Below are 230,686 nucleotides of genomic sequence, written 5' to 3'. Positions count from 1 at the left end.
ACGGATGAGCGTATTCACCAATGCTGTCATGGGCTGTATGATCTATTCACAGGTCCGGAAGCTTACCAGCTTTTTGATGATGTGACTGAGTGTATTCCTAAACTTCAGGCTGCGGGATTGCAGCTAGGCATCATTTCCAATTTTGCACCCACATTGCCACATATTCTAGAGCAAAAGGGGATTGCCCATTACTTTGATCCAATCATTGTATCGACACTGGTAGGCTTAGAAAAGCCGGACCCTGCGATTTTTAAGCTGGCGCTGGAACAGTCGGGCTTGGCGGCAGAAGATGTATTGTACATTGGAGATCATGACAGAAACGATATATGGGCACCGAATCAAGCCGGTATAGATGCGGTCAAAATAAAACGCTACGACTACCATTCAGGCGAAGGTATTCACACACTTAGAGAGCTTCTGGAAGTTTAGTCTGTATCGCTGCAACGGGATTTTGGTAAGGATAAAGGAGCTGTAACTGAAATGAAATTGAAAAAAACGATGTCGTCGGAGGATCCGCAAAAGCAGGAGCAGACCAAGCAGCGGCATTTTACTTTTCGTATTAATTTGTTGTTTTTTTGTATTTTTACGTTGTTCTCGGTCCTTATTGTAAGGTTAGCGATTTTGCAGTTTGTCGAAGGAAAGCAGCTTGCTGCCGAGGAGGCGCAGACTGCTGTGCGAGATTCGCCTATCGCACCTATCCGCGGTAATATTTATGATTCTAACGGCTATCCGATCGCTTATACCTCCTCGGCCCAATCGCTTTATTTCCGCATGGAGTCGGACCAGAAAAAGGATGATGTCATTGCGATGGCTCATAAGCTGGAGCAGATTTTCAACGAATTCGGCAATCCCACTAAAAATGCGATGAGCGCCGCCGGTATTATCAAGGAGATGGATGTCGGCTATGATCTGGAGAAAAATACGACCACTCCTCCCAGCTATTCATTCGTTCCGCGACGTATCAAATCGGGTTTATCCCCAAAGGAAATTGCTTATATTCTTGAGCACCGTGACGAACTAAGATGGCTTGAAATAATGGAAGAGAGCATCCGGACCTATGATCCAGGCACTATAGGTGTGCAGCTTATCGGATATATGAGGCCGTTTTCCAGAGCGAGGGAGCCGAAAAACGGGCTTGATTTTTATAAAAATAAACAAAATACGCAAGGCTATCTCGATACGGAGGATGTTGGATACGACGGTATTGAGCTGATGTATCAAGAGGAGCTGCGTGGTAAAAATGGGATGAAAACTTACCCTGTTAATGCCTCGGCCAAAATCATCGGAAAGGTTCAGGTTGAAGCCCCGAAAAAAGGGAATAACCTGTTCTTGACTATCAATAAGGATGTGCAGCAGGTAACGGAGCAGGCAATCCTCGATCAGCTCGTTTATGCCAAGTCGCCGGCGGCCAGAGCTTCCCAATACGGTTATGCGCCTAATGCAAAAGCTGGTTATGCGGTGGCGATGGAAGTGGATACAGGCCGGGTCATTTCGATGGCCAGTATGCCGGATTATGATCCTGGCATGTGGAGTGCCGGCTTTTCCAACAATGAAGAATATCAGCGGATACAGCCTTTTATTAATAATGGGACGATTACGACCGCGTATCCCAATTATCCGGCGGATGAGCTCAAGGATCATCCTACTTCAATCGTATATGTAGGCTCCATAATTAAACCGTTATCTGTGCTTATTGGTTTGAATGAAGGCTTATTCGGAGTAAACACTCCTTATAATGACACAGGGGTGTTCAACTTTGGTAAAGATAACAATGCGAAGTTAACCAACTCCGACCGGAAAGCCTACGGTCCTATCAATGCTGCGGATGCGATTTGGCATTCATCCAACACGTTCATGTCAGCGATGATCGGCAACCCGCTTTACTTGCGCAACGGCGATAAGGCGCCTGCTTTATGGGAGTCGTATTTGAATAAATTCGGTCTTGGCGTCCTGACAGGAAGCGGATTGCCAAGAGAGAATCCGGGCTTAAGCGAATTTATAACTAATACGAAGGAAACGCTGCAATCTCGGATGGTATATGCTTCTTGGGGACAGAATGAGAAATATACAACGATGCAAATGGCTCAATATGCGGCTACATTAGCTAACCGGGGTAAAAGAATGAAACCTCTGTTAGTTGATAAAATTGAGACCTATGAAGGCAATCCGGTGAGAACCATTGAACGTGAGGTGCTGGATGAAACAACCTTCCCCAAACAGTACTGGGATTCTGTCATCAAAGGGATGGAGAAGGTTACGGTACAGGGCTTTGAAGGATTTCCATACAGCTTTGCCCGTAAAACAGGAACATCCACGCAATCAGTTGGCGGTAAAATGATAGATAATGCGGTATTTATTGCGTATGCACCATTGGATAAGCCCAAGCTGGCGATTGCAGTTGTAGTGCCTGAGGGCGGCTTCGGCTCATGGAACGCGGCTCCAATTGCAAGGAAGATCTTCGATGCTTATGATCAATATTATGGTTTGGACGGCGTACCGAAGGGTGGCAAAGGTACGGCTTCCGTGCAATAAATGAGCTTTAAGCAACGGGATGTTTGAGTGAAATTAAAAAGTGAGAGCACTCACTTTACTTGAGGCTGCCCCTTAGAATAAACATTGGAAAACCTCCTGGTTATTCTGATGAATTCTAAGGGGCACTTCAAATTGCATGAGGGGGCTTTTTATAAGGTTTGATACGTATAGCAGGGAAGCTGTTGGGGGCCGTTAAGAATTTCGAATTTAAAGTTTGGGGATTTAAGGATTTAAGGATTTAAGGATTTAACGGAACAGGATGTTCCTTTATTCAATATGCGGCCTTCAATTTTAAGCGATAGCGGAAGTCGGAATTCCGTTAATTGGGTGATTAGGAGCATTATGCATAGAAAACAGAGAAATAAAGGAACTATCTGTTCCGGTATCTCTCTGTTTTTTGCTTTTTTCGGGCGATAAAGGAAAAAGTACTTCCGCTATGGACTCCAAATCCTTGGATGGAAGCATGGCTACTTATCGTATGATTTCTTCTTGGATTTTATTGGATTTAGCTTCCAAGATTGAGCGCGTAGGTTATTAAACAAACAAACAGACAAACAGATAGTGCAGAGCGTCCACTTTTACAAGGTAGAGGAGTCAGCCTTCAACAGAGTCAGTTTTACTTGGAAACCTGTGGATGGAACATATACGGGCGAGAGCAAGAAAGAAGGAAGTTAAAAGTATAATAAAGAGGGGGTATGCGATAGAGATCGCCTTTGAACCGTATGGGTTTGCACATAAAAGGAACAACATCCGGTTACGGAAGGTGTTCTTAGTGATTTGTTCAGAAATGTGATGGCGTCCAAACAAGAATACGTTTTCAAAAAGTTGCACAAAGGAAAGAAAATTGCATATATATAAAACATAGAAAGGAAGTGAGCGCGATGAATTTGGATAAGGGGAAAGTTCCACAATCTTATAAACGGTTGCTTATAACCTTGCTCTATATAGCTTTTTGTCTAATTTCCTGATGTTGCTGTGAATATGGTATACTATTATATCGATTATATTAATTTTGCTGTTTGGACGACGCTTGAGGAGGAAAGTAGACATGTGCGGTATCACCGGAGCAATGTATTTTGATGACAGGGAGCCCTCCCAGACGATGCTCAAGGCAATGACAGATTGTATTGTGCATCGCGGACCGAATGACTTTGGGTTTTGGGGCGAAAATCGTATAGGATTGGGCTTTCGCAGGCTGTCTGTCATCGATTTGAAAGAAGGGCATCAACCGCTTTCCAACGAAGATGATTCGGTATGGATTGTTTTTAATGGAGAAATTTATAATTATAAATATTTGCGCCACGAGCTGCAGGATAAGGGACATCAATTCAAAACGCACAGCGATACAGAAGTTATCGTCCACCTCTACGAGGAGTATGGTGAAGAATGTGTGCATCGGCTTCGCGGGATGTTCGGGTTCGTCATATGGGATCGTCGAAAGAAACGGCTGTTCGGGGCACGTGACCATTTTGGTATTAAACCGTTTTATTATTATAAGGACAGCCGACGTTTTCTGTTTGGTTCGGAGATTAAGAGCTTGCTGGCGGCGGATGGCATGGACCGTTCGATTCATACGGAAAGCCTGCTTAATTATTTGACGTTTCAGTACGTTCCAGAACCGGATACCATGTTTAGAGGCATACATAAGCTGCCCCCAGGTCATTACATAACGATTGACTATGATGGAGATATGGCGATACGCCGTTATTGGGATCCAATGTTTGAGACGGAAGAGCGTCCGTTCGAAGAATATGTGGAACAAATCCGCGAAGGCTTGAAGGATTCCGTTATTCACCATATGCAGAGCGATGTAGAGCGCGGCTGTTTTTTATCCAGCGGCATTGATTCTACAGCTATCGCAACACATATGAGGTCCATTGAGCCCATTCGTACATTCTCGGTTGGCTTCGAAGGGCCGAACAACGAGACAGGGATTGCGAGTCAAACCGCAGCAGCGCTGGATACAGAGCATTATGCGAAGATCATTACGCAGAATGACTTTTTTGACACGCTGCCCAAGGCTGTGTGGCATCAGGATGAGCCGGTGGCCGATCCTTCGGCCATCGCGCTGTACCACGTGGCGCAGCTGGCGCGCGAGCACGTGACGGTTGCGCTCTCAGGCGAGGGGGCCGACGAGCTGTTCGGCGGCTATCGCATCTACAACGAGCCGATGTCACTGCGGCCGCTCGATCGACTGCCGCTGCCGCTGAAGCAGCTGCTGAACGCAGCAGCGCGTATGCTGCCGAGCGGGCTGTACGGCAGAAATTACATACTGCGCGGTACGACGCCGCTGGAGCGGAGATTTCTCGGTAATGCCAAAATTTTTACCGAGGATATGAAGGCCGAAGTCGTCAGAATTGACAAAGAAATGCTGCGTAATTATCGAAATCCATGGCAAATTGCTCAGCAGTATTACGATAAAACACGTCATCAGGATCCCGTCACTAGGATGCAGTATATCGATATGAATTTGTGGCTGCCGGGTGATATTTTGATGAAAGCGGACAAGATGACGATGGCTCATTCGTTGGAGCTGCGCGTCCCGTTCCTGGATGTTGAATTATTTGAGATTGCCCGCAAAATCCCGACCAGGTACCGCATTGCCGAAGGAACGACCAAATACATTTTCCGCAAAGCGATGGAAGGTATTATTCCGGATTTCATTTTGAACAGGCCTAAGCTTGGCTTTCCAGTGCCGCTTCGGGAGTGGCTGAAGGGCAATCAGGGCACAGTGATGATGGAGCAGATCGCAGCCAGCGGCGTGGAAGATTATATCAATATGGATACGGTTCGCAGAATGGTAAGCTTGCATCAAAACGGCCAAGGCGACTATGCACGCCGGTTGTGGACGATCTACATGTTTGCTCTGTGGCATGCAACTTTTTTGGAAGAGCTGCCGAGGCCGACTTTTGCAACTGCATTGTAACTTCTGTTAAGAAAAGGGGACAGGATAACCCGTGGGGAATTATAAGCTGATAGCTTTGGATATGGACGGTACATTACTGACGGATGACAAGCTTGTTTCAGCAGAGAATAGAGCGGCGATTAAAGCCGCGAATGCAGCTGGTGTAACGGTAATGATCGCAACAGGGAGAGGTATTCAAAATGTTGTCGCTTATGTGGACGATCTGCAATTGGCGGCTCCGATTGTTACGGTCAATGGAAGCGAGGTTTGGGCGGCGCCCGGAGTGCTTCATAATCGTACATTGCTTGACTTAGGTCTGCTCAAACAAATGCACGCTATTGCTTTGGAGTATGATACCTGGTATTGGGCTTATGCTGTCGATCAGATTTTTAACAAGGAAAAATGGACGGATCAGGTCGATGCGAAGCAGTGGCTGAAATTTGGCTATTATTACGAGGACGCTGAGATGATGAAGGAGATTCGTACGAAGCTGGAAGCATTGGGCGCTTTGGAAATAACGAACTCGCATCCACTCAACATTGAGCTTAATCCCAAAGGCATTAACAAAGCCAGCGGCATTCGGCAGGTATGCACGCTGCTAGGCATCGAGATGTCCCAGGTTATAGCTATGGGGGACAGCTTGAATGACGAATCCATGATTCGTGAAGCAGGGCTTGGTGTTGCTATGGGCAATGCGCAGGATGAGATTAAGCAATTAGCCGATGTAATTACTGCGACGAATGAAGAGCATGGAGTAGCCCGAATTATCGAGCAGTACGTGCTGTCGTAAGCTAATCCTTGGGAAGCAACAGTTTTGCAAAGCAAAACTAATTTTGAAAGTGGGAAAGCCATGATAATAGCTGCATGGATCATAGTGATCGTTCTGTTTATAATCGGGATGGTGGGTGCTGTCTATCCTGTGCTTCCTGGGGCTGTTGCCATTTATGCCGCCTATTTTGTCTATGGCTGGATGATTGGGTTCGAACCCTTCGGAGTTTGGTTTTGGTTGATACAAACAACGATTTTAGTCGTCCTTCTGATCGCCGATTATGCGGTAAGTGCAATGGGGGTAAAAAAGTTCGGCGGCACTAAAGCCTCAGTTATCGGCAGTACAATCGGCCTGATTCTGGGTCCCTTCGTTATTCCGGTTGCCGGATTGTTGATTGGACCTTTTCTCGGCGCAGTGATTGGTGAGCTCATTATAGGCACGGAGTGGAGACAAGCTATGCGGGCAGGCGTAGGCGCATTAGTCGGCTTTTTCTCAGGTGTGGTCGTAAAATTGCTGCTTCAGACGCTGATGATCATTTTGTTTTTTGTTTGGGTTTTTCTGAACTAACCACGGCAGGGAGAAGGAAACGTTTTGGCTAAGGATTCGTTAGTAAAAGGCACATTTATTTTGGCAATGGCTGCTCTGGTTGCACGGGCATTGGGTGTAGTGCAGCGTGTTCCGCTCGTTATTTTGTTAGGCGATATAGGAATGGCAGCTTATGGGACTGCATTTAATATTTATTCGATGCTGCTGGTGGTGGCGACAGCGGGTATTCCGAGCGCGCTTAGCAAAATGATCTCGGAGCGAACGACGCTTGGACTGCATGCGGAAGCGAACCGCATCTATCGTGCGGCGCTATTATTTGCCGCCGCTGCAGGTTTGGTAATGACATTGTTTCTATTCATCATTGCTCCTTACTACTCGAACAGCATCATCAACCCGCAGGCATCGCTGCCGATTCGTGCTTTGGCTCCCGCGCTGCTGCTGTTTCCAATGATTGCGATTATGCGCGGCTATTTCCAGGGTCGCCGAATGATGATGCCCAATGGCTTGTCGCAGATCATTGAACAGCTTTTCCGCGTCGTCACTTCTGTTGGACTAGCCTATGTATTGTTGGCCCACAGCATGGACTGGGCCATTGCTGGCGCTTCCTTCGGTGGCGTCATCGGAAGTGTGGCTGCAGCTGCTGTTATGCTTTACTATGCGATTAAGCTTCGCCGCAGCGATCGTGCCGAAGGGCTGCTGCCTTCTTCGGCCGATAGCAAGGGAAGCTTGGCGGCCGATCCGAACGAGGCATCACGAGAAGGTGTTCGAAGAAGCACGCTGTCTTTCAAGATAATCTATGCGCAGCTATTTAAGATATCGATTCCTATCGTTATTTTTTCGTTGACGGTAACGTTGATTTATACAATCGACTCCTCCATTGTCACGCTTCTGCTGAAGGATCAGGTTGGAGAAGTGCAGGCGAAGGAAATATTAGGAATTTTGCTTGGGCGGGCACAGTCGCTTGCCGGAATACCGATTATATTGGCTGTAGCGCTAAGTCAGTCCGTGGTGCCGATTATTTCCTCAGCCTATTCGCAGAAAGACATGAAGCAGGTGTCTCAGCAGACGGGTAAGGTGCTGCAGTTATCTATTCTTACAGGGCTGCCCGCGGTGCTTATCATATGCTTGGCCGCAGGTCCAATCAATGACTTTATTTTCGGAAATGATAAAGGATCGGCTATTGTTGATGCGTATGCAGCTCCAATTATTGTGTTTCTGACGGTAAGCACCATCTTCCAGATTGTGATGCAGACATCAGGCGCTGTGCTAATGGGCATGGGTAAAATGCGTGTCCTAATGCTGAGTGTAGCTGCAGGTATCGTGCTGAAGCTGGTTGGCAGCTATGTATTAGCTCCATGGTTCGGTATTTATGGAATCATTGCTGCTACATGCTTATGTTTCGTCCTTATGACGATTATGAATCTTCAGGTGCTTCGCAAGGAGGTGCCGTTCCGGGTTCTGGGCAGCCGCAGATGGGTGGGGATGGGCATTACAACTGTGGTCATGGTGATTGCAGGAGTATTGCTGGATAGATTGACCAGTTCGTATGTGGTACCCTTCGGAAGCCTTCGCGGGGATGCTTTTATACAAGCTGTCATTATTTCCGCGGTAGTGGGAGGATTATATCCGCTTCTGCTAATGATTACCCGAACTTTAAGTGTAGCTGATTTGCAGCAATTGCCTCGTCCTATTCAACGTATAATCGGGAAGGTAGCTCCGAGACTGCTCAAGAGCAACAAGGAAAGCGGAAGCAACTAACGGTTATTTAAATTAACAAGACACCCGGAAAGCTGAGTTGTCGTCAGTTTTTCTGGGTGTCTTTTTTGATTATATTACGCGCCAGAAAGTATAGGTTTGAACCGGAGGTTCAGCTTTCTAACATTGCAAGAAAAGCCACCGCTAAGACACGAATGTATCTTCCTCGAAAAGGCTTCGATCAGAAGCTTTTCTTATAGCGTTTTGGTTGAGCGATTTAACTTTATGCAACTTTCAAAACTCGCTTCTCCCTCAAAAGTCTTCGTATCCGGCCGGTAACTCTCGGTATTATAGAGTCCAAGACCGAGACCCGTGATTGATGAGGCGGTTGAGAATGGTTAACTGGAATTTCCGGAGCTAATTCCTCCATTTCAACGTCGATAAAGGATTTAACTGGAAATGCTCCTGCTAAATAACCACTTTTGGAGAAAAATCACCGAAAAGCATGGAATTAACTGGATGATTTCCTGTTATTTAACTAATTCCTTCTCGTAGCCTATAATTAGCATGAGGATTTCCCGTTAATCCAGGGGGACCGCCATGGCACTCCTGTTTACTATGGGCAAGTGCCGATACCGATATTGGAGCAAAGGGGCTGTCCCACACGGAAAACAGGTTTATTATTTCACCCCGTCTACCGTATAGGGAGCATATCAAAGGTTGTCAGTGAATGAGTCAGTCCCAAACTATGTACAAAGACGCCTCCAAAACCACTGTGTAAGTGGGGATGGAAGCGTCTTTTTGTAGGAAAATTCCCATTAGAGTGGGGGTTCGAAAATCCGGAAACGACTTTTGGGACAGTCTCTAATTAAGTTAGAGTCATAATCCCAAAAGCTGCCGCTGCGGTAAGTACAGCACTCCAAAAGGCAATGCCAATTGTCATCCATAACATTAGTTTACCTGGCTTTGCCCCGAATGAAACCCCAATTGCTGCCCCGAGAGGCGCCCCGGTAATAAGCGGTGATAAGAAGCCAAGGCCGATAATACCGTACTTTCTCCAGATACGGGACATGGTAGTTTCTTTGCGCTCGTTTTTTTGCTGAAACCGGCGCACCAACCAGCTGCGGATGGATTTACCGAAGAAGATTATAATCGCCGCTGCGGCGATCGAGCCGACAGCACTCCAAATTGCGGTTAAGACGGGTGGCAGCTTCAGGGTGAAACCTAGTGGAATAGCAACCCACAGCTCCAAAATACCAGCCACCATAACTGAAAACCATGCTCCTATCTCATTCATCGCAATCACCCTCACTTTTATTTTCTTAGGAGTAAATACGCAATAGTCTACCAAAAGTGACAAATAGCTTCAAATTACGCATGGTCTCGACCCGGGCGCGCGTTGCGGCGTTGCATGGCGGTCGGTCCCCACGCGCAATACAACTTTTTTCGTAAAATATTGAAAGAAATTGTTCATCTCTCTGCTACAAGCATGTACGAGTCCCCTCTATACTGAAAGTAACAAACAAGTGCTCCAACAAAATATAGAATAGAGGTGGGTCAAACAATGAGTGCCCTAAGCCGAGATACCGCGGCGGCAGCAAGCCGTCCTCATACCGCTAGTAAAACCAAGCTGAAAAATCACAACCAGGCAGCCTTAGCCGGATATTTATTCATTTCCCCATGGCTGATCGGTTTTTTATTTCTCACTTTATGGCCCATGCTGCAATCATTGTACTACTCATTCACAGACTTTTCGCTCTTGGAGCCTGCCAAATGGATCGGCTTGGACAATTATAAGGAAATGTCGAAGGATCGGTTCTTTTACAACTCGCTTAAAGTGACCTTTGCTTATGTTCTGTTTTCTGTTCCGGCCAAGCTGTTTGTAGCCCTCATGGTGGCGATGCTGATGAATCGTAAAATTCGCGGCATATCCTTCTACCGTACGTTTATATATCTTCCTTCTCTTATTGGCGGAAGTATCGCGGTTGCCATTCTTTGGAAAAATATTTTTGGCATCGATGGTTTTGTCAATCACATTGTTCCTTTGTTCGGCATTGACGCGAAAAACTGGATTGGAACTCCCGAAACCTCATTGGGCACGCTTATCCTGCTGCGCTGCTGGCAGTTCGGTTCGGCGATGATTATTTTCCTGGCAGGGCTGAAGCAAATTCCCAATGAGCTGTATGAAGCTTCTTCCGTGGATGGCGCGTCCAAGCTAAGGCAGTTTTTTAATATCACACTTCCTATGCTGTCTCCTGTCATTTTGTTCAATGTTATTATGGGAGTTATTCAAGCTTTTCAAATGTTTACCTCTGCTTTCATTATTACCAACGGAGGACCGCTCAACTCAACGGAAGTGTATGCACTTTATTTATACCAGAAAGCATTCACCTCATTCCACATGGGCTACGCTTCAGCATTAGCTTGGGTGCTGCTAATCATTATCGGTATAGCAACCTCTATAAACTTTATCGCTTCGAAATATTGGGTATTTTATGAGACTGAGGCAGGTGATAAGAAATGAGATTAAGTAATCGAAGCAGTCGATTGTGGACACATTTGATTTTATTGGCGCTCAGCTTACTCATGGTTTATCCGGTTATATGGTGGATTGGAGCCTCTTTTAAATCGAATCCCGAGCTTGCACTGCCGACCTTATTTCCTTCGGTATGGATGTGGGAAAACTATACGCTGGGCTGGAATGCGCTTCCGAAGTATACCTTCACCTATTTTTACTTGAACAGCTTCAAGCTGAATATTACTACAACGTTGCTCACGGTTCTTTCCAGCAGCCTTGTTGCGTTTGGCTTCGGACGTCTGGAATTCCCCTATAAAAAGCTGTGGTTTTCGCTGCTGCTGCTAACGATCATGCTGCCGGGACAAGTCACCTTGATCCCCCAATATTCGATGTTTCATTCCTTTAACTGGGTGAACACCTACTTGCCATTCATTGTGCCAAGCGCTATGGGCAATGCCTTCTTTATTTTCCTGCTGGTGCAATTTATCCGCGGGCTTCCAAGAGAGCTGGACGAGTCGGCCAAAATGGATGGCTGCAGCTGGTTCGGGATTTACTGGAGAATCATTATGCCTCTTACGAAGCCTGCTTTAGTCACAGTGATGATATTCTCTTTCCTGTACGGCTGGGAGGACTACTTTGGTCCCTTAATTTACCTTAACTCGGTGGATAAGTATACGATTCCGCTTGCGCTTCGTATGTTCGTAGATACACAGTCGGCAACGGCTTGGGGTCAACTGTTGGCGATGTCCCTATTATCGATATCCCCACAAATTCTTGTCTTTTTTGTAGCACAGCGGCATTTCGTTGAGGGGATTGCCACGACAGGTCTAAAGGGCTAAACTAAGAGAATTATAGGGCAAAAGCTGCGTGGAGGGTGAGTCCTGACAACGCGGCTTTTTGTCTCAAGGAGGAGCCCGCTTCTGAAAAACCCCATTAAGAAATACCGTATCGACTACATCTTGTCGGGCAGCCTCACCGGTTTCTTTATTTTATTATTGGCCATTGTTTGCTGGGTAAGCTATTCCGTTTCCTCTAAAGAGCTGGCGGAAAATACGTCCGTATATCAGCAGGAGCTGATGAGTGAGCTGAATAAGCAAATGATGCTGCAAATGCGTACTGTGGAGCAGCTGTCATTGGTTATTTCACGCAATACCGAGCTGCAGCATTATTTGAATGTTCCGGTGAGCGACTTCTACACGAAGCAAAAAGAACAAACCGATTTGCAAAAAGTGATGAATGAGCTGATCAACAGCACCCCCAGCCTGCAGTCGATGGCGATTTATGTGAATCATCCTACATTTTCCGATCCCAAGGAGTATGTCAGCTTCGTGAAGCATAGCGACCTGCTTGCCGAGCCTTGGTACTTGCAGGTAGAGAGATCCGACTTCACTTGGCTGGGCGAACGATCCATCGAGACGGCTCAGGGTACACAGAATGTGGTTACATTCGCCCGAAAGATTTATTCCAGCACATTGGAATACCAAGGAGTAGTGCTGCTTAATGTAAAAGCCAAGGTACTATATACCATGATGCTTGGTGAGAAGCAGACGGCTCATCGCTACTTGCTGGATTCCGGCGGCAGGCTGATTATGGGGACTTATAATTCGTTGTACACAGAGCTCAAGCTGCCCGAGATGTTGAATGTAGCTCAATCGGGAACCGGGTACATGCACAAAAAACGCAGCGAAAGCGGTGCGTATGAGGATTATTTAATTGTATGGGCCAAATCATTTAATGAAGGCTGGATTATGACGGAGGTCACTCCCTGGGAAGTCATAGCTGCCGGCAGCTTTAAGCTGGCTATGACGATTTTCTGGATTGGACTTGCATCGGTTTTGGTAGCGGTATTATTTACATTGTATCTCTCGCGCAGCTTTACAAAACCGATTCGTCAGCTTCTGCAAGCCATGGGGAAATTTCCGATAGAGCTGAAGCAAGTGAATCTGCCTGATGATTATAACAATGAATTTGGCTCTATGTTTAATGGTTACCGCAGGCTGATGGAGAGGATAGAGGATTTATACCGCAGCCTGGACCATGAGCATCAGAGACAGCGTAAAGCGGAAATAAAGGCATTGCAGGCCATGATTAACCCGCATTTTCTGTACAACACGCTGGATCAGCTTAATTGGATGGCGATAGATGCAGGGCATGAACGGATGAGCCATGTGCTGGAGCTGATGGGCCGAATGTTCCGGATAGGACTTTCGAACGGGGAGAGCCTGATCACCCTGGAGCAGGAGCTGGAGCATACGGAATGCTACTTGCAAATCCAGCAGCTGCGCTGGGGGGATGGTTTAATGTACAGCATTACGATAGCGGAGGAAGCTTTGAAGAACTTATATATCCCCAAGCTCACGCTTCAGCCGTTTGTAGAAAATGCAGTCGTTCACGGATTTCATCGCAGGGAGCATGGCTGCATTAGGATAAGCGTTGAGCAGGATATCAAAGGACTTTATATCCAAATTGTGGATGACGGAGTTGGTTTGAAGCCGGATTGGAATCGCCAGCCGCGCAGAGCAACCGGCGGTTACGGTATTAGGAATGTCCGGGAGCGGATCGAGGCGTATTTCGGGAGTCCGTTCGGTATTACGATTGAGCCTGCCAATGGAGGCAGCGGGACGCTGGTAACCCTGCGGATTCCAAGGCTGGAGCATGACGATAATGGAGGAAATGACCATGTGGAAAATAGCCGTCATTGATGATGATAGGGCCGTACTGCAAGGCATGCGCAAAATCATTCCATGGGAAGAGCTTGAGGCGGAGCATGCAGGTGAAGCGATGGATGGACAGCAAGGCTTGAAGCTTATAGGTTCGGTTAATCCCGATATAGTAATTACGGATATTTATATGCCTCTTATGAATGGCTTGGATATGGTGGAGGAGCTTCGTAAAATCGGATACGATGGGAAAATCATTATTTTAAGCGGTTACGCTGATTTTGAATATGCCAGGCAGGCATTGCGTTTGAATGTAGATGACTATTTATCCAAGCCGATATCGGTACAGACCATTAAGTCCGTTTTGGAAAAAGCGATAGCACAACTGGAGGGAGCGACTGTTCATAAGCTGGAGCAGCATCAGTTAAAGCAGAAGCTGATGCAATATGAACCGTTTGTCGAGCAGGAATGGGTAAAAGCTGTAGTAACGGGCAATGTAAATCTGGTTAAACCTTTTCCTCCTTCTGTCCAAGGCCTGCTTCCATGTGGAGGTGATGCTTCCGATTTCCTTGTGATTGCCGTAGAGATTTTACGGACCGTCCGAGTTTCCGAGGTATCACCAAGTGATTTCAATTTGTTCCGATTTGCTGTCGGCAATATATTGCAGGAGGTTATTTCCGCTGACTGGAAGAATGCGAGATTGATCGAGCTGCATAGTCAGCATATGGCTGTATTGCTGCATGCGCCGCGTGCTGAAAGGGATGCAGGAATGCTTCGAATACGCTCGCTATGCGAAAGTATGATGAAGCATGTAGCGGATTACTTGAAGGTGCAGCTGGAAATCGGCATAGGCAGCTGGAAGGGGCGCTGGCAGGAGATTGCCGATTCGACAGAAGAAGCCTTCCAAGCCCTTGCAGCCAAGCGGCATGCGCCAGTCCCAGGCTTGCCCATGTATGAATGGATAAAGGATCAGGAGCTTTCGGACAATCAGTCTGTATTATTGCAGCCTACGGAGCTGCGTCCGGTCCAATTTTATCAACAGCTCGGGGAAGCAATCCGCCATCTGCAGGAGCCCCAGATTGAGGAAGTTATCGAACGGTTCTTTCAGCAGCTGGAAGGGGCCGGAAGGATCACGGAGACAGATGTTCGCAATCTGGGCCTGGAAACCTGGGCAATCCTGACGTATTCGCTTCTTGATGCAGGAGTGCGTGTAGCAGAGTTGTTTGATACCGCCCGATTGAAGGAGGAGGTACAACAGCTGACCGTACCTGATAAACTGAAGGCTTGGTTGTTGGATAAGGTATCCGTTATTTGCAAGCTGTCAGGAAAAAGCGAGAAGCTGAAGCATAAGCAGGCGGTTGATTTCATGGTTCAGCATATTCATGAGCATTATGCCGAGGATCTTCACTTAAGTGAATTGGCAGAAAAGGTATATATATCGCGAAATTATTTAAGTACTATTTTTCGGCAGGCTACCGGTGAAACCTTCAATAACTATGTGACCCGTGTCCGAATGGAGAAAGCAAAGAGCATGATTCTGGAGGGCCGTTGGATGATTTATGAGGTGGCTGAAAGGGTAGGCTACAAAAATGTACCGTATTTTACAACCTTGTTTAAGAAGCATACAGGAACCAATCCGACAGAATTCGTAAAAAATTGAAATAAATTGTGCATCTCTATTCTACTCAATCGGTTCGCTGCTTGGTACGATAAGCTTATTAAAAAGAACAGAACCGAAAGGGGTAATCGTATGGAATCTGCACGCAAGCTTTTAGCAATCGGGTTATCGTCCATGTTGGCTGTCACCTTGGCTGCCTGCGGCGTCAAGGAGGAGGCTAAGCCAGCTCAGCCGGCGGCTTCTACTAACACTAACCCAGCGAATACGGCAACAGACAAGAAGCCGGTGAAGCTGCGTATTATGTGGTGGGGGTCTCAGGCACGCCATGACGCAACATTGAAAGCGCTTGATTTATATACCAAAAAAAATCCGAATGTCACGTTTGAACCGGAATACCAAGCCTTTGACGGATACCTGGACAAAATGTCAACCATGGCCGCAGCGCGTAATTTGCCGGATGTGATTCAGACGGATGCAGCGTGGATAAGCGATTGGGGAAGCACAAACCGGCTGATGGATCTAACGAATGCGATCAATACCAAGGATGTCGACCCGACTCTGCTTAACACAGGCAAGTATAAGGACAAGCTGATTGCTATTCCTCTGGGAAATAATTCCTTTGGAATGGTCTATAACAAAGCAACGGTTGAGAAGCTGGGCATTACTCCTCCTAAACATGGCTGGACTTGGGATGAATTTTTTAAATTCGCCAAGGATGCAAAGGCTAAGCTGGACAAGGATAAATATGTGATTAAAGACTTTACGGTAGAAAATGGCTTTTATGATGCGTATCAATTGTCTAAAGGAAAAGGCTGGCCGCGTGCGGATGGCAAATTTAATTTTGATAAAGCGACATGGCTGGAGTGGATGAACAAATTTGCTGAAATGCGAGCGGCTGGCATTGTAGCACCTGCTGATGTCAACGTGTCGGACAAAAAGCTGGATGCCAAGCTTGACCTGTTGGTTCAGGATAAAATATTGCTCAGAGATTCCCATTCCGCAGAGTTTACAGGATTTGATGCGCTGAAGCCTGGACAGTTGGCTCTGGTAACGGCTCCGAAGGATAAGCAAGGCGGCGGTTGGTTAAAAGCTTCTATGTACTGGAGCATTAGCCCGGATACGAAAAGCGCGGATGAAGCCAAGCGATTTATAGACTGGTTCATCAATGATCCGGAAGCAGCCGATATATTAGGGACATCCCGCGGCGTTCCTGTTTCCAAAAAGATTGTCAGCGGCTTGGAATCGAAATTTTCCCCAGCGGACAAAGTGGGAATTGAATTGAATAACAAGACTGCTGTTGACGGACAAACCTTCTACCCGGGTCCAGGCTTAAAAGGAGGCTGGGACAAGTTTGAGAAGGAGTATACGAACCTTGTACAGCAGATTATGTTTGGCAAGCTTACACCGGAAAAAGCTTGGGACGAAGTTGAAAAGCTCGGCAAAGAAATTAAGTAATAGCAGAAGCCATTTAGTCCTTAGGGGCTGGATGGCTTTTTACAGCTTTATAACCATGAGTTTCCCGTATGTTAATCCTTGTCCCACAAATGGAATGCCCTCTGCTATAATAAAGGCAGAATACATAAATGAGGTGACAGAGGATGATTAAGTTAGCGGCATTCGATGTGGATGGAACTTTAAGGGATCGGGATTATTTGCCGGAATCCACACGAACAGCATTGCTTAAATTGAAGGAGCAAGGAATCGCATTGGCCTTATGCACAGGACGCAGTGAGTATGAGATGCAATCACTGTGGAAGGAGCTTGCTATTGATTGGGCCGTGACATGCAATGGCAGTCACATTGGCCACCAGGGTAAGACCGTTTACGGAAACGCATTTCCCAATGAAACGATAATCGGATGGCTTCAGGAGGCCAAACGATTGAATCATACCTTAATTTTATACGGCTCTGAGCTTATGTTCACCAATAAGAAGGACTCGGAGTACTTCCGTCAGGCACAGCAGGAGATTGGATTCATGGAGCCTGTGCTGCTGCAGGATAATGACGAGGTTCCTGATATATATCAGTGCATTATTTTTTGTGAAGAACAGGATGAGGCAAGCTATCTCCAAGAATACAAAAACAGCTACTACATTCATCGGTGGCGTCCATGGGCAGTGGATATTAATCCCAATGGGATGAATAAAGCAGTGGGCCTTCAGAAGCTGCTGGACCATCTTGACCTTGATCCGAGCGAAGTTGCCGCTTTTGGCGACGGGCTTAACGATTTGGAGCTAATCGAATCTGTAGGTACCGGTATTGCGATGGGGAATGCGTGCGAGGAGCTGAAGGAGAAAGCAAGATTCGTTACCAAACCGCTGCATGAGGACGGTATTGCTTACGCAGTGGAGAAATGGATTTTGTAAGTATTTGGATATGCATAAAAAAGCTGCTTTAAGCAGCCAAGAAGAATAAGGTCTAGTGAACCCAGAGCGTGTCTTCGGGTTTCTTTTTTTTCACAGCGGTGTGCTTTTTCACCAGCTTGGGCAAATGCTTGACGCTGCGGATCATCGATTCATTGCACAAGGGGCATTCAGGAGACGGGGAAGAAGTCAGTTCTTCCCGCACCCACGCCTTACAATCCTTGCTTCTGCATCTCCAGACGGGCACAGGGAACAGCTCAGGCTTTGAAGTATCTGTTTGCAAGGAACCTCACCTCCCGTAGTAACCTTCCCATTAAGATTACCCTTCATCCAGCTTACAATTAGTCTCGTTTAATTTTACAAGCATTGTCTATGCTGAGCTGGGCGCCAATCTGCTGCAGCAGTGCAGCTGTGTCGAACAAGGCCCAATGCTCGGCAATTTTTCCATCAACCAGACGGTACTCACGGTAGACGGTTGCTTCAACAGAATTGCCGGTTGGAGCGGTGCCGCGGAATGTGCCGCTGTGCTCGCCGTGGAGAACCATTCGTACCATTACCTTATCCCCTTGGGCGATTATCTCCTGGATCATGGATTGTTGGCGGGAAAAGGCGCTGTTCAATATGCGGCCCATTTGTTCTAAACCTTCGACCGAATTGGGGGTATATGCATGATCCCGGTAATCCTCTGTAAGAAATTCCTTGGTGCAGTTCAATTCCTGTTTGTTCCAAAAGCGTTCGATAAAGGAACGAACGGTTTCTACATTCATTTGCTCTTTTGCAGCTAACATGGATAATTCCTCCTGAATGATCACTCACAAGCTGGAGTGATTCGTAAATTTAGTCAACTTAATTGACTATATGTTTTATGGTATAATGGTTTGGGGAAATTGTCAACTTAATTGACTAAAAATTAAAGTTTATTAATACAGGAGGTAACTAACAATGGCAGAATCATCTTCAGGAAGCTATGAGCTTGCAATTCTTCTTGGGCTTTCGTTTAGTGTTGTAATCGATGAGCTGCACCAACGGTTGGCAGGGATGGACTTCGATGATGTCAGGCCAGCTCACGGCTTTCTCTTTCAACGCATAGCGGCAAGAGGAGCTACAGGCAATGAAGTGGCCGAGCATCTAGGCATTTCTAAACAAGCTGCAAGCCAAATGATCGATTATTTGGAGCGAAAAGGATATGTTGCAAGGCAGCCGCTTCCGCAGGACGGGAGAGGCAAGCTCGTTGTTCTAAGTGAGCGCGGCTGGGCTTGTGTAAGGGCTACAGAAAGTATCTTTAGCGAAATGGAACAACGTTGGACAAGCCTCCTGGGAGTCGAGCGAGTGGACATGCTTCGGTTGGACTTGAGACGCCTCGTCATGTCCTCAGGAGACGGTAAGACGCCTCCGCGGTTCCGACCGGTATGGTAAGCTTATTTCCATATATCTCCAGCCAGCACGGCCAGCTCGATTTTGTTCAAGCCCAGGCAATGCTCATGGGTCATCTCGAATGAAAAGGGTGGCTGAACTGAAGCAAGATAGCTTAAGCAGCGTCCTCTGTCATGTTCAAACCAATCGCCTGGTTCTGGCGGGTCTACGGCATAGTTATGCCAGGCATAGGCCAATTTCGGGCTATACAGTGGCGAAGCGCCGGGTTTCAGTCTGCAGCCGTCAAGTCTTTCCTTGAGCAGGCCTCTTGGGACAGGCGCTGTTTGGCGAACAGAGGAGAACAGCTGCGGCCAGTAATCCGCTCTTGAGGCGGTATGAAGCCTGCTGTTGGCAAACCGCTTTGCTCCTTCATAAACAACAGGAACCCCGAATAAAATTGCATACAGCTTTTTTCCCGTTTCAATTCGTTCAAACAAATTTTTGAAATTTTCCAAGATAAGACCGGCCAAGTGCATTTTATTTCCATCTACATAAGGAAGCACGACTTGATTGAGCTGAAGCAAGGACTGGGCATTGAAAAACAACGTGTTAAGGACCAGATCACGATACGTGGGATGCTGAATAATCCGCTGTTCTATATAGTGCTGCTCATTTACGATTAGAGCTTGAGTCAGAAGCGCGGAATCCGATTGTACCCAGAACAATTCCCAGACTGGGCGCATAAAAACTGAAACCTGTAGATGGGGGAGTAAATAAAAGAGCGGCGAGGCTGCTCTTCTGCTGGCAGAGTAGAGCAAGAGCTGAGGATAAGCATCATGAAAGATAAGGCCATTGGCACGCTCCAGCAGAGCAAACACATTCCCGATTTGGGCTTCGTTAAGCAAATAAGGAAGCATCTCGCCTCGGAGATCGGTCATATTCCAGCCGCCATTGCGTGACACCATATGTGCTAGAAAAGCCCAATGAAGCTCTGGATGAGACTTGAACATGTTCAAGTAGGCTGATGTTCTTGTTAAATTATTTCGGTTATGGTGGGCAGTGTCTTCACGGATACGCTGAACCAAAGCTTGATCTGAGGCAGTTAGAGAAGTTACAGAAGCTACAGTACCGCCCTTAACAGGTCCAATTGCGGGCTCGTGCATATTTTTAATAAGCGTCCGTAGAGCCGCGACATGCTTATGCTGGATATGAATTCCTTGCATAGAGTTTAATTGACTGCTCTCATACAACAAGGTGGCTGTTTTCCCCTTCACCCAATGAACAAGCTCCTGCGGAATTTCGGTTAGCTTTTGCAGCAAATCCATCCCATTCCAGCGAAATCCCCCATCACCCATTAATCGGATCAACCCCTTAACGTAAAGGATTAGGTTTTTATTTATTTGAAAAAAGGACTATCGAAATGACTGTCGTAATTAATTTATGTAGCTATAAGGAAACATTTTACTAATCCGAACGTATATATCTATGCGGAAGCAAACTCGTACTTATTCTTTTAATTTATGGAGGTAAGCAATGAATAACAGGAATAAACTAACATGGATATCTCTTTTTCTAGTTGTAATGCTGATTGTGCTTGCAGGCTGTCAGCCGGTTAACGGATTGGATCTGAACAAGGTCTTCCAAAACGGAGTCAACGTAAAATCAGTGCAAGGAACACAATCGTTCACGGTGGAGATCACGCCAAATTCATCTGTTACACCAACAGCGGACGAACAAAAGATGCTCGACCTGTTCAGCAAAGTTAATCTTACTTTAACGGATATCAAGCAGCAGGATCTTACCCATTATTCAGCAAAAGGCGTATTCGAATACAAGAAGGGACAAATTCCGTTCCAAGTATCCATGAGTGATGATGGGTATGTTATCTTAATTGAAGGTGCTAAAAAGCCTATTTTTATACAAACCAACATGGCTGGCATGCAACAGTTTAAAGAAAGTTTGTCTCAGGAGCTGGAGCAGCAATTCAATGATTTACGTAAAAGAGCAACGGAATTCGCACCTTCTATTGTGTCTTATTTTGTAGGCGTTGCGCCAAATCCCAAAACAATTACCGTTAATGACGGTAAAGCAACTATTCATAATGAAAACTTAAAGGGTAAAGACATCCATTTGGAAATTAAAGGCGGCGACTTGCTGGAGCTTGTAAAAGGGTTCTTAACGAATGTGCTCGCTGATGAAAAAGGATTGAAAGAGCTGCTTGGACAAATTTATGATCTTTACGCTCCAATTATGAAGCAAACGATGAAGGAAAACAGCCAAGAGGGCAACCCTTTTAACGACACTATAGCACCTTTCCTTAACAACCGGACACTTGCTATCGAATTTTCTTTTACAGCCATTCAAACTTATTTGAAACAAATGCTTGATAATTATGATAAATCCGTACAAGAATTAATGAGTTCCCCTGGCGGAGAAAATGTGAGCAAGATATTAAGTGACTCGCAGTACTTGAAGATGGATTTATTCGTTGACAGTGAGCAGACGGTACGCAAATCCAATATGGAGCTGGGCTTCTCAATATCTGATAGCACAAGCGCTGTCAAAGGGATCAAGATCAATACTACCAGTGAGGTCTGGGATATAAACAAGCCTGTAGCAGCTGACAAGATTGATACTTCCAAGGGACAATTAGAGCTTACGACGCTGGGCAAGCCAGGCAGAATCATTTCTATTGTGGACCCTAAGTCCAAACTGTACACTTTACTTAAAGAGGATATTAATATTACGAAAAAAGAAATCAATATGCTTATGGAAAGTCATGATGATTATGTTGGAGATTCCTCCAAGCCATACAACAGCAATGGTACGATAATGGTTCCCGTTCGTTTTGTGGTCGAACAGCTGGATGCAGATGTGGCATGGGAACAAGCTACACAAAAAGTAACGATCACCGACCTTGTGAGCGGTGTAGTGATCAATCTGAATGTCGGAAGCAAGCAAGCAACCGTGAATGGAATGATCAAAATGCTTGAGAAGGAATCCGAGCTTACTAACGGCTCCACTTATGTGCCGATTCGTTTCATTGCCGAGAGCATGGGTGCCAAAGTTAATTGGGATCAGGAACTGCAGATGGTAACTATCACACGTGATTAGTCTGCCCTGAAAAATGGAATTCATTACATGTAAATAGAAATATTTTGGAGACATCTTCATAAGAAAAAGCCTGATTCCGCCGGATCAGGCTTTTTTCTTATGAAGATGCGGTTGGAGGTTCTGAGAGGTTTACCCGAGCTATTCCTTTAACTTATCCCGGCTTTCTATTTCTGCAATACCGGGAGGACGTGGGCCGGGCAGTCGACCTGCACGAGATGCCGCTTCACGCAGCAGAAATTCGATATGTCCGTTGACACTGCGAAACTCATCATCAGCCCATCGTTCCAGCGCTTCGTATAGCTTCGGGTCCAACCGCAGAGCAAAGTTTTTCTTGGCTGCCATGAGGGCTCAGCTTAATAAAGACTGCCTGTGTTGATAACAGGGCTGGCGGAACGATCAGAGACGATGGCAACCATCAAGTTGTTGATCATAGCGGCCTTGCGCTCCTCGTCGAGAACTACGATGCCGTCCTGCTCGATTTGGGCGATGGCCAGCTGAACCATTCCCACGGCGCCTTCAACAATTTTGGAACGCGCGGAGATAATGGCCGCAGCCTGTTGACGCTGAAGCATGGCACTGGCAATTTCAGTTGAATAAGCCAGGTGAGTTAATCTTGCTTCCATAACCTCAACACCGGCTACAGATAATCTCTCCTGCAGCTCGCGGCTCAGCTCAAGCGCAATTTCCTCGGAATTGCTGCGTAATGAATATCCTTCCCCTTCAAACACATCATAAGGGTACTTGTTAGCAACATGACGAAGTGCCGTTTCGCTTTGAATTTCAACGAACTGTTCATACTTATCTACATCGAACATCGCTTTGGCCGAATCAACTACGCGGAATACAACAACTGCGGCAATTTCAATCGGATTGCCTTCTATGTCATTAACTTTAAGCTTGACGCTGTTGAAGTTGCGAACCCTTAAGGAAACGGATTTGCGAATGGAGAAGGGAATGACCAGCCAAAGGCCGCTTTCTCTTATTGTACCGATATAGCTTCCAAAGAAATTAACAACTATAGCTTGATTCGGTTGTGCGACTGTAATTCCTGTTGCCAGGACTACTCCAATAATGAGAAGAATAATGCCTAGGAATACCATCTCTTTGACAAGTAAGAAAGCAGAGAGAGCTATTACAACCAAGATTAACAACAAACCAAGGAAGCCGTTAAAGGACCAAGCTTTTTGTTCTTTCATACTGAACACTCCTTTTTGTATAGTATATCGTTTTGATATTTAAATGATATCACTTTTAGTAATAAATGTAAAATGGAATAAGGTGTTAATTAATAAAACGTTCGTTGACAGGGGATAAACATCGTGCTATAAGTGGTTGTAAGCAGTGAGAGGGCAGTAAGTTGCCCAAACAAATTGACTAAAGGCGGTGCAATACAATGGAGCAAGTTAATAACGAGCAAGTATTTGAACAAAAAATTGCGGGAAGCAAGCCTACAATTGCTGTTTTCAAAACAACATGGTGTAAAGATTGCCATTTCATAGATCCTTTTATGCCTGCTGTAGTGGAAGCATATAAAGATCGGTTGGACTTTATTCAGCTTGACCGGGATGAGGTGCCGGATCTATGCGAGAAGCTGAACATTCTGGGAATTCCGAGCTTTATTGCTTTTCGTGAAGGCGAGGAGCTAGTTCGATTCGTCAGCAAGCTGCGCAAAACCAGAGACGAAATTGAACAGTTTCTTGATCGCGCTTTGGAAGTTGCCGATGCATTGAAGAAGTAAGACATATCCTCAATAATACAGGCGAAAAAAGCTGATGCTTCGGGGATTGGTTAATTCCATGTCCCTCTGAAGTGAATCAGCTTTTTTTCTTTCAATGCTTTGTAACATTTCCGCATGGATTTGCTCTTGGATTATCGCTATAATGATACATGAACGATTCGACTTAATTAGCATAATATGTCGAATTCAGAAAAAAGTAGGTGAAACCAGTTCATGAGTCTTCAAAAATGGCTGAAGCGGTTTTCGTTCGCCAGCATGTACGGCATGTTTTTAATTCTTGTAATGGGCGCGCTTGTCACTAAGACAGAATCAGGCCGCGGTTGCGGGGACGATTGGCCATTATGTAACGGTAAATTCGTTCCGGCCTATACAATCGAATCTATTATTGAATACAGCCACCGGTTTGTGGTCGGCGTCGTAGGAATCATCTTATTGATCACGACTTTGTTGGTCTTTTTTTACAGTAGAAATAAAGAAGCCAAATGGTTTGTATCAGGTGCGATGCTTTTTACCGTATTGCAGGCTATTCTTGGGGCTATGGCAGTCGTATGGCCGCAATCGTCAGCTGTATTGGCGCTTCACTTCGGCTTCTCATTGATGGCATTTGCTTTTACATTGCTGCTCGCATTAGTCTTTACCCGATTCGGAAGTTCCTTATCCGGACCGCCTTCAACCTTGTCCATCGGGGTTCGTTGGGGAATAGCTTTGACCTTGATTTACAGCTATGCGGTTGTTTACCTTGGAGCCTTTGTAAGACATACGCAAGCATCGGGAGGATGTATCGGCTGGCCGTTATGCAACGGACAAGTAATACCCGAGATGATAGGGGCAACCCGGATCGTATTTGCCCATCGCGTAGGTGCGATTATTTTGTTTCTGATTATTATGTGGCTGTTTTTAGCAATAAGGTCGCAGAATGCGAAGCAGGATAATGCGTACCAAGCTGCAAAATGGTCACTCATTCTGGTTGTGCTTCAAATATTTAGCGGCGCATTTGTAACGTTGTCCCTTGGATACGATTGGTACTTAATAGCCAGCCTTATCCATGCGGTTCTCATTGCTTGTTTGTTCGGTATTTTATGCTATTTATGTGTACTTGCCCTGCAAGCGGGAATGGGCAGCAGACAGGCTTACGGAGCGAGATAGCTGCGTAAGCCTTCTGTTCTAATTATGGGTTATGAGTGTCGAAGGTTGCAGGTAAAAGGGTACTTTTTGGTGCCCATTGGCATTTAATGGTCTCATGGATTCAGGTATCATCCCGATTCTGCGGGTGTATACTTAGTCGATAAGCATAAGCATTTATTAGCGGAAGGAAGTGAGCATATAAGATGCTAAGAAGCATGTTCGGACAACCACGCCGGAAAGATGAGGGATTGTTAGCGGCTGTCAATCAAGCGATAACCAGTTATTTGCATTTGCTGGAGTCGGTGCCAGCCGAGGAGCGCAACCTTCAGGAACGGCGTTATATTATATGGGGCCGAGGGTTTCTTCGTGCGCTGGACGAGCTGGAGCAAAGCCAATTCGCCGCGGTAAGCTACGGCAGCAAGGTGACGAAGACATATATTGACGAAATGTCAGAGAACGAGCTTGATGACTATCATAAACATCTCTATTTTTATAAAAATGCAATCATTCGTTTATTCGCTATACTGGATAAGCTTGGGCATTTCATGAACGAGCGATTCCGTCTAAAGACCGAGGAAATTAAAGGGCGCTATTCCTATTTCACAGTTCTTCGTAATATGCATACCAATCACTTGTACACTAAGCTGGAAGAGCAGCTGTATGACTTGAAGATAGCCTACAAAGTGCCTGTAGAGCGTCTTCGCAATGAACGGAACATGGAAATTCATACGATTAATGCAGACCTTCTTGACGACCTGCTGCAGGCTGCAGAATCGAAGCAATCATTAGATCAACGCAAGAGAACGGAAAACATACAAGAGCATCTCAAGGACCTTGAAATTGGCTGTAATATGACATTCATGGCCAGCGAGAAAGTATTTACGTATATCCGGACCTTATCCGAATCATCCGGTCAGTATTCACCTTCGAACTGAGTGCTTCCTGGGAGTCATTTCTGCAGGTGACGTTCAGACGGGTTGAATCCATGGCGCGGTTCCTCTATACTTTAGAGTAGCAAAGCGGTGCAAGCTTTCATGTGGAAAGTTTAGCAATTGCTTACGAAGTTAGCTTTCCATACGGAAAGTTCTTAGGAGGGGCGAGCGTGACCGAACAACCAAAAGTTGCACTCATAACAGGAAGCGCCAAGGGATTGGGCAAAATGACTGCGCTTCTGCTCGCCGAATCAGGTTGCGATATTATTCTTAATTACGTGCAAAGTCAAAAGGAAGCCAACCTGTTATGTGAGCGCATCCAAGCACAGGGACGCCGCTGCATGGCTATTCAGGGCGATGTGGCAAACCCGATGGAGATGAACCGGCTTGTGAAGTCGGCTGTTGCGGAATTCGGTGGCATCGATATTTTAATTAATAATGCAGGGCCGTTTGTCCGCGAACGAAAGCTGTTTAGCGAGTACTCGCAGGAAGATATTAATTATTTAATGCATGGCAACTTGTTAGGTGTAATGCAGTTGGATCATTTGGTACTGCCTATGATGCGTAATAAGAAGTGGGGGAGAATCATCCATTTTGGCTTTGGACACGCTGCGGAAGCGCGAGGATGGCCGCATCGCGCAGTTTACGCAGCGGCAAAAGTCGGACTAGTCTCGTTTACCAAAACATTAGCGGTGGAAGAGGCACCTTACGGTATTACAGTTAATATGATCTGTCCTGGGGATATTCGTGGTTTGAACAAAGAGAAAATGATTGCCGAGGTAGAGCAGGAGCTCGATCCTGAATCTCCGCGCGGACGACCAGGAGCCGGTGAGGATATTGCCAGAGTTATCACTTTCCTCTGTGAGGAACGCTCTGATTTCATTACAGGCAATATCATGGATGTATCGGGTGGATTGGATCCAATCAGAGCGATTATCGGTTTATCCCAGCAGAAGTAAGCCAAACTGAAAAAAGACCCTCTAGCCATAAGCAGCGGCGCGAACGCCAGCAGCTTACGGACTAAGGGTCTTTAATTTGTTGAATATATCACACGTACTCAACTTAAAAGGAATGCGTGCTAATATTCTAGTTGTTGTGCCTTAAGAAAGACATCAATTAGAACACTTGTACAACCTCTTGAACGCCTTCAACTTCTTCAAGCAATGCGCGTTCAATACCGGCCTTCAATGTGATCGTTGAGCTTGGGCAGCTGCCGCAGGCACCTACCAGCTTCAGTTTGATGATACCATCCTCCACATCAACAAGCTCTACGTCACCGCCATCGCGCTGCAAAAACGGGCGAAGCTTATCTAAAACCTCCAGTACCTCATCGTACATGGTGCTTTGTGTTTGTTCACTCATTTGCTTCAACTCCTTTCTATAACTTATTATATTACAATAAGCGCAAAAATAAAATGGTTTACAAGGCGGATGATTACTTATGAGACCTATCATAGAATTTTGTACGAATAATATGCATCATGGAACAGATAAATTAATGAAACAATTGGAAGCTAATCTCGATTATGATGTGATTGAATACGGCTGTCTTGGCAATTGCGGAGAATGTTATATGTTCCCCTATGCCTTGGTTAATGGTGAAATCGTTGTGGCGGCCAATGTGGATGAACTGCAGCAGAGGATCGACCATAAATTAAAAGAGATCGAAGCTATGTTCGATCTCCTTGGAGAATAGATTTAACCGAAATGGTGCTTGGACAACCACAGAACACCGCTCTTTAAAGTCCGCGCAATTTTACCTGTCATAATCGTCCGTTTGCCCATCAGTCCAAAGCCCGATTTTTTACCTAGCGAACCCAAAACCCCTTTGAGCTTGATTTTTCCTAGCCGAGGGGTTTCATTTTTCCAAATAGCCTTCATTACCTCTGCAATCTGCTTGCCTTGGCCTTCCGCAGCCTGGGCGCTTGGAGAGAAAGGAAGGGAGGCGCAGTCTCCTACAACGAAAACATCCGGATGCTCGCTAATTTGATGGAATTTGTTTATTATTATCCGTCCCTGATTGTCCTTGGGCAGCTGAAGCTGCTGTATGATCGGGCTTGGCTGAATTCCTGCCGTCCAAATCGTCACATCCGTGTGAATGATTTCCTGATCGTTATAGAGCAGCCCGCCTTCGATCCGAGAAAGGTTGATATGTGATCTGAGCTCAATATCATGCTCCATCATCCATTCGCGAACATAAGATTGAAGCTTGGGCGGGAAAGCTGATAACACACTGGGGCCGCGGTCTATAATCCGTATATTCATATCGGGACGGCTTTCTCTAAGCTCCGCTGCCATCTCAACACCGCTTAAGCCGCCGCCAATAATCGAAACTTGCCCATAAGGAATCGTATCATTGACCGTTTGAAAAGTTTTGCGTGTCGCGGACAAGGTTTGGATACTTTGCGAATATTGCTCAGCCCCGACAATTTGATGGTACTTATCCACACACCCGAGCCCGATGACCAGCCAATCATATGAAAGAGGGTCGTCATTTTCAAACAATACTAATTTGTTAACCGGATCAACCGCCGTCACTTCTCCATATTTAAGGATTAGGCGCGGGTCTACAGGGAATTGAACGCGAATTTCTTTATCTGCTACAGTACCGGACGCTAAAGCGTAATATTCAGTTTTCAATCCCTGATAGGGCATGCGGTCGATAAGTACAAGTACGGTATCTGAGGGTAAATCTTTTTCTAATAGCTCGTTGGCTATTGTTAGTCCGCCGTAGCCGCCGCCTAATATAACTAATTTCTTCATGGTGATGAGCCCTTTCTATATGGGGACGGCAAGCATCCCTGAAAAAATATCAGCAGAACTGCCTTGAGATATATTCTGCCAATTTAGTTTAATATACTTTTATTTCATTATAAAATGTATCACGTTCAACTGGAATACGGCCGGCTCCCTTAACAAGCCATACTAGCTCATCGCGGGTCAAGCTATCCGGGGATAAGGCGCCAGCGGCATGACTGATTCTTTCCTTTACAATCGTACCGTGCACATCAGAAGCGCCAAAAGTTAAAGCTATTTGTGTTAGCTGTGTACCAAGGTTGATGAAGTATGCCTTGATATGTTGAATATTATCAACCATGAGGCGGCTGATTGCGATTGTTTTCAGATCATCGAATGCGGCGACGCGGCGCTTGAGGCCCGCACTTACGCTTGCCGGTTGTACGGAGTTAGGAATGAACACCATGAAGCCGTTGGTCTCATCCTGCACTTCACGCAAGTAAATCATGTGCTGAATACGTTCCTCCAGCGTCTCGATTGAACCATAAAGCATAGTCGCATGAGTCTTGAGACCAAGGCCATGAGCAACCCGCTGTACTTCCAGCCATTGGTCGGTTGTTGCTTTACCAACGCCCATTTTCTTCCTGTAGCGCTCAGACAAGATTTCCGCACCGCCGCCAGTCAACGTGCTTAAACCGGCGTCCATAAGAGTCTGCAGCACTTCTTTATAGCTTAACCCACTGAGGCGGGAATAAAACTCGATTTCAGCCGCCGTATGGGCCTTGATGGTAACATCTGGATAACGCTCCTTCAATGCGCGGATCGAATTTACATAATATTCAAATGGAACATTCGGATTATGTCCTTGTGCTATATGGAATTCGCGCATACCGGGGTGATAATGCTCATCAATAAATTCAAACATTTGCTCAGGCGAAAGCGTGTAGGAGCCTTCTTCGCCTTCATCCTTGCGGAAATGACAGAATGCACAGTGAGCTTCACATACATTGGTAAAATAAAGGCTCATATTATCGATGAAATAAACTCGTTTACCGTTCATTCTAAGATTAACTTCATTTGCCAGCTGCCCAATTGTAAGCAAGTCATCGGATTGATACAAAAATACGCCATCTTCCAGCGATAAACGTTGCCTATGCTTCACTTTCTCGGCAATTTCTGCCATCCTTTGATCCGGATTACTGATAACGATGCTCATAAACCCACCTCCAAAATGAATAACAAAGCCATGCTTTTACTATGAATGACCTTATGCTTGATATCGTCGAACCGGGAGGAGTGTACCATTATATTCATATATAAAGTCTCCTTATTAAAACAAATAAAATAAAACAATACTATCTATTATAGACCTCCTTATCGGACGGGGCAACTACGTAGTTCGACAAAATGGAGATTAACCATTTGCAATCTTGAGACAGGCGTGGCAACTGGATAGAAGTCCTTGAGGACTGTGCTTATTAGGAGTATACTTATAGAAGAGAGGCAATATGTAAGAAAAAGAAAGCTTCTAGTTGGGGTAGGGGAATTCGGCTTTCATAAGTTGAACCTGCGCTCCATTATTGCGCTCTAGTGATATATTGAGCTTTATCATGCCACTCCACTACCGTTAAGGAGGTTGTATTTTTATGATTACTATTAGTGAAACAGCAAGCGATAAAATTAAAGAAATGTTGGCGAGCGAGGAAACACCGGATTTATTCCTTCGTTTGGGTGTTAAATCAGGAGGCTGCAGCGGTTTCTCATATGGTATGGGCTTTGATGACCAAGAGAATTCTGATGATAAAGCTTTTGAATTAAACGGGCTAAAAGTAGTGGTCGATCAAGAAAGCTCCAAATATTTGTACGGTATCGAGATCGATTTTAAAGAATCCGGTATGGGCGGGGGCTTCACCATAAATAATCCTAACGCAGTTGCTTCCTGCGGCTGTGGTTCCTCCTTCAAAGTGAAGGACGAAGAGGGCACGCCTGAGAAATGCGACGATAAAGTTGAGGCTTAATATAGGTTGTAAACAACCCTAGAAATGCTATTTCTGGGTTGCAGATTAAAACCTTCCAAGCTTGTGTATGAATGCTAATACACATGATTTGGGAGGTTTTTTTATGTTGAACTAGAAAGAAGGTAGAGTTCCTATGGGCAGTCCAACAGACTTCTTACTCCCATTGGAGTCTGGAACAAAGCGACAATAGAACAAATGAAAATTTAACTTTTCCCCCTGACTCCCTGTGAGCTCCTGACTAGCGCATCTAAACTCAATTTTGAGCGATAAATTATCAACTATAGCAATATGCCAAATGGTAGAATAGGGATAAATAGGAAAAAGAATTGATTAATTCAGTTCATGCAAAATTGCCAAAGGAGTTCAGTTTTGAATAAAGGTATAAAGCAGTTATCATTCATGAAATTGAGAGTCTTTTAAGCGATACCTAAATGAAAGCACGATTTTATACAACAATGATGATTTAGGGAGTAGTGTAGTTGAAAAGGAAAATGTCTAGTCGTGAGGATTGGATTACATCAGGAGCAGAATTTTTGGTTGCAAATAAAAAAGACACTGATTTTGATGGTCATATTACAATAATAAAAATTAAGGAAGTTACTAAACCTTGGTGGGTTAAATACCATGATGAAGAATTTTTTATTTTCGATGTTGGTTACTGTTGGACACAACATTTCCCAACTAACATGCATTATGCACTTACAACAGTATTTAATGAAAATAACCAAGTAATCCAGTGGTATATTGATGTAGTTAAGCAATATGGCTTAAATGAGCAAGGTATCCCTTGGTATGATGATTTATATTTGGATATCGTGCTTCTTCCATCTGGTAAAGTTTTCATTTTGGATAGCGAGGAATTACAAAATGCTTTAGAGACAGGCGAGATTACTCAATTCGATTTTAATCTAGCTTGGGAAGTGGCGGATGATATCAAAAGAAGTATAGCAAATGGAATATTTCAATTACCAGATTTAAGTATTAAACATTACAAACAATTAATTGATAATAAATGAAAGAGCAATTTTAATGTCAAGTAGAGCGTTAATTTTGTGGCAGCAAGATACATTGCTGATTTGTATAACGGATACTGACTAAATTAAACTTGCTATAGGCTATAGCTTCACTTTCGAATCTATCCAGCTACTACATGAGTATAACTTTGATGTTGTAACCTTAAGAGTTTTTCCTTGGACAAACGAAAGTTATAAAGCAATAAAAGGAAGCAACAGATGAAATAAAAGACAAGATTTAATTACAAATTGAAATTGGTGGTGTTGGTTTTTGGGTGTTTATTATTCCATTCAGACATATGAAGCATGGAGAGAAGCCCAAATTAACGGTTATTTTATTGGAAATGAAAAATTTGTTTGGGATGAGTTTAAAACTCCTTATAGATGGCTAATAGACCAAATGAATGAACTAATCGAACATGATGGAACTTATCCTTTATGGCTTTGGTTAGAAAAACCTGACTTAAGTGAAGAAGCGCTTTTAGAAAAAGGAACTGAAGCTGTTTGCCTAACTCTTTCTGTACCAGACCATAGGGTATTAATCAGCGATTTTAATGCCTGGCACTGTGTTTTAAGTAATTTTTATTGTTGCTTAACTGACGAGGAAGATGACCAGATTGATCAAGGTGTCTTTAAGCTATCAATGGAAGAAAGCTGGAAGCGTATTTTTGACATAGACTTATTAAGTCAATCAGAATATTGGACAACTGAAGAACCATTATTACAGGGAGTAACAGGAAAGATATTTTTACATCAAGTGATTTCTTTTGAGTTTTTTAAAGCAAATTAAGAATATCTGAAAGTTGCTGGTGAGGTAAAATCATAGTGTTTTCTCTGGTAAATAATGCTAGACATACTAATATATAATCAAGGGGGCAGCTAATCAGCTCTCTTTCGTTTTTATTTGTGAGCACTAATCGGCAAGCAACAGGAGGTTCCAAAACAAAGTTATGAAGCATAAAAATATTATGTAAAATTTAGTTGATTATCTTGTTTTTAGGAGGGGATTTGTTATAATCATTTTGTCAAATACAGGAAGAGGAGTTGTCTTATGGGCGCAAAGTTAATCAAAATTGCTTCGATTTACTTTGTTGTAGGTGTGTTTTTTGGAATGTTCATGTCCATCACACACCAGTTTCAATTTGCTTCTGTGCATGCCCATCTCAATTTGGTCGGCTGGGTCTCACTAGCATTAGCTGGGTTTGTGTACCATGTATTTCCTAAGGCGGCCTGTTCCATGTTAGGGAAAATTCACTTCTGGCTGCATAATATCGGCTTGCCGATTATGATGATCGGACTTGTGTTCCTGGTCAGTGGAGTTCAGGCAGTGGAGCCTGTAGTTGCAGTGGGAGGGTCTTTGACCGCTATTGCTGTAGTTCTATTCACCATTAACGTATTGAAAAATGTCGGTGAAGCCAAAGAACAAAACGTTAATCAGAACAAGACAACTTCTTTGTAAACCCATACATATATTGAAGAACGTAAGCCTTTATGGCTTGCGTTTTTTTGTTGACTAACTTTAAGACACAAATGCAGCATCATCGAAAGGGCTTAGATCAGAAGCTCTTCAAAGGAATGAAGAATGAGCGAGCAAACTGACTTACCTGGATTAGAGTTGCACTAAAACTTGAGCTATTTACAACGCACTCCATGATCAAAGGTGATTTATATGTAGCTAGCGGCGAAACTGTGCTGCAACGATCCATGGAGGATTGGTAAGGAACTGAGAGTTCCGTTATTACATCATCCAGCTCTAATTTAAGGCAATAGCGGAAGTGGGAATTCCGTTATGTTGGGCAAATAGGAACATTATGCAAAAAAACAGAGGAGTAACGGAACTAGCGGTTCCGTTATTCCTCTGTTTTTTGGGCTTTCCAGGTGATAAAGGAACAAGCGCTTCCGTTATTGCCTTAACTTCTGTGGATGCAGTACTGTTGGGTTGTTTAGAGGAACACAAAAGTATCTTCCTCAAAAGGGCATAGAATCGGAAGCTTTTCATATTGAAAAAATTATTTTTAGCCTGGCACTCTCTTGAATTAGGTTGTGCATAACCTTGTCCACATTATCCACTGCGCAACAGTGAAGGGTTTCACGCTTATTAACATAATACACACAGGTTATGCACAAAATGATGTGGATAACAGAACGCTTGTTCTAAATATATATACATGTTAATATAATTTTACCTTAAAGAAGTTAGGTGATCTTAAATGAGACTAATGAGTAACGAAATTTTAATTGATTCATACTTTAAGGCGTTGAATTTGAAGCTGGAAGCCGAGTTTATCGAATTGCTGCTCGAAGAAATCAGACGTCGTAAGCTGAATTTGGAATATTACCGTAACAACGAAGCGCAGGTCAGCTGACCTGCCTTCTTTTTGTTTTCTCAGATGTAAAGCTATAGAAACAATAAAAGGGTTTCCGCCGATGGTAGTTTACATGACGGAACCCTTTTATTTATGTTGAACTGCTGTACGTACAAATTACATTTTCATATTGCTGCTGTGACCTGGGGATAATTTAGCCGTAGGATCGATGTATACTTTGGCATTGTTGATTGCCGTCGGCGCTTCTCCAAAGCCTACAGCAATTAGCTTAAGCTTCCCTGGATATGTAGTGATATCGCCAGCGGCAAAAATTCCTGGAATGCTTGTTTCCATACGCGAATCTACAATAATTGAACCATTGTCAATTTCGAAGCCCCACTCTGCAATAGGTCCAAGCGATGAAATGAATCCGAAATTAACGATAACCGCGTCGACATCAAGATCATAGGATTCTCCGGATTTGATGTCAGCTAATGTAGCTTTAGTGATGAATTCGTCTCCGTGCAAAGCTGTGATTTCTTTTGGGGTCTGTACATCTACTTTGGAATTCATCAGGTTTTCTACACTATGCTCGTGAGCACGGAACTTATCTCTGCGGTGAATCAGAGTAACTTTCTCTGCAATCGGTTCAAGCATTAAAGCCCAATCAACCGCTGAATCGCCGCCGCCGCTGATCAGCACCTTCTGTCCCTTGAAACGATTCAGGTCGCTGACAAAATAATGCAGATTCTTTTTCTCGAACTTGGCTGCCTCAGGAAGCTCCAGACGTCTAGGCTCGAATGCACCTACTCCACCTGTAATAATAACGGCCTTGGATTGATGAACTCCTTTATCCGTTACTACTTCAAATAAGCGCTCGTCTTTTTTAATAACCTGAAGCACTTTTTCCTCCAAGCGGATGTCGATAGGGAAATGCTTCATCTGCTTATCGAGGTTGTTAACCAGTTCTTGAGCAGTAACCTTCGGAAAGCCGGCAACATCGTAAATGTACTTCTCCGGATACAATGCGGCCAGCTGTCCGCCTAATTGTGGCATACTTTCAATAATTTTTACGGATGCTTGACGCATACCACCGTAAAAAGCGGCAAACATACCTGCAGGGCCTCCGCCCACAATAATAATGTCTACAATTTCATTTTGCATTTTTCTTAACACACCTCCGAGACTTAATAACAATCGAATTATATTATAAACATATAAATTTGGAAAGAAAATAATAACGATTTTCATTTACATGTTAGTATTGATTACATAATCATGAGTTTTATTAACTATTATGGGAATATTCAGCAATCGGAAGTATTCCTGTATATATACGGGCTAGTCTCGGTTTTTTCTGTGATTTTTAACCAAAATAATACTTGCTATTTGTCATGTTACATTATATTATGTCTTGAGGAACTGGTTAAAACTGATGGCTTAACTCGCATTTTAACGCTTATATTTTCAATTCATACTGTTTAAACTAGTATTGAAAAATATTTCTCGGCGTAGTATGTGTAAAATTTCACAATCGAATTATGGCCATTAAATACAGAATATAACGGGATGGAAGGGATTAAACCATGAGTCGAATACCAAGAATAGTCATTTTGGGAGCAGGATACGGTGGCATTGTAACGGCTATTCGTTTGCAAAAGGAATTGAATTACAACGAGGCAGATGTAACTCTTGTTAACAAACATGATTATCACTACATCACTACACATCTGCATATGCCTGCGGCAGGCACAGACAATCCGGAGAATGCACGCGTTAACATCCTTAAGCTCATTGATGAATTCAAAATCGACTTTGTGAAATCGACAGTAGTACAAATTCGTCCACAAGAGAAAAAGGTTATTTTGGAAGAAGGCACATTGTCTTATGATTATTTGGTCGTAGGACTTGGCGGAGAGCCAGAAACCTTTGGTATTCCGGGATTGAAGGAGAACGCGCTTAGCATCCGCAGCATTAACAGCGTACGCTTTATTCGCGAGCATATAGAATATCAATTTGCAAGATTTAAGCGCGAGCCCAACCGTTTGGACTATTTGACTTTTGTGGTCGGCGGAGCAGGCTTTACAGGAATCGAATTTGTAGGCGAGCTGGCTGATCGTATTCCTCAATTATGTAAAGAATTCGATGTGGATCCTTCCCTTGTTAAAATATACAATGTTGAAGCAGCGCCAACTGCCTTGCCGGGCTTTGATCCCGAATTGGTAGAGTATGCAATGAATGTTTTGAAGAATAAAGGAGTTACCTTTAAAATAGCAACAGCTATTAAAGAATGTACACCGGATGGCGTTTCATTGGCTACGGGTGAAGAAATTAAGTCTGCTACAGTAGTGTGGACCGGCGGCGTTCGCGGTAATCATATGCTGGATGAAGCAGGGTTCGAAACGATGCGCGGCCGGATCAAGGTTGACGAGCAGCTTCGCGCACCTGGCCATGATAACATTTACATCCTGGGCGATTGCTCGATCGTGATGAATCCTGAAGGCCGTCCTTACCCGCCTACTGCACAAATCTCGATGCAGCAAGCTGATGTCTGTGCACACAACCTGGTTGCTTCCATACGTGGCGAGCAATTGAAGGATTTTGTATTCACAAGCAAAGGAACCGTAGCATCCCTTGGACGCGGTGAAGCTATCGGTATTGTCGGCTCACGTAAAATCAAAGGCGGCCTCGCGGCTGTAATGAAAAAAGTCATTGACGTTCGCTATCTGTACATCATTGGCGGCATTCCGTTAGTTCTTAAGAAAGGCCGTTTCTAGTAATGCGGCACTGCAGCGTACAGGTACGCGGATTATTGACGCGGGATGAGCTGGATCGTTACAATGCCCTTATAGACGTAGGTCACTTCCTAGAGTCTCAAACCCGCTATGATCTGGTTTATACGGTGCAAAAAGAAATAGACATTCTTATTCTCCCGGCAATTGAACGGCTTAAGGAGAAGTCGCGGCAGCGTGATAGGGACACAGAAGCCTATCTGGCGGCTAAGAATGACAAGAGCGAAGCAAGCCGCGATGACCGGTTTGACGACGATGACGATGAAGACGAATTATAAGAATTGAGTAAATATAACCTGAGATTTCACCGGTATTCCGGTTAAATCTCAGGTTTTTTTGCTTTAAAATTAGATTTTCAGCGGAGTGGAACCATTCTGACGATCGCACAAAATCTACGGCATTTTAGGCGTCTTTTAGCAAAAGCGCACTTTACCGGAATATATTGACACATGTTTTGAATGAGTGTACTATTGTGGTAGTACACTAGTTTTCTATTTTTAGGAGGCATAGCATTTGAAGGTTTGGTGGAGCTTGTTCAAGAAGGAATTGGCCTTCGGTACGAGGTGGTCAGGGCCTATATGGATTTATTTATGCATTGTATTAATTTTGGGCGGCTTATCCGTCTTTTTATCCTATCGCTTTCAATCCGGCTTTTTTAGTAATTTCTGGCTGTTTATTATGTATCTGCATTTCTTTGCTCCGGCCGCGTATATGCTGATAAGTTTGCGCAAGGAACGTAAGCTGGATCCCTTTTGGCTGCAATTGCCTTTGCCAGGCTGGAAGCTGCTAGCGGCGAAGTATGCGGCTGCGTTTGTAGAATTCGTCTCCGGTTTATTGGTTTCAACCGCTTTTTTCTTATGGGTTCAAGCTGTTGAAAAAACGGGAGTGGAATGGTTAAGCGGGGAAGAGAATCGAATTGAAATTAATGTTGAAGCTCAGAAAATATTGATCGTAATTAATGGATCCAATCTTACTCTTGTTGTGGAATTTATATCTATTGCTTTTGCGATGGCGATATCGCTTGTACTGCTGTATCTTACTGCTGCTGCATTAAGAAACCGATTTGGGCGTTGGAACTGGCCGCTAGCCGTACTATTGTTTATAGCGGTATCCACCTTGGAGTTTTTCTTTGAGCAAACTGCCGTATACCGTTATTTGTTCTTCTGGGGCGATCCGGCTGTGGATGGGGCAGGAAGCTTATTTAAATCCAGTGGAGAACAGCTGTGGATATGGTTGAATATGGCAGTGTTCTTGTACTTATCGGCATGGCTGTTGGATCGCAAAGTGGAGGTGTAGGCTATGGTTGAACAATTTTCGAACACACAACCGATTTATTTACAACTGGTGCAGCGTATATGCCGACAAATTGTTCGACGGGAGGTACAGCCTGGTGAAAAACTACCCTCTGTACGTGATCTGGCGGTCATATATGGAGTGAATCCAAATACCGTACAACGAGTGAATATGGAGTTAGAGCGGATGAAAATAGTTGAAAGTCGAAGGGGACAAGGTATTTACGTGACAGAAGACAGCTCAAGGCTGGCTTTAATGAGAGAGCAGCTAAAGGAAGAGCAAATTACTCGTTTTGCAGACGAGATGCGGGAATTAGGCTATTCCGAAGAGGAAATTATTGCCGGGGTAAAAGCATTCTTGGAAAGTAAAAGCAAGCAGACTGACTAAGTGCAGGAGGAGATTAGATGGGCATTGAAGCAATCAAGTCGGAGCCTATTATCATTTTCGATCAAGTGGAGAAAAGGTTCTTCGATAAATTAGCTATAGATAAGGTGAGCTTTACGATTCCCAGAGGTGAAATAATCGGGATTATAGGCAGAAATGGCAGCGGTAAATCCACTGTTCTGAAATTAATGGCCGGGCTGCAAAGACCGAGTGCGGGGCGTGTGCTGTTGAATGGCAGGGCCCCGGAGCGGCTGAGCTCAAGAGAGGTTGCCTTTTTGCCGGAGGCTGATGTGTATTATCCCTTTCATACGGTGAAAAAAGCACTGCAATTTTACGATGAGATATTTGAAGATTTTGATAGGGCTAAGGCGTTGGAGGTGATTCAAGCCTTTCGATTGGACGTAGAGCAGAAAGCCTCTCAATTATCAAAAGGACAGCGCGCCCGCTTGAAATTAGCATTGGTCCTGGCTCGACAGGTGCCTTTAATAGTAATGGATGAGCCGTTGTCGGGTCTCGACCCTTTGGTAAGAGAGGATATTATCCGCAGCGTGATAGCATTAATCGATCCACAGAAACAGACGTTGGTGATGACTACTCATGAGGTAGATGAAATTGAATCCTTATTAGATAGAGTGATGCTGATTAATGATGGAAAACTAATTGGTTATGAAGAGGTCAGTCGAATTCATGGTGAATATAATTTTGGATTAGTTGAATGGATGAAAAAAAAGATATAAGGAACTTATAGCTATAATTTTTTTTCGAAAAAATACAGCTCATTTCAATGGGGGGAAAACAACAATGGGACGAAAGGGATGGGCCTGGTTAATTGTAGGCGTATTATTTGTAAGTTTGGTCGTAATTCTTATTACAAAGTCTGACTCTTTAGTGGGTGGGAATGTAATGGGAGGCAAGCAAAAGTGGAATGAAGAAACGGTTCAAGGTAAAGGCAAAGATAAAGTAGTTCAGCTCTTTGTAGAGGGTGCTATAACTGAAAAAAGCGGGAGCTTTTCAAGCGGTTTAAGTGCAGGCAGCTACATTACCCAGCTGGATCAGGCACGCAAGGATAAGGATGTAAAAGCTGTTGTGATACGGGTAAACAGTCCGGGCGGAGAGGTAGTGTCTTCAGACGACATCCACTCCAAAATTGTGGAGCTGAAGGAAAGCGGAAAGCCGGTTATTGTGAGTATGGGCTCGATGGCTGCATCAGGTGGCTATTATATATCGGCCCCGGCTGACTATATATTTGCCAATCCTGCAACCTTAACTGGCAGCTTGGGCGTTATTTTCTCCATAGCCAATTATGAGAAAGCAGCCGAGTGGCTTGGTTACAAGGAAAATACGATCACAAGCGGTGCGTATAAAGATATTGCCAGTCCACTTCGGGAGATGAAGCCGGAGGAGCGAGAAATATTTCAAAAGCTGGTAGATGAAAGCTATCAGCAGTTCGTCACAGTTATTGAAAAAGGGCGTAAGATGCCGCGGGATACCGTATTGAAGCTTGCAGACGGACGTATCTACTCAGGTCAACAAGCTAAAGCTTTGGGTCTGATTGACGCATTCGGGACTATGGAGACGGCTACAGCCTATGCATCGGAAAAAACAGGAATTGCCAATCTGAAGGTGGTTCGGTATGTGAAGGAGCCTTCTTTGTCGGATCTGTTCAGCGGTGCAATGATTCAATCGGCATCTCCTGCAGCGCAGGTGCTGCAAGAAGTACTACCCGAAGTATCCATAGGTCCTCGACTTATGTATCTTTTCAAATATTAATTTCTTAAAGGGAGCGAAGAATGATGGAGAGCGAAACTAGATCAGAATCAATATATTCGGGAGGGAAAACGTCTTATTCAGAAACGATAGGCACTGAAAGAATTTACGCAGGGTTCTGGATTCGATGCGGGGCTACTCTGTTGGATTGGCTTTGCTTGCAGGCCGTATTCGTTATGTTTCATTTAACGTTTGGCTATAGCTTATTGGAGCCCCCGCTGGGCCTTACTCTCATCCAATCGTTGGTATCGCTCGTTTATTATGTAGTAATGACGGTGATCTTCGGTCAAACGTTAGGCAAGATGGCTACAGGCATCAAAGTCATTCGCAATGATGGAAGTCCAAATACTTGGGGAATCATTATTTTAAGGGAGCTTATCGGCAAGTTTGTATCCAGTCTTATTCTATTTGTCGGCTATATGATGGCAGGCTGGGACGGTAAAAAACGTGCACTTCATGATAGGATGTTTGCAACTCGCGTAGTCAAGGTAAATAAATAATTCCATACTTTTGATATAAAAAGAGCCTAAGCCGCCAAATAGTAAGATGGCGGAAAGGCTCTTTTTGGATATAGTATGAACTCAGCGGTGCTGATAATTAAAGCTTTAACATAGCAGCCATTTTGTCTTTGTTCAACAGGTTTCCGACATAGAACTCGCCGAACTCGCCGAAGCGGGCGCTAGTTTCATCGAAGCGCATTTCATGAACGATTTTTTTGAATTGCAGTGCATCGTCTGCGAACAAGGTAACGCCCCATTCCCAATCGTCCAGACCGATAGAGCCTGCAATAATTTGTTTGATCTTGCCTGCGTAGTTACGTCCGATCATACCATGGTTGCGCATAAATCCACGACGCTCATCTGCCGACAGCATATACCAGTTATCGTTGCCTTCGCGGCGTTTGTTCATTGGATAGAAGCAAACATGCTTAGCCTTAGGCAATGTAGGCTTTAGACGAGCGAGAATATCGGGATCCTGCATCGGGTCAGTACCTGGCTTAGCCATATAGCTGCCAAGCTCTACAATAGAAACGTAGGAGTAGGTTGGAATGGTTACTTGAGCGAACAACGTTTTGTTGAACGCTGTTTCCAGCTCGTTAAGCTCCTCCAATGTTTCACGCAGATGCATGAACATGAAGTCGGCTTTTTGTCCGACGATACTGTAGAATGCAGTGCTTCCCTGCTTCTGATCCTCTACATCTTGATACTGTGCAAGCAAGCTGTACAGCTCGTCCTCTGCGCGGTTTCTTTCCTGTTGGGTAAGACTCTTCCATGCCGTCCAGTCGATGGCGCGGAAATCGTTCAGTGCATACCAGCCTTCTAATGTTTGGATTGCTTCGCTCATAAGGTCCACTCCTTTTATATGATGGAATAATTTGAAATTTTAACTTGTTTAATTGTAACGAAATCGCGATCAAAGGGCAAATCAGGGAGGCGTTATCTAATAACAAATCGAGTCAATTGGAGCTGGGATGTTCATCAAGCGTTCACTTTACCCCGGACCAAATTTTATATAGAATAAACATACATGTAAGTATTGATAAAAAGGAGTTGGCGGTTTTGCTGCAATTAGTAATTGTTACCGTGCTGCTGTTCGTATTGTTTTTTGGGCTCGGTTTTATATTAAACATGCTGATGAAAACAACCTGGTTTCCCATCTATGGTTATATTGCTCTTGTGATCTTCCTGGTCGTTTATTGGGGCTGGGGAACAGATTCTCTTACAACGAATTTGACGGAGTATGGTATTGCGGATTATGTACCTGCGGTTGGGGGCTTGATTGGAGCAGCGTTGAGCGGCTCGACTATTAAGGCTTTGCGGACAAAAGGATACAGGATGTTTTAGAAAAAAGGGCGTGAGAAATAAAAATGAATGGACAGCTCCGCAAGGATGTTGTGCCCGGCAGAAAGGTTCAGATCGTGCAAAAGCAGGATCAACGATCGGGCAAGCTGACGGCCGGCACTGTAAAGGATATATTAACGAATTCACCGAATCATCCGCATGGGATCAAGGTGCGCTTGACGGACGGAACGGTTGGTCGGGTCAAAGAAATTATTACGGATTAGGACTCTACAAAAGGTTGTGTGACGGTGTAAAATTGTTTGTGTACCACAATTTGGAGCCTAGTCAGGCAACAGCAAAGTAGGGTATTCTCGGGATTATCGAAGTGATGTTACGGCTTAATCCGCCCAGCTTAGCTTGGTTGCGTGTGTTGGTTTAACTGGAATTTCTGGAGCTAATTCGCCTCTCGCTTCATCGAAAAGGTACTTTACTGGAAAAGCTCCAGCTAAAACAGCATTAATCGGTCAAAATACGTTAAACGGCGGTAAGTAACAGGAGGTTTTCCTGTTATTTGTGGATATGAGCCGACATGCCCTTAAATTAACAGGATGTTTTCCAGTTACAAAGCGGGAGGTCATAACTTTCGCTTGCAAGGGAATGGCTGCCAAGGAATACGAACTTTTAGAATGCAAGGTATATGAGTTTGCAACTATAGGACCGTCAGGATGAGTTGATCCCTGGCGGTTTTTTGTAAAAATTTCTGGATTGTTTTCATCACCCGAATTGTCGGTTTATGTGGTAAAATGGAGTTTAAGATGTTGGATCAAAGATGGGATTTGAGCTTATGCGGATAACGAATATGCTGCATTTTTCTGAATATCACCGTTTTTATGTGGCGCGTGATTTTTCATTAAGCAGTTTGGATATGAAAGTGCTGTCGACAATTTATCAGCCGATGATAGGAGCTTATGCTGTAAGCTTGTACCACACTTTGTTTTTGCAGCTGCCCACGGATAAAGTAGGGTATTCCTCTATGGAGCAGCAGCGCAAGCTGTTTCTATCCCTGGAGCTTGAGACTGGTGAGCGTGGACGTAAATTTTTCATTGAGCAGACATCGAAGCTCGAAGCGATAGGGCTATTACGGACGACTCGCAGGTTTTCTGCCGAATCGGATGACTACGTGTATCAATACACGCTTTTTGCGCCATTATCACCTAATGAATTTTTTAAAAATCAACATTTAACACTGCTGCTAAGAGATAAGGTTGGTAAATATATGGTCTTTTCGCTGCGGGATGAGCTTGTTTTACAGGAGCTGGACGAGCTTAAGGATGCGAATTCGGAGAATTTATCAGTACCCTTCTATGAGCTGTTTCATCTCAACTCACAGGTTATTGATCTTGATCTGGAGCAGGCCTTCTTCGAATCAGCCGCCTCTAAGCCTGACGAGGCCAAGCCGGAGCTGGCTAACAAAGGTTTTCAATACTCAGATATTATTATGCATTTTCCCAGACAATCGAATAATCGGGCTTTTGTAGAGCGGTTGAAATACGAAACGGAGCAAATGGCGCAAATTAACTTTGTCGTAAAAAAATACGGCTTGTACTTGACGGATCTATGCAGATTGTTGGATGAAGATGGAGTGTTCGAGCCTGACGGCAGCCTGAGTCTGGAGCTGCTGCAGCACAAGGCTAACGAGACCTTTCGCCAAGATAAGAAGCGCGGAGAAGAACGAAGCCGGTATTTATCCAAAGTGGAGCAATCGCGCGAGCAGCCGGGTCAAGGGGCTTCAGCTTCAGAGGAAAAGACGGTGGAGATGGAGTTTTATCTGGAAGTGCCGGATATTTTCCAAGGGGAATGCAATCAGCATCAATATAATTATATATTACGCAATGAGCCTTACACATTTGTATTGGAGAAGATTTTTTCCAAAGGAACGGTGCCTGACGGGTTGTTGGATACGTTAGCTAAGGTGGATTTGAATTATCGGTTGAACGAGGAAGTAATTAATGTTCTTATTCATTTTATTTATGTTAATAAACGATCCTGGGCCAAAAATTCAATTGAAGCCAGCGTGACGGATATGCTCGGTAAGCAGGTCAGCACGTTTGAACAGGCTGTTCAATATATACGGGAGTACGCGAAGTTTAAGGAGCGGCAGTCCGGTAGAGGGGCAGCAGCAAGCGGCGGTGGTACTAGCCGAGGAAGCACTAGGGGAAGCAGCAGGCAGCCGCAGAAGCCTGCGCTGCCGATTGTGGGCGATAACGCGCCTGCGAAGCAGCTCAGTGTTACAGAGCGGGAGGAGCTTCGCCGCAAAGCAAGACAGCTCGATAGCCGGAAGTAACGTAAGGAGAGAGGAGGCCGTGCTGTGGAATCATTGGGAGACATTTTACGAGGGATGCCAGGGCGGCAGCTGCTGAAGAAGGCTGAGGACAAGCTGCAGGAAGTAGCGGCAGATCCTTTGATTGTGAAGCTTCGAGCCAAATACCCTCAGTTGGACCATGACGCTCTGAAATTGAATTTAAACAAGCTGCATCAATATACGGTTGAGTACCGCAATTGCTCGAATTGTCCGGGACTGGATCGCTGTCCGAACGACATGGAAGGTCATTACACCTTGATTACGGTAGAAACCGAGCAGCAGCAGGCAAGGGTGTACGATCAGAAGGTGGCCTGTAAAAAGTTTCTTGCCCAGCAATCGCAGCAGGCGATTCGCGGGCGCATCCGCAGCTTTTATGTGGATGAGCGTGCTTTGTCCGAGGGCTACTCCTCGGAGGAAATATTAGATAGAGATGCTGATCGAGAGGGAGCAGCGGGTCAGGTGTTTGACTACATCTTGAAAACTCGAAACGATGCCATTCAAAAACAGGGCCTATACTTGGCTGGAACATTCGGCACCGGCAAAACCTTCCTTATGTGCTACATGCTGCATGAGCTGGCGAAGGATGGCTACACAGGGGCGATTGTGTACATGCCGGATTTTGCCGAGGATCTGAAGTCGATGTTCAACGATCCGCTTAAGCTCAAGGAAACGATCGATGCGTTGAAGGAAACGGATTTGCTCGTATTTGACGATATTGGAGCGGAGAACCTCAATCCTTGGCTGCGCGATCATGTCATGGGTGCTATTCTGAATTATCGAATGAACCGCAAGCCTACCTTTTTTACTTCGAACCATGATTTGGGAGCTCTGGAGAAGCATTTCAGCTTTACTAGCAAGGATGGCGATGAGGAGTACAAGGGAAGGCGTATTATGGACCGGATTCGTCCTTTTGTTGATGTAATTCTGGTCAATGGTTTTAATAAACGCGGCGGATAAAATGAAAGCCCGGCTCTGGCATTTGTGAATGCGGAGCGGGCTTTTTTCTATTTAAAGGAGCTTTTATTATTAGTTATTCCAAAATGTCTTCATGGGCGAGGGTGATACTTTCAAGTAGTTGTGATGCTTTGGATGTTATGTAGGTTCCACCATTCCACGCAATTAGCAGGAAAAATGTCACGTTATTTTCTCCTAAAATCCCATTTCAGGCCCAATAACTGGAATTTCTCCTGCTAATTCTCAGGATTTTGGCTGATATCGGCCCTATTCCCTATATTAGCAGGAGTTTTTCCAGTTAGATTACTTTCAAACGATATCGAGGCTGAATTAACGGGAGGAATTCCATCTATCTTCTTTTCTCTCGGCAGCGTAAGTGTATCCTGGTCTCCTTTACAATGAAAGCAACCTTGAACATCTGCTCTCGCTCGCTCCACCATAAAGCAACATAAAAAAGGGTATTTTTCACTTCAAATTCACAGGAGGTAGAGATCCTGCGAATGCGTGAGCATACGTGAGAAAAAGATTTGAGATCAGGGGGAGTGCTGTAAAACACTTGACCTATCTTATAGTATAAAAAAGCCCGCTCCGCGTATTCGCGAAGCAGGCTTTTGGCACAGGTACAGCTTATTTGATCATTAATGAAACAACAGTGGCAGCAACTGCAATAAGGAGCAAAACTCCAAAAAACACGCCGAAGCCGAGGGCTGTATCGATAAAATCGTTGCTTGGTTCTTCGTTGACGTGCAGTTCAGGATGTTTCGGGTCGTTCATGAATGGGTCCTCCTCGGAGTTTTCGTGTTAGAAAACGTTATTTGTAAGCATTCGCTTTTGTTCATTATATTTCCGTAATTCGGTATTACGGCACTAGTTACGATTAGTATACCCAACTTTGCGAACAATTTAAAGGCTGCGAAAGTGACAATTGTGCGACGGTTTTGTTTGATGCGAATTGTAAGCGGTAAAAACGGTTCTGGAAACACTTTGATACACCAGGGTGCGGTTGAAAATAGGGTGCATTGTGGTATACTTTACATGTTGACAACACTTTTATAGGTTGAAAGGAGAACGTTAAATGGCTATCGTAAATGTAACGGACCAATCTTTCCAGAATGAAGTTGAAGGATCGGGTACGGTTCTTGTTGATTTTTGGGCACCATGGTGTGGGCCTTGTAAAATGATCGCTCCGATTTTGGAAGAGCTGGATAATGAGATCGGTGACACCTTGAAAATTGCAAAAGTAAACGTAGATGATAATCCGGAAGCGGCGTCCCGTTTTGGAGTTATGAGTATTCCTACACTTATCGTGTTCAAAGACGGCCAGCCGGTTGATAAAGTAGTTGGTTTCCAATCCAAGGATGCTTTGAAAAACGTAGTAAGCCGTCATCAATAATTCGATTTTAGATGAGAAAAAGCTCTTTTTCTGCTATGCTGAGAAAGAGCTTTTTTTGTTTTATTTGGTGTCTACCGAAATGGATGGAATTAAGCTTTAGAGCTTGTTCTTCAATTTCCGGGGACTGTTTGTACGGTTTGTTGATGGAAAGGAGATGACGCGAATGTCACTGTATGATAATGAACTGGAACGTAAGGAAAGAGACGAAGCGATTCGTCATAAGCTCGCATTACTGCCAGAGCAGCCAGGCTGTTATTTGATGAAAAATAAGGAAAACACTATCATATACGTCGGCAAAGCGAAGGTGCTGCGCAATCGGGTTCGCTCTTATTTTACCGGGAGCCATAACGCCAAAACGCAGGCATTGGTCAGTGAAATTGCCCATTTTGAATATATTGTAACGGGAAGTAATGTTGAAGCGCTTATTCTCGAGTGCAATTTAATAAAAAAATATCATCCTCGTTATAATGTGCTGCTGAAGGATGACAAATCATTTCCTTATATTAAAATCACGAACGAAACACATCCGCGGCTGGAAGTAACTCGTCGGGTGTTTAAGGATAAAGCCAAATATTTCGGTCCATACCCCAATGCCTTTGCGGCACAGCAGACGAAGAAGCTGCTCGACCGTTTGTATCCTATGCGCAAATGCAAGACGCTGCCGGACCGGGTATGCTTGTACTACCATATGGGACAGTGTGTGGCTCCCTGTGAGTACGAGGTGGCGCCGGAAACCTATGAACAGATGGTACAGGAAATATCGCGCTTCTTAAACGGCGGGCATGATGAAATCAAGCAGGATTTGACGCGTAAAATGCATGAAGCTTCAGAGGAGCTTAACTTTGAGCGAGCGAAGGAGCTGCGTGACCATATTTTGCATATCGACGCGGTGATGCAGAAGCAGAGTATTACAACAACCGATGCTGTGGATCGGGATGTATTTGGTTTTGCTGTAGATAAAGGCTGGATGTGTGTGCAGATTTTGTACATGCGCTCAGGCAAGCTTATTGAACGTCATGCTTCTATGTTCCCTTATTACGGTGAACAGTACGAGGATTTTATAACGTTCGTTACGCAGTATTACAGCGACAATCCGGCATTGCCCAAGGAGATATTCCTTCCGGTAGAGGCCGCCGGTGAGGACGCTGAACCTGCCAAGCCGGCTGATAAGCTGGAGCCCGAAGCAGAGGTTGTCAAGACCGATGTGAAGGAAGCTCTGGAAAGCTGGCTGAAGGTGAAGGTGCATATTCCGCGGCGGGGTACTAAGAAAAGTATAGTCGAAATGGCTGGGGACAATGCGCGGGTCAGTCTTGAAGAGAAATTCAAGCTAATTGAACGAGATGAGCGGCGTACGGTCAAAGCTGTGGAAAATTTGGGCGATTGGCTTGGAACAGGAGGGATTATCAGGCGCATTGAAGCGTTTGATAACTCTAATATTCAAGGCTCTGATCCCGTATCCGCGATGGTTGTCTTCATAGACGGCAAGCCTGACCGTAAGGAATACCGGAAATATAAAATCCGTACCGTGCAGGGACCAGATGATTATGGGACGATGCGTGAGGTCGTTAGACGCCGTTATGAGCGCGTTCTGAAGGAAAACCTGCCGCTGCCTGACCTCGTTGTCATCGATGGCGGCAAGGGGCAAATATCCGCTGCCATTGACATTCTGGAGAACGAGCTTGGCCTCTTTATCCCGGTATGCGGGCTTGTGAAGGATGAGAAGCATAAAACAGCTCAGCTGATCATTGGCGATCCTGCTGAGGTAGTACCTTTGCCGCGTGATAGTCAAGAATTTTACCTGCTTCAGCGTATTCAGGAGGAGGTTCACCGCTTCGCCATCACCTTCCACCGTGAAACCCGTGCGAAATCGATGATTGTTTCGCAGCTTGATGCGATCCCGGGAATCGGAGAGAAGCGCCGCAAAGCGCTGCTTAAGCATTTTGGCTCGCTGAAGAAAATAAAAGAAGCCGGAATTGAAGATTTCCGGCCCCTTGGAATCGGGGAGAAGCTGGCTGCCCAAATTATGCAGTCGCTGGGCAGTGCGGAGGTTCCTGTCCCTGATCCAGAGCAGGAAGCTCAGCTTACCGATGTATTTGAAGAGTGATAACTTATATGTAATCCTTATTTAAGACGGGACCATCTGCTCCCGTCTTTTTCTTTTGCCATGTACCCATGCAAGGAACCAACCTATGATTGCCGGAAATATCAGATAGAAGGTGCCTATAATGCTTTGGGCCCAATCCCCCATATCTATGAGAGATAGTCCCATCAGAATGCTATCCATTGTGGCATGGGCAAACAAGACTGTCATAAACCCGTATTTCAGGAAGGCGAAACCAAAGATAAGTCCAATAATGGTAACTTCAATTAAACGTGTATACACCGGATATATAGGATACTGGGTGTGACTGAGCGCCCAAATCATACTTGGAAGCAGCACGGCCAAAAACCGATTGCGTACCAGCTTCAAGAAGAAGGCGATGCCGAACAGCCGGTAAATGGCTTCCTCCGATATCGATGCGGACCAGGCTAACAACGGAAATATAGCGGGAATTGACATGTTAAGCACAGAGTCCGAAGGGTCATTGACCGACCAGACATCGAAATACTCTCCGGCTATGAAGAAAAGCCCTTGTTGTACTCCGAGGACGAATAAACAGAGTAAGTACCCTCGGCCCATTGCCGTTACAATGCGATTGCCGAACGTCGGATCACTCCATTCGACGATTGGATTCCAGCCTCGGCGCAGCCACATGTTTTTACCTGCAAGCAATGAGAAATAAACGCTGACAGCCATCAAAAATATAATTACATTGCTTATCCATAAGTAGATGATGCCTTGCAGCTGCGAAGGCGCATCCGAATGAGAGGTGCGGAATGCAGGCAGCATGTTAAAATTATTGGCAACGTAGACGGCAAGGAAAAGAAAGCTGAGCAGTAAACCCCGTCGAAATGTAATTTCTTTTCGATAACGGATAATGATGTACAGGGAGGCAAATGCCATGATTAAGGAAACAGCCAAGCTGATGCGGGTCATAAGAGTTGCACGGTCGTCCTGATGCTTTTGCCACTCCAGGAAAGATTGAGGAATGTCGAATACGGGATGGAAGGACACGACCTTACCGTTAGCAACAGATAGGGTCAAGAGAAGCTTGGCCGTCCCAATTTGCTTGTCTTTGCTCTCAAACACAAATTCCGTACCAGCGGCGCTTGAAGGTCGCTCGCGTCTTTCAGCGGCTTTTTTGCCTTGATCATGTGCTGCTTTTACGAAATCTGCTACCGAATATCCCTGATCTTTAATGGCAAGTTCTGCAAGCTCTTGATTTCCAGGTTTGGGTGATGCGATCGTTTGCTGTCTGGCTGAAGGAGCGCTGTAGGCTTCCCAGCCAAGTATCCTCTGATTGGAATAATTCACATCGATATAATAAGTCATCTTGTTGGTATTATCGTTGATTTCGACTTCATAGTAATCGATCGGCAAGCTGCTGAAGCGTTTCGTATATTCTTCGCTTAGCTTCTCCTTTTGCAAATAGCCGCTTCGTTTGGAATTGGATTGAAATAAGGTATTCGTAGTGTAACTACCTGCAGAGAGTCCAAACCTTTCTTTGACAAATTGGGCTGCGGCATCGGCTGCTTCCTGCTTGGTTATGCTCGGATAACGCGGTTCTGACTCAACTGACTTGCCTGGATCTTGCAAATAGGACGAGCCTACAACAGTCAAATAAAGAATGATGCCTATAACAGCTAACAGCAGCAGAGGAGATTCCGATTGTCGTTTCACTAATGATTGTCTCCTTTTGAAATAATGGATTAGTAAGCTTGAGTATTTTAACAGTGTATTCTTTTAACTTAGCACAAATGACTAAGCAAAATCCAATGAATTCAAGAGCAAAAGGAGGAAAATCGCTGAAAAGCAAAGCGAACACGCACTCCTACTCATGTCAGTACTAGTAAAAATAAGAATATCACCCGTTTTCGATCAAAAGCGACTTTGTACTTCCTGATAAAGAGCCTTATAATTCATATCAATTGAATAAAAAGCCGAATTTCTTTTCGAAAACGGGGGAACCATTGTAATAGGGGTGAATTAATTCCAACGCACATTATGTTGGGATGATAGGGTACCTGTAAGCCCGAATCCGTCAGCTAACCTCGTAGGCTTAATAACAGGACCCATAAATACGGCAGTGGGCTTCCAGTGTCTTTTTTGTTGTGCTTAAACATAATTTTGGGGGTTATTGTTGTGGGGATAATTAGAGGTCGGGGTGGAAAATGAAGCTTACTTTTAAAAAAATCGAACTAACGCCGCCGCAAATTTTGGTCTTGGGTTTTGCTGCGATCATTCTAGTTGGTACGATACTGCTAACCCTGCCTATAGCGTCTGCAACAGGGACACCGCATACTTTTCTTAACGCATTGTTTACCGCTACTTCTGCGACCTGTGTAACCGGGCTCGTGGTTGTGGATACAGGATCATCGTACACCATGTTTGGGCAAATCGTTATCATCACGCTGATTCAGGTTGGCGGACTTGGCTTTATGACGATGGCGACCCTGTTTGCCTTTATGCTGAAGAAACGGATTTCACTTAAAGAACGTTTAATTCTTCAGGAAGCGATGAATCAAGGGAGCATGGAAGGAATCGTACGCCTCATTCGTAAGGTAATACGATATTCCTTAACGATAGAATTGATCGCTGCTGTCATTTTCTCTATACGCTGGTCGTTAGATCTGGGTCCTGCCAAAGGGATCTATTATGGGATATGGCATGCAATTTCCTTTTTTAACAACGCCGGCTTCGATTTATTCGGAAGTGTGACAGGACCGTTCAGCAGTCTGACCTCCTACGCTTCCGATCCGATAATTAATATCGTTTCGATGGGGCTCATCATATTAGGCGGGATTGGATTTATAGTAATATCGGATTTGCTTGATTTTAGGGTGAACAAAAGACTGTCGCTCCATTCCAAGGTAGTGCTCAGCACAACCGGATTCCTGATCTTTTTTGGTGCCATTGTTATTTTTATTTTTGAATTTACGAATCAGAAGACATTTGGAACTCTCGATTGGTCAGGTAAAGTATTAGCGGCATTCTTTCAATCGGTTTCTCCACGGACGGCCGGAGCGAATACAATCGATATCGGAGGCATGCGGCAGGCCAGCCAATTTTTCACGATTATCCTGATGTTTATAGGAGCTTCACCTGGTTCTACGGGCGGCGGTATTAAGACAACAACGTTTACTACGCTGGTTGGCGCCACAATCGCGATGATTCGCGGTAAAGAAGATATCGTGCTGTTTCATTACCGTTTGGGCAAGGATCGTATCCTTAAGGCCATTACGTTGACCATGATTGCCTTATTTCTAGTTATATTCGTCTCAATGGTACTGTCAACCACGGAGGATCACCCATTCTTAATGATCTTGTTTGAGGTAACCTCGGCATTCGGTACAGTGGGCTTAACTATGGGATTAACTCCAGATTTGTCGGATATCGGTAAAGTAATGATAGCACTAATGATGTTTATAGGCCGTTTAGGACCATTGACGTTGGCATATGCGCTCGGACCGAAAACGGAAAAAGAATTATACAGATACCCGGAAGGGAAAATTACAATCGGATAGGGGAACATAACTATGAAACGCAGTCAGTACGCTGTAATTGGTTTGGGGAGATTCGGTTCGAGCCTCGCAAAGGAATTAATTGAATTAGGCTATGAGGTACTAGGCATCGATAAAGATGAGGAAGCGGTAGACGAAATGAGCGAGAAGCTGACACATGTTGTGGTGGCTGATTCGACGGACGAAGAGGTGCTTAGGTCTCTCGGGATCCGCAATATCGACTGTGCCATCGTTGCAATCGGTGATGATATCCAATCGAGTATACTAACGGCTATCCTTCTTAAAGATATCGGTGTGAAGCAGGTAGTTGCCAAGGCGCTGTCTGAGCTTCACGGTAAGGTATTGCAAAAGATAGGCGTGGACAGAGTAATCTATCCGGAGAGGGATATGGGGATCCGCGTTGCTCATCAGTTGGTATCTCCGAACTTGCTCGATTATATTGAGCTTTCGAAGGATTACACAATAGCTGAGCTGACAGTGCCCAAACGATTATGCGGACGTTCGCTAAGAGAACTGGATACGAGAGCCAAATACGGCTGCAGTGTTGTAGCTATTAATAAGAAGAATAGCGTTATTATAGCCCCAACGGCCTCAGACACCTTGGATGATCAGGATATTATGGTTATCATCGGAACCAATCAACAGATCGAATTGTTTGAGAACGAAGTTAGACGCTAATTAGCTTTTATAAAAGGAAACTTGTAACTTTTGTAAGGAAGCGGATGGAGTGAACCGATGCAGACTGACGTTAATGAGATGATTCACCATGTATTGTTCTTATTAATTTTTATTCTCGGGATGGGCATGTTGTTTGGCAGACTGTCAGGTTGGCTTAAGCTTCCAGATGTTGCTCTTTTTCTAGTAGCCGGCATGATTATAGGCCAAGGACTTCACTTGGTAACCGAGACTAGCAGCTCGTTTACCAATCAATTCATATTGACGTTAGGATCAGCATTGATCCTGTTTGACGGGGGACGGAACATTCGATTGTCCGGGTTAAAGAAGGTGTGGTTAACCGTCTCTCTCCTCTCAGTACCTGGTGTGCTTATTACTTGTGCTGTGGTAGCTTTTGCGGCTCACTGGTTCCTCGGTTTACCCATGATGTATGCTGTGCTGCTGGGGGCGATTATTGCATCTACCGACCCTGCGACGTTGATTCCGGTATTCAAGCAGGTGAAAATCCGTACCAAGGTGAGGGAAACGGTTGAAAGCGAATCGGCGTTCAACGATGCAACCGCCTCCATCCTAACTTTCACTGTTATTGCGGTAATTATGGGGGGCCAAGCGGTATCACTAGCGTCGGGTGTGTTTGATTTCGTGAAAACAGCAGTTGGCGGGATCGTGGTGGGTGCAGCTGTTGGCTTCGTATTTGCCTATATTACGGGGCATCTCAAGCTCGGCTTGCTGCGTGATTATGCAACTATAGCTTTGGTTGTTACAGCGATTGGAGCTTATTGGCTGGGCGACTTGCTTCATGTCAGTGGATTCATGGCTACCTTTACGGCAGGCTTAATCTGGGGCAATGTGGACTTATTCAAGCTGGATTTAAATGATAAGCTTCATGAAATGGGCCATTTTACAGAGAATATAACCGTGATTATGCGGATGCTTATCTTTATATTGCTGGGCAGTCAAGTGAACTTCCAGCTCATTCTGGCTAATTTGTGGCCAAGCCTTGCTGTTATAGCCATATTTATGCTGGTGGCGCGCCCGTTAACCGTGTTGGCGTGCACGCTTCCTGACCGCAAGGCCGGGTGGACCCGGAATGAGATTGTGTTCATGTTCTGGGTCCGTGAGACTGGAGTCATTCCGGCTGCGCTGTCGGGTATGATCGCTGGACTCGGCATTAAATATGCCGACGTGATCGCTTCTGTGACCTTTCTGGCTGTGCTGCTGACGATTCTCCTTCAGGCGGGAACTACTGCCTATGTGGCGAGAAAGCTGGGTATCGAGGAAACGGGAGAAAGTGTGAACCATAAATAGTAGTGTTTTGATTAAGAAAACTGATTAAGAAGACTTAACCGTGTTTATTGAAATAATCCTTGGCCTTTTCAATAAATTGCTGCGCTGACGGATGATGGGCGGCCTCTTCTGTAAATAACAGAGAGGTCGTTCTTGTTGTTTGCTCAAGCGCCGGTATAAATCGGATGATCAGCTCGTTTTCTTCTATTAAATGGCGTCGCAAATATGACTCCGGCAAAAGCGTAGCTGTTTTGCAGGTCGATACAAGGCGAATGATCGCTTCGAACGAATCGATCTCCATCTTGACATCGGGATGCACCGCGTAGCGGTGAAACAGCTCATCCATAAGGACGCGGTACCAGGTCCCTCTGGAGAAGAGGATCATCGGCAACTCATGGAGATCGCTGATTTCTATGGATGCTTTGCTTACGAACGGATGGCCGATGGGCAGAACCAGACAGAGATGGTCGTCAAACAGTGGAATGCACTGCAGGCCGGGATGCTCTATCTTGGAGGCAACCAAGCCAATATCGACTTTCCGGTCCTTCACCATGGGAACAATTTCGTGAGTTTTTCCAGTAATAGCTTTAATGTCGGTATTTGGGTAATCCTTCGTATAGATGGTAATAAGATCGGGAAGCGTAGATTGCAGAGTCGTCAGGCTTGCCCCGATGATAATGCTGGACGGTTTGACAGCTGATTTGAACTCTTCTAATGAACGCTGAAGCTTGCGCTCCAGATGCCGCTGCTCCAGTGCATGCTCGTAGCAGACTCGCCCCGCCCGTGTAAGCTCCAGCCGCTTGCCTTTACGACGGAACAGCTCTACTCCGAGCTCCTCCTCCAAGCGCATGATTTTGCGGGAAAGCGCCGGTTGAGATATGTTCAACGATTGCGAGGCTTTATTCAAGCTTTCCATTTCAACTACGGTGGCGAAGATATCCATATTTTCCGTCAATGGTTAACCTTCTTTCAAAAAGGTGATGATGATACTGTGATATTTATCATTGCTTATGTCCAAAATGAATAACGGATTATAAACAATCAGCACTTCCATTATAAGCGATAAAAGAGTAGTATGTATATGTCACGCATCGTTCACATTTTTCACATGACTCTGCATAAAAAAATGTCGATCCATGGAAAATAGGCATAGCGATTTTATTGACGCTTGTTTCCTGTGGGAGTACAATGAAACATGGTTTATTAACGTGTGACCCGGCTTTATTAAACGAAGTATTTATTATTTAAGGAGGGAAAGGAATCCAATGTTTCGTAACTCGTATTTTTCTCGTAAGCTGCATTCATTGCTTGGTGTGATCCCGGTCGGCTTCTTTTTGATCGAGCACCTGCTTACTAACTACAAGGCTTACAAAGGCGGACATGTTGCATTTTTGGAAAATGTGCACTGGCTTCACGATCTGCCTCTGATGCTGGCGCTTGAGATCTTCGGAATCTGGCTGCCGCTTCTTTATCATGCTGTTTATGGCCTATACGTTGCTTACACAGCGCGTAACAATGTGTCGAATTATGGGTATTTCCGTAACCAAATGTTTTTTCTGCAGCGTGTGACAGGTGTTATCACGTTCTTGTTCGTGGCCTGGCATTTCTTTGAAACACGTTTTCAGATTACATTGGGCAACGTAGCTCAAGATGCGATTGGTACACAAATGCATGCAATTGCATCGAATCCGGTTAATTTTGTTCTATACTGTATTGGCATCGTGTCGGCTGTGTTCCATTTTAGCAATGGAATGTGGTCTTTCCTGGTTAGCTGGGGGATCACTGTCGGCCCGAGAGCGCAGCGTGTATCCACATTTGTATGGATTGGTGTGTTTATATTGATGTCAGTTATGTTTATTATGTCTTTGTCTGCTTTCGTAGATCCGCAGTTCCAAACCGTGCCTAAGATGGCTCAAGGATAAGGAGGAGTGAACAACAATGGCTAATTCAAAAGTAATCGTGGTTGGTGGAGGCCTGGCAGGTTTAATGGCAGTCATCAAAGCCGCAGAAGCCGGGGTTCACGTCAACCTGTTTTCCTTGGTTCCTGTAAAACGATCCCACTCCGTTTGTGCCCAAGGTGGAATTAACGGAGCTGTTAATACAAAAGGTGAAGGTGACTCCACATGGGAGCATTTTGACGATACCGTATATGGCGGCGATTTTCTCGCTAACCAGCCGTTGGTAAAAGCAATGTGTGATGCGGCGCCGGGTATTATCCACTTGATGGACCGGATGGGCGTTATGTTCAACCGTACACCGGAAGGCTTGCTCGATTTCCGCCGTTTTGGTGGAACTCAATATCACCGTACTGCTTTTGCCGGCGCTACTACAGGTCAGCAGCTGCTGTATGCATTGGATGAGCAAGTACGCCGTTGGGAGACCGCTGGTCTTGTAACGAAGTATGAGCATTATGAATTTATGGGTGCTGTGCTGGATGACGATGGCGTATGCCGTGGTGTGTCTGCTCAGGATTTGCGTACGATGGAAGTGCACACGTTCGCAGCGGACGCAGTTATTCTGGCGACAGGCGGCCCTGGTATTATTTTCGGTAAAACAACGAACTCGGTAATCAACACAGGTACGGCAGCAAGTGCTGTTTATCAGCAGGGAGTTTACTACGCTAATGGTGAGTTTATTCAGATTCACCCGACAGCTATTCCCGGGGATGACAAGCTTCGCCTGATGTCGGAATCGGCTCGTGGTGAAGGCGGCCGTATCTGGACTTATAAAGACGGTAAGCCTTGGTACTTCCTTGAAGAGAAATATCCGGCTTACGGAAACCTTGTGCCTCGTGATATCGCGACTCGTGAAATTTTTGCAGTCTGTGTTGACGAGAAGCTGGGTATCAATGGCGAGAACATGGTATACCTTGACCTTTCCCATAAGGATCCGAAGGAATTGGATGTTAAGCTGGGTGGTATCATCGAAATCTATGAGAAGTTCATGGGTGATGATCCGCGTAAAATTCCAATGAAAATCTTCCCTGCGGTTCACTATTCGATGGGCGGTATGTGGGTAGACTTTAATCAAATGACGAATATCCCGGGTCTGTTCGCCTGTGGAGAGTGTGAATATCAATACCACGGAGCTAATCGTTTGGGTGCGAACTCATTGTTGTCGGCTATTTACGGCGGTATGGTGACAGGTCCTAAGGCCATTGAATATATCAAAGGCTTGAGCAAGCATACTGAAGATATCTCTTCTTCCGTATATGACCGTGAAAAGAAGAAGCAAACGGACAAATATGAGGGCCTCTTGAAAATGGATGGCACCGAGAACGCTTATGTGCTTCACAAAGAGCTTGGCGAGTGGATGACCAACAATATGACGGTGGTTCGCTACAACAACAAGCTGCAGGATACATTGGATAAAATCAATGAGCTGAAGCAGCGCTACCGGAACATCAGCATGACCGATACGGCTCGTTGGAATAACCAGGGCGTGGCGTTCACTCGTCAGCTATGGAACATGCTGGAGCTTTCCCATGCGATGACATTAGGAGCTCTACAGCGTAACGAAAGCCGCGGCGCGCATTACAAGCCTGAATTCCCTGAGCGTGATGATGACAACTTCCTGAAAACAACCAAAGCTAAGTGGGGCGCTGAAGGTCCGACTATCGAGTGGGAAGAAGTCGATGTATCGTTGATTAAACCGCGTAAACGCGACTATTCGACAGACAAGAAGAAGGGAGGAAGCTAATCATGGCCGAAACGACTACTGCAGGCAAAAAGGTCAAGTTTATCGTTACCCGCCAAGAATCGCCTGAAAGCAAGCCTTATACAGAGGAATTTGAAGTTCCGTATCGTCCGAACATGAACGTAATCAGCGCATTGATGGAAGTTCAGCGGAATCCAGTAAATGTACAAGGAAGCAAAACTACACCTGTGTGCTGGGAATCGAACTGTCTTGAGGAAGTATGCGGAGCATGCTCGATGGTTATCAACGGCAAACCACGTCAAGCCTGTTCGGCGCTTATCGATAAGCTGGAGCAGCCTGTCCGCATTGCGCCGATGAGTACGTTCCCTGTTGTTCGTGACCTTGTAATAGATCGTGAGCGGATGTTCAACGCATTGAAACGGGTTAAAGCGTGGATTCCTATCGATGGAACTTACGATCTAGGTCCGGGTCCTCGTATGGCTGAGTCCAAACGTCAATGGGCTTATGAGCTGTCCAAGTGCATGACTTGTGGTGTATGTCTGGAGTCTTGTCCCAACGTAAATGATAAAACTTCGTTTATCGGACCTGCTGCTATTTCCCAGGTTCGCTTGTTCAATGCTCATCCAACAGGTGAGATGAACGCAGAAGAGCGTCTGGAAGCATTGATGGAGGACGGCGGTATTGAGGGCTGCGGTAACTCGCAGAACTGTGTACGCTCTTGTCCAAAAGGCATTCCGTTAACGACTTCGATTGCAGCAATGAACAGAGATACTACGAAGCATTTATTTAAAACGTGGTTAGGTATGTAATTGCAGCCTTGAGCCTCGAATGGACTTTAGAAGTCCATTTGGGGCTTTTTTTTGTATGCTGTAATGATAAAAAATTAGAGCTGTGAAAATCTGTATTGACCGCGTAATCCAGTAAGCATATAATTAGTTTAAACGTTTCAATTGAAACGTTTAAACTATGATAAAAGGATACAAACCATGAATAAAAAACGCACGGTTACTATCGTTGATATTGCAGAAGCAGCAGCTGTCTCAATCGCTACTGTTTCGAATGTGCTGAACCGGCGTAACGTTCCGATGGCAGATGAAACGATCCGCAAAGTGGAGAAAGCTGCAGAAGAGCTTGGTTACCGCCGCAATGCCGTGGCTGCTAATTTAAGCCGCCGGAAGTCGAATGAGCTGGGGTTAATTGTCCCTGGTTTTATCGGGTATTATGGACGGCTTGCGGAGGAAATGGAACGTACAGCGCATCAGCAGCGGTATCACTTATCCGTATTTTCTGCGGGAGGCTTTGATTCCGAGGTGGAGAAAAGGCATCTGGATGCTTTGCTGCAGCGCAGGGTTGACGGGTTGTTTTGCCATGGGTTGGCTATGTCTCCGGATACTACTCGAAAGATTGTCGGTGAGGGGACCCCGTTAGTTTTGTTCAACGGTTGGAATTGGCCTCAGGATATTGCGGTTGGTGCGGTTAATCTTGATTTTGCCGGTGGCTGTGTGGAGATGGTTAAGCATTTATATGATCAGGGCTGCCGCAGCTTGTTCTACCTTAGCTCGGGGAGAGCGCATGCTGTCAATGAGCAGAGAGTAATCGGCTTTAAAAAAGGCTTGATAGAGTTAGCTGCTCCTGTTATTTCCGAAGTCATCGAATTAGGGCTGCATGATGTTCAAAGCATTGTTAGCATGACTCAAGAAATAAGCGGGGGATTGGGCCCCATTGGCATTTTGGCTTTTGACGACTTGGTTGCTTTGCGATTTATGTCAGCTGTGATGGAACAAGGATACCATGTACCTAAGGATTACAAAATTGCAGGCATTAACAATGATAGCGTGTCCAGCAGTTGTTATCCGCAGCTGACCACTTTGGACATTCCCTACAATCAGCAAGCCCGGTTAATGATCGATTTAATGCTGCGTCAGTTGGGTGAACCAATCGATGCTGGCGATATTGATGTTGAATCCGGAAGTTTGCAGCCAAAGCCTGATGAGCATGAGTTGAAAATCCCGCTCACTCTAATCCCAAGGATGTCCACGTCTCAATAAGTGAGTTATTTGATTCATCTTGAAATGGACTGTATTCCGGTTCATTTTAATATATATCTAACATTGAAGGAGCGAATAGGTACATGTGGAAACAAGCTATTGAGCAAGCTTTGCAAAAAACAAGGGAAAACATCGAGCGGTTCGGTGATCAATTCCCTCATGTAGGTGAGAATGGAAAGTATCTGCTTAACGACAATAATGAGTGGACTGACGGTTTTTGGTCGGGTATCCTGTGGTTGTGCTATGAGTACAGCGGAGACGAAGCATTCAAAGCAGCCGCCAACAAAACAGTGGAAAGCTTCCGCAATCGCTTAGATAAGAATACAAAGCTGGATCATCATGATATTGGCTTCTTATATTCTTTATCCTCTAAAGCACAATGGATTATTGAGGGTGACGAAGAAGCCAGACAGCTGACCTTGCAAGCGGCCGATGTACTGATGTCACGTTGGAGAGCTAAGGGTGGATATATTCAAGCATGGGGCCCTGAAGGCGATCCGGAAAACGGGGGCCGCATTATTATAGATTGCTTAATGAATCTGCCGCTGCTGTACTGGGCTTATGAGCAAACAGGCAAGGACGAGTATAAAGAGGTTGCTGTTGCTCATGCAGACAAGTCTCGGCGCTTCTTGGTGCGGGGAGATGATTCTTCCTATCACACCTTCTACTTTGATCAAGAGACGGGTGAGGCTATTCGCGGCGGCACGCATCAAGGCTACTCTGATGGTTCCACATGGACTCGTGGGCAAGCATGGGGGATTTACGGTTTTGCGTTATCCTATCGATATACGAAAAATCCTTTGTACCTGGAAACGTCCAAAAGATTGGCCAACTATTTTCTGGAACGTTTGCCTGAGGATGATGTTGTGTATTGGGATTTCAATGTTGCTATCAATTCGGAGACCAAGCGGGATAGCTCAGCTTCAGCCATTACAGCAGCAGGGATTATCGAGCTGTTGACTCATCTGGAAGCAGGTGATCCAGACCGTGAGTTGTTGCAGGATGGTTTGCAGCGTTCTTTGCAGGGCCTCGTGAAAGGCTATTCGACTGTTGGACAGCCTGATGCAGAAGGGCTGTTAGACCGTGGATCTTATTCAGTCCGCGGCGGCGTATCCCCTGATGACTACGTAATTTGGGGCGATTATTACTATTTGGAAGCTTTAGTCCGATTGGAAAAAGGAATTCAAGGCTATTGGTACGAGAGAAAATAGTGGGCTTAAGCTCTAAAGGAAAAACCTCCAACCCCTTCAGATATAGGGGTTTGGAGGTTTTTAGCATACTCATGTTAGTGATGATTAGAAAGCTCTTCTTCTTTATGGCGAAGAAATTCTTTGCCGTATTCACCGTGAGGATGAATCGTAGCGTGTTCCATCTGGATAGTGGAATGTTCGATCCCGTACTTCTCCTTCAAGGTTTCATTAATAGCGAGAATGATGCAGAACGGTTGAATATTTTCATTGATGAACACGTGAGCGGTTAGTGAGAAATGGTTCGAGGAAATGGCCCAGAGATGCATCTCGTGAACATCCTCGACCCCCTCCACCTCAGCTATTGCATGACGGACTTCATCGAGATCATAACGGGAGGGGACAGATTCCATTAGTATGAGGTAGGACTCTTTAATGATCTTCCAGCCTCCGGCAAAGATAATACCGCCAATGATCATACTGATCAACGGATCAAACCACAGCAGGCCAGTAAAGTAGATAAGAATAGCGGAAAGTATAACACCAGCGGAGCTTAGTAAGTCACCAATGAAATGCCATAAAGCGCTCTGCACATTCAAGTTTTCTTCTTCCTTCATACTGCGGCTGAGCACAAGCGTAAGTACCAGATTAACAATAAACCCGATAGAAGCAATGATGAGCATTAGCTGGAAGTCAATAGGTTCAGGATTGAAAAATCGGCGAATACCTTCGACGAAGATTCCGATGGATATGATGGCAAGGGCCAATCCATTCAAGAAGGAAGCTACGATCTCAAATCGTAAGTAACCGAACGTAAATCGGGCATTAGGCTGCCTTGTCGCTAAATAAATAGCTACCATGCTAAGTCCAAGAGCTAGGACATCGGATATCATATGAGCGGAGTCGGATAGAAGGGCTAAGGAATTAGAGATTAAGCCTCCGATAATTTCAACAATCGTAAAAAATAAGGTTAAAAATAAAGTAATCCATAAAGTTTTTTTGGATTTGGTTTGTTCTTTGGCATGATGTAAATGATGATAATCGTACATATAAATCACCTCCATATGAAATTGTTCTTTGCTCCGGATTATTATACGTCAAGGTCTTAATTTTGGCAAATACTTTAAATGATAGCGATTTTCAGCCATTTGAGACGATTTATCACTGGTTTGATAAGGTTTATCAAGAATATGATAGGTTTTCTCAATTATTCGATAATTGTTATCAATAAAAAGAGAACTGTTATCAATGAAATGAGCAAGTTAGAGAGCCAACCGTCATGCCCCCGCAATGGGCGCACGGGATATGTACGCGTTGAGGGTAGCGCTTTCAAATTTGTTACACAACTGAAATATTACTGTTATCGTTTTAACATGTTTAGGGAGTATTATAATAACCAAGACCCCCTTTTTAATATAAACTCTTGAAGACCCGCCCCGTTGGCGGGTCTCTTTTTTGTTGGATGGGAGAAAAAGGCTTGATATATAAATGATATATTAGGGTTTCATGGAAGGTAATTTAGCGAAAAATGACTATTGGGGACGGATTGGGGACGAAGGAGCGAAAAGAGCAAATTGTTTAGCTGTTTGTTCTTCTTCTTCTTTGTTATGTGGACATAGGTCAACGCGCTGTTCGCTTTCGGAGCTGGCATTCCTGAACACGGTGTTGGATGGCCGAATTGACTGGAAAATGGAAATTTAACCACTATCGGGAGCTATCATGCTCAATATTTACATTAATTATATTAATTGTAAATATATTAATAATATATTAATAGTTTACTATAATGTAAATATATGGTATATTGCTCGATGTAATAAAAAAATAGTTTTTGGGAGGAATTATACATGGAACGTAAGTTGTCTCTGAAACGCATGTTAATTACTGGAGTTACTGGACTAGCAATAATTGCTAGCATCGGTTTACAAGAAACAGTCGCAAATGCTTCTACACCTGCCCCTGTGGTAGCGGCAGGTCCGGTTCAATTTTTATACACGTATGCCAACGTGGGAGTACCAATACGGTTGCCTTACTCACCGGGGTATGAATATGCAAAGGATGGCAACTCTACAGGACAATGGAATTGGAATTCAAGTGGTTTTGTGACTGCTACGACAGCTGGAATAGCAACATTTTACGTATACTCCGATAGCACTCGCTCTACTGTCCTTTATATCGTTACAGTAAATGCATCATAAATGTATCAAAAACCCTCACTCCTTCGGGATTGAGGGCTTTTTTTTGTTTTGAAACAATTCGGAAGTCGCTCCTATTTTGCCGAAACTATTTTTTCAAAATATTGCATGTTCGCGTAAAATAGGAACGTAAGCCCGCTTTTTGGGAGTCGGTTATTTTGAAAAAAAATATTGGCCATATTGTTGAAATCATCTATATAGGACACACAATCAAATTACACAGCAGCAAATTGAGGGCCGTGGCGTGAATGGAACCTTGTCCAAGCATACAACCTCCAGCGTATAGCACTAAGAATGTTTCAGGTTGATAACATCCTTGCAGCCCAATCAGTGTGATTAAATTAGTTTAAATAAGAACGCGATGCGAACGAGGGAAACCCTTGTTACACAAGGGTTTTGGTGGATTAGTATACTATATATCAAGCATTTTCTCTGCCCCGTTGTCGGGTCTCTTTTTTTGTTGGATAGGAGAAATAAGGGTTTTTAGGGAGGAAAGTTAAATTAACTGGTGAGGAAACAGCTAACATTTGGTTTATAATCTACTTGAAAGTATTTTAGCTGCTATCGGTGTTTCAACAAACTCTGTTCGTTCACATATAAGCAGGGGGGAGAAAGCTGCCAGTTGCCAGATAGTCTACATGCTGGAAGGCGCAAAAAGATTAGTACAAGGGACTTGCGGGTAGCTTGCAGAATGCGCATGACTTGCTGCAGGAGCAGGTTGGAAATCATATCGAATAAATACTTTTTTTACACAAAAATCAGCTCTTTGATCATTAGCACATAAGTCGATCTTTATTGTATGGGACTAACTGGAAATCCTCACGCTAATTTTGACCTAAAGTACCGTTATGGGTTATTTTACTGGAAAATCTACCTCTAATTGCTCCGAAATACCCCATAAGAGGGTAAAAGCTCTGATTTAGCGCCAGAAAATCCAGCTAGATCAGATTTATGAGATGAAATGTGCAGATTATATGGAGCAATTCCAGTTATTTCAAAGTGAGGGGATTCAGATCTCCTCGGTGACATAGGCTAAAAGCGCCAGAAGTAATTTTTTGATTTCCGTGATAGTACAACCCAGTAAATATAAGCAAACCTCAATAGTAAATTCTAAGAGAAAAGTACCCTATTATATCTTTGAAAATTTCAATAGTTGGTAATTTATGCCTATTAAAAGTTATACTAAAAGTTATATAATTACAGTACAAACACATAATTTACGAAAAGGCAAAGTCATTGAAAAATGGCGACGCAAAACTATCAGGGGCTAATGTCACAAAGACGATGCCAGCCAGTTACCGAAAGAAGAAACTCCATTTTGATTGCGTGAAAATCCAAGGGAGGAATGTGTTATGCTATTAACTAAACACCAGAAACGTCGACGGGTTCGTTTATTTTTACTTATGGCGGAGATTAATGCCTTGAAAAAATGCATGATTGAGGAATATGAGAAAAGCGGAAGTTTACGAGATCCGATTTTGATACAATTGAGTGAAATTCTCGATCGAAAGTTAAACGACTTACGGCAGGCACAGAAGTAGACTTATTCATTAAAGCTAGGGAGACTATAAAAAGTCTCTCTTTTTTAATTGAAAGCATAAACATAGAACACCGCATGGTGATTTTTTTAAGAGATAACGAAAGTATAAGTTTACACAAATAAAAGTAACTTCATAGGAATTATATGGTATAATTTTTCATGATAGGTACATAAACCAAGGAGGTATTAATATGGCTAATACAACATTTAAAGCGACAGCTCATTTACAAGACGGTGTAGTTGTGAAAGTACGTTCCAGAAATTTCGAATTTACGATCGATGAACCAAAAAGCTTAGGCGGAACGGATACGGGCATGAATCCTGTGGAAGCCGTGCTTGGTGCGTTGGGAGCATGCCAATCAATCGTAGCAAGAGTATATGCCAAAAAGTTTAATATTCGTCTCGATGATTTTTGGGTAGAGGTAGAGGGCGATCTTGACTTGGATGGCTTCTTTAAAAAATCAGATGTCCGTCCTGGTTATTCGGATATTCGTTACACCTTTCATATCAAAGCGGATGCACCCAGAGATACAGTTGAAGAATTTGTTCAGTTTTTAGAACAGACCTGCCCGGTGGGAGATACAATTGCGAACCAAGTCAATCTCAAATTAAGCGGCATTATTATTGAAAATTAATTTCAAATGAATGCATATAATCTAGAGTGACTAATCCTATTATCTTTTCTAGATGGACTAGAACGGCTAGTTCTAACAATAGCACTACTGTTTGATTTTCCCGGTATCCGCCCATATCACGAAACGCAATCGTTATTGTTACGTATAGAAGAACGTAGCATGATTAAAGCGTTGGGGAGGGTGGTTAGGTTGAGTAGCGAAACGGTTGTCCAGAATCCGAATCCAAAGAACATTTCCAGATCCATTATAGGTCTTATTGTAGTAGTTGCTATTGTTCTGTTGGGGTTTCAATCCTATACTATTGTTGAAGCGGGTCATCGTGGTATTGTATTGCAATTGGGGGCGGTACAGCCTCAGGTATTAGAAGAAGGACTGCATTTTAGAATACCTTTTATTCAAAAAGTAATTCCGGTAGAAATTCGAGTGCAAAAAGCTGAATCGAGTCAGGTGTCCGCCAGCCGCGACTTGCAAACCGTAACTACAACATTGGCTGTGAACTACCATTTGGACGGTGTTGCTGTAAACAATCTTTACCGGACGGTAGGTATGGAGTATAAAGCACGTGTTGTTGACCCGGCGATCAGCGAGGCTTTAAAGGGAATTACAGCCCAGTACACGGCAGAGGATCTCATTGCCAAGCGTTCAGAGGTTAGTGCAAAGGTAAAAGATGCATTGGCATCCAAGCTGGGACTGTACAATATGGTGCTCGACGAGATTAATATTACAGAATTTAAGTTCTCGGAGGAATTCGATCGCGCTATTGAGCAGAAGCAAATTGCCGAACAACAAGCGCTTAAATCGAAGCTTGATCTGGAACGGATCAAGATTGAGAAGGAGCAGGAAATTACTCGTGCTCAGGCTCAAGCAGAAGCTTTGAGACTTCAGAAGCAAGAGGTTACCGCGGAGCTTATCAAGCTAAGAGAAATTGAAGCTCAGTTAAAGGCCATTGAGAAATGGAATGGCGCGTTACCTAATGTAACAGGCGGAGCCACCCCATTTATTAACGTGAAATAACGATTTAAACTGAAAAAAACCCCGAGCGACTTCTAAGCAGTCGCTCGGGGTTTTGCTATGCTCTTTTAACAATGTTGCTTGCTATACTATAGTTACCATCTACGTCTGCCTTCCAGCAGAACAATCACAAGCAAATCGAAGAGTACAAGAGGAAGGATGAAAGGGAAGAAGGAAGTATGCGCTTGTTTACCGTCCCTGAATGATGTAACTTTCAGGTACACTTTTTTCTTATCTACTTTGACAATTCGACCTCGGTAAGTACCGCGTTTCGTTTTAATTGATACATATTTATTTAGGTGCATCTTGCATTTCTTATAGTTTGATAGGACTGACATGAGTATCCCCCCATTCTATTAACTGTTACAATCTAGTTTATGATTTACAAACGAGAATAGTGTGGGTTCGGATTAGGCTGATCAGGGGTTCAGCACAAATTTTGTTTGTCATCTATGACATCCAATGAAATAATAGGGATGTGCTCAATTATGCCGGATATACATAAATTTCAGAGCAATAGGGAGGGTAAGATTGAGGATGAACAATAAGAACGTTGTAGTCCTTGCGCTTTTTTACGCATTTATTTATATGAGTACAGGCTCATTTTCCTCGTATATCGGAGTCTACTTCGCTGAAGCGGGTGTGGGGCATACCCAGATAGGGATTCTTACCTCAATCGGCGCAGTTGTAGGGATATTTTCACAGCCCTTATGGGGGATGGCGGCAGACCGCTCGAAGTCGAAAAACCGGATATTGATCATTTGTACGCTGCTCTCCTGCTTAACGGTGTGGCTGGTTCCGGCTGCAGGGAATATGTTTGTGCCGCTATTGCTTGCGATGGCGCTGTTCAGCTTGTTCCAGGTTGCTATTAACCCGATGAGTGATGCGATAACGCTGGAGCTGTCGTCAAAAGGGTTGGTTCGCTTTCCTACGATAAGAACCTTCGGTTCTGTGGGCTATGCGTTCATCTCCATTCTAGCGGGCTGGCTGTTCGCCACTCATATTAATACGATTTTTTTGGTCACTTCACTTATTATGCTGGGCTGTTTTCTCTTGTCATTAGCAATTCCTCAAGTGGCCGGTCATCAGAGCGGGAAGAACAAGGTAAGGCTGGTAGAAATTTTTCGAAATAAGCAATTAACGGTTATTTATATCTACACGCTCTCCTTATCTATTGCTATGGGGTTTTTGTGGTCGTTTCAAGCGATTTACAGCAAGGAACAAGGAATCAGCATGGAGGTCATAGGTATTGGTCTCGCTGTCGGATCGGTGAGCCAATTTCCATTCATGCTGTTATTTCAAAGGTTTTATAATCGTTTTGGCATTCGCAATATATTGATATTCTCTGGTGTTATTCATACATTAAGATGGTGCTTATATGCATTCGCATTGACTCCTTTTACTTATTTATTTAGCTGGGTTTTGCATGGGGGAACCTTTATTCTGTTCTATATGTGTCTGGCCGAGTACGTAAACACCCATGTAGTCAAGGAATTGAAGGCAACCGGACAAATGCTGAATTCTGCCATCCAGCTAAGCGCGGGCAAAATTATCGGCGGGATGCTGGGAGGTTTATATGCTGCACAATTCGGCTTTCAAAATTCCTTCATGGTATTGGCTGTGATGGGAGCTATCTCAACGCTAGGCTTTTATATGGCGGGAAGATTTTTCCCTATAAACAGAGGGAATAAGGAGCAACTGGTTCAAGGCGATAATTCGCTAAGCAGCTGACGCGTATTGGAGCTTTCTTTCGCTGAAGTACTTTGGCAAGCTCGCCCAAGAGTATAAGACACAGAAGCAGGTAACCGTCAGATTCCAGCTTTCATCGGCAGGTTATTCCGGCGGAGCATAACCCTTTATCCGAAACAGGCTTTTCCAGGCAGATTTGCTGCTTATGGAAAAGCCTGTTTTGTTGCTTTAATGCCAATGAAGGCGTACTTCACTCGGAATATTTAAGGTATCCCGAACCGAATTGGCGATTATCATCGCATTAGCTCATGATTATTCGCTGCAGCAAACCCTTGTGAATCAAGGGTTTGTGAGCATTCATGATTTAATGCCGCCAAGATCGTAGACTGAACTTTTATCGTCTTGCTATGATAAATGACAACATCACACGCAAGCTGAACAGGAGGGATAGGAGTGAAATCTGCAACAATAGCTCAGGAGCTGCAGGCCCGGTCCAGAACACGCAGGGGCAGCAATAGGGTATGGAAGCGATTTATACGCGATCATTGGTTATACATCATGCTGCTTCCCGGGGCGCTGTATTTTATTATTTTCCGATACATCCCCATGTATGGTCTATTGATCGCATTTAAGGATTATCAGCCGTTTCTCGGCTTTGTAGAAAGCCAATGGGTCGGTCTTCATCATTTTGAACGATTTTTCACGGACCCTGTATTCACCAAGCTATTCGTGAACACCATCGTTTTGGCAGCTTACAACATTTTATTCTTTTTCCCGCTGCCGATTATTCTCGCTTTAATGCTGCATGAAGTAAGATTGATGATTTATAAAAGCTTTGTTCAAACACTCATTTATATTCCGCATTTTGTCTCATGGGTTGTTGTGGTCGGGATTATATATATATTTTTTGCTACCGACGAAGGGATCGTTAATGAGCTAATCCGAAAGCTGGGCGGGAGCGAGGTCAATTTCCTGCTGAGCGAGTCATGGTTCCGAACGATGATCACGGCTGAGGTGATATGGAAGGAAAGCGGTTGGGGAACGATTATTTTTCTTGCAGCATTGGCCGGTGTTGATCAGCAGCTGTATGAGGCGGCTCGGATTGATGGAGCGAATCGTTGGCGCTTGATTTGGAACATCACACTGCCTTCGATCCGCAGCACGATAGTCATTTTGTTAATTTTGAGACTTGGAAATTTTCTGGATACCGGGTTTGAACAAGTATTTCTGATGTTAAACGCGATGAACCGCGAAGTCGGGGAAGTGTTCGATACCTATGTATATTCGGTGGGCATACAGGACGGCCAATTCAGCTACAGCACAGCGGTTGGGCTTTTTAAATCGATCGTGGGGCTTATCCTGGTAGTCGGGGCTAATTTCCTTGCCAAGAAGATGGGAGAAGAAGGGGTCTATTAATCAGGATGGGAGGAGGAGACAGGCGATGCTTTACAAATCTTGGGGTTCCAAAGTATTCGATTATGCGAACTACGTGGCATTATTTCTGGTTGCTTCATGCACGATTATTCCGTTTCTCTATATTCTTTCGGTTTCCTTTGCCACCTCCCAGGAGGTGCTGACGAAGAAGTTCATTTTGTTTCCGGAGACATTCACTTTGGACGCCTACATCTACATTTTCTCAACAGGTACGGTAGCTCGCAGTATGCTGGTAACTATATTCATAACAGTCGTTGGAACTTTGCTTAATCTGCTGCTAACTTGCTTGACGGCTTATCCTTTGGCGAGGAAGGAGCTGATGGGCAGAAGAACGATGCTGCTGCTGGTCACATTTACCCTGCTCTTCAGCGGCGGCATGATTCCTACCTTCCTGGTAGTGAAATCGATGGGGCTGCTCGACTCGGTATGGTCGTTAATACTTCCGACAGCTATAAGCGCTTTTATTTTGATCATTATAAAAAATTTCTTTCAGCAGCTGCCGGACGGCCTGGAAGAAGCAGCCAAAATCGACGGCTGCTCCGATATAAGAATCCTGTTCAATATTGTGCTTCCATTATCCTTGCCTGCTATTGCGACATTTTCTCTGTTTTATGCGGTCGGGCACTGGAATGCTTTTTTTAACGCAGTTCTGTATATTAATGATCATACGAAATGGCCGATCCAGGTGTGGATGCGACAAATCGTTATTTTGGCTCAAGCCGGTGTAGGGGATTCCTCCGCTATGGCAGGTGAAGCCGTACCTCAATCGCAGACTATCAAGATGGCAATTATCGTGGTCTCGACGCTGCCGATTATGCTGGTGTATCCGTTTTTGCAGAAGCATTTTGCACAAGGCGTATTGATGGGCTCTGTAAAAGGATAAACATTTATCCGCGGGCTTATAGCTTGCTGGTGATGGTTATAGATGATGAAAACATACCAAGGGGAGGATTTACAATGAAACGAAAAGTTGCTGGAAAATTGATGGCTACAATCATGTCCTGCGTAATGGTTGCGGCTGTCGCATCCGCATGCAGTAGCCAAGGTACAGGCACGCAACCTGCTGGAACGGCAGGGACTGGGGCAGGCGAAGCTACTAAGGCAAAGGCACCTGTTGATATTTCTTTAATGATGGCTTTTTTCTCCAAGGAGCCGCCGCGTAGTGATGCCGCTATTAAGAAAATCGAGGAATATACGAATTCCAAATTAAATATTACATGGGTTCCCAACAATGGCTACCCAGAAAAGCTGAATGCGACCATTGCATCCGGATCACTTCCCAAGGTGATGGTTATACCGGATTTGAAAGCCTCGGTCGTAGTGAATTCGGTCAAATCAGGAATGTTCTGGGAGCTGGGGCCGCTTCTGAAGGATTATCCGAACTTGTCGAAGCTGAACGCAACGGCATTGAAGAATACGGCAATCGACGGGAAAATGTACTCGCTGCCGCGGGAAAGAGTACTGGCGCGCAACGGAATTATTATCCGCAAGGACTGGCTTGATAATTTGGGCTTAAAGGAGCCAAAAACGGTTGACGAGCTGTACAATGTAATTAAAGCGTTTGCACAAAATGATCCCGACAAGAATGGAAAAAATGATACGACAGGCATCACAGAAGATAAAAATCTGAATATTTTCAGCCATATGCTGGCCGTTATGGGTGGTGGAAATACATGGGATGATAAAAGCGGAACGTTAAGCCCGGTCTTTGCTTCTGCCGAATACTTGGAAACGATGAAGTTTATGAAAAGGCTGGTTGATGAGAAGCTCATGAACCAGGACTTTGCGATCAATCCAAACAGAGATGATGACTTTAACAAAGGCAAAATTGGTATCGCCTTCAACCCGTTGGACTCCTCTCTGAGCGGTTCTTATGCCGAGCTGAGGAAGCTGAATCCGCAGGCCAAGCTGACTGTTATCAGCCTTATTGAAGGACCGAAAGGGCCGAAGGTGATGGGAGGTTCCGGATTTAACGGCGGCTTCATGATTCCAAAAACATCGGTGAAGACGGAGGCCGAGCTGAAAGATGTGCTGACCTTCATGGATAAAATCATGGACCCGAAAATGCGCGAATTGTTCACATGGGGAATTGAGGGCAAACATTTCAAGAAAGAGAACGGCACCTATGTGTTCACGGATAAAAACGCTTATGTGGAAGAGGTAGATCCGCTGACGCAGCTCGTATTTATAGGGTATAACCTGCTTTATACGGAACAAAGCCAATCGGAATTAGGCAAGACAATCGAACAGATGTGGAAAGAAAACGAATCTATAGCAGTGATGAATCCGGCGCTTCCGGTTGTTTCTAAGACACAGGTCGAGAAAGGGAAAGAGCTGGATAAGGTCATCTCCGATGCACAGGTAAAATTCATTCTGGGCAATATCGATGAGAACGGCTGGAAGCAGGCTATCGAGCAGTGGAAAAAGAACGGCGGAGACAAGGTTATCGAAGAAACAACAGCCGAATATGCGAAGCTAAAAAAATAATAAAATCATAGGCAAGACCGAAGGCTGACAAGATGCAGCCGAGGTCTTGTTTCATATGACATGTTGGAGGCTAAGAAGATGAGAGAAGCAGGTATCGGGCAAGACTCGCTATATAGATGGAAAGACGGACAGCTGTACAGAGGTACGGATCGAATCGGTTGTATGGTTTCTGAAGCAAGCAGCGGCATCAAGTACCATGATGAGATTACAGAAACGGAAGCGGGCGTGTTTCATTGGACGCGCAGCTTTACGGTTGAGAAGAGCCAGCGTGTTGCGATTATGTTGGGTTTTCAAACCTTTTATCCGACGACGTACGGCATGATTCCTGCGGTAACCTACAACGGAAACACATGGGGCTCGGGCTTGGAGCCCAAAGGGTTCGAGAAGGACGGCCAACCATGGACCTTTGCCTATCACCGTGCAGCAGTTGCGGGCGCAACCTATTCGGAAGGCAGCGGATGGTCAGTTGGGCTGTTTGGACAATATGAGGATTGCGGCTTTTCCTGCTCCCTTACGCCGAAGGATGAATATACCGTTCACCGTCTTATTTGGCCCCTTGCGGAGACGCCGGTTACGTATGTAGGGAGGGATCGGGATGGAGATGCCTACCAGGAGGAATGGCTCTGCGAACCGGATCGGGAGTATCGGGTCACGGCTTATCTCGTTATCCGCCCGCTCGCGGAAGCAGGCGCTTCCTGGAGCAAAATGCTGGAAGCCGCGTGGGGCTTGAATTACCATGCCGCAAAGCCCTCGTACCAGGCGCAGCAGCTATGGCAATTGGGGATTACCTATGCGAAGGAGAGTCTGTGGGCCGAGGAGGGGATATTCAAGGGATTTTCGATCGGCTTGAAATGGAACGGCGAAGCTTGGGAGCAAAGAAAGACATGGAGATACAAAATCGGCTGGACCGGTCAAAATATTTCATTAGCCAACTCGCTGCTGGTTGATTATCTGAAAACGGGCGATCAGAGCTCGCTGGATAAAGGGATTGCCGCCCTGGACACCTGGGCGAATTATGCGAGGCTGGACAACGGATTAATCCGTTGTCATTTCGATCATTTGCTCGAGAACAAGCCGAATGCACCTGAAATTCAGGATGCAGTTCACATGGGAGCAGCGGCTTTGAATTATTTTGAAGCTTATGAGCTTGCTGCCAAGTGCGGAGTAGCAAGACCGTCTTACAAAGAAACGGCATTGGGTATTTGCGGTTTTGCTGTGGAGCATCAGAATGAGGAAGGAAAGATCGGCAAAGCATGGAACAACGATGGAACGCCTGTCGATCCTGAAGGAACGATTGGAAGCTCTCTTGTGCCTCCATTGATTAAAGCCTATAATATGACAAATGAAACGAAGTATCTGGATGCAGCAGAGCGGGGCTACAGGTACTATATTAGAGAATTGCTCGATAACGGGTTTACAACGGCCGGTGCGCTGGATACGTATTGTATAGATAAAGAGTCCGCCATTCCACTGCTGAAGGCGGGGTTAGGGCTATATGAAGCAACCGCAAACGTTCAGTATTTACAATGGGCGGAAGCAGCTTCCTGGTATTTAGCTACATGGCAGTGGCATCAAAGCGTAGCCTATCCGTTGGGGAGTGCCCTTCATGCCCTTAATTACGATACGCTGGGCGGTACCTCGGTTTCAACTCAGCATCATCATATTGATCCTTATGCGCTCGATTTTGTTACGGAATGGTTGAAATTAGGGGAGCTTACAGGCAATGATGCATGGATTCAGCGGGCTAGAGCAGCTTGGGTGAATGGCTCCATTGGCATTTCCGACGGGACCTTGAAAGTTATGAACAAGCTTAGACCAGTGGGAAGCCAGGATGAAGGGTATTATCATACGCGTTGGGGATTTTTAACGGAACGGCATGAACAGCCCTTTGACGTAACTGAGTGGCTTGTCGCATGGCCTACGGCTTTCCGGTTGGAGGTTCTGCGCCATTTGGAAAACTGGTCGGTTATTGAGTAAATCCGTATAAACGGTGGAGGAACGAAATGAAAATCAGGCTGCCGCGTCGTTTTTTATATAAAATGATCTTGTTCTGCCTTCTGGTAGGCACCTTGCCGCTTATTTTCCTAGGCGTATTTTCTTATTACAAAGCATCCCAAACGATAGAGAAAAAGGTGCTTCAGGGAAATATGCAAATCTTGACGCAAATTCATTCCAGAGTGGAGCAGGTTCTAAAAAATGTAGACAACTCGGTGACCCAATTCGTTAATTCCTCTTTCGTTAACCAGGCCATGAACAAGTCTTTGTCAGTCGACGATTTTCAGACGGTGGATCAGCTTTTGACGGACTTATATTATTTTCAAACCTTCGAGCTTGGGGTACAAAATGTATCTCTAATTAATTTTAACCGGGAATGGGTTTTGTCAGGGGGCGGGGTGTCCCGATTCGATAAGGGCCAAGTATCTCCTAAGATATCGGAATACAGGTCATCCCCGCTGCTCTCGACTTGGGAAACGGAGGATTACTATGATTCCTACATCTCCTCTGATGATCCGAAAGCGAAGAAGTATTACAGTGTCAATCTGGTCAAAAAGGTTCCAATCAATTCACCCGATCCTATTGGGTTGGCTATTGCCAGGATTCCGACTTACGAGCTTAATAAAAATTTGATTCAGAATGCAGATCTTGGGGAGTTTCTGATCCTAGACCGGAATTATCAAATAATTGCCCATTCCGATTCGAGCATGATCGGGGAGGATGTATCTCAAGCTCCTTACATGGGTAAGCTGATCGCAATGAACAGTCCGCAGGGTTATTTTGAAGACGGGCATACGGGCATCTCGTTCCGCAAATCGGATTATAACGGATGGGTATACATCTCATTGGTTTCAATAACAGCCATGAATAAGGAATCCCGCGAAATAGGCTGGCTGACGTTGATTACTACTTTGATCAGCATTTGTGTTATTTGCATCATTTCCTATAAGGGCTCGCAAAAAATGTACAATCCGATCCGTAAGCTGCATACGATGGTTGCCGACGGTGGAGAGGGCAGTGAGCGAGAAACTATAGATGAAATCGAATCGATTGGCTATTCCATCCAGCATATGAAGCAGACCCAAACGAAGATTAGTAACCAGCTTCAGGAGCAAATACCGCAGCTGACTTATTTTTTCGTCCTCCGTTTGTTCCAGGGGGAGCTGGCGGACCGGGAGATCAAGGATAAATTACCAAGCTTGAACGGGGCAAGTCATTGGAAGACGTTGCATGTCATTGCGGTCCAGATAGATTCATTGGAAAAGACGAGATATGAAGAGAAGGATAAAGACATTCTCATGTATGCGGTGAATAATATTGTGTCCGAGCTTATTCCCGTGCATAATCGTTTAAATCCGATCGTAATGGGGGATTCACTGGTTACTTTGTACGGAACGATGAAGGAAGATGTAGAATTGATCAAAACGGAAGTGAACGAGCTAACCCGCAAAATCCAAAAATCGGTCGGCTATTATTTGGAATTGCCTATTAGTATAGGAATCAGCAAGCCTTACCATGAATTCAATGCGACTCCGCGGGCTTACCATGAAGCTTTGGAAGCATTAAAATATAGGGTGGAACAAGGACAGCCGCTAATTGTATCTCATGATGAGATGGATTTCGTAGAATCGAATAAATTATCGTATCCGGTTCAAATCGAACAAGAGCTTCTGGATGCAGTTAAAGCAATGGATAAAGAACGGATCCAACCGCTGCTGCATCAATTTATGGAAGCCTTAACCGCAGAGCGAATGAACATCAAGCAATATGAATTATCATTGGTGAGGCTGCTGGTTAGCGTAGTCCGGTTCGTGCAGGATTCGGGGCATAGCAAAGTCATATGGACTGAGGATGAGAAATCATTATTGAACCAGCTGCTGGAGCTGAAAAACCTGCATGAGATTGAAAAGTGGTTCCATGATATCATTATTGAGCCGATTATCGATCATTTATCGGATAGCAAGGAAGACCATTACAAGAAAATCATCGAGCAGGTTGTTCATATTATTGAAGAAAACTATAATAAGGATGTTACCCTGGAGATGTGTGCTGCTGCACTTAATTATCATCCTTATTACATCAGCAAGGTATTCCGGTCCCAAACCGGAGTCACCTTCAGTGATTATCTTCATAAGTTCCGCATGGATATGGCCAAGAAATGGTTGGTTGATACGGATATGAGGATCAATGAAATCGCCAAGCAGCTGGGGTTCTATAACGCGCAAAATTTTATCCGATCGTTCAGGAAGCTGGAAGGATTGACTCCCGGCCGGTATAGGGAGCTATATTCGAAGTTGTGAGCTTAAAGTTGAATGAACTCAACTGGTTAACTAGTACGACCCGCTTGTCCCACCTAGGAAGCCAGAACGCCAAGGGAAGGAACCGGTCGATTCTGCACCTTAGCCCCTACAGGAATTTAAAGTGAGAATGCCCTTTCTAATGTTGCTTAAGTCATCGAGCGGAACAGATGCTCAAAGGTTGCTTTCATTGCAAAGGAGACCAGAATACTCTTACGGCTGCGGAAAGAAAGACGATAGATGGAAATCCTCCCGTTAATCCAGCCTGGATATCGTTGGAAAGTAATCTAACTGGAAAAACTCCTGTTAATCTAGTGGATATGGCTGAGATCAGCCAAAATCCTTAGAATTAGCAGGAGAAATTCCAGTTATTGGGCCTGAAATGCTATGTTTCGGAGAAAATAACGTGACAATTTCCTGATAATTGCGTGGGGCTCGCTGAGCTGCCGACTGCGAATGCGAATGCCATACCATGCTGTAAACGAATCTCGAATCCAGCGATTAGCACGCGTTGGAAAGCGAGCTCATCTCTGCTATTCGCTGAGAATACAGAAGCGCTATCGATCCCATAGAATGTGCAAAAGAACCTTTAAGATGGATGGTTCAAGATAAAATGGTGGATGGGTTGTTCCAAAATGAATTTTGGGACAGCCCTTTCTTATCCTATCAGCCAGACTTTATAAGTTCTCAGCGGAGCTGAAGAAGTCTGATATTGCGAGAAAAGCTACAGCTTAGACACAGATGTATCCTCATCGAAAGGGCTTCGATCCGAAGTTTTTCTTAAAACGGATTTGGGTGATTTGTGGAAATAGGTACAGTTCAAGTTAGGTATGATATAAAAACGGGAAATATACGGAATTCACCGAGTAGACTATAATTATGGGGAGACGTAGAAAAAAGGTGAATAGTAAACAGGCAACTGGACACAAAATACAAGCAAAGCCAATGGAGGGAAGATGTAATATGCAAGCGGCCGTATTAAAAGGGACTCATCACATTGAAGTGACAGGTTGGGAAAACAAGGAGCTGGCTTCCGATGAAGTAAGAATCCGGGTAAAAAGCTGCGGCATTTGCGGTACGGATCAGCACATCTATCATGGGCACCCGGGTTCGGCGGCAGTAACGCCGCCGATTGTGCTGGGTCATGAGTTTGCCGGCGAGGTGATGGAGCTGGGTGCAGGGGTTACGACTCTTAAAGTAGGCGACCGGGTTTCCGTCGATCCGAATATGTATTGTGGAAGCTGCAAATATTGCCGTGATGGGCGTGTTCAATTATGCGATCGTTTACAAGCGGTTGGTGTTACACGAGATGGAGGCATGGGGGAATGGTGTACAGCGCCTGCAGCTAATTGCTATCTGCTGCCGGACTCAATGAGTTATATAGAAGGAGCTATGGTTGAACCTCTTGGTTGTGTGCTGCACGGCTTTAAGAAAATCGACATACGTCCGACTCATACCGTACTGGTGATAGGCGGGGGTTTTATTGGACAGCTGTTTTTGCAGCTGGTCAAGAAGCAAGGAGCCTCCCGTATTGTTGTCAGCGAACCTGCTATTGACAAGCATGCCGGAATTCTTGCGCTGGGAGCAGATGAGGTAGTGCAGCCAACAGAAGCTGCATTGGAAGGGCTGAAGAATCGGGCCGATGTGGTTATTGAATGTGTCGGGCGCAAAGATTCTATGGAGCTGGCCATTGAAGCAGCGGGAAAGGGAGGCCAAGTGCTGCTGTTTGGTGTAGCCTCTCCCGAGACTCAGATCACGGTATCTCCTTTTGCCATTTTTTCCAAGGAGCTGCGGATTTATGGTTCCTTCATTAATCCACATACTCATGAGGAAGCGATTGCACTTATTGAACAGGGCATAGTTCGTGTAGAGCCTATTGTAAGTCACAGATTTAAGCTGGAGGAAATACCCGAAGCGATGAGCCGGTATGGGCAATTAAATGTAGCCAAAGGCGTAATTGTATATTAAGCGGCTGCCGCTGCCCTCGACTATGGTTGTATAGCGAGCGGCAGCGGTTTTATTTATATGGTATCCCGCGGACGCTGCCACTTTTTACGGAAGGCTAGAGGTGTCATTTCTTCGCGATGTTTGAACAGGGATATAAAATGGCTGACGTTATCGGTTCCACATTGTGCGGCAATTTCTGCGACAGGTATGCTGGAGTACTTAAGCAACTCCTTGGCAAAGGTGATGCGGCGAGTGATAATATATTCGTTTGGCGTAAGTCCGGAGTACTTCTTGAACAGCTTGGCCAAGTAGTATTTGTTGACCGCGAATTGTTCGGCTATCGAATCCAAGGTAAGCTTCTCTTGAAATCGCGAGTCCATTTCTTGCATTACGGCAGCCACAAGGCTGGGAAGAAACGGCTCTGAAGCCGCCGGATGCTCGTAAGCTGAGAGCAAAGCTTGTGTCAGCAATTCTGTAATAACCAACGAGCTTAGCAGCTCTGTCCGGACGTCCTGCTGCCGGTGGAGCTCGATCAAGCGCATGATGAGAGCCGGAACAGGCGAGTCAGACGGCAATGTAACTACAGGCCCTTCCGGAGCGAATTGCTCGTAATAGCCGGGGCTCGTCCCTCCGTGAAAATGAACCCACAGCATCTCCCACAAATGGTTTTTGTCAGTTTCGTAATACTGGTATTCCATACAATCGATGAAAAAAAGCTGACCGGGTTGAAGCGTATAGGATTTTCCTTTGTACTGGAGGTGCCCGATGCCAGCAACCGTATATACAATCAGGTATGATTCCAAAAATTCGCGCTCCGTGCTATAGCCGGATAAGGTTTGAAAGCTGCCTGTCTCTTGTACATAAAAGTAAGCCTGTTTGGCGGTTAAGCTGGGAGTTGCGATAAGCCGGACAGAGCTCTCTGTCCAGTTGCAAACCGACTTTTCCTTAATGTGGGGCATAGCTGCTCCTACCCTCCTGCAAGATTCCGATATTTTTGACCAAGATAGTTGGATGTATTCTATATTGTAAGCCGTTACAATTGGATTATAAACCTATTATTTTGAGAGACGGGGAGGATGTTGAAATGTCGCTGCTGCTTCCGCTAAAACCGGTAAAAAAGCCAAGAATCGGGTTGTATTCCATAGGTCTTCGCGCTTATTGGAGTCAATTCGAAGGATTGAAGGAAAGGCTGCTTGAGTATGGACAGTTTTTGGAGAAACGGATGTCAGAGTGGGGCGAGGTCTATTTTTATGGGCTAGTCGATACGGAAGGAGAGGCGAGAAAAGCGGGCGAATGGTTTAATTCGCATAATGTGGATCTTGTATTCTGCCATTCGGTCACCTATTCAACGAGCTCCGCTGTTCTGCCTGTCCACCAAATCTGCAAGGCTCCAGCTGTCATTCTTAATCTGCAGCCGACTGCACAAATAAACTATGACCATACGACAACAGGGGAATGGCTGGCTCATTGCGGCGCTTGCCCGGTACCGGAAATATCCAATGCGTTTAATCGCAGCGGTATCGATTTCAAGGTGGTAAACGGTCTGCTGGGGCTCGATTATACACCCGCCATCTCGCTGGCGGTGGAAACGACAAGCGAGCGGAAGGAAGCTATTCGCGTATGGCGGCATATTGAAGAGTGGATTCGGGCAGCCTCGGTTCCGAGAAATTTGCGGCATAGCCGATTTGGCTTTCTTGGGAACACCTACAGCGGGATGCTGGATATGTATAGTGACTTTACTATGATCCAAGCGCAAACGGGTCTGCATGTAGAAGTGTTGGAAATATGCGATTTGAACCGTCTGCTGAAGGATGTGAGTGAGCAAGAGGTTAGGGTGAAGCGGGAACAGGTCGAGGCGATGTTTCAGATTAGCGGCGATTCACCGACGGATCCGATTGCAAGGAAGCCGACTGAAGAGCAGATGTATTGGTCAAGCAAGGTAGCTGCGGCTCAGGAAAAGCTCGTAAGGGAGTACGATCTGGATGCTTTGACCTACTACTATCACGGCGCTCCTGACAATGAATATGAGAAGCTGCAGGGGGGCTTCATTGTCGGCCATTCACTGCTTACCGCGCAGGGCGTACCCTGTGCAGGTGAGGGAGATTTGAAGACAGCACTTGGGATGAAAATTTGCGATATTGCGGGTACAGGCGGCAGCTTCTCGGAAATTGTCGTGGTTGATTATGAGGATGAGACGATATTGCTAGGGCATGACGGCCCGTTCCACATTGCAATCTCGGACGGCAAGCCGACGCTGCGCGGAATGGGGCTTTATCATGGCAAGCAAGGAACTGGCATATCGGTCGAGGCCAAGGTGAAGACCGGTCCAATTACAACGCTGAACGTGACGCAAACCGGGGATGGGAAGCTGAAGCTGATCAGTAGTGTTGGGGAAGCAACGGACGGTCAAATTATGAGGATCGGCAATACCCAAACGCCTGTCCGTTTCGGGAAGCATCCGGATGACTATATGGAGCAATGGTTCGCTGAAGCTCCGACCCATCACTGTGCCTTGTCCATCGGGCATAATGCTTCACTGTTCGCCAAGGTGAGCCATCTTATGAATATCAAGCATGTTGCTTTATAGAGCCAGATTAGAAAGTTACTTTTTGACTTATAGCCAAGGAGAGTGAACCTGTGGAGCATATGTCCTTTGTATTGAAGATTGATCCGAACGATGCTGAAGCCTATCAGAAACGACATGAGAAGGTTGATCCTGAGCTTGAGGAGCAGTTTCGGGCTGTCGGTATTCACAGCTACCATATTTTCCTGCATGAAGGTACGCTGTTTGTTTACATGGCGGTCGATAATTTCGAGGAGGCAATGAAATCGCTGCAGGATCATCCGGCTAATGTGCGGTGGCAGGCATACATGTCCGATATGCTCGAAGTCTGGGAGAGCGGAAGTACGGTCAAGGCAATCCCGGCCATGTATCACTTTGTAAAGAACTAGTGTGTAAGAATGATCTGCATAAGAACATGGTATGTGAGTGTAAGCCGCTGACGAATTTCGTTGGGGGCTTTTTGCCGTGAATTTTTCTCGACTCTATAGTCGCATTAAAGGGAAAAAATTGTAAAACATCGAATCTATATAAGTAACAATTTGGGAGAAACGGGATGGTGCAACCATGTTAAAAGGCAGATTTTTCCGTAACAGCTTGATCTTGATTCTGCTTATTTCCAGTATCCCGGGCTTTATAATAGGCTTCATCGTATATTGGATGGGCGGGGAGCGCCTTGAGAATGAGATGCTGCAGCTGCATAAAAATCAAATATTGCAAAGAGCTGCCAATATCGACGATCAATTCTCCTATATCGAGCAATCTCTTGCCCACTGGGCTTTCGATCCGAAGTTCAATTCGAGCCTGCTGACAACGAATTTTTTCAAAGATTTCGAAGTGGCGCGAGATGTTACGAAAACATTAGGTGTCATGCAGGGATCAACGCCCTTGGCGAGGCAAGCTGAGCTATTCGTTAACGGTGTGAAGCCGATCCGATTTTCTCCTGAATATGATGTTATCCAGAGCTCCATACTTATGAACAGCTACAGTCAAATGCTGGCTAGCGGGCAGTTGGCTTTCTGGATAAGCTTGGACACAGATCCGGCCCAGGACGGAGTAAAGGATTTAACCTTAGTGCATAAATTGCCTGGAGTTGATTTTGAACCATTCGGTGCTTTGCTGGTCCGAATAAATGCAGACAAGGTTTCCGGTTTACTTAAAACGCTGACACCCTATAATGTTGGGGAAACATTCATTATGGAGACAAGCGGAAATGTTCTGGTAACGAGCACAGGAGTCTCCAAAGAGGCTTTATTCGATGAGGCTTTAAGAAATGAGGTGCTCCATCGGGATTCAAGATCAGGCTCCTTCCTTTATGAATGGAAGAAGACCACTTATACCGTCTCCTATGGGGCCTTCTCGAGAATCGGTACGGATTGGATTTACGTCTCCGCCTCTCCTATTAATGCAATTACGAAGCCGGTTGTTATTATATCGAGACTAATCCTGTTCGTCAGCGGTTCGGCTCTGCTTCTGGCGTTTCTCTTATCCTGGCTTGCTTCACGACGCATCTATTCTCCAATTGACCGTCTTGTTCGACTGCTTGCTGCCAATAAGCTGTTCGCAGGAAATATGAACGAGCAGAATGATGAGTTTAAAATGATCGAGAAGGAATGGCTGCACTTAAGCAGGGAAAGCACGACCCTTCAAAACAGGCTCGAACAGCAGCTCCCTCACGTCAAAGAAGGCTTCCTGCTGCAGCTTGTGCAAGGATTTCTTTACTCCTATTCGGAGGAAGATTTGAAGGAGCGCATGCGGAATTTGGACTGGATGGTCGATGAACGGCTGTTTCTGGTCATGCATATTCAACTTACAGGATTCGAAAATTTAACAGGACGTTTTTCGCAGGGCGATGAGGGTTTAATTACGTTTGCGGCTGCAAATATGATCGAAGAGCTGGCTGTTAACCGATGGGAGCAAGCGAACGTAATAAATTTTCATGATTTATCGGTTGGCTTGCTGATTATGGTACCTGCGGATCAATCCTATCGAATGGAGCTCCACGCATTTAGCGACGAATTGATGCAGGCGATCAACCACATATTGAAGCTTCAGGTGTCCGTAACCATAGGGAAGGCAGCATACTCCGTTGTACAAATCCCATTATGTTATGAGGAAGCCAAACAGGCATTAAGCTATCGGAACTTTGAAAATGAGAATCAAATGATCGATCTGGAAATGCTGGAGGTTGTTGAGGAAAGCGATGAACTGCGGTATCCGTTTGTGCTTGAGAGAGAAATCATTCAATTGATTCGCACAGGCCGGCAGCAGGAAGCGGAGACAACGATTGCTGCATTTCTGGAGGCGTTGCGGGAAAGAGGAGCTAAGGAAATTGATATTCAGCAAAGCATGCTGCAGCTGTTGGGGAGTATTCTTCATGCTATTCGTCATTCAGGCATGGATCCGAATCGAGTGTATAAATCCGTCAATCTGTACGAGCAGCTGACTCAAATCCGGGAACCGCAGAAAATGATTAAATGGTTCAACGGCAAAGTGATACAGCCCTTTGTGATGGAATTGGAGGCAAGATCCGATGTGCAGATCAAGAAGGTTATTGAATCAGCGATGATTTACTTGCAGAATCAGTACATGAACGATATTTCGCTGGACAGCTGCGCTGATCATACAGGCTTGAATCCGGTAGCCTTGAGTAAAACCTTCAAACAGGTTACCGGGAAAAATTTTATCGATTATTTGACGGAGCTGCGAATGGGTAAAGCCAAAGAGCTGCTGGTAGATACGGAGCTGAAAATTAACGATGTCGCCGTCCAGGTAGGCTATCAGCACAGTTATTTTAACCGTATATTTAAAAAACAGGAAGGCATTACGCCGAGCCAATATCGTGAAATGGCCCGAAAGACGTAATGGCCTTCGAGTGTGAGAAATCGTAATTCCGTTATGACGACCGAATCAGAGCCCTATGCACCAAAACAGAGAGATAAAGGAACCGGCTGTTCCTTTATCTCTCTGTTTTTTGAGCTTTTCAGATGACAGAGGAACAAGTAGTTCCGCTGATATGAGCTAAATCTGTCAAGCGGGGTACAATTACTCTAACACGGCGTTCCCTTGAACCAGCAGCGCCTGCAGTTGCTTAATATCAACCTCTGCAGCTGTCGTACTGTTAGCGCTGGCAATTGCTGCGGCCGTGCCAGCCGCTTGTCCTGTGGCCATGCAGCTAGGAGTCAATCTTGTTGTAGCCAGAGCTTCGTGCGAAGTGGATATGCAGCGTCCGGCTGCCAGCAGATTGTGCACCTGCTGCGGGACGAGGCAGCGGTAAGGGATGTCGTAGGCTCCATCCCCTCGGACCAAGGCTTCGGTCACTCCTTTGCCGGATGGATCGTGGATATCGATCGGATAGCCGCTTCGCGCGATGACATCATCGAATCGTCTACCTGTGACAACGTCGTCGATGCCGAGCTGATACAACCCGTCAATCCTTCGGGTTTCACGAATACCGATCTGAGTGGCTACAGATGAAATGGAGGCTTGGGCGAATCCGGGAACAGAGGATTGCAGAAATTCGGCCATTAGCAGAACCTGCCGCAGCCCTTCCTCTTCCGCCTGAGTCAAGTCTTCGACATTGGTACCGTCTAAACCCTGCACCCGGGTGCAGTTGACCAGAACCTCGTCATGAGCCGGTCCGGTGAACAATAATACCTGATCCCGGTTAATCGGCACTTGAGCCGCATTCCACTGGGAATAAAAGCCCTGAATGCCCGTAAGAGGTAAAACGTTTAGCTCACTAAACGGCGTTTTGTGATAAAAATTAGTTGGATTCTCTATCATATTTTGGCGGATGGCTTCAATATCTACTCCGCGCATACGAAATTTCATTGTCATCGGCTGGGTCCGCTTATCTCCATCTCGTCCCATCAGTGTAGGGACTCCAGATAAATAAGCGACGTCAGCATCACCCGAGGTATCGACAAACATGCTGCCGGACACTTGGATAGGGCCCGATTTTCCTGTGAGCTGAACCGAACGGATATACTGATCCTCCACCTGAACGCCGTCCACGAAACTGTGCAAGAGCAGCTTAACGCCAGCCTCCTTCAGCATATCGATGGCCAGCAGCTTATAAATTTCAGGATGATACGGCGTAACGGTATGGACAAAACCAATGGTATCACGCAAATGACCGGGCGATCCTCCGCGTTCAATTAACCGCTCGACAATCTCCTGCCCGATTCCTTTTATAACTTGCAGTCCTTGTTCCGTGTGAAAGGTCATCCATGGATAGACGGAGGCTGCGGTTGACATACCGCCGAGGAAGCCGTACCGTTCGATCAGTACCGTGCTTGCCCCTTGTCTTCCAGCGGCTATGGCCGCATTGATCCCGGCAGGCCCTCCACCGACAACAACAACGTCCGCCTGTAGCTTGCGAGTCATTTTCATCTCTCCTATTCTTTTAACCCTGTCATAGCTGCGCCTTCAATAAATTGCTTTTGTGCGAAAAAGAAGACAATAAGCAGCGGCAGCGTCGCCATGGCTGAAGCGCTCATCAAATGATGCCAGGATGTACCTGCTTCATCGGTAAAAAGTGATAGCGCGAGCGGTAACGTCATTAGTTTACGGTCATTAATAAAAATGAGCGGTTCAAAAAAATCATTCCAGCTTGTCAGAAAAGTAAAGATGGTCAATGTGGCTATCGCAGGCTTGGCCAGAGGCAGCATAATATTCCAATAAATACGAAATCTTGAACAGCCATCGATCATAGCCGCTTCTTCCAGGTCCTTCGGTATTCCAAGGAAAAATTGGCGCATGACGAAGACGCCGAAGACGCCGCCCGCCCCGAATATCGGCAGTACAATCAGCGGTACATGCGTATTGAGGAAACCAATATCGCGCATGAACAGAAACATCGGGATAGCGGTTACTTCGGTAGGAACCATCATGGTGCTTAAAAGCAGTAAAAATATGAGGTTTCTCCCTATGAAAGGGATTCGGCCGATGGCATAGCCGGCAAGCGAAGCGAAGAAAATCGTTCCGATCACAACGACAATGGCGATATATAAGCTGTTTAAGTAAAACAAATGAAATGGGATGATTCGTAGTACCTCTGCGTAATTTGCCCAACGGATGGGCGATGGGATAAACTCCGGCGGGAATACGAAAATTTTGGCCGGTTCCTTAAGCGAAGTCGAGATCATCCAGATAAAAGGAACGAGCAGCAGGACGGAGAACAGGGTTAATACCGCATAATGGAGAGTAACACCTATCCGATTAAAGGCAGTTGCTGCCAAAGGTTTAGTTTTCATGAAAAATCCACCTTTTCCTAAGCGTCCACTGAATCAATGTGAATGCCATGATCAGAAAGAAAAGAATATAAGCCAAAGCTGAAGCGTAGCCGAATTCAAACAGCTTGAATGCTTTTTCCCAAATATAATACACCATTACTTTGGTGCTGCTTCCCGGACCGCCTTGAGTCATGACGTAAATTTGTCCGAACACCTTCATTGAGCCAATGACCGTCATTATTATCGTAAGAAATAAAGTCGGTGTTATTAGTGGAATCGTAACTCGAAAAAATTGCGTAAATCGTCCTGCGCCGTCTATTTTGGCCGCTTCATATAAATGAGCAGGGACCTGCTGCAAGGCTGCTATAAACAGTACCATGTTTAAGCCGACGTTTTTCAGCACGCTGGTAAGGATAACCGCGGGCATTGCCAGCTTGGGATTATACAGCCACGCCGGCCCTTGGACGCCGATTAGCTGCAAAATCTGATTAATAAAGCCGGAGTCTGTGGCGAACATATATTTCCAGACGATAGACCAGACGATCAGTGATGTCATAACGGGAACGAATAGGGCTGTGCGGAACATGCTGATGCCAGGCATGCTTTTGGCCAGCAGAACTGCTAACAATAGAGCTATCCCAATGTTTAACGGCACCAGCCCCGCTGCAAAATAAAAGGTGTTGCCGAGTACGCGCCAAAAGTCGCGGTCGGTCACAATGCTAACATAATTGTCGAAGCCAATGAATTTGGATTCACCAAGTAGGGGCCAATCCGTCAAGCTCATATAAAATGCCTGGAGCAGAGGGACCAGCAGTATGGCAGCAAAGCCAATTACCATAGGCGAGACAAAAATCCATCCTGTAATGTTCGCTTCGCGTGCCAATGGATTCATTATTTTTTTCCTTTTTGCTAAAGGTGAATTCGCCATATCATTTCGCCCCTAACTATCGATCGCATTGCGGAAGTCATGCACCGCTCGTTGGATTTCATCTGCGCTCTTGCCTACAACGACAGCGCCAAGCAGCAAGGCTTTAACACCGCTATCCTTTAGGGCAGGAACATCGGCAGCAACCAATTTGCGCTGGGACGGCACAATTACAGGTAAATTGGCTGTTTGGGCCAACCAACGATACCGCAGCAGGTCAGCAAAGTTTAGCGGAGTCCCATATTCCGATGAGGGAATAACGGAAGCTTCCAGAGCTTCTATAGGAAAAGCTTTTGCAGCTTCGAGCAGTTTGGTGTCAAACTGACTATCAATAGCGAAGGTAGCGGCCAGTTTGGGAGCATGCAATAAAAAGGTAGGCATATGCCACGCGTAGATCGAGAAGAAGTCTACATCCAAGTCACCCAGCTGTTCGATCTCCTGCGGGTTAATAGACTCAAGCGAACCACCTGGAACAATACCTAACGGACCGTTGAATTGTGAACGAATGCTGCGAAAGGTTTCGGCATATTCGGATAAGGGGCCGAAGCTGTTACCGCTGGCACGATGATCTACATTAATGTGTACCTTCAGTCCATCGGCTCCTTCCTGTAAGGCTGCTTTGGCCAGATTCAGATCGTTCGAAGGCAGGCTGACGAATAGTTGAAGCTTAGGTTCATGTAAGGCTTGGCGTAATCGGTTCATGTGAACTCCCTTCTTAGTAAAGCAACGGCTCGTTATGGAACGAACCGCTGCTTGATCCAACTGTTATTTTTTAAAAAGCGGAGTTACTTTCTCGTCCATCGTTTTTATAATTTGCTCAGGCTGTGCGGTTTGCCCGAAGAGCTGATCAAATCCGGCTAAAATCTCATTATCGATCTTTTGCCATTGAACATGTCCTGGCTGTACGATAGCTTTGGCCATCTCATCGATAACGGCTTGCTTGATGATAGACGGGTCCGGACTGTCGGGCTGTTTGAGAAAGGAATCCGAGTTCAGCACGGACTTGCGTGGAGGCACGAAGAAGGTGGATGAAGTCTGAATACCTTCCTGGCTGGCAAAAAACTTCAGCAGCTCCTTGACTTCCTTCTGATTTTTACTTTCTTTAAACACGACGTAACCAGCTTGCCCCATCATGGGAACGGAACCTTTCGATCCGGATGGCATTGGAGCAATACTCCATTTAAAATCCTTGATGGTACGAGCTTTGGACACATAGCTGTATACATCGAAGAACATGCCTATTTTCCCTGATTCGAAATTGATTTGTTCTCCTGCTTTAGGATGAGATTGATCCACGAACATCATATTTTGAACCATTTTCAAAGTATCAACACCGTATTTATCGTTCCATGTAAACTTGGTCATATCTTTATCGAACGGCCCACTGCCGTTAGACCAGGCATACGAAGAAAGCAGAATCCAGGTTTTCCAATCACGGAAGAAATTGGCGCCGTATATTTTGGTTGCTCCATTACCGCTTGTAATGGCTTTGGCAGATTTGACAAACTCTTCCCAAGTCCATTTGCCTTGTTTGGCCAGCTCGTTAGGAGAGGCAAGCCCTGCTTTTTCAAATAAATCCTGGTTATAGAACATGACGCTTGGAGGTGTAGAGAACGGTAATCCGTACAATTTGCCGTCTTTGGTAAACAAGTTCAACGTGGAAGGAATGAAATCGTCCAAATTAAATGATGCATCTGCTTTCACATCAGACACATCCGCCAAAATGTTGTTAGCCATGAACTGCGGCACCATACGCTCGGATACCCAAGCAAGGTCTGGCAGCTCCCTACCTGCAGCTAGCACGGATACCTTCTGTTGATAGTCGGCGAATGGAATGGATTCCATAGTTACCGTGACGTTCGGATGCGTCTTTTTGTAAGTCTCAAGCAGCTTGGTGTACATATCGAGATGCGCTTGATTCCCCCAGGTCAAAAACTTCAAGGTTACCGGCTTATCGCTTGCACTTGCTGGAGTTGTACTAGTTGGTTGGGTTGTTTCCTGCTTGGAGCATCCTGCTGATAACGCTATCATAGGTATGACTAAAAGACTGCTTACCCATTTCTTCATGTAATTCCCCCCTGATTCTTAAGAACTGGTCTACAGCTTTCATTATATGGGTAGAGGTAGCCTCAAAAAATCACGCAGCTTTTAGATTTGGTTCGTTATTTATAGATGTTGTTCCAAAAGTCGACTTTTGATCACGAAGCAACTCAGGAAGCGTATTCGGCATCGAATCTTGCATTCAGGCTCGAAGTCCGGTGCTCATTTAGGTTTGCCTAAACTCCGCTCCTCCTTCTTCACCTTCTTGCAACCTTCTCGGTGCTGAAAAGTCGACTCTTGGAACTCGCATTTATAGATGTTGTTGAAAAAGTCGACTTTTGGAACTCGCACTTATAGATGTTTTACGAACCGTACTCCTCACGATAAGAGCCTGGCGATGTTCCGACCTGCTGCTTGAATACAAGCATGAAGTGCTTGGGGCTCTGATACCCTGATAGCCGCGCTACATCGTAAATTTTCAAATCGGTCTGTACAAGAAGATGCTTGGCCCTCTCGATCCGGATTTGCATAATAAAATCAGATAAATTAATAGCGGTTTCCGATTTGAAGAGCTGGCTGAGATAGGCCGGGTTTAAATGGATGTAATCAGACAAGGTTTGAAGGCGCAAATCTCCTTCGGGATGGGCTTGAATATATTCTTTGATTTTGCGAATGAGCCGTTTTCCTTCGCCGCTTTTCATAATAGGCTCCTTCGTGGCTGTTTCTATGTGGGGTTCTGTTCTATCCGTTGAGCCACCCGTTTCTTTCCGCTCAAGCGTTTGATGGATGCGTTCCAATGCAGATACCAGTGCCATACGATTAATCGGCTTCAGCAAATAATCCGATACTCCGAAGCGAAGAGCTTTCTGCGCATACTCAAAGTCGCTGTAGCCGCTTATAATCAACAGCGGCATATGAGGGTAACGTTCTCTAACTTTGGCAATCAGCGATAATCCGTCCATCTCGCGCATCCGTATGTCCGTAATGACAACATCGGGTATTTCCGTCTGCAAATAGGCTAATGCTTCTTTTCCATGGGCTGCTTCTTTAACAATTTCGAATTCACTGGATACTTTGGTAATTAAATGCTTGATGCCTGTTCGGATAATTTCCTCATCCTCAACCAGCAGAATTTTGTACATCTCCGCTCATCCTTTCCGTTATGGGGATTGTGATAGTAAAGGCCATTCCTTGGTCGGGACTTCCATCGAATTGAAGCTCATAAGAGGAGCCGAACATTAATACGAGCCTTTGGTTTATATTGCGCAAGGCAACGCCTTGTTTACGTTCTCCGTCCGGCAGGGGAGATGTTAAAGACAGTCTCAGGCGCTCGACTTCGCTTTCTGTCATACCGATTCCGTCGTCCCTGACGGTTAACAGCAGGTCATCGCTGAATCTTACAGCGGAAATCCATATCGTGCCGCCCTCAGGCTTGTCTCCAACGCCATGAAAGATGGAATTTTCTACGAGAGGCTGCAATAGCAGCTTGGGAACCAGGGAGCGTTCGAGATCAGGCTCGATATCGAAAATAATACGCAGACGGTCGCCATAGCGCAGCTGCTGGATCTTTGCATAGGAGCCTACAGAAGCGAGCTCTTCTTTCAGCAGCACCAGTCTGTCGTATTGATCGACGGTGTACCGCATTAATTGTCCCAAGGTAGAGACCATATCGGATACTTCGTAATTTTCACGTTCCAGCGCCTTCATATTAATGGATTCGAGCGTGTTGTAAATAAAATGTGGATTGATCTGGCTTTGCAGCGCCGCGAGCTCGGCTTCTTTTTCCCGTAGTCCTATCAAATATACTTCCTTGATTAAATGGTTGATTTCCTCGGCCATCCGGTTAAAACCTCTGCTAAGCTGCCCGATTTCATCCTGCGACATGACCGGCACGCTTTGGTTAAATTGTCCCCGCTCGAGCAGCTGCATTTTTTGCTTAAGCCGGATTAAAGGACTGCTTAAGTGATAAGAGAAAATAAAGGAGAGGATAATGGCGGCCACAACGAAAATAACAGCAATTACAATAGTGAAATTACGCAGCTTCTTAGTTTCGGACAGCAAGGAGTCAACGGGAATGAAGTCAATTACTTTAAGTCCTGAATAGTCCGAATAATCTACAATAGTAAGGAAGCGCTGCCCGTTCAGAACCAAATCCCGGACCGCATTCTCATTAGGCTGCTTGGTGTCGCGTAAAGTTTTGGCGAAGCCGGGCTCCAGATTAGAGCTGCTTTCCTCAAATAAAAGCTCATTTCGTTCATTAACGACGAGCATGCTGCCTTTCTCCTCGAATTTTACATTGGATAAAATCTGGCGGAACACATCCAGCTTTAAATCTATTTTAATCATTCCAATTACGTCATTTTTATCAGGCTCACGAATCATACGGGCTACGGAAAAAACTTGCGATGAGCTTTCGTTATAGTAATTGGGCTGATGCTGGGGGATGACGACCCAGGCTCCATCTGCAACCTGAACTCTTCTAAACCAGTCCTCCTGTCTGACATCGGCATAAAAATTCATCATCGAGGAATCAACATTAGTAAAAATAAATCCATTGTTAGCAATAATTTGAATTCCTTTTACTTCAGAACGGTTGTATGCAGAGCCTGAGATGTAAAGAAACATTTTTTCCATTTCCGCAAGCGTGGGGCGAGTCAGAGCAAATTGGGGCTGGCTGTATTTTTTTACAATGGCTAATACTTGCGTGTCATATAGTGGCATTAGAGAAAGCCTTTGCATTTCCAGCAAGGTCCGATCCAGATTGCGGTTAATCTGCCCGACAATTTGGGTTGAATAGTCTGCAGACCGTCGTTCGACCGATGCTGAAAATTCATAATAGGTAAGAATACCCTGCAAGCTAAGAGGGATGACCAATATCAATATAAAAATGATTAACATTTTGGAGCGTAAACCCAGATGTGTATAAAAGGTGACTGCGTTACTTTTTCTATGATTCACGGCGCACTCTCCCTGGATGTTTTGTTTGCCTATCGTATCATTTTTTAAAAAAGTCTTAAAGCTGAAAAAATGTCTAAAGCATATTGTTGGCGCTTACAAAAAAGTCCGATTGCTGGAAAATTGACAGCAGCTTATGGTTGAAGCATAGCCATCGCCATAGTAGGAAGGAGTTGACACAATGCTCAAACTCAAAGCTTCACAATCGGAGCCGCTAGCAGCCCAAGTTCAAACCGTTAAGCATTCCTCATTAAGTATACTGCTCGCAAGAATCAAGAAAGACAAATATTTGCTTCTGTTATGCTTGCCGGGGTTGGTTTACTTCCTTATCTTTAAGTATCTTCCGATGTGGGGAGTTCTGCTTGCTTTCAAAAACTATCAGCCCTTCATCGGATTTTTCGGGAGCGAGTGGGTTGGGTTAGATAATTTCAGGCAATTTTTTCAGGATCCTGTTTTTTTTCGTTTGGTGAGAAATACGCTGCTGCTTGGTTTATATGATATGGTGTTCTTTTTTCCGGCTCCGATCATCCTGGCACTGCTGCTCAATGAAATTCGCAAATCCTTTTATAAACGTCTTATCCAAAGTCTCATCTATGTGCCGCATTTTATTTCGATGGTTATTGTAGCAAGTATTTCTTACCTTCTTTTAACAACGGAGGGCGGCGCTATAAACGAGATGATCTATGGACTGACTGGCCAGAAAATGGAGTTTTTAACCAGTGAGAAATGGTTCCGGCCGCTTATCATTACGCAAAGTCTGTGGAAGGAGATGGGTTGGGGCACGATTATTTTCCTCGCAGCATTAGCTGGTGTAGATCAAGAGCAGTATGAGGCAGCTATCGTGGACGGGGCGAATAGATTCCGCCAAGTATGGCATATTACATTGCCCGCGATACGGGGGACGATAATAGTGCTGTTAATTTTGCGAATGGGCAATTTTTTGGACCGGGGGTTCGAACAGGTGCTGCTTATGAGCAATGCCCTCAATCGGCCTGTGGCCGAAGTATTCGACACCTACGTCTATACGCTTGGTATTACACAGGGAGCATTTAGCTACAGCACGGCGGTAGGTTTATTTAAGGCGATAATAGGTATTATTCTCGTATTCACATCCAACTACTTGGCCAAGCGGGCAGGTCATTCGGGCATATTCTAAAATAGGGGGAATCTTCGTGCGTCAAAGCTCACTGGGCGGGAAAATATTCGATACGGCGAACTACCTATTCCTTGCTGTTGTTGCTCTTATGATGATTTTACCCGTTATGTATATTGTGGCAGGGTCGTTTGCTTCGGAAATTGAGATCGGCAGCAGGTCGTTTTTTCTCATCCCCAAGTCGTTTACTTTAAATGCTTACCAATACGTGTTTAAGGACAATGCATTGCCCCGCAGCTTGCTGGTTTCTGTTTTTGTTACGGTAGCGGGTACGATTGTCAACCTGTTTTTCACCTTCACGATGGCCTACGGTTTATCTCGCCGAAATATGATTGGCCGAAATATAATGATGAATCTGATTGTATTTTCCATGGTATTCAGCGGGGGAATGATTCCTACGTATTTAATTGTCAAAAGCATGGGTTTGCTTAACTCCTATTGGGCAGTCATGCTGCCTACGGCAATCAATGCCTTTAATCTGATCGTGGTGAAATCGTTTTTTCAAGAGATTCCTAATGAGCTTATCGAATCGGCGCGAATAGACGGCTGCAATGATCTAGGTGTTTTATGGAGAATTGTGCTTCCTTTGTCCAAGCCGGTTATCGCCACCTTCGCACTCTTTTATGCGGTGCTTCATTGGAATGATTTCTTTAATGCGCTGCTCTATTTAAGTGATTCCAAGATGTGGCCGATGCAGGTGCTGCTGCGGCAAATGATTCTGCTGGCGTCCGGGGCGCTGGATATGTCGACCATGGACCTGACTTACGTCAAGCCTCCCGATCAGTCGATCAAAATGGCCGTTGTGGTAGTCGGTACGCTGCCGATCCTGCTGGTGTATCCGTTTATTCAGAAGCATTTTGCCAAAGGGGTGCTGCTGGGGGCGGTAAAAGGTTGATGAGCGTTTGGATATACACTTACGGCAAACTCAGTTCAGGCTTATGAAAACTTGGAGGAGGAAATCATTATGAAACGAGTTCAAAATCAGAGAAGTTTTTACATCTCGGCGACCAGCGTAATTATAGCAGTAAGCGTAATTGCGGGCTGCAGCGGCACAAGTACAAATACAGGCGCGGGGACAACAGGTACGGGCAGTACGGGGACAGCAAGCCAAAGTCCGGGCACGAAGCCCGCTGAGACCAAGACGAAGGAAGCACCCTTCAAGATTAGTGTTATGTTGAAAAGCTTTTCCAATGATAACGCCTCGCCGGATAGCAAAGTATGGAAGCAAGTTGAGGAGTATACCAATACAAAGCTGGATCTTCAATTTACGCCCGATGCGAGCTATTTGGATAAAATGAACATTACGCTGGCTTCCGGTTCGATGCCTTCGGCTATTTTTGTAGTCAATGTGAAGCTCCCCGCGGTTGCCAATGCTATTAAAGGCGGCGCCTTCTGGGAAATTGGCCCTTACCTGAAGGACTATCCGAATCTTAGCAAGGCGAATCAGACTATTCTTAACAATACGTCGGTTAACGGCAAGTATTACGGACTTTACACAACTCGACCAATAGGTCGTATGGGAATTTCATATCGTAAGGATTGGCTGGATAATCTCGGCATGAAGGAACCGAAGACGATCGATGAATTTTACAATATGTTAAAAGCTTTTACTAACAATGACCCTGATCAGAATGGCAAAAACGATACGTACGGAATGGTAGTAACGAAATATCCGGGTCCATGGGACATTATGCAGACGTGGTTCGGAGCGCCGAATAAATGGGGAGTCAAGGATGGCAAGCTCGTTCCCGCTCATCTGACTCCGGAGTATATGGAAGCGTTGAAGTTTTATAAAAAGCTGTACGATGAGAAGCTGGTGAACCAGGACTTTGCTGTCTATGATTCAGCCAAATGGAATGATCCGATTGTTAATGGCAAGGCTGGAGTTGCCGTTGACGTTGCTGACCGTTCCTATCAAATCGATGAAAAATTGAAAACCGTTGATCCCAAAGGAACGATAGATTTGATCGGAGCTGTAAGCGGGCCTGCAGGGCTGCATAACCAACCGACAACCGGCTATGCAGGGGTGTTCCTGATTTCCAAATCAACAGTGAAAACAGAGGCTGAGCTTAGAAAGGTACTGGAATTTTTCGATAAAACGAACGATAAGGAAATGCAGGCTTTACTTGGTTATGGGATAGAGGGAACTCATTATAAAATGGATAACGGAAAGCTCGTAACGATACTGACCATCAACGATAACATGGGGCCTGATATAAATAACAAAAATATGAATCAGCTCTCGCTGCAAATTCCTTATATCATTCCTGAGCTGTTCAAGCCGTCTACTCCGCTGCGCATTAAAGCCAATGAAGTGATGAAGGAAAATGAAAAAATTATTGTTGCTAATCCGGCCGAACCGTTTACTTCCAATACCTTTACGCAAAAAGGCGCACAGCTGGATCAAATCGTGGAAGACGCACGAGTTAAATTTATCGTAGGTAAAACAGACGAAGCCGGTTTCAAAGCCGATATGGACTTGTGGAGAAAGAGTGGCGGTGACGATTATACGAAGGAAATGAACGAGGCTTATGCGGGTGTTAAAAAGTAAAAGTAAGGAAGGAGAAGGTGCAAAGATGGCAGTGACCAGCAGCGGTAAAGGAACTATGTGGGCCTCGGAGCGGCGCAGTTTTCAAGACCGGATTACCGGGGTGACAGTAACTCAATTGACGGATTATTGCTCGCACAGCTTTCATATTTATTTTACGAATAACGGGTTTTATGGGGAAGATAACGGCAAGCTGCTATTCGGCTCAGACCGGGGGAATGTTACCAATCTCTATAGTATGGATTTGCAGGATGGGGTTATGACGCAGTTAACCGATCTGGAGCGAGGGCGTGGATCAAGGATTCAAGGGACTTTTCTTCACCCCAAGGGGTATGAAGCGTACTTTTATTATGATCGCGCTATTGTCGCTATTGACCTGCAGACATTAAAGGAGCGTATTTTATATACGGTTCCGAGCGGCTATAATTTTGGCAGTATGAGCTGTACAGCAGACGGGCAATGGGTGTGCTTCGGTCTGAATGAGGATTACTCTAGCCGTCTTCACATGGATATGTCCAACGGCTACACGGGTTTTGAGCAATATTTTAGCGCCAAGCCGCATTGCATGATCATGGCCGTTTCGACAACGGATGGTACTGTAAAGCAACTTCATGAGGATCAGCTTTGGCTCGGTCATGTCAATACTTCACCGACACAGCCGCATTTGCTTACATTTTGCCATGAAGGTCCTTGGGAGCAGATCGATCACCGGATATGGGTATTGGATATGGAAACCGGCAGCCATTGGAAGGTTAGAGACACGCTGAATAATGAATATGTGGGCCATGAATATTGGATGGCAGACGGTATTCATATTGGTTACCATGGGTTTACGAATTCGTTATCCGATCATACCGGTAAAATCATTGGAGCTGTCCACTATAATAATAGCGACCTTGAAGAATATAGCTTTCCATTTCAGAATATGCATGTGCACTCCAATGATTTAAAGCTTGTGGTGGGTGACGGTCAGCAGTCGGGAGCTTATCATGGCCAGCAGCTTCAGGATACGCTGCAGCTGTGGCGTAATGACGGCTCAGGCTTTGAAGGTCCTCGTGTATTGTGCAAGCATCGTGGCAGCTTTCATACACAAACCTTGCATGTTCACCCCAGATTAAGTCCTGATCGTAAACACGTTCTTTTCACAAGCGACATGTCGGGATACGGCAATCTTTATATGGTTGACGTTCCCGAGTTTGAATCGCTTCCTGAGATTCCGCTTGATGGGACATAATTCCTGTTTCACGGTGTTAGAATTCAAGTGGAATTGGGGGAATATAAGCTAAAAATAAGTTGTATAAATGATACTGTATATAGTATCGTAGTGAATAAGAGGAGGGGGCGAGTTGTGGCAAAGGTAGAGAAGATTATTGTTAAAATGAAGAACCAGCCACATAGCATTTCATATGAAGACGCTGCTAAAGTCTTGAATTATTATGGGTACTTACTGGTTCGCTCGAATGGCTCTCATATGCATTTTAGGAATGATAAGGGAGATTTGATCACAATCAAGAAGGATACCCCCACAATCAAGATTCCCTACGTCAAAGACATTCTGGTCAGGATAGGGGAATAACTTCCCCTATTTCTGACTAAGATTATATAGCACAGAATAAGGAGGAAAAAGGTGACTCAGGTAATGGAAAAAAACTTGGAATACTACTTAAACTTAAATTACACTTTACTTGTAAATCACATTGTCGATGAGAGTGGATCATACTACTATGGGAAGATAGTAGAATTAGATGGATGCCACAGTACAGCTGATACTGTTGAAGAGTTAATTAAAGATTTAGAGGAAGTAAAAAAGGCACATATTGAAATTAAATTAGAGTTTGGTGATTTAATACCAGAGCCTAAAGAAATGCCAAGTGGAAATATTATGTTAAGAATGCCAAAAACTTTACACTGGAAACTGGCGAACGAAGCAGAGCGAGAAGGGATATCCCTGAACCAATATATATTGTATAAGTTGAGTAGTAAGTAATATCTAGTGGCCTAATCTAAACAACTTGATTAACTAATAGCAGCAGCCAGTGACCCGTTCACTGGCTGCTTGCTGTGATGAATTTGACAGGAAGGGGAAAAGATTGTAAACTACTAATAGTAAATATTACATTTAATATTTGGACTGAGCAAGGGAGCTGAGCTGAAGAGTTCGGTTTTATTAATGCGGTATAATAGTAATTATTACATATAAAGGAGTGCTGTGCAATGGACCAACAAAAAATTCCGGTTGCTGTATTAAGCGGATATTTAGGAGCGGGGAAAACAACCGTATTGAATCACATTTTAAGCAATCGCAATGGATTAAGAGTGGCGGTCATCGTTAACGATTTGAGTGAGGTTAATGTGGATGCGGAGTTAATCAAAGATGGTGGCGGGCTTTCACGTACGGAGGAAGCATTGGTCGAGATGTCCAATGGATGCATCTGCTGTACGTTGAGGGAAGATCTGCTGCGTGAAGTAGAGAAACTGGCTAAACAAAATCGGTTTGATTATATACTCATAGAATCAACCGGTGTCAGTGAACCTGTTCCTGTTGCGCAAACCTTTACCTATATGGATGATGAGCACGGTATTGATTTGTCACAGTTTTGCCGTCTGGATAGCATGATAACTGTTGTTGATGCTTATCGGTTCTGGAGCGATTTCTCCTCGGGAGAAACTTTGCTGGAGCGTAAACAAGCTGCGAATGAAGACGATACACGCGAAGTCGTGGATTTGTTAATAGATCAGATTGAGTTTTGCGATGTGCAAATTCTTAACAAATGCGATAGGATCAGCGAGGATGAATTGAATGAATTGGAAGGTGTTCTTCGTACCCTTCAGCCTCGGGCCAAATTGATTCGCGCTTCACATGGTAAAGTAGATCCGGCGGAAATCCTGCATACGGGCTTGTTTGATTTTGAAGAAGCTAGCGCGTCTGCAGGCTGGATTAGAGAAATGGAGAAGCCGGTCCATATTCCGGAAACGGAGGAGTACGGAATTGCTTCGTTCGTCTATGAGCGGACAAAACCCTTTCATTCCGGCAGACTTATGGAATGGATGGTTAATTGGCCGGAGGAAATTGTCCGTTCGAAGGGCACAGTATGGCTCGCGACACGCAATGATATGGGGCAGAGCTTAAGCCAGGCCGGACCTTCGATCCGCTTTGGTCCATCTGGTTATTGGGTGGCCGCGCTTCCTGAACAGGAAAGGCAAGAAATACTTCAGGATGAAAGTGAAGTATTCGAGCATTGGGATCCGGAGCACGGTGATCGATTAAATAAAATTGTGTTTATTGGCATAGATATGGATCGTGCCAAGATTGTTTCTTCTCTGGATGAATGCTTGCTGACTGAGCTGGAGATGAAGATGAATTGGAGCAGCTTTCCTGATGATTTCCCTGCCGTGGAGACTAGACAGCAGGAAGAAGTTGTTCATTAATGTAGAGACGTCAAGAAATAACATACCCCATGATCAAGGGGGATTTTTAACGGTGGCGCTGCGCTGCGACGAGCTTGGAGGATTTTGTACGGAACTAAAAGTTCCGTTATTCCATCAGCCGGCTCTAATCTAAGAATATAGCGGAAGTGGGAATTCCGTTATGTTGGTCGAATTGGACATTTGTGCATAAAAACAGAGTGATAACGGAACTGGCGCTTCCGTTATCACTCTGTTTTTTGGGCTTTCCAGCTGATAAAGGAACTATTACTTCCGCATTGCCCTTCACTTTCGTTGATTCAGTCTGTCGCCGCGAATGAACCGCCAGCTCCCTTTTACCCGTGACTTTGACCGTATATAAAATCTTCACATCCATTTTACAGAGCGATAACAAAGCGGTGATAAGATGATTTTATATTAGTCCAATCATTTTACTAAATAATTCGAGGTGAATGTATGACTGCTGCCAAGCTTCGGGAGCATGCCGCTGGTTATGTATTGCTGCTTCCCGCCCTGCTAATTTTATTTGTTTTTGTTGTCATTCCTATCTTTTATAGTGCCGGATTAAGTCTGCTTTCTTGGGACATGATGCGTCCGACGCCGACTTTTATCGGTTTGGACAATTACGTAAATCTATTTCAGAACGACAGCTTCTACAATACCCTTTTTCGGACTCTACTCTATGCCGTCATGACCGTGCCTGCTTCCATGATTCTTGCTCTTGCCTTTGCTCTATTGCTGGACAAAGGGCTGCGTTGGTTGCTGACGGTTTACCGTTCGCTCTTTTTCGCACCGATCGTCACATCGACAGTTGCCATCTCCGTTGTATGGATGTTCATCTACCATCCCGATTACGGCTTGGCCAATTCAATGATGAAATGGCTGGGTTTTGAACCGCTGCGTTGGCTGAATGATTCTAGCACGGCGCTGATTTCACTGGCTATCATGGCTATCTGGAAGCATATCGGATTTTGCGTCATTATTTATTTGGCTGGGCTGCAAGGTATTCCAAACGATGTGGAGGAGGCGGCCAAGGTTGACGGTGCCGGACTTATGAGGATCCTGCTCTGTATCAAACTTCCGCTGTTGACTCCCACGATATTTTTCCTGCTTATTTATTTGACCATCGAGCAGCTGCAAACCTTCACCCAGATTGATGTTATGACCAAGGGCGGGCCTGCAGGGAGCACGGAGCTTATTGTTATGCATCTTTGGAATTATGCGTTTGAGCGGTTCCAGATGGGCTATGCCTCGGCGATTGCGATGGTCCTGCTTGGCATCATATTACTGCTTACCTGGATCCAGATGAGGTTTGTCGGGAGCAAGGTGCATTATCAATAACAAAGGAGGCTGCGGCTCGTGAGTGTATCAACTGAAGAACTTGGAAACATGTCTGCTCGCCATAAGTGGAAAACCGATGTAAAAATGTCAACAAAGCTGCCCAAGCATGCCGTTGTCCTGCTGAAGCATACATTGCTGATTGGCGCTTCTCTGGTGATGGGGTTTCCGTTTCTCTGGATGATTCTTGGCTCGCTTAAAATGCCTGATGAAATTTTCTCCGGGGACATTCTGGCACTACCCAGCTCATTTCGCTGGGACAATTATGTGCAGGCATGGCACAGAGCTCCGTTTGATCGTTTCTTTATGAACAGCTTGATCGTCTCCGTCAGTACGGTGATCGGGCAGCTTATCACCTGCAGTATGGCGGCCTATGCATTTGCCTGCGTGCAGTTTAAAGGCAAAAATGCGTTGTTTCTGGCATTTATAGCGACAACGATGATTCCCTTTGAATCAACGATGATTCCTTCTTACTTGGTTGTAAAATCATTCGGCTTGATCGACACGCATCTGGCTATGATATTACCCGGCTTGACGAGTGTGTTCGGGATTTTCCTGATGCGGCAGTTCTTCTTGACCATTCCCAGAGATTTGCTGGATGCGGCCAAAATCGACGGCTGTTCTCATTTCTCCATTCTTTTGCGCATTGTGGCGCCTTTGTCTCAAACGATTTCGGCCACGTTAAGCCTATTTGCTTTTATTCATGCATGGAACAACTATTTGTGGCCGCTTCTCGTAACCAACAGCACCAGTATGCGTACGGTTCAAATTGGTTTGCGCTACATGATTGATAAAGAGCTCGGAACGCAATGGCCTCAGCTGCTGGCAGCGTCTACGTTTATTATTTTACCGATTCTCGTGTTGTTCTTGTTTCTTCAAAAATATTTTGTTCGCGGCATGGTCACCAGCGGGCTTAAGTAGTCCGGCTGACATACAAATTTCTAGGAGGATGGAAAAAACATGAAAAAAACATTGGCAGTTCTAGTAGCGGCATCATTGGCGGTTGTATCCGGATGTGGAGGGGGAGGCACTGCAGGATCAGGTTCAGGAGCAGGAAGTCAGGAAACCGCAGGGGCGGCACAAAAGGGAGAGGCGAAAGCCCCGTCCGCCGGACCGGTTACGTTGAAGCTGTGGACTACCGAAAAGGATGCTTTGAAAAGCTACCTGGATGCTTTTCACGCAGCTAATGCTAATATTAAGGTAGAAGCGGAATTTATGGGCGATTATGATGAAATGGCGAAGAAGGTTCAGGCAGGTATAGTTTCGAACAGCTTGCCGCATCTCGTACAGCTTGGTCAGCGCCACGCCATTCCACAAATTGCAGACAGCGGCAAGCTGCTGCCGATCGAAAGCTTCATGACCAAGGAAGAGATCGCAGACATTTTGCCTGGATTTTGGCAGCGTTATACGTATAAGGATAAAAAGTGGGTCATTCCATTCCAAAGCAGTACTCCGGTTATGTATTATAATAAAACGATGCTGGATAAGCAGGGCTTGAAGGTGCCGGATACTTGGGACGAGCTGATTGAGACCGGCAAAAAGGTGAGCGGCAACGGTGTGTGGGGCCTAAACTTGAACAGCGACAGTCCTTGGTATTTCCAGCCTATGGTTTGGAACCGTGGCGGTCAGATGATCAAACCGGATGGAACACCTAATGTGAACGGCAAGGAAGCGGTCGAAACTCTGAAGTCGATTCAAGACGCGGTCCATGTCTCACATATTATGCCTCAAAATCAAATCAAAACGTCAGGCGAAGATTTCGCTGCAGGCAAGCTTGCCATGCTGATGAGGTCTGGAGCGAGCTTAGCTGCATTGAAAAAGCAAATAGGCGATAAATTCGAGATCGGTGTTGCTTTTTTACCTAAAGTTAAAGAGCGTTGGGTACCGATTGGCGGCAACGGCTTAGGTATTTTCAAATCAGACAAGGCTCATGAAGAAGCGGCATGGAAATTAGTTTCCTTCTTAACGAGTGCTGAGATTACAGCGAAAAATTCGATGGAAACCGGCTATATCCCAGTCAAGAAAGCAGCGTTTGAACTGCCTGATTTCAAGCAGCATTTAACCAAGGATCCCAATTTCAAAGTGGCGATAGATCAAACGCAATATCTTAGAGGAGAAGGGATTCATCCGGCGGATGCATTAATTTGGTCCGGGGTGATCAAAGCGATAGAAACTGTCCATAACGATCCAAAGGCGGATCCGCAAAAGGTCATGGATAAGCTGCAGACGGAGATCGTCGAATACATGAAAACGTATAAGTAGCAATCACAAAACAAACAGCTCAGAGCGGCATTGGCGGAGCAATTCACGCCGATGCCGTTGTGGTCAAAAGGAGAATTTTTGGTGGGTATAATTATGAACCTGGCACATCGAGGAGCATCGGAATATGCTCCTGAAAATACATTAGCTGCTTTTTACAAAGGATTGGAGATGGGGGCTCATGGCTTGGAAACCGATCTGCGAATGTCCAAGGATGGGGTTATTTTTTTGCATCATGACGACCAGCTAGATCGCACGACTGACGGTACGGGCAGTCCTGTGAGGCTTACGTGGAAGGAATTGCAGGAGCTTGATGCGGGAGCATGGTTTTCACCTGCATATGTGGGGGAACGGCTCGTCAGCCTGGATACGTTCCTTCATATTTTTGGGCGTAAACCAGTCCAGCTTGTTTTGGAGCTTAAAGAGCCGGGATTGGAGAAAATGGTTATTCATTCTCTGGACGAACAAGGGCTATTAGGGAAAGTGACGATTACATCCTTTCAATATAATATTTTGCATGCGGTTCGGAAGTATAATGGAGCAGTCCGAATAGGATACTTGGTACAGCAATGGGATGAGGAGAAGCTTGAGCGCCTGAGGGAGCTGGAGGCACAGCAGCTTTGTCCCCGAGCTGAGACGGTAACAGAAGAGAATGTCCGAGCCATTAAACAGCACGGGTTTGAGGTTCGGGCCTGGAAAGTAAGCAGCGAAGCTCTTATGAAGCACTGCCTAAGTTGCGGCGTTGACGGAATGACGGTCAATTTTCCGGATAAGCTGTCCGATGCTCTGAGGGATATGGTATAATAATCGGCAAATTGCTGGTGTAACCGGAGGTTGGACAGTGACAGTGCGTATCAAATCAGACAGCAACAGCAACAGCCATCAACGGATGAAGCAGGAGAACCGGGTTCAGGTTCTGACGCTGCTGCATCAGGAGCCTCTCCTTTCAAGAGTTGAATTGGCTGAAAGGACGGGCTTAACGAAGCAAACGGTGACCAACATTATTCAGGAGCTGCTGACTCAAGATCTGGTCATGGAAGCTTCGACCCGTGAGGCCGATAGCGCCGGACGCAGGCCCATCCTGCTGCGGCTGCGGGGAGAGACGCTGCTGTCGGCAGGCATTCAAGTTACCCGCAGCCATATCCGCGGGCTGATATTAAATCATGATGCGCTTGTCCTTTACGAAGCTCAAGTGTCTTTGGATTCCTCGCTCATGGATAGGGATGATTGTGGAGCGTATGTAGTTTCCAGTATCCGAGGCATGATCCATCGATTGCTTGGGGAGCTGCCAGGAGAAGGCCACTTTCTGGGCATAGGCATCGGACTTCAGGGCATTATCGATGGGAGCGGGGGGATAGTGAAGTTTTCCCGTTATTTAAAGCTGTTCGACTATCCAATGGAAGAAATATTCCGCTCAGAATTTCCGTTTCCCATTTGTGTCGATAACCTGGTACGGGCTTTTGCCGCGGGGGAGGTATGGTTCCACAATCGGAGAGAATTGAAGCATGTGTTATGTGTCTATCTGGATCAAGCAGTGGGCGGAGCTATTCTGGTTGACGGCAAGCTGTATACCGGCAGCGACTGGCAGGCGGCCAAGTTCGGGCACACGAAGGTCGTACGAGGCGGCAAGCTGTGCCGCTGCGGCAAGAAGGGCTGCCTGGAAGCGCATATATCGATTCCGGTTATTCTGTCGCAGCTAGGACATCGATATTCAACAATGGATGAGCTGGTGCTTCATATGGAGAGTGAGGAAGTACGACAGCTGATGGATGAGTCAGGCCGCCATTTGGGCTTTGCACTTGGAAATGCTATCAATTTACTCAATCCGGAGTGTGTCATTATCGGAGGGGAACTAACGAAAGCGGGACCATGGTTCGAGCGCGCTATGCGGGAAGAAATGGTGGAAACGATCAGTATTCCGAATGATCGCACCCCGGTCTTCATAACTCATTACGATCAAAATAACGGAAGCATTGGCGCTGCGGCACTTGTCTTCAACCGCTGGATTAGGGAGCCTGCACAAATGAATGCAGCTGAAGTTAAGGCGTGGGCCAAGATGCAGCAATGAAAACGGAAGGCTTCGATTCTTTTTGCGAACAGCAGGACGTTGACAAAAAGGATGGAAGCTTGTAAGATGCTAATAAATCGTAAAATTTACTTATAATTGAGGAGGTGAATAGCATGAGAGTTATTGTTACATTGGCTTGCACAGAAACCGGAGATCGCAATTACACAACAACGAAAAATAAGAGGAATCAAACAGGACGAATGGAGCTGTACAAATATTGCCCTCGCCTGAAGCGGCATACGCTGCACCGGGAAACAAGATAATTCAAGCAGGTGTATGCCTCTCGCTGTCGGCAGCACAACCTCGGAGTGGGTTTGCTGCCGATAGCAGGAGGCCTCCCGATTGACACTGTTATAATCGTGCTGCGACTGTTTCCGTGTGAATCTGTGATCTGTGATAGGCAACAGCAAAATCCTCCTCAGCTATGAGGGGGATCTTTGCTGCATCATCATATCCAAAATATGCTTGGCGGCCACAGATAGTGGAGTACCTTTTAAAGTAACAATGCCTACTTTTCTTGGTGGAACCGGGTTTTTCAATTGAATTTCGTACAGGCTGCCTTCAGCAAGCTCATGCGAAACAAAGTCTTTGATTACACAGGCTATTCCAAATCCGCTGCGAGCAAAGTCGACCAGCAGATCAATGCTTCCGAGCTCAATTTCCGGCTTGATCGTAAGGCTCTGGGATTCGGCGAAGGTATCGATGAAGGTACGGATGCTGCTTCCTTTTTCAAGCAAAATGATTGGCTGCTGAAGTAATGCCTCTAGTGAAATCGGGGTTTCCGACAAATATTTATGCTTTACTCCGGCTACGAAGCAATCTGTAATGGGAATGCTCTCTTGAACATTGATTTTGTTATCGGGTTGAGCCAAGGGAAGATTAATGATTCCGAGATCGATTTTTCCCTCCTTTAGAAGGGTGACCGTTTCTGCCGTTGTCCGGTTCGTTACTTGAATTTTGATGCTCGGGTATGCTTCATGATAGCTTTGCAGATGCGGCAAGAGATAGTGCCTGCATAGTGTATCTCCGGCTCCGATTTTAATTTCACCATCCACAAGCTGATGCATTTCGGCAATTTTTCGTTCCCCATTACTAATGAAATGATAAGCCTGTTCAATATATTTGAACAACACCTCGCCTTCGGCGGTCAAGTTGACTCCCTTGGAAGTACGAATGAACAGCTGTCCGCCCAGCTTGCTCTCCAGCTGTTTAATGGAATGCGTTACAGCGGGCTGTGTGATGAATAGTTCCTCAGCTGCTTTGGATAAGCTGCCTGCTTTTGCAGTGAAATAAAAAACGCGGTACCACTCCATATTATGGATCATAGGCTGCCCCTTCGTGATATTAGCTGTACTTATATCTAATATAAATAATATTCATTATTTTTATATGATTAATTTTATTATACTTATCCCTGTAAGCTATTTCAAACGAAAAGAGGGATAAGATATGACAGTTACAGCCATCGTGGGGGCGAACTGGGGCGATGAAGGGAAAGGTAAAGTAACGGATGTGCTAGCGGCCAAAGCGCGGTATGTGGTCAGGTATCAAGGAGGCAGTAATGCGGGACATACGATTATAAACCAATTCGGTAAATTCGCTTTGCATTTGCTTCCATCGGGTGTTTTTTATCCGCAAACGGTTAATGTCATTGGTCCTGGTGTTGCTCTAAATATAGATAACCTGTTAGGGGAAATTGATCAACTGCTGGCAAGAGGTGTGCCTGAGCCTAAGCTTTGTGTTTCTGATCGGGCTCAGATTGTGCTTCCCTATCACATCATGTTTGACTCCCTGGAGGAGGAGCGGCTGGAGGACCGGAGGTTTGGTTCTACCAAGCAGGGGATCGCACCTTTTTATGCGGATAAATATGTGAAACGCGGCATTCAGGTGACTGATTTGTATAACGAAGAGAGACTTAGAGCCCAGATCGAGGCCTCATTGGAGTCGAAAAATGTGCTGCTGGAACATTTATATAAGAAGCCACCTATTGATGCAGAAGAGATTATCTCTGGTTTGCTGAAGCAGGCGGAGCGTTTGAAGCCGTATGTGTGTGATACAACTACCCTCTTACACAATGCATTGGAGCAAGGTGAACAAATTGTGGTTGAAGGTCAGCTAGGTGCGCTTCGGGATCCGGACCACGGCATCTATCCTTACTCCACTTCATCATCAACATTAGCCGGATTTGCAGCTGTCGGCGCAGGCGTTCCACCGCATTCGATCAAGCAGGTCGTAACGGTGGTAAAGGCCTATTCGAGCTGCGTAGGGGAAGGTCCGTTTGTAAGCGAAATTAACGGTACTCCAGCCGATGAGCTTCGTACACGTGGCGGCGATGCAGGAGAATTTGGAGCAACGACCGGCCGTCCTCGGCGGATGGGATGGTTTGATGCGGTAGCGACAGGGTACGGCTGCATGCTTCAAGGAACTACGGAGATTGCTCTGACCAATCTGGATGTACTTGGATATTTGGATGAAATCCCGGTATGTACAGCCTATCGTATTGATGGAGAGATTACGGATCGGTTCCCTGTTACATCCGAACTCTATCGATGTGAACCCGTCTTGGAATTGCTGCCTGGCTGGAAAACCGATATTTCCAACGTACGGCAATTCAGCGATTTACCTGTGAATGCACAAAACTATGTGCTGCACATTGAGAAATGGATAGGGAAGCCCGTACGTTGGGTATCGATTGGTCCGAAACGCGAGCAGATGATTGAGCGGTAAGCTCATTTTTGAAAATAGGAATAAAACCCTTTCGGCTATAAGGGGCTGTCCCCTTGGCTGCGATTTAAAGGAAATAGATGGAAATCCTCACGTTAATCCAGTCTGGATATCGTTTGAAATCAATCTAGCTGGAAAAACTACTGCTAATATATGTAAATATCGAGATATCAGCCGAAATACGTTGAATTAGCATGAGAAATTCCAGCTATAGGGTCAGGAACGCTATTTTTCGGAGTAATTAACCCGACATTTTCCTGATATTTGCCTGGGGTTCGCTAGGCTGTCCATAAAATATGCAAAAGAACCTTCAAAATCCACGGTTAAAATTGGAATTGAGGGTTCTTTTGCAACCCTATATTCAGGATAAAGTGGTGGAAGGGCTGTCCCAAAGATGTTTGGGACAGCCCTTCTGGCAGGATGGCTTTTGATTTGTTTACTCAAATTGCATAGGGCAAGTGTTTGAGGTTACACAGTCACCCAAGGGTTCATGCGGCTGCGAAGGCTTGCTACACTTATTCCGGCCTCACCTGAAGAGGCAAGCTTTGCTTCCACTGCGTTCAACCGGACCCCTTGTTTTGTTAAGGATCGCTTGGATAACCTTTTTCAGGGATTGACTGGAATGGTCATTTCAAGCTCTTTCGTGTAATCCGGCAAAGGAAGCTCTCTTGTCACTAAAGTCAGCTTTTGCTTAGGACGAAACGCTGGGAATTCTCGAACAAACGAATATTGAATAGGATCGACGACTTCGGTAGGCTTATCTAGAAGAAGATATTTTTGGCCAGCTTCATCCTCAATCCATAATTGTGTTCCTTGAAGATGAGGTTGGACGCCCACAGCTCTGTAATGAACCTTTGTTTTATCGTTTAGCAGCTCAACTCTAGTAACTAGCAAATGTCCGATATCTCCTTGGGGCAGCACTATCGGAAGCTCCGGATCAGGTGATCGGTCCAAGGGGATGCGATTTTCCTTAAGGGGAGCGGCAACCTGCTGCTCATCCACCGGGCGGACGGTAACGTATCCGGGAATTCCGGCCGCTGGACCGAATCTCTGCTTATAATCCATGACGATATATTCGCCTTCCGTATATCCTCCGCCGCTGCCGCCAAAACGTTCCAGAACGATTCCTTTATCATCGATTATGTCGTAATTAATGAATTTCTCCGATTTAACAGGCTGTTTGATCTTAACATCCAGCTCGGTAGAACTAGGTGTAAATATAATTTTTTTGACGGTCAGGGTAATATCCCCGTGCGTTTTCGTAACCATCGGCATGACTGCTTTGTTATTGCTTGCCATCTTTTTAACCGGAAATTGAAATGTCCATTTCCCTTCTATATTACCTATGGTCAGTACGGTCATGGTAAGCTCAAAATTGCCGGGAAGCTCATCCTCCGGGGATACATTAATAACTCCTGCATAGGTATGCTCATCAATACGGCTGCCAGACCCGCTGCTTGGGTAATGAACGGGCTTGCCGTTGATCTCAAATGCCACATTGTTCAGCTCCATAATTCCGTTGGGAGCTTGCTGCACATAACCGATGGTAAGTCGGGAATCGTCATACATCACTTCGGATACTTTAATTGTAATTCCTTGATCTGTAACTGCTTGGTTAACTTCTGTGACCATACCTTTTTCATCCGCGATTTTCAAGCCGAAGTCACCGGCCAGTTTGAACACCGATTCAATGCCGGGAACCTGCCTCAGGGCAGCTGCCATCTCGGGTGACAGGAAGGCAGAGCCAATGATGACCCCTATCATCACTACTGCGGCTGCGGATCCAACAGACAGTACATGCCGCAACCTTCTGCTGCGCTTATCCAGTTTATCCGGCAAAGCGGATAGCGTTGCATCAATCCGCTTGCGAACGGCATCAGGGAGCTCCGCGGGATGCTCCTCCATTACTTTTAGCAGCTCGGCGTCTAAATTAACAGGATTCATAACCAATCCTCCTTTCATCAGGTCCTTGCAAACATTCAGCCAAGATGATTCTGGCGCGGTGGAGTCTGGATTTGATCGTCCCTTCCGGCGTTTTCAGCAGCTGCGAGATTTGTTTGAGTGGGATATCCTCGAAATAATGCAGCGTGACCACCAGTTTAAGTGCTTCCTCCAACCGGTTGACCGCCTCTATCAAATCGATATTTTCATAGATATCCTGTGTAGAAGCCTCCTTCACGAAAGCCTCGGAAGAGGGGAAAAGCCGACTCTCCTTGCGTAATATTTGGTTGCATTCGTTGATGAGGATGCGAAATAGCCATGTCTTGAAAAAGGCCGGTTCACGTAAAGTGTGAATAGCGTGATAAGCCTTTAAAATCGTTTCCTGGATAGCGTCCGCACAATCCTCCTCCCGTTTTACAATGGACCGGGCGACACGGTAAAGATTCAATTCCATGGCATGGATGAGTCGACTGAATGCATCCTTGTCTCCTTTTCGTGCGAGCTTGATATCATGCTCCAATTCATTCACATCGATTAGCCCCCTGAAAGTTTTTCGTAGAAAAAGCTGGCGCTGCAAGCTGAGTTTCTGTTGAAAACTGCTTCCTAAGCAGTTGCCAGCTTTTCGTTCTATGGATTAGATGGAGAACCAGCCGATTAGGTTCATGAAGCTGCGATAAAATTTGGTACAAGCATTTTAACATGTCTTGCTGATTATAGGTCATGTGAAAATATGCTTTCACCTTATTATTTATTTGTTGTACAGTATATAAGTTAAAAGGGATTGTTTAGGTCTTGAAAAGTATTTTTAAAAATGGTGCCAGCAGCTGGCCGCTTACCGTTTTCCAGACGGGATGGAGCAAGCTAAGGGATGCCGTCGAAAAAAAGACAAAAAAAAGCATGCCGAAGTAATTTAGCATAATGCCCCCTGCTTGAAAAACGTGTAATCTATGCTTACGGGAGGCGTGCGCCTTTACTATGAAACAAGAAAAGAAATAGCAGGAGAGGGAGGTTAATCCTAGGGGGATTGCCGCCCTGTTCCTTGAATTTACATTCCTAAAAAAATCTAATGTTGGGAAAAGGATGTGTTTGTTATGATACAGGACCATATAGATTGGCCGTCATTTCTTGGAAGACATGATATGACCTGGTCGGTTAAGCCGATTTCTTGGGATGATGGTGCTTACATCGGCAATGGAACGATTGGAGCCATGATTTACAGTGAGGAGCACCGCGACAAACGGAACGTTCTGCGGTTTGTGTTGGGCCGAACGGACGTGACGGCACGCAAGTCTCAGGGGGGTTATCCTCCGCGTGTTCCTGTCGGGGAGCTTCATCTGGAATTAGCGGGATGGATTTACCAGCCGATAAGCATTCGGGTTGATTTATGGAACGCCGAGCTGCGAGCTGAAATTACTACAACCGTTGGCACGGTAAAGGTTAGAGCTTTCGTTCACAGTGTTGATATGGCGCTCGCAGTCGAACTTGAGACGAGCCCGGAAGAAGCGGATGCCAAGCTGCAATGGTATGCTTTTAGCGAGGTCGATCCCGTATTGAAAAATGCCGATGGAACTAACCTGAATCAATATATTCCTCAGGCAGAGGTGACGCGTTATTCGTTGGAGGATACGAGCTTTGGTGTTCAGCGATTTTCTCCTCAGGGGGGCTGTACAACAGCCTGGAAACAATCCTATTCAGCGGAAAACCTTAACCGGCGCTATTTGTACTTGTCGATTGCTAATGGAGCTGATGAATCGGTTCAACAACAGGTTGCATCGGTTATTCGTGAAGCCTCGGCCCAATCCTGGGAGCAATGGGTGGAATCGCATCGCAGCTGGTGGCATGATTATTATCAGCAAAGTTTCGTATCCATTCCTGACACGTTGCTCGAAGGCTTTTATTGGATTCAAATGTATAAGCTGGCTTCAGCAACACGCGCCGATGGCATGATCATAGATAATCAAGGACCTTGGCTGGCTCCGACTCCGTGGGCGGGAGTATGGTTTAACATGAACGTGCAAATGAGCTATTCACCGGTATATACTTCCAATCGGCTTCATATAGGCGAATCGCTGGTCCGTGCCTTTCGCAATAACTTTGATCATCTGGCAAACAATGTTCCTGAGCCGTACCGGGATGATTCGTCCGGACTTCCGCGAAGCTGCAGCTATGATCTGATTAACCCTGTCGGTACGGAAATCGGCAATTTAACATGGATTTGCCATAATTTATGGCGTCAATACCGATATTCCATGGATGAGAAGCTGCTTGGGGAATTAGTGTACCCGCTGCTCAAACGAAGCGTGCAATATTATTTGCATCTGCTGGAGGAGGGCAATGACGGCAAGCTTCATCTACCTCCTACTGTTTCGCCGGAGTATGGTTCTTTTCTGCAAATGACGGTGCCTGACACTCATTATGATTTAACGTTACTGCAATGGGGTTGTGAAACCTTGCTACTAAGTAGCGAGCTTCTCGGCTTGCAGGAGGAGGATGCTGCTATCCGGGGACGTTGGAGAAAAACGCTTGAACGTCTGGTGCCGCTTCCGGTTGACGAGACCGGCTTTATGATTGGCAAGGATCAGCCGTTGGAGTTTGGACACCGGCACTTCAGCCATTTGATGGCAGTATTCCCACTGCATCTCATTAGCGGTGACGATGAGAATGAACGTGAGCTGATTGTGAAAACGCTCCGCCATTGGTTTTCCATGGAAGGCGACCTGAGAGGCTTTACCTTTACAAGCGCTGCGTCCATTGCTGCGGCATTGGGCGAAGGACAGGAAGCGCTGAGCTATTTGAAATCATTTATGCACCTGATCAAGCCCAACACGATGTACAAGGAAGCTGGACCTGTGATGGAATCGCCGTTGGCTGCGGCAGAGGGAATTCATGATATGCTGCTTCAAAGCTGGGGCGATACAATCCGTGTATTCCCAGCTATTCCTTCCGAGTGGACAGAAGCGGTGTTTCATAATTTGCGGACGGAAGGCGCCTTTCTAGTAAGTGCCGTCCGGTCAGCAGGCATAACTTCATGGATACGCATCAAAAGCTTGGCCGGTCAGCCCTGCCGAATCCAAACCGGTATGACCGGTGACATCCGGATATCCGGAGTAGAATCGGCAAAGTTTCGCCAATTGGAAGATGGTGTGTATGTGTTTGATTTGAAGGAAGGGCAAGAAGTCATTTTATATGCTAAAATTGATAGCGATGCCAGTGCGCCTGGTGGAGAGCCATCAGCTGATGAAAAATTATGGAAGATTAAACCCATTGCGGCTGACAGTCGTCTGTGCGGATATTTTGGAAGCCGCAAGCCTTGGCGATTATATGGTTTGCCTATTAAATAATAATAGATTCCTAAATGAAGGGATGGATAACTATGTCTAGAAGCTTGTATGACAGATTATTGCCTGCCCCCAAAAATGGAGGCTTCCGTATGGAAGGCTACTGGGTGTGGTGCGGTTCGGTAGTTAAAGGGGAGGACGGCCAATTTCATATGTTTGCATCACGCTGGCCGAAGCATCTCCCGATGCATCCAGGTTGGCTTGTAGCATCTGAAGTGGTGAGAGCGAGCTCACCTAGTCCTGAGGGACCTTATGAATTTCAAGAGACTGTGTTCCCGGCTCGCGGAGCTGAATATTGGGATGGCAGAAGCACTCATAATCCGCATATTACGAAGCATGGCGACACTTATATCCTGTATTATATGGGCTCGACCCATCCTTTGACGGACGTGGCACCCGGGGAATCCTTCGGATTGGATGATCCGCGCTGCATTGTTGCGAGAGCCAATAAACGTATTGGTATCGCTACCTCCAAGAGCGTATTCGGTCCATGGGAGCGCAAAGAGGAGCCAGTGCTCGGCACAAGACCAGGTAAGTTTGACAGCTTCCTGACCTCCAATCCGGCACCTTGCGTGAATGAGGATGGATCGGTGCATTTAATTTACAAGGCAAGACAATATGAAGGCAACACGCATGGCAAAATGATGATTGGAGCAGCCGGGGCCGATCACTATGCAGGTCCGTACCGCGTATTGAGTGAGGATCCGGTATTTCCTCCAGAACAATTTCATTTAGAGGACCCTTTCATCTGGAAAACAGAGCAGGGCTACGAGCTGATTGCCAAAGATATGGATGGTAATATTTGCGGTGAAAAACATGCCGGAATCCATGCGTTCTCCAAGGATGGTCTGGTTTGGCAGCTTAGCAGTCTTCCCAAAGCGTATTCGAGGGAAATTGTTTGGGATGACGGCTCGACTACAAGAATGGGTAATTTCGAGAGACCTTTTCTGCTTTTCCAGGATGGGAAGCCAACCCATCTATTTGCAGCGACTGCGGATGGATCGGGCGGATTTCAGAACGCACAGAACACATGGAATATGGTCATACCTATTGCCGCGGAATAACTTTGTTTGAATGGTTTGCAGAAGCAGCATTAGCAGTTAAATAAAAAGGACAACACCTGCTAAAAGAGCGGGTATTGTCCTTTTTTATACAACTGAGAGTCCTTGCGTGGTATATCGCCAGAGCTTACTTATTGCAGGTCAATATGAAATTTGAATTCTTCGATAGGCTCTCCACGGAAGTGCAGCATCGTATCTGTACTATCTGTACTATCAACTGGAACACTATGTTCTGGTACAAACAACAGCTGCTTAGGAAGTTCTTTGAGGGTAGCAAATTGTTCGGTAAAGGTCATTGTTGTCTGGTTGCCTTTCCTTTTTTTCTCTTTATTTAGCATGACTGTCCCCATGATTTCTCCCTTTTCGTCTTCAACTTTAAGCCAGGCGATGGAAGAAGGGTTAAACATATTGCCAATTGAATTGTTTTCGGGCATGGTTACTTCAAAATCAATGAAGGTATAAAGGGGGCTAATAATTACTTTTGAAACCGTTATGTAGAAATCAGCTACCTTATATGAAGCGGCAGGTTCGTAGATTTTTGTAGCCTGATCTGAAAGTTTGCGGGATACCGGCAATTTGATTGTCCAACCTCCTTTGACGGTTCCAATAGTGTCAACTTTGACTGTAAGCTCAAATTGTTCCGGTAATTTCGGTCCCTCTGGATTATCATTAAGGTCATTGTAATAAATAATACCGCCATATCTACCATCGGGTAGTACATCAAATTGCCCTCCAGAGTGAGATCCCAGTTTATTACCATTAATAAATAGTTGAACATCTTTGGTGCTTAATAAGGGTTGATTTATCGTTTCTTTTGTAAAAGTTTGAATCATATCCAATACAATTACATTTTGATCCACATATACATTTTCTACATTTATTGTAATGCCACGATTGGAAGCTCCTTTCCCCACAGTCGTGATAAGTCCTTTCTCGGCTATTTGTTGATACAGATGATCCGACTTTAAAAGATTTACTACGTAAGCCAGGACATGAGGGGAGAATGAAAATATGACTAGAAGGATGCATGTAACCAAAGATAAGCCAAGAGCTGCGAAACGTTTGTTCATTCGCAACTGCACGATTTCTTTTTCAGGCGGCCTTATTTGCAGAACCAGTGGCTTCTGATTCACCTTGGATGCGCTATGTCTTAGTAATTCATCCATTGGGCTATTCATTAATATCATCTCCTTTAAGCATTCCTTTTAACTGCTTCTTTGCCCTTCTGAGCCGGGTCCTTGTTGCTTCAGCACCGATTTTTAGAACCGATGAGATCTCTTGCAGGGACATATCCTGATAATAGTGAAGAATAATCACTTCACGGTATTTAATTGAAAGCTTCATAACTTCTTCCAATACACCTGTTTCATCCAAGCTTGAATAGTTGTCCCTTCTCGCTGGGGACACTGCATTAAGTAAATCCTGCTCCAAAAATACTAATCTTCGCCAAAAGGTTGAGCGCAGCATACTTTTACATCGGTTTATTGTACATACCTTTAACCATTTGCGGACGGAGGCTCTTTCCTTATTCGCATCAACCTTATGATAAGCGGTTATAAAAACTTCTTGTATACAATCCTGTGCCAGTTGGTAATCGTTTAAATACGACATGGCCAGATGAAGCAGTTCACTTTGATAATCCGTGATTAATCCTTCTATATAGCTTGATGCTGCAGCCTCTTGCAGTGAAGAAGCTATAGCAGTTCCTTTGCTGCTGCCAATCCATTTGTAATTGAACATGATACGGTCTCTCACCTCTTTATCTATACGCTTAAAAGGTAACAAACAGGGTCATTTGTGTATCAACTATTTCATAATAAAAACCCAGTTTGCCTATGCAGCAGACTGGGTTTTCCATAATTATGTTGTGATACTAGAGCGGCAACCTACTTCTTCTTGGCTTCTTCTACAAAAACGTCACTCGAATCATGAGTGGTTCCCGGAATGATTTCAATGATTGAATATTTTTTATCTCCAATCATAATTACATCCTCGATTAGTGGAAGCGGTTCCCCTAAGTAGACGGTTCCTAAATACGAATTGCTTTTTTTGAGCTTTAAATTCCATCTTTGCTGCTGTTTAGACATTTTATTACCCTCCAGTGTTTGTATTAAACCAAGTTACCACAGATCATTAAATTTTAAAAGCTGCTGAGCGCTAAGATAAGTCAAGATGCACTTAAGGTTTAAGTGAGGCATAAAGGATATTGGTGGATTTTTCTCGAATTTATAAGACAAGAATGTCTACCATTTTACTGCAAACGAAGGAGTGAGGTTAGGGCAATGGATCCTCGCATGCAGGAGTTAATTACTCTCAAAACAATCGCCGAGACATTGAATCAATCGAACGACCTTACGCTTATGCTCGATACGGTTCTCGACAAATTGCTGAAGCTGACCGGGCTTACATCGGGTTGGATATTTCTTGTCGACGGCTCTCGGGAATATGAATGTGTGGCAGATCGGCATCTTCCTCCAGCTTTAATGCATAATGAAAAGCAGCCGATGCAATGTGGTTCATGCTGGTGTCTGGATCGCTATAGGCATGGACGGCTGAATAATGCCGTGAATATTTTGAATTGTAAAAGGCTTGAGAACGCAGTGGAGTACCGGTGGGGGGACACGCTGGGTATTACCCACCATGCTACTGTGCCGCTATTTTCAGGGGACCGTCGGTTTGGTGTGCTTAATGTAGCAGCGCCAGGGAAAACTCGCTTCATGGATGAGGAGCTGGCTTTGCTGCAAGCAGTAGCCTTCCAGATAGGCAGTGCGATTGAACGTATGCATTTATATGCAGCTGAGCAGCATCGGGCTGATTTATTCGCAAGGCTTGGCGAATTCAGCAGTGCGCTCGCCGCGGTCAAGAGTGCAGGCAAGTCCCCCAAGCAGATAATGGAGCATGCGATGGCTCTGATCGATGTACATTTCGATTGGCCGGTTACCGCATGGATCGAGCTGGATGGGAGCAGCTTTGTATGGCGCAGCGTGTCAATACGAGGCGGCATCATAAGCCCTAATACCCGCGTTCCTCTGGCTGCTGCAAGCTGGCTCAAAAATGTTGCCCGCGAGCACAGCTTTACAGCTGTTGGGAGTGCTGAGATTGCCATGCTGACAGGCTGTGATGAGCTGGATGAGGCGCTTCAATCTTTTTCCGATGCATTGGCCGCTCCATTATTGTTCAATGATACAGCAATGGCCAGCATCCTCCTTATCGGCTGCAAGAAACAAAGAGTGCAATCGCATCATGTTGATGGAAAAGTGCTTGAAGCCGTGCTGGAACATATTTCCTTAGCAATGGAAGGCGCCTATCTACAGGAAAAGCAGCGGGAGCTAACCCGCTTGGAGGAGAGGAATCGTCTGGCACGCGATTTGCACGACTCTGTCTGTCAAATCCTGTTCTCGCTCTCCATGACAGCCAAAGGGGTGGAAAGCTTGCTTAGCGATGACCCAGAGAAGGTTTTATCTTCTGTAAGGGACATGCAGTCACTATCGCAACATGCGCTTAAGGAAATGCGCGGTCTTGTCATGCAGCTTCGGCCTGCCGGACTTGAGACAGGGCTCGTAACCTCATTGAAAGCTTACGGGGAAAAGCTTAATCTGCACATAACCACGCAGCTGCTTGGAGTTGTGGATTTACCTCGTCCTGTTGAAGAGACACTTTGGCGAATCGGTCAGGAAGCACTCAATAATGTGTCCAAGCATGCCGGCATATCTCAGGCGGAAATTGCTTTGCAGCTAACCGCAGGAGAAGCTGTGCTGCGTATATCTGACAACGGACGCGGAATATCGAAGAATCGGCTCAATCAGCCAAAGCCTGCATCGCTAGGGCTTTCGACCATGAAAGAACGCGCGGAAGCGCTCGGCGGCCAATTAACAATTACGAGCGTTTATCGTAAAGGAACGACTATCCATGCGGCCATTCCATTACGCTAGCTGTAATCTTAAAAGAGGTGAGAATTCGAATGACAATCAAATTACTGCTAGCTGACGATCACGCGATTGTACGTAAGGGACTGCAGGTGTTCCTTGGAACGCTGCCGGATTTAGAGCTGGTCGGTGAGGCGGTTAATGGTCAGGATACGCTTGACAAAGTTGGCGATTTGGCTCCGGATATTGTATTGATAGATTTGAATATGCCCGTATTGAATGGTATAGAAGCAACGAAGCGGCTCAAGATAACTCATCCGAATGTAAAAGTAATCGTTCTGACCTCATTCTCCGACCAGGATCATGTACTCCCAGCCATTCGTGCAGGTGCCAAGGGTTATCTGTTGAAGGATATCGAGCCTGAAGAGCTTGTTCGTGCTATTCGACGCGTTTACGAAGGACATGTCGAGCTGCATTCTGAGGCTGCGGGACAGCTGATGAACCACGTAGCTGCACCTGAGCTGTTGGATGCTTCCAGCCGGGATGGTCTTTCATCCCAGGGCCGTTCCCCTTTCATGCTGACCCCTAGAGAGCAGGAGGTGCTGCGGCATATCGCAAGCGGCATGAGCAATAAGGAGATTAGTGAAGCTCTGCACATAACGGAGAAGACGGTCAAAACCCACGTCAGCCATGTGCTCGACAAGCTTGGTATGACGGACCGTACACAAGCCGCGATTTTTGCGGTCAAAAGAGGTTTGGATAAATAACATACAGGCTAAGACTAAAGTCGTAGAAGCGTTCAGCCCGAAGGTTGAGCGTTTTTGTGCTTTAAAATCAGTCTTTCTACTGACGTATGTGTCTTTTAGGTAAGTTAAGATAGGTTTATCTAAAACGACTTACTGAAAGGGTTGGTAAATATGAATATTGTAATCATAGCAGGGGGCAACCGCAAAACATCCACCAGTACTCGATTAGCCGAGTATATAGAGCGTCTGATGCTGCAAAAAGGCCATAAGGTTAGCATGTTCGATCTATATCAGTCGCCATTGCCTTTCTATTCACCTGATGAATCATTCCAGGAACATGCAGATTTACTTAAACTTAAACGTTGGCTGTTTGAGGCCGATGGGGTTGTTTTAGCAACACCTGAATATCATGGCGGGATGAGCGGAGTGTTGAAAAACGCATTGGACCACCTCGGCCAAGTTCATTTTAGCGGAAAACCTGTGCTTTCCGTCAGCTCCGCAGGAGGTGCGGTCGGTGTCAGCTCGTTGCAGCAGCTGCAGTCTATCATGAGAAATCTCCATGGCATCAATGCTCCAGAATGGATTTCGATCGGGGGCATGCAGCGCAAATGGTTTGAAACGGGGCAAGACAGCGGATATGAAGGCGGACAGGAAGTGGATGACCGTATACACCGTGTGCTTGGCTCATTCCTTGATCTGACTCAGCTTGTTCGCGGACGTTTCGATTCAGCAGGCGCAGGGAGCTCCATTTAAAAAGACAATGCACACGGAGGAGTGATTTTGAATGATTAGAGGCATTTATGAAACTCATTTGCAGGTAAGTAATTTAGAGCGTTCCATAGAGTTTTACGAAAGTCTGGGATTAGTAATTGATTCAAGAAGTATTAGAAGAAAAATTGCTTTTATAGTATTTAATAAATACTCCGAATACGAAACTATGCTGGGATTATGGCAAGTTAATGAGGGTGGAGTTGTGAATAAACGGCATATCGCTTTTAATGTAACCTTAGAAAATTTATTGAAGGCAAAGGAATGGCTTGCCGACAGAGGAATTGCATCCAAGCCTGTTTTTGGCAGAGGGGGCGCTGAGCCCATTGTTCATGCTAGTGACCCGGCGGCAGCCATTTACTTTGACGATCCGGACGGAAACGAATTGGAATTTTATTCGAGAATACCTGGCGAACCCAGAGCCGTTGGATCCGTACCTTATTTAGGCGAATGGAATTAAGTAGAGTACGGTAGGTGCAGGCCGTGTCGGTGGAGGAGTCCTTGTCATAATTTGATGAAAGGATTTTAAATAACTCATTCCGAAAGGTTGTGAATGATAATCATGCAAGCAGACGAAAGAGCACTTAAGGAGAGCTTGCTACTGGATATCGGCAATTCCTTGCTGCTTAATAGACTTGCAAAACTATACTATTCCCTTGGCCGATTAACGGAAGCTAAATTTATTAATTCCAAAGCAATTGAAGTGTGTGCCGATCCGTACCTTAGTGAAATCATAAAATTGGAATTATACATGACGGAGCGATCCATACAGTATGAATCAGAGAATGCAAATGTGGCTAATTTTGATTTCTTGGATGTGCTTATAAAGGAACTGCTTGAAAACCTCGGAAATGATTACCGTTATAATATTGATTTCGAAATGTTCGAATTAATGCGCAGAGCTATTTCGGATACACTTGTAGTAAATCCAAGGGATGAAAGAGCCCAGATCGTAAAGCATTTGCAAGGAATAGCTAACCTTTATTATAGTCTCGCCGATCAGTCTTCCCGTGATTTATTAATTAAATTGCTTACCTTCCGGATGCTGGGTAATAAGAAAGTGATGCTTCCTTTAAATGTACCTGAATATTGGTCTCGCCGGCAATTTGTAAGGCAGCTGAAAAGCTCGGAGGAAGCAATCAAGACCCGGTTTCATCAATGGAATTTGCATCTTTTTGATTTACGTCCTCTTGGCTATGCTATTAATTTTTACTGTTTTCCTATTGGGTTGAGTGCTACGTTTGTTGAAAAGCAGTATGAGTATGGCAAGGTGACTCCTTCAATTAAAGCAGAGCCCGGGGATATTGTTATTGATGCAGGAGGGTGCTTTGGAGATACCGCTCTTTATTTTGCCCATGAGGTTGGAGAAGCGGGGCATGTGTATACATTCGAATTCATTCCGAGCAATTTGGAAATTATGAAAAGAAATTTGCAGCTCAATTCATCGCTTCAAGAACGCATCTCGATCGTGGAGCATCCAGTATGGAATGATTCTGACCAGTTGCTATACTATATTGATAAAGGACCTGCAAGCTTTGTTGCATTTTCCAAAATAGACGGGGATTGCGGTACAACACTGACGTTATCCATCGACGGTTTGGTTAAGCAAAAGAATCTGGATCGGATTGATTTTATTAAAATGGATATTGAAGGAGCTGAATGGAGCGCATTAAAAGGGGCCAAGGAGACGCTGGAAGCCTTCAGGCCCAAGCTTGCAATTACAATCTACCATCAAGTAAGCGATTTTGAGGATATAGCGGGATACATCAATGAATTAAATTTAGGTTATCGTTTCTATTTGGGGCATTTCACCATCTATGCGGAAGAAACGGTTCTGTTTGCCATATGTGATTAAAATGAGCGCCTCACGCCACAAAAATCAGTGGAAGGAGGGCGCTCATTCACTTTCTATTATAGTAGCTCTGATAAGTCCCCGATAATTAGCGTTACACTCCAATCAGGAGCAATTACTTGTACACGGACCTTCACAGGAGATGCAGGAAGGAATGCGGCTCCACGAATAACTATTTGCGGTTCCAAGTCCAGCTCCACATTCTGATTGGATAAATTGACTAAGTATATACCGTTATGCAAGTTTAGAAACTCTCCTATACAAGCCTCCATCATATCTCCCGGTTCATCTACCGTTTCTTGAGCATATTTGGAAGCGAACAGCAGGATTGAAGACTCCGAGCCGCCAATAGCCGTAAATCGGGATATATCGCGGTTGGGGGTGAGAATATGCTGCTCCGTTACCCAATCCAAAGCCATACTATCACCAGGTTCACTTAGCTCCAAACGAATGTCGCTATCAATAAAACGAATGAGGTTTTTGGCAAACAAGCCAATGTAATCGGAGATTGCCGGATCTTTGTATAATCCGCCTTTCAACAGCACCGTTTCCAATAATGTCTCCATACTGCCTTTGATGATCGAGTCAAACTGATCATCAGTGAGACTGTATGCCTTCTTGTATTGCTCCAGGGCGTCGGCGAATCCTTCGTAAGTCATGATTCCTTGATCTATCAGTACTTGACCGAGTGCAAGATGAGCGTTTTGCTGGGAGTCTAGCAGGCTGCTCACGATCTCCTCGCTAAGAAAGCTGAGCTCAGTGGCAATTTCCCCGAATTTTTTATCCAGCTTCATCTGAATTTGATGAACGGTTTCCACCTGTGCGGCCGACATGTAACCATAATTAATGGCCAGAACTCCAAGCTTCACCCGTGTCAGCTTTTGTATGGAAATGGCTTGTTTCAATTCAGAAGCTGATAAGAGACCTTGATTTAGTAAATATTGACCGAAGTATTGGGCGAACATTATCGCTCACCTCGTTCGTCAACAATTTTTTGGATGATGTCTATGATGGCTTGGGTGGTAACAGGCTTTTGCAGGAAGTTATTTGCTCCGAGCTTAATTGCTTTTATAAGGTTGCTCTGAGTCCCTACCGAAGATGCGATAACAACATGGATAGAGGGATTGATTTGTTTGATTTCCTGAAGAGCTTCGATTCCGTCTTTTTTTGGCATTACGATATCCAGCAAGACCAAATCGGGTGTATCTGTTTGACAGAATGCTACGGCTTCCTCTCCATCTGCAGCCTCGAATAGCTGAGTGAAACCTTGTTCAGCTAGAGCACCCCTCAGTTTTTTTCGCACCAATAAGGAATCATCGCACAAAAGAATCTTCAAACCATACATAATAATACCACCCCTTGTTATATATAATCCGCGATCAAATAATAAATATTTAATATATGTAAGATAATATAACACATAGATAATTAACACAAGATGAAATTATGCAAATTTTGTCATAACATAAAGGGGAATCATAGTTGTACTTGGAGAAGAAGTGAATAATTAGGAAACATTGGTATGGAAATATGCCAAAAGTACTAACTGTATTTTGTTGTAAAAAAAGGTTTTTTGAAAAAAATATCGAAATATTAAGATTTAGATAGTCAGCTTGACTATTTCGGAAGCATTGAATATTTAAGAGTATAGTTTGGACGGTCCGGGGGAGGATTGTGAATGAGCAACAGTTTGTTGGAATTGCAGCATATGTTAAGAAATTATGGCTTACTGATCAGTTTTTCAGGGAAATTCTCGCAGGAAATTATTGAGGAGTTAGGCGAGGCGGTCAAAAAGTATTTGGAAACGGAAGACCGTCCAAAAAATGATATTTACAATATTTTTTCCATTTTTATTGAACAAACGCAAAATATTAAAAATTATTGCAAGAGCAAAGAGGGCACAGAGGCCTACGCCCAAATTTCCAGCTCATGTATTGTGACAATCGGACGGACGGATTCTGGAAATTACGTAAGCTCAGGCAATTTAATTGAGAATGAGAACGTCAGTAATCTTACAGAAATTTTGGATGAATTGAACGGACTTGAGAAGACAGATTTGAAGAAGCTTTACAAGGAAAAGCTCAAACAGGATTTACCCCCTGATTCGTTGGGAGCAGGAATCGGGTTGTTGGACATAGCTAGAAAGGCTGCTCAGCCGTTGGAGTACACGATAACACCGGTTGATAAGCAATTCTCATTTTTTACATTAAGAGCTGTCGTTTAGGCGGCTGGGAGAGATTATGATGGATATACTACAAATTCAAGGTACAAAAAGTACACCGGAAGTGAATTTCGATGGGATCCGCCATATCCTTTCGGTTAAAGGCCAGTCATACCCTGAAAATTCATTTAAATTTTATGAACCTATTTTTCTTTGGATAGATGAATATTTACAGAAGCTGACGATGGAAAAAGTTCAGGTTCATTTTACATTGCCTTACATTAATACAAGCAGCTCCAAATGCATTATGATGCTGCTGGAGAAATTGGATCAGGCTCATCTCGATGGAAAGTCACTGAATCTAAGTTGGTATTACAGCGAGGACAATGAAAGCGAATTGGAATGTGCTGAAGAATTTAAAGAGGATATGAGCTTGCCGTTTCATATTTTGCCTTTGGAAAAGGAATAGAATGAGCTTATGGATAGTAATGAAAAATCCAACATTTTTCATAATGAACTCAAATATTTGGAATCCGCTCGTGGGCTCCTTGCTAATAAAGAAAAATATAGAGAGAATGAGCTGCTGCCGCATTTTGAGCAGCTTATTCAAGAATACGAAAGCCTGATCAAGCTGACGACCAAAATATTCAGAATCAGCGATATTCAAGGTGAGAATGTGAAACGCCAAGAATCAGAGATTCGCCAATACAATGAGCATTTGAAGCAGATGGAAGAATCGAGAATGCAGCTTCTTACGGATATTTCACATGAGCTCGGAACGCCGATGACATCTATCCAAGGCTATTTAAGAGCTATGCTCGATAGCATTATTGAGCCGAACGCGAACTATTTACAGATGATCTATAACAAAACGGTTCTTATTAATCAATTGGTTGAGGATCTTTTTGAAATATCCAAGCTGGAAGCGAATCAGACGAAGATGGAATTCGAGGATATTCTGGTTGAGAGCTTGTACGCGATGTTTAAAAATAAGTTTGAATTGGAAATTAATGATCGCGGGTATTTGTTTGCTATGGACCCCCTTCAAGGTGTGCCGGAGTCAAAACTTGCCGTTGTTTCTGTAGATTCAGTCCGTATTGAACAAGTAATGAATAATTTGATCTCCAATGCATTTAAGTATACCCCCAAGGGAGGGTCCATTCATTTTCAATGTGAGGTGGATGCAGAGCTGTCTATCTGTACACTAAAGGTAAGTGATTCCGGTCCGGGTATTGAGGAATCTTCTATCCCTAATGTGTTCAACCGCTTTTATCGGGGGGAGAAAACGAAGCATAAGCAAGCTCCTGGAGGAACAGGCTTAGGACTAGCCATCGCTCATGAAATCATTAAAAAGCATCATGGGCAAATGGGGGTTAACAGTAAGCCAGGTGAAGGCGCAAGTTTTTATTTTTCACTGCCAATCAGACTATTAAATATGAGGTAGCCCATGGAAATTAAGCTAAAATCCATTCGACAAGATCAAGGGGTATTCAAAGTCGTTATTTTCGCTAGCCTGGTTATTATTATTTCTATCCTGCTGGTGGGATCCATAGTTTATTTTATTACTGCAAAGGAAGCCGTTAAGAAGCTTAAGGAGAAGGATCTTGCCTTCATGGTTCGGTCTATTGCTTCCAATGTGGATGGCCGAATTGAAAGAGCTAAGGAAACCTCAAGCCTGCTCGCGCAGGATCCCGGAATTAATCGATGGGTGCGAAGTGAAGAAAAGGATGAGCAGGCCGGTAAGGATGCTGTAGAGAGAATTCAGAAGCTGGCAAAAGAGTTCGATTACAACAATACTTTTATTGTAAGCGCAATTACAAAGCATTATTGGGGCGAGAACGGAAGCATTATAGGGACGCTCCAAGAATCCAATCCGGACGATCAATGGTTTTTTAAAACGCTGGCGGCCAAGCAGCAGGTTAACGTCCAATTGGATTTTAACGCGCAGCGGCAGGATACGTTTGTCTTTGTTAATGTTCTGATGGGTGATGTTAATAATCCTATTGCTGTAGCAGGCGTGGGCATGAGCTTGAAAAGTATGTCAGAGGAATTTACTAACTATAAGTATGGGAAAAATAGTAATTTGTGGATGGTTGACGGGACGGGAAAAATCCATTTGTCGGATAAATTGGAGCATGACGGTCAAATGCTCGATGCATTTCTGCCCAGTACGGTAAAAACTATCGTAATGACAGCAGGTCAAAAGGAAAGCAAGTCTGACTTTCAACCGCAAATATTGGAATACACGAATGACAAGGGAGAGCTCATTGATCTGATTAGCTACCCGCTAGAATCTTCTGCCAATTGGAGAATTGTGTATCAAATTCCACGCAGCGAAACAGTGGGCTTTTTAAGCACAATTAAAGTGAATACAGCGGCAGCCGCATTGATGAGCATTATTGCAATCATCTTTATTTTCTATTATGTATCCACTCGGCTTGCCAATCCTTTTAAAAGAGCGCTGCAGCTAAACGAGGAGCTCGAAAGCAAAGTAACGGAGCGAACCCGGGAGCTGTGGGAGCAAAAAGAAAAGCTCGTTGACAGCATTGATTATGCCAAACGGATTCAGGAGGCCATCTTGCCGCCTAAGGAAAGACTAAACAAATTATGGAATGAACATTTCTTGATTTGGAATCCGCGGGATACCGTAGGGGGCGACTTCTACTGGGTCAAGTCATTTGATAGCGGCTATCTGGTTGCTGTAGGCGACTGTACCGGACATGGAGTGCCGGGAGCATTCATGACGATGGTATCAGTGTCGATTCTGAACCAAATTACGAATGAGAGCAATAAAGAAAATCCGGCGCAGATTCTTCAACGCTTAAACCAGCTGATCAAACAAACGCTTCAGCAGGAGCAGGGGCGTTCGAGAACCGATGATGGCTTGGACCTTGGCCTATGCTATGTGAGCAATGAAGGTAACCTTATATTTGCCGGAGCGAAAAGTACGCTTTATGTATCCGATGGGCAAGAGCTGAAAATATTCAAAGGTGACCGGAAAAGTATCGGGTATAATAAAACGGATAACAGCTACTTGTTTACGAACATAGTAGTTGAGGCGAATAAGTCAGCTTCGGTTTACATGATCTCAGACGGCTTCATCGATCAGAATGGCGGACCCCAGAATTATTCCTTCGGGCGCCAACGTTTTGTGCAGATGCTGCAGGAGGGGATGAACATGCCTTTATCCGAACAGGAGCCTTACTTCCGGGGGATGCTTGAGGCCTATCGTAACGGGGAACCGCAGAGGGATGATATTACGCTGCTGGCATTTAAGGTTGGATAAGAAAAGCTTCTGATCGAAGCCCTTTCGAGGAAGATACATTCGTGTCTTAGCGGTGGCTTTTCTTGCAAGATTAGAAAGGTGAACCTCCGGTTCGAACTTATACTTTCTGGCTACTATTATAAGAAAAACCGTCAGGGTTGCAGCTCAGCGCAACCCTGACGGTTTTTTTGTATGCAAGCCAATTTGGCGATGAATGGATGAAGGTGTTAATCCAGGACGGCATCGCCTTCTCTTAACGCCTGCTGCAGCTCCGTGATGTTGATATCGCCCGGATTCAAGCCATGCCGGAAAGCGATTCCTGCAGCTGTTCCAGCGGCTTGCCCGGTAGCCATACAGCTCGGAGTCAGGCGAGTCGTAGCTAACGCTTCATGAGTGGTGGAGATGCATCTTCCGCCAGTTAATAAATTGTCGATACCTTGCGGAAGCAGGCAGCGGTATGGAATGTCATAAGCGCCATCGCCTTCCACCCATGCGGCTGTAACGCCTTTACCTGACGGATCATGGATGTCGATTGGATATCCGCTGCGCGCAATTACATCATCGAAGCGGCGGCCTTCCACGACATCTGCAACCTGAAGAGCATAAGCTCCATCAATTCGTCTTGTTTCCCTTACTCCTATTTGCGCACCGACCTGTGAAATGGATGCCCGTTCAAAGCCGGGCAAGTTCTTGGTCATAAAGTTAGCAACCTGCATAACCTGCTTGCGTCCTAACGTTTCCGCTTCAGTCAAGTCCTCGATGTTAGTGCCATCCATACCCTGTACGCGCGTGGTGTTCACGAGCACCTCATCCTCATTAGGACCTGTAAAGAACAAGACCTGATCGCGATTAATAGGCAGATTCGCTTCCTTCCAATGCTTGAAATAGCCCATTACACCGGACAAAGGCAGCTCCGGCAGCTCCGCGAAAGGAGTTTTTCTATAAAACTCATCCGGATGGTCGAGCATATATTGCTTGACCTTCGCCAGATCGACTCCTCGCATACGGAATTTCATCGTCATTGGCTGTGTTTTGCCGTCCTCCTCACGCCCTTTTAAGCAGGGAGCTCCTGATAAATATGCGATATCCGCATCGCCTGTTGTATCAATGAAGATGCTGCCCTCAACATGGATCCGTCCGGATTTGCCAGTCACTTGAATGGATTGGATACGTCCATCTTTCACTTGTACAGCATCGGTGAAGCTGTGAAGCAGCAGCCGCACCCCGGCTTCCTTAAGCATGTCGACCGCTAATATTTTATAAACCTCCGGATGGTAGGGGGTAATTGTGTGTACGAATCCGACAGTATCCCGCAAGTGACCTGGCGAAGCACCTTGAGCGGCTAGACGGTCAATAATTTCTTGACCTATCCCTCGAATCACCTGCTTGCCATCCGTTGTATGGAAGGTCATCCAGGGATACACTAGTGCTGCCGTGGACATTCCTCCAACAAAGCCGTACCGTTCGATCAGAACCGTCGATGCTCCGCTCCTTCCTGCTGCAATTGCCGCACATACGCCGGCGGGACCTCCTCCTACTACGACAATGTCTGCTTTTATAGTTTGGTTAGCTGTAGACATTTGTTTCACTCCTCGTTATTTGCATCATGAATTGGTTTTAAGTATAAAAGAAAATAAACATTAAAATTAGTTTAACTTTAGTTTAAAATACAATGGTGTAGGAAATTCCTTGCTAGGAATGGTATTTCGAGGTTATTTGCGGGACTATGTGGCTTAAGCGTGGCTAGGGGGGACATCAAGGGGCGAAAGTGGCTCTTTTTTAAAGAGATTAGAGTAGAAGTTTGTAGCGGAGATTCACCTTTCTTTTCTCGCAAAAAAAGCTGCCTTTAAGACAAGTAGGTATCTTCGTCGAAAGGGTAGGGTAGTGGCGAAGCTGTGATGCGATGCGATGCGATGATCTCTGGAGGTTTTTGTACGGAACTGAGAGTTCCGTTATTCCATCAGCAGCTTACAATCTAATGCGATAGCGGAAGCCGGAGTTCCGTTATGTTGGGCGAATAGGAGCATTATGCATAAAATCAGAGAGATAACGGAACTGGTTGTTCCCGTATCTCTCTAATTTTTGTGCTTTCCAGCTTTTAGAGGAACAAATGCTTCCGCTATTGCCCCTCACTTCCGTGGATGAAGTACAACAAATCAAATATAAAACTTCCTGCAATCCATACAATAATCTACATGCTGGGGCACTGACGAATAATCTATTGAGTTAACTGAGAGCTTGTTTTCATGCGGACAAACATCTTGAAGTTCCTTTTTTAATGCATCATGTTTTTTATACAGGAATGAGATTTCATCTTGGACCCTATTAATTTCTATATGTAATTGTTCATAACTTTTCATATACGAACACTCCTCTTCTTTCAAATTAACCATAGATTAACAGATAGCAAGTAAGAAGGTGCTCGAAAACAGTTGTCGTAATATGAATGATATTGGGGAAAAGCTACAATAGTTACAAGCTAATCTGTAAAATAAATCAACAACGAAGTACGATTTTACAAAAACATCATATTTAAGATACACTCAACTTCGAGGTGAATTTATATGTCAAAAAGCTCGATGTGGTGGATAATTGCACTAGCCTGGTGCGTCATGATTTTTTGTATCACTGCATCTCCTGCAGCTACAAGCGAAAATACGTCATGGATAGTAAAAAATTTAACAAGTGCTCCACCAGCAATTGTAAACATTCTTGATTTTATAATTAGAAAAATGGCGCATGTTAGCTTGTTTGGTTTGCTTGCCCTCTTTCTTTTCCTTGCGAACCAAAAAAGAAAGCGAGCGCTAGCAATAGCCTGGGTTTTAACCACTCTATATGGCGCGACAGATGAATTTCATCAAATTTTTACACCAGGACGGACTCCTGCAATAACTGATGTTGGAATCGATTCATTTGGTGCGATTGTTGTTTTGTTTTTATTTTTCCAAATCCGCAAGTCACGATTTTTTAAAGGTAACAGACCTTGAGGTTGTCTATGGAACAGAGATTTGGAAGTGAAAATCTTGGAAGGTGAGGGAAGAAGCCTTGTCGAGAAAAAAAAGTGTCACGCTAAAGGATCTTGCCAACGAGCTTGGCGTCACGATTCAAACGATATCCAAGGCACTTCGGGGGCATCCAGGCATGTCTGAGGAAACGAGGCAATTGATTTGGCAAAAAGCCAATGAAAAGGGCTATCGAACCAAAGAGCAGCTGCGGCAGCTGGAACAAGATCGTATCCCTCCTTATCCGGTGTTCCAACGGCGGTTTGTGCTTGTACAAAGCGAGCAGTCGCTCGGCTTTCACCGGCTCTTGATGCAGGGGCTTCATGAGCGTTTTGCAGAATATGGACACCGTATCACTCCGTTGGTTTTACCGCAAAGCTTGCAGCCTGCACGGTTCGAGGAGTGGGTAGAGGAGCAATCGATTCTGTATGCAGATGGCATCTTTATTGCGCCCCGCGTCACACCGGATTGGTTCGAGGAGCGGCTTTTGCAGCTGGATGCTCCACGAATATTGTTGAATTTCCCGCCGCCGGAAGCGAAGGTGGACAGCGTGGTATGGGATGTGTACGAAGCGATGTATGTATGCGTACGGACATTGCATCGCAAAGGACATCGCAACATTATGTACGTAGGGGACATAAGCTCGCAGAGGGGATTTATTTTACGCTGGCAGGCGTTTGTGGAAGCTATGAAAGAGTGTGGTGGAGACATTCGACCGGAGCAGCATGTTGTTGAAGAGCGCCGCAATGACGAGCAGTGGCTGGACTTGGTGGAGCAAAGATTCAAAAAGGCAGAACCAACAGCAGTTATTTGTGGAATTGATGAAGATGTGACCCCAATCTATTACCGATTGAAGTCTCTAGTGGAGATTCCCCGGGAATGCTCGTTCATTGGATTTCTAAATGAGCCTTCGGCTATGCTTCCACTGGTGGACAGGCCGTCGCTGCTTATTCGGGAGACAGGCTATCGGGCGGCTGACCGGATGTTGTGGCGTATTGCCAACCCTCAGCAGCCCTATGAGCATATTCGACTGAGGGCCGGTTTCCAGCCTGGAAATACAGTAGCTTTTGCTTGAGCGATTAGTCATATCAAGATAAGGGACAAAGCACAGCTTCTTTACTAAAAGTACAAATGGTATAAGTTGACAAGCTATTCGGGCAGGTGTACTCTGAACATACAAATAGGTCGATTTACCTAGAATATTTTCAGGTACAGGAGGCGGATAGGATTGAAAACAGATTATGAACACGTGACCTCAAAAGGAAGTCTTGGGCTTCAGGAAAGTGGATCGGATGTTTTGAGGATGGGCAGTTTGCTTAAGAACAGCGTGCATTTCTGCCCGGTACAATTGAACAAGCGCACAATAGTTGGGCTCTGGATTCTTATGGGAATCAGTCTAGTTACGGCTATTTGGTTGAATGCTACCCACTACCACCCTGCACTGTTAGGGATTTATGCTGTGCCGGTCATTATTTTTGCATTATTTGTATTGAATGTATATTTGGTAGGGACTTTTGCTGCTGCAGTGGTTACTTTGTGGCTCTATTTCACGGAAACCGGCTGGATTGCATTGGCAGGTGCGGGAGGCATGCTGGTAGTAGCTTTGTTAATGCATCGGGTTGTCATTGTTTCTCGGCGTAACTTCCGGCAAAAAGCTGAATATGAAGAATTGTTTATGAATACGATTTTATCCTTTTCGAAAACGATTGATGCTCGCGATCCCTACACCTCGTTTCATTCCAAAAATGTAGCCGGCTATGCGCAGAAAATCGCTACAGAGTTGGGGTTATCGAAGCGGGAGATAGAAGCTGTACATCTCGCTGGATTGATACATGATATCGGCAAGATCGGGACGCCTGAAGGCATTTTGCAAAAGGAGAGCAGACTTACGGATGAAGAGTTCGAAATTATGAAGCGTCATGCGGAGGATGGCTATCAAATTATAAAGGATATCAAGCGACTGCAGGAGCTTGGAGCCTCTGAAATGATCCGGCATCATCATGAGCGTATGGACGGCCGAGGCTACCCGTTAGGTTTGAAGGGGGAGGAAATTCCACTCGGAGCACGGATTTTGGCGGCGAGCGACGCCTTCGATGCTATGACAACGAATCGTTCCTATCGGCAGAAGCTTTCAATTGAAACAGCGGCTGAAGAGCTGCGGAGACACAGCGGTACGCAGTTTGATCCGCAGGTGGCCGATGCTCTCTTGAAGGTTCTGGTGCGCGAAGAGATGATACCTGCAGAACAGTTAGTGGGATCCGATCTAAGGATGGCTGCGCTGCAAAAAACATACTGAAAGTATAAAACCGCCTTACGATCAGCTTATTCGACAGCCGATCTATAAGGCGGTTTTTAGTATCAGCGGTTAGTAAACGAGGTGAACGTACTGTACAGCATCGAGGTCAGGTTCAATCCGATATAATCGGCGCCCCATGCTCTATGCTGCTCCAGCATGGCCCGGTCTGGAGCAAGAATACCTACGGGAATTCCATATTTACGCCCGGCGGCAAGGACCTTATCATGCATTGCTTTGAGCTCGGGATGATTTTGCTGGTCCGGATATCCGACGCTGACAGACAAGTCGGTAGGTCCGACAAAGGCGAGATCAATGCCGCTTTGCATAATATCATCGATGTGCTCGACAGCTTGCGGAGTTTCAATATGAACGCAGACGAGGACATCATCGTTGCTCTGCTGCAAATAGCTGCTGCCTTTCCTTATACCGTATTGCGCGGCACGTACGGAGTAAGCGGCACCCCGGTTGCCGAGCGGGGGGAATTTGGCAGCTGCGACCACAGCGCGAGCTTCCTCTCCTGTGTTAATTTGCGGCACATGAACGCCTTTGGCTCCACGGTCTAGAGCTTTGAGTATTTCCGAAGGTGCAGAGCTGACCACACGCACAATTGGAGTTACGCCTGATACTTCACAGGCACGAATCATTTCCTCTACTTCCGACCAGCTGAATGAACCATGCTCATTATCAATTAGCACGAAGTCGAAGCCGGAATGGCCTAAGATTTCTGCCAGAGCCGGAGAATAAATGCCGACAAAGCAGCCAAGTGCAGATTTGCCTTCTTTCATCATTTGTTTGATTGGGTTACTCATAGCTTGTTGTCTCTCCTCAATATTAAAGTTGTAAAATTATATACTTGATAGCCGATACATCGAAAAGCTTGAATACGCTTACGATTCTTGGAGTAATGTCGGCCGCAACTAACCGTTAAATTCCGCTAATGCAGCGAGCAGTGCTTTTATGTAGCCTACGGAATAAGTCCACGCCAACAGGTGATTGTTGTCATCGCCCTCTAATTGAGGCATATGGTCTGCATTCAAACAACCGCTAAACCCTATTTTATTTAATGCCAGTACGATTCTGAACATATTCATATCGCCGTCATCCAGAAGCGCTTCTTCAAAGCCATAGGCAGTCGCCAGGCTCCCCCTGACATTACGCAAGTGTACAGAAAAGATTCGGCCCTTGCGTCCGTAATTTTGGATCTCGTCCAACACAAGCGAAGATCCTCCAGCCTCGCCCCTTGTTCCTACACAGTATACGTAGCCGACCCTTTTACTTGGAAAAGCATCAATGATCCGGTGGAAGCCAAGGCTGCTGTAAGGCATTCCCGGAAGCGGCGTATCTGTAGGGTGCATGGCCAGCAGCAGCTTATGCTCCTCTGCGGCCGGTACCAACTGCGAATAAACATCACAAAAGCGGGACCACCAGTGTTCCTGCTCTTCTTTGGTGGGAAGTCCAGTCATAATGTTGGCCCAATTCTCGCCGCGTGCAGTCAAGCCCCCACGTTGTTTGGCACTGTACATTACATTTTTATCAAACCGGTTATCACCTTGAATTCTTTGTCGTACCATAGGAATTCCGGCTTCGCCAAATACTTTCATAGCGACTACTGAATGCTTGAGCTCTTGTTCGGAGCCCTCCAATTGTTCCACAAAGCGACTCGATATATCCGGTAACGTTACTCGATTGATGTCCATTCCCCAAGATTGAATTCGTTTCTTGAGCTTAATAAGCTCGTCCAAATCAGGGTAGCCCTGTTCCTTAACTCCTGCAAATGAGGATCCATTTCCAAAGTCAATGCAGTCGACACCAATTTGCGTTAGCAGCCTCAGGTGGCTGTCCGATACATCGGTTCGGGTGAGTGTAACTGATACCTTCAAGGGTGAATCTCCTCCGTTTCTGTAAGGAAAGCCTAATTTTCATACCTGTACTTGGGTGAACAACATGTCGATTGTACCACGGTAGAGGTTATTTGAGAACGTTTTCTTAGGTGAATATTGATCAATTGCCCTTTGATATTTTGCTTCGGGGGTCATGAATACTCCAGCCAGTCCATATATTAATTGTGGGTAGATCGCAATTTTATATATAAATGGAGTGAGTCATTTGAGTGGACAACCGGCGGTGCAGCAGTTAGTTTTGGATATCTCCGGAATGACATGCGCAACATGCGCAGCACGAATAGAAAAGGTTGTAGGAAGAATAGACGGTGTTGAACGAATAAATGTCAACTTAGCGCTGCACCGGGCTTCTGTGGCAATTATTCCGGATAAGGCCAGCATGGAGCAAATTGAAAGCAAAATAGAGCAGCTGGGATTCACTGTTCGTAAGCGAAGCTCTTTTACAGCCAAACAGGAGCTTCGGGATGCTGACGATTCGTTTGAGATTCGACGCACCGGCTTGAGGTTTATGATCTCATTTATACTAATGCTGCCTTTTATTTGGGCTATGGCTAAACATCATGACTTCTCATCGGCCTTATGGGTTCCTGACTTGATCGTCAACCCCTGGTTTCAATTGGCCATAGCAACACCGGTGCAGTTTATAATCGGTCTCCCTTTTTATGTAAAAGCTTTTCATGCTTTGAAAAATGGCAGCGCCAATATGGACGTACTGGTAGTAATGGGTACTTCAGCTGCTTATGTATACAGCCATTATCTGATGTTTCATCCTACTATGGGTCATGCTGCTCATGAGGCATCGGGCGTGGTGAGCCAGCATGCAGCATTGTATTTTGATGCCAGTGTGATGATTATGACCATTGTCTGGTTCGGAAAATGGCTGGAAGCGATAGCCCGCAAAAGAACATTAGGCAGTCTGCAGCAAATGTATGCACTGCGCCCTGTAACGGCACATGTCGTGAGGGGAGGCCAAGAGTTTCGGGTTCCATTCGCTGAGATATGCAGCGGGGACCTTCTTATTGTACGGCCGGGTGAAAGTATTCCGGCCGACGGTTATGTAGTTGAGGGTCATTCCGCTGTTAATGAAGCGATGGTCAGCGGAGAGAGTATTCCGGTAGACAAACAGCCGGGAGCCCGTGTAGTTAGTGGAACTATCAATACTAACGGTGTATTGAAAGTGAAGGCAGTTGAGGTAGGCGCCAGTTCGACATTGGCGCGGATGATAGGGTTAATGGAGGAAGCTCAGACATCGAAAGCTCCTATTCAACGATTGGCGGATAGTATTTCCGCTGTATTTGTGCCTGTTATTATTGCATTGGCATCAGTCACATATGCCATATGGTATTTGCTCCTGGAGCCGGGTGAAGCTGGAGGGGCGCTGGAGAAGGGAATATCGGTGCTGCTTATTGCTTGCCCATGCGCACTTGGATTGGCTACACCTACATCGATTTTGGTTGGTTCAGGCAGGGCAGCCCAATCGGGCATTTTATTCAAAGAAGGCAAACATTTGGAAATAGTTCCCCGTACTGATGTGCTGCTTCTGGATAAAACCGGAACCATAACCGTTGGTTTACCTAAGCTGGTCGGAATTATGGCGGTGCGCGGATCCGAGTCATCATTGCTTCGCACACTTGCGGCAGCAGAGCAGCATTCCGAGCATCCGTTGGCCCACCCAATCGTTGAGGCTGCAAAGCTGCAAAGGCTGGTTCTGCCGGAATGCGGGAGCTTCGCTGCAATCCCAGGGCATGGGATTCGTGCTAACGTTGAAGGACGGGAAGTGCTTGTGGGAACACGCAAATGGCTGCTGGAGCAGGGTGTGCCTCCGCTTCCTGCATTCAACCGCATCGAGCGATGGGAGCAGCAGGGCTGCAACGTTGTGTTTGCAGCTATAGACGGAGCCTGGGCCGGTGCTGTTGCTTTGAGTGACATCATTAAGCCAACATCACGCAAGGCAGTGCAGCAGCTTAATGCGCTTGGAATCACAGTGATGATGGTGACCGGTGATCATCGGTCTACTGCCGAGGCAATAGCAAGACAAGCCGGAATTCGGCATGTGTTTGCCGAACGACTGCCGGAGGGCAAGGCGGCATTGGTTAAGGAGCTGCAGGAGCAAGGCCGCAAAGTAACCATGGTGGGCGATGGCATTAACGATGCTCCTGCCTTGTCTGCTGCGGATATAGGTATAGCTGTGGCACGTGGAACGGATGTTGCCAAGGCGGCGGCAGATGTCATACTGCTAAAAAACGATTTGAACGGTTTAATCCGAATGATCCACATCAGCCGCAGTACGATGCGCGTTATCCGGCAAAATCTCGGATTTTCACTGCTCTATAATGCGATGGCGATTCCATTTGCGGTCAGTGGCTATCTTGCTCCCTGGATGGCCTGTACGGCTATGGCATTCAGCTCCGTAACCGTATTATGCAATGCATTAAGGCTGCGTCGTTCTTAATAAATTATGTAATTTGCGAATATGGATGAAAAAAGCTGGCGAATGAGGCAGGGGAAAGCAAGTCTGACTTGAAGGAGTGTTCTTTATTGTAAATATGGATGGTCTTATGCTCGCCGCATTGACCGGTATTCTGGGAGCCCCTCACTGTATAGGTATGTGTGGAGGAACGGTCAGCGGCTTTGCTCTTAATGCCGAGGCGAGTGCGTTTCGTGCGGTTTCTGCATATAATCTGGGCAGAATAACGACCTATACGGGGCTGGGGGCCCTTATGGGAACTGTGGGCTCCTTCGTGGAAACGGCAGGGAAGCTTGCCGGGCTGCAGGGGATAGCGAGCATTGCAGGCGGAGTACTTATTTTGCTTTGGGTTTTTAGAAAATACGCAATTCCTTTGGGCAGCTGGGGACCTCTGAGAATTCCGTTTCTCAGAAGCTTATCACTCAAGCTGAAAAGCCGCAGAGAAATGAGTGCCATCTATGGCAGCGGCGTGCTGCTTGGGTTCATCCCTTGCGGGATGACCTACGCGATGCAGATGAATGCAGCATCCAGCAGCGGAGCATGGAGCGGAGCCTTGATTATGGCAGTGTTTGGGCTAGCAACACTGCCTGCGCTGTATTTTGCCGGTTTGTTCGCCGGAGTATTCAAGAAATCTCTGCGCGGTAAGCTGCTCTGGGCCGGTCAAGCTGTGGCCATATGGATTGGCGTTCTATCTGTGCTGCGCGGGATGGCTGCTAACAGCTGGATTCTTAGCATCCATCCGTGGTTGTGGTGAAGAAGCGAGGGTTGATTCACGAGCGCGACTTCAATGATTTTTATTTCCAGCGCGCGCGAATCCCGGGCGCACGTTGCGGGATTGCATAGCTGTTGGTCGAACCCCACAGGGGGTTCCCTAGCGACTATCGGCGTACCGTCAAAAAAGGATGCTCAACCGTAAACGTCCGCCCATCTAATTGCACTTTCACTTCAGCTGCTGATTTCCCAGCCATCAACGGAATTCCGTCCCCCTGATAAACTCCAGGCTGGATTTCCTTAGCTTTGACTGTACTGGTTCCACAGAACATATCAGGCATATAAATCGTTATGTCGACCGCAGCTCCGCTTGCGGGTCGTTGATCAGCGTTATGAATTGTGACTGTGAACGGATTAGGCTTCAGCATGACGGCCTCTGTTGAATTGGTCAAACTCACTTGAAACGTGTAAGCTTCCTGCACAAGCTCTGTTGTCGGCCTGTAAGAAGGTGAAGCCGCACCTATACCGGCTCCGGTCATCAGCCATCCGAAAAACGCAATGACAGCAAGCACAGCCGTACAGCAGAAGAGCATGTTGCCCCGATTTATGATCATATTATCTACCTGCTTTCCTTGGGCATAAGCTGATAATCAATAGTACAGCCTCATCGAGAGGAGTTCGAATGAAGCTCTTCTAATAATTATCGCGGCACGCGCAGGTTTATGCCTTTTTCGACTAGCAAGTTAAGTCTTAGGCTGTACCCGCAGGTCCTTGCTTAAACTCATTCGCTGCTTGGCGCATTAGGAGCCATTCCTGTAATGAAGTAGTTTGAGCTTCGAATGAAAAATGCACCTCTAGTGTACTGGGAATCGTTCCGGTAAGAACAAACCCACATACGAAAAGAGGCGCATATAGGAAGTATGAAACAGAAACAGAAACAGAAACAACGTATTACGCGAATTACAGAAGGTACTCTGGTTGTTGGTGTAGATATTGCCAAAAAGATTCATGTCGCCCGAGCCGTGCCGTGGATTTTCGTGGTATTAGCTTGGCACAAAGATTGTGTTTTTCATAGCGATCGAGAAGGATTAATGAAGCTAACGGCGTGGATGACGGAATAGCGTATATCCATTTTTAAGAAAACACTTTAGTTAATAAAAAAACGCCATGCGGCGTCCTGGATGTACAGTTTACGTTTGTGCTTGATAAGAGAAGAGGGATGAGGGATGAGGGATGAGGGATGAGGGATGAGGGATGAGGGATGAGGGATGAGGGACGAGGGATGAGGGACGAGGGATGAGGGATGAGGGACGAGGGATGAGGGATGAGGGATGAGGGATGAGGGATGAGGGATGAGGGATGAGGGATGAGGGATGAGGGATGAGGGATGAGGGATGAGGGATAAGGGGAGAGGAAAGAGGAAAGAGGAAAGAGGGGATTGGGGAGAGGGAAGAGGGGGATGGAGATTGAGATGTGGCACCACGGGTTTCATGGGCAATTCTCTAGGTAGGGCAGATTGCGGTCGACAATTGATTTAGCAGGAATTTATCCAGCTATTAGGCCTGTTTGATTGTTTTATATCCATATAACTGGAAATCCTCCTGCTAATTTCACCTATATCGATCAATTCTGTCCAATAGCCACCAATTTACATGAGGTTTTCCAGTTAAATTGATTTTTAACGATATCCATGGAGAATTAACAGGAGGATTTCCATCTATTGGTTTTATTTCCAACGCACGTGAATCCTGGGCGTGAATCGCGGCGTTGCATGCCGTTCGGTCGAATACTGCAGCTAAACGAAAATCATAGACTTCAGTGAGAAGTACATGATTTTCCTTCTAACAGTTCAGCACGATGTTTCCAGTTAACTTTCTAGAATGTAGGTCATAATCGGCTGCGCAGTTCTCAAGGACGAATCCTTCAATCTTTACTTTCCTGCTTCACGCCAAGCTGAGCTTGAATCCAACGTCGCGCCTCCTCTATTTGAATCGGCATAGAGGCGCGATCATCCCATAAACCTTGGAACAGCTGAGCCACTGGAGGAAGGTCAAGGTTAGCCTCCTCCAGCAGCTGCGGATGCTCGCAGAACAGCTCTCTCGGGCTCATATTCCCCAAGCAAGCCCCGTCCTTCACGACGATTACATGATCGGCCCATTCGGCAACAAGCTGCATGTTGTGAGTTGCGATAATGACGGTTTTTCCATTCGTTATAAGCAGTTCCATAATTTTCTGGATATGCTTTTGCCCGGATGGATCAAGAAAAGCCATAGGCTCATCCAAAATAACCACATCCGTATCCATGGCTATAACGCCGGCCACAGCTACCTGCTTCTTCTGTCCGAAGCTCAGCTCGCTTGGATTAAGGTCAGCAAGATGAGCTACCCCTACCAGCTCCATACTTTCCACGGCACGCTGCTTGGCTTCCCCTGCGGAAAGCCCCAGCTGTGTCGGTCCAAACGCTACATCATCCTTCACAGTCATTGAGATGATCTGATCATCCGGATCCTGGAATACAACTCCAACCCGCCGTACAAGCTCAGCTTGTATTTTCTTATTCAAGCGTTCTCCTTTAAATAGGATTTCACCGGATTCTGAGCTGAACAAACCATTCATATGGAAAATCAGCGTTGATTTACCGGCACCGTTTGGTCCGACAATGGCTGTTTTTTTGCCTAGCGGTATAGCGAAGCTAATTTCATTAAGAGCTGCCGCTCTATCCTGCTTGTAGCGATAGCTAACCTTGTTAAATTCAAAGACGGTTTCAACCGGCTTGCTCCTCGAATCTGCCTTATCCATTGTATCTTCGATATCTCTAGTATCCATAGTATCACTCACATCTACCTTATCCACCCTAATCACCGCCCCATAATATCGTACACAAAAACAATCAATACCGGAATCAACCACACCGGCATAAGCGCCCAATCTGCTGCTGCTGCCGGGGCAAGCTCCAGCTGGGGAGGGATGCCTCTATAGCCCCGAGACATCATCCCCATATATATTCGCTCAGACCGCGCAAGCGAACGAAGCAGTAGATTGCCGAGCAGCTGCGAGAGCACAGCATAGCTCGACCATGAAAAGAAGCTGCGCTGCTTCATCCCTCGGCTCCGCAAAGCTTGAAACATCCGGACTGCCTCCTCACGGATTACATCCGTAAAGCGCAGTGTAAACAGTATGAGCTCAATAAAGATTCCCGGTACCCGCAGCCGAACCAAAGCCTGGAAAAATTCTGGAATTGTCATACGGTAAAACAACAATGTCAGCAGCTGTAAGGTGAAGAGCAGTCTCGTGGCATAAATGGATGCCTTTTCCACTCCATACATGGAAACGTCAAGAAAGCCCACGTGAACTATGAAGCGATCCTCATACAAGGAGAAGAACAGCAGTGAGAACACGATAAAAGGAAGTGCAAACCGCAGCCTGCGCCATAAATAGGAGAAAGGAACTCGGCACAATGCGAGCAATAGCTGTCCGTATGCAAGCAGAAAAATAAGCGTATCCAAATGCTTGATGGAGACGCCCATAATAATTAACATAAGTACTATTATAATTTTATAAGGCGGGTATTGAATAAGAAAGCTCATCGGTTGCGCCCTGTGAGCAGTTTGCCAATCAGAAGGAAGAATCCGAAGGTAAGCGCAACTCCCAATAATCCTGCCAAGCTTGAGGAGAACCAGGAATCCATCCCTGGAATCGCATAATCTGGCAAAGGAGATGGTAGAATGCTAGCGGCGGCATGCTCTATGTAGCCTGTTTCTTCACCTGCTTTTTCAAATCCATCCGGGCTTGAGGAAGCAAATAATGAAATGAATCCTCCGATAACCAACGATACAATGAACCAGCTTATAATATTTTTTTTCATTGAGTCAACGACTCCTCTTGTCTAAGTTGAAACGATGATCGAAGCGCGAACGGAAGAACGATTGCTGTAATGATGCCTTCTCCGATCCCGATGAAGGTGTGCCAGAATAACAATGCTTTTACCCCTGTTCCAAAAGGTACGACTCCGGATAAGGCCAGTTCAACTGCAACTACCAATGTAACGGACTGGACGCTGAGCCAGCTGGTTATAAATATTTTTACCGACCGCGGAATAAAGGAAACGGATCGCAGAAGGCGGTATACAAGCGCAGCGGCACCGGGAGCCAGAATAGCCATGTTCAACAAATTAGTGCCCAGAGCGGTAATTCCTCCGTCCTGAAAGACGATTGCCTGAATGGCGACTACGGTTGTCATTATGAGTGTAGCCGGCCAGAAGCCAAACAATAAAGCGGCTAAAGCTCCTCCGATAAGATGACCCGAGGTTGCTGCTCCGAGCAAAGGGAAATTAATCATCTGCGATGCAAAAATAAAAGCGGACATAACGCCCATCACAGGTACGGCGCGATATTGCAGCTTGCTTCTGGAATACTGCACGCTTTTGGCCAGCACAGCCACCGTAACAACTGCAGAGGACGCCCACACTTTGGGATCCAATATACCATCAGGAATATGCATGTTTCATTCCCCCAATTTTTCATATAAAAAACAGTATTATCATATCACTGTGGCACGAAACTGTAAATGCGTAACACAGATTTTTGTCAGTTATTCCAATGGGAAGATGCAAGGGTTAGTGGTAAATTATAGGGTATAACGGTTAGGGAGATGATAAGCTTGGAACGTAAACGTATATCGAAAACTACTCTTGATGCAGCTGTTATTTGTTTAGGGACATCTAATATAGGAAGTACAATCAGTAATGAGGATTCCAAAGATATTTTGGAAGCTTATACGGCTAATGGCGGTAACTTTCTTGATACGGCAGAGGTATATGCCAACTGGCTGCCGATTGAGCCAAACAGCAGCGAGCGATATCTTGGCAGCTGGATGAAGGAGCATGGGAATAGAAGTGAGATGATCGTAGCTACGAAGGGAGGGCATCCGCTTCTGGATCAAATGTCCGTTTCCAGATTATCGGCTGAGGACATCCGCATCGATCTCGAAGGAAGTTTACAGCGGCTCCAAACTGACTATATAGATCTGTATTACTTGCACCGGGATGATCCGGCATTGCCTGTCGAATCGATGATTGAAGCATTGGAATCTCATGTCCGCAAAGGGAATATACGCTATTATGCTTGCTCCAATTGGACATTGTCCCGGATGGAGGAGGCCCGCAGGTATGCAGAAGAGAAGGGCTATAACGGGTTTGTGGCTGTAAGCAATCTTTGGAGTTTAGCTGAAGTTAACAGGGAGGCTGTTAATGATCCTACTGCAGTTATTACGGATCATGAGCTGCTTGCCTGGCATAAAAGTACGGGCATGCCGCTTATCCCATACAGCTCGCAAGCGAATGGTTTTTTTAGTGGCAAATACCGAAAAGGGATGGAGGCAGATCCTGCTTTGGCTGGCAAATTCCGCAAGTATGGAAACGAGACGAATTTTGCGCGTCTGGAGCGAGTAGAGCAAGCTGCTAGGGAGCATGGGGCAACTTCGAATCAAATTGCTTTAGCTTGTCTTTTGAAGCAGTCGTTTCCTGTATTTCCCGTAGTTGGCTGTAAAAATAAAGAGCATTTAATAGACAGTCTAGGCGCTGCCAATATTGACCTTAATCCGGAAACCGTTTCTTATATAGAGGGGACCCTTTAGCCGAATACCCCCAACAATGATTTAAATAACTACTTGGAAAGAAGCAGCTTTTAAATTAATCTTATTATTGCAGTGTCATTTGTGAAATCATAAATAGCAATTTAGATAGAAGGCATGGAGTTAATTTTGTGATAAATGTGCACTGTGTAACCAATGAAGAACAAAGATTACAGAGAGGTATCTCACCATGGATAACGAATCGTTGTTAGTCAAAGTTCGCCAAATGGAGCATCAGTTTATTACACATTGGATCAATGCTTTAAGTAATGAATCCCCAGGGGACGCGAATAAAGAGGAATTATTTAATAGAGGGCAGGCATACTTTCGGTATATTACGGAGCTGCATATTCCTTTTGACAATCATCCGGTTGTGCTCAAAGCTGTGGATTGGGCCAGGACTGTTGAAAAGGATGAGGGAACAGTGAAGTGGATTATTAGCTTTTCGCATTTATGGCGGAATTCATTGCTGGAAGTAGGCGGAGACATATTGTCTTTAGGACTTTTCAAGCAGATTAGTGCCAGAATCGATCATTTTGAAATAATGATGTGCCATGCCTGTTGGGAAAAAACGGTTTTGTGGATGAAGGAGAAGGATTGTGAGTTTGATCGTTTGCATGAGGATAGAATCAATCTGATTGGCAAAATGGCTTCCAGCATGGCGCATGAAATCCGCAATCCGCTCACATCGATAATAGGATTTTTGAAATTAGTTCGTTTAGGCATACATCAACAGACTTTTGAAAAAGTAGACAGCTACCTCGATATTATAGAGCATGAGTGTGATAACATTCTGAAGCAGGTAACAGGCTTTCTGAGCTTCTCCAAGCGCCCGATGATAGAGGAAGGACTTGTATATGTTTCTGCGAGACAAATACTCGATACTAACATATCACTGCTTAGTCCGCGACTCATTGATGAAAATGTAGACCTGCTGCTAGCTGTACCGGAGCAAGTGAAGCTTAGGGTTCAAAAATCAGCTATCCAGCAAGTATTGTCCAATCTTTTAAACAACGGAATCGATGCTTTATCTGCACTTAAATCGAATAAAAAGATGTGTATCTCCTGCTCTGAAGATAGCGGTTACATTTATATACGTGTAAGTAATAACGGGCCTTCTATACCCGCGGAGATGGCCCAAAGGCTCTTCACTCCTTTTGTAACCAATAAAGAGCATGGCACAGGGCTTGGGCTTGCCATATGCAAGCAAATCATGGCGAAGAATAATGGAGAAATTTCATTTACAAGCGATGATTCGGAGACAGCATTCTTGCTTACCTTTCCTAAAAAAAGGAAGGTGACGGAGTCCGGAGTTCAAGTAGTTTCGTAATTAAATAAAAGGACGCCCGCAGAGCAGGCGCCTAGTATTGCAGAGTATTCGGCAGGGTGACTAAAGATTATTGGTTCTGCTCCCACCACTTCAGATAAGAGAATGGGTCCACAGAGTGCCAGGATGGAGTCGTGCTGTAGATGCCGAAGTGCAGATGCGGATCGAACAGGTCCTGAGTACCTTCTGGACCATAGCCTGTGCTGCCGACATAACCAATGAGTTGACCTTTCTTAACGATGCTGCCTTTTCCAATGCCACTCGCATAACCATTCAGATGAGCATAATAGAACTGGGTCGTATCATTAACCCGAATGGTGACACGCCATCCTCCAAGCTCATTCCAACCAAAGTTAACGATTTCACCGTCTAATACACTGTAAACCGGTGTACCTTTCTTGGCAATAATATCAACACCTTCATGTTTGCGGATCTCATCACCGTTGGCAGACCAGTACCGTTCGTCGGCATAATTATTTTCAAGCGGCTGGGTATAGGTTCCTTTAGCTAATGGAAATTTTCCGTCTGCGAATAAAGCAGGCTTAGCCAGGTTTGAAGTTGAAGGTACGGAAGGTGCAGCAGGTGCAGCAGGTGTTGCGAGTGCAGTTGTTCCAAACTTATCGGGAATATTCAGCTTTAAACCGCTCCAAATATTATTAGGATTGCTGACTTGGGGATTCGCAGCAATTAATGCCTCCAGGCTTACGCCTTGCTTAACGCTAATATTCCACATCGATTCTCCATCCTTAACGGAATATGTAGCAAGTCCCGGAACTTGAAGTGTTTGACCAGGATAAATCTCACTCGATGTAAGCTGATTTACCTGAGATAATTTATTTGTAGTCGTATTGTACGTTTGTGAAATTTTCCATAGGCTGTCTCCGGACTTTACCGTATACACTGCTGCTTGGGCAGATCCTCCAAATAGCAGCACACCTGCTGTCATTACGGCAATTCCAGTTGTAATAGCTTTCTTCAAATCTATCAGCTCCTCTATAGATGTAATTTACTATTTTCATATAAATACATTCTTATGATAACGAAACCATTTCCTGTTGGGTACCGAGAAATATTGGAAATAGTTTGTTAGCAGAGATCTTATTGGTAATAATAGCAGGAGCTGCTGAGGCAGCTCTATTTGTCATTCTTGATAAACATTGGAGGTTTACGCAAATAATTGGAGTGTAAAATTAATAGTTGCATTTGATATATGTATGCGATATATTGCATATTAAAGGAGATGCTTATGCCGATACCTACCAATTATTCAACACCGATTAGAATGTCAGCCAAAGAACGCGCGTTGTCGCAAATACAAAGATGGATTATAGATGGAACTCTACAACCAGCAGAAAAGTTAATTGATGCCGATTTAGCAGAAGTATTGGGTGTCAGCAGAACCCCGATTAGGGAAGCCTTGCAATTACTGGAGGTTCAAGGACTTGTAGAAATGCATCCGGGAAAAGATACAAGGGTAAAGAACATTGAAAAAGATGATATTTTGAAAATGTACCCGACTCTTGCTGCCTTGCATTCTCTCGCTGCTGAATTAGCGGCATCGCTCATCTTGCCTGAGCATATTGAGCAGTTAAAAGGGCTTAACGCTCAGTTCACTGAAGCAATCGAGAACGGGCAGCCTTATCAAGCGATGGAATTGGACGAGCAATTTCATAATGTCATTGTTGATGTATCCGATAATTCGTATATTTCGTCATTTAGTTCATCGCTGCAAATTCATATACGCCGTTTCAAATATGTGTTTCTGAAACAACGCTTCACATCAACTCATGAGTCCGTTTTGGAGCATGCAGCTATAATTAGCGCTTTGGAGAACCGTGACCAAGAGAGAGCGGCAGCTATGATGAAGCAAAATCTATTAAGACCTATGCGCGAGCTGCATGCGCTGATCTAATAATCCATATAAGGAAGGAATGGTCATATGTCGGGCAAAGAAGATTTGCGGATACGCAGTAAAGTAATTAGCGAGGGTGTGAATCGGGTTCCGAACCGAGCTATGCTGCGCGCAGTAGGATTTCAGGATGAGGATTTTAAAAAGCCGATGATCGGAGTAGCAAGCACTTGGAGTGAAGTCACTCCCTGTAACATTCATATTGATCAGCTTGCCGTAGAAGCCAAGAAGGGAATCAAGGAACAGGGCGGAGCTCCATTGATTTTCAATACGATTACCGTATCCGACGGGATTTCGATGGGGCATGAAGGTATGCTTTTTTCCTTACCTAGCCGGGAGATTATTGCCGATTCTATTGAAATTGTAGTGAATGCGGAACGTTTTGATGGATTGGTTGCCATTGGGGGATGCGACAAAAATACTCCTGCATGTTTGATGGCCATTGGCAGAATGAATCTGCCGGCGGTATATGTGTACGGGGGAACCATTCAACCAGGGAAGCTGGATGGGAAAGATGTTGATATTGTCTCTGCGTTTGAAGCGGTGGGCCAGTACCATGAGGGAAAAATCACCGTTGAACAATTGCATCAGGTCGAATGCCATGTATGTCCTGGAGCGGGTGCGTGCGGAGGCATGTATACGGCCAACACTATGGCCTCAGCCGCGGAAGCTATGGGGATGAGTTTGCCTGGATCTTCTTCTACCTCCGCTATTGCACGCAGCAAATCAGAAGAGTGCGCGGCAGCAGGCAAGAGTGTGCTGAAGCTTTTAGAAAAAAAGATATTTCCACGAGATATTATGACCAAAAAAGCATTTGAGAATGCAATAACGGTAGTTATGGCACTCGGCGGCTCAACCAATGCTTTTCTTCATCTGCTCGCTATCGCACATTCGGTTCAAGTGGATTTAACATTGGATGATTTTGAACGGATACGCAGAAAGGTGCCTCATCTGGCCGACTTAAAGCCAAGCGGAAAATATGTTATGCAGGATCTTAACGATATCGGTGGCGTGCCAGGAGTTATGAAGCTGTTGCTGGAGCAAGGACTGCTGCATGGGGATTGCATGACGGTTACAGGTAAAACCTTGGCTGAGAATCTGGCAGGGTTGGAGCCTTTAAAAGAAAACCAAGTGATCATCCGCCCATTTGACAATCCGTTAAAGCCAAGCGGACCCTTGGTTGTACTGAAAGGAAATCTTGCGCCGGAAGGTGCAGTAGCCAAAATGTCGGGCTTAAAGAAGCTACGTTTTGTTGGTCCCGCTCGTGTCTATAACAGTGAAGAAGAAGCCACACAAGCTATTATGGCAGATGAAATTCGTAAAGGCGATGTGCTAGTCATTCGATATGCAGGTCCCAAAGGAGGCCCAGGCATGCCGGAGATGCTTTCTGTGACCGCAATGATTGTAGGAAAAGGACTCGGCGGAGAGGTTGCGCTTATTACCGACGGCAGGTTTTCGGGAGGCTCGCATGGCTTTGTAGTCGGACATGTTGCACCTGAGGCACAAGTGGGTGGACCGATTGCCTTGCTGCAAGAAGGGGATCTCATTACAATTGATAGTGAAACGCAAGAAATGAATTTTCAGGTATCTTCCGAGGAATTGGAGCTAAGAAAGAAGAGTTGGAAAAAGCCTTCACCTAAGTTCTCGTCTGGCGTATTGGCCAAATATGCCCGGCTCGTATCTTCTGCTTCGATCGGGGCCGTGACAGATTTGGATATTGAATAGTTGAGGAGGGAATGGCAGGTGGATTTTTACGGACAGAAGGTGCTTCCCGCTGTACGCAAAATGAGAGATTTGGAGCTGTTATTAAACAGTCACTTTGAGTACTTGGTACTGTTGGACTGCCATATATCCCAGCTAATGAGTGTATCGCAGCTGGCAAGAAGTCATCAGAAGAAGCTGCTCATCCATGCTGATCTTATACACGGGCTAAAAAATGATGAATATGCTGTTGAATTCCTTTGTCAAACCATAAAGCCGGCAGGCATTATTTCGACGAAAAGTACAGCCATTGTGACGGCAAAGAAAAATAAATTATTGGCCATTCAGCGGCATTTCCTGCTGGATACTACAGCCTTGGAAATGACTTATAAAATTACGGAGAAAAACCAGCCTGATTTTATTGAAGTGCTTCCAGGCGTGATGCCGCACATTATTGCAGAAATGTGCGGCAAGCTGAACATACCGATTCTTGCCGGAGGATTAATACGCACGATTGAAGAGGTGGAGATGGCTCTTCAGGCTGGAGCTGTTGCCGTAACAACTTCCCGCAAAGATATTTGGAGCCATTATTAGCACATGCTTACTATGTCTTAAGCTTTCTCTTGCTTCAATGGCTCCGTTGCATCATGGATGTGACCGTCAAGAGTTTGCATCAACCCAGCTGAAACTGAAGTTTCCCATCCGAACCGTGCAGCCATGTAGTCCATTACCGGCTGCTTCAAACGTTTTACAGCGTCTATATTGAAATATAACGAGCCTGTTCTGCGGATGAAAAAGTCCAGCGGCGTAACAACCATCTCCGCTTCGATTCCATAGAGCAGGGCAGCGAACCAAGCGGCAGGCAGTCCATGCTGCTTGGCTTCATCGCGATGTGCGATGTATAGCTCAAGCACACGGTCTACGTTGGAGCCGTAGCGGTGTACGAGAACGGCTGCTTCGCTCTCGCTCAATCCGGCGCTGACGCAAGCTCTGATCTTGGTTTTGACGAATGCGTCAAAACCACTCGACCCTCCGACCTCTCCGCCGGAGAGACGAATGCTGTCCGTCTTGCAGCCAGGGAATGGGGCATGCCCTTCTTGCTGCAGCTGCGAGGCGACCAGGGTGACGATCCGCTCGGCCATTTTCCGGTAGCCGGTCAGCTTGCCTCCGGCTATAGTGATCAAGCCCGAGGGTGCGATAAAGATTTCGTCCTTACGCGATAGCTCGGAAGGTGATTTGCCGTCCTCGTGGATTAACGGACGCAGCCCCGACCAGCTGGACTCCACATCATTCGGGTCCAGCTTCAATGTCGGGAACATGAAATTAGCCGCGCGCAATATGTAATCCCGATCCTCTACAGTCATTCGTGGATTAACGATATCGCCGACGTAGTTCGTATCCGTTGTTCCGATATAAGTTTTACCATCGCGCGGAATTGCGAACACCATCCGTCCATCAGGCGTATCGAAGTAGATGGCTTGATTCAACGGGAATTTTTTGCCGTCGATTACAAGATGAACGCCCTTCGTCAGATGCAGCCGCTTTCCTTGCTTGGAGCCGTCGATTTCACGGATCGTGTCAACCCATGGACCAGCTGCGTTGACGATCCGTTTGGCGCGCACTTCCACGCTCAAACCGGTTAACTGATCAACAGCTTTGACGCCGACCAGTTTCCCTTGGTCATATATAAGCTCTTCAGCCTTTACATAATTGACGGCTTTCACCCCGCGCTTCACTGCTTCCTTCATCGTTTCTATCGTTAAACGAGCATCATCTGTACGATACTCGACATAGTACCCTCCGCCTTTGAGCATATCCTTGCGAAGCAGGGGCTCCTTCGTCAATGTTTTGTCCTTGTTTAGCATAATTCTGCGCTCTTGTCTTCGTACTCCAGCCAGCAGATCATAAACCAGCAGCCCTACTGAAGTTGCCAGCTTGCCGTACGTTCCACCTTGGATAATAGGCAGCAGCATCCATTCAGGATTTGTTACATGAGGTGCATTTTCATAAACGATTGCGCGCTCTTTACCGACCTCGGCGACCAGCTTAAATTCCAGCTGCTTCAAATAGCGAAGTCCGCCGTGAATAAGTTTGGTTGAACGACTGGAAGTACCAGCTCCGAAGTCCTGCATTTCGATCAAGCCTGTACTCATACCGCGGCTCTGTGCATCCAGGGCAATGCCTGCTCCTGTAATCCCTCCGCCAATAACCAATAAATCCAATGTTTGTTGACCAAGCTCTTTTAGATTCGCTATACGCTGCTCGCTTGAAAAATGTGCTCCCATTAACAATCCCATCCTTTTTTTCTATATGATTACAAACAAAAAAGACCGCAAACATGATCCCATTGCATGGCTTATACATTGGGTATGTTTCGGTCTCTCTGGTTCTCTGACCTGATTATTAACTTGTTAGTGCGTATCATATCATGCTCAGGAAGATTAATCAATACGGTTGACAGTCAAAATGATAGTGTGTTAGATTGCATCTGTGTAAGCGTTTTTTATCGGTTAAGGATTGTGGCAGGGGGGGAGAAGCCATGAAACAAAAACGTTATGTTGTGGCGATAGACCAAGGGACAACGAGCTGTAGGGCCATAGTTTTTGATCCGCAAGGGGCTATTGTCAGCACGGCGCAAAAGGAATTTACGCAGTTTTTTCCGAAATCCGGATGGGTAGAGCATGATGCGGAGGAAATTTGGCAGGTACAGCTGGAAGTACTTCGCGAAGCGGTAAAGTCGATTGATTTGGAGGAAATCGCAGCAATCGGTATTACCAACCAGCGTGAAACGACAGTGGTGTGGGATAAGCTGACCGGCAAACCGCTGCATAGGGCTATTGTTTGGCAATGCCGCAGAACAAGCACAATGTGTGAGGAGCTTAAGCATCAGGGCTGGGAGCCGATTATCCGGAACAAAACGGGCTTGGTGCTTGACGCCTATTTTTCGGGAACGAAGCTGAAATGGCTGCTGGACAACAATCCTGATATCAGGGCTAAGGCAGAGCGGGGAGAGGCTCTGTTCGGCACTATCGATTCATGGCTGATTTGGAAGCTGACCGAAGGCCGCCAGCATGTGACCGATGCGAGCAATGCTTCAAGGACCATGCTGCTCAATATCCATTCCGTGCAGTGGGATGATGACATATTGCAACAATTAAATATACCAAAGGCGATGCTGCCGGAGGTTAAATCATCCAGCGAGGTGTACGGACATACAGAGCTTCTGGGTGCAGCAGCAGCTGTTCGCATTCCAATTGCTGGTGCTGCCGGAGATCAACAGGCGGCATTGTTCGGTCAAGCCTGCTTCACTGAAGGGATGGCCAAAAATACGTACGGTACGGGCTGCTTTGTACTTAAACAAACCGGGGAGAAGCCGGTCATGTCGGAGAAAGGGCTTATTACGACCATTGCCTGGAGCTTGAACGGCAAAGTTTATTATGCCCTGGAAGGCAGTGTATTCAATGCGGGCACCGTTGTGCAGTGGCTTCGCGATGGGCTCGGCATTATCGAAAGCGCCGCTGAGACAGAAGCTATCGCGAGATCGGTAGAGCATACGGAGGGCGTCTATTTCGTGCCGGCTTTTACCGGCTTGGGTACGCCGTATTGGGAGCCCGATGCACGCGGCATGATTACGGGCTTGACTCGCGCTTCAACCAGAGCGCATATTGTTAGAGCTGCATTGGAGTCGATAGCCTTCCAAAGCAGCGAAGTCCTTCAAGTGATGGAGGAAGAGTCCGGTATACATCTGCGAGAACTGAGGGTGGACGGCGGAGCCGTTAAGAACGAGTTCCTCATGCAGTTTCAAGCAGATCTGCTTGGAGTTGCCGTAACTCGGCCTAGGGTCATAGAGACGACAGCACTCGGAGCTGCGTTTCTTGCTGGGCTGGCAGTCGGATTATGGAGCGATTTATCCGAGCTGGAGCAGCTGAAGGGATACGACCGCTCCTTTAGCCCGGCTAAGGACGAGGCTTACCGCAAGCAGGCGGTTTCCGGCTGGCAGCGTGCGGTAGCTTACCAGTTGGGCCGGTAATTGTGGTGTATATGCAAGCAAAGAAGCAGCTAGCGCTTGAGCTGCTTCTTTTTGCATAATTAAAAATTCAACTAAGGGCCCCACAATGTGGGACCCGTTACACAATTATTTGGGCATCGGAACGCTGCACAGCTCAATGCAAGCACAGGTAACCCTGAGCTAGCACCTGGAGTTGGTCCCCCGAGCTGGTAGCCCGAGACGAGCAACCTGGAGCTGGCCCCCCGAGCTGGTAGCCCGATACGGGCAATCCGGAGCAGGCCCCCCGAGCTGGCAGCCCGATACGGGCAACCTGGAACTGGCCCCCGAACTGTCGACGATACGGGCAATCTGAAGCTAGTCCCCCGAGTTGTCAGCCGATATGAGCAAGCTGGAGTTGCCCTAGCTGACAGCGATACGGGCAATTTGGAACTGGCCCCCGAACTGTCTGCCCGAGACGAGCAACTTGGAACTGCCCCGAACTGGCCCCCGAACTGTCTGCCCAAGACGGGCAACTTGGAGCTGCCCCGAACTAGGCCCCTTGAACGGGTAGCCCGAGCTGCAACCCCAAGCTGGCAGCCCTTAACTGGAAAACCTCCTGCTATTTAGCCGCATAATCGCTGAAATCCCCATTTTGATGGAAAACCTCCATCTAATTCTTTATAAAAGCCCTCTTGCTGGGAAATTCCAGTTAACCTGAATAATAACCCCCATATCAGCAAAATTAGAGGGAGAAATTCCTGTAAATGGCTGCAGACGATCAACAGCTTGTCAAATTCTCATCCATCTCTTGCCCGCTCTATTTAACACATCCAACGCACGCGGCTCCAGAGCGCGCTTTGGATGGTGGTCGGTCGAACCCCATCCACGCAAATCCATTGTAATATTGGGCTAAATGAGTGATGGCCACACGCTGCAGCTACAATGGAATACGCACCTTGAACGTACTTCCCTTGCCTACTGTGCTATCCACTTGAATAGTACCTCGACCTGCATCCACGATGTTCTTGGCAATAGAGAGACCAAGGCCGTGACCGCCGTTTTGGCGAGTTCTCGATTTATCCTGCCTATAGAAACGATCGAAAATGCGAGGAAGCGCTTCAGCGGCAATACCGATACCGCTATCTTTAACTTCGATAGTAAGAATGTGAACGCCTTTTTCACTCTCATCTGCAAGCACTACAGTTACGGAGCCATTGTCCGGCGTGTATTTAACCGCATTTTCGATTAGCAGAACGAGCAGCTGCGTCATTTTCTCCGCGTCCCAATTCACTGTCAAGTCATCGGGAGCATGCAACCTTATGGCAATGTCTTTCGATTGGGCTAGTGGCTGGAGCTTATGAATCACACTTACAGCAGCTTCGCTCAAATTGAACAAGGAGCGATCCAGTACGATTTCGCCTGAATCGGAGCGGGCCAAATGCAGCAGCTCTCCAACCAGCTTCGTTATTGAGTTAACCTCATCTTTCATACCTTCCAGCACTTTTTTCGAGAAGGGGTCGCTAGTGATGCTTGCTTCGAGCTGAAGCGACTCAATCGATGTCAGCATGACGCTCATTGGAGTACGAAGCTCATGGGAGGCGTCTGCTACAAACTCACGTTGTCTTGCGTATGCTCTGGCAATGGGTATAATCGCTTTGCGCGACATAAGATGGCTGAGCCATAAGGCCAGAATGAAGAAAAGTAGCGCCATTCCTATTAGCAGAATAAGCAGCCAACGAAACAAATCATGTTGAAACGTAACTTCCTTTCCAGTGTATAAGGTACCGATCCTCGCCCCATTCCATAATAAATCCCGGTGCGTAACTAGGAATCTCGCAGCATTTCCCTGTTTCGGGCGTCCTAGCTCATCGGGGGACGGGGTGTCGAAGGTCTGCATCGTAATATTCTGTATGCCTTTCCCCTTGAAATCACCTTTCCTAATAGACTCCATCACCTGAGCGCGCAGTTCCGGCTGAATTTCTCCCCCAAGCTCAATGTTCCCATTCTCAGCAATTAAGTAATAGAACGATTGATCGGTGCTTATTGAAAAGGTATCCTCTATAGAGCGCGGAGGCCGTCTGTTAGGATTGTTATCTTGGTCAGCCCACTTTTGCAGGGTGCGAATTTCGTTGTTTGCGAGCTCATTCAGACGAACCCGCTGATCATTCCAGATGAACAGATACAATAAGACATACACAATAATGACGAACAAGCTGAGAAACATAATGAGCACACCGCTGTATTGCAAAGAGAGCTTATTGCGTGTCCGGTCGAACAAATCGCCTTCGAATAGCCGCTTTTTTAACGAGCTCCAATTAAGCTTCAATTTTATAACCTACACCTCTCACGCTCTGAATGAGCTCCCTTGAGTCGGAGTTGTCGAGCTTCTTGCGGATTAATTTCACGATAGCATCTATCGACTTCAAGTTCACTTCCGCATCGAGACCCCATATTTTGTCCAAAATGACCTCACGGGTCAGCGTACGTCCCTTATTTTGCAGCAGCAGGTCAAGAATTTGAAACTCGCGTGGGGATAATTGGATTTCTTGAGCACCTTGAATGACAATCTGATTCGTCCGCTGCAGTTCCAAATCGCGGATGCGGATTACATCCTCCTGCAGGGGAACGAAGTTTCTGCGCATCAGTGCCCGCAAGCGTGCCAGAAGCTCGTCCATTTCGAACGGCTTGACCAAATAATCGTCAGCCCCTGCATCGAGACCTTCAACGCGATCCTGTAGTGCATCTTTCGCCGTCAGCATCAGAATCGCACCGAGATATCCCGTTCTGCGGAGTTTGGCGCAAGTATCGCGGCCATTCCCGTCCGGCATCATCCAATCGAGCACGACAACATCATAGCTGGAAGCCATCGCATAGTCGAACGCATCATTGCCTGTTGTCACCCAATCAACGGTACAACCCGCTTTTTTCTTCAGCATATGAACGGTCAGCTCTCCCAGTCGGATATCGTCTTCCGCCAATAAGACTTTCATAGGCTTGCCCCATTTCCTGTTTTATCCTTTTTAAAATAGTATAATCGAAAGTCCTCATGCTTTCACCGTAATTTCACCAAGTCAAGATAATATAGGTTTCAAGGAACATCAAATCCAAAGAGATGAAAGGAAGATTAAGATGAATACAAAAAAGAAAATAATTATCGCCAGTACATTGATAGCCATTCTTGCAGTGGGTGGAGAAATTGCGTTAGGCAGTCATATCAAAGCGTTGGCTGAGCCGACTGCTTCGCACGCAACAGACGGGATGGCAAAGAACAAAGCGGATAAAGATACACCGAAAAGAGAGGATGGCAGGAAACGGGGAAAAGGTGGGGCGGATGGAAAAGGAGATGCTTGCCGCCAAGAGGGACCAGCAGGTGAATTAAAAACAAATAAGGGTGAAGCGTTTGGACCTGGCTCCACAAGCACGACTGCACCCGTTGACTCTGCAGGCAGCGGCAATAATTCAGAGCAAGCCGTAACCTCCTCTGTAGTTATATCTAATGGATTTAACACAGACCCGCAGGACAAAGGCAGACCGGTGGTGCTTATTGCTGCAGCCCTTGGGGTTCCTACTGAAGTATTTAGAGAAGCATTTAGCGGAGTAACTCCTGCAGGCTTGGAAAGCCAGCCCAGTCCCGAACTGGCTCAACGAAACAAAGGAGCTCTTCTTAAAGTTCTTACACCCTATGGGATTACAAACGAACGTTTAGACGAGGTCTCCAATTATTATCGTTATAACGGAAGGAATGGTGAAATTTGGAGAAATACAAAAGCTACTGCAACCGCAACAATTGAAAATGGTGTCGTGACGGGTGTAACCATCACAAATCCGGGATCGGGGTATTCTTCTAATCCGACAGTAACCATTACAGGGCCAAACGGTACCATTACAGCGACAGCTACGGTTATCTACACGCAGGATTTTAAAACAAATGGAAGCATTTCTGCTATTACGATCAATTAGGCAAAAGGGATGTCAGGTGAGGCCAACCACCAGCTTTCAGCCGAAGCATCCCCAATTTTTGCTCGCAATTTCCGTGCTGATTTTTCAATTTGCTATAAAAAGTTCTTGCAATTATTAAAGCTAGAACTGATAATAGGGTGAAGTTGCAAACGGTTTCAGTGTAAGGTTGTTCCCAATTGAAGATCATGGGTGGAGACATTGAGAGAACCCAGGTATCTATTATTTGCTAGGCGGATCGCGTTTTTTGCGTGGTATCCGCTCCGGCTGATAGAAGCCTGGTTTTTTTTGTGTCTCCATTTTTGTGTACTCACATGGACGATCTCTTCGAACGGAAACGGTTTGGTGAAAATGAGGAGGAGAACTATGAAGCATAAGTTCAAACAAGCAGTCGTAACTTCGGCTGCAATGTCACTATTTGCGGCTTCAGCCTTGATCGGCATACCGGCTGTACCAGTTGCACCAGCTGCGGCGGCCCCATCGGCCCCCGCAGTGCTAATCACTGAGTTGGTACCGGATTCGATAAACGTATCTGCAAATGATGCTTACGAATATGTCGAGCTGTATAACGCCACAGACCAAGCTGTTAAGTTATCCGGGTACAAGCTTCGGGGAAAAATAGCCGGCGTCTCTCAATGGGAAGGAACGCTTAGTGGTAATGTGAGTATTCCCCCGCGTGAAACGATATTGATCTGGACACAGAACACGACGATCACATCACTGGGGTTGAAGCGTGATCAGTTCAGAAGCAATTATGGTATTTCTGCGTCTGATCTGCCGGATAACCGTATTCATATCCTCCAAAATGTATCAGGCTTGTACAACGGAAGCCCCACCCAGCAGAATGTGAGCATTAGCCTAGTTAATCCCCTTGGAAATGAGATTGTTTCCGCCACCTATTTCATAGATGGTCAGGACGATACGTTCGAAAACAAAGGTATTTCGTTTAAAGAGCCCTCATCGGGCATCGCGATGGTGCATAATGGTGGAAATAAGACGGCAACGCCTGGCCGTATTGCTTCCGATGAAGTGCCGGGGACAGCTCCGAGCGATGCGATTGCTGTTGGTGGAGACCGCAGCTTGACGTTGTCGTGGACACCTAACAACGATTCCAATGTGAAGGGCTACCGCATTTATTCTCAGGACGGGCTGCCGTCAGCGTCGGTGACCAATGCCACATACACATTTACAGGTATGACGAATGGAACAGACTATATGTTCACATTATCGTCAGTCTATAATGATGGACATGTATCCCCAGCTTCCCTTCCTGTATCCGGAAGAGCAGGCATTCCAGCTATTCCAGCTAATACAACCGGCTTGCAAGCACTCCCTCGCGATGGAGCGATTCGTTTGAGCTGGGATGCATCTCCCGGAGGAGATGTTTCCGGTTACCGCATTTATAAAAACGGAGTGCCGCTGCCGAATTTGGTGACTGGCTCCTCCTATGCAGTGCCAGGCTTAACGAATGGACAAAGCGTTACATTCGCTGTCTACACCGTTAATCAGACGGGGTTAATGTCCGCCAAACCAGCTGTAGTTGCCCAAAAACCACAGGCAGCTCCTTCATTCCTGGTTACGGAAATGACTCCCAATTCAAAGAACATTGACTACAAAACAGGAGGAACCGATGCGTTTGAATTTATCGAGCTGCATAATACGACCTCTACACCAATAAACATTAAAGGCTTTAAATTAAAATACAGTGCGGTAACGGATCCTTATCCAATTACGGAAGACAAGATTGTTGAACCGCAAGGGACTTTTATTATTTGGTTCAAAAACACAAACGTACAACAGGTCGGCCTGACGGAGTTTAATCTCGCCTACGGCAGCTCGATAACGGAGGATAAGCTGTTCGTGATCGTAAACGGCGGGATGTCGAATACAGCGGCAAGAGGGGTGAAATTCCTGGACCCCGATAATAAAGTGCTTACTGACACGACCTACAACGTAGAGGATGTCGGGGAAAGCATCAGCGCTAACTTCATTCCCAACCGCAGCAATGGAGTAGTCTCAACTGAAAGATTTTCTGCGCAGGCCAATCCGGGCTACCTGTACCCGGTACAGAAAATAGCCGATCCGGCTGATACAACTGCCCCTGCAATGCCTTCGAGCATACAGGTCACAGCAGGTGTTGGTGGAGTGAAGGTAGCATGGAGCGACATGCTCGAGCCTGATGTTGCTTATGTGTTTGTATATGTGGACGGTGTGGTGAAAAGTAAACTGCTGATGCCACAAAGCGAGGCCATTATTGAAGGCTTGGAAAATGAAAAGGCCGTTTCCTTGCAGGTGAGCGCGGTCGATACGGCTGGCAGAGAGTCGGTGCGTACGACCCCGATCGTTGCAACGCCCACTGCTGATGCAATGCCAGCTCTGCTCATTACGGAGGTCGTTCCCGACACGTGGAATACGGAACCGCTAGAGTCGCGAGATGTATATGATGCATACGAGTTCGTTGAGCTGTACAATCCGCATTCGCAGCCACTTGATCTCAATGGCAAAACGGTGCGTTTCACACAGCCTGATGATGCTTTGAAAAGCTGGTCGTGGACATTCAACAAACCGACGCTTATAGAGCCCAGAAAAACTTTGCAATTCTGGGTGCGTCCGAATGGACTGAACTACCTGAAGGCGGATGGCTTTAATTTCTTCTATTACGGCTTCCAGGAAGCCAAGTATGTACCGGAATCCGCTTTCGTATACGGCGATGGTGCGGGTGGCTTAGCTAACGGCGGTGGTATCATCGATATCGTTGAACCCAATGGAACCGTACTCGTTTCGGCAACGTATACAGCAGGCCAATTTCTTGAGAAAAAAGGCATTACCTATGCTTATCCGATGTTTGGCGGTAACGTAATGCGGATTTCAGGCTTGCAGCAAACGGGGACTCCTGGCGTTGTGGGTTCCACCCAAATTCCACGTGAATCGTTCTCTGACCAGATCGCACCTGCCGCACCTGCAGGGTTTCAGGTAGAACCGGGTCCTGGATCTGCGACAATTAACTGGCTGCCGAATGTGGAATCAGACTTGGCCGGGTACAAGCTGTACATGAACGATCAGCTTGAGCTGACGTTACCTGCAGCAGCTGTATCGTACAAGATGCCGGCACTTCTGGGTGAAGTTGCAACGAAGTTCGAGCTTAGCGCAATAGACCAATCAGGCAATGAATCCACCCGTGTATCGGCAACCATTAAGCCAACCTATATGCTCATGACTCAAGTAGAAAGAGATCCGAGTCCTGCGAACGCTCTGACCCATTCCCGGTATCAGGCAGCTTGGGATATTGGAGAGAAAGGCCCAATCATACCTGGACTTGTACAAGGACATGTACCTCAAGGGATGTCGTATTATAAGGATGACCAGCGTGAATGGCTGCTGATGGCTGCATACCACTATTCAGGGGACCCGAGTACGCTTGCGGTAGTTGATGCCAAAACGGGCGTTCTGGTGAAGTATGTTAATCTGAAAAATCCGGACGGTACGATATATACCGGACACGCTGGCGGTGTTGCAGTAAGTCGTGAAAATGTTTGGCTTTCATCCGGGAAAAAAATGTATCGGATGCCGATTCAGACCTTGATTGACTCGGCAGACCAAGGTTTCGCACAATTTGCGGATTCCTTCGGAGTTGTGACTAATTCTTCGTTTACGGCCTATGACAACGGCATGCTGTGGGTTGGAGAATACAGTAATCCGCCTGCCTATACAACCGATCCATCGCACCAGCTGCAAAACCGGTACGGGGAGACCCACCTGTCGTGGATCGCTGGCTACGAGCTGGATTCCAGGGATCAGCTTCCATCCGGTACACCGAGCTTCCGTGAAGAAAGCATGGATAAATTTATTCCTAAATATGTGATAAGTATCGGTGATAAAATCCAAGGTATAGAGTTCAACAAGGGAGAGATTTTGCTAACCTATAATCAAGGGCGGTCCTATAACTCCATTTTGCGCTATACGATGCCCCAAGTGTCTGACTTGTCTACGAAAAATGCGCAAACCATGATCGGTGGCGTAACAGTTCCGGTATGGCTGCTGGATGGCGTAAACAAAACCGGTTCCATTAACATTCCGACCGGTGCTGAGAACATGTTCATCCGCAATGTAAATGGCGCAGATCATCTGTATATAAACTTTGAATCGGGTGCCAACCATTCGCGGTATATGTCGGCTTATTCAATGGATCGGTTGCTTGACCTGAACCTTGATCAGTTGCGTTTATATGATACCCGGACTTTAGCTGGGGTTCCGCAGGAATTAAAAACTGGAGCTGAGGCACAGGCAAGCGTTCTGGCTAATCGCGGGAAAAACGCTGCTGAGAACGTAACCTCAAGCTATACGTGGGTGAGCAGCGAGCCGTCGATTGTCGAGGTAACGGCTAATGGCCACATTCGGGGCATAAGACCAGGGACAGCAACAATTACCGGTACATCCGGTGAGAGTGTGCTCAAGGCTTCCATTGCAGTAGCTGCTGTTCAATCGAATCACAGTACGAGCAGTGGCAGCGGTAGCGGTAATTCGGGTGTCTTGCCGACTAACCCGACAATCCCGACGAACAACCCTGCACAGCAGCATGTAACGCCAGATGAGATCAAAGCTGGCAATGGAGCTGTCAAACTGAAGCTGGCTGCTGGAAAAACCGAGCTGGCGATTTCCGAAAGCCTACTGAAGCAGATGAACGGTAGCTCGCTTGAAATTGAGCAAGGGAATTCGAGTCTGGTCGTTGCTGCTGAAGCGTTAAAGGCGGCAGCAGCTTCAATTAAAGCAGCCGAGGGCTCAGAAGGACAGATTATCGTGACTCTCAAGCCAACATCGGCATCTTTGGAATCCAAGGAGTATAAGGCGGCTAGCGGAGCTCTTTCGTTCGGGTTATCCGTTGTGAATCCTGATGGAATTCAAGCAACACTAGAGCAGTTGGATTCATCTGCTGAAGTGAAAATAAAAGTGGAGGCCATGCGGGATTCTCGTCTGTTAGGGCTCTACAGCTTCAATGCGGACGGGTCTCTTGGCTATATCGGCGGCAAAATAAAAGACGGCATGTTGACGGCTCAACTGACAGGTTTCGGCACTTATGTTGTACTGGAGTATAGCAAATCATATTCCGACGTTCCTCCCGGCAATTGGGCACACGAAGCACTGCAAGTGCTTGCCGCGAAGCATGTGGCTGAAGGCATCGCGCCAGATACATTTGCACCGAACAAGCCCATAAGCCGAGCTGAATTTACAGCGCTGCTCGTTCGAGCATTCGAGCTCCCCTCCTCCAATGGGGTGGCCGGTTTCACTGATGTAGCGTCTGATGCTTGGTATAATGAAGCTGTTGGGGCTGCAGCAGCAAATGGGCTTATCCAAGGCGTGGAGCCGGGACGCTTCGCGCCGAATGAGCCGGTAAGTCGTGAGCAGATGGCAGTGCTGCTGGTAAGGGCCTGGGAGCGGAAGATAGCTTTGATTGAGCCTAGTAAAGGCAGCGAATTTAAAGACTCAGCGATTATTTCCAATTGGGCTGCTGATGCAGTGTCCAAGGCGCGCAGCGCAGGATTGCTTAGCGGCAAAGAAGGGGATCGCTTCGATCCGACTTCTGCAGCAACGCGAGCTGAGAGCGCTCAGGCCATTTTCAACGCTTTGTTTAAATAGAACAGTCTTTTCCAACTGAAAATCGATTCTGATTCTTTCTCACATATAAAAGGAGGAGCCTGCCACTGTACTTCGGTGGCAAGCTCCTTTTTCACGGCAGCAATAATAGAGACTTACTAATTATTGAGCTTGAAATGCTCCAATGTTTGGTCTCCCATCGACCAATTGGCAAAATACATTTCATTCCCAGCTATATAAAGAGAGAGCGGGCGCGCCTCCGTTACTTTTTGCTGATCGGTCCCATCTATCCTTATGCGCTCGATAGGGTTAGCTCCTGCAATACTGCCAGAGATGAACTTTGTATAGTAAATCCAGCCGTTCCAGTAGGTCATACTCGAAAGCTGAGGTTTTTCAAGCTCAAATAAAGGAATATCCACGGACCCGTCCAGGCTCATTTTGTACATCTGCTTTCGGTCCAGAACGTAATAGATCCAATCATCTGCGACTATAAAATCGGTTACGTCATTTCGAAGCATCTTTTGCCCTGATCCATCTAAATTCATCAGATAGAGCTTGGTATGCTCGCCCTCCATAAGCCGAAAGTAGATCTGTTCGTCATTCAGATAAAATCCGGAAACTTTCGTATCCTCAAGAAGCTTTTGTTCACTTGTGCCGTCCGTCTTCATCCTGAAGATCCCGGAGGAGGTTTGGTAAATACCTCCCATTTCATTAGGCTGCTCAGCCAATGGAATGTAATAGATCCATCCGTCATGTACCCACAATCGGCTTGCGGCTGTCTGCGATACCATCGTTCTGTCCGTTCCATCAGTTCTGATTTTATAAATAGCGCTCGGACTTGATGCCTCAAAGTTGATGTAGTACAGCCAATCACCCACTATGTTGATAGACATCGCATTATCATCTGAAAGCTTCATTCGGTTAGTGCCATCCGCTTTTGCTTTGACCAGACTGTGAGCTCCTCCTGAGCTGCGCGATGGGTTCATATAGATCCAATCGTCCTTCGCCGCAAGCTGCCCCCCGTTCGCCAGGTTGAATGAATCCGTTTGGATGAGCTTTTCCTGAGTCGGCCTCACGCAAGATTGAATTTCGTAACCGCGTGCATTATCCCAATTAACCTGCCAGTTGAACGCTTCTTTCGTAAATTTCCATGTCATCGGAAAATAAGTAATATCGTTGTAAAACAAAACAGGATAAGGTTCCTTTGTATTATCAATTAAAGAACCATTTACCGTTACAGGGAAAGGAGCAGGAATTGCGGATGCAGAGCCGGTGCTGCTGTTGGCTTGTGCAGAAAGCGTTTGTTTGAGTGGAGAACAACCTGCTTTTTTATCCTGCATAGCAATCGAAAGACCCTTCTGTCCATTCCACGCAGCTGTCAAGCCGAGAGCGGACGTATAGTCCCATGTCATGGGGAAATAGGTTATATCGCGGTAGAGCAGGAGAGGGTAAACACTATGTACCTGGTCTATTATCGTTTCATTGATAGTAACTGGGAATGCCGGGTACGAAATTGGGTACACAGATGATGCCGCTTGTAAAGCCGGAAGTGGCGATATTAACGCAAGTCCTGCTGCGAACGCCGCAGTAATTGTCCATGTGGTGATAGTTCTGAGCATGACAGGTACTCCTCTCTGAGTGTAAATGTAAACTTTGGAAGACCCTAAGGGACCCAAATATATAACGCGGTTAATATCCCTTTTGTTTCTTGGTTTGGAAATAAACCTCTATTCCATGAAAAAGGAGCCTGTCACCGTACGTCAGTGGCAAAGCTCCTTTTAGTTTGTATAGAGTTAGAGTTTGGGGAGTCAAGGGCACTCCAGTATCTATTCGAAGCTAACGCAGCATAACCGCTCGCTTATAGCGCCACAACTTGCCGCTGCTTTTGCTTGAAGTAAACCCATTCCTTGAAGCCGATTTCCTTCAGCCTCTTGGCTACCAGCTCCCAATCGTCACCGACTCTTTCAGGTTTATGCGCATCGGAGCCGAAGGTTACTCTGACGCCGTAATGCAGAGCACGCTCAAGTACAGCATCGACTGGATACCATCCGCCGCAATCCTTCGTTTTGCCTGATGTATTAATTTCAATGGCGACATCCTGCTCGCCAATAATTTGCAAAGTTCGGTCGACCGCATCGGTCGGAATATCGCTAAAAGGCGAATAATAAGCTCGCATTGCATCGATGTGTCCGAGAATTTGGAACATACCGCTGCGCGCAGACTGCTCGATCAGAGCGTAATACTGCTCTTTATGCTCAATCTTTTCCTTGTCCGATAAGCTTTTGAATCGGTTTCTATTAAAGATGCTTACGCCGCCTGACAAATGAACGGAGCCAATAATATAGTCGAAAGGATATTTCTCATAAATACTGTGGTACAGACTTGCATGCTCTGGGAAAAAATCCGATTCCACGCCAAGCAGTACATCAATTTTACCGCTGTATTCCTGCTTGAGCTTGAGAACTTCCTCTATGTAACGTGCAAATTCGCTTTTGGCCATAGCGATTCCCGGCTGCTCATGCTCTACATCACTTCCGAAATAGGGAGAATGGTCGGAGATTCCAATCACAGATAAGCCGTGCCGGATTCCTGCTTCAACATAATCACGTATCGTTCCAACTGCATGACCGCAGCGTTCATGATGGGTGTGCAAATCGAATTTCATAGCAATAGTCACTCCGATCCAATAAATTGTATTTCCTGCATGCCTTTTAAATCCAATAAAAACTGATTCAACGCCGAGCTTAAATAGCGGCCTGATTTGTAGACGACTCCAACGGGATGACTGATCTCAAGCTCATTGACCTTAATCATCTTTAATGTACCCATTCGCAGCTCATTGGAAATGGACAGCTTGGAAATAATAGCGGCTCCGAGATTCAGCTCTACCATTCGCTTCACTTCCTCGCTGCTCGACAGCTCCATTACAATCTGCGGCGAGATGTACAGCTGTTTGAAGATTTGATCTACGAACCGGCGTCCGGCCGTTTCCGGCGACAGCATGATCAATGGAATATCATGAAGCTTCTCAATCGGTACATGGGCGTACCGGCTTAATGGGTGTTCAGGCGCCACCACCAGCTCAAATGTATCATAATACAGCACAGAGCTTTCAAGAGACGGATGCTTTTCAAACAGGTAGGTAATACCTATATCAATCGTTCCGTTTTCCACACTTTGCATAATTTGCGAGGAGGTCATGGAATGGATTGTTGTTTTGATCAGCGGAAACTGGTTTTGAAAATAAGACAGTACACGCGGCAAAATCTGAATCGCAATCGATGTAGTGGTACCTAGATGAATGTGACCTTGTGGGATTTGATTCAAATCCGCCAGCCTCTGCTTCAGATCCTCAACCGTTTGCAGTACCAACTCCGCATGCTCCAAAAATACACGTCCGCTATCCGTTAGCGTGACAGGCTGATTTCGATCAATAAGAACCGTCTTAAATTCATCCTCCAGACTTTTAATCTGGGCGGAGACAGCGGGCTGGGTTAAATTAAGCAATTCACCAGCTTTACGGAAACTCATAGTCTTGGAAATCGTCAGCAATGTTTCCAATTGGTTTAGATTCATAGAACCCTCCTATCCCCATATGGATGAGTGCTCAAAAATAGCATCAAAATAGATATTATTTATCAACTTTACAAACAATATAAATACATTTTCTCAGATGAATCCATTATATGACACTTGTCGCCAGGGTGCAAACCCAATCCTTGAGGCTTAATATTAAAAAAATATTTTATCATGATCCATACAGGATTGAAACATACTCAAATTTGAGTATAATAATTTGAGTGATATCAAATCGAAATGAGGTAAAACATGACAGAGAAAAAATCGAATGTTCGTTGGACGATAGTTGGCTTGATGTTAGGTCTGCTGCTGGCGGCTTTGGACCAGACTATTGTGTCCACTGCCATGCCAACTATAGTAGGTGAATTGGGAGGCTTGGAAAAGTTTGTTTGGGTTTTCTCGGCTTATCTTATTGCTAATGTAGTCTCTATGCCGATCTTCGGCAAGCTGTCGGATATGTATGGGAGAAAGCTGTTTTTCCTGCTCGGGCTGGCAGTGTTTATGATAGGCTCAGCTTTGTGCGGAACCTCGGAGAACATGATTCAATTAATTATTTACCGCGTCATTCAAGGGATTGGCGGAGGGGCTTTGATGCCGATTACGTTCACGATTGTATTTGACTTGTTTCCTCCTGAGAAGCGTGGAAAAATGCAAGGATTGTTCGGTGCGGTATTCGGTATTTCCAGCGTCCTTGGGCCGCTGGCCGGAGCTTATTTTACAGATAATATTAACTGGAAATGGATTTTTTATATCAATCTTCCTCTAGGTGTTATTTCCTTTTTACTGATTACTTTATTCTATCGTCCTTCGCTCGCGAAAAATCCGAATCAAAAGATCGATTGGATGGGAACCATTACTTTTGCCGCATCCATTCTTTGCTTAATGTTCGCCCTGGAGCTTGGGGGCAAAGAATTTGCCTGGAACTCGATTGAAAGCTATTCGTTGTTCGCTGGTTTTGCGGTACTGCTGGCCTTATTCTTATGGGTGGAAACAAAGGCGGTCAGTCCAGTCGTACCGTTGGGACTATTCCGCAACAAGCTGTTTACGGCGAGTATGGGAGTTTGCTTGTTCTACGGAGCGTTGATGATGTCGGCGGCTTCGTATATACCCTTATTTATTCAAGGTGTGTATGAGGGCTCGGCAACAAGCGCAGGCCAAGTGCTGACACCGATGATGCTTGGAGTTGTGGTAAGCAGTATGTTTGGCGGCAAATTAATCGGCAGCACCTCCTACCGCAACATTTTATTAATTTCCAGCGCGCTGCTGCTGATAGCGACATCGCTTCTCGGCACATTGTCTTACAATTCTCCGGAATGGATGAGAGAGCTGTATTCGATGTTCGGGGCTGCTGCTCCTGATTTGACGCCGCGATGGTTCGTGGTTGTGTATATGATCTTTCTGGGGCTTGGAATCGGGATGTCCTTTCCTGTGACCTCAATGTCCTCGCTTCATAATGTAAGTGCCCAATACCGGGGAATTATTACTTCATTGGTTTCCTTTTTTCGCTCGATAGGTTCGGCGATTGGTGTTACCGTGCTCGGAAGCGTTCAGGCCGCTGCGTTAAAAACACGGATGAGCGAACTGCTGCCGAGCTCAGGGATGGCGGAGAATCCGATCGATGCAAGGGCGCTCCTGCAGCCTCAAGTAAGAGCCGGCATGCCGCCGCAAGTATTGGAGAAGCTGACGCTGGGCTTAGCGGATTCAATCGGGTTTGTTTTTCAATGTACCATTTTTATAGCGATACTCGGCTTGTTATTCGTGCTGCTTATGGGCAAGGCCAAGTTGGAGATTCCTGCTCATGTGAAGCAAAAAGCCTAGAGGAGTACGACTATGTCAATGAAGCTGGTCATATTGGGACTTTTAATGGAAAGCGAAAGCCATCCTTATGTCATACGGCAAAAGATGATAGAACGGGAAATGCACCATTTTGTAAAAATGCGGGACGGTTCTTTGTACTATGCCATTGATACTTTGAAGAAAGACGGGTTTATTGAAACCGTTGAAAAGGTAAAGGACAGTGCGCGCCCTGACCGGACTATATACCGTATAACACCGAAGGGTGAACAGCTCTTTCATAAGATGCTGCTGGAGCAATTCGAAAATCAAACGCAGCTGTTTCATCCAATGGGACCGGCTCTCATTTTCTCCCTTTATGGGAATCAGGATGATATTTGCCGGATTTTACGCAAGAAGCTGGAGGAGCAGAAGCTCAAGGTTCAGCAGATGAAGGATTTATATGAGGAGCATGTGCCTATCGTACCACGAGGTGTACTGCATATGATGTGGGGGGCATATGAGCACGCTGAAACTCATCTCCGTTGGCTGGAACGGCTTGTTAAGGATGCGGAAGCGGGACTCTTGAAAGAAAGAGGAGTTCCTTTGGATTTATAATGTTCAATGCTAAAAACAAAGAAGCTGGACCTGAGGTTACGAAAGTACATCAGGTCAGCTTCTTTTGCTGCATACAGAATAGTTGGTGCTTACTGGATGCCTTAGCCTCCAAACTCTGCGATTATAAATACTAACCAACCGGCGAGAAAAGCCAAGCCTCCGATTGGGGTGATGGCGCCGAGCTTTTTGATGCCGGACAGACTGAGCGCATAGAGGCTGCCTGAGAACAGGATGATGCCTGCAACAATCAGCCAACCGGCGGTAATCATTAAAGGTCCGTTCACAGAGGGCAGACCGGACACGACGCCAATCAATATAAGTCCAAGCGCATGAGCCATGTGATATTGGATGCCTGTCTGGTACACCTTGAGCATATCCGGCGTCAGTCGATTTTTCAAAGCATGTGCCCCGAAAGCGCCTAATGCGACGGAGAGCAGCATATTCAAGCCTCCGAGCAGAAATAAAGTATTCAATGATGTCATCTCCTTTGAATATACTTGAACATAGTGGAGCCGGGATTTCATGTCCGGCTCAAGGCTTCGAGAGCATCCCGGCCAGCTCCATCAGCTGGCCGCACACAAGCTCCGGCCGGACGCCGGTCAGCTGCTGCTGCTCCTGCAGCGTGTCCCGGCTCACGAGGCCGGAAAGCACAAGAGCTGTGCGGCAGCCTGCGGCGAGGCCGCCTTGAATATCGGTCAGCAGGTTATCGCCGACCACCCAGATCTGCTCCAGGGGCAGCCCCAGCTTGGCGATCGCATACTTCATAATGATCGGCGAAGGCTTGCCGATCACTACCGGCTTCGTCTGGCTCGATCGCTCGATAGCGGCTCCAATGGAGCCGGCTCCCGGCTGCAGCTCGTTATTCCACGGCAGCAAATGATCCGGATTAGTAAGCACGGACAGGGCTCCATTGCGAATATGCCGAACAGCCGTTGCCAGCTTCGTATAGCTGAAATCCCGGTCGATCCCCTGCACAACATAATCGGGCGTTTCCAAATCTTCATCGGAGATTACAGTGAATCCCGCATCATGCAGCGCTTGTCTTAATCCATTCTCACCTACAGCGTATACACGCTTCCCCGTTTGTCCTTCCTGAATATATAGGGCCGCTGCCTGAGAGGAAGTAAGCACTTCGCTTGGCTCAGCCTCAATACCGACCTTTCTTAAATGCTCGGTTACCTGCTCCGGTGTTCGCGATGAATTGTTTGTTACATATAAGTACGGATAGCCTTGTTCCCGCAGCCAACCAATAAACTCTGCCGCATACGGAATGGGCTTGTCCCCATGGTACAAAGTCCCATCCAAATCGAGTAAAAATCCGAGCATTTTTTGTCCTCCTCTAATAACCCCTCTTAATGGCAAGCATTCACAAAACTCATTGTAACAAAAATGTGGCCTCAGCGGCTATTCCTTACAAGAAGTCCGAGAATTCGTCTGCATTCTATTTTTCCACACTGATTTCTACCTAAATTTTTCGGCTCAACCTCAAAATCAGTACTTGACCCTCCTCCGACCACTAGTCCTCACAAAATCCTGCAAACACGCAGTTATTTTCCTGCCGGAATTGCTGTAGAGAGAACAAACCTGCAAAAGTACATCAATTTTCATGGGAAACGCTCCGGTTCAGCTAAAAATGAAAAAATAAATGCACATTTGCATGAATTCAATAAGACTTTGGATATACCGGCCTAAAGACTGTATAGATGCAGGTTTTTGGGGGAAGGCAATGGCTCCGAATCCAATAAATTCGAATAAAGTCGTGTGCGCTGTTATTACCGTTTTTAAGTTTTGTCTAGGGCTAGGCTGGACACGGAGACGAAATCGAATGACTTCGTCAAGCTCTGATATCGGGTGTTGAGCCAATTTTTCGAATAACAGACACCAGTAGGCTGCATTTTGAATACAAATAACGAAATGACATATAAGATAATCTTATACAAAAGTCGTCTAATGCTTATAACATCGGACTAAAACCTATTTTATATAGAGGTCGTCGCAAGAAAAGCGACTTTTCCAGACTTTTTAATGTCAATATAAAAAACAATTCGGAGGTATCGGAGCCATGGAACTACTTGAATCCATTGAGCAAGCGTTTCGCAGCGTTGAAAGTCCAGCACCGCATGAATTAAAAGCAATCATTACTGGTTTGGAGCTCACATCTGAGAAGGTAGCCCCTTACATTGAGGAGCCTTCCTATTTACCCTACGGCCGAAAAGTGTTATACCAATCGGAAGAGGTAGAGGTGATCCTGGTCCATCTGCCCCAAGGGCGTCAAACCCTCATTCACGATCATGGTGCATCTGTTGGGTGCGCATTTATTTTGGAAGGTCAGATGACCAATATTATTTATCGGCTTGACGGCTTCGGTTACGCGCAGGTAGTCGGGGAAAGCCAATTGAAGCAGCATCAGTTTCTGTATGCCCCTAAGGGACAAATTCATCAAATGAGCAACTTGGGAGAAGGGCGCATGCTGTCGTTTCATGTTTACTCCCCAAGACTAGCAGGAACTAAGGCGTTTCGTACTTATGAGGAAGTATTGGATTATGTGATATAGAACATCAGATACAGCCGTTCGTTCAATCCCGTTGTGCCAAATATTATCATACCGTTTACAGAAGCAAGTCATCTGTGATACTATGGTAAAAATTTTCCAATGGGAGCTGCTATGAACACTATTCAAGCAATTGTTTTGGATTTGGATGGAACACTTTTGGACAGCAGCCGTCATATTACGGATCGGAGCCTTCGCGCTGTATTGGACTGTCATGATCGCGGTATTCATGTGATTATAGCTACTGCACGTCCGGCAAGATCCGTACGTATGCTGCTGCCTGACGTGCTGCTGGAATTGGGCTGCATCATTTACTATAATGGTGCGCATACCGTTGACTCGGTTCACAGTATGGAGGATCATGTGTTGATCGATCAAGCTGTGGTTTCAGAGATTTATGAGGCGATAATGGATACAAGCCCTGAGCTCATGGTAAGCTTTGAAGCACAGGATTCGATGTTCAGCAACCGCAGCTTAAGCGAGGAACAGAAAGTCATTTTGGGATTTCCTGATGGTGGCCCTGTGCCCATTGTTTTAACCAGGGAGGAAATTAGTCAGCTTCATCCTGCCAAGCTGCTGTTAACTAATGAAAATAACATTTATGCGGAGCTTGAGCGGAGGTTTGCCAATCGTGTGAAGCTTATCTCAACGGACGGGAACAAGCTCATCCAGATTATGAGTGCTGCCGTATCCAAAGCCGCTGCTTTAGAGCATGTATTGAGACGCAGAGGCGTTCACCCGGAGCAGGTGATGGTTTTTGGCGATGATTACAACGACCTGGAAGTATTTAAGCTTTGCGGGCACCCTGTCGCTATGGGGAATGCTATTGCTGAACTGAAGAGCATAGCCACACATATTACGGAGACGAATGACAAGGATGGCGTGGCCGTCGTGCTTGAGCGGTTGGCAGCGTCGCGTCATCTGGCACTCTAGTATTTTTCTGGAATAGGTCAGGCTTAAGACAAGTTCACAAACATGACAATTGCCAAGACTGGCACGATTATGTAGAAAAGCGTCAAATAACGTATACTTAAGAGGTAAGCAATTCTGCTTAAGGGGTTGTTGGTCTCATGAGCCGTTTGAACAGTCAGGAAAAAAAGCTCGTCATTGTATGTGTAGTTGTAACAGGTATCATGCTGCTATCGATTTTGCGTAAATTGTTCAGTTAATGTCTCATTACGGAATGTCGACGCCCCCAAGCTCATAACTATGTAGTAACAGGAACGATCCAGATCAGTTCAAAGGGGGGCAAACCAATGTCATTTTTTGAAAAAATGAAGCAAGGCGCATCCGATGCTGCGAAAAAAGCTCAGCAAACAATGGAAATTACAAGGCTGCGTACACAAATTTCTTCCAAGGAAAAGGAACTGGAGAAAATTTTTACTCTGATTGGCGAATCCGTTTATAATGCTCATGCGGCGGGGGATTGGAAAAAATCGCAGCCAGATGTTGCAGCTTACTGTCAGCAAATTCAAGTGCTGCGGCAGGATATTCAGCATATTGAATTGAAGATCAAGGAAGCCAAGCATGAGAAGGTATGCCAGTGCGGCAAAGTTGTCGCCAGAGAAGTGAAGTTTTGTTCGGTTTGCGGCCACCAGTTTGAAGAGCTGCGAGAACAGGCTGAGCAGGCAGAAACGGTTGTGCACACGATTTGTCGTGTTTGTCGTACAACGAACGAGCCTGATGCGAAATTTTGCGGAAGCTGCGGCATTGCGATGTGACGCTGGTTAGCCCGTGAAATTCCTTTGAATAATTACCATTTTTTTCTTGTAATAGTTAACATGGCGTGATAGTATATAACAATTAAGTGGGAGGGCTTCTAGGGATCCGACGGTGCTGTTAAGCCGGTTCGAACCAAGCGAAGCCGAACGCGAACCGTCGTGTCGCGTTACACCGTAGGGATAAAAGACCTCGAGCAAGTTCCGCCTTTCAAGGCGAACTTGCTCGAGGTCTTTTTTGCTTTACCATGGGAAAGGGGTTAAATACTATGAATGCCATACGTGTAGAAGGATTGAGCAAATCATTCGCGGTAAAGCAGAAGGCAAGCGGACTGATAGGCAGTATGCAATCGCTGTTTAGACCCTGTTATACCGAGAAAGCGGCGGTTCACCGCATTGATCTTAGCGTTGAGCAAGGAGAAACTCTTGCGTTTCTCGGACCGAATGGAGCCGGCAAGTCGACAACGATCAAAATGCTGACAGGTATTTTGCATCCATCCGGTGGCAGCGCGCAGGTACTAGGCCTGTGCCCATGGACGGAGCGAAGCCGCCTAGCGTATCATATCGGCTCTGTATTCGGGCAAAAGTCGCAGCTGTGGTACCATCTGCCGCCAATCGACTCGTTCGAGCTGATGAGTCGGATTTATGAACTGAAGCGGGCGGATTATTTCAGCCGCCGCGATGATTTGGTCCAGCGCTTCGAGCTGGAGCCGTATTTGCACACACCGGTCCGCAAGCTGTCGCTTGGAGAACGGATGCGGTGCGAGATAGCGGCCGCCATGCTTCACCGGCCGAAGATTGTATTCCTCGACGAGCCGACCATCGGGCTCGATGTTATCGTCAAGCACAAAATCCGCGAGCTGATTTTGGAGATGAACCGTGAGGAGGGGACCACGGTTTTCTTGACCTCCCATGATGCGGGTGACATTGAGCAGTTGTGCAAGCGTGCCGTTGTAATCAATCATGGCCAGGTCATCCTGGATGATGATGTGGAGCGGATGAAGCGGGATTTGCTTACCGCTAAGACCATTCACTTGCAGCTGCAGCAGCCTGGAGCCGCGTTCAGCTTTCCTGGCGTAGAAGTGCTCCAGCAGGACGGAAGCATGATGAAGCTCTCCGTCGAAACGACGGAGGCTAGTATCGAGCAGGTGCTGGCGCATATCGTAGGCCATTACCGCGTTGTCGATGTGACCATTGAAGATCCGCCAATGGAGCAGATCATTACCCACATCTACGCCAAGGAATCGGGAATTCAGCGGGAGGAAGAGAGGTAGCAGTCATGCGGGCAGATGCAGGGAACGAAAGCAGAGTAACCGGCGGGCCTCCGGTAAGCAATCAAGGCTTTGACAAGCCGCTTGCGCCACCCACTTCTATTTTTGGAAAGCTGATCAAATATGGCGCTATAGGCAGGGTAACTTTAAGAAATCATTTTGCCTATGTATACGATTTTATTATCCGTTCCATCTTTCTCATCATGATCATGTACATATTTATGCAATTATGGCGTGTCACTTACCAAGGTGAAGGCACGGCACTTATCGAAGGCTACAGCTACGAGCAGATCATTTGGTATATTTTATTCGCAGAAGCGCTTACGACTGCATTTCCAAGTCTATCTACCAAAATCGAGGAGGAAGTAAAAAACGGAGATGTCGGCTATAAGCTGACCCGCCCTCTCAGCTATATCGGATATCACTATGTAGGGTATGTGAGCGAAGTGAGTATCCGCTTATTGGTCAATGTATGTATTGGAGGATTGCTTGGAGTTATTATGTTCGGCTGGCCATCCTTCGGTTGGGGCTGGGCAGGCTTCCTGCTAGTATCCTTTGGTGCGGTGACGATTAATTTTTTGCTTAACATGGTTCTGGCTTTATGTTCTTTTTGGGTGGAGGAAACAAGGGGTCTGGAATTCGTATATCATAAAATGCTGTTTACGATAGGCGGTATGCTGATGCCGCTGGAGCTGTTTCCACAGCAGCTGCAGGCCGTTTGCCGCTGGCTGCCGTTTCAAACAGTGCTCTATTTTCCAGCCAAAACGGTAGTGAGATGGGCTGATGTACAGCTGCTTTCGATGCTGCTGACCCAAGCGGCCTGGGTTGCTGTGCTGGCTGCGGTAGTCGGGCTTATGTATTTGAGAGGTGTGAAGAAACTGAATGTAAATGGAGGATAGCCAAAAGGGGAGAATTGGAATGATCAATAAATGTGTAGGACTCATTTCCTTTGTATGGAGTTGCTGGAAGCTGAATTTAGCAGGAGCGATGGAATTCCGCATGAGCTTTCTGCTGACCGCGGGGATGATGGTAGTAAACAATACGGTCTGGATTTTGTTCTGGGGAATTTATTTCGAGCGGTTTCAAGTCGTGAACGGCTGGTCGCTGCAGGATGTCATGATGATGTGGGCTGTAAGCGCGGGTGGCTTTGGCTTATCCGCTGTGTTGTTCGGCAATGCCTATCGGCTTGCTTCGCTTATCGCAGCAGGGCAGCTGGATATTTTCCTGTCACAGCCCAAACCGGTGCTGCTTCATATACTAATAAGCCGTATGTCCGTTGCAGCCATTGGCGATATATTATTCGCAGTCATTTTGTATGGATTATTCGGCGATTGCTCGGCCATAGGGCTGCTCAAATTTGCGCTTGCCCTGCTTATTGCTATGTTGATTTTTATGTTCTTCGTTATTATTTTCCAGTCGCTAGCCTTCTTTTTGGGGAACGCGGAAGGGTTGAGCCAGCAGATGTTTAATGGACTGCTTGCATTTTCAACTTATCCGACAGGTATTTTTACCGGTTGGGGGAAGCTGCTTCTGTTTACGGTAATTCCCGCAGGCTTCATCAGCTATATGCCAATCGGCTTGCTCCGTGCTGTGGAACCTTTATTTTTGGCTCAGGCGGCAGGTGTGGCTGTATTGTTGTCCCTGGGTGGCACGGCATTCTTTTATTACGGGCTGCGGCGTTACAGCTCCGGCAATATGATGGGCGTTCGAAATTAATTTTGAAACTTTTTCCAACCCTGACGCGTCTACCAGATGTGGTAAAAAATGTGTGGGAAGAGGTTGGAGATGACAGCAAGTACAAAGTATTCTTATAAAGCTAACAAGGAATTAATGCATCAAGCATCACTGGACAAATCTGTGATTTACTGGATATTTCTTTCGTTTATCGGGTTATTTTTATTTGGTTTCCTTTTTCAAACAGCGCTTTTTTACGGCTATTCCGTTCAGTATGAGCAGCCTTTGAACTCTGCGGTTATCACTGCCGGTATTATGCTGTTTTTGTTAAGCATTCATTACTTTTACCGATGGAAGCTGGAGAATGTTGCAGATTTATTAACCTTAGAGGTGTGGAGCATCCCTGCCTTTTATTTCATAGCTTCCTTTCAGGCAGCTTCCAGCCATTATGCCATGTTCATGGTCATGCTGAATATCATGTATGCGGTTTTCTTTGCAATAGGCTCTGTTGTCGCCAAACAGCAGCGAGGAGCGCAATGGATGCAGTATGGGATCGTATTTGCGGGCTATACGGCGGTTTTCTACTGCTTTTTGAACATGTTCGGCAACGCCTATTACAAAGATGCGATTATGCTTGGGATCGAGGGGCTGCGTTTAACCTCCGTCTTTCAATATGCAAACGCATATGCAGCTTATTTGTTGGCTCTGCTGCTATCTGCTCTATGGCTTCTGATGCGATCCCGCAGATGGTATATCATTTTACTGCATGGCAGCATGGTTGTGCCGCTGTTGCTGTCTTTTTTCCTGACGCTTTCCCGTGGCGGACTTGTGATGCTGCCGATCATATTGCTGGCGATTCTTCCTTTCTATACATTCATCCGGCAAATCAGCTTTTTCAGTTATTTGGCTATCGGCTCCGCGGGTGCATTGCTCATTACTGAGCCAATCAGGAAGATTACAACCGACTTGTTCAAGCAAGTTACCGGCGGGAATCCAATGAACCCTAATACTGTCAGCATTTTGGACTCGCAATCGTTGAAGGGCTGGCTTATTATGGGCTCTGTTTCTATTATTACCGGTCTAATCATATTGTGCAGCGAACGCTATGTAATACCGAGGCTGGAGCAAAAGGTGCTGAAGCTGAATAAATACCGCTTTGCCAATCTGTTCATACCCGGTGCTATGATTGTTTTTGGGCTTCTGGCCTTACTCCTTATTTCTGAAAATAATGGGATAGTCAAGCTGCTTCCCTCTGATCTGCAAAAGCGTGTGCTGTCCATTAACTTCCAGCAGCACAGTGTATTGGAACGGCTGACGATGTACAAGGACTCGTTGAAAATCGTTAAGGAGTACCCTGTCACTGGAGCAGGGGGAGGAGGCTGGACTACTTTATACCAGCAATATCAAAACAATCCTTATCTCGTAGAGCAAGTTCACAATTTCTTCTTGCAATATATGGTGGAAACCGGGCTGCTTGGCTTTTTGGCGCTTATCGCATTGCTTATTTCAGTTTATGGGCTGTACGCGAGGCAATTTTTCAAGCAGGGCGAAGAAAGAGGACATTACCAAGTTTTTTATTTGATTTCAGTATCCATCCTGCTCCATAGCATTCTTGATTTTGAGATGAGCTACGGTTATTTGGCTGCCGTTGTATTTCTTTGCTTGGGAGGACTGTCCGCTAGCATCAAGCAAACACTGGCAGCAGGTAAGGCAGGCTTGATTCAATATGTGAATAAAGGCGTATTCCGGTACATATATCCTGCTGCCATTGCTGTGCTCTCGATTGTTGTTATTATTGTCTCGGTAAGAGAGCTGCAAGGTAACCGTTATTACAATGAAGCATTAGTAAAGATGGATTCACCGTCAAATGTTAGCATGGAGGAAGTATTTGAATCATTAGATGCGGCAATCCGTTCTTCACCGGAGCATCCCGCTTACTTAGTAATGAAATTACAGCTGCTGTATCAGGCTTATGGTCAAACCAAGGATGCCCGGTACGAGCAGGAAGCCAAGCGAGTAGCAGCCTTGCTTGATCGCAAGGAGCCTTATAATAAGCCAGCAATGGAAATTGAATACAATCAGAATGCAACAGCAGGCAAACTCAACGAAGCGCTGATGATAACCGAACGCAGCTTAATGAAAACGGTTTGGGGGCTCAATGTTAACCGGGGAGGACCCAATTGGTATGCACGTGCTATTGCATTGAATTATGAGCTTGGCAGCAGAGCGCTGGCCGGCAATCAGACGGAGGCGAATGTCAAGTATTGGAATCAGGCATTGGATTGGTATCGCTTTGTTTTATCGAAGCAAGAGTCGTTAAAAAGTCTCCCCAAAGGACAAATGCAGGGTGAACCGTTCGAAATTAAACCGGATATATCGTTAATTATCGGGCAATTGAACTATTCCCGGCATAATTATAAAGAAGCGGTAGAGGCTCTGCATATGAATGTGAATGACCAAAGGAACCCTGATGTATCGAAGCTGATAGTCAGATGGTATTTAGCTTCGCTGCAGAAGCTGGGGCAAGCCGATATGCCGGTTTACGAAGCCTTTATATTGAAATATCCGGAGGAAAAAGCCGAAATTGCCAAGCTGGCAGGCGGCGCTCTTTAGACCATAAGTGGTTGATGTCAGGTCTTGTTTTCTAAAAATGGTATACTTATTCGACATATTTAGGTATAATGTATCAATAATAAGACCTATAAATCTACGAGATTTTGTCGCAAAGGGGACCGATTTATTTATGAAGGCAGAATATATTAATCCATTTTTGGAGTCAGCTAGAATTGTCATAGAGCAAGTGGCTAACATCAGGCCTTCGACCGGACAACTTGGGATAAAAGACGTAAAATTTGTAGAGAAGTTCATCTGGATCCAGATTGGAATGACCGGACAAATGCAGGGCGATATCGTATTTGGTCTTCATGAGGATGTAGCCTTGAAGGTAGTATCTGCCATGATGGGCGGTTATGTTATAACCGAGATGGATGAAATGAGCAAGAGCGCTATTTCCGAGCTCGGCAATATGATCAGCGGCAACGCAAGCACGATGCTGTTTAATCAAGGCGTCAGGGTGGATATTACTCCTCCCAAATTGCTGCATTCCGCTACTTCCGCAGGATTTTTACCTAAGAAGGCATTGACGATCCCCCTGATTATGGAAGGAATCGGCGAGTTGGATATTCAAGTTTTGATCGTGTAATCAAAATCATTTACAATACAAAGTGGGAGTTTCCTTATGGAAGGAAGCTTTCCACTTTTTTTTGGTTGCTGCGTATTTTGCTTGTAAAAGAAAGTTGTGGAGGAAGAGCCAATGTTCAATGGGAAAATTGCTGTTATTACCGGAGCGTCCAGCGGGATCGGGGCGATTATGGCTAAAAAGCTGTCTGAACGCGGTGCGGTACCTGTTCTGATGGCACGCTCGGAGGATAAGCTGTCACAGGTGGCCGCATCCCTGAATGGAAGGCCCCATGGGATTTATAGGCTGGATGTCACCTCCACCGATCAGGTGATGCTGACGATGCAGCAAGTAATCGATCGCTTCGGGCGTATTGATATTTTGATAAATAATGCCGGATACGGTGTGTTTGAGACGTTTACTGAAGCATCTTTGGATGAAATAGAAGGTATGATGGATGTCAATTACATGGGCACGGTGCGGTGCACGAAAGCGGTGCTACCCCATATGCTGAAGGCGAGGAACGGCCATATCGTGAACATTGCTTCGATGGCTGGTAAAATTGGTTCTGCCAAATCAACCGGATATTCGGCTACCAAGCATGCGGTGCTAGGTTTTACGAATTGCCTGCGCCAGGAGCTGTCGGGCTCGGGTGTATACCTGTCAGCTATTAATCCAGGTCCGATTGATACGCCTTTCTTTGACAAGGCTGATCCGTCCGGCAACTACGTAAAGAACATACAATGGTTTATGCTGAAGCCTGACCAGGTAGCAGATAAAGTACTTAGAGCCATAGAGAGGCGAATTCCTGAGATCGATATGCCATTCGTAGCAGGCTTTGGAGTGAAGCTGTTTCAGCTGTTTCCGCGCGCATTTGATAAGGTAGCTGGAAAAATGATGAATAAGAAGTGAGAAGCAAGCTCCCTCGTCCTTGCGCTGCTTATCATAGACTTGCAATAAAAGGGGATAATTACTTTACTTGGTCATTCCGTATATTGGATTCTTCGATATGCGCCAGCGGCTTGGGCGAGGGAGCCTGCAGTTGCGTTTCGTACGGAGATAGGCTTATTTTTCCTCAAGCTTCTGATTTTTTTCCTTCAACTCCAGATTAAGCTTGCGCACCTCTTCATATAAACTGCGGATGACCGCTCTGCTTTCAGGATGAGATTGGTTCCAGTGGCTTGCGAGTGCAGGCATCGTTTTGTGAATATGATTGTAAACCGACCAGATTTTAATTTTCTCTACCAATTCAGGAGAAGTACTGCCGGTTAATAGCTCGGAAAATTTTTCGACTAGTGCATCGAACTCGGTATGGAATTCAGAATTCATAAAAGATCCACCTTTCAGAACATATTTCAGATTATTAGAACACCGCTACTTCAATGTTTCAAAGTAAGTCTAGCGCACGAAAAGATTTCTGTCAAAAAAAGGTCGATACCTTGCACAGCACCGGAGAATGGAGTGAGTGATTGTGTTGGAAACCGTGCAGGAAAGTCAGTCTCAATCAGGAAATGGCTCCGCTAATGGAGCTATGATAGAGCGGGTACCATTACGCAGTCTTGTAAAAGGTGTTTTGTTGTATAGGCTAACCTATGTTAGTGAAGGGCTGCAGGTCAAAGGCTACCTGACTGTGCCTGACACCGGGAAGCCAAGCCCCGGGCTGATCTACTGCCGTGGCGGAATCCGTAAGGTAGGTATGGTCCGTAAGCGTCGCATTATATCCATGGCGAAGCGGGGATACGCTGTGTTTGCACCGTTTTACCGCGGCAATGAGGGCGGAGAGGGCAAGGAGGATTTCGGCGGTGAGGATCGCTTCGATGTGTGCCATGCGATTACGCTGGTACAATCGCTGCCGGAGGTTCAGCCGGGTCCTGTGCCCTTGATCGGTTTTTCGCGAGGAGCGATGATGGCTATGCTTGCGGCCAAGCAATGCAATCAAGCCGGTCCAGTTGTCGTTTGGGGAGGTGTCAGCGATTTATTCGACACCTATGAGCAGCGGGTGGATCTGCGGAGAATGCTTAAGCGGGTTGTAGGCCACCCGCGCAAGGAGCCGGAGGCTTATGAAAGCCGCTCGCCGGTGTATTGGCTGGAGCAGGTGCAGGTTCCTATTATGATTGTACATGGAACAGCGGATCCTCAAGTCAATGTGTCCCACGCGCATAAGCTGGCCGAAGCTCTCGAGCGAGCAGGCAAGGATTATGCCATGGAGCTGTACGAGGGATTGGAGCACCGTTTTCCAAAAGCAGCGGATGAGAAAGCATTGGATGCCGTTTTTGCATGGATATCACAGAAGCTCAGGGAGATGAGCGAGTCCAAGCCTTGATGTTGGGGGCATGCATTGGTATGATGCTAATAACAAAGGGGGAGTTCGATGAACAGCGGTTTTGCAGCATTACATATTGATGAGGTTTACGTTCGTAAGCTTCAGGATCTAAATATTACTTCGCCTTCAGCTATTCAGGCGGAATCGATACCCGTTATTTTGCAGGGTAAGGATGTGGTGGCCCAGTCGCAGACCGGATCGGGAAAAACGTTGGCGTACGCGCTGCCTTTACTGCATAAAATAGACAAAAGCTCTAAGGATCTGCAAGCGGTTGTGCTGGTTCCAACACGAGAGCTGGGCATACAGATCATACAAACGATAGAGCTTCTTACAGCCGATAGCGGTATTCGTGTGCAATCTTTAATTGGCGGTGCTGCCATCACCAGGCAAATCGACCGCTTGAAGCTGCGTCCACATCTCATAGTCGGTACACCGGGACGAGTGCTTGAGCTGTTGAAGCTTCGTAAAATAAGCATGCATTATGTGCGGACTATTGTGGTCGATGAGGTGGATCAAGTTTTCGAGCTCGGTTCTATGAACGAGACAGAAGCTATTTTCAAAGGGATGCAGCGTGAACGTCAAATGCTGTTTTTCTCGGCGACAATGCCCGAGCCTATTAAAGTAGTGATCGGGCGCTGGATGCAGGAGCCTGTATATGTACAGGTGAATCCGCAGCAGCGAACTTCGGAAACACTGGAACACATGTACTTTGTATGCCAGGAGCGGGAGAAGATCGACATGCTCCGCCGAATTGTCCGCTTGTACAACCCGCCGGCTGCAATTGTGTTTATTAATGAAATAGATGCTGTGGCAGAGGTTGTAGGCAAGCTGAAGTTCGCGAATTTGTCGATCGAAGCGCTGTATGGAGATGCGGGTAAGCAGGAGCGAGCTAAGGTCATGCAGGATTTCCGCGCCGGTAAGTTCCAGCTGCTCTTGGCTACCGATATTGCAGCACGCGGATTGGACATCCCTCATGTCACTCATGTGATTAATCTGGATCCTCCTATTGATGCAGATCATTATGTGCATCGTGTGGGCCGAACAGGACGTATGGGGAAGAAGGGGACTGCGATCTCCATCATTACGCCTAAAGAGCTATTCATTATCAATAAATTTTCCAAAACGCTCGATGTAACTATTGAAGAAAAAGAGATGGCATACGGCAAAATCTACGAACCGGGGAAGAGCCGCAGTTCAGCTGCATCTCAGCACCGTTCGCAAGGAGATCCAGCCAAACGGCGTTCCACTTCAGAGCAAGCGCCAAAGGCTGCCGAAGGCAGAAAGCAAGCTGGCGCTGGGAAGCTGCCAAGAGAACAAGCGGCCAAGCCTCAAACGGCAGCTTCAGCTGATGTATCGTCCAGGCCAGCAACTGCCAAGCCTTCTGTAAAACCGGCAGCGCCTGCTGTTAAGCGGAAGTCGGAGCGTGAGCTTAAGAGGGAGCGCAAGAACAAGGGAGCGCCGCGTTGGTTGAAGGACAAGCCGGATAAGCCAACGACGTAAGGTACTTGCTTTATTTCTTGTGGGAGGTATTCGGAGAGGAGCCGTAAACAGGAGCATGGGGAAGCTGCTGCGGGGAATTATTGTAGGGGTTCTGTTGATAGCACTGCTGGCTGGAGGTCTATATTGGTATGTCCAGCCGCAGACAACATTGGATCTGGTTTACACAGATTTGTCGGTACGCAACAAGCTGGCTGAGATGCTCGCTTCCCGGAAACTTGAAGTCGAGTTGACGGAGCCGGAGGTAAACAACCTGTTGAAGAAAGCACTGGTTTCTCGAAACTCTTCTAATTCCAATAATAATGAGTTAGAGATAACAGGAGCACAATTTACACTGCATGGAAACGAGCTAATTGCAGATGTGAATCTTCTTTACAAGAAGCAGTGGCGAATTGGCGCTATGCTGCAATTCACTGTATCTTGGCAGGAGCCTTATGTAACGGTTGTGCATACGGGAACTCAAATCAGACATATGAATCTTCCTCCTGAATGGTTTCAGCTGAAGCCTATTCAAGTGTCTCTAGATGACTACATGCCTAAGTTGGCCGGGATTAAGAGCATTACATTCCTTGAGCACAGCTTGAAGCTCAGCTTAGGCCTAAAGCTGCGATGAGGCAGAGAAGATGAGTTTGAATGTTATCAATCACAGGCAAAGGAAAAAGCACCTGATCGGAAGGGATTCCCTTTGGAACAGGTGCTTTTTTGTGTGTGGCCGGATTAATGATTGGTATTACTTCGCATATTCTTGTGAATCTTCTTCCAACGATCCTTCTCGGCCCGGGCAGCTCCAGCATTAATCTTGCGCTCATTATAAGCAAGCTCTTTTTGCAGCTTGTAGTAGCTGGAGATCCGCTCCTGGCTCAATGTTCCGTCCGCCAGAGCGGATCGGATCATGCAGCCAGGCTCCTGCTCATGCCGGCAATCCGAGTACCGGCAGCCTGCAGCCAGCTCCTCGACATCGTGGAAGGCTGCGCCTATCGATTCGCTGCCTTCCCACAGCTGCAGCTCGCGCATTCCCGGCGTGTCGATGATCAACGCGCCGCTTGGCAGGACGACGAGCTCACGATGCGTCGTCGTGTGTTTGCCGCGGTCGTCGCCATCGCGGACGCCGCCGGTTTTCTGACGCTGCCCGCCGTATAGGCTGTTCAGCAGCGTCGATTTGCCCGCGCCGGAGGAGCCGAGCAGCGCGATCGTTTCACCCGGCCGCAGGGAGGCCGCGATCTCTTCAATTCCGTCATCGGCCAAGCTGTTGACGGAATAGATGGGCACGCCGAAGGCGATGGACTCCACCTCGCGCAGCCGGGTCTCCAGATCGTCGCACAAATCCTTTTTGGTCAGGACGATCTCGGGGGCAGCTCCGCTTTCATAGCCCAGCAATAGGTATCGTTCGAGCCGGCGTACATTGAAGTCACGATTCAAGGCCATTACAAGGAATACGCGGTCCACATTGGTCGCTACAATCTGCTCCTCCGTAGTTGAACCAGCGGCTTTACGCGAAAACTTGCTTTTGCGTTCAAGAATCCCGTGAATAATCGCTTTTTGCTCCCCGTGCAGTTTGGTCATCCTTACCCAATCTCCAACAGCCGGATAATCTTCACGCCGGACAGCTTCGTATCGAGTTTTCCCGGACAGCTCGCCTAGCCATTCACCGTCCTCAGCGTATATGCGATACAAATGCTTATGTTCTAATGCAACACGCCCAATTGCGCAGCCTTCCTTATCCTGATTAGCAAAAAACGGCTGAAAGCCGTAAGTTTCTAATGAATGATTGTTTTCCATGGATCCTCCCTAATAATTATCTCTAATGGAGCAGGGGGAAGGTCCTATGAAGCTTATGCTCCGCGTTGGTCCTCCCTCTGCTGGTTCAACACTTGCTGTTTAATCTCCATCTGGATATCTTTAACAATTAAGCTCATATAACATCACTCCGTTCCTCATAGATAACAGTTAGTATATACAAATTCACATCAGCTCAACAGGGAGAAAATCACTATAACCGATAAATCTTTGCTGGCAGACAATGGACATAGAAAACTAGTTCAGAGCTATATATATATATTTGCTTTGTGCAAACAAATAGTTTATATTGAGGATAACGGCAGTTCAAAAGGAGCTGGTACAATTGACAAAAAACCGTGAAGAGCTTGAAAAGCTGGCTTACGGAACACTGCGATTCATTCAAGAATTCAAATTGGCGCAGAACCGAAGGAAGGACCTGGATCGGGTCGCTTTTGAAATTCTTATGCTTATCAAATTGCGGGGACAGATCCGTCCTTCCGATATTGCCGGGGAGCTCGATTTTAATCCTTCCTCCATCACCCGACGTATCCAATCGTTACAGCAAGCCGGGCAGATTGCAGTTACTACTGCACCGACAGATCTTCGATCAAGCTTGATCAGTCTCACACCCGAAGGGGAAGAAGTGCTGATCCGGTTTCTTGACAGAAGTGTCGACGGTTTAGAGTTGATACTAAAGCAATGGAATGAAGAGGATGTAAGTGTATTCGCGGCAATGCTGTCGCGTTTTGCGGATACGATGAAGGAATGGCGTCTCGACCCTGACCAAACGGAAACCAAGGAGTGATAAATCGCTATGACGAATAACGAGGATTTAAAAGACCAGCAGTACTCGAACTCCGACAAGTTCAATGCTCGAATCCGCCTGCATGCTGCATTCAGCACTAATCCATATCCTTGGCCATTCTGGGTAATGGATCAGATTGAACAAGCGCAGCCTGCCAAGGTCCTCGAACTGGGGGGAGGCAACGGATTATTATGGATGGCCAATGCAAGTAAAATTCCATCTCATTGGGACATCACCGTCACTGATTATTCCGAAGGGATGCTGAATGATGCGCGCAATAACTTAAGCGTTCTGAACCATGAAATAAAATTTGAAGTAATAAACGCAGAAAACATTAACTATCCGGATCATACCTTCGATATTATTATAGCGAACCATATGCTATATCATGTAAACAGCCGGGAGAAAGCTTTATCGGAAATAAAGCGAGTCTTGAAACCGAGCGGAATCTTTTACGCGACAACAGTCGGAAGCCGCAATATGCTGGAAATGAAACAATTGGTTAAAGAGTTTGATCCGGATTCCGAATATGAGCAAGTATTGGGAGCAATCGAAGCTAACTTTTCGCTGGATAATGGGAAAAAACAATTGCTGTCGTTTTTTACTGACGTTTCCATAGTCCAGTATGAGGATGCGCTGCTTATTACCGAGAGCGATGCCTTAGTCGATTATGTTTTATCATGCAATGGCTTGGCGGGCGGCAAGACTGTGCTAGATCCGTTAAAAGCGGAATCGTTCCGAACATTTATAAATGCCAAAATGGATGAAAACGGAGGCAAGCTACACATAACCAAGGAATCAGGGATGTTTGTCAGCAGAAGCTTATAAAAATCTCTATACAAAAACCCCTGCGCCTCAAGAGGCATAACAGGGGTTTTTCCGATACTTGGGCATGAGCTTACTTTTTCCGTTTGTTCACATAAGAAGGGTAGACGATTTCTCCGGTGTCGAGCTTGGCTATTTCATCGGCCGTCCAGCCTGCGATCTTATTATTGCCGGTGACTCCGGTCAACTTTATTTTGTATTTACTTTCCAGATAGCTGTTGAGGGCAGGCATATCAGGTTCTTTGAGCTCACGGAGCTTTTTCTTGCCCTGCAGTTGGCCTAATAGAATGCCGATTGATTCTGCGGCAAGGCTTGTGTTCGGTTGAATGCGGGCACTGCCGTAAGCGATGGCCGAGGACCCGACATTTTTCCCTGCTACAATGACGTTATCGTAATTTTTAAGCAAAAAGCTGCGCAGGGGCATTCCATATTTATCAGGACGGCCCATCTCGATGCCCCATTTATTTTCACTTGTTCCTTGAAGGTCAAGCGGGTATCCGGCGATGCTGACATTATCCCAGAACATTCGGGCGCCCAGCATATCAGAAGGTTTAAGCACGTAATCGGTCTCGTAATGATTGTATTCACGGATGTACAAATAATTAGGGAAACCATTCAGTTCAGCGTTTTCCCAACCGGTAATATTTTTGCGGAAATGATTCAAGATAAGCGGAATTTCCTTCTTTCCAAGCTCCATAGCTTCTGCAACCGATTTATCATCCGAAGGGTCTACGGTATAGATCAGAAATGCATTGATTATTACTTCGCCGTCGCGTTGGCTTACTGCATTTAAGCCCCTCAGGAATACTCGATCATTGGTTGGCTTATATCTATTTGTCATGCCGCTCAATCCAATCGCAAAGCTCTCGCTCACGGAGCCTCCCCCATATTTGGCACTGCGCTGTTCCGGGGTTAAGCTGTTGAAGCTGGAATTAAATTTGCCCCAATCGACATTTTTGAATTTTAACATCATTCCGGTGCTCATGTATTCGATCTTATTTTGGCCGTAGAACTGCTCCAGTCCTGGCATACGGGTTGATTGGAGCTTGCTGAGCAGTGCGGCGAAGTCTGTATTGTCCACCCAATAATCAGCTTTAATATTTTTCTTGGCCCCGTCTTTGCCCGAATAGGTGACGGATTCTATCGCATGCGGCCCGAATTGGCCCGGTATTTGCTTGATGTCTTGAATTTTAATGCCTGACTCTATAGGAATATCTTTTTTCAGCTTGTCAAAATATTGTGTAAACTCGGGGAGCTTGCGGATTTTTCCGTTACGGAACCCGTCAAACAGCTCCTTGGCCCGCCCTTGAACTAACAGCTGATGCTTATCGTCACGCGTTTCATCCAAGAACAGCATTTCCCCTTGCAGCACCTGGCCCCCGAATGCTTCGCGCGGATCAAGCACCTTAACCTTCAAGCCTTCGTCCGCTGCTGCTCTTGCCAAATAAAGACCTTCTAATTCGCTGCCGAATACGGCAATATCGACTTTTTCTGATGGAATAGGGGGTTCTGGCGGTGTTGCGGGCTGTTTATTCCCCTCTGTTTTGCCCTCTTTGGACGGATCTGCTGTAGCAACTGGTGAAGGCTTGTCCCCTGTGCTGTTTTTACTAAAGAAAGGGATAGACGTGTACACGGCAGCCAAGGCGACTAATGCTAATACCGCGATCCCTATAGAAAGACCTTTGTTTCTCCATTTCATACGTACATTTCCTCCTCTAACTCCACTAAAGCAACCTATCTGTTTTTACGCTATTTACTATAAATAGGTTTCTTTCGTTGTTAGTTTACCATATTTTGCAGAAGTCGATCAAAATGACCCCCACAAACGGTATTCGTATGGCGAAAGTTTTAGTAAATCCAAGGAACTCTTCGCGAAGGTCCTCAATCATGTTCCACGATAAATTCATAGCAGGGAAGGCGAAACTACTACATCCTGATCGCCAAAGATTTATTGGCAGGTCAAGGGCATCTTTGTCATGCCCTCAATCCGCCGCTGGCATCCGGTTGAACCGTATTTGGCCCTTCACCTAACCAAAAAGGAGAAATGATGATGAATAATTCATTCAAGAAGGTTGTCGTAACAGGATTGACACTAGCCATGGTTATGGGGGGCTCCACTGCAGCATTTGCAAGCAACGATAAAGGCAAAGGCAACGACAAGGATAAAGATCGCGGACGCGATTTGAAGAATGTGATTGAAACCAAATATAACGATAAAGACAAAAACAACAATGGTATCTATATTAACAACATGAATGTTAAAAATTTAAACATTAAGTTGTCCTTTGACGATGTAAAAGGCGCCGATGTAGAGTGGGCAGCTCGCTACATTGCAAGCTTGGCTTCCAAACGAGTTTTTGAAGGCTATGAGGATGGAACCTTCCAGCCACGTAAAACGATTACTCGCATTGAAGCGATTACTGCGGCTGTAAGGCTGATGGGACTTCGCGATCAAGCTGAATCTGCTGAAGCCAAAGCGGCGAACTTGAACTTTAAGGACGCGGACAAATTGAAAAGCAGCTATTCATGGGCAACGGGTTATGTAAGCGTTGCGCTGCAAAACGATTTGTTCGAGGAATCCGATGACATGATCAACCCTGGTAAGGAAGCAGACCGCTTGTGGGCAACTACACTTTTGATCAAAGCGTTGAAGCTTCAGGATGAAGCAAAGACCAAGATGAATACGAAGCTGACCTTCAAGGATGCTAACAAGATTCCAGCCGGTTCCGTAGGCTATATTGCTCTTGCGATTGACAAAAAGCTTATTGATGGCTACGAAGACAACACTTTCCGTCCGAACAACCCGGTAACTCGTGCAGAATTGGCAGCTTTATTAGATCGCACAGGCAGCCAATTGCCCGATAACGCATCCGTCAGCGGAACGGTTAATACAGCAGTAAGCAATAATTTGCTAACATTGACTGTACAAGGTCAACCTTACAGCGTAGAGCTGGATTCCGGCGCGTTCATCTTCCGCAATGGAGCTAAAGTTGCTGCTAGCGAACTAAGAGCTGGTGACGAAGTAATCGTACGCACATACGGCGGCAAAGCCATTTTTGTAGAAGTAAAGAAGCTGGGTAATGGCAGTGGCAACCAACTGCCGGATAACACTAACTTCACAGCTTCAGTGAGCTTTACAGTAAGCAACAATATTTTGACTGTGATCAAAGATGGCCAATCCTATAGCGCCGAGCTTGCTTCGAATGTTTCGATTATTCGCAATGGTCAATCCGTAGCGGCATCCGAGCTAAGAGTAGGCGATGAAATTCTTGTTCGTACTTCCGGCGGCAAAGTGGTATTTGTTGCTGTAACAACGCTTGCGAACGATCAACAAACTAATTTTACAGTAAACGGAACATATAACTCTTATACAACAAATTCCAGCGATCAAGTTAACTCCATTTCTATTAACAAAATATTGAGCGATGGTTCGGTTCAAAACAACGTATACTACAACACAACTTCGAATGTGACATTCCTGTATGCGACTTCCAATGGTACTATTCAAGGCGATCGTTCACAGCTGACACCTAACCGTTCAGTTGAATTGAGAGGCACTAATAATGTCGTTCATACGATCGTGATTAAATAATAGAAGCAATAGGCAATAAAGAGATATGGATTTGCAAAGAAAAAGGTTAGCTTTATAAGGGAGAGCAGCTCTTCTTGCTTACGGTCATAATGGCCGGGCGGGAGGGCTGTTCTTTTTTCTACGGCTTGTTTCACTTCGGGTGGATTATTTCTTTGTAAAAGTTATGGACAGGCGTATTTAACGGTGTATAATAAATAAAATTACTTAATCAGTTAAATGGAGGAAATGATGAACAGTCAGTCGGTTAAGCTGGAAGATATAATTGTCGCAAGTCACGTGCTGAAGGATGTTGTGCACCATACTCCTCTGCAAAAAAACTTTATATTATCCGAGAAATACAACTGCAACGTATATTTGAAGCGTGAGGACCTGCAGGTTGTCCGATCTTTTAAAATCCGCGGAGCCTATCATTTGATGCGTAGCTTGACCGAAGATCAGCTCAGCAAAGGTGTTGTATGCGCTAGCGCGGGCAATCATGCTCAAGGGTTAGCCTATTCCTGCAAGGCACTTCAGGTTCAAGGCAAAATCTTCATGCCGACCACCACTCCCAGGCAAAAAATTTCCCAGGTCAAGCTCTTTGGCGGCACCTACGTGGAAGTAATCCTCATTGGCGATACATTCGATGATTCGTTGAAGGAGGCTGTAAGGTGCAGTGAACGGGAAGGGATGCAGTTTGTTCATCCGTTTGATCATTTGAAGGTTATAGCCGGTCAAGGGACGGTCGGGCTTGAGCTGATGAATGATATGCGGGAGCAGGTTGATTATGTTTTCGCCGGAATTGGCGGGGGCGGCTTGGCAGCGGGTGTCGGAACTTATGTCAAAGGCATTAGCCCGACCACCAAGTTCATTGGCGTTGAAGCAACCGGTGCACCATCCATGCAGCAGTCCATTGAACAAGGAGAAATCATTACACTTGGTGAGATCGATAAATTCGTTGATGGTACGGCTGTAAAACGAGTGGGCGAGTTAACTTATGAGATTTGTCAGAAGGTTGTCGATGATATTATTGTCGTTCCTGAAGGCAAGGTATGCACAACCATTCTGGAGCTGTATAACGAAAATGCTATCGTTGCCGAGCCGGCAGGGGCGCTTACCATTACGGCGCTGGATTTCTATCGCGAGCAGATCGCAGGCAAAAATGTGGTCTGCATCATCAGCGGCGGTAACAATGACATCGATCGGATGCAGGAAATAAAAGAACGGTCGCTGATCTACGAGGGGCTGAAGCATTATTTCACAGTGGAGTTCCCTCAGCGTTCAGGTGCTTTACGTGAGTTTCTCGATGAAGTTCTTGGGCCCAATGATGATATTACCCGATTCGAGTATACGAAAAAAACAAGCAAGGAGAATGGGCCTGCGCTTGTTGGAATTGAGCTGAAAAGCAAAGAGGATTATGAGCCCTTGATTGAGCGTATGGTCAACAAAGGCATCAAATATGTGGAAATCAACAAAAATCCTCATTTGTTTAACTTATTGATTTGATTTCAGGCACAACAACGGTAATCGAAGTGCCTTCTCCGAGCTTGCTTTCTACTTGAATTGTTCCGTGATGTCTTTCAATAATATTTTTCACTATGGATAGTCCCAAACCGCTGCCGCTGCTGGCACGGTTTCGGGACTTATCTGCTTTGAAGAAGCGTTCGAAAATGCGTGTTTGATCTTCCGCTGCTATACCTATGCCTGTGTCGGATATGCGGACTACAGCTTGGTTATTGAGCTGCTCCAAACTAACGAAAACGGTACCGCCTTCGGGTGTAAACTTGATACTGTTGTGAATCAAATTGATCCATACCTGACTCATCAGCTCCTCATCCGCTGTTACATTAACGCGTATAAGCGAAATGTCCATTTCTATAGCTTTGTTCTGCCAAAGCGGCTCACAAGCTAAAATAATATTGCGAAGTTGAACGTCAAGCCTATAGGGCTTCGGTTCAAATGGATGATGCTCGGATTCCAGTGAGGTGAGCTTCAATAGATTGTCGCTTAGCTTTGACAGTCTTTTGCTTTCGGTCTCGATAATATGCAGGTAATGCTGACGTTGATCCTCGCTCAGCTGTTCATTTTGCATAGCTTGAGCGAATCCGTTAATCGAGGTTAGTGGAGATTGAATTTCATGGGAAACGTTAGAGATAAACTCCTGGCGCATGGCTTCTATATGCTTTAACTGCTGAGCCATATGATTGATCCCATCTACAAAGTGGTCCAAATGGCCTTGTTGGCCTGGTTTTTTTTCCAGACTTACATTGAAGTTTCCCTTGCTGATCTGCTGCATCGCATCTAATATGGCATTGAAAATATTCATTTGTCTAGGTCTGGAAAAAAATCCGATGAGCATAATGATGCCGGCAGCAAACAAAGAACCGAGAAATACATTAATAAGCTGGATCGTTAAATCAGGCAGCTGGATGTTCCAATAGGAGTAAACCCAAGAAGTAAGCACATAGGCCAATGCACAGCAGGCAACCTGACCCATCAGTGCTACGAAGATGCCCAGTACGCCTTTTGCAATACGTGATTTCATTCTTCAGCCACCTCCAGTCTATAGCCCAGCCCGCGAATCGTTCTAATTCGAAACGAACTCGTAAGAGAGGAGAAGCGCTCTCGCAGTCTGTTAATATGGACATCCAAAGTGCGCTCATTTCCATTGTAGTCATATCCCCAAATGTCTTCTATAAGCTGCTCACGTGGAAGTGTCCTACCGGGGGAGCTTGCGAGCTTGAATAGAAGCTCAAATTCCTTCAACGGCAATGTCAGCATTTCCCCGGCAGCACTGACTTCAAAGGTATGCCGATTCATTTGAAGGTCTCCAATTAGTATGGTTTGGGAGACGAAGACCCGGTAACGCTTCAACAACGCTTTTACTCTTGCAACAAGCTCAGCAGGCTCGAAAGGCTTAACTAAATAATCATCCGCCCCCAAGTCGAACCCCTTTACTTTATTTGTCGTTTCCCCTTTGGCTGTAAGCATTAGCAGGGGCATCTCATAATGATTCCTTAGCTCCTCGCATAGCCTCCAGCCGTCCATGTTAGGCATCATGATATCTAGTATGACCATATCCGCCTTCACTGTTTCTAATGCAGCCAGTGCCTCAGCACCGTCCCTGGCTTCTATTATTTCAAACCCGGCGCGCTCCAGAAACAAGCGTACAAGTTCCCGGATATGCGGGTCATCATCTACAACCAATAGGGTTGGCATCCTGTAGTTTTACACTCCTTTTTAGACAGGTGACTGCATACGCAGCTGTTGATCGGCAAACTCCCGGTACATGGAATGTGTTTCATATAAGTGATTATGTGTTCCGTTTCCGGTAACTTTTCCTTTTTCGATAAAAACAATTTGATCTGCATCTACTACAGTGGATAGACGGTGGGCGATTACGAGCGTTGTACGTCCTTTCATTAAATTTTTCAACGCTTTCTGCACCATGATTTCTGATAAGCTGTCCAGACTTGAGGTTGCTTCATCCAGCATCAGAACACTTGGATTTCGCAGCAGCGCTCTGGCGATCGCAATTCGTTGCCGTTGACCTCCGGATAGCTTGATGCCTCGTTCGCCCACTTCTGTATCGAACCGATTCGGAAGCTCATTAATAAATACATCGGCATAAGCCATCCTGGCAGCTTCAGCTAGCTGCTCATCACTAATTGCTTGCTCCATGCCATAGGTAATATTGTCACGAATCGTACCGGCAATAAGCGGGCTCTCTTGTGATACATAGCCAATCCGGCTCCGCCAGGAGCTTAAGGACAGGCTGGTTAATGCTTCTCCGCCGATTCGAATAAGGCCGTCTTGCGGCTCATAAAACCGTTCCAGCATTGAGAATAGCGTTGTTTTTCCACCACCGCTAGGTCCTACTATTGCGGTTACTTTTCCCATTTCAATCGTTATATTCACGTCCTTGAGCACCTGATCTCCCGATGGATATGCGAAGCTAACTTGCTCCAACTTAATCTGTGGTCCCATATCGGCTACAGGCCTGCCGCTTTGCAAATCCTCTTCTTCAGTGGCCAATGTTGCAATAATTCTTTCCGTAGCTCCCATCCCTTTTTGAAATTGGGTGAAAAAGCGGGAAATCTGTGTGATCGGCATTATAATCTGAAATAAGTATAAAAGGAAAGCGACCAAATCGCCAGAAGTCAACTCACCTGATGATACCCGAAGTCCTCCATATCCAATTATGACAACGAACAACAGCATGATGACAAAATACATTAAAGGTCCTACGACAGCTTGAACCTTACCTTCTCTTACTCCGAATTGGAATAGGTTTGTAATGCCGCGCTGCCCGTTAGCGTACTCCACATGCTCCGCATTGGATGTTTTAACGAGACGAATTTCCGAAAGCACACGAGTCAGCGTAGCCGTGAATTGAGCTGTTTCTCCCTGTAATCCCTTGGAAATTTGATGCATTTTGCGTCCAAGCGGAAACAAGAACAGCATGGAGAGGGGAACAGCCAGCACGATGAGCAGCGTCATTCTCCAGTCCAAATACAGCAACACTCCAATAGCGCCTATGATGGAAATGAGCCCGGTCACGAAGCTTGTAAGGTTTTCGGTGATAAGCTCTTTGAGGATGCCCGTATCATTTACTATCCGGCTAACCATCTCGCCTGTTTGATGCCGATCATAGAAAGGAATGGGCAATTGCAAATGCTTTTTCCATAAAAGATCTCTAAGTGAAGCAACGACCTTCTGTCCTGACCGATTCAGTAAATATACGGAGATGCCCCCAGCGATAGCTTGCATAATAAAAGCGGCTCCGAGTCCTATAATGTGAATGGTGTCTATCGAATCCAGGGAGAAGCTGTTTACCATATTCTTAGTAAACAATGGAATGCTTAATCCGACTAACGTGGAGCCAATACTCATCGCCAGTGCGATGCTCATTAATAGAAGGGGAGGTTTGGTCTGCCATATTAAACGCACGAAATCGCGCCAGCCCCCGCTTGGATTATTATTTGTCAATTTAAAATCATCCTCTCCATAATTGTATCTCGTATGTATAAAAGATACCCCATCCATATAAACTGAATGTAAACAGCAATGAATAAATGAATATAATAGGCTAAACAAATATAAAAAGGCCGAATTCTCAAAAGTACTGGAGAATTCGGCTTTTTGTATGTTGTCACTTATTGTTATTGTTATTGTGCAGTTACTTTCTGGATGTCCTGAACGCCTTGGAAAATCAAGCTGAACAGCTCCTCCAAATTCTCTTCTTCAATGCAAGAGAAAGCAACGCGCAGATCGGTTTCACCAAGTGCGATGGTTCCGATACCGTAATTATTGAGCAGATGAACGCGCAGTGATTCCGCATCAACGGTTTTCAGCTTTAGGCACATAAAGTAACCGGAATTGAAAGGGTAGTATTCCCATACGGCATCAAACTCGCTGTTATCGAGAATGTCTTTAACTTTGTTGGCTCGCCCCTTCATAATTTCGAACTTTTCTTGCTTCTGAGCTTTGAATTCAGGAGCGTTCAAGGCGTGAAGCACGAAGGTTTGGGAAGGATGCGGTCCGCTTGAAATCGTTGCACGGATAATGCCCATCGTCTTTTGCTCCAGTGCAGCAAGCATTCCTTGGCTTTGTCCGGCATAGGTGATAAAGCCGACCCGGAAGCCCCATACAAATTCTTCCTTCGTAGCGCCGTCTACTTTGATGGAAAGCACACGCGGATGTAAATTTGCCAATTGGCCTGCTAATGATTCCTGCAACGAGTTTTCGAAGAAAAGTCCGAAATAAGCGTCATCAGCTACGGCTACAACATTAATTCCTGCCTCGGCTGCTTCCTTAATAACGGCTACGATTTGTTTGCCTTCCTCAGGACCCGGGGTGTAGCCAGTCGGGTTGTTCGGAAAGTTCAATACGACGATTGCTTTGCCTTTGTTTTTTTGAGCGAGCAGAGCGTCACGCAATGCCGCGGAATTAAACTTGCGTTCGCTATTATACAACGGATAATTAACAATCTCCGCACCGCGGCGAATTCCGAAAGTCAGCTCGTAATTTTCCCAGTTTTTATCGGGGATGATAACTGCATCGCCAGCATCGGCGAACAAGTCGGCAACAATGCTTAATCCATGGGTCAGTGCATTGGTGACAATAGGATTGCCCAGGCCCTCACTCGTTAAGCTCGGGTTCTCCTCCAGCATTTTACTGCGCCATGCAGTACGCAGCTCCGGCTTGCCTGCTGGAGGCGCATATTCGTATATATCCTTCGGATTGTAGGCGGATAACGTATCTTGAATGACCTTCAGGTGCATAGGCTGCCCATTTTCGAGCGCTGTACCGATGGTGGCATTGAATTTATGAGCTTTTTGCTTGGCTTCCGCCGACTGGCTTAAGATGCCCACCTTAGGGAAAAAGATTTGCTTGCCTAAGCCTGATAGCATATCAAATACATACTTATTTTCTTTGGAAATCGTATCATTGAGCTGTTGTGCAAGAGGATTCATTTGGGTCCGTCCTTCCGTGATCTGAACTTCTCTTTAGTGGGCCATACATTTTGTGAAGCCCAACATTTAGGGAACATTATACCATTTTCTCAAGGGGGAGTCACGCTGATTGTGTTAAATTGAGAATTGTTTTCAATCGAAGAAGCGGCAGAACAAGTAAATGGAGCGTGGTAGCGAGATGAAGCGATTTATGTTACCATATGATGGGGAACGGACAGAACGGAATTGAGAAGAGCTTGATTAGTTTGTTATCCGATGATTGGACCGAAATCCCGAATACTAACTTATATTTTCCGAGGAGGCAATTATTGCTATGGAAATTCGCTATGCGACGAATCCAAAAGAAACTAAATCCTATGATACAGACAGATTGAGAAGCGAGTTTGTTATCGAAAGTCTGTTTGCACCAGGTCAACTAAACATGGTATACAGTCACGTAGACCGTTTTATTACAGGTGGCGTTATCCCTACATCAGAGCCGATTAAGCTCGAAGCGGACAAGCATGAAATGGGCGCTGAATATTTCTTGGAGCGTCGTGAAATTGGAATTATCAATGTTGGCCCTAAAGGCTTCGTAACTGTAGATGGTACTGAATATGTGCTTGAAAGCAAGGATTGCCTGTACGTAGGTCTGGGCAACAAAGAAGTGGTATTCAAGAGCGCGGATTCTGCTAATCCGGCACGCTTCTACTTCAACTCCACGCCAGCACATAAAAACTACCCGACTGAGAAAGTGGAAATCAGCAAGGCTGAGCCTCAGCACCTGGGTTCGATCAATTCTTCTAACGAACGTACCATTTATAAATATATCCACCTAAACGGTATTCAAAGCTGCCAGCTGGTTATGGGTATGACACTTTTGAAACCGGGCAATATGTGGAATACAATGCCTTGCCACACTCACAACCGCCGCTCTGAAGTGTATTTCTACTTCGATATGCCTGAAGACGGATTGGTGTTCCACTTGATGGGTGAGCCTTCTGAAACTCGTCACCTTGTTGTTCGCAATGAGCAGGCGATCATTTCACCAAGCTGGTCGATCCATTCCGGCGTAGGTACAAACAACTATACATTCATTTGGGCTATGGCTGGTGAGAACCAAGAGTTCACGGATATGGATATGGTTCAACCGAAGGATTTGCGCTAAAAAACATTTTTATCTGGTAATTAGGACGCTGAAAAGCGTCCTTTTTTGTCTATATAGATTTTATATGTCTCGTGGCTCCCCGCAAAGTATCTGAATCAACGTCGAAGCAAGACCCCACTTTGTGGGGATTTTTTGCGTTTTCAGAACATTTTATTTAATAAAAGAGGATTTTATGTCGACATGAAGAATAATAGTATTAGTAAAATATTACCATAAAAGGAATAGTGTAGAAAATAGTCGAACAAAATCGAACCGTGTAGAAAAGAGGGAAATAATAATGAAAGCAGTTCGGAATGTGATTGATTTCTTGGTTGAAGGCGGGGTCAAATATGTATTTGGCATCCCTGCGGGCTCAATAAATGCATTTTTTGACGAATTGTATGAAATGCCCCAAATTACACCGGTTGTTGCTAAGCATGAAGGGGCTGCTTCCTATATGGCCGCGGCTTATGCTAAACATTCCGACAGCCTGGGGGTTTGCATCGGATGCAGCGGTCCTGGAAGCACGAATCTGCTGACAGGGGCTGCGCATGCATACCGCGAGCATCTTCCTGTTCTGTTCCTGACAGGCTCGGTTCCAGTCAGGACGGTTGGATTGAACGCCTCACAAGAATTGAACGCGGTGCCTTTGTTTCAACCGGTGACCAAGTACAGCGTATCCGTTTCTCGCGCAGAAGATTTGCTTTATGAGGTAGCGAGGGCAGTTGAAATTGCGTTATCCGGAATACCGGGTCCTGTTCACGTTCAGATGCCCATAGACATACAGTTGGAGCAGGTGGAGCCAGTCGCGCTGCCGCCGTTTCCGCAGCAGCAGATCAGCGTTCCCAATCGTTCGTTGCTGCGGCAAGCGGCCAAGGAGCTATTGGAGCGCAGTAAAGGCATTATCTTCGTCGGGCAAGGAGCCCGCCGTGCTATGCCGGATGTGCTGCAGCTGGCTGAAACTCTGAATTGGCCGATTGTTACAACACCGCAGGCAAAAGGATTCGTGCCCCACTCTCATCCGCTCTATCACGGTATATTCGGCTTTGCTGGACAGGCGCGCGCTACCAAGCTTATAGAAGATCAAGAGTACCGCGCTATTCTGATTGTAGGTTCGAGCCTTGGCGAGACGGCCACCAGCAACTGGAACCGACATCTGACCGGAGATCGTTATACTGTGCAAATCGATATTGATGAAACGGTCTTCCATCGTACCTATCCTATTGATTTGCCGATACGAGGCGATGCGGGCTTGGGCCTCAGGTTCCTTATTCAGGAATTGGAGCGTATGGGGCTTCGCCGCAATAGCTTCGAGCCTGATGTCACAGCTTCGATTCCACAGCCTTCCACAGCCTATAACACTCAGAATGTGCTCTTGTCCTTGCAAAAGCATATGCCACCCTCAACCCGCTATGCGGTCGATATCGGGGAGTTTATGTCATATGTAATCCATTATATGCAGGTAATGGAGACGGACACTTTTGATATCAATGTACATTTTGGGGCAATGGGAACCGCGATCGGAGCTGCAATCGGGATGAATCTTGCAGATCCTTACCGTCCTGCGGTTTGCATTACAGGAGATGGCTGTTTTTTCATGCATGGTATGGAAATTTTAACGGCGAAGGAGTACAATCTGCCGATTTTATTTGTAGTTATCAATAACGCAAGGCTGGGAATGGTCTATCATGGCCACACGCTGCAGTATAAACGGAGTCACCCGCGCTTCGAGCAGCAGCCTGTTTCGATATCGGATATGGCATATTCTATGGGCATACCTAGCTGGAGAGTTGAGAAATTGCAGGATCTTTCTGCCGGAGTGCTGCATGATATTTTAGTGGACGGGCCAGCTGTGCTTGAAATTTCAATAGTGGATAACAATATTCCTCCAATGGGAGACAGAGTGAAATTTCTTTCCTCTTTTCAAAAGTAATCATTCCCGCAATCGGATCGATAAAGGATGGTGTAAATATGAATGATGATCAAGCCAGATATGCCCGGTTGGCTAAAATCAGTCAACTGATTAATTCAAATTTGGATTTGCATTCACTTCTTGAAGCGGTTGCCTCTGCTATATCGGATGAAATTGTCCAATGCGACTCTACGGGTATTTATTTGCCGCAATCGGACGGTACCTTCCGTGGATATGTAGGTAAACCGGATATTATTAATGGGATTACCCTTAATCAAATGATTGTAGACCCACAAACGGATCATTTGGCCAGGGACATTATTGAAACAAGAAAAAGCATTTATATACCCGATACATCCATGGATACCAGACCGGATCCGAAGCCGGTGGAGCTGTTCAAAATTCGTTCCTTGTTGGGATTGCCGATTTCATATGGAGATGAACTGTTCGGTATTGTATTTTTATTCGATTACGGTATTCCTATGAACTTGTCTGAATCGGAAATTCAGACGGTTGAAGCTTATGTCAATATGGCGGGAGTGGCGATCCATAATGTGAAGCAATTTCAAGCGATCCAATCGCTTCTGAGGGAGAAGCAACTGCTCCTTGATGTAACAAGCGAGCTTTCTCTGTGTTCGACTACGGAGAAGATACTGGATACCTGTTTTCGTTATGTAGGACGAGTACTCGATAATACAAATATTGGCGTACATTTGTGTGATTCAATCGGCAGCACTTTTCGTCCGGCCAAATTAAGCGGAAACAGCGAATGGACCGAGGAGCAGTGGCGTAAAACACATAGCAAGATCAAGCTTGACTACGAAAGGGATTTATTGTTTCAAGAGGTGATCCGCACGAAGAAATACGTATTTATTCCTGATGTGGACAAAGATCATCGTCCGAACCATGAAGCTTGCCATAAATTCGGGATACGAGGGGTATTTATGCTGCCCTTGGTAGCAACAGGCGAGGTTCTCGGTACGATAGCTGTCGTCAGCTTAGGGGAGATTCGCACCTATACAGAGCACGATATGCTGCTGGCCCAGTCCATTGTAGATGTTACTGCAACTGCATTATCCAATGCCATTCAGCTGGAGCAGCTGGAATTGATTATTAATGATAGAACCAAGGAATTGCGGGAAAATCACCGTATTCTGGAGCTTATTCTTAATTCTGCCGGAGAAGGTGTATACGGATTAAATCTGGAGGGGGAAATTACATTTTGCAATCCGGCAGCGGCACGAATGCTTGAGCTTTCCGTTGATGAGCTGATCGGCAAGAAGCACACAGAGCTTATTTGGAGTGAGGAGGGAATGGTTGACGGTGGTTTCGAGGAATCCCTTTTTGATATTTTTGGGAATAATACAGTCAAATATGTACAAGAAGTTATGTTTCGAAAAAAAGATGAGTTGTCTTTTCCGGTTGAATATGTATTAACTCCCATCGTTGAGGACGAGGCGATTCAAGGTGGTGTGGTTATATTCTCAGACATCTCTGAACGAAAAAGCACTGAAGAAATCATCCGCAAAACAGACAAGCTCTCTGTAATAGGTGAGCTGGCCGCAGGCGTTGCCCACGAAATACGTAATCCGTTAACGACGCTCCGTGGTTTTATACAGCTTCTGAATTCCAACCCGAATGCCAAGCAGGAAAATCTGGAAATCATGCTGTCTGAGCTGGATAGGATCAACTTCATTGTGAGCGAGCTGCTTTTTATAGCCAAACCGCAGTGCATAAGCTTACAAAAAAATGACTTGCGCGAGATTCTAGAGCATGTGGTGAAACTGCTTCAATCACAAGCAATCATGAACAATGTGGAAATAGATCTGTTGATCGAGGGTCCGATTCCTAATATTAGCTGCGCAGAAAGTCAATTGAAGCAAGCGTTCATTAATATAGTAAAAAACTCAATCGAATCCATGGAAAACGGGGGCTTGCTGCAGATCCGAGTTGAGCTGGAAGACGATCACGTGGAGATTTGCTTTAAGGATCAGGGAAGCGGATTGTCCAAAGAACGGATACCGAAGCTTGGCGAACCCTTTTATACAACAAAGGAAAAAGGGGTCGGACTCGGCCTGATGGTCACATTTCAAATCATTAAGTATCACCACGGCCGCATCCATGTGGAAAGCGCGGAGGGTGTGGGTACCACAGTAGAGATTGAATTGCCTCTTGTACTTTCAGGTGGTAAGGTAGAGCATTTGCCTTACACCTACTCCATGATCTAAAAAGGTCTGCTAAGGAAGTCTAATCAGAAGAAAAAACACTTCACACCGCTGATGCAGCATGCGGGTAAGAAGTGTTTTTTTTATAATATCAGAATTAAAAAGTTTTCAGCGAAGCTGAACTATTCTGATATTGCAAGAAAAGCAACCTTTAAGACACGAATGTATATTCATCGAAAGGCTTCGATCAATTGCTTTTCTTATTATGGCTGCTCTTTGTGATGAGGGCAATAGGCTCTCATGAGCTCAATGGTTTCGACGTCCAATGGCCGATTTCTTTGCTCGAGACCCTCCGTAATTTTGCTGAACCTGGGCTCCTTCACATTTTGCCCGAACTTGAACTTGGCCGAAAGCTCTGTGATTCGGATGCGCACAACGGCTGTTGCCTTGATCTGCGGCGTATAATCGGGATCCAGCGGATCAATGGGAGCATAACCTCCCTCTGGCTGCAGCTTGCGCATAAATGCTGTCAATGCTGATGCTTTGAGATCCAGGTCTGCGATGGGCTCAGCGTATCCTTTTATAAGAACAGATTTGAAATAAGAGGTAGCAGGGCATGCAAGCTTCGGATCAGAGAAAGTGGAGGGGATGATGGCATACTCCTTGGCGACAGAGAAGGTTACGCGAGGGTCCCTTTTCAAATGCTCCATCTTGGACCCGACTCGGCTGCCGTGAAAATAAAGTTCCCCATTCTGATAGGCAAAGTTCAAGGGCGTCAGCTGAGGCCAGCCGTCTTCTCCTATAGTCCCAAGCACTCCAAAGCTCATTTCCTGTAAAAATGATTCGGTTTCCTCGGGCTCCGTTATACTGAACTCGGTTCTTCTCATATATTCCATCCTCCCTGTTGGATAAAAGCTTGAAAGTAAGCTTACCTCAGACATTGACAATCTATAAGCTCCAATTTAGAGTTATTTTATTGGACCATTATTCGGAATGGGAGAGCTTAAGCATGCATTTTCAAATTCCTTACCACAGCTACTATGAGAGGTATTCCACCAAACTGCTGGCTTTTTATCATGCCTTAAGAGATTCTATCGTGGACGGCGTGCTTCCACTTCATACGAAGCTTCCCTCCAGCAGGGAATTGGCAGCACTTTATAACGTTTCCAGAGGAACGATCAATCAAGTGTATGATATGCTAGCTTCAGAAGGGTATGTTGTATGTGAAGTGGGAAGAGGGACATTCATCTCCTACAATGCTGGCAGCCCGAACCAAACGGATATGCTTAAACGTAACTATTCGCTTTCTCAGTGGGGAACAAGAATTAATGAGATTTCGGCTGCTCACGAGGCTTCTGTACAGCTTCCCCTCAATGCCGCTGACGCGGGAGTAATGGAGGTAGATTTTCATTGGTTTGCTCCCGATTCAGAATGGTTTCCGAAGGCCGAGTGGAATCGATGCCTATACGCTACTGCGAGGCAAATATCGCAGCAGAGCCCCATCCCTCCCCCTTCCGTGCAGGGGGATATAGGGCTTCGCGAAGCCATTGCGAATTATTTGCGCCGAGCAAGAGGGATTGCCGCGCCAGCGGAGCAAATCGTAATCTTTAACGGCTCGATGCAGGCGATAGCCCTGCTGGCACAGCTAATGATTAACGATGGCGACATCGCTGTAGTAGAGAACCCCGGCTATAATGGAATACGCCGGGCTGTGATAGCGGCAGGCGGTACCTGCATGCCGGTAGATGTGGATCAGCAGGGAATCATGCCTGATGATTGGGCAGCGAAGCTGCTGTTTGTGACCCCCGGGCGGCAGTTTCCGACCGGGGCTGTACTGAGCCTGGAGCGGCGCCAGCAGCTGCTCCAATGGGCGTATGAGCGGGAAGCTGTAATCATAGAAGATGATTACGATAGCGAATTTCGGCACAGAGGCAGGGCTGTAGAGCCGCTGAAGGTGTTGGATCGTGAGGAGCGGGTCGTGTACGTCGGCAGCTTCTCCAAGACTTTGCCATCGAGCATCCGCATCGGCTATGCGGTTATGCCTCAAGCACTTGTGGGGCCAGCAAGCAAGGCCAAAGCTTTATATGAGCCGCAGCCAACGGGCCTGCTGGAGCAGCAAACGCTGGCTTCCTTTATGAACAGCGGTGAATATGAGCGTCACTTGCGCCGGATGAAGCGTGTATACAGCCGCAAATTCGAATGCTTGCACCGCTTGCTAACCGGGTGTTTGTCTGACAGGTTCGCTTGGGTAGAAAGCGATGCCGGACTGCATTTGTTTGGCTGGTGGCTTGGAACAGAGGATTATACGGAATTTAGGAAGTGCTGTGGCTCATCCGGAATCCGTTGGTCCGATCTGGCGCTGCAAGGAGACGGAGGAACACGATACGGAGCTTACTTCCATTTTGCGCATTTAACGGAACACGAAATGGAGTATGCGGTAAAGCTCATGCAGTCGCTGTAGACCCATACGAAAGCATTTCACATGAAATGCACACTTTAGGCAGGAGATACCAGTGTCATATAGAAATTTCAAAGCATAGGGCGTTCGGCAAGCTGTGGAATTTGTTGTGGACCTAATGTATATGGTTGTAATTTTTCCCGCCAAGTGATAAAAACATAAGGTAGGCTATTCATTTGAATCGCACTTGCTCGAAAGACAGTGCCGAGGTTTATCTATAATATCCTTAGAAAAGGTGACTTAAAATTATGCAGCAAACCGTATCCATAATGGGGGTACCCTTCTCCAAGCTCAACTTGCAACAAACGATAAAGAAGCTTACTGTTCAACTGGACAAGCAGGAGGGCAAGCTGTTCCAGCTTATTACTGCAAATCCGGAAATCGTAATGGTAGCGAAGCAAGATGAATTGCTTCGAACCATTATTTCCCAATCGGGAATGATAACGGCGGATGGTATTGGTATAGTTTTAGCTGCGAAATGGCAGGGTGAACCACTGGAAGAACGAGTAACAGGCTTCGACATTTTTACAGGTCTCTTGAAAGCCGGCAATGAAAAAGGCTATTCCATCTTTTTGTTGGGGGCCGATGAGGAAACGAGCCGGAAAGCATCCGAGGTGATTGCTGAGCAATATCCTGGCGTCCGTGTAGTCGGAAGACAGAACGGTTTTTTTGGGAAAGAAGAAGAGGCAGGCGTCGTTGCTTCTATTGGTGCTGCTAAGCCCGATATACTGGTGGTAGCCATGGGAGCGCCTTATTCGGAGAAATGGATTTATAAGTATAAAAAAGATCTTAAGGCAAAGGTTGCCTTCGGCATTGGTGGAAGCCTTGATGTTCTTGCCGGGAAGGTTAAACGTGCGCCGGTAGCATGGCAGAAGCTGAACCTGGAATGGTTATACCGGCTGCTATCTCAGCCTTCGCGGCTGCGCAGGCAATTGGTGTTGCCTAGATTTGCTTTGAAGATCCTTTTTGGAGGCGGCAAAAGCAAATAAAAGGCGGGATTTCCGGCAGCTCCAACCGAACGGCTATGGATGAATAGAAAAAGGAAGCCGCCGCCTGCTGACACAGGAGGCAACTTCCTTTTTCCCTGCTAATACATTATTTCATGCTGCCGAGCTTTTCACCCATTTTCACCTTACTGCCGACCTGGAGGTCGCTGCGGGTTTCGAATGTATCGGTTTCCAGCAGCAATACGACAGTCGAACCGAACTCAAAGAAGGCCAATTCATCACCACGGCCAAGATGAGCAGGCAAGGGAGATGCATACTGAATACTGCTAACGTTCATCGCGCCGACCTTTACTACGGCAAGCTCGCTTTTTTCATGCTGCATGTAAGTGATTAACCGCTCGTTGCGGCTCAATACTCGGCGCATATGGCGAAGGCCGAATTCATTGACCGGATATACTTTGCCGGGAACATGCTCTTTTTCAATAATATCGCCTGCAATTGGCGAGTGAATCCGGTGATAGTCGGTGGGGCTTAAATAAAGAACAAAGTAAAAGCCGTTCTTGTAATTGACCGTGCGTGGCGAATAATTAAGCAGCTCCTCCACGGTATAGTCCTGGCCTTTGACATTCAGTATAAGTCCATCAGAGATATGGCCAATACCTGTAATCATGGCATCTACCGGGCTGACCAATGCTTGTGGAGCCGTGTCTATCAAACGAAGTCCTTGCTTCAGTCGTCTTGTAAAAAAATCATTCAAGGATGTATACTCAGTCCATTGCTTCTCAGCATCCTCCAAACGGATACCGTATATTTTGGCAAAACGCGGAATAAAGCCGCGGCTTGCTCTTGATTTTGCAAACGCGCCTGTTATTTGGGAGATCGATTTACGTGAGGACAGCTCCGTTAACAAGCGGAAAAAAGATTTCATCATAGCTCTAGGCTCACCTGTTTCTTCTTAATTGTTGTTTTATCAAATATCTTGACATATAACCCGCACTAACGCAAGAAAAAAAGAAACAACCCCGCAGCTTCCGATTCGTTGCTGTGCCTGGGGGGAGCTTATATTTTATTAAGGAGTTGTTATTCATGCCAAATGTTGATATGCCCTTATCCCAGCTACGTGATTATAAGCCTGAATTAACGCTTGAAGCGGACTTCGATATCTTCTGGGAAGAGGCCAAAGAAAGCTCCAACGCAGCACCCCTGAATGCAAAAGCTAACTTGGTTGAGGATCATCCTTTAAAATCCATACATATCTACGATGTTGTTTATGACGGTGCCGATGGCACGCCTGTTCATGGCTGGTACGTTATTCCAGCAGGAAAGCATGAAAAAGGATCGCTTCCGGTTATTGTGAAATACCATGGATATAATGGTAATCGTGGAAATCCTCATGAATTGCTGCATTGGGCTTCTATGGGGATAGCTGTATTGTCTATTGATGCGAGAGGTCAGGGTGGGTTAACGCCGGTTGGAGCATCGTTTCCACAGGGGAGCATTTCGGGTTGGATGACGCTTGGAATTCTTGATCCGAAGCTTTATTATTACAAGCAGGTGTACTTGGACTGCATTCGTGCTATTGACTTTGTATGCTCTCAGCAGGAAGTGGATGCATCCCGCATCGCTGTATACGGGGGAAGCCAGGGCGGAGGACTCGCGCTCGCAGCAGCCGGTCTCGATGACAGGCCGAAGCTGGCGATGCCGTATTATCCGTATTTATGCCATTTCCGCCGCGCAGTGGAGCAGCACAATGGCGGACCTTATGTGGAAATTAAGAACTGGTTTCGCCGGTTTGACCCCGAGCATCTTAAAGAAGAGCAGGTATACCGCACCCTTAGCTATTTCGATGGAATGAATATGGCTTCACGGATCAAGGCGAAAACCTTGATGGCCATTACGCTGCAGGATATCGTCTGTCCGCCTTCGACCTGCTTTGCCGCATACAATCATTTGGTTGGAGAGAAGGAGCTGAAGCTGTACCCTGATTACGGTCATGAAGCTCTGCCTTTCCATGAGGAAGCAATGATGCGATTTGTGGCTGGTAATTTGTAGGGGAAGAGCTGCAACTTTACCGTTGACTTTTTTGACAGGCATGTTAATATGATAAATGTCACTAGGGGAGCCGCGAGGCTGAGATTGGATCAATAGATCCTAGACCCTCTGAACCTGATCTGGATTGCGCCAGCGTAGGGAAGTGGAGAGCGTTTGAAGCGTGTATTGAATTCTAACATGCAGACCACTTCTAAATACGGAGGTGGTCTTTTTTGTTTATTCAAAAAAGCCATCGGGTACCGTACAGATTAACATTATGGAATAAAGAAGGGGTGAACCGTATCATGTCCAAAGGTTTAAAATTGACCGACATCTTGGTCACAATCGTTATTGCAGTTGTATTTGGCATTATTTACCGGTTGTGGGGGGATGTCTACAATGTCGTTAAGCTGGCCGGTCTGCAGCTCGATCAGCTTATCTATGGTGTATGGTTTATGGCAGCGACGGTTGCGTTCCTGCTGATTCGCAAACCCGGTGTTGCGCTGCTTGCCGAAATAGCCGCTGCTTCAGGAGAATTATTCACAGGCTCCCAATTTGGAGTCGAAGCGCTAACTTACGGGATTGCACAAGGACTGGGCGCCGAATTGGTGTTTTTCTTGTTTCGGTATCGCAGCTTCTCTGCCTCAACGGCTTGTCTGGCCGGCATTGCAGCGGCTGCCGCATCGCTGATTTTTGACGGCTTCAAAGGATATTTGATTGATTTGCAGACTTGGAATTTGATGCTGTATTTCGTATTCCGATTGATTAGCGGAATTTTTATTACCGGACTGTGCGCTTATTGGTTAGTTAAAGCGCTGGAAGCAACTGGCGTTACCCAATTGGTTCGTCCAGCGAGCCGGGCCGATTATGACGCACTGGAGCGTAAGAAATAATGAGCATCGGGGTCTCGGTCAACGGTTTACGGCTGAAATTCGCAGGAAGTCAGGGACTGCAGTTTGATGAGCTATCATTCTCAGTCCCATCCGGGCAAAAGGTATTGCTGCTCGGACCAAGCGGATGCGGCAAATCAACATTGCTTCAGGTGCTGACCGGTTTAATTCCGGGAGCGATTGATGTCCCGGTTCGATATGACAGCATCCTGGTGCCATCATCCTGGGGTTATGTGTTTCAGGATCCGGACACTCAATTTTGCATGCCATTTGTTGATGAAGAGATGGCATTCGTGCTGGAGAATCTGGGAGTTCCAAGAGACGAAATGCCTGAGCGCATTAGTGATGGGCTGCATCAAGTAGGACTTGATTTGAAGGAGCTGCATATGCCGATCCAATCGATGTCGCAAGGCATGAAGCAGCGGCTGGCAATTGCTTCGATACTTGCGTTGAAGCCGGAGGTTTTATTTCTGGATGAGCCTACGGCGCTGCTGGACCCTGAAGGAACCAGGCAGGTATGGGAAACGATCAAAAAAGTCGGAAAAGACAAGACGGTCATCATCGTAGAACATAAAATAGATGAAGTGATTGAATTTGTCGATCGGGTTGTTTTATTCAATAGTGATGGAGTTGTAATTGCAGACGACTCTCCAACGCAAATATTTGCTGAATTTAAAGCTGAGCTTCAGCAATATGGAATTTGGTATCCTGGCGTATGGGAGGATTACGCCTCGAGTCCTGTGTATCAAGCGCTGCTGAATAATAGAAGCGAGCTGACCGCCGATGTGAAACAGTCAGCGGCCGATGCTGCGAAGCAGCTGGGCGGCGAGCAGGCTGATGCCGGCCAGGGCTTGTTGTCGCTGCGCGACTTCGCCGGATATCACGGCCGGGCTCGCAGCCGGGAAGCGAAGATCCGCGTTGCGGATCTTCGCTTGAGTGCCGGCGAGTGGGTGGCCGTTATCGGCGGCAACGGAGCGGGAAAAAGTACTCTGCTGCAGTCTCTGATGCAGCTGCTTCCTACTTCGGGCGGCTACGAAATAATCGGCCGCAGCGTGAAGGGCTTCAAGGATGTGGCGGATGATGCCGCCTATGTGTTTCAAAATCCGGAGATGCAGTTCGTAACCAACTCCGTGTATGACGAGGCTGCCTTCGGATTTCGCAGAGATGGCTTGGCCGATGCTGCGAAGCTTACCGAAGAACTGCTCATTGAATTTGGCCTTCAAGATAAGAAGGCCCAGCATCCCTACCAGCTGTCGCTAGGACAGAAGCGGAGATTGAGTGTAGCTACAGCGATGAGTAAACGGCAGCGATTAGTGCTTCTCGATGAGCCGACATTCGGGCAGGATGCGGCGAATACGTTTGCCATACTGGAGAAGCTTGAAGGCTGGCGGAGACAGGGAGCTTCTATTATTATGGTGACTCATGATATGGAAATCGTCCGGTATTTTTCCACGCGAGTATGGGTTATAGAAAGCGGCGTGTTGACCCTAAATATGGAGCCTGATGCCTATTTGAAGGCTGCGGGGTATACGAGTATGGGCGATCTGGAGCCGACTGAAATACTTCATTAAATGGTGTAAAAGGAAGCGGGGTGAGGTGTTACGTGTTTGCTTTCGAAGAAACATGGCTGCATAGGGTAAATCCGAGCTTGAAGCTGCTCTTATCAATAGGAATGTTCTTCATTGTGCTGCTAATCGATAATATTAATGTATTGATCAACATTACTGCGGCCCAGCTCTTGCTGCTTCTATTGTTCTCGGGGCATCCGATGCCTCGATTACTGCTTATGTTTCTACCCTTCGGACTATTATTTGTATCCTCTTCTATTTCCATGATGATGTTCGGAAAAGGAGATACAACTTGGCTGCATATCGGACTCGTGCATATTACAGAGGAGAGCTTCTTCCGCGGCATGCATATTGGCTTGAAAACAATCAACATGGCCTTGATGGGACTGATGTTTGCGCTCACTACCAAGCCGGTGGCCATGTTCTATTCCTTGATGCAGCAGTGCAAGCTGCCGGCCAAATACGCCTACAGCTTCATGGCCGCCCTGCGGCTTATGCCGATAATGGCGGATGAGTTTCGGACGCTGCGGATGGCGCTGAAGGTGCGCGGCGTGAAGCGGCGCGTTGGGATCGGCAGCGTCTATGAAACGCTGCGGCTATACGCGATCCCGCTGCTGGCGCAGAGCATTCGGCGCGCCCAGCGCATCGCCGTGGCGATGGAAGCGAAGCGCTTCTCTTCAGCGCGCGGGCGCACGTATTATTACCGCATCGGCTTCTCGATGCGCGACTTGCTGCTGCTACTGTATTTGGCAGCAGCGGTTTGGGCTGCCATGTATGCAGGGCAGCACTTTCCTTATTTCCATATCGGCGACGTCCGCTATAAGGTTATTTAAGTCTTCCAAGCAAACTTTCATGTAAAATCATTAAGGAGGAACCAATTATGAAATTTTCACAGGAGCTCCGTCAAGCCGTAGATGCTAGCTGGAACGCTAGCTTCGAGCATCCATTCGTTCAAGGGATTGCCGACGGTACGCTGCCGTTAGTTAAATTCCGTCATTATTTATTGAATGACGCTTATTATTTGGCTCAATTTGCACGTGTTCAGGCACTGGGGGCAGCTAAAGCGACGGATCTGTCAGATTCTAACCGGATGGCTGCTCATGTACAGGGAACATACAATGCAGAGCTGTCGTTACATGAGAACTTTGCTAAACGCTTGGGTATCAGTGAGGCAGAGAAAGCGGCATTCGAACCGTCACCTACGGCTTATGCGTATACTTCTCACATGTTGCGCGTTGCTAATGCAGGACATTTGGGGGATATTGTGGCAGTCATTTTACCATGCTATTGGCTTTATTATGAGATTGGTGAGCGATTGCAAGGAGTTACTTCTAGCGAACCGATCTATCAGGAATGGATCAACGCCTATGGAGGCGAATGGTTCCGTGAGCTGGTACAGGAGCAAATCGATCGTCTGGATACAATTGCAGAGCAGGTTACGGCAGCAGACCGTGAGCGGATGAAGAAGCATTTTATTATAAGCAGCCATTATGAGTACAAATTTTGGGATATGGCTTACAAGTTAGAGGCATGGCCGATTTACGAATGATATAATAAGAAGCAGCTCCTCAATCTGTTGAAGGGCTGCTTTTTTAATATCAGATCACATAAGTTTTCAGCAGAGCTGAACAATTCTGATATTGCAAGAAAAGCTACCGCTAAGACACGAATGTATCTTAATCGAATGGGCTTCGAATAGAAGCTCTTTTCTTTTCCTTTCAAAACTCACGTTCCTAAAACGCCAGCAAAAGCTTCTACTCAAATTCAGCTTCCGTTAAAGCTGTGTTCACCCCAATTGCGGCTCGACTTCCTTCTGCTGCAGCAATGATCAATTGAGCAGGTGCGATAACTGACGCATCTCCTGCTGCGTACACCCCATGAATGTTTGTTTTACCGTACGAGTCCGTCACGTATCCGCCCATTTGATTAGTTTCGCAGCCCAAACGTTCACCGAATGAAACGGCTTGAACCCATACAGGAGTTACAAATCCACCTGCTCTGTTAACGGTGCTGCCGTCCTCAAATGTCACCTGCTGCAAGTGGCCGCTTTGTCCAATAAATCCGGAAATTCGCTGCTCGAACACTTGAATATTTTTGCTTTGAAGCTTAGCTTTTTGCTCGGAAGTAAGATTTTGCTGTCCGTTTGTGCACAATATGATATCACGGCTCCAATTATGAACCAGTTTAGCCATATGGAATATGTTCTGCCCCTCTGAAATTATAACAAGCCGCTTGTCTCTTAACTCCCATCCATCACAATAGGGACAACTAAACAGACTAGTGCCATAGAAATCATGAATGCCGCTTATGTCCGGTAAAATTTCCTTTAAACCTGTCGCGAGTATGATATTTTTGGCCTCAACTGTTCTGCCTTCCCGAGTCATCAATTGAAAAATATCGTTATCCTTGCTTACAGCTGTAATTTCATGGTTTGCAATCTCCGCAGAGGGATACCTGCTGATTTCCCGGTGAGCGATCATTCTAAACTCACTTGGCTTTACTCCGTCACGTGTGATGAATCCGTGAGATTCATGGGTGACCGCATTCCTTGGTTTATTATTATCGAATAAAATAATATTTCTGCGTGCTCTTCCCAATACAAGCGCAGCGTTTAATCCGGCAGGTCCGCCGCCAATGATGGCACAATCATACTGCATATCTACCACTCCTTAATAAAAGATCTAATAGAGTCCTTAAATCTAAGAACATTCACTCTCGCCTAATTAAAGACTTAATGAATCTATAATAGCTCTGATTCCCGCTTCAGTCAAGTTCGTTTGTGTCCACAAAACGTTCATTCTTCCTTGACATTCAATGTGACTTTAATCATAGAGATGGTCCCCCTCAAATTCTAAAATAAGGGCATAAGTTTAAGTCCGAAGGGAGTGGGATACCATGGGTGAACAGCACAGGCAAGAGGATTCATCATTAAAAGGGACATTAGTAGCGGTGATGCTGTTAGGTGCGTTTTTGGTATTGACCTGGGTAGGTGTATTCGTATTATTCATTGCTAGAAGCTAGGCCGATATATCGCTAAAAAACATTAGATCAAAGGGGTTGGAGCTTCATGCATATTCATCGCTATGAAAAAATTTGGTTAACCTTCGGCATCACAATGCTGATAGTGTTTTTGGTCGTCCTGGGGGTTGGTGCATTTGCACTGGGAGCGCAGACACCTGGGGAGCATGATCACGCGCAGCATCAATCCCGCCAAACGGTGAATCCCGAGACAGTGGATCAAACGGCTCCCTTTAACGAACTGGGCTTGAAGAAAATTGGGGATAACGAGTATGACGCTTATATGCTGGCATTCGCCTTTGGCTATAGTCCGGACAAAATGGAGGTGCCAGTTGGCGCTACCGTACATTTTCACATTACAAGCAAGGATGTTGTGCACGGCTTTCAAATTCCGGGAACGAACGTGAACATGATGGTGGTCCCTGGTGAAGTGAATCATCTGACTTATAAGTTTACGAAGAAAGGTGAATTTCTAGTCCTGTGCAATGAATATTGCGGTGCAGCTCATGAAATGATGCAAACCTTAATTATTGTGAAGTAACAAAGGAGAGGCTGAAACTATGATTACACAATTAAAGGGCTTTGACCGTAGAGATTCCGCACTAGTGCTTGCGCATATTTTGTTTGCATTCCTTGCGTTACTGCTGGGTGGCGTCGCAGGAGTGCTTCAAGGTCTGGTGCGCGGGGGCATGATTACTTTGCCATATGGTATCGGTTATTACCAACTGCTAACGGCGCACGGGATATTGATGGCCATTGTGTTTACCACGTATTTTATTATCGGATTCCTCTACTCGGGTGTGGCTAAGACGCTGGGCGGGCAATTGCTGCCGGTTGCCAGATCATTAGGATGGCTCGGTTACGGTTTGATGACCTTGGGTACAATAATTGCAACTATCCTTATTTTACTAAATAAAGCGACTGTTCTATACACTTTCTATGCTCCGATGATGGCTTCTCCATGGTTTTATGTCAGTCTGGTTTTCATCGTAGTTGGCAGCTGGATGAGCTGCTTCGGGATATTTATTAATTACCGGTATTGGAAAAAAACGCATAATGGCAAGCTATCGCCACTATTCGCTTTTATGTCTGTGGTGACAATGCTTATGTGGTTTATCGCGACGCTTGGAGTAGCAATTGAGGTACTGTTTCAGCTCATTCCTTGGTCGTTTGGCTGGGTTGAAACGATTAATGTAACTCTTAGCCGTACTTTATTCTGGTATTTTGGACACCCGTTAGTCTATTTCTGGCTGCTGCCCGCCTACATTTGCTGGTACGTGGTTATTCCGAAGGTGATTGGCGGCAAAATGTTCAGCGATGCCTTGGCACGGTTAGCTTTTATCCTACTGCTTTTATTCTCTATTCCAGTAGGATTTCACCATCAGCTGACGGAGCCTGGGATATCCTCCGTTTGGAAATATGTCCAGGTTGTACTTACATTCATGGTAGTCGTTCCATCCTTAATGACGGCATTCTCTTTGATCGCTACTTTTGAAATGCATGGACGCAGCATAGGGGCTAAAGGATTGTTTGGATGGGTGAAAAAGCTTCCGTGGGGCGATGTACGTTTTTTTGCCCCATTTATGGGGATGCTCATATTTATTCCCGCTGGAGCTGGTGGTCTGATCAATGCAAGTCATCAAATGAACATGGTCGTTCATAATACATTGTGGGTGACAGGGCATTTTCATTTGACAGTAGCTACGAGTGTTGCACTGACATTTTTTGGGGTGACGTATTGGTTAATCCCGGCTGTGACTGGACGTGTACTAACTCCGCTGCTTCATAAGCTGGGCATTGCACAGACGATTACTTGGCTCGTGGGTATGTTCTTCATGTCTGGAGCCATGCACACGGTAGGATTATTTGGTTCGCCCCGTCGGACGGCTTATACAACGTATCAGGATCACCCGGATCCAATCCTTTGGATGCCATACCATGTAGTTATGGCTATTGGTGGAACGGTGCTATTCATCGGAGTTATTATGATGGTTGTGAATGTGGTTATGCTGCTAAAAGCACCAAAGGGCGAAACGGAGTATCCAATCGCTGAAGTTAGTGATGCAGCTGAGAAGACGCCGGCCCTATTTGAGCGCTGGGGTCTATGGGTAGGTGTACTTGTAGTTTTAATATTAGTCGCCTATTCAATTCCGGTAATGGAATTGCTGAATAATCCAGGTACGGGTGCAAAAGGCATAGTGACCTGGTAATTCAACTTGATTATTCTAAGGTTTCGTTATTATGATTGCTTCTGGTTTCTTGGAGGGAGCGTAGACGGTAGCAGTTCATGCCAACACGGCCTAGCTCATCTAGGAGTCCATAGTTGGCCCAGGCCCCAACGACTGCTCCAATACCGGGGACGAGCTGCAGCATCTTGCGAAAGTCGATGGTATCACGGTATTCCTGCTGAAGCTGCTGCCAATTAATATGCTTTACATAGGATTCAGCCGGAGGGAGCGAGCGAGCCGTTTCAGGCCATTGAACAATGGTCTGGAACAAGGCTTGCTTTTTTGTCTGGCTGGAGAAGGCTAGCTGAAATACATGCAAAATGTATAGCCTCTCGCGGTAATCCTGGGTCGAATATCCGTAAATATGAGCTAATTCAAAGAGAAGCTTCATCTTGATACCAATTAATATCGGAAAGTCGGCCAAACCTAGCAGGATTCCTCCAGCTCCGGCTCCAGCCCCTTCGGCTGCTGCCAGCTTTTTATATAGGGAGATTAATTCCTCCGCCTTGTGATCCCGCATAGCTAAGGAAATTCCGACCAACGGTGGATTCTTGGGCATATAGTCAATGCTGAACAAAGAAGTTTTAACGATACCTTTTACAGTTGCTGTAATAGTCTGATGTACTTTTTCAGGTATAACCTGATTAATACGAACAGACACGGCTTTTGATGTTTTTTCCAGAAAACCAGGAGGCTTTAACAATTTTTTTTCCCAAATCTTTAACATCCTTGCTGTTTGATGTTCGTAAATGCTCCAATTCGTTTCGATGGGGTTCAGCCTCCAATTACAGTTTCACTTTAATTCTATCTTAATATAAAGTCAGGGTGCAATGATTGCATATTGCAGGTTATGATTTAAACAAAGAGTTTAATAATAAAACGGCTTCACGCGTCCAAAAGGCAGCGAAAGCCGTTTTCTAGTATTTATATATGCTGTATTTTGATCAAATTGGTAGATCCGGATTGTCCAACCGGTACTCCTGCAGAGACGACTGCCAAGTCGCCTGGCTTAACAAGTCCGCTTGTCAACGCACTTTGAATGGCCGACTCGAACATTTCATCTGTTGATCGAACGGGTGCTCCTTTTATAGGAATAACACCCCAAAACAAGCTGAGACGGCGCTGTACTCGTTCATCAGGAGTTACAGCGATAATGGGTGCTTTTGGACGGTATTTGGATACCATACGAGGGGTAAACCCACTTACAGTAGGTGTAATGATAGCCGCAGCCTCCAAATCAAGGGAGGAACTGACCGCAGCTTGGCTTATGACTTCAGTAATGTTGTTTTTTTGTACGGCAGCTTTTTTCTGAAGCATCTCTTTGTAAGAGAGCGTCGATTCGATGTTGGCAGCTATTGCAGCCATTGTTTTCACTGATTCGAGTGGGTATTTTCCAGCAGCGGTTTCGCCGGATAGCATCAAGACATCGGTACCATCATAGACTGCATTCGCTACGTCGCTTGCTTCCGCTCTTGTCGGCCGAGGGTTGTACTGCATGGAATCCAGCATGTGGGTAGCCGTAATTATTGGCTTACCGGCTGCATTGCCCTTTTGAATCATTTGCTTTTGAATAATAGGAACATCTTCAATAGGAATTTCTACCCCGAGATCGCCTCTAGCAACCATCAATCCGTCCGATACTTCCAGGATGTCGTCCAGATTTTCTACGCCTTCCTGATTTTCAATTTTCGATATGATTTGAATATGTGAAGCCTGCCCCTCATCCAGCAAACGTCTGATTTCAACAATATCGCTTGCTTTACGTACGAAGGAAGCGGCTATGATATCGATATCCTGTTCAATACCGAATAAAATATGCTCTACATCTCTTGCGGTAACCCCTGGCAGAGAGGTTCTCACACCAGGCAGATTAACACCCTTTCGGGATTTAACAATACCTCCATTGATAATCCTACAGCGGATCTCAGTGCCTTCGACAGCTTCAACAATAAGCTCAATCAGACCGTCATCGATCAAAATACGTGATCCTGGCTCGATATCTTGAGTGAGTTCCTTGTAAGAGACAGAAATACGCTCAGCGGTTCCTTGAATTTGTTCGGTTGTTAATGTTAATAGCTCACCTGTACGAAGCTCGTAGGAAGACTGCTCCAGCAAACCCGTACGAATTTCAGGGCCTTTAATATCCAATAAAATCGAAACCGTTGCTCCCAGCTCCCAGGCGGCTTGACGGACTCGCTGTATTCTTCCTTTGTGGTCTTCCAGATCTCCATGGGCCATGTTCATCCGGGCGGAGTTCATACCAGCACGTATCAATTCCTTCAGCATTTCGACGGAATCGCAAGCGGGTCCCATGGTGCACATAATTTTCGTTTTTGGTAACATGTAGGTTTCCTCCTCGAGTTGTAGTTCGCTGAAACCCATTGTAGTGAAAAAAACTCATAAATACTATGAATAATAGTATTGTATTTGTATAATAGTATCTAAAATGTGAGGCGATTAAGATGTTATTTATACAATCAGTTCGTCAAGATACAAGCATGCAATGGTTTGAGGAATTTCAGGAGGGAATGCCTACCTGGTTGTTGGTCATGGTCAACTATGGCAAATGCTTATTTTGGATACGACAGGAAAAAGTGCTGCTCGAAAAAGGAGATCTTTTGCTTATCCCGAGTCACACTTCCTTTTATGGAAAAAGTATTCCATCCGTAACCCACGAAAAATATATGGTTTCTTTTCAAGTAGAAGAGGGAACTTTGATGCAATTGCTGCCTTTATTGACTGAATCCCGAGTATACAAATGGAGAACGGTCAAATACGAGCTGTTGCTGCACAAATTTAGAACCATGCTGGAGGAATGGACTGAACGGCCTGCTTTTGCAGAAGCAATGTGCGGTGCACTGGCTATGGAAGTGTTAGCGCTCTGGAGCAGGGAAATGAGCGATGGTCATCCATCCACAACAAAGGAAAAGCATACCGAGCTCATGAAAGCTTACATTCAAAACCATTATCGAGAAAAAGTAACGAAAGAGGAATTAGGCGCAGTTATTGGAAAAAGCCCCAACTATGCAGCTTCTGTATTTAGTGAGGTGACAGGTCAGACGATAGGGGGATTTGTGCACGCACTTCGTATCAAAACAGCTGTGTACCTGCTCATCCATTCACAACGAACGGTTGGCGATATTTCCGACTATTTAGGTTATTGTGACCCCTCGTATTTTCACCGCATCTTCAAAAGAGAAACCGGTCAGCCGCCAGCCGCTTATGTAAAATACAGAGAACAACCTTCTCTTTAACGAAGGAACAGCGAAAAGTTTATTAAATTGGTCCTTTTCCTAATTATCTTGTTAAGTTTTGTTGGCTTGGCTTATAGCCATTATCCCTTAAGCTCAGTTTATCCAATCATGCTGCACGCTAAATATAGATTTCTATTACGGATTCTAATGAACCTCAGTTTATCGAACCTCTGCTTCAAGCAATGCAAACTGCTGTTACTGTTCCTTATGGATACTATCCCTTAAGCTCAGTTTATCGAATCTTGACTAGAAGCGATGTAATCTGCTGTTGATGTTCTTATGGATACTATCCCTTAAGCTCAGTTTATCGAATCCTGGGATACGATGTAATCTGCTGTGCTGTTCTTTATGGATACTATCCCTTATGCTCAGTTGATTAATCCGGCCACACGTGACAAATTGCTGTTGTTGTCTTGCTTCGACTATCGTCATTCTCATACCAAAACAAGAAATTTAAGGGCAGCTTTTAGTGGAACAGTCCTTTATTTAATATTGTTACAAGAGAATTAATTTTTGAACCTGCTAAAGAGAAGGCTGGCATTCTGAAATCATAGATTGTTTCAATAAATCGTTTTCGGAAGGGTTCATTTTTTAAAACAAAATCATAATTTGATCAGTTGTAATCAAGTGTTTCGACATTAAATATATTTGTGCTTACATCTGATGGAAAATCAAGTCTTTTAGCGTCCTGTTATGAAAAATATTAAGGAAAATTTATAATAATTATTGAAAAGAGAACGGATGTTTGGTATGTTTATATATAGGATCGTACGTTCGTTTTTTTGTTTGACTTAGGTTAAATTTGAGTCTTCTTTTTATAAAAATTATTTTATGGACAGAAAGAACATTAGGTGCTTACTTGAAAAAGTATCTACATGTGGTCTACCGCAGTCATGCTGCGCATTCCTATGTGCTGCGCTAGGAGATACTGAGCGCGGTGCGGAAATAGTTACTGTGATTAGTCGTAATCATGCAGGAATAACATATAAATTCATATGTTCAGCGGGGTGTATTAATGGCTGAAGAACGGACTAAGACAGCAGAATGGACGTTATCGGAGGAGCAGCTTCAATTATTGAGCTCGGAGGAATCCTGCGCGGATTTTTTATTTGCAGCTAAATGGCCAGATGGATTTCGGTGTGCCCACTGCGGTCATCTTCATGCTTATAAGATTACGACACGTAGGCTGCCGCTTTTCGAATGCAGCTCCTGCCATTACCAAGAATCTCTTATTGCGAATACAATTTTTGAGGGAAGCAGGAGTGATTTGCGAAAATGGTTCCATGCTTTGCTGATTGTTTCGCATACTACGTGCGGTATCAATGCTGTTCAACTCAGCGAGGCAATAGGTGTTACTTATAAAACAGCGTGGCTTATGCTTCATAAAATTCGTTATGCTATGAGCAAGGCGGATGCTGGCACGATGTTGTCGGGCATTGTTCGGATCAATTCAGCTTCGTATGGCCATCCTCATAATCCATCTGTTAACCGCCACATCCAAGAACAACCTCTCTTAGTAGGTGCTTCCTTAAATGCAGAAGGAGAACCTGTATATGTCAAAATTAAACGAGTTCCTGACGAGCATTTGCAAGGAAAGGTCTTAAAGCCCATTGGAAGCCAGCATTTCATCGAACAGTATGTTGAGCCGAAAACCGATGATTTAGAAAGCATTACCGCTCGATTCAGTTCCCGCCGTTTTCAGCGGCTGCTGAGCATAGCAAAAAAAGCAGGTCAATGGATCAATACAGCCTATCATGGAATTGGCCCAAAGCATTTACAGGCCTATCTCAATGAATATTGCTGCCGTTTGAATCTTGATTTTCAGGGTGGAGCGATCTTTCGCTATTTGACTCAGCTATGTGCTGCTGCTGCGCCGATTACATACCCCCAATTAATACGATTTCCAACCACTTCCTAGCCATGAGTTAGTATTTAATTAGTACTAGAACTCTTGTTTAACTGTATGAATTATTTCATACTCATACAGAGTTTTTTTAGAAATGACTCTATGAAAAATACTTCAAATAAATTCGTTATTCCGTTTTATTGGATTGTTTCAAATCATTCTTCGATCAGGTTATAAAATATCTCAAATCGTAATAATTCTTTTAATTCCACAATTATCTAAAATCGTAGTAATATCTCAACAAATCACCTCGAATCGCAGCAATTATCTCAAGTCCATAAATCCTCACAAGTCTCATGGCAATAATCTCAAGTTTATAAAACATCGCGAGAGTTATAGCAATTATCCCAAGTCCGTAAATCCCCTGGAATCGTAGCAAATGCAATAATCCCAAGTTGATAAATCCCCGCAAGTCTCATAGCAATAATCCTAAGTCTATAAAACATCGCGAGAGTCATAACAGTTATCCCAAGTCGATAAATCCCCGCGAGTCATAGCAACTATCCCAAATCCATACTTCACCTCGAGTCGTAGCAATTATCTCAAGTCCATAAAACACCGATAGAGTCATAGCAGTATCCCAAGTCCATACTTCACCTCGAATCGCAGCAATTATCTCGAGTCCATAAAACATCGTGAGTCATAGCAATTATCCCAAGTCCGTAAATCACCACGAATCGTATATTCTCTTAATTCCATAAATCACCGCAAATCAGAGCAATATTCTCAAGCACATAAATAGTTTGGAATTACGGAAACTACCTTAAATTCATAATTCATAATCAACTGAAAAGGTAGCAATTACCTCAGGTTATCCTCGCTTCAAATCATTTCAAATCACATCGCATCAAACTATTTTGATACGATAGTTTTCTTTTAAATTAATCCCGTTTTTAGATGATTCCTGAACATGTCATATGGGCGATATTCGATAAAGCTGTACTGAGTAAAGGGGATAATGCTCATAAGGCGGCAATAAGAAGGCAATTGATGGCGTGTGACCCTTTGCGACCCCTTAATGGCTATGGCTGACAGACAGACTAGCATATAGACAGACTGGCATATAGACAGACTAGCATATAGACAGATAAGAATATATTTGGAGGGCGTCTGCTCTTGTTTGAAAATTAAAAAGGTTGAAAAAACTTCCTACTTACACCAATGTGAATTTATAGTTATATTTGTAAGCGTAGACAAGAAAGCGCTTAATAAATGTATAGGTGAAAGCGGGAGGCAGTTTATTATGAGAATGATTTATCTTGATATCGATTCTTTGCGCCCCGATCATATGAGTTGTTACGGTTATGATCGGAATACGACGCCAAACATTGATCATATTGCAGCTGGAGGGGCACGGTTTAACAGTTGTTATTGCGCTTCATCGCCATGCGTTCCATCCAGAGCAAGCTTTATGTCTGGACGCTTTGGAATCAATCATGGAGCTCTGACCCACTGGGGACCTGGTTGTGATTTCGATTATCCGGAGGGTGATGGACATAGTACATCGGTTCCTTTTTTTACGAGACATTTGCGCAATGCGGGGTATAAGACGGTTACCTTTTCATCATTTGGAGATAGACATCATGCATGGTGGTATTTTGCCGGATGGAATGAGCTGCACACGCATTCTTTGAAGGAAGGGAATGAGAATGCAGATGAGGTCAATGCAGCAGTAATTCCATGGTTAAAGGCACACGGCAAAGAAGACAACTATTTTCTGCATATTCAGTATTGGGATCCTCATACTTTGTACACCTATCCAAAGGAATATGCAGATCAATGGAACGACTCCCCGGTTAAAGAGTTTCCGAATGAGCAAACGATTCAGGATCAACAGAAAGATAGTTTTCCGCGATCCGCTACCTTCTTGCACTGGGCGGATCGATTCCCTGAAACGATGCCGAGGCAGATCCGGAACCGGCAAGATTTAGCTCATTTGATCAACGGATATGATGGGGGCATTTCTTACATGGATAAACATGTAGGAGAAATTCTGGAAACGTTACGTGAGCTGGGGATTGAGGAAGAGGTATGCTTTATAATAAGTGCGGACCATGCTGAATCGATGGGTGAGCATGGGGTTTATATGGAGCATGCGAATGCATCCGAATCCGTTCATCATATTCCATTGATAATGAAGGTTCCGGGAGTGACTAAGCCTGGACAGGTAGTGGATGGCTTTGTATATAACGTCGATGTAATCGCAACCATTACAGATATGGTGGGATTGCCAGTTCCTACTGGCTGGGATGGGAAGTCGTTCTTGAATGCCCTGCAAGGGGGACATTGGGAAGGACGTGATTACCTAGTTATGGATCATGCTCTGTATGTTTGCCAGCGAGCTGTACGAGACAGCAAATGGTATTTTATTCGTACGTATCATCCGGGATTGTTCGAATTTGGAGAAATTTCTCTTTATGACATGGAGCAGGACCCGAATCAAACGGTTAATGTGGCAGCAGCTTTCCCTGAAATAGTCAAAGAGATGGATCACCGTCTGGCTAACTGGCTGCAAGAGCAAATGGGCAAGCCTGGCAGCAAGGTAGATCCGATGCAAAAGGTTATCGAAACCGGTCCATGGAAGTACATGACGGTTGAGGATTGGCATCGCCGGCTGCAGCAAGATGGCTGGCAGGAAGAAGCTAGTATTCTTGCGGCTAAATATCGAAAATCCAATGATTTCAATTCTTTATACGGAATGTAGATGGTATCGAATATAAAAAGAAATTATGAAAGGTTCATGAGTATGGAAAATTTGCAAAAAAGAGTAATGCAGCATAAAACAAGGAAGGTACCCTTCTCCTCCAGGGTGCATCCTAACATCATGGTAATGCTTTCATTATTGATTGGAGTAGCCGTCTGGTGGCTACTGTCAACGATACCCTCGGTTGGAAGCATTTTATCCAATCCGGTAACTTTGTTAAAAAGCTTTATGGGCGAGCTGCAAAGCGGCAGGCTTTGGAGCAATGTTTATGCGAGTATTTTCAGAGTACTTGGGGGGTTCTTGCTAGGATTGCTGGCAGCCATTCCTGTTGCTTTTTTAATGGGCTGGTATCCTACGATCCGAGCATTGATTGAACCCTGGATACAATTTTTCCGTACAATTCCGCCGATCGCCTTGATTCCGTTAGTTATTGTAGCGTTTGGGATTGGGGAGGGAGCAAAAATTTCGGTTATTTTTGTAGCTACCTTTCTGGTCATGGTTATTTCCATTTATCAGGGTGTGCGAAATGTTGACCCCACGCTTATTAAAGCAGCTCGGGTATTAGGAGCAACGGATAAAGATATTTTCATGGAGGTTGTCGTTCCCGCTTCATTTCCTTACATTCTGGTTGGCGTAAGATTAGGATTGGCGAGCGCATGGACGACATTGGTTGCGGCTGAATTGACTGGCGCCTCCAAGGGGTTGGGCAATATGATCATGGAAGCGGGTTTGTACTTCCGAATGGATCTTGTAATATTAGGAATTATTATTATTGGTGTTATCGGATTTGCCATGGATAAAGGTGTACTCTATCTGGAAAGGAAGCTGACAGGATGGCAGGAACTGCGGAAGTCATAACTAGAGATAGCCAAGAAACAGACCGGCCCAAGATTGAGATAACCAATTTGACCAAAGTGTACCAGGGCCGTAACGGAGACGTTGTTGCTTTACAAAATACGAATCTGACCATCAATCAAAATGAATTTGTATGTGTCGTAGGTCCGAGCGGCTGCGGGAAGACGACGCTGCTGAATATCATCGCTGGATTGGAGGATGCAACGACAGGCAGCGTGACAGTTGACGGACAGGAGGTGTGGGGTCCTGGTAAAGAGAGAGGGGTGGTGTTTCAGCAATACGCTCTGTTTCCATGGAAAACGGTTATCAAAAATGTAGAATTTGGTTTGAAGCTGAGAGGTCTAAATAAAAAGGAACGGCGCGAAAAAGCGGAAAAGTATTTGGAACTGGTAGGCTTAAAGGATTTTGCTAATTCCTATCCGAAGGAATTATCCGGTGGTATGAAGCAGAGGGTGGCTATCGCAAGGGCGTACGCAGTAAATCCTGAGGTGCTGCTAATGGACGAACCATTCGGGGCGCTTGATGCACAAAGCCGCTCACAGCTTCAGGAGGAACTGTTGCATACATGGGAAAAAGAGAAAAAGACATGTTTTTTTATTACGCATGATGTGGAAGAAGCCGTTATTTTAGCACAAAAGGTTATTATTATGAGTGCCAGGCCAGGCAGAATTAAAGAAATCATTGAGGTTGATATTCCATACCCCAGAACACAAGAAACGAAGCTGCATGAACGATTTGTGCAAATCAAAAATGAGATTTGGGCCAAGGTATATAAAGAATATTTGGAAGTCAAAAAGTAAAAGTTGCTGCATATGATGCAAGTTTTCTTATGAAAACGCTAAGGGAGAGATTAAACAATGTCCATGTTGATACGAGCAGGTAAAAAGAGCTTTGGTGTATGGATGATCGCCATATCGCTGCTGCTTACTTTGAGTGCATGCGGTACGAGTGGCGGAACAAATGGAGGCGCAGCAAGCGGTACTGCCGGAGGTAAGGACACGACAGTTCCTGCTGCTAAACCGCAGGAGCCTGCGAAGGAAGTACCGAAGGAGCTGCCAACTATTAACGTTGCGTATATGCCTGATATTCATGGGGCTACACCTATTGTTCTGGGTGAAGAAAAAGGATATTTTAAAGAAGCCGGAGTAAAGATCAATGCTGTAAAATTTCTCAGCGGTCCTCCTGAATTTCAAGCAATGGCCGCAGGTGACATTGATATTGCCTACATTGGACCTGGTGCAACCTTCTTATCCGCTCAAGGCAAAGGCAATATCATTGCAGTTGATAGTTTGAATACAGGCGATATGGTGTATGCCACCAAAAAATCGGGAATCAAGGATTGGAAGGATTTGAAAGGGAAGACGGTCGGGGTTCCGAAGGGGACATCCGGGGAAATGATACTAAATCTTGGCATCAAAAAAGGCGGTCTTAAGCCAGAGGATGTTAACGCTGTCAATATGGATGTTGCAGGAGCGGTTTCGGCTTTTGTAGCCGGTAAAGTGGATGCAGTTGCGATCTGGTCTCCGTATACATCTGAGATAGAGAAGCAAGTTGGCAAGGACAACATTGTGAAGTTAGGCGATAACAAGATGTTCTTTCCTGAATACGTATTCCCGCAAAGCTGGGTGGTCAATCCTAAGTTTTTGAAGGAAAAGCCTGAGTTGGTCGAAAAGTTCCTTGCAGCATGGGTTAAAGCCAATGATTATCGCATCAAAAATATCGAAGAAACGATCAAGCTGACTGCTAAATACACGCAGGTTCCTGAGGATTCCCTCAAGGTACAAGTGGATACAACAGAATGGATTGAATCGAAAAAGCAAGTCGATTATTTCAAGGATGGTACAGTGATTAAGTGGTACGAGAATCTAGAGAAATTGTTTGTTGAAAACGGCAAATTGACCGAAGTCGTCAAAGGTGACACTTTTGTTAGTCCGGCTCCGTTTTTAAAAGTAGTTAAATAAAGGTAGTTAAAATATGGAATGGAAAAATAGCTCTTTCTTTGTGCATTTAACACAACGTAAGAGCTATCTTTTTATGACTACTAGGCTGCTTATTGATCTCGTTTAATTTTATGAAACAGATGGGTAACGTTAAGCTCTTGAAGTAGTTTGACTACTTCCTTAGAGCGCTTTTTATGAAACTTTTTGAGTATGACATTAATTTGTGATTTGATTGTGGAGAGCTCGACTTGTCTCGTTTGGGCTATTTCTTGCACTTTTTGATCCTTGAGCAGCAGCTCAATAATTTCCATTTCTGTTGGCGTTAGCTGGGAGAGGATACTCATGGCGTCAAACATATTGGCCTGATTTTTCCGTATTCGGGTAAATTCATTGCGAATTTTATAAGCTATTTCGGGACGAATTGGAGAAATCCCGTCTCGGGCCATACGAATACTTTTCATAATTTCTGAGCTGGCTGCAGTTTTCAGTACGTAGTCGATTGCACCGGCTTCAAAGGCGCCGAATACAGTTTCATCATCCTCATGAACGGTTAAAAAAACGATACGTATGTGCGGGAACTCATCCAAGATCCGCTTGGCAGCGATGATCCCATCATGCTTCACATCCATTTCAATATCCATCAGAATGACGTCCAATGGCTCTATACTTGCGATGGCGTAAGCCTCTTTCCCGCTTGAGGCTTGACCCACGAGTTCAAAGTCCGCCTCTTTTTTTACCAATTGGCAAAAATGCTCGCGCAGCACCTCTAAATCCTCTGCAACTAAAACGCGTATTCTGCTGCTCTCCATCCCGAATTTCCTCCTAATTTGTATTCAGCTCGTCTTTAATATAGACCGGAAGCAGCAATTGAAAAGTACTTCCCACTCCTGGTTTGCTTTGAACATGAATATCACCAAAATGACCTTTTACAATCTGCTTGGCATATGACAGACCGACACCCCAGTTTTTAGTTGTATTTTTATTCGTATAAAAGGGGTCGAAAATTTGCTCAATCTGATCCTGGGCAATACCTGAGCCGTTATCCTCAATTTTGATAATGAGCCAGTCATCCTCCAAGTATGAATGAATAGAAACTATCCCTGTTGTTTCCTTATCTATCGCTTCAATCGCATTGATCATAATATTATAAATGGTTTCTGTTAGATGCTCTTGATCTGCAAGTATAACGGGATGTCCCTGCGGAAAGTCGTTAATCAATGTAACATGCTCGGGAATGGCTTTAAACTTATCCAAGGTATGCTGCAAAAGCTCGTGAACATCGACCGGTTTTAATTGAAGATAGGTTGTTTTAAAAGAGTTGTAGAGCTGGTCAAGCCGCTGCAGGGTCTCGCTAACAATACCGGAAACCTTGTTTACATTGGCTTCAATTGCACTGGCAGACTGTAATGGAGGGCTCTCCGTATGTAAAAGCTCATCCGTTCGCTGCAATAAAATTTGCATCATTAGCAGTTGGTTTTTGATCGCATGCGTGAATACCTTGGTCCCCATATCGGCGGTTGATAGCTTGCGTTCGAGTTGGAGGTCGAGCTTTCCCAGTTTTTTCTCTACCTCCGTATATTTCCAGATGGATAAAATGCTGATGATCGACAAAATGCCTGTAAAGCCAATGCTCAAATACCATTCAACCAAGGTTAATGGAGGGTTGAAGTTGGAGAAATCGGAGTAAAGCACATAGTAGGTACGGACATCAAACACTTGCAGCGGTCCCATAAAACCTAAATAAAAATAAAACAGGACAAGGGCAAGCACCCCGAGCAAGGTATACTTGACTTGGCTTTTGAACCAGTGGATCGTGATCCGCTTGTAGCGCCAAACCATAAAAAAAAGCGCTGCCAAAGTGGAAATAACCAACCAGCCTCTAGTAACCCAACCGATGATGTAGGTTTGATCGCGGTCCAAAACGCTAAGCGCCCATTTGTAAATAACCGGATCATAGAACAAAATGTTGAGTAAAGGCAGAATCGAGTTAAACGCATAAATCTTCCATATTTTCAGGAAAGGCCGATAATAAAACAGGGTTACAGATAGTCCAATAAGGCTGAATATAAATAAAGATCTGCCTATCGTAATCATCCTGCTGATAGCTTCGATAGTAACTGGTGAGTGCAAGAGCAAGTTACGAATCGAATCGTTAAAAAATAGCACAATATTAACCTTGTAATAGAAGCCTCCATATTTAGCTATAAACAAAACAAGTCCGGACATGCTGATGAACCAGCCTAACAGTACGAGAGCCATCCAATAGGCGGAAGGGTTTTTGGCTTTGGTAATAAAAAGTGTGATGGATGCAGCCATTAATACGAGTAAAAGGATTGTCATTATGAATGTCTCCTGAAAGAAAAAAGGATTAGGAAAAGGATAAGAGCTAGCTTGATTATAGATGAAATCCTCTCATTCTGCGACAGATTATGTCTATGATATACTTCTATTATTACATTATAATGAAAGAGGACGGTTACTATGGAACAGATACGGTGCGGTTGGGTCAATGAAGATCCGCTATATATGAGTTATCATGACCATGAATGGGGTGTTCCTGTTCATGATGAGCATAAGTTATTCGAGCTGCTGGTGCTGGAGGGGGCGCAGGCGGGTTTAAGTTGGTATACGGTTTTAAAGAAGCGTGAAAGTTACAGACAAGCTTTTGACGGATTTGATCCACAAATAGTAGCTGTTTACGACGAGGCTAAAGCGGCGGAGTTATTGGCGAATCCAGGCATTATTCGCAACCGTTTAAAGGTACAGGCTGCGATTACGAACGCACAAGCTTTCCTGAGAGTGCAGGAGGAGTTCGGCAGCTTTGACGCGTACATCTGGAGGTTTATCGGTGGGAAGCCGCTTTGCAACAGCCGGCGGACTTTGGCCGAGGTTCCGGCAAGTACCCCTGAATCCGATGCAATGAGCAAGGATTTAAAGAAGCGAGGGTTCAAATTCGTCGGCTCGACGATTTGTTATGCATATATGCAAGCTACAGGTATGGTCAATGACCATACGATGGAATGCATGGCATACGAAGGAGTGAAGGCGAGGGGGCTCGCAAATGAGCCCTCGGCGTAAAATTGATTCCCGTGATGCCTGTCTCTAAAATTGGGGGCAGGCCTATTCTAATTGAGGAGTTGGAGAGAGTCAAAGTGTTCCAGCCGGCCACAGGAATGAATACATTAGCACAAGCAGTAATTCATTCCTGATGAAGGAGGCAGCAGCATGAAATTACCCTTTGTGGCGATTGTTACACCGGGATCATTCGTTATTCCTTCGGCAATGAGCAGCTCCGTTGAATTGGTTGTAGAGCACGTAGCACCGCATTTAGTCGGCGAAGTAAGACCTGTTGTTTTTGGAAGAACCGGCGGCCGAAAAAGACCGTTACTGGAAACACGTCGGGGAGTATGTTATGTCAGGGTTCCCAGACCCTCTCCGCAAGCCTATATCCGCAATGTAAGCCGTAAACTTATACAATACAAACGTGATCTTAAGCTCATTCAAGTGGAAAACAGGCCACGGTTTGTACGCTATTTGAGACGAACACATCCGAAAGCGAAAATTTGGCTTGTTCTCCATTCAATTACTTTTATTTCAAAGCGGCATATCAAACGGGCTGAACTAAAGGTGTGTCTGGCTGCTGCTGATCGCATCATCGTCAATAGCCATTTTTTAAAAGAGCAGGTAATTCGTATGGTCCCACAAGCTAAAGGAAAGATTAGAGTGAACCATCTTGGGGTGGACCCGAAGAAGTTCATCTCACGGTGGTCGGAGAAAGGGGCTGCGCTTAGGCAGGAATCGTTTAAGCTGCGTGGCATTGAGGGTAAAAAGGTAGTTCTGTATGTGGGTCGTTTGATTGGTATTAAAGGAGTTCATCACCTGCTTCAGGCAATGCCGCAAATTATTACGCATATACCCGATGTCATGCTTATAGTCGTGGGGAGCGCTTTTTATGGTTCGGACCGTGTTACGCCCTATGTAAAGCAGCTGCACCGAATTGGAAGGAAAATGCGCGACAATGTCCGTTTCATTCCATACGTTCCGCATTCTGAAATACCTGAATGGTTCCGTTTGGCTGATGTGCTTGTAGTTCCTTCTCATATAAACGAAGCGTTCGGACTGGTTAATGTGGAGGCGATGGCTACCGGAGTCCCTGTAGTAGCAACGAGAGCAGGAGGCATGAAGGAAATCATCGAGCATGGAAATACAGGCTATTTGGTTGATGCTTCTAGGCTACAGGATGAATTGGCACTCTGGATTATTAACTTATTGACTCAGTCTGGACAGGTTGAATTGATGGGGGCACAAAGTGAACTTAGGGTTCAAGAGCATTTTACTTGGGAAAAAACAGCGGAACGGTTTTTGAATTTATATAAAACAGAGTCTTAAATGTAACAATGAAATAAAGTATTAGATTATTCATAGTATTCCGCTGTATATAGACCTATATCCCACTTATAATTGATGCTTTTAGTAGGAATCAAAAAGATTTATACTAAAGTTTATTCCAAAAAGGAATAAAGTCAGTTATAATGGACATAGAGCGAGAAGACAGGGGATGCTGAACATGAACATAACGGAAAAACATACAACTTTACTCTGGCATATCTTTTGGTCATTTTGCAAAATTAGTCCTGTCTCCTTTGGTGGAGGCTATGCGATGATTCCGGCTATTGAAAAAGAGATTGTCGAAAACCGCCAATGGATGGATGAGGATGAAATGAGCGATGTATTGTCTATTGCAGGCTCATCACCAGGAGGCATCGGTGTTAATGCTTCTACATTAACAGGCTACAGACTCGCAGGTCTGAGAGGTGCGATAGCGGCTGTACTGGGAATTTCATTGCCTAATTTTATAATTATGCTCGCATTGACTATAGGTTATTCGGCTGTTCAAAATATGCCTAAGGTGACGGCTGCGTTTGAAGGAATACATGCAGCCGTTGTGGCTTTTATAGCAATTGCTGGTTGGAGGATGTGGAGATCAGCTATCTATGATAAAAGTACACTGTTTATTGTAATAGGTTCATTGTGTGCCTTGCTGTTCTCCAATATCCATCCTGCTTTGCTGCTGCTTATTGGCACTCTTCTTGGTATTGCGATATATAAATGGCAGCAGAAGCTCGGGACTTTAGTAACCAAAGAAATTAAGGCTGACAAGAAGCCAACCTCCGGACAAAACCCGATTCTAGCAGGGCAGTACATTTGGGGTGACGGAATCTAGTTTCGATTAGGGAGGGGGAGGCGCTATGTTAGTTACGTTGTTTTGGACTTTTTTCAAAGTTGGACTTCTTTCTTTTGGTGGAGGCTATGCCATACTAAGCATCATCGAACGTGAGGTTTTACAGCAGCAATGGATGACCTTAAATGATTATACACAGGCTGTATCATTGGCTGGTATGTCGCCTGGGCCAATAGCGACCAATATCGCGATAATGGTTGGCTATAAAACTACGGGTATCGTTGGGGCAGTGGCAGCTGTTGGAGGTATGATACTACCTTCAGTGCTTGTTGTAATTGCTGTTGCGAGCTTCTTGTTTAAAGCCGGCAGGGAGCGCTGGGTGCAGGTAGTGCTTTACGGTTTAAAGCCTATTGTGACGGCTTTGATCTTGTACGCTGCGATTCGAATGGGTATAAATGGACAACCTTTGTTGGGTATAAACATCCATACGCTAGCTACACTTGCGATTTTTGTTTTTGCAGTGATTGGAATTGTAAAATATCGTATGCACCCGTTAATCATATTGTCAGTTTCAGCTTTGATGGGAATTGCGTTTTTTGTATAAGAGTGAAAAAAGTCAAACTTCTGAATGTATGGGAGTATGATAAGTTACGAGAGCCTCTGCCGAGGCTCTTTTTTTGTTGTAAAGGCATAGGATAGGACCACAAATAACTTGTAAATATAAAGGGCTTTAAATTTGCTGTGTTAGTGCCTATTTTGCTGGATGACGATAACTTCCTTCTGGGTGAATGCATATGTTACATATGACTACTTAGGGCTCCTGAAGCTCTGAAAAAATGTTTAATTGGGGTATACCAATTATGGGAGGAAAAGCAGGATGAGGAAGCGAAGCAGCCGAAGTACTGGTAAGGGCGGCCCGTTGCGCAGCAAACGCACAGGCGCTTATATTAATGAATTAAAATGGTTGGATGATATTCAAGCTAAGGAAAATGAAAGAAAATTGCAAAATGAAAACAGCGGGGTAACGATCAGCAAGCTGGAGCTGCCGGTTAAGGAGGATACAGCTTCAAATACTGTGCAGCTGCGTCCAGTTTTGATTCAGCCCGTAATTCAGGAGCGTAAATCAAATGCTGAAGGAATGGCAGTAATTTACACGGACGATCTTGCAGATGCGTCGGTTACAAATGAGAAGATAGCTCATAACACCATCGAAAGCAGCAAATTAAAGCGGGGTACTATCAGCACGGAAGAATTGAGTGATTACGCTGTGACATCCGCTAAGCTGGGAGATCGAAGTGTTACGCAGCAGAAGCTTGGACTGCAATCGGTGACAGAGGAGCATATCGCTCCTTATGCCATTACTGGGGATAAAATTCAAGAGCGGACAATTAGCGGAGGTAAGCTCCAAGATAATAGCATTACATCGGATAAGATGGCGGATAAAACAATTGATGCCATGAAAATAGCTGAGAAATCGATTCATACAAAGCATTTGGCAGAGGAAGTAATTACCGGCGAGCTGATTCAAAATCAGTCTATTACTTCGGAGAAAATAAAAAGCGGTACGATTCAAACTGTACATTTGGCTAACTATGTCGTGAATACAGCTAAGCTCGCTGATTCATCTGTAACTGGAGAGAAGCTGCGCGATCGCTCGGTAACGGCTGATAAAATAGCCGATGGCGAGGTCTCCTCTCAGAAGCTCGGAAACCATGCAGTTACTGAAGAGAAGCTGGCTCCTTGGAGCATTGGGCCTGTGCATTTGAAGTCCAAGGTGATTT

At 45.6% G+C, this 230,686-nt stretch carries 202 protein-coding genes and 3 riboswitches (2 of these 205 cut by a window edge); of the genes, 140 read left to right on the top strand and 62 right to left on the bottom strand.

Translation table 11 applies throughout. From position 1 onward, the window contains the following. The 6 genes from NV381_RS01735 to NV381_RS01710 form a co-directional block, all read left to right on the top strand. On the top strand, positions 1–429 hold the 3' portion of the coding sequence (locus NV381_RS01735) for an HAD-IA family hydrolase (RefSeq protein WP_258211522.1). The gene continues 291 nt to the left of window position 1, outside the view; only the last 429 of its 720 coding nucleotides appear in the window; its start codon lies beyond the left edge, outside the window; its stop codon occupies positions 427–429. 57 nt (positions 430–486) lie between these two features. Then, the gene (locus NV381_RS01730; RefSeq protein WP_258211704.1) at positions 487–2,532 is read left to right on the top strand and encodes a peptidoglycan D,D-transpeptidase FtsI family protein; all 2,046 of its coding nucleotides are present in this window, start codon (positions 487–489) and stop codon (positions 2,530–2,532) included. A gap of 1,048 nt (positions 2,533–3,580) precedes the next feature. Then, a complete protein-coding gene (asnB, locus tag NV381_RS01725; protein WP_258211521.1) occupies positions 3,581–5,458 on the top strand; it encodes an asparagine synthase (glutamine-hydrolyzing) in 1,878 nt (625 codons plus the stop codon). A gap of 31 nt (positions 5,459–5,489) precedes the next feature. Next, positions 5,490–6,227: a Cof-type HAD-IIB family hydrolase gene (locus NV381_RS01720; protein ID WP_258211520.1), complete on the top strand. Its 738-nt coding sequence runs from the start codon at positions 5,490–5,492 to the stop codon at positions 6,225–6,227. Positions 6,228–6,287: 60 nt separating this feature from the next. Further along, entirely contained in the window at positions 6,288–6,773 is a 486-nt protein-coding gene (locus NV381_RS01715; RefSeq protein WP_258211519.1) for a DUF456 domain-containing protein, read from the top strand. 24 nt (positions 6,774–6,797) lie between these two features. After that, positions 6,798–8,510, top strand: coding sequence for a putative polysaccharide biosynthesis protein (locus NV381_RS01710; RefSeq protein ID WP_258211518.1), 1,713 nt, complete (start codon positions 6,798–6,800; stop codon positions 8,508–8,510). Positions 8,511–9,315: 805 nt separating this feature from the next. Here NV381_RS01710 and NV381_RS01705 read toward each other — a convergent pair. After that, positions 9,316–9,744: a small multi-drug export protein gene (locus NV381_RS01705; protein WP_258211517.1), complete on the bottom strand. Its 429-nt coding sequence runs from the start codon at positions 9,742–9,744 to the stop codon at positions 9,316–9,318. 267 nt (positions 9,745–10,011) lie between these two features. Here NV381_RS01705 and NV381_RS01700 point away from each other — a divergent pair, with 267 nt between their 5' ends. The 6 genes from NV381_RS01700 (at position 10,012) to NV381_RS01675 (ending at position 17,609) form a co-directional block, all read left to right on the top strand. After that, complete coding sequence (locus NV381_RS01700; protein ID WP_258211516.1) at positions 10,012–10,971, top strand: carbohydrate ABC transporter permease; 960 nt, start codon at positions 10,012–10,014, stop codon at positions 10,969–10,971. Then, positions 10,968–11,804, top strand: coding sequence for a carbohydrate ABC transporter permease (locus NV381_RS01695; RefSeq protein WP_258211515.1), 837 nt, complete (start codon positions 10,968–10,970; stop codon positions 11,802–11,804). The genes NV381_RS01700 and NV381_RS01695 overlap by 4 nt, the downstream gene beginning before the upstream one ends. A gap of 237 nt (positions 11,805–12,041) precedes the next feature. After that, positions 12,042–13,667, top strand: coding sequence for a sensor histidine kinase (locus NV381_RS01690; RefSeq protein ID WP_258211514.1), 1,626 nt, complete (start codon positions 12,042–12,044; stop codon positions 13,665–13,667). After that, complete coding sequence (locus NV381_RS01685) at positions 13,645–15,285, top strand: response regulator transcription factor (protein WP_258211513.1); 1,641 nt, start codon at positions 13,645–13,647, stop codon at positions 15,283–15,285. Before NV381_RS01690 ends, NV381_RS01685 begins: the two co-directional genes overlap by 23 nt. A 90-nt stretch (positions 15,286–15,375) precedes the next feature. Further along, positions 15,376–16,698, top strand: a complete 1,323-nt coding sequence (locus tag NV381_RS01680) for an ABC transporter substrate-binding protein (protein WP_258211512.1) — start codon at positions 15,376–15,378, stop codon at positions 16,696–16,698. A gap of 143 nt (positions 16,699–16,841) precedes the next feature. Next, complete coding sequence (locus tag NV381_RS01675) at positions 16,842–17,609, top strand: Cof-type HAD-IIB family hydrolase (RefSeq protein WP_258211511.1); 768 nt, start codon at positions 16,842–16,844, stop codon at positions 17,607–17,609. A 52-nt stretch (positions 17,610–17,661) separates the two neighbouring features. Here the strand turns inward: NV381_RS01675 and NV381_RS01670 are convergent, their stop codons facing one another. Both NV381_RS01670 and NV381_RS01665 read right to left on the bottom strand, forming a co-directional pair. Further along, positions 17,662–17,889: a cold-shock protein gene (locus NV381_RS01670; protein WP_258211510.1), complete on the bottom strand. Its 228-nt coding sequence runs from the start codon at positions 17,887–17,889 to the stop codon at positions 17,662–17,664. A gap of 58 nt (positions 17,890–17,947) precedes the next feature. Then, on the bottom strand, positions 17,948–18,394 hold the full coding sequence (locus NV381_RS01665) for an ester cyclase (RefSeq protein WP_258211509.1): 447 nt from the start codon (positions 18,392–18,394) through the stop codon (positions 17,948–17,950). 154 nt (positions 18,395–18,548) lie between these two features. Here NV381_RS01665 and NV381_RS01660 point away from each other — a divergent pair, with 154 nt between their 5' ends. Next, the gene (locus NV381_RS01660; protein WP_258211508.1) at positions 18,549–19,022 is read left to right on the top strand and encodes a MarR family winged helix-turn-helix transcriptional regulator; all 474 of its coding nucleotides are present in this window, start codon (positions 18,549–18,551) and stop codon (positions 19,020–19,022) included. A 2-nt stretch (positions 19,023–19,024) separates the two neighbouring features. Here the strand turns inward: NV381_RS01660 and NV381_RS01655 are convergent, their stop codons facing one another. Beyond that, positions 19,025–20,314, bottom strand: coding sequence for a DUF2515 domain-containing protein (locus tag NV381_RS01655; RefSeq protein WP_258211507.1), 1,290 nt, complete (start codon positions 20,312–20,314; stop codon positions 19,025–19,027). A 178-nt stretch (positions 20,315–20,492) separates the two neighbouring features. Between NV381_RS01655 and NV381_RS01650 the strand changes: the two genes are divergently transcribed. Next, a complete protein-coding gene (locus tag NV381_RS01650; RefSeq protein ID WP_258211506.1) occupies positions 20,493–22,073 on the top strand; it encodes a copper amine oxidase N-terminal domain-containing protein in 1,581 nt (526 codons plus the stop codon). Positions 22,074–22,211: 138 nt separating this feature from the next. Here NV381_RS01650 and NV381_RS01645 read toward each other — a convergent pair whose 3' ends face one another. Both NV381_RS01645 and NV381_RS01640 read right to left on the bottom strand, forming a co-directional pair. Continuing rightward, the gene (locus tag NV381_RS01645; RefSeq protein ID WP_258211505.1) at positions 22,212–22,415 is read right to left on the bottom strand and encodes a hypothetical protein; all 204 of its coding nucleotides are present in this window, start codon (positions 22,413–22,415) and stop codon (positions 22,212–22,214) included. An 11-nt stretch (positions 22,416–22,426) separates the two neighbouring features. Beyond that, positions 22,427–23,269, bottom strand: a complete 843-nt coding sequence (locus tag NV381_RS01640; protein ID WP_258211504.1) for an SPFH domain-containing protein — start codon at positions 23,267–23,269, stop codon at positions 22,427–22,429. Between the two features lie 197 nt (positions 23,270–23,466). On the opposite strand from NV381_RS01640, the gene NV381_RS01635 reads away from it, so the two are divergent. The 4 genes from NV381_RS01635 to NV381_RS01620 all read left to right on the top strand — a co-directional run bounded on the left by NV381_RS01635 (position 23,467) and on the right by NV381_RS01620 (position 26,827). After that, positions 23,467–23,811 (top strand): thioredoxin family protein, encoded by a 345-nt coding sequence (locus NV381_RS01635; protein WP_258211503.1) that lies wholly within the window; start codon positions 23,467–23,469, stop codon positions 23,809–23,811. A 213-nt stretch (positions 23,812–24,024) separates the two neighbouring features. After that, positions 24,025–24,957, top strand: coding sequence for a COX15/CtaA family protein (locus NV381_RS01630; protein ID WP_258211502.1), 933 nt, complete (start codon positions 24,025–24,027; stop codon positions 24,955–24,957). Positions 24,958–25,139: 182 nt separating this feature from the next. Continuing rightward, the gene (locus NV381_RS01625; RefSeq protein WP_258211501.1) at positions 25,140–25,871 is read left to right on the top strand and encodes a Cthe_2314 family HEPN domain-containing protein; all 732 of its coding nucleotides are present in this window, start codon (positions 25,140–25,142) and stop codon (positions 25,869–25,871) included. A 167-nt stretch (positions 25,872–26,038) separates the two neighbouring features. Continuing rightward, positions 26,039–26,827, top strand: a complete 789-nt coding sequence (locus NV381_RS01620) for an SDR family oxidoreductase (protein WP_258211500.1) — start codon at positions 26,039–26,041, stop codon at positions 26,825–26,827. A 157-nt stretch (positions 26,828–26,984) separates the two neighbouring features. Here the strand turns inward: NV381_RS01620 and NV381_RS01615 are convergent, their stop codons facing one another. After that, on the bottom strand, positions 26,985–27,230 hold the full coding sequence (locus tag NV381_RS01615; RefSeq protein WP_171651009.1) for a NifU family protein: 246 nt from the start codon (positions 27,228–27,230) through the stop codon (positions 26,985–26,987). 79 nt (positions 27,231–27,309) lie between these two features. Between NV381_RS01615 and NV381_RS01610 the strand changes: the two genes are divergently transcribed. Beyond that, complete coding sequence (locus NV381_RS01610) at positions 27,310–27,564, top strand: YuzB family protein (RefSeq protein WP_258211499.1); 255 nt, start codon at positions 27,310–27,312, stop codon at positions 27,562–27,564. A 2-nt stretch (positions 27,565–27,566) separates the two neighbouring features. Here the strand turns inward: NV381_RS01610 and NV381_RS01605 are convergent, their stop codons facing one another. Both NV381_RS01605 and mqnE read right to left on the bottom strand, forming a co-directional pair. Then, positions 27,567–28,631 carry an NAD(P)/FAD-dependent oxidoreductase gene (locus NV381_RS01605; RefSeq protein ID WP_258211498.1) on the bottom strand — a complete coding sequence of 355 codons (1,065 nt, stop codon included), beginning with the start codon at positions 28,629–28,631 and terminating at the stop codon, positions 27,567–27,569. Positions 28,632–28,719: 88 nt separating this feature from the next. Beyond that, positions 28,720–29,820: an aminofutalosine synthase MqnE gene (gene mqnE / locus NV381_RS01600; protein ID WP_258211497.1), complete on the bottom strand. Its 1,101-nt coding sequence runs from the start codon at positions 29,818–29,820 to the stop codon at positions 28,720–28,722. Positions 29,821–30,250: 430 nt separating this feature from the next. On the opposite strand from mqnE, the gene erpA reads away from it, so the two are divergent. The 5 genes from erpA to sda all read left to right on the top strand — a co-directional run bounded on the left by erpA (position 30,251) and on the right by sda (position 34,001). Continuing rightward, on the top strand, positions 30,251–30,622 hold the full coding sequence (gene erpA / locus NV381_RS01595) for an iron-sulfur cluster insertion protein ErpA (RefSeq protein ID WP_258211496.1): 372 nt from the start codon (positions 30,251–30,253) through the stop codon (positions 30,620–30,622). A 479-nt stretch (positions 30,623–31,101) separates the two neighbouring features. Further along, on the top strand, positions 31,102–31,638 hold the full coding sequence (locus NV381_RS01590; RefSeq protein ID WP_258211495.1) for a DUF402 domain-containing protein: 537 nt from the start codon (positions 31,102–31,104) through the stop codon (positions 31,636–31,638). A gap of 268 nt (positions 31,639–31,906) precedes the next feature. Further along, complete coding sequence (locus tag NV381_RS01585; RefSeq protein WP_258211494.1) at positions 31,907–32,425, top strand: DUF3841 domain-containing protein; 519 nt, start codon at positions 31,907–31,909, stop codon at positions 32,423–32,425. A 261-nt stretch (positions 32,426–32,686) separates the two neighbouring features. After that, positions 32,687–33,094 (top strand): cbb3-type cytochrome c oxidase subunit I, encoded by a 408-nt coding sequence (locus tag NV381_RS01580; protein WP_258211493.1) that lies wholly within the window; start codon positions 32,687–32,689, stop codon positions 33,092–33,094. A 751-nt stretch (positions 33,095–33,845) separates the two neighbouring features. After that, a complete protein-coding gene (sda, locus tag NV381_RS01575) occupies positions 33,846–34,001 on the top strand; it encodes a sporulation histidine kinase inhibitor Sda (protein ID WP_258211492.1) in 156 nt (51 codons plus the stop codon). A gap of 117 nt (positions 34,002–34,118) precedes the next feature. Here sda and NV381_RS01570 read toward each other — a convergent pair whose 3' ends face one another. Then, positions 34,119–35,105, bottom strand: a complete 987-nt coding sequence (locus NV381_RS01570) for an NAD(P)/FAD-dependent oxidoreductase (protein WP_258211491.1) — start codon at positions 35,103–35,105, stop codon at positions 34,119–34,121. Between the two features lie 422 nt (positions 35,106–35,527). On the opposite strand from NV381_RS01570, the gene NV381_RS01565 reads away from it, so the two are divergent. The 7 genes from NV381_RS01565 to NV381_RS01535 all read left to right on the top strand — a co-directional run bounded on the left by NV381_RS01565 (position 35,528) and on the right by NV381_RS01535 (position 40,677). After that, the gene (locus NV381_RS01565) at positions 35,528–36,718 is read left to right on the top strand and encodes an NAD(P)/FAD-dependent oxidoreductase (protein WP_258211490.1); all 1,191 of its coding nucleotides are present in this window, start codon (positions 35,528–35,530) and stop codon (positions 36,716–36,718) included. Between the two features lie 2 nt (positions 36,719–36,720). Further along, complete coding sequence (locus NV381_RS01560; protein ID WP_258211489.1) at positions 36,721–37,011, top strand: hypothetical protein; 291 nt, start codon at positions 36,721–36,723, stop codon at positions 37,009–37,011. A gap of 235 nt (positions 37,012–37,246) precedes the next feature. Beyond that, positions 37,247–38,029 (top strand): hypothetical protein, encoded by a 783-nt coding sequence (locus NV381_RS01555; protein ID WP_258211488.1) that lies wholly within the window; start codon positions 37,247–37,249, stop codon positions 38,027–38,029. Between the two features lie 3 nt (positions 38,030–38,032). Continuing rightward, complete coding sequence (locus NV381_RS01550; protein WP_258211487.1) at positions 38,033–38,413, top strand: GntR family transcriptional regulator; 381 nt, start codon at positions 38,033–38,035, stop codon at positions 38,411–38,413. Positions 38,414–38,430: 17 nt separating this feature from the next. Further along, a complete protein-coding gene (locus tag NV381_RS01545) occupies positions 38,431–39,147 on the top strand; it encodes an ABC transporter ATP-binding protein (RefSeq protein WP_258211486.1) in 717 nt (238 codons plus the stop codon). 64 nt (positions 39,148–39,211) lie between these two features. Then, a complete protein-coding gene (gene sppA, locus NV381_RS01540; RefSeq protein ID WP_258211485.1) occupies positions 39,212–40,180 on the top strand; it encodes a signal peptide peptidase SppA in 969 nt (322 codons plus the stop codon). A 20-nt stretch (positions 40,181–40,200) separates the two neighbouring features. Beyond that, positions 40,201–40,677: an RDD family protein gene (locus tag NV381_RS01535; protein WP_258211484.1), complete on the top strand. Its 477-nt coding sequence runs from the start codon at positions 40,201–40,203 to the stop codon at positions 40,675–40,677. A 97-nt stretch (positions 40,678–40,774) separates the two neighbouring features. On the opposite strand, the gene hemQ is transcribed toward NV381_RS01535, so the two are convergent. Then, positions 40,775–41,521 (bottom strand): hydrogen peroxide-dependent heme synthase, encoded by a 747-nt coding sequence (gene hemQ / locus NV381_RS01530; RefSeq protein ID WP_258211483.1) that lies wholly within the window; start codon positions 41,519–41,521, stop codon positions 40,775–40,777. Positions 41,522–41,736: 215 nt separating this feature from the next. On the opposite strand from hemQ, the gene NV381_RS01525 reads away from it, so the two are divergent. From NV381_RS01525 to zapE, 4 genes are all read left to right on the top strand, one after another. Beyond that, a complete protein-coding gene (locus NV381_RS01525; RefSeq protein WP_258211482.1) occupies positions 41,737–42,021 on the top strand; it encodes a YuiB family protein in 285 nt (94 codons plus the stop codon). Positions 42,022–42,044: 23 nt separating this feature from the next. Further along, positions 42,045–42,242 (top strand): YwbE family protein, encoded by a 198-nt coding sequence (locus NV381_RS01520; protein WP_258211481.1) that lies wholly within the window; start codon positions 42,045–42,047, stop codon positions 42,240–42,242. Between the two features lie 560 nt (positions 42,243–42,802). Next, a complete protein-coding gene (locus tag NV381_RS01515; protein WP_258211480.1) occupies positions 42,803–44,302 on the top strand; it encodes a helicase DnaB in 1,500 nt (499 codons plus the stop codon). A 24-nt stretch (positions 44,303–44,326) separates the two neighbouring features. Beyond that, positions 44,327–45,277 (top strand): AFG1/ZapE family ATPase, encoded by a 951-nt coding sequence (gene zapE, locus NV381_RS01510; protein ID WP_258211479.1) that lies wholly within the window; start codon positions 44,327–44,329, stop codon positions 45,275–45,277. Between the two features lie 624 nt (positions 45,278–45,901). On the opposite strand, the gene NV381_RS01505 is transcribed toward zapE, so the two are convergent. Further along, complete coding sequence (locus NV381_RS01505) at positions 45,902–46,048, bottom strand: YqzM family protein (RefSeq protein ID WP_258211478.1); 147 nt, start codon at positions 46,046–46,048, stop codon at positions 45,902–45,904. Positions 46,049–46,349: 301 nt separating this feature from the next. Here NV381_RS01505 and trxA point away from each other — a divergent pair, with 301 nt between their 5' ends. Both trxA and uvrC read left to right on the top strand, forming a co-directional pair. Then, positions 46,350–46,667 carry a thioredoxin gene (gene trxA / locus NV381_RS01500; protein WP_258211477.1) on the top strand — a complete coding sequence of 106 codons (318 nt, stop codon included), beginning with the start codon at positions 46,350–46,352 and terminating at the stop codon, positions 46,665–46,667. Between the two features lie 163 nt (positions 46,668–46,830). After that, a complete protein-coding gene (gene uvrC, locus NV381_RS01495) occupies positions 46,831–48,771 on the top strand; it encodes an excinuclease ABC subunit UvrC (protein WP_258211476.1) in 1,941 nt (646 codons plus the stop codon). Between the two features lie 21 nt (positions 48,772–48,792). Here uvrC and NV381_RS01490 read toward each other — a convergent pair whose 3' ends face one another. Continuing rightward, positions 48,793–50,448 carry a CPBP family intramembrane glutamic endopeptidase gene (locus NV381_RS01490; protein WP_258211475.1) on the bottom strand — a complete coding sequence of 552 codons (1,656 nt, stop codon included), beginning with the start codon at positions 50,446–50,448 and terminating at the stop codon, positions 48,793–48,795. A gap of 248 nt (positions 50,449–50,696) precedes the next feature. Continuing rightward, positions 50,697–50,842: riboswitch (cyclic di-AMP (ydaO/yuaA leader) on the top strand. Positions 50,843–50,939: 97 nt separating this feature from the next. On the opposite strand from NV381_RS01490, the gene NV381_RS01485 reads away from it, so the two are divergent. From NV381_RS01485 to NV381_RS01475, 3 genes are read left to right on the top strand one after another with little or no spacing between them, the layout of a single operon-like run. Beyond that, positions 50,940–52,292, top strand: a complete 1,353-nt coding sequence (locus tag NV381_RS01485; RefSeq protein ID WP_258211474.1) for a TrkH family potassium uptake protein — start codon at positions 50,940–50,942, stop codon at positions 52,290–52,292. Between the two features lie 12 nt (positions 52,293–52,304). Next, complete coding sequence (locus NV381_RS01480; RefSeq protein WP_171650982.1) at positions 52,305–52,967, top strand: potassium channel family protein; 663 nt, start codon at positions 52,305–52,307, stop codon at positions 52,965–52,967. A gap of 57 nt (positions 52,968–53,024) precedes the next feature. After that, on the top strand, positions 53,025–54,272 hold the full coding sequence (locus NV381_RS01475) for a cation:proton antiporter (RefSeq protein ID WP_258211473.1): 1,248 nt from the start codon (positions 53,025–53,027) through the stop codon (positions 54,270–54,272). Between the two features lie 34 nt (positions 54,273–54,306). Here NV381_RS01475 and NV381_RS01470 read toward each other — a convergent pair whose 3' ends face one another. Further along, the gene (locus NV381_RS01470; protein ID WP_258211703.1) at positions 54,307–55,194 is read right to left on the bottom strand and encodes a LysR family transcriptional regulator; all 888 of its coding nucleotides are present in this window, start codon (positions 55,192–55,194) and stop codon (positions 54,307–54,309) included. Between the two features lie 322 nt (positions 55,195–55,516). Here NV381_RS01470 and NV381_RS01465 point away from each other — a divergent pair, with 322 nt between their 5' ends. The 5 genes from NV381_RS01465 (at position 55,517) to NV381_RS01445 (ending at position 61,167) form a co-directional block, all read left to right on the top strand. Next, positions 55,517–56,173 carry a succinate dehydrogenase cytochrome b558 subunit gene (locus NV381_RS01465; protein WP_258211472.1) on the top strand — a complete coding sequence of 219 codons (657 nt, stop codon included), beginning with the start codon at positions 55,517–55,519 and terminating at the stop codon, positions 56,171–56,173. A gap of 16 nt (positions 56,174–56,189) precedes the next feature. Then, entirely contained in the window at positions 56,190–57,950 is a 1,761-nt protein-coding gene (sdhA, locus tag NV381_RS01460) for a succinate dehydrogenase flavoprotein subunit (protein ID WP_258211471.1), read from the top strand. 2 nt (positions 57,951–57,952) lie between these two features. Next, the gene (gene sdhB / locus NV381_RS01455; protein WP_258211470.1) at positions 57,953–58,717 is read left to right on the top strand and encodes a succinate dehydrogenase iron-sulfur subunit; all 765 of its coding nucleotides are present in this window, start codon (positions 57,953–57,955) and stop codon (positions 58,715–58,717) included. Between the two features lie 177 nt (positions 58,718–58,894). Further along, complete coding sequence (locus NV381_RS01450) at positions 58,895–59,956, top strand: LacI family DNA-binding transcriptional regulator (RefSeq protein ID WP_258211469.1); 1,062 nt, start codon at positions 58,895–58,897, stop codon at positions 59,954–59,956. 83 nt (positions 59,957–60,039) lie between these two features. Next, positions 60,040–61,167: a glycoside hydrolase family 88 protein gene (locus NV381_RS01445; protein ID WP_258211468.1), complete on the top strand. Its 1,128-nt coding sequence runs from the start codon at positions 60,040–60,042 to the stop codon at positions 61,165–61,167. Positions 61,168–61,241: 74 nt separating this feature from the next. Here NV381_RS01445 and NV381_RS01440 read toward each other — a convergent pair whose 3' ends face one another. After that, the gene (locus NV381_RS01440) at positions 61,242–62,192 is read right to left on the bottom strand and encodes a cation diffusion facilitator family transporter (RefSeq protein WP_258211467.1); all 951 of its coding nucleotides are present in this window, start codon (positions 62,190–62,192) and stop codon (positions 61,242–61,244) included. 798 nt (positions 62,193–62,990) lie between these two features. On the opposite strand from NV381_RS01440, the gene NV381_RS01435 reads away from it, so the two are divergent. The 11 genes from NV381_RS01435 to NV381_RS01385 all read left to right on the top strand — a co-directional run bounded on the left by NV381_RS01435 (position 62,991) and on the right by NV381_RS01385 (position 78,394). Further along, on the top strand, positions 62,991–63,341 hold the full coding sequence (locus NV381_RS01435; protein ID WP_258211466.1) for a hypothetical protein: 351 nt from the start codon (positions 62,991–62,993) through the stop codon (positions 63,339–63,341). Between the two features lie 1,213 nt (positions 63,342–64,554). Next, positions 64,555–64,641: riboswitch (cyclic di-GMP riboswitch) on the top strand. Positions 64,642–64,690: 49 nt separating this feature from the next. Next, positions 64,691–64,879: a Spo0E family sporulation regulatory protein-aspartic acid phosphatase gene (locus NV381_RS01430; protein WP_258211465.1), complete on the top strand. Its 189-nt coding sequence runs from the start codon at positions 64,691–64,693 to the stop codon at positions 64,877–64,879. Between the two features lie 190 nt (positions 64,880–65,069). Beyond that, positions 65,070–65,513: an OsmC family protein gene (locus tag NV381_RS01425; RefSeq protein ID WP_258211464.1), complete on the top strand. Its 444-nt coding sequence runs from the start codon at positions 65,070–65,072 to the stop codon at positions 65,511–65,513. A gap of 231 nt (positions 65,514–65,744) precedes the next feature. Continuing rightward, entirely contained in the window at positions 65,745–66,527 is a 783-nt protein-coding gene (locus tag NV381_RS01420) for a prohibitin family protein (protein ID WP_258211702.1), read from the top strand. 534 nt (positions 66,528–67,061) lie between these two features. Further along, positions 67,062–68,255 carry an MFS transporter gene (locus NV381_RS01415; protein WP_258211463.1) on the top strand — a complete coding sequence of 398 codons (1,194 nt, stop codon included), beginning with the start codon at positions 67,062–67,064 and terminating at the stop codon, positions 68,253–68,255. Positions 68,256–68,771: 516 nt separating this feature from the next. Beyond that, on the top strand, positions 68,772–69,629 hold the full coding sequence (locus tag NV381_RS01410; protein WP_258211701.1) for an ABC transporter permease: 858 nt from the start codon (positions 68,772–68,774) through the stop codon (positions 69,627–69,629). A gap of 25 nt (positions 69,630–69,654) precedes the next feature. After that, complete coding sequence (locus NV381_RS01405; RefSeq protein ID WP_258211462.1) at positions 69,655–70,530, top strand: carbohydrate ABC transporter permease; 876 nt, start codon at positions 69,655–69,657, stop codon at positions 70,528–70,530. Between the two features lie 74 nt (positions 70,531–70,604). Beyond that, positions 70,605–72,134 carry an extracellular solute-binding protein gene (locus NV381_RS01400; protein WP_258211461.1) on the top strand — a complete coding sequence of 510 codons (1,530 nt, stop codon included), beginning with the start codon at positions 70,605–70,607 and terminating at the stop codon, positions 72,132–72,134. Positions 72,135–72,212: 78 nt separating this feature from the next. Continuing rightward, positions 72,213–74,111 (top strand): hypothetical protein, encoded by a 1,899-nt coding sequence (locus tag NV381_RS01395; RefSeq protein WP_258211460.1) that lies wholly within the window; start codon positions 72,213–72,215, stop codon positions 74,109–74,111. Positions 74,112–74,137: 26 nt separating this feature from the next. Next, positions 74,138–76,429: a helix-turn-helix domain-containing protein gene (locus tag NV381_RS01390; RefSeq protein WP_258211459.1), complete on the top strand. Its 2,292-nt coding sequence runs from the start codon at positions 74,138–74,140 to the stop codon at positions 76,427–76,429. 960 nt (positions 76,430–77,389) lie between these two features. After that, positions 77,390–78,394 carry a zinc-dependent alcohol dehydrogenase family protein gene (locus tag NV381_RS01385; RefSeq protein WP_258211458.1) on the top strand — a complete coding sequence of 335 codons (1,005 nt, stop codon included), beginning with the start codon at positions 77,390–77,392 and terminating at the stop codon, positions 78,392–78,394. A 53-nt stretch (positions 78,395–78,447) separates the two neighbouring features. On the opposite strand, the gene NV381_RS01380 is transcribed toward NV381_RS01385, so the two are convergent. Then, a complete protein-coding gene (locus NV381_RS01380) occupies positions 78,448–79,332 on the bottom strand; it encodes a helix-turn-helix transcriptional regulator (RefSeq protein WP_258211457.1) in 885 nt (294 codons plus the stop codon). 125 nt (positions 79,333–79,457) lie between these two features. Here NV381_RS01380 and NV381_RS01375 point away from each other — a divergent pair, with 125 nt between their 5' ends. From NV381_RS01375 to NV381_RS01365, 3 genes are all read left to right on the top strand, one after another. Beyond that, positions 79,458–80,960, top strand: coding sequence for an L-fucose/L-arabinose isomerase family protein (locus NV381_RS01375; protein WP_258211456.1), 1,503 nt, complete (start codon positions 79,458–79,460; stop codon positions 80,958–80,960). A gap of 59 nt (positions 80,961–81,019) precedes the next feature. Further along, complete coding sequence (locus tag NV381_RS01370; protein WP_258211700.1) at positions 81,020–81,325, top strand: L-rhamnose mutarotase; 306 nt, start codon at positions 81,020–81,022, stop codon at positions 81,323–81,325. Between the two features lie 175 nt (positions 81,326–81,500). After that, on the top strand, positions 81,501–83,798 hold the full coding sequence (locus tag NV381_RS01365; protein WP_258211455.1) for a helix-turn-helix domain-containing protein: 2,298 nt from the start codon (positions 81,501–81,503) through the stop codon (positions 83,796–83,798). 180 nt (positions 83,799–83,978) lie between these two features. Here the strand turns inward: NV381_RS01365 and NV381_RS01360 are convergent, their stop codons facing one another. The 7 genes from NV381_RS01360 to NV381_RS01330 all read right to left on the bottom strand — a co-directional run bounded on the left by NV381_RS01360 (position 83,979) and on the right by NV381_RS01330 (position 92,093). After that, positions 83,979–85,322: an FAD-dependent oxidoreductase gene (locus NV381_RS01360; protein WP_258211454.1), complete on the bottom strand. Its 1,344-nt coding sequence runs from the start codon at positions 85,320–85,322 to the stop codon at positions 83,979–83,981. 11 nt (positions 85,323–85,333) lie between these two features. Then, complete coding sequence (locus NV381_RS01355) at positions 85,334–86,191, bottom strand: carbohydrate ABC transporter permease (RefSeq protein WP_258211453.1); 858 nt, start codon at positions 86,189–86,191, stop codon at positions 85,334–85,336. Next, entirely contained in the window at positions 86,181–87,062 is an 882-nt protein-coding gene (locus tag NV381_RS01350; protein ID WP_258211452.1) for a carbohydrate ABC transporter permease, read from the bottom strand. The genes NV381_RS01355 and NV381_RS01350 overlap by 11 nt, the downstream gene beginning before the upstream one ends. A 48-nt stretch (positions 87,063–87,110) precedes the next feature. Continuing rightward, entirely contained in the window at positions 87,111–87,797 is a 687-nt protein-coding gene (locus NV381_RS01345) for a hypothetical protein (protein ID WP_258211451.1), read from the bottom strand. 63 nt (positions 87,798–87,860) lie between these two features. Beyond that, on the bottom strand, positions 87,861–89,162 hold the full coding sequence (locus NV381_RS01340; protein ID WP_258211450.1) for an ABC transporter substrate-binding protein: 1,302 nt from the start codon (positions 89,160–89,162) through the stop codon (positions 87,861–87,863). A 335-nt stretch (positions 89,163–89,497) separates the two neighbouring features. Continuing rightward, the gene (locus tag NV381_RS01335; protein ID WP_258211449.1) at positions 89,498–90,277 is read right to left on the bottom strand and encodes a response regulator; all 780 of its coding nucleotides are present in this window, start codon (positions 90,275–90,277) and stop codon (positions 89,498–89,500) included. Then, positions 90,255–92,093: a sensor histidine kinase gene (locus NV381_RS01330; protein WP_258211448.1), complete on the bottom strand. Its 1,839-nt coding sequence runs from the start codon at positions 92,091–92,093 to the stop codon at positions 90,255–90,257. Before NV381_RS01330 ends, NV381_RS01335 begins: the two co-directional genes overlap by 23 nt. A gap of 178 nt (positions 92,094–92,271) precedes the next feature. On the opposite strand from NV381_RS01330, the gene NV381_RS01325 reads away from it, so the two are divergent. The 13 genes from NV381_RS01325 (at position 92,272) to rpmG (ending at position 105,145) form a co-directional block, all read left to right on the top strand. Beyond that, positions 92,272–93,246 (top strand): ABC transporter permease, encoded by a 975-nt coding sequence (locus tag NV381_RS01325; RefSeq protein WP_258211447.1) that lies wholly within the window; start codon positions 92,272–92,274, stop codon positions 93,244–93,246. A gap of 1 nt (position 93,247) precedes the next feature. Further along, the gene (locus NV381_RS01320) at positions 93,248–94,138 is read left to right on the top strand and encodes a carbohydrate ABC transporter permease (RefSeq protein ID WP_419182234.1); all 891 of its coding nucleotides are present in this window, start codon (positions 93,248–93,250) and stop codon (positions 94,136–94,138) included. 69 nt (positions 94,139–94,207) lie between these two features. Then, positions 94,208–95,794: an extracellular solute-binding protein gene (locus tag NV381_RS01315; RefSeq protein WP_258211445.1), complete on the top strand. Its 1,587-nt coding sequence runs from the start codon at positions 94,208–94,210 to the stop codon at positions 95,792–95,794. Further along, positions 95,781–97,025, top strand: coding sequence for an oligogalacturonate lyase family protein (locus tag NV381_RS01310; protein WP_258211444.1), 1,245 nt, complete (start codon positions 95,781–95,783; stop codon positions 97,023–97,025). The genes NV381_RS01315 and NV381_RS01310 overlap by 14 nt, the downstream gene beginning before the upstream one ends. A 114-nt stretch (positions 97,026–97,139) precedes the next feature. After that, the gene (locus tag NV381_RS01305) at positions 97,140–97,367 is read left to right on the top strand and encodes a type II toxin-antitoxin system HicA family toxin (protein WP_258211443.1); all 228 of its coding nucleotides are present in this window, start codon (positions 97,140–97,142) and stop codon (positions 97,365–97,367) included. A 51-nt stretch (positions 97,368–97,418) separates the two neighbouring features. Next, positions 97,419–97,778, top strand: a complete 360-nt coding sequence (locus NV381_RS01300) for a toxin-antitoxin system HicB family antitoxin (RefSeq protein ID WP_258211442.1) — start codon at positions 97,419–97,421, stop codon at positions 97,776–97,778. 227 nt (positions 97,779–98,005) lie between these two features. Beyond that, positions 98,006–99,220, top strand: a complete 1,215-nt coding sequence (locus tag NV381_RS01295; protein ID WP_258211441.1) for a GTP-binding protein — start codon at positions 98,006–98,008, stop codon at positions 99,218–99,220. A gap of 453 nt (positions 99,221–99,673) precedes the next feature. Continuing rightward, a complete protein-coding gene (locus NV381_RS01290; protein WP_258211440.1) occupies positions 99,674–100,558 on the top strand; it encodes a carbohydrate ABC transporter permease in 885 nt (294 codons plus the stop codon). An 18-nt stretch (positions 100,559–100,576) separates the two neighbouring features. Next, the gene (locus NV381_RS01285; RefSeq protein WP_258211439.1) at positions 100,577–101,476 is read left to right on the top strand and encodes a carbohydrate ABC transporter permease; all 900 of its coding nucleotides are present in this window, start codon (positions 100,577–100,579) and stop codon (positions 101,474–101,476) included. Positions 101,477–101,515: 39 nt separating this feature from the next. Further along, entirely contained in the window at positions 101,516–102,817 is a 1,302-nt protein-coding gene (locus tag NV381_RS01280; RefSeq protein ID WP_258211438.1) for an ABC transporter substrate-binding protein, read from the top strand. Between the two features lie 81 nt (positions 102,818–102,898). Then, positions 102,899–103,618: a glycerophosphodiester phosphodiesterase gene (locus NV381_RS01275; protein ID WP_258211437.1), complete on the top strand. Its 720-nt coding sequence runs from the start codon at positions 102,899–102,901 to the stop codon at positions 103,616–103,618. Between the two features lie 37 nt (positions 103,619–103,655). Beyond that, positions 103,656–104,882, top strand: a complete 1,227-nt coding sequence (locus tag NV381_RS01270; RefSeq protein ID WP_258211436.1) for an ROK family transcriptional regulator — start codon at positions 103,656–103,658, stop codon at positions 104,880–104,882. 113 nt (positions 104,883–104,995) lie between these two features. Then, positions 104,996–105,145, top strand: a complete 150-nt coding sequence (rpmG, locus tag NV381_RS01265; protein WP_171650943.1) for a 50S ribosomal protein L33 — start codon at positions 104,996–104,998, stop codon at positions 105,143–105,145. Between the two features lie 159 nt (positions 105,146–105,304). Here the strand turns inward: rpmG and NV381_RS01260 are convergent, their stop codons facing one another. Then, complete coding sequence (locus NV381_RS01260) at positions 105,305–106,207, bottom strand: LysR family transcriptional regulator (protein WP_258211435.1); 903 nt, start codon at positions 106,205–106,207, stop codon at positions 105,305–105,307. A gap of 124 nt (positions 106,208–106,331) precedes the next feature. On the opposite strand from NV381_RS01260, the gene NV381_RS01255 reads away from it, so the two are divergent. Beyond that, entirely contained in the window at positions 106,332–107,609 is a 1,278-nt protein-coding gene (locus tag NV381_RS01255) for an adenylosuccinate synthase (protein WP_258211434.1), read from the top strand. 603 nt (positions 107,610–108,212) lie between these two features. Here the strand turns inward: NV381_RS01255 and NV381_RS01250 are convergent. Together NV381_RS01250 and NV381_RS01245 are read right to left on the bottom strand one after the other, a co-directional pair. Next, the gene (locus NV381_RS01250) at positions 108,213–109,550 is read right to left on the bottom strand and encodes a DUF4179 domain-containing protein (RefSeq protein WP_258211433.1); all 1,338 of its coding nucleotides are present in this window, start codon (positions 109,548–109,550) and stop codon (positions 108,213–108,215) included. Next, positions 109,537–110,076, bottom strand: a complete 540-nt coding sequence (locus tag NV381_RS01245) for a sigma-70 family RNA polymerase sigma factor (RefSeq protein WP_258211432.1) — start codon at positions 110,074–110,076, stop codon at positions 109,537–109,539. The genes NV381_RS01250 and NV381_RS01245 overlap by 14 nt, the downstream gene beginning before the upstream one ends. 562 nt (positions 110,077–110,638) lie before the next feature. Here NV381_RS01245 and NV381_RS01240 point away from each other — a divergent pair. Then, positions 110,639–112,888: a glycosyl hydrolase family 95 catalytic domain-containing protein gene (locus tag NV381_RS01240; protein WP_258211431.1), complete on the top strand. Its 2,250-nt coding sequence runs from the start codon at positions 110,639–110,641 to the stop codon at positions 112,886–112,888. Positions 112,889–112,920: 32 nt separating this feature from the next. Beyond that, positions 112,921–113,949: a glycoside hydrolase family protein gene (locus tag NV381_RS01235; protein WP_258211430.1), complete on the top strand. Its 1,029-nt coding sequence runs from the start codon at positions 112,921–112,923 to the stop codon at positions 113,947–113,949. A gap of 128 nt (positions 113,950–114,077) precedes the next feature. Here the strand turns inward: NV381_RS01235 and NV381_RS01230 are convergent, their stop codons facing one another. The 3 genes from NV381_RS01230 to NV381_RS01220 form a co-directional block, all read right to left on the bottom strand. Beyond that, entirely contained in the window at positions 114,078–115,124 is a 1,047-nt protein-coding gene (locus tag NV381_RS01230) for a DUF4179 domain-containing protein (RefSeq protein ID WP_258211429.1), read from the bottom strand. Continuing rightward, the gene (locus NV381_RS01225; protein WP_258211428.1) at positions 115,117–115,686 is read right to left on the bottom strand and encodes a sigma-70 family RNA polymerase sigma factor; all 570 of its coding nucleotides are present in this window, start codon (positions 115,684–115,686) and stop codon (positions 115,117–115,119) included. The genes NV381_RS01230 and NV381_RS01225 overlap by 8 nt, the downstream gene beginning before the upstream one ends. A gap of 146 nt (positions 115,687–115,832) precedes the next feature. Continuing rightward, positions 115,833–116,033: a hypothetical protein gene (locus NV381_RS01220; protein WP_258211427.1), complete on the bottom strand. Its 201-nt coding sequence runs from the start codon at positions 116,031–116,033 to the stop codon at positions 115,833–115,835. A gap of 195 nt (positions 116,034–116,228) precedes the next feature. Between NV381_RS01220 and NV381_RS01215 the strand changes: the two genes are divergently transcribed. The 5 genes from NV381_RS01215 (at position 116,229) to NV381_RS01195 (ending at position 121,181) form a co-directional block, all read left to right on the top strand. Further along, the gene (locus NV381_RS01215; protein WP_258211426.1) at positions 116,229–117,878 is read left to right on the top strand and encodes a GAF domain-containing sensor histidine kinase; all 1,650 of its coding nucleotides are present in this window, start codon (positions 116,229–116,231) and stop codon (positions 117,876–117,878) included. Positions 117,879–117,907: 29 nt separating this feature from the next. Beyond that, positions 117,908–118,579 (top strand): response regulator, encoded by a 672-nt coding sequence (locus NV381_RS01210; protein WP_258211425.1) that lies wholly within the window; start codon positions 117,908–117,910, stop codon positions 118,577–118,579. 150 nt (positions 118,580–118,729) lie between these two features. Then, positions 118,730–119,311, top strand: coding sequence for an NADPH-dependent FMN reductase (locus tag NV381_RS01205; protein WP_258211424.1), 582 nt, complete (start codon positions 118,730–118,732; stop codon positions 119,309–119,311). A gap of 31 nt (positions 119,312–119,342) precedes the next feature. Continuing rightward, the gene (locus NV381_RS01200; RefSeq protein ID WP_258211423.1) at positions 119,343–119,786 is read left to right on the top strand and encodes a VOC family protein; all 444 of its coding nucleotides are present in this window, start codon (positions 119,343–119,345) and stop codon (positions 119,784–119,786) included. Between the two features lie 93 nt (positions 119,787–119,879). Beyond that, positions 119,880–121,181, top strand: a complete 1,302-nt coding sequence (locus NV381_RS01195) for an FkbM family methyltransferase (protein ID WP_258211422.1) — start codon at positions 119,880–119,882, stop codon at positions 121,179–121,181. A 56-nt stretch (positions 121,182–121,237) separates the two neighbouring features. On the opposite strand, the gene NV381_RS01190 is transcribed toward NV381_RS01195, so the two are convergent. Together NV381_RS01190 and NV381_RS01185 are read right to left on the bottom strand one after the other, a co-directional pair. Then, complete coding sequence (locus NV381_RS01190) at positions 121,238–122,143, bottom strand: hypothetical protein (RefSeq protein ID WP_258211421.1); 906 nt, start codon at positions 122,141–122,143, stop codon at positions 121,238–121,240. Continuing rightward, entirely contained in the window at positions 122,143–122,523 is a 381-nt protein-coding gene (locus NV381_RS01185; protein WP_258211420.1) for a response regulator, read from the bottom strand. The genes NV381_RS01190 and NV381_RS01185 overlap by 1 nt, the downstream gene beginning before the upstream one ends. A 333-nt stretch (positions 122,524–122,856) precedes the next feature. On the opposite strand from NV381_RS01185, the gene NV381_RS01180 reads away from it, so the two are divergent. From NV381_RS01180 to NV381_RS01165, 4 genes are read left to right on the top strand one after another with little or no spacing between them, the layout of a single operon-like run. Continuing rightward, a complete protein-coding gene (locus NV381_RS01180; RefSeq protein WP_258211419.1) occupies positions 122,857–123,402 on the top strand; it encodes a SiaB family protein kinase in 546 nt (181 codons plus the stop codon). 16 nt (positions 123,403–123,418) lie between these two features. Next, the gene (locus NV381_RS01175; RefSeq protein ID WP_258211418.1) at positions 123,419–123,808 is read left to right on the top strand and encodes a DUF1987 domain-containing protein; all 390 of its coding nucleotides are present in this window, start codon (positions 123,419–123,421) and stop codon (positions 123,806–123,808) included. Positions 123,809–123,817: 9 nt separating this feature from the next. Beyond that, positions 123,818–124,783 (top strand): sensor histidine kinase, encoded by a 966-nt coding sequence (locus tag NV381_RS01170; RefSeq protein ID WP_258211417.1) that lies wholly within the window; start codon positions 123,818–123,820, stop codon positions 124,781–124,783. Positions 124,784–124,786: 3 nt separating this feature from the next. Beyond that, positions 124,787–126,625 carry a SpoIIE family protein phosphatase gene (locus NV381_RS01165; protein WP_258211416.1) on the top strand — a complete coding sequence of 613 codons (1,839 nt, stop codon included), beginning with the start codon at positions 124,787–124,789 and terminating at the stop codon, positions 126,623–126,625. A gap of 206 nt (positions 126,626–126,831) precedes the next feature. On the opposite strand, the gene NV381_RS01160 is transcribed toward NV381_RS01165, so the two are convergent. Beyond that, a complete protein-coding gene (locus NV381_RS01160) occupies positions 126,832–128,184 on the bottom strand; it encodes an FAD-dependent oxidoreductase (protein WP_258211415.1) in 1,353 nt (450 codons plus the stop codon). 984 nt (positions 128,185–129,168) lie between these two features. On the opposite strand from NV381_RS01160, the gene NV381_RS01155 reads away from it, so the two are divergent. The 3 genes from NV381_RS01155 to NV381_RS01145 all read left to right on the top strand — a co-directional run bounded on the left by NV381_RS01155 (position 129,169) and on the right by NV381_RS01145 (position 131,902). Further along, complete coding sequence (locus NV381_RS01155) at positions 129,169–129,591, top strand: VanZ family protein (RefSeq protein WP_258211414.1); 423 nt, start codon at positions 129,169–129,171, stop codon at positions 129,589–129,591. A gap of 58 nt (positions 129,592–129,649) precedes the next feature. Next, the gene (locus NV381_RS01150) at positions 129,650–130,681 is read left to right on the top strand and encodes a LacI family DNA-binding transcriptional regulator (RefSeq protein WP_258211413.1); all 1,032 of its coding nucleotides are present in this window, start codon (positions 129,650–129,652) and stop codon (positions 130,679–130,681) included. Positions 130,682–130,834: 153 nt separating this feature from the next. Continuing rightward, a complete protein-coding gene (locus NV381_RS01145; protein ID WP_258211412.1) occupies positions 130,835–131,902 on the top strand; it encodes an HD-GYP domain-containing protein in 1,068 nt (355 codons plus the stop codon). Between the two features lie 62 nt (positions 131,903–131,964). Here the strand turns inward: NV381_RS01145 and NV381_RS01140 are convergent, their stop codons facing one another. Beyond that, the gene (locus NV381_RS01140; RefSeq protein ID WP_258211411.1) at positions 131,965–132,711 is read right to left on the bottom strand and encodes an HpcH/HpaI aldolase family protein; all 747 of its coding nucleotides are present in this window, start codon (positions 132,709–132,711) and stop codon (positions 131,965–131,967) included. Between the two features lie 108 nt (positions 132,712–132,819). Beyond that, positions 132,820–133,782: a mannonate dehydratase gene (locus NV381_RS01135; protein ID WP_258211410.1), complete on the bottom strand. Its 963-nt coding sequence runs from the start codon at positions 133,780–133,782 to the stop codon at positions 132,820–132,822. A gap of 217 nt (positions 133,783–133,999) precedes the next feature. Between NV381_RS01135 and NV381_RS01130 the strand changes: the two genes are divergently transcribed. Both NV381_RS01130 and NV381_RS01125 read left to right on the top strand, forming a co-directional pair. Continuing rightward, positions 134,000–136,255 (top strand): heavy metal translocating P-type ATPase, encoded by a 2,256-nt coding sequence (locus tag NV381_RS01130; RefSeq protein WP_419182231.1) that lies wholly within the window; start codon positions 134,000–134,002, stop codon positions 136,253–136,255. Between the two features lie 76 nt (positions 136,256–136,331). After that, on the top strand, positions 136,332–137,024 hold the full coding sequence (locus NV381_RS01125; protein WP_308861590.1) for a sulfite exporter TauE/SafE family protein: 693 nt from the start codon (positions 136,332–136,334) through the stop codon (positions 137,022–137,024). Positions 137,025–137,148: 124 nt separating this feature from the next. Here NV381_RS01125 and NV381_RS01120 read toward each other — a convergent pair whose 3' ends face one another. Continuing rightward, positions 137,149–137,595, bottom strand: coding sequence for a FixH family protein (locus tag NV381_RS01120; protein ID WP_258211408.1), 447 nt, complete (start codon positions 137,593–137,595; stop codon positions 137,149–137,151). A gap of 306 nt (positions 137,596–137,901) precedes the next feature. Here NV381_RS01120 and NV381_RS01115 point away from each other — a divergent pair, with 306 nt between their 5' ends. Continuing rightward, a complete protein-coding gene (locus NV381_RS01115; protein WP_258211407.1) occupies positions 137,902–138,102 on the top strand; it encodes a hypothetical protein in 201 nt (66 codons plus the stop codon). A gap of 802 nt (positions 138,103–138,904) precedes the next feature. Here the strand turns inward: NV381_RS01115 and NV381_RS01110 are convergent. The 4 genes from NV381_RS01110 to NV381_RS01095 are packed head-to-tail and all read right to left on the bottom strand — an operon-like array spanning position 138,905 to position 141,481. Further along, positions 138,905–139,834, bottom strand: coding sequence for an energy-coupling factor ABC transporter ATP-binding protein (locus tag NV381_RS01110; protein WP_258211406.1), 930 nt, complete (start codon positions 139,832–139,834; stop codon positions 138,905–138,907). A gap of 5 nt (positions 139,835–139,839) precedes the next feature. Next, on the bottom strand, positions 139,840–140,568 hold the full coding sequence (gene cbiQ / locus NV381_RS01105) for a cobalt ECF transporter T component CbiQ (protein WP_258211405.1): 729 nt from the start codon (positions 140,566–140,568) through the stop codon (positions 139,840–139,842). After that, positions 140,565–140,846 carry a PDGLE domain-containing protein gene (locus tag NV381_RS01100; RefSeq protein ID WP_258211404.1) on the bottom strand — a complete coding sequence of 94 codons (282 nt, stop codon included), beginning with the start codon at positions 140,844–140,846 and terminating at the stop codon, positions 140,565–140,567. The genes cbiQ and NV381_RS01100 overlap by 4 nt, the downstream gene beginning before the upstream one ends. Further along, positions 140,843–141,481 carry an energy-coupling factor ABC transporter permease gene (locus NV381_RS01095; RefSeq protein ID WP_258211403.1) on the bottom strand — a complete coding sequence of 213 codons (639 nt, stop codon included), beginning with the start codon at positions 141,479–141,481 and terminating at the stop codon, positions 140,843–140,845. The genes NV381_RS01100 and NV381_RS01095 overlap by 4 nt, the downstream gene beginning before the upstream one ends. 159 nt (positions 141,482–141,640) lie before the next feature. Between NV381_RS01095 and NV381_RS01090 the strand changes: the two genes are divergently transcribed. Both NV381_RS01090 and NV381_RS01085 read left to right on the top strand, forming a co-directional pair. Beyond that, positions 141,641–142,615 (top strand): aldo/keto reductase, encoded by a 975-nt coding sequence (locus NV381_RS01090; RefSeq protein ID WP_258211402.1) that lies wholly within the window; start codon positions 141,641–141,643, stop codon positions 142,613–142,615. Between the two features lie 187 nt (positions 142,616–142,802). Further along, entirely contained in the window at positions 142,803–143,942 is a 1,140-nt protein-coding gene (locus NV381_RS01085) for a sensor histidine kinase (RefSeq protein WP_258211401.1), read from the top strand. A gap of 67 nt (positions 143,943–144,009) precedes the next feature. Here NV381_RS01085 and NV381_RS01080 read toward each other — a convergent pair whose 3' ends face one another. Then, complete coding sequence (locus tag NV381_RS01080) at positions 144,010–144,918, bottom strand: LysM peptidoglycan-binding domain-containing protein (protein ID WP_258211400.1); 909 nt, start codon at positions 144,916–144,918, stop codon at positions 144,010–144,012. Between the two features lie 267 nt (positions 144,919–145,185). Between NV381_RS01080 and NV381_RS01075 the strand changes: the two genes are divergently transcribed. The 3 genes from NV381_RS01075 to NV381_RS01065 are packed head-to-tail and all read left to right on the top strand — an operon-like array spanning position 145,186 to position 148,143. Then, positions 145,186–145,851 carry a GntR family transcriptional regulator gene (locus NV381_RS01075; protein WP_258211399.1) on the top strand — a complete coding sequence of 222 codons (666 nt, stop codon included), beginning with the start codon at positions 145,186–145,188 and terminating at the stop codon, positions 145,849–145,851. 27 nt (positions 145,852–145,878) lie between these two features. Beyond that, positions 145,879–147,573, top strand: coding sequence for a dihydroxy-acid dehydratase (gene ilvD / locus NV381_RS01070; RefSeq protein WP_258211398.1), 1,695 nt, complete (start codon positions 145,879–145,881; stop codon positions 147,571–147,573). Positions 147,574–147,591: 18 nt separating this feature from the next. Next, the gene (locus NV381_RS01065) at positions 147,592–148,143 is read left to right on the top strand and encodes a glycerol-3-phosphate responsive antiterminator (protein ID WP_258211397.1); all 552 of its coding nucleotides are present in this window, start codon (positions 147,592–147,594) and stop codon (positions 148,141–148,143) included. Between the two features lie 17 nt (positions 148,144–148,160). On the opposite strand, the gene NV381_RS01060 is transcribed toward NV381_RS01065, so the two are convergent. After that, positions 148,161–149,834: a glycerol-3-phosphate dehydrogenase/oxidase gene (locus NV381_RS01060; protein WP_258211396.1), complete on the bottom strand. Its 1,674-nt coding sequence runs from the start codon at positions 149,832–149,834 to the stop codon at positions 148,161–148,163. A gap of 254 nt (positions 149,835–150,088) precedes the next feature. On the opposite strand from NV381_RS01060, the gene glpK reads away from it, so the two are divergent. After that, a complete protein-coding gene (gene glpK / locus NV381_RS01055) occupies positions 150,089–151,579 on the top strand; it encodes a glycerol kinase GlpK (RefSeq protein WP_258211395.1) in 1,491 nt (496 codons plus the stop codon). Positions 151,580–152,474: 895 nt separating this feature from the next. On the opposite strand, the gene NV381_RS01050 is transcribed toward glpK, so the two are convergent. Together NV381_RS01050 and NV381_RS01045 are read right to left on the bottom strand one after the other, a co-directional pair. Continuing rightward, positions 152,475–153,863, bottom strand: coding sequence for a sensor histidine kinase (locus NV381_RS01050; RefSeq protein WP_258211394.1), 1,389 nt, complete (start codon positions 153,861–153,863; stop codon positions 152,475–152,477). Then, complete coding sequence (locus NV381_RS01045; RefSeq protein WP_258211393.1) at positions 153,853–154,527, bottom strand: response regulator transcription factor; 675 nt, start codon at positions 154,525–154,527, stop codon at positions 153,853–153,855. Before NV381_RS01045 ends, NV381_RS01050 begins: the two co-directional genes overlap by 11 nt. A gap of 139 nt (positions 154,528–154,666) precedes the next feature. On the opposite strand from NV381_RS01045, the gene NV381_RS01040 reads away from it, so the two are divergent. After that, complete coding sequence (locus NV381_RS01040) at positions 154,667–155,497, top strand: hypothetical protein (protein WP_258211392.1); 831 nt, start codon at positions 154,667–154,669, stop codon at positions 155,495–155,497. A 363-nt stretch (positions 155,498–155,860) separates the two neighbouring features. Then, positions 155,861–161,128, top strand: coding sequence for a lamin tail domain-containing protein (locus tag NV381_RS01035; RefSeq protein ID WP_258211391.1), 5,268 nt, complete (start codon positions 155,861–155,863; stop codon positions 161,126–161,128). 116 nt (positions 161,129–161,244) lie between these two features. Here the strand turns inward: NV381_RS01035 and NV381_RS01030 are convergent, their stop codons facing one another. From NV381_RS01030 to NV381_RS01020, 3 genes are all read right to left on the bottom strand, one after another. Then, entirely contained in the window at positions 161,245–162,705 is a 1,461-nt protein-coding gene (locus NV381_RS01030) for a DUF5050 domain-containing protein (RefSeq protein ID WP_258211390.1), read from the bottom strand. 239 nt (positions 162,706–162,944) lie between these two features. Then, positions 162,945–163,751 (bottom strand): histidinol-phosphatase, encoded by an 807-nt coding sequence (locus tag NV381_RS01025; protein WP_258211389.1) that lies wholly within the window; start codon positions 163,749–163,751, stop codon positions 162,945–162,947. 8 nt (positions 163,752–163,759) lie between these two features. Continuing rightward, positions 163,760–164,662 carry a LysR family transcriptional regulator gene (locus tag NV381_RS01020; RefSeq protein WP_258211388.1) on the bottom strand — a complete coding sequence of 301 codons (903 nt, stop codon included), beginning with the start codon at positions 164,660–164,662 and terminating at the stop codon, positions 163,760–163,762. A 252-nt stretch (positions 164,663–164,914) separates the two neighbouring features. Between NV381_RS01020 and NV381_RS01015 the strand changes: the two genes are divergently transcribed. Beyond that, entirely contained in the window at positions 164,915–166,483 is a 1,569-nt protein-coding gene (locus NV381_RS01015) for an MDR family MFS transporter (RefSeq protein ID WP_258211387.1), read from the top strand. A 12-nt stretch (positions 166,484–166,495) separates the two neighbouring features. After that, complete coding sequence (locus NV381_RS01010) at positions 166,496–167,056, top strand: PadR family transcriptional regulator (RefSeq protein ID WP_258211386.1); 561 nt, start codon at positions 166,496–166,498, stop codon at positions 167,054–167,056. 101 nt (positions 167,057–167,157) lie between these two features. On the opposite strand, the gene NV381_RS01005 is transcribed toward NV381_RS01010, so the two are convergent. Then, positions 167,158–167,529 carry a DUF423 domain-containing protein gene (locus tag NV381_RS01005; RefSeq protein WP_258211385.1) on the bottom strand — a complete coding sequence of 124 codons (372 nt, stop codon included), beginning with the start codon at positions 167,527–167,529 and terminating at the stop codon, positions 167,158–167,160. Positions 167,530–167,587: 58 nt separating this feature from the next. Next, complete coding sequence (locus NV381_RS01000) at positions 167,588–168,382, bottom strand: HAD-IIA family hydrolase (protein ID WP_258211384.1); 795 nt, start codon at positions 168,380–168,382, stop codon at positions 167,588–167,590. Between the two features lie 736 nt (positions 168,383–169,118). Here NV381_RS01000 and NV381_RS00995 point away from each other — a divergent pair. The 9 genes from NV381_RS00995 (at position 169,119) to NV381_RS00955 (ending at position 178,360) form a co-directional block, all read left to right on the top strand. Beyond that, the gene (locus NV381_RS00995; RefSeq protein ID WP_258211383.1) at positions 169,119–169,610 is read left to right on the top strand and encodes a cysteine dioxygenase; all 492 of its coding nucleotides are present in this window, start codon (positions 169,119–169,121) and stop codon (positions 169,608–169,610) included. A 111-nt stretch (positions 169,611–169,721) separates the two neighbouring features. Next, complete coding sequence (locus NV381_RS00990; protein ID WP_258211382.1) at positions 169,722–170,540, top strand: HAD family hydrolase; 819 nt, start codon at positions 169,722–169,724, stop codon at positions 170,538–170,540. A gap of 323 nt (positions 170,541–170,863) precedes the next feature. Continuing rightward, entirely contained in the window at positions 170,864–171,328 is a 465-nt protein-coding gene (locus NV381_RS00985; protein ID WP_258211381.1) for a zinc ribbon domain-containing protein, read from the top strand. Positions 171,329–171,594: 266 nt separating this feature from the next. Continuing rightward, entirely contained in the window at positions 171,595–172,599 is a 1,005-nt protein-coding gene (locus NV381_RS00980) for an ABC transporter ATP-binding protein (RefSeq protein WP_258211380.1), read from the top strand. Between the two features lie 5 nt (positions 172,600–172,604). Next, on the top strand, positions 172,605–173,495 hold the full coding sequence (locus NV381_RS00975) for an ABC transporter permease (protein WP_258211379.1): 891 nt from the start codon (positions 172,605–172,607) through the stop codon (positions 173,493–173,495). 19 nt (positions 173,496–173,514) lie between these two features. Further along, complete coding sequence (locus tag NV381_RS00970) at positions 173,515–174,312, top strand: ABC transporter permease (RefSeq protein WP_258211378.1); 798 nt, start codon at positions 173,515–173,517, stop codon at positions 174,310–174,312. A 69-nt stretch (positions 174,313–174,381) separates the two neighbouring features. Then, positions 174,382–176,883: an O-antigen ligase family protein gene (locus NV381_RS00965; protein ID WP_258211377.1), complete on the top strand. Its 2,502-nt coding sequence runs from the start codon at positions 174,382–174,384 to the stop codon at positions 176,881–176,883. Positions 176,884–177,013: 130 nt separating this feature from the next. Further along, positions 177,014–177,472, top strand: coding sequence for a chemotaxis protein CheX (locus NV381_RS00960; RefSeq protein ID WP_171654498.1), 459 nt, complete (start codon positions 177,014–177,016; stop codon positions 177,470–177,472). Between the two features lie 111 nt (positions 177,473–177,583). Beyond that, entirely contained in the window at positions 177,584–178,360 is a 777-nt protein-coding gene (locus NV381_RS00955; RefSeq protein WP_258211376.1) for an SDR family NAD(P)-dependent oxidoreductase, read from the top strand. A 153-nt stretch (positions 178,361–178,513) separates the two neighbouring features. Here NV381_RS00955 and NV381_RS00950 read toward each other — a convergent pair whose 3' ends face one another. Next, a complete protein-coding gene (locus NV381_RS00950; RefSeq protein ID WP_258211375.1) occupies positions 178,514–178,777 on the bottom strand; it encodes a YusU family protein in 264 nt (87 codons plus the stop codon). 202 nt (positions 178,778–178,979) lie between these two features. Here NV381_RS00950 and NV381_RS00945 point away from each other — a divergent pair, with 202 nt between their 5' ends. The 3 genes from NV381_RS00945 to NV381_RS00935 are packed head-to-tail and all read left to right on the top strand — an operon-like array spanning position 178,980 to position 181,881. Beyond that, positions 178,980–179,771, top strand: coding sequence for an alpha/beta hydrolase family protein (locus tag NV381_RS00945; protein WP_419182233.1), 792 nt, complete (start codon positions 178,980–178,982; stop codon positions 179,769–179,771). A 48-nt stretch (positions 179,772–179,819) separates the two neighbouring features. Beyond that, the gene (locus NV381_RS00940; protein WP_258211373.1) at positions 179,820–181,271 is read left to right on the top strand and encodes a DEAD/DEAH box helicase; all 1,452 of its coding nucleotides are present in this window, start codon (positions 179,820–179,822) and stop codon (positions 181,269–181,271) included. A gap of 55 nt (positions 181,272–181,326) precedes the next feature. Then, the gene (locus NV381_RS00935) at positions 181,327–181,881 is read left to right on the top strand and encodes a hypothetical protein (RefSeq protein ID WP_258211372.1); all 555 of its coding nucleotides are present in this window, start codon (positions 181,327–181,329) and stop codon (positions 181,879–181,881) included. Between the two features lie 104 nt (positions 181,882–181,985). Here the strand turns inward: NV381_RS00935 and rsgA are convergent, their stop codons facing one another. Continuing rightward, on the bottom strand, positions 181,986–183,047 hold the full coding sequence (rsgA, locus tag NV381_RS00930) for a ribosome small subunit-dependent GTPase A (RefSeq protein WP_258211371.1): 1,062 nt from the start codon (positions 183,045–183,047) through the stop codon (positions 181,986–181,988). A gap of 343 nt (positions 183,048–183,390) precedes the next feature. On the opposite strand from rsgA, the gene NV381_RS00925 reads away from it, so the two are divergent. Both NV381_RS00925 and NV381_RS00920 read left to right on the top strand, forming a co-directional pair. Further along, a complete protein-coding gene (locus tag NV381_RS00925; RefSeq protein ID WP_258211370.1) occupies positions 183,391–183,852 on the top strand; it encodes a MarR family winged helix-turn-helix transcriptional regulator in 462 nt (153 codons plus the stop codon). Between the two features lie 9 nt (positions 183,853–183,861). Next, positions 183,862–184,680 (top strand): class I SAM-dependent methyltransferase, encoded by an 819-nt coding sequence (locus NV381_RS00920; protein ID WP_258211369.1) that lies wholly within the window; start codon positions 183,862–183,864, stop codon positions 184,678–184,680. A gap of 70 nt (positions 184,681–184,750) precedes the next feature. Here the strand turns inward: NV381_RS00920 and NV381_RS00915 are convergent, their stop codons facing one another. Beyond that, a complete protein-coding gene (locus NV381_RS00915) occupies positions 184,751–186,376 on the bottom strand; it encodes an FAD-dependent oxidoreductase (RefSeq protein WP_258211368.1) in 1,626 nt (541 codons plus the stop codon). Positions 186,377–186,727: 351 nt separating this feature from the next. Between NV381_RS00915 and NV381_RS00910 the strand changes: the two genes are divergently transcribed. Beyond that, positions 186,728–188,269, top strand: a complete 1,542-nt coding sequence (locus NV381_RS00910; protein WP_258211367.1) for an S-layer homology domain-containing protein — start codon at positions 186,728–186,730, stop codon at positions 188,267–188,269. 228 nt (positions 188,270–188,497) lie between these two features. After that, the gene (gene ilvA, locus NV381_RS00905; RefSeq protein WP_419182229.1) at positions 188,498–189,751 is read left to right on the top strand and encodes a threonine ammonia-lyase IlvA; all 1,254 of its coding nucleotides are present in this window, start codon (positions 188,498–188,500) and stop codon (positions 189,749–189,751) included. Here the strand turns inward: ilvA and NV381_RS00900 are convergent. The 4 genes from NV381_RS00900 to NV381_RS00885 all read right to left on the bottom strand — a co-directional run bounded on the left by NV381_RS00900 (position 189,735) and on the right by NV381_RS00885 (position 194,721). Continuing rightward, positions 189,735–190,790, bottom strand: a complete 1,056-nt coding sequence (locus NV381_RS00900) for a sensor histidine kinase (protein ID WP_258211365.1) — start codon at positions 190,788–190,790, stop codon at positions 189,735–189,737. The genes ilvA and NV381_RS00900 overlap by 17 nt on opposite strands. Further along, positions 190,787–191,464 (bottom strand): response regulator transcription factor, encoded by a 678-nt coding sequence (locus NV381_RS00895; RefSeq protein ID WP_258211364.1) that lies wholly within the window; start codon positions 191,462–191,464, stop codon positions 190,787–190,789. The genes NV381_RS00900 and NV381_RS00895 overlap by 4 nt, the downstream gene beginning before the upstream one ends. Before the next feature lie 21 nt (positions 191,465–191,485). Beyond that, positions 191,486–193,291: an ABC transporter ATP-binding protein gene (locus NV381_RS00890; protein WP_258211363.1), complete on the bottom strand. Its 1,806-nt coding sequence runs from the start codon at positions 193,289–193,291 to the stop codon at positions 191,486–191,488. Positions 193,292–193,413: 122 nt separating this feature from the next. After that, positions 193,414–194,721 carry an aminotransferase class I/II-fold pyridoxal phosphate-dependent enzyme gene (locus tag NV381_RS00885; RefSeq protein ID WP_258211362.1) on the bottom strand — a complete coding sequence of 436 codons (1,308 nt, stop codon included), beginning with the start codon at positions 194,719–194,721 and terminating at the stop codon, positions 193,414–193,416. A 313-nt stretch (positions 194,722–195,034) separates the two neighbouring features. Here NV381_RS00885 and kduI point away from each other — a divergent pair, with 313 nt between their 5' ends. The 3 genes from kduI (at position 195,035) to NV381_RS00870 (ending at position 199,987) form a co-directional block, all read left to right on the top strand. Then, on the top strand, positions 195,035–195,868 hold the full coding sequence (gene kduI, locus NV381_RS00880) for a 5-dehydro-4-deoxy-D-glucuronate isomerase (protein WP_258211361.1): 834 nt from the start codon (positions 195,035–195,037) through the stop codon (positions 195,866–195,868). 277 nt (positions 195,869–196,145) lie between these two features. Further along, the gene (locus NV381_RS00875) at positions 196,146–197,780 is read left to right on the top strand and encodes a thiamine pyrophosphate-binding protein (protein WP_258211360.1); all 1,635 of its coding nucleotides are present in this window, start codon (positions 196,146–196,148) and stop codon (positions 197,778–197,780) included. A gap of 38 nt (positions 197,781–197,818) precedes the next feature. Further along, positions 197,819–199,987, top strand: a complete 2,169-nt coding sequence (locus NV381_RS00870) for a GAF domain-containing protein (RefSeq protein ID WP_258211359.1) — start codon at positions 197,819–197,821, stop codon at positions 199,985–199,987. A 200-nt stretch (positions 199,988–200,187) separates the two neighbouring features. On the opposite strand, the gene NV381_RS00865 is transcribed toward NV381_RS00870, so the two are convergent. Then, on the bottom strand, positions 200,188–200,811 hold the full coding sequence (locus tag NV381_RS00865) for a pyridoxamine 5'-phosphate oxidase family protein (protein WP_258211358.1): 624 nt from the start codon (positions 200,809–200,811) through the stop codon (positions 200,188–200,190). Between the two features lie 122 nt (positions 200,812–200,933). On the opposite strand from NV381_RS00865, the gene NV381_RS00860 reads away from it, so the two are divergent. Next, a complete protein-coding gene (locus NV381_RS00860) occupies positions 200,934–202,385 on the top strand; it encodes a PLP-dependent aminotransferase family protein (RefSeq protein WP_258211357.1) in 1,452 nt (483 codons plus the stop codon). A gap of 245 nt (positions 202,386–202,630) precedes the next feature. After that, positions 202,631–203,371 carry a WecB/TagA/CpsF family glycosyltransferase gene (locus NV381_RS00855; protein ID WP_258211356.1) on the top strand — a complete coding sequence of 247 codons (741 nt, stop codon included), beginning with the start codon at positions 202,631–202,633 and terminating at the stop codon, positions 203,369–203,371. Between the two features lie 106 nt (positions 203,372–203,477). On the opposite strand, the gene asd is transcribed toward NV381_RS00855, so the two are convergent. Then, complete coding sequence (asd, locus tag NV381_RS00850; RefSeq protein ID WP_258211355.1) at positions 203,478–204,260, bottom strand: archaetidylserine decarboxylase; 783 nt, start codon at positions 204,258–204,260, stop codon at positions 203,478–203,480. Positions 204,261–204,415: 155 nt separating this feature from the next. On the opposite strand from asd, the gene NV381_RS00845 reads away from it, so the two are divergent. The 5 genes from NV381_RS00845 (at position 204,416) to tenA (ending at position 209,367) form a co-directional block, all read left to right on the top strand. Further along, a complete protein-coding gene (locus NV381_RS00845) occupies positions 204,416–205,381 on the top strand; it encodes an acetylxylan esterase (protein ID WP_258211354.1) in 966 nt (321 codons plus the stop codon). A gap of 53 nt (positions 205,382–205,434) precedes the next feature. Beyond that, positions 205,435–205,539: riboswitch (TPP riboswitch) on the top strand. A 126-nt stretch (positions 205,540–205,665) separates the two neighbouring features. Further along, positions 205,666–206,253, top strand: a complete 588-nt coding sequence (locus tag NV381_RS00840) for an ECF transporter S component (protein WP_258211698.1) — start codon at positions 205,666–205,668, stop codon at positions 206,251–206,253. Next, positions 206,253–207,821: an ABC transporter ATP-binding protein gene (locus NV381_RS00835; RefSeq protein WP_258211353.1), complete on the top strand. Its 1,569-nt coding sequence runs from the start codon at positions 206,253–206,255 to the stop codon at positions 207,819–207,821. Before NV381_RS00840 ends, NV381_RS00835 begins: the two co-directional genes overlap by 1 nt. A 32-nt stretch (positions 207,822–207,853) precedes the next feature. Continuing rightward, on the top strand, positions 207,854–208,651 hold the full coding sequence (locus tag NV381_RS00830; RefSeq protein WP_258211352.1) for an energy-coupling factor transporter transmembrane component T family protein: 798 nt from the start codon (positions 207,854–207,856) through the stop codon (positions 208,649–208,651). Positions 208,652–208,698: 47 nt separating this feature from the next. Then, positions 208,699–209,367 carry a thiaminase II gene (tenA, locus tag NV381_RS00825; protein WP_258211351.1) on the top strand — a complete coding sequence of 223 codons (669 nt, stop codon included), beginning with the start codon at positions 208,699–208,701 and terminating at the stop codon, positions 209,365–209,367. A 205-nt stretch (positions 209,368–209,572) separates the two neighbouring features. Here the strand turns inward: tenA and NV381_RS00820 are convergent, their stop codons facing one another. Continuing rightward, on the bottom strand, positions 209,573–210,475 hold the full coding sequence (locus tag NV381_RS00820) for an NAD(P)/FAD-dependent oxidoreductase (protein WP_258211350.1): 903 nt from the start codon (positions 210,473–210,475) through the stop codon (positions 209,573–209,575). 238 nt (positions 210,476–210,713) lie between these two features. Here NV381_RS00820 and NV381_RS00815 point away from each other — a divergent pair, with 238 nt between their 5' ends. From NV381_RS00815 to NV381_RS00805, 3 genes are read left to right on the top strand one after another with little or no spacing between them, the layout of a single operon-like run. Then, a complete protein-coding gene (locus NV381_RS00815; RefSeq protein ID WP_258211349.1) occupies positions 210,714–210,839 on the top strand; it encodes a cytochrome c oxidase subunit 2A in 126 nt (41 codons plus the stop codon). A gap of 46 nt (positions 210,840–210,885) precedes the next feature. Beyond that, on the top strand, positions 210,886–211,377 hold the full coding sequence (locus NV381_RS00810) for a cytochrome c oxidase subunit II (RefSeq protein WP_258211348.1): 492 nt from the start codon (positions 210,886–210,888) through the stop codon (positions 211,375–211,377). 19 nt (positions 211,378–211,396) lie between these two features. Continuing rightward, positions 211,397–213,046 carry a b(o/a)3-type cytochrome-c oxidase subunit 1 gene (locus NV381_RS00805; protein WP_258211347.1) on the top strand — a complete coding sequence of 550 codons (1,650 nt, stop codon included), beginning with the start codon at positions 211,397–211,399 and terminating at the stop codon, positions 213,044–213,046. Between the two features lie 10 nt (positions 213,047–213,056). Here the strand turns inward: NV381_RS00805 and NV381_RS00800 are convergent, their stop codons facing one another. Both NV381_RS00800 and pyk read right to left on the bottom strand, forming a co-directional pair. Further along, positions 213,057–213,833, bottom strand: a complete 777-nt coding sequence (locus tag NV381_RS00800; protein WP_419182232.1) for an EcsC family protein — start codon at positions 213,831–213,833, stop codon at positions 213,057–213,059. Between the two features lie 155 nt (positions 213,834–213,988). Continuing rightward, the gene (pyk, locus tag NV381_RS00795) at positions 213,989–215,407 is read right to left on the bottom strand and encodes a pyruvate kinase (protein WP_258211345.1); all 1,419 of its coding nucleotides are present in this window, start codon (positions 215,405–215,407) and stop codon (positions 213,989–213,991) included. 119 nt (positions 215,408–215,526) lie between these two features. Here pyk and NV381_RS00790 point away from each other — a divergent pair, with 119 nt between their 5' ends. The 6 genes from NV381_RS00790 (at position 215,527) to NV381_RS00765 (ending at position 223,744) form a co-directional block, all read left to right on the top strand. Further along, positions 215,527–216,318 carry a helix-turn-helix domain-containing protein gene (locus NV381_RS00790; RefSeq protein ID WP_258211344.1) on the top strand — a complete coding sequence of 264 codons (792 nt, stop codon included), beginning with the start codon at positions 215,527–215,529 and terminating at the stop codon, positions 216,316–216,318. A gap of 1,015 nt (positions 216,319–217,333) precedes the next feature. Beyond that, positions 217,334–218,236 carry a transposase gene (locus tag NV381_RS00785; protein WP_258211343.1) on the top strand — a complete coding sequence of 301 codons (903 nt, stop codon included), beginning with the start codon at positions 217,334–217,336 and terminating at the stop codon, positions 218,234–218,236. A 1,231-nt stretch (positions 218,237–219,467) separates the two neighbouring features. After that, on the top strand, positions 219,468–220,928 hold the full coding sequence (locus NV381_RS00780) for a sulfatase (RefSeq protein WP_258211342.1): 1,461 nt from the start codon (positions 219,468–219,470) through the stop codon (positions 220,926–220,928). Between the two features lie 120 nt (positions 220,929–221,048). Then, positions 221,049–221,786 (top strand): ABC transporter permease, encoded by a 738-nt coding sequence (locus tag NV381_RS00775; RefSeq protein WP_258211341.1) that lies wholly within the window; start codon positions 221,049–221,051, stop codon positions 221,784–221,786. After that, positions 221,762–222,583, top strand: coding sequence for an ABC transporter ATP-binding protein (locus NV381_RS00770; RefSeq protein WP_258211340.1), 822 nt, complete (start codon positions 221,762–221,764; stop codon positions 222,581–222,583). Before NV381_RS00775 ends, NV381_RS00770 begins: the two co-directional genes overlap by 25 nt. Positions 222,584–222,640: 57 nt before the next feature. Then, the gene (locus tag NV381_RS00765) at positions 222,641–223,744 is read left to right on the top strand and encodes an ABC transporter substrate-binding protein (RefSeq protein ID WP_258211339.1); all 1,104 of its coding nucleotides are present in this window, start codon (positions 222,641–222,643) and stop codon (positions 223,742–223,744) included. 89 nt (positions 223,745–223,833) lie between these two features. On the opposite strand, the gene NV381_RS00760 is transcribed toward NV381_RS00765, so the two are convergent. Then, entirely contained in the window at positions 223,834–224,532 is a 699-nt protein-coding gene (locus NV381_RS00760; protein ID WP_258211338.1) for a response regulator transcription factor, read from the bottom strand. A 13-nt stretch (positions 224,533–224,545) separates the two neighbouring features. Further along, complete coding sequence (locus tag NV381_RS00755; protein ID WP_258211337.1) at positions 224,546–226,063, bottom strand: sensor histidine kinase; 1,518 nt, start codon at positions 226,061–226,063, stop codon at positions 224,546–224,548. A 141-nt stretch (positions 226,064–226,204) separates the two neighbouring features. Between NV381_RS00755 and NV381_RS00750 the strand changes: the two genes are divergently transcribed. The 5 genes from NV381_RS00750 to NV381_RS00730 all read left to right on the top strand — a co-directional run. Then, positions 226,205–226,801 carry a DNA-3-methyladenine glycosylase I gene (locus NV381_RS00750; RefSeq protein ID WP_258211336.1) on the top strand — a complete coding sequence of 199 codons (597 nt, stop codon included), beginning with the start codon at positions 226,205–226,207 and terminating at the stop codon, positions 226,799–226,801. 147 nt (positions 226,802–226,948) lie between these two features. Then, positions 226,949–228,112 (top strand): glycosyltransferase family 4 protein, encoded by a 1,164-nt coding sequence (locus NV381_RS00745; protein WP_258211335.1) that lies wholly within the window; start codon positions 226,949–226,951, stop codon positions 228,110–228,112. Positions 228,113–228,290: 178 nt separating this feature from the next. Then, positions 228,291–228,947 (top strand): chromate transporter, encoded by a 657-nt coding sequence (locus NV381_RS00740; protein WP_258211334.1) that lies wholly within the window; start codon positions 228,291–228,293, stop codon positions 228,945–228,947. Between the two features lie 25 nt (positions 228,948–228,972). Further along, a complete protein-coding gene (locus NV381_RS00735) occupies positions 228,973–229,509 on the top strand; it encodes a chromate transporter (RefSeq protein WP_258211333.1) in 537 nt (178 codons plus the stop codon). A gap of 273 nt (positions 229,510–229,782) precedes the next feature. Beyond that, positions 229,783–230,686 carry the 5' end (the start) of a WIAG-tail domain gene (locus NV381_RS00730; RefSeq protein WP_258211332.1) on the top strand. Its footprint extends 3,893 nt past the window's final position, so the window shows 904 of its 4,797 coding nt (coding positions 1–904); its start codon is at positions 229,783–229,785; its stop codon lies off the right edge, out of view.

The sequence above is a fragment of the Paenibacillus radicis (ex Xue et al. 2023) genome, from assembly GCF_024722015.1.
GTDB lineage: Bacteria > Bacillota > Bacilli > Paenibacillales > NBRC-103111 > Paenibacillus_S.
The sequence above is the reverse complement of the archived record's forward strand: the minus strand, read 5'-3'. Positions and strand labels throughout refer to the sequence as shown.

Excerpts from the sequence above, each read along its gene's own strand:
- NV381_RS00890 (WP_258211363.1), bottom strand. The coding sequence starts at position 193,291 with ATGGATGGGGTATCTTTTATACATACGAGATACAATTATGGAGAGGAT.
- NV381_RS00895 (WP_258211364.1), bottom strand. The coding sequence starts at position 191,464 with ATGCCAACCCTATTGGTTGTAGATGATGACCCGCATATCCGGGAACTT.
- NV381_RS01655 (WP_258211507.1), bottom strand. The coding sequence starts at position 20,314 with ATGGGTGATGGGGGATTTCGCTGGAATGGGATGGATTTGCTGCAAAAG.
- NV381_RS00765 (WP_258211339.1), top strand. The coding sequence starts at position 222,641 with ATGTCCATGTTGATACGAGCAGGTAAAAAGAGCTTTGGTGTATGGATG.
- NV381_RS01380 (WP_258211457.1), bottom strand. The coding sequence starts at position 79,332 with ATGCCCCACATTAAGGAAAAGTCGGTTTGCAACTGGACAGAGAGCTCT.
- NV381_RS01210 (WP_258211425.1), top strand. The coding sequence starts at position 117,908 with ATGACAATCAAATTACTGCTAGCTGACGATCACGCGATTGTACGTAAG.
- NV381_RS01475 (WP_258211473.1), top strand. The coding sequence starts at position 53,025 with ATGCAGACTGACGTTAATGAGATGATTCACCATGTATTGTTCTTATTA.
- NV381_RS01400 (WP_258211461.1), top strand. The coding sequence starts at position 70,605 with ATGAAACGAAAAGTTGCTGGAAAATTGATGGCTACAATCATGTCCTGC.
- NV381_RS01410 (WP_258211701.1), top strand. The coding sequence starts at position 68,772 with ATGCTGCTTCCCGGGGCGCTGTATTTTATTATTTTCCGATACATCCCC.
- NV381_RS00995 (WP_258211383.1), top strand. The coding sequence starts at position 169,119 with ATGGAACTACTTGAATCCATTGAGCAAGCGTTTCGCAGCGTTGAAAGT.
- NV381_RS01355 (WP_258211453.1), bottom strand. The coding sequence starts at position 86,191 with ATGAAAACTAAACCTTTGGCAGCAACTGCCTTTAATCGGATAGGTGTT.
- NV381_RS01505 (WP_258211478.1), bottom strand. The coding sequence starts at position 46,048 with ATGAACGACCCGAAACATCCTGAACTGCACGTCAACGAAGAACCAAGC.
- NV381_RS01685 (WP_258211513.1), top strand. The coding sequence starts at position 13,645 with ATGTGGAAAATAGCCGTCATTGATGATGATAGGGCCGTACTGCAAGGC.
- NV381_RS01325 (WP_258211447.1), top strand. The coding sequence starts at position 92,272 with ATGCTCAAACTCAAAGCTTCACAATCGGAGCCGCTAGCAGCCCAAGTT.
- NV381_RS01120 (WP_258211408.1), bottom strand. The coding sequence starts at position 137,595 with ATGATCATAAATCGGGGCAACATGCTCTTCTGCTGTACGGCTGTGCTT.
- NV381_RS00960 (WP_171654498.1), top strand. The coding sequence starts at position 177,014 with ATGAAGGCAGAATATATTAATCCATTTTTGGAGTCAGCTAGAATTGTC.
- NV381_RS01195 (WP_258211422.1), top strand. The coding sequence starts at position 119,880 with ATGATAATCATGCAAGCAGACGAAAGAGCACTTAAGGAGAGCTTGCTA.
- sda (WP_258211492.1), top strand. The coding sequence starts at position 33,846 with ATGAGACTAATGAGTAACGAAATTTTAATTGATTCATACTTTAAGGCG.
- NV381_RS00750 (WP_258211336.1), top strand. The coding sequence starts at position 226,205 with ATGGAACAGATACGGTGCGGTTGGGTCAATGAAGATCCGCTATATATG.
- NV381_RS01515 (WP_258211480.1), top strand. The coding sequence starts at position 42,803 with ATGCGGATAACGAATATGCTGCATTTTTCTGAATATCACCGTTTTTAT.
- NV381_RS01190 (WP_258211421.1), bottom strand. The coding sequence starts at position 122,143 with ATGTTCGCCCAATACTTCGGTCAATATTTACTAAATCAAGGTCTCTTA.
- NV381_RS01240 (WP_258211431.1), top strand. The coding sequence starts at position 110,639 with ATGATACAGGACCATATAGATTGGCCGTCATTTCTTGGAAGACATGAT.
- NV381_RS01390 (WP_258211459.1), top strand. The coding sequence starts at position 74,138 with ATGAAAATCAGGCTGCCGCGTCGTTTTTTATATAAAATGATCTTGTTC.
- NV381_RS01415 (WP_258211463.1), top strand. The coding sequence starts at position 67,062 with ATGAACAATAAGAACGTTGTAGTCCTTGCGCTTTTTTACGCATTTATT.
- NV381_RS01250 (WP_258211433.1), bottom strand. The coding sequence starts at position 109,550 with ATGAATCCTGTTAATTTAGACGCCGAGCTGCTAAAAGTAATGGAGGAG.
- NV381_RS01645 (WP_258211505.1), bottom strand. The coding sequence starts at position 22,415 with ATGGCAGCCAAGAAAAACTTTGCTCTGCGGTTGGACCCGAAGCTATAC.
- NV381_RS01565 (WP_258211490.1), top strand. The coding sequence starts at position 35,528 with ATGAGTCGAATACCAAGAATAGTCATTTTGGGAGCAGGATACGGTGGC.
- NV381_RS01010 (WP_258211386.1), top strand. The coding sequence starts at position 166,496 with ATGTCAATGAAGCTGGTCATATTGGGACTTTTAATGGAAAGCGAAAGC.
- NV381_RS00770 (WP_258211340.1), top strand. The coding sequence starts at position 221,762 with ATGGCAGGAACTGCGGAAGTCATAACTAGAGATAGCCAAGAAACAGAC.
- glpK (WP_258211395.1), top strand. The coding sequence starts at position 150,089 with ATGAAACAAAAACGTTATGTTGTGGCGATAGACCAAGGGACAACGAGC.
- NV381_RS01480 (WP_171650982.1), top strand. The coding sequence starts at position 52,305 with ATGAAACGCAGTCAGTACGCTGTAATTGGTTTGGGGAGATTCGGTTCG.
- NV381_RS01350 (WP_258211452.1), bottom strand. The coding sequence starts at position 87,062 with ATGAATCCATTGGCACGCGAAGCGAACATTACAGGATGGATTTTTGTC.
- NV381_RS01000 (WP_258211384.1), bottom strand. The coding sequence starts at position 168,382 with ATGCTCGGATTTTTACTCGATTTGGATGGGACTTTGTACCATGGGGAC.
- NV381_RS00885 (WP_258211362.1), bottom strand. The coding sequence starts at position 194,721 with ATGAATCCTCTTGCACAACAGCTCAATGATACGATTTCCAAAGAAAAT.
- NV381_RS01440 (WP_258211467.1), bottom strand. The coding sequence starts at position 62,192 with ATGTACGATTATCATCATTTACATCATGCCAAAGAACAAACCAAATCC.
- uvrC (WP_258211476.1), top strand. The coding sequence starts at position 46,831 with ATGTCACTGTATGATAATGAACTGGAACGTAAGGAAAGAGACGAAGCG.
- asnB (WP_258211521.1), top strand. The coding sequence starts at position 3,581 with ATGTGCGGTATCACCGGAGCAATGTATTTTGATGACAGGGAGCCCTCC.
- NV381_RS01705 (WP_258211517.1), bottom strand. The coding sequence starts at position 9,744 with ATGAATGAGATAGGAGCATGGTTTTCAGTTATGGTGGCTGGTATTTTG.
- NV381_RS01450 (WP_258211469.1), top strand. The coding sequence starts at position 58,895 with ATGAATAAAAAACGCACGGTTACTATCGTTGATATTGCAGAAGCAGCA.
- NV381_RS01295 (WP_258211441.1), top strand. The coding sequence starts at position 98,006 with ATGGACCAACAAAAAATTCCGGTTGCTGTATTAAGCGGATATTTAGGA.
- NV381_RS01545 (WP_258211486.1), top strand. The coding sequence starts at position 38,431 with ATGGGCATTGAAGCAATCAAGTCGGAGCCTATTATCATTTTCGATCAA.
- NV381_RS01140 (WP_258211411.1), bottom strand. The coding sequence starts at position 132,711 with ATGAGTAACCCAATCAAACAAATGATGAAAGAAGGCAAATCTGCACTT.
- NV381_RS01715 (WP_258211519.1), top strand. The coding sequence starts at position 6,288 with ATGATAATAGCTGCATGGATCATAGTGATCGTTCTGTTTATAATCGGG.
- tenA (WP_258211351.1), top strand. The coding sequence starts at position 208,699 with ATGAAATTTTCACAGGAGCTCCGTCAAGCCGTAGATGCTAGCTGGAAC.
- NV381_RS00775 (WP_258211341.1), top strand. The coding sequence starts at position 221,049 with ATGGTAATGCTTTCATTATTGATTGGAGTAGCCGTCTGGTGGCTACTG.
- NV381_RS00900 (WP_258211365.1), bottom strand. The coding sequence starts at position 190,790 with ATGAAATCACGTATTGCAAAAGGCGTACTGGGCATCTTCGTAGCACTG.
- NV381_RS00755 (WP_258211337.1), bottom strand. The coding sequence starts at position 226,063 with ATGACAATCCTTTTACTCGTATTAATGGCTGCATCCATCACACTTTTT.
- NV381_RS01045 (WP_258211393.1), bottom strand. The coding sequence starts at position 154,527 with ATGAAAGTCTTATTGGCGGAAGACGATATCCGACTGGGAGAGCTGACC.
- NV381_RS00860 (WP_258211357.1), top strand. The coding sequence starts at position 200,934 with ATGCATTTTCAAATTCCTTACCACAGCTACTATGAGAGGTATTCCACC.
- asd (WP_258211355.1), bottom strand. The coding sequence starts at position 204,260 with ATGATGAAATCTTTTTTCCGCTTGTTAACGGAGCTGTCCTCACGTAAA.
- sdhA (WP_258211471.1), top strand. The coding sequence starts at position 56,190 with ATGGCTAATTCAAAAGTAATCGTGGTTGGTGGAGGCCTGGCAGGTTTA.
- NV381_RS01230 (WP_258211429.1), bottom strand. The coding sequence starts at position 115,124 with ATGAATAGCCCAATGGATGAATTACTAAGACATAGCGCATCCAAGGTG.
- NV381_RS01550 (WP_258211487.1), top strand. The coding sequence starts at position 38,033 with ATGGTTGAACAATTTTCGAACACACAACCGATTTATTTACAACTGGTG.
- NV381_RS01345 (WP_258211451.1), bottom strand. The coding sequence starts at position 87,797 with ATGAACCGATTACGCCAAGCCTTACATGAACCTAAGCTTCAACTATTC.
- NV381_RS01640 (WP_258211504.1), bottom strand. The coding sequence starts at position 23,269 with ATGAAAGAACAAAAAGCTTGGTCCTTTAACGGCTTCCTTGGTTTGTTG.
- NV381_RS01075 (WP_258211399.1), top strand. The coding sequence starts at position 145,186 with ATGCCGATACCTACCAATTATTCAACACCGATTAGAATGTCAGCCAAA.
- NV381_RS00785 (WP_258211343.1), top strand. The coding sequence starts at position 217,334 with ATGGCTGAAGAACGGACTAAGACAGCAGAATGGACGTTATCGGAGGAG.
- sdhB (WP_258211470.1), top strand. The coding sequence starts at position 57,953 with ATGGCCGAAACGACTACTGCAGGCAAAAAGGTCAAGTTTATCGTTACC.
- NV381_RS01260 (WP_258211435.1), bottom strand. The coding sequence starts at position 106,207 with ATGATCCATAATATGGAGTGGTACCGCGTTTTTTATTTCACTGCAAAA.
- NV381_RS00820 (WP_258211350.1), bottom strand. The coding sequence starts at position 210,475 with ATGCAGTATGATTGTGCCATCATTGGCGGCGGACCTGCCGGATTAAAC.
- NV381_RS01430 (WP_258211465.1), top strand. The coding sequence starts at position 64,691 with ATGCTATTAACTAAACACCAGAAACGTCGACGGGTTCGTTTATTTTTA.
- NV381_RS01025 (WP_258211389.1), bottom strand. The coding sequence starts at position 163,751 with ATGAAATTCGATTTGCACACCCATCATGAACGCTGCGGTCATGCAGTT.
- NV381_RS00955 (WP_258211376.1), top strand. The coding sequence starts at position 177,584 with ATGTTCAATGGGAAAATTGCTGTTATTACCGGAGCGTCCAGCGGGATC.
- NV381_RS01185 (WP_258211420.1), bottom strand. The coding sequence starts at position 122,523 with ATGTATGGTTTGAAGATTCTTTTGTGCGATGATTCCTTATTGGTGCGA.
- NV381_RS00875 (WP_258211360.1), top strand. The coding sequence starts at position 196,146 with ATGAAAGCAGTTCGGAATGTGATTGATTTCTTGGTTGAAGGCGGGGTC.
- NV381_RS01060 (WP_258211396.1), bottom strand. The coding sequence starts at position 149,834 with ATGGGAGCACATTTTTCAAGCGAGCAGCGTATAGCGAATCTAAAAGAG.
- sppA (WP_258211485.1), top strand. The coding sequence starts at position 39,212 with ATGGGACGAAAGGGATGGGCCTGGTTAATTGTAGGCGTATTATTTGTA.
- mqnE (WP_258211497.1), bottom strand. The coding sequence starts at position 29,820 with ATGAGCATCGTTATCAGTAATCCGGATCAAAGGATGGCAGAAATTGCC.
- NV381_RS01680 (WP_258211512.1), top strand. The coding sequence starts at position 15,376 with ATGGAATCTGCACGCAAGCTTTTAGCAATCGGGTTATCGTCCATGTTG.
- NV381_RS01465 (WP_258211472.1), top strand. The coding sequence starts at position 55,517 with ATGTTTCGTAACTCGTATTTTTCTCGTAAGCTGCATTCATTGCTTGGT.
- NV381_RS00940 (WP_258211373.1), top strand. The coding sequence starts at position 179,820 with ATGAACAGCGGTTTTGCAGCATTACATATTGATGAGGTTTACGTTCGT.
- NV381_RS01375 (WP_258211456.1), top strand. The coding sequence starts at position 79,458 with ATGTCGCTGCTGCTTCCGCTAAAACCGGTAAAAAAGCCAAGAATCGGG.
- NV381_RS01235 (WP_258211430.1), top strand. The coding sequence starts at position 112,921 with ATGTCTAGAAGCTTGTATGACAGATTATTGCCTGCCCCCAAAAATGGA.
- NV381_RS01700 (WP_258211516.1), top strand. The coding sequence starts at position 10,012 with ATGAGTGCCCTAAGCCGAGATACCGCGGCGGCAGCAAGCCGTCCTCAT.
- NV381_RS01485 (WP_258211474.1), top strand. The coding sequence starts at position 50,940 with ATGAAGCTTACTTTTAAAAAAATCGAACTAACGCCGCCGCAAATTTTG.
- NV381_RS01365 (WP_258211455.1), top strand. The coding sequence starts at position 81,501 with ATGTTAAAAGGCAGATTTTTCCGTAACAGCTTGATCTTGATTCTGCTT.
- trxA (WP_258211477.1), top strand. The coding sequence starts at position 46,350 with ATGGCTATCGTAAATGTAACGGACCAATCTTTCCAGAATGAAGTTGAA.
- ilvA (WP_419182229.1), top strand. The coding sequence starts at position 188,498 with ATGAACAGTCAGTCGGTTAAGCTGGAAGATATAATTGTCGCAAGTCAC.
- NV381_RS00910 (WP_258211367.1), top strand. The coding sequence starts at position 186,728 with ATGAATAATTCATTCAAGAAGGTTGTCGTAACAGGATTGACACTAGCC.
- NV381_RS00980 (WP_258211380.1), top strand. The coding sequence starts at position 171,595 with ATGAATGCCATACGTGTAGAAGGATTGAGCAAATCATTCGCGGTAAAG.
- NV381_RS01035 (WP_258211391.1), top strand. The coding sequence starts at position 155,861 with ATGAAGCATAAGTTCAAACAAGCAGTCGTAACTTCGGCTGCAATGTCA.
- NV381_RS01180 (WP_258211419.1), top strand. The coding sequence starts at position 122,857 with ATGAGCAACAGTTTGTTGGAATTGCAGCATATGTTAAGAAATTATGGC.
- NV381_RS01625 (WP_258211501.1), top strand. The coding sequence starts at position 25,140 with ATGCTAAGAAGCATGTTCGGACAACCACGCCGGAAAGATGAGGGATTG.
- NV381_RS00780 (WP_258211342.1), top strand. The coding sequence starts at position 219,468 with ATGAGAATGATTTATCTTGATATCGATTCTTTGCGCCCCGATCATATG.
- ilvD (WP_258211398.1), top strand. The coding sequence starts at position 145,879 with ATGTCGGGCAAAGAAGATTTGCGGATACGCAGTAAAGTAATTAGCGAG.
- NV381_RS00735 (WP_258211333.1), top strand. The coding sequence starts at position 228,973 with ATGTTAGTTACGTTGTTTTGGACTTTTTTCAAAGTTGGACTTCTTTCT.
- NV381_RS01175 (WP_258211418.1), top strand. The coding sequence starts at position 123,419 with ATGATGGATATACTACAAATTCAAGGTACAAAAAGTACACCGGAAGTG.
- NV381_RS01205 (WP_258211424.1), top strand. The coding sequence starts at position 118,730 with ATGAATATTGTAATCATAGCAGGGGGCAACCGCAAAACATCCACCAGT.
- NV381_RS01155 (WP_258211414.1), top strand. The coding sequence starts at position 129,169 with ATGTCAAAAAGCTCGATGTGGTGGATAATTGCACTAGCCTGGTGCGTC.
- NV381_RS00870 (WP_258211359.1), top strand. The coding sequence starts at position 197,819 with ATGAATGATGATCAAGCCAGATATGCCCGGTTGGCTAAAATCAGTCAA.
- NV381_RS01220 (WP_258211427.1), bottom strand. The coding sequence starts at position 116,033 with ATGTCTAAACAGCAGCAAAGATGGAATTTAAAGCTCAAAAAAAGCAAT.
- NV381_RS00945 (WP_419182233.1), top strand. The coding sequence starts at position 178,980 with ATGATAGAGCGGGTACCATTACGCAGTCTTGTAAAAGGTGTTTTGTTG.
- NV381_RS00950 (WP_258211375.1), bottom strand. The coding sequence starts at position 178,777 with ATGAATTCTGAATTCCATACCGAGTTCGATGCACTAGTCGAAAAATTT.
- NV381_RS01385 (WP_258211458.1), top strand. The coding sequence starts at position 77,390 with ATGCAAGCGGCCGTATTAAAAGGGACTCATCACATTGAAGTGACAGGT.
- NV381_RS01200 (WP_258211423.1), top strand. The coding sequence starts at position 119,343 with ATGATTAGAGGCATTTATGAAACTCATTTGCAGGTAAGTAATTTAGAG.
- NV381_RS01470 (WP_258211703.1), bottom strand. The coding sequence starts at position 55,194 with ATGGATATCTTCGCCACCGTAGTTGAAATGGAAAGCTTGAATAAAGCC.
- NV381_RS00790 (WP_258211344.1), top strand. The coding sequence starts at position 215,527 with ATGTTATTTATACAATCAGTTCGTCAAGATACAAGCATGCAATGGTTT.
- NV381_RS01610 (WP_258211499.1), top strand. The coding sequence starts at position 27,310 with ATGAGACCTATCATAGAATTTTGTACGAATAATATGCATCATGGAACA.
- NV381_RS01020 (WP_258211388.1), bottom strand. The coding sequence starts at position 164,662 with ATGAATCTAAACCAATTGGAAACATTGCTGACGATTTCCAAGACTATG.
- NV381_RS01215 (WP_258211426.1), top strand. The coding sequence starts at position 116,229 with ATGGATCCTCGCATGCAGGAGTTAATTACTCTCAAAACAATCGCCGAG.
- NV381_RS00985 (WP_258211381.1), top strand. The coding sequence starts at position 170,864 with ATGTCATTTTTTGAAAAAATGAAGCAAGGCGCATCCGATGCTGCGAAA.
- hemQ (WP_258211483.1), bottom strand. The coding sequence starts at position 41,521 with ATGAGCGAAGCAATCCAAACATTAGAAGGCTGGTATGCACTGAACGAT.
- NV381_RS01635 (WP_258211503.1), top strand. The coding sequence starts at position 23,467 with ATGGAGCAAGTTAATAACGAGCAAGTATTTGAACAAAAAATTGCGGGA.
- NV381_RS01405 (WP_258211462.1), top strand. The coding sequence starts at position 69,655 with ATGCTTTACAAATCTTGGGGTTCCAAAGTATTCGATTATGCGAACTAC.
- NV381_RS00740 (WP_258211334.1), top strand. The coding sequence starts at position 228,291 with ATGAACATAACGGAAAAACATACAACTTTACTCTGGCATATCTTTTGG.
- pyk (WP_258211345.1), bottom strand. The coding sequence starts at position 215,407 with ATGTTACCAAAAACGAAAATTATGTGCACCATGGGACCCGCTTGCGAT.
- NV381_RS01630 (WP_258211502.1), top strand. The coding sequence starts at position 24,025 with ATGAGTCTTCAAAAATGGCTGAAGCGGTTTTCGTTCGCCAGCATGTAC.
- NV381_RS01170 (WP_258211417.1), top strand. The coding sequence starts at position 123,818 with ATGGATAGTAATGAAAAATCCAACATTTTTCATAATGAACTCAAATAT.
- kduI (WP_258211361.1), top strand. The coding sequence starts at position 195,035 with ATGGAAATTCGCTATGCGACGAATCCAAAAGAAACTAAATCCTATGAT.
- NV381_RS01160 (WP_258211415.1), bottom strand. The coding sequence starts at position 128,184 with ATGTCTACAGCTAACCAAACTATAAAAGCAGACATTGTCGTAGTAGGA.
- NV381_RS01360 (WP_258211454.1), bottom strand. The coding sequence starts at position 85,322 with ATGACTCGCAAGCTACAGGCGGACGTTGTTGTTGTCGGTGGAGGGCCT.
- NV381_RS01280 (WP_258211438.1), top strand. The coding sequence starts at position 101,516 with ATGAAAAAAACATTGGCAGTTCTAGTAGCGGCATCATTGGCGGTTGTA.
- NV381_RS01290 (WP_258211440.1), top strand. The coding sequence starts at position 99,674 with ATGACTGCTGCCAAGCTTCGGGAGCATGCCGCTGGTTATGTATTGCTG.
- NV381_RS01560 (WP_258211489.1), top strand. The coding sequence starts at position 36,721 with ATGCGGCACTGCAGCGTACAGGTACGCGGATTATTGACGCGGGATGAG.
- NV381_RS00855 (WP_258211356.1), top strand. The coding sequence starts at position 202,631 with ATGCAGCAAACCGTATCCATAATGGGGGTACCCTTCTCCAAGCTCAAC.
- NV381_RS00970 (WP_258211378.1), top strand. The coding sequence starts at position 173,515 with ATGATCAATAAATGTGTAGGACTCATTTCCTTTGTATGGAGTTGCTGG.
- rpmG (WP_171650943.1), top strand. The coding sequence starts at position 104,996 with ATGAGAGTTATTGTTACATTGGCTTGCACAGAAACCGGAGATCGCAAT.
- NV381_RS00990 (WP_258211382.1), top strand. The coding sequence starts at position 169,722 with ATGAACACTATTCAAGCAATTGTTTTGGATTTGGATGGAACACTTTTG.
- NV381_RS01650 (WP_258211506.1), top strand. The coding sequence starts at position 20,493 with ATGAATAACAGGAATAAACTAACATGGATATCTCTTTTTCTAGTTGTA.
- NV381_RS00845 (WP_258211354.1), top strand. The coding sequence starts at position 204,416 with ATGCCAAATGTTGATATGCCCTTATCCCAGCTACGTGATTATAAGCCT.
- NV381_RS01695 (WP_258211515.1), top strand. The coding sequence starts at position 10,968 with ATGAGATTAAGTAATCGAAGCAGTCGATTGTGGACACATTTGATTTTA.
- NV381_RS01040 (WP_258211392.1), top strand. The coding sequence starts at position 154,667 with ATGAATACAAAAAAGAAAATAATTATCGCCAGTACATTGATAGCCATT.
- NV381_RS01030 (WP_258211390.1), bottom strand. The coding sequence starts at position 162,705 with ATGCTCAGAACTATCACCACATGGACAATTACTGCGGCGTTCGCAGCA.
- NV381_RS01015 (WP_258211387.1), top strand. The coding sequence starts at position 164,915 with ATGACAGAGAAAAAATCGAATGTTCGTTGGACGATAGTTGGCTTGATG.
- NV381_RS00935 (WP_258211372.1), top strand. The coding sequence starts at position 181,327 with ATGGGGAAGCTGCTGCGGGGAATTATTGTAGGGGTTCTGTTGATAGCA.
- NV381_RS01335 (WP_258211449.1), bottom strand. The coding sequence starts at position 90,277 with ATGTACAAAATTCTGCTGGTTGAGGATGAGGAAATTATCCGAACAGGC.
- NV381_RS01605 (WP_258211498.1), bottom strand. The coding sequence starts at position 28,631 with ATGAAGAAATTAGTTATATTAGGCGGCGGCTACGGCGGACTAACAATA.
- NV381_RS01100 (WP_258211404.1), bottom strand. The coding sequence starts at position 140,846 with ATGAAAAAAAATATTATAAGCTGGTTCATTGTATCGTTGGTTATCGGA.
- NV381_RS01580 (WP_258211493.1), top strand. The coding sequence starts at position 32,687 with ATGGGCGCAAAGTTAATCAAAATTGCTTCGATTTACTTTGTTGTAGGT.
- NV381_RS01225 (WP_258211428.1), bottom strand. The coding sequence starts at position 115,686 with ATGTTCAATTACAAATGGATTGGCAGCAGCAAAGGAACTGCTATAGCT.
- NV381_RS00975 (WP_258211379.1), top strand. The coding sequence starts at position 172,605 with ATGCGGGCAGATGCAGGGAACGAAAGCAGAGTAACCGGCGGGCCTCCG.
- NV381_RS01395 (WP_258211460.1), top strand. The coding sequence starts at position 72,213 with ATGAGAGAAGCAGGTATCGGGCAAGACTCGCTATATAGATGGAAAGAC.
- NV381_RS01370 (WP_258211700.1), top strand. The coding sequence starts at position 81,020 with ATGTCCTTTGTATTGAAGATTGATCCGAACGATGCTGAAGCCTATCAG.
- NV381_RS01255 (WP_258211434.1), top strand. The coding sequence starts at position 106,332 with ATGACAGTTACAGCCATCGTGGGGGCGAACTGGGGCGATGAAGGGAAA.
- NV381_RS01085 (WP_258211401.1), top strand. The coding sequence starts at position 142,803 with ATGGATAACGAATCGTTGTTAGTCAAAGTTCGCCAAATGGAGCATCAG.
- NV381_RS01115 (WP_258211407.1), top strand. The coding sequence starts at position 137,902 with ATGAAACAGAAACAGAAACAGAAACAACGTATTACGCGAATTACAGAA.
- NV381_RS00810 (WP_258211348.1), top strand. The coding sequence starts at position 210,886 with ATGCATATTCATCGCTATGAAAAAATTTGGTTAACCTTCGGCATCACA.
- rsgA (WP_258211371.1), bottom strand. The coding sequence starts at position 183,047 with ATGGAAAACAATCATTCATTAGAAACTTACGGCTTTCAGCCGTTTTTT.
- NV381_RS00865 (WP_258211358.1), bottom strand. The coding sequence starts at position 200,811 with ATGAGAAGAACCGAGTTCAGTATAACGGAGCCCGAGGAAACCGAATCA.
- erpA (WP_258211496.1), top strand. The coding sequence starts at position 30,251 with ATGATTACTATTAGTGAAACAGCAAGCGATAAAATTAAAGAAATGTTG.
- NV381_RS01570 (WP_258211491.1), bottom strand. The coding sequence starts at position 35,105 with ATGCAAAATGAAATTGTAGACATTATTATTGTGGGCGGAGGCCCTGCA.
- NV381_RS01690 (WP_258211514.1), top strand. The coding sequence starts at position 12,042 with ATGAGTGAGCTGAATAAGCAAATGATGCTGCAAATGCGTACTGTGGAG.
- NV381_RS01660 (WP_258211508.1), top strand. The coding sequence starts at position 18,549 with ATGGCAGAATCATCTTCAGGAAGCTATGAGCTTGCAATTCTTCTTGGG.
- NV381_RS00805 (WP_258211347.1), top strand. The coding sequence starts at position 211,397 with ATGATTACACAATTAAAGGGCTTTGACCGTAGAGATTCCGCACTAGTG.
- NV381_RS01665 (WP_258211509.1), bottom strand. The coding sequence starts at position 18,394 with ATGTTAGCTGCAAAAGAGCAAATGAATGTAGAAACCGTTCGTTCCTTT.
- NV381_RS00815 (WP_258211349.1), top strand. The coding sequence starts at position 210,714 with ATGGGTGAACAGCACAGGCAAGAGGATTCATCATTAAAAGGGACATTA.
- NV381_RS01315 (WP_258211445.1), top strand. The coding sequence starts at position 94,208 with ATGAAACGAGTTCAAAATCAGAGAAGTTTTTACATCTCGGCGACCAGC.
- NV381_RS00915 (WP_258211368.1), bottom strand. The coding sequence starts at position 186,376 with ATGAAATGGAGAAACAAAGGTCTTTCTATAGGGATCGCGGTATTAGCA.
- NV381_RS00965 (WP_258211377.1), top strand. The coding sequence starts at position 174,382 with ATGACAGCAAGTACAAAGTATTCTTATAAAGCTAACAAGGAATTAATG.
- NV381_RS00840 (WP_258211698.1), top strand. The coding sequence starts at position 205,666 with ATGTCCAAAGGTTTAAAATTGACCGACATCTTGGTCACAATCGTTATT.
- NV381_RS01435 (WP_258211466.1), top strand. The coding sequence starts at position 62,991 with ATGGAACGTAAGTTGTCTCTGAAACGCATGTTAATTACTGGAGTTACT.
- NV381_RS01535 (WP_258211484.1), top strand. The coding sequence starts at position 40,201 with ATGATGGAGAGCGAAACTAGATCAGAATCAATATATTCGGGAGGGAAA.
- NV381_RS01445 (WP_258211468.1), top strand. The coding sequence starts at position 60,040 with ATGTGGAAACAAGCTATTGAGCAAGCTTTGCAAAAAACAAGGGAAAAC.
- NV381_RS01425 (WP_258211464.1), top strand. The coding sequence starts at position 65,070 with ATGGCTAATACAACATTTAAAGCGACAGCTCATTTACAAGACGGTGTA.
- NV381_RS01165 (WP_258211416.1), top strand. The coding sequence starts at position 124,787 with ATGGAAATTAAGCTAAAATCCATTCGACAAGATCAAGGGGTATTCAAA.
- NV381_RS01095 (WP_258211403.1), bottom strand. The coding sequence starts at position 141,481 with ATGCATATTCCTGATGGTATATTGGATCCCAAAGTGTGGGCGTCCTCT.
- NV381_RS00835 (WP_258211353.1), top strand. The coding sequence starts at position 206,253 with ATGAGCATCGGGGTCTCGGTCAACGGTTTACGGCTGAAATTCGCAGGA.
- NV381_RS01340 (WP_258211450.1), bottom strand. The coding sequence starts at position 89,162 with ATGAAGAAATGGGTAAGCAGTCTTTTAGTCATACCTATGATAGCGTTA.
- NV381_RS01675 (WP_258211511.1), top strand. The coding sequence starts at position 16,842 with ATGATTAAGTTAGCGGCATTCGATGTGGATGGAACTTTAAGGGATCGG.
- cbiQ (WP_258211405.1), bottom strand. The coding sequence starts at position 140,568 with ATGAGCTTTCTTATTCAATACCCGCCTTATAAAATTATAATAGTACTT.
- NV381_RS01615 (WP_171651009.1), bottom strand. The coding sequence starts at position 27,230 with ATGAGTGAACAAACACAAAGCACCATGTACGATGAGGTACTGGAGGTT.
- NV381_RS00760 (WP_258211338.1), bottom strand. The coding sequence starts at position 224,532 with ATGGAGAGCAGCAGAATACGCGTTTTAGTTGCAGAGGATTTAGAGGTG.
- NV381_RS00745 (WP_258211335.1), top strand. The coding sequence starts at position 226,949 with ATGAAATTACCCTTTGTGGCGATTGTTACACCGGGATCATTCGTTATT.
- NV381_RS00920 (WP_258211369.1), top strand. The coding sequence starts at position 183,862 with ATGACGAATAACGAGGATTTAAAAGACCAGCAGTACTCGAACTCCGAC.
- NV381_RS01520 (WP_258211481.1), top strand. The coding sequence starts at position 42,045 with ATGAATGGACAGCTCCGCAAGGATGTTGTGCCCGGCAGAAAGGTTCAG.